Here is a 173,071-nt window from a genome sequence, read left to right on the forward strand (position 1 = left end):
CAGCCAAGGCGCCGGACACGAGGATCATTCCGGGCGATCCACTCAAGCAGCAGCGGCCGGCTGGGCTTGCCGCGATCGGTGAGGGGCAGCTCGGTCAATGCGTAGTAGTCCAGCGGACGTTTGCTCCGGACCAGGACATCCTCGACGCCGGCCTTCAGCTGCGTGCCCGTCAGGCCGCCGTGGGACGGCAGTACCGCGGCCACGACGCGCTGGCCGCGAAGGTCGTCCGGCTGCCCGGCGGCCATGGCGGCGGCGACACCCGGTACGGACGCGAGGGCGAGTTCAACCTCGTGCGGGTACACGTTGGTCCCCGCCGTGACAATCATGTCCGAACGGCGCCCCAGCAAATGCAGGGTTCCGTCGGACAGGTAGCCCCGGTCCCCCACAGTGTGCCAGCCGTCGAAGCACTGCAGCGCCGTGCCGTCGTCGCCCCACAGGTAGCCCTCGCTGACCATGCCGCTGCGCACGCAGACGTTGCCGTCGTATCCGTCAGGAACCGCGGCGCCGCCGTCGTCGAGAATCCTGATCTCGACGCCGGGAAACGGACCGCCGATTCCCGTGCCGTTCGCCGTCCCGCCGAACGCTCTCAAGCTGGACGCCGGGGCCTCGCCCGGCCGGAGTCCTGCGCCGGCGACGAAACTGAGCTCCGCGGCGCCGTAGTACTCGAAGATCGTCGCGTTCGGCGCCCAGCGGCGGGCGGCCTCCAGGGTGCGCGCGTCGAGCTTGGAGCCGGCGCAGATGATGCTCCGCAGGCCGGAGGCATCCACGCCGCCGGCCAGGCCGCGCTCACTGAGAAGCCGCAGCATGGTCGGTACCAGGACCAGCCGGGTGATGCCGTCATGGCTGACCGCGGTGTGTGCGTCGCCGACGTCGAACTGCTCGAGGGTGTGGAATTCAGAGCCGGCATACAGGCATTCGGCAAGCGCATAAAGATTGAGGCTGGCGGCAAGCGGTCCGGGTGCGAGCGTCCGGTCCTCGGGCCCCAGGCCAAAAAACTCGACCGAAGACTCGAAGGACAGCCGCCAGGAGCGCCGCGAGCGGGTGAACGCCTTGGGCAGCGCAGTTGTGCCGGAGGTGAGCCCGATCAGGAAAGGCGACTCAGGTGACCCGTCCTCGAGTTCGCTGCCCAGGCCGGCCCCCTGGCCGGTGCCGTCAGCGGGAACGGCTTCCGCGATCCGGGCCGTGATGGCGTCCAGGAGCTGCTGCGGCCAGGTGGGGTCCAGCACGGCGCAGCGGCGGCCGGCCGCGACGGCCGCCGCGAAGGCGACCGCAAAATCCGTGGAGTTGCGCTCGGCCAGCACCGTGACGGCCGGCGTCACCGGGACGAGCGCAGCCGCCGCGTTCCGCAGTTCGGACCAGCTCAGGCGTTTTCCGGCCACGACGACGGCGGTGCCGTCGGGGCGCTCATCGGCCCAACGCTGGAGTCTGTCAAGAAAAGGCATCGGATCAACTTTACCGGGCAGCGGGGTCCCGGCCGCCGGGAGAGGATATTGTGACAGCATGAGTTTCAATGACAACGTGCAACTGGACCCGTCGCAGGTCCAGAGCCGTGGCGGCATGGGCCGCGGCACCAAAATCGGCGGCGGGATCGGCGGCGGCATTGTGCTGCTGTTGGCCGCGCTGTTCGGCATCAATCCGCAGCTCCTGGAGGGCCTGGCCGGCACTACCCAGGACCAGACACAGAGCCAAAGCACCGCGCCGGCCTGCAAGACCGGCGCCGACGCCGACGCCCGCCTGGAGTGCCGGATCGTGGGCACGGTCAACAGCCTGAATGCCTTCTGGCCGGATTATCTGGCGCAGTACAACAAGAAGTACCCGCAGCCGGAGACGGTCCTGTTCCGCGGCGCCACCAACACCGGCTGCGGCAACGCCACCTCGGAGGTCGGCCCGTTCTACTGCCCCGCCGACCAGACGGCGTACTTCGATCCGGGCTTCTTCCAGGAACTCGTGGACCGCTTCGGATCTTCGGGCGGCCCGCTGGCGCAGGAGTACGTGGTGGCCCACGAGTTCGGCCACCATATCCAGAATGTCCTCGGCACCATCGACCGCGCCCAGCAGGATCCCCAGGGTCCGCAGTCCGGCGCGGTGCGGGTGGAGCTCCAGGCCGACTGCTATGCGGGCCTGTGGGTCCGCTACGCCACCACCACCAAGGACCCGAAGAGCGGTCAGCCGTTCCTGGAACCGCTCAAGACGCAGGACCTGCAGGACGCCCTGTCCGCAGCCTCCTCCGTGGGCGACGACCGGATCCAGAAGGCAGCCACCGGGCGGGTTTCGCCGGAGTCCTGGACCCACGGCTCCAGCGCGCAGCGGCAGAAATGGTTCTACCAGGGTTACAAGACCGGCGACATCAATCAGTGCGACACCTTTAAGGTCGCGACCCCGTAACCCCGTAACCCGATCGACTGCTCCGAAACCGCCGTTGTGGGCCTCCAAATGGGCCGTTGCGGAGCACTCGATGTCATCGCGGCAGAGAAAACGACGGCGGGCCCACCTCCAAGAGGTGGGCCCGCCGTCGTTGTGGGGATCCTAGATGTTGAAGCCCAGGGCCCGCATCTGGTCGCGGCCGTCTTCGGTGATCCGCTCCGGACCCCATGGCGGCATCCACACCCAGTTCAGCCGCCAGTCGTCGACAATGCCGTCCAGGGCCTTGCCTACCTGCTCCTCGATCACGTCGGTGAGGGGGCAGGCCGCCGTGGTGAGCGTCATGTCGATCAGCAGGGCGCCGTCGTCGTCTGAGTACTTCAGGCCGTAGAGCAGGCCCAGGTCAACGATGTTCACGCCCAGCTCCGGGTCGATCACATCCTTGAGTGCCTCTTCGACATCCTCGAGGCCCGTGCGGGCCATATTGATTTCGGTCATGGCGTAGTCCTAACTAGGCCTGTGCTGCGGCGTCGGCGGCAGCGATGGCGGCGGCTCCGGCGCCCGGGAGGTAGCGGTCGTAGCCTTCTTCTTCAAGGCGGTCGGCCAGCTCCGGGCCGCCCTCTTCGACAACCTTGCCGTCCACGAACACGTGCACGAATTCCGGCTTGATGTAGCGCAGGATCCGGGTGTAGTGGGTGATCAGCAGGGTGCCCATGTTGCCCTCGGCGTGGGCGCGGTTGACGCCCTCGGAGACGACCTTGAGCGCGTCGACATCCAGGCCGGAGTCGGTCTCGTCGAGGATGGCGAACTTCGGCTTGAAGAGCTCCAGCTGGAGGATCTCCACGCGCTTCTTCTCGCCGCCGGAGAAGCCCTCGTTGACGTTGCGCTGGGTGAAGTCGGCGTCGATGCGCAGCTGGGCCATGGCAGCCTTGACGTCCTTGGTCCAAGTGCGGAGCTTCGGGGCTTCGCCGTCAATGGCGGTCTTGGCGGTGCGCAGGAAGTTGGTCATGCTGACGCCGGGAACCTCGACCGGGTACTGCATGGCCAGGAACAGGCCGGCGCGGGCGCGCTCGTCAACGCTCATCGCGAGGACGTCTTCGCCGTCAAGCGTGATGGTGCCGCTCGTGACGTTGTAGCGCGGGTGCCCGGCGATGGTGGAGGCCAGGGTGGACTTGCCTGAGCCGTTGGGACCCATGATGGCGTGCGTCTGGCCGGTCTTGATGGTCAGGCTGACGCCCTTCAGGATTTCCTTGGTGCCCTGCTCGGTGTCAATGCTGACGTGCAGGTCCTTGATCTCAAGAGTAGACATGTGTCTTGTTCTCCTCTGCACCCCCGCCTCGGCGGCGGTGCGTTTTCTCGTCGATAAGTTTTTGTGGTGCTGGTTGCCGGCCCGGCCGGGACAAGCGTGGCTTGCCCCGGCGGTCAGCTGAAGTTCGGAGCTTCGGCGCCGTTCAGGATGGTGCTGACGTCTACGTAGACGTCGTCGCCCTGAATGGTCACGGCGAAGACAGGCACGGGATCGTAGGCGGGCAGCTGGAGCGGCTGGCCGCTGCGCAGGTCGAACTGTGAGCCGTGGCCCCAGCATTCGATCTTGCAGCCTTCCACTTCACCCTCGGAGAGCGAGATGTCTGCATGCGAGCAGGTATCGCCGATGGCGTGGATCTCCCCCATCGAGTCCTTGACGACCGCTACCGGGTAGTCATCGATCAGGATCCGCAGCGCCTGCTTGACCTGGATCTCGCTGGCGTTGCAGACCAGCTCGCCCCTTGGCTGTTCCGTCATGTTCGTTGTCCGTCTTCCCTAGTGCCGTGCACTAGTTTTCCGTGGCGGCGAGCTCGCGCTCGACGGCGGCCGTGAGGCGCTCTTCGATGGCGGGGACCTTGATCTGCTGGATGATCTCGTTCAGGAAGCCGCGGACCACCAGTCGGCGGGCCACCTTTTCCGGAATGCCGCGGGCCATCAGGTAGAACAGGTGCTCGTCGTCGAAGCGGCCGGTGGCGCTGGCGTGGCCGGCGCCGGCGATCAGGCCGGTTTCAATCTCAAGGTTCGGCACGGAATCCGCGCGGGCACCGTCGGTGAGGACCAGGTTGCGGTTGGCCTCGTAGGTGTCGGTGCCTTCTGCTTCCTTGCGGATCAGGACGTCGCCCACCCAGACGGTGTGCGCGTTCCGGCCCTGCAGGGCGCCCTTGTAGAGCACGTTGGACTTGCAGTTGGCGACGGCGTGGTCCACGAAGAGGCGCTGCTCGAGGTGCTGGCCGGCGTCCGCGAAGTAGAGGCCGAACATTTCCGCTTCGGCGCCGGGGGCGGTGAAGCGGGTCGACGGCGTGACACGGACCAGGTCGCCGCCGAGGCTGACGACGATGTGCTTGAACTTGGCGTCGCGGCCGAGCTTCGCCTGCTGGGAGGAGGCGTGCACGGCGTCGTCGTTCCATTCCTGGAGGGAGATGACGGTGAGCTGCGCGCCGTCCTCGACCAGGATCTCGACGTTTTCCGCGACGACGGCGGTGCCCTGGTGGTCTAGCACAACAACGGCCTTGGAGAACTTCTCCGCGATGATCACAACGTGCTGCGCGGAGGCCCCGGTGCCCTGGCCGGTCAGGACTACGCTGACCTCGCCCTCGGCCTGGACCTCGGCGGGAACCGTGATGACGGTGGCCTCGGTGAAGTTCTCCCAGGCGTTCGCGGAGACCCGATCCTCGGGGATGGCGGCGGAGCCGATGCGGGCATCGTCCCGGCCGACGGTCTCGATCCGGACGCTGTCCGGGCCGGTGACGGCCACGGACGGTGCCGCGCCGCTGAGGACGTCGGTGTGCAGGCCGCGGAGGCGCTTGAGCGGGGTGAACCGCCAGTCTTCCTCCATGCCGGTCAGCGGCTTGAAGTCCGCCAGCTTGTACGAGGTCAGGCGGCCGGCGCGTGAGCTGTCCGGGACGCCGACGCCGCCGCCGTGCGAGTGGCGCTTGACGGCTTCGCCGGCCAGCGGCGACTTGGACTCCGCGGCGTTCAGCGGTGAAAGGCTCTCGCCTTCCTCGGTGAAACCGTTGATGAACGGCTGGGCTGAGGGCGCGCCGATGCGGGCCTTTTCAGTAGTGATGTCAGTCATTAACCGACCGATCCTTCCATCTGCAGTTCAATCAGGCGGTTCAGCTCGAGGGCGTATTCCATCGGCAGTTCGCGGGCAATCGGCTCGATGAAGCCGCGGACGATCATCGCCATGGCCTCGTCTTCGCGCATGCCGCGGGACATCAGGTAGAACAGCTGTTCTTCGCTGACCCGCGAGACCGTGGCCTCGTGGCCCATGGTGACGTCGTCCTCGCGGATGTCGATGTACGGGTACGTGTCCGAGCGGCTGATGGTGTCCACCAGCAGCGCGTCACAGCGGACCGTGTTGGCCGAGTGCTTGGCGCCTTCGCGGACCTGGACCAGGCCGCGGTAGGCAGCCCGGCCGCCGCCGCGGGCCACGGACTTGGAGATGATCGAGCTCTTGGTGTTGGGCGCGATGTGGACCATCTTGGAGCCGGTGTCCTGGTGCTGGCCTTCGCCGGCGAACGCGATCGAGAGGGTCTCGCCCTTGGCGCCTTCGCCCACGAGGTAGACGGCCGGGTACTTCATGGTGACCTTGGAGCCGATGTTGCCATCGATCCACTCCATGGTGGCGCCCTCTTCGCAGATGGCGCGCTTGGTGACCAGGTTGTACACGTTGTTGGACCAGTTCTGGATGGTCGTGTAGCGGACGCGGGCACCCTTCTTCACGATGATCTCCACGACGGCGGAGTGCAGCGAGTCCGAGGTGTAGATCGGCGCGGTGCAGCCCTCGATGTAGTGGACGTAGGAGTCCTCGTCCGCGATGATCAGGGTGCGCTCGAACTGGCCCATGTTTTCCGTGTTGATGCGGAAGTAGGCCTGCAGCGGGATGTCCACGTGGACGCCCTTGGGCACGTAGACGAAGGAGCCGCCGGACCAGACCGCCGTGTTCAGCGAGGCGAACTTGTTATCGCCCACCGGGATGATGGTGCCGAAGTACTCCTGGAAGATTTCCGGGTGCTCGCGCAGCGCGGTGTCCGTGTCCAGGAAGATGACGCCCTGGGCTTCCAGGTCCTCGCGGATCTGGTGGTAGACGACCTCGGACTCGTACTGGGCGGCGACGCCGGAGACGAGGCGGCTGCGCTCGGCTTCCGGGATGCCCAGCTTCTCGTAGGTGTTCCGGATGTCCTCGGGCAGGTCCTCCCAGGTGGCGGCCTGCTTCTCCGTGGAGCGCACGAAGTACTTGATGTTGTCGAAGTCGATGCCGGACAGGTCCGCACCCCAGGTGGGCATGGGCTTGCGGTCGAAGTACTTAAGGCCTTTCAGGCGCAGGTCCAGCATCCATTCCGGCTCGTTCTTTTTGCCCGAGATGTCACGTACGACGTCCTCATCGATACCACGGCGTGCGTTGGCGCCGACGTCGTTCTTGTCGGCCCAGCCGTATTCGTAGGTTCCGATTCCGTGGAGCTCGGGATTCTTTTCCAGAATCTCCGAGATCACAGTGGATTCAGCAACCTTCTTCTCTGATAGTTGGTCCGTCATCACGGCCTTTCTTGCAGATGGTTGGATACTTCGTCCGGGTTGCCCGGGCCCGCGGGGCTGGGAGCCCCGACGGCGGCCGGACGGCCCGTAGGTATGTGGGTGGTGCAAACATGGCCGCCGCGCGCCAGGGTGGAGAGCCTGCGCACATCGACGCCGACCAGCCGGGAGAACAGTTCGGTCTCCACGTCGCAGAACACCGGGAACTGCGCGGCGAGCTGCTGGATGGGGCAGTGGCCCTGGCAGAGCTGGACGCTGGAAAGGGCGGCCGGCAGCGGCGCCTTGGCCTCGATTGACTGCGCCGAGGCGACAAAACCGTCGCGGCTCAACGCCTCGGACAAGGCCTGCGCGCGGGCCGTGATATCGGTTCCCGCCCGCTCGATTTCCGGCGCGTAGCGGCGTTCCATTTCGGCGAAACGCTCGACGGCGAACTCCCGTACCGCGTCCTCGCCGGCCATTTCGCCGAGCCGCCGCAGCGCGGAGCTGGCGATGTCGAGGTAGTCGTTGCCGAGCGTGGACTGGCCCTGCGAGCTGAGCACGTAGCGGCGCGCCGGGCGCCCCGCGCCGGCGCCTGCACGGGCCGCGCGCTTGACTTCGATCACGCCGTGACGTGAGAGGTGGTCCAGGTGACGTCGAACCGCCGCCGGAGTGAAACCGAGCAGCTCGCCGAGCTCCGCGGCGCTGATCGGACCGTGTTCGAGCACAGCCGCCAAGACTCGGTCCCGGGTGCGTTCCTCCGCGTCGGCAGCCATCGCCGCAGGCATTGCTGCGGGAACAGCCTCGCCTTCGGCAGGCTCGGCCGACTCCGCGCGCACGGCAGGCGCGGCAGAAGTAGTTGGGCTCATGGAATACACAACACAATCATGTCGTAATTTACTCCCCCGATCCAGTAAGGCATGGCTTTCCTGGCGCTGGCTCCGGATCGGGGCCGCGCCTACTACATCGCGTAGAATGCTTTGGTGCGATCTCCCGAATCCCCCGCCCTGACAATCAGCGGGCTCATCAAGGATGTTGGTCCGCTGCCCAGCCTTGACGGCAAAATGCTGCGGGTGGTCAGTGGCGTCTCCCTCGTTGCCGAGCGCGGCCAGGTGACCGCCCTGCTGGGGGCCAACGGGGCTGGTAAGACCACCACCATCGAATGCGCCCAGGGCCTGCAGAAACGGTCCGGCGGCAGCATCAGCCTGCTCGGCCAGGATCCGGACACGGCCGGGGCGGAGCTGCGCGCCCGCGTCGGCGTCATGCTCCAGGACGGCGGCCTGCCGCCGTCGGCCCGCCCGATCCCGCTGCTCAGGCACATCGCCGGGATGTACCAGGACCCGTGGCCGGTGGACGAACTCGTGGCGCGCCTGGGCATCGACGCTTTCAGCCGGACCTCCGTTCGGCGACTCTCCGGCGGCCAAAAACAGCGCCTCGCCCTGGCCGCAGCCCTGGTGGGCCGCCCCGAAGTGCTTTTCCTCGATGAGCCCAGCGCCGGCCTGGACCCGCAGTCCCGCCAGTTGGTCTTTGAGCTAATCGCCGAACTACGGGACCGCGGCATGGCCATCATCCTCACGACCCACCTCATGGACGACGCCCAGCGCCTGGCCGACTACGTCTACATCATCGACGCCGGCCGGAACGTCGCCGAAGGCACCGTAGCGCAGTTGCTGCGGCACGAACTGGCGGCCGCCGGCGAACAGCACATCCGGACGCTGCATTTCGAAGCGGAGCCCGGACTGGACCTGGCCGGCGTCCTGCCCGCCGACGTCGACATCCGCGAGACGCGCGCCGGAAGCTACAGCGCCACCGGTGCGCTCACGCCCGCCGACCTCGCCGCCGTCACGGCCTGGTGGGCGGACCGCGGCATAATGCCGGCCTCCATGAGCCTGGCCGCCCGCAGCCTCGAGGACGTCTTCCTCGACATCTCCGGAAGGGAGATCCGATGAGCTCCGCCCCCGCCACCGCCGGCACCCCGCTGGGCAGCGCCCCCGCTCCCCTGCTGCGCCGGATCCTGCTGCAGGGCAAGTATGAGACCGTCACCATGATCCGTAACGGCGAACAGCTGATCCTCGCGATCATCCTGCCGTTGCTGGCCCTCGTGGGCCTGACCGTTACTCCCCTGCTGGACGGCCTTGGTTCCAGCAGGATCAACACCGCCGTGCCGGGCATCCTCGCCCTCTGCGCCATGTCCACGGCGTTCACCGGCCAAGGCATCGCCACGGGATTCGACCGCCGCTACGGGGTGCTGCGTTTCCTCTCCACCACACCGCTGGGCCGCGCGGGCCTGATCCTGGGCAAGGTGCTCGCGGTGCTGGCGGTGCTGCTGCTTCAAGTGCTGGTGGTCGCAGCGGTCGCCCTGCCCCTGGGCTGGCGGCCGTCGGCGCCGGGGCTGCTCCCGGGCTTGCTGCTGCTGGTCCTCGGCGCCGCTGCCTTCACCGCCCTGGGCCTGCTGGTGGCCGGCACGGTCCGGCCGGAGGCCACGCTGGCGATCACCAACCTGCTGTGGATCCTGCTGGGCGCCCTCGGCGGCATCGTCATCCCGGCCGAGCGCCTCCCCGCTCTCGCCCAGGCGATTGTGCACTTCCTTCCCTCCGGCGCGCTGGGCCAGGCGCTGCGGGATGCTTTCCTGCACGGCAGCGTCAATCTCGCCGCCGTCTTTGTCCTGCTGCTCTGGACGGCCATTGCCGGCGCCGCAGCAACCCGTTGGTTCAAGTGGAATTGAGAAAACTGTGAGTACGGCATCCCGCCCTTCCCGGATCGTGTCCCGGATTTCCTCCCGGCTGCCCGTCACCGTCGACAAGACCGTCCGCCGGCTGGCCGTGCTGTCCCTGATCGGCCAGACCGTGCTGGTGGTGACCGGCGGCGCCGTCCGCCTCACCGCTTCCGGCCTGGGCTGCCCCACCTGGCCGCGCTGTACCGACAGTTCGCTCGTGAACACCCCGGAGATGGGCATCCACGGCATCATCGAGTTCGGCAACCGGCTCCTGACGTTCGCGCTGGCCGCCGTCGCAGTCGCGATGCTGGTGTACCTGTGGAACCTGCGCAAGGAACGCCGGGACCTTTTCCTACTGGCCCTCGGCCTGCTGGCCAGCATCCCGGCCCAGGCTGTCATCGGCGGCATCACCGTCCTCACCCAGCTGAATCCGTGGGTGGTGGGCCTGCACTTCCTGGTCTCGATGGCACTCGTGGTTCTCGCGACCCTGCTGGTCAACCGGGCCTACGGCAGGACCGGCAAGTTCCGCACCAGCCAGCTCCCCGCGCTGCCGGGCGCCGCACGCCCCGTGCTGACCGCCGTCGCGCTGATCTCGGCCGTAGCCGTGTGCCTCGGCGTCGTGGTGACCGGTGCGGGCCCGCACGCCGGCGACGCGAACGCGCCGCGCAACAACCTGGACTGGGACCTGTTCTCGCACATCCATGCGGTCCCTGCCTACCTCGTCACCGCGGGGGCCCTGTTCGGCGTCGTCCTGGTGTTCCGCGGCCGCATCACCGGCCCGTTCCGCACGGCGGTGTTCCTGCTCCTGGGCGTCACCGTGCTGCAGGCGGTCATTGGCTTCACGCAGTACTACAACGGCATCCCGGCCCTGCTCGTTGCCGCCCACATGCTCGGCGCGGCCCTTCTGATGAGCGCGTCCACCAACGCCGCCGACATCGCGCGCAGCAGCCCGCTGAAGTAGCACCCCCTCCGGCAGCAGCCGCCTGAACCACAAACGCGCCGGTCACCCGCCGCCCATCCGGAAGACCGGAGCGGGCGGCAGGTGACCGGCGCGTTGTTTGTTGCGGGAGACTTCTGCTTAGCCGCCGACGATGGCGGACCCGATGAACGGGTCGACAGCCAGGGCGATGAAAAGCAGGGTGAGGTAGCTGATCGAGCCGTGGAAGACCTTCATGGCGCCCTTGTTGGAGACGTCGCCGCCCTGTGCCCGGTTGTAGAGGGCATGCGACTCGTACAGGAACCAGGCCCCCGCGGCGACGGCGGTGACGGTGTACACCCATCCGGCCCCGCCGACCGGGATCAGCAGCAACGAGCAGACAACCATGGCCCACGCGTAGAGAACCACCTGCACGGAGACGACCTTGGCGCCGGCGATCGCGCCAAGCATAGGCACGTTGGCGTTGCGGTAGTCCTCGCCGTAGCGCATGGACAGCGGCCAGTAGTGCGGCGGCGTCCAGAGGAAGATCACCATAAAGAGCACGACGGCGGGCCATTCCACCGTGTTGGTCACGGCGGCCCAGGCGATCAGCACCGGGAAGCAGCCCGCGGCGCCGCCCCAGACGATGTTCTGCGCGGTGCGGCGCTTCAGGATCATGGTGTAGATCACGACGTAGAACACGATGGCGCCGAGGCCCAGCCACGCCGAGAGCGGGTTGGCACCGAACCAGAGGATCGCGATGGCGGCGGCGCCGAGGAGCCAGGAAAACACCAGCGCTTCCCGCGGCGTGACCTCGCCCGTAACCAGCGGCCGGTTCTCCGTCCGGTGCATCAACTTGTCGATGTCCCGATCGATGTAGCAGTTGAAGGAGCCCGCGCTGCCGGCAGCAAAGGCGCCGCCCACGAGGGTCGCCAGGATCAGGCCCAGGGACGGGAAGCCGCGCTCGGCGTAGATCATGGTGGGCAGGGTGCTGACCAGCAGGAGTTCGATCACCCGGGGTTTCGTGAGCGCCAGGTAGGCCTTGGCTTTGCGGCCGAAGCCGATTCGACCCGGGGCCGGGGAGGCGTTAAGCGGCGTATCTGTTGTGCTCACGGTGGCAGTCACTCTGTTCTGTCTGGCTGTTCAGTCCGGCTGGTCGCCGCAGTACGTCCTAGATCCGGCGCACTGCGTTCGGAGGGGGTCCACGCGCAGCGCACAGGCATGTCCTCGCCCCCGTTGGTAGCCACGCACCATCATACCGTGGCGGCACCCGCGTCCGGGTCCTCCGGAAACCCGCTGGAATTCCGCCAGGTTAACGCAGCCTCACCGCCGCGGCGGCACGCGGTGATTCATATAAGCCGAAAACCGGTCCAATTCGTGAGATGTACGCTACCCGGCAGGTGGAATGGGGCTAAGCTGTCTGACAGATCAGCACGCACGGGCGGCTGCCCCCAACGGCGCTCCCTGCCTCTGCGCATGCGACTAAATGATAGATCAACGTTTCGATGGTGAACGGCTGGTACGAACCGCAGCGGGCACCGAACTGTGCCCCCGGCGGAATGCCCTCAGCGGGAAAGCTCCCAGAGGGAAAACCCGTACCACCGGCCGTCAGCACAGAGAGGGGCCCGGTTTACGTGCCACATTTGGAAGAGCAAGAACTGTCATGGACTCATCTGGACCAGCGTGCCGTGGACACCGTCCGGGTACTCGCGGCGGATGCGGTGGAGAAGGTCGGCAACGGCCACCCCGGCACGGCCATGAGCCTGGCCCCGGCCGCCTACCTGCTCTTCCAGAAATTGATGCGCCACGATCCGGCGAACCCGGACTGGCTGGGACGTGACCGGTTTGTCCTGTCCCCCGGCCACACGTCCCTGACGCTTTACATCCAGCTCTTCCTCTCCGGTTACGGCCTGGAGCTGAAGGACCTCGAGGCGCTGCGGACCTGGGGATCGCTGACCCCGGGACACCCGGAGTACAAGCACACCGCCGGCGTGGAAATCACCACCGGCCCGCTCGGCCAGGGCCTGGCATCCGCCGTCGGCTTCGCTTACTCCCAGCGCCGGATGCGCGGGCTGTTCGACGCCGACGCCGCCGAGGGCACCAGCCCGTTCGACCACACCATCTGGGTGATCGCTTCCGACGGCGACCTGCAGGAAGGCGTCACGTCCGAGGCTTCCTCGCTCGCCGGCCACCAGGAATTGGGCAATCTCGTGGTGATCTACGACGAGAACCACATCAGCATCGAGGACGACACCGACGTCGCGTTCACCGAGGACGTCCTGGCCCGGTACGAGGCCTACGGCTGGCACACCCAGCGGGTCGACTGGACCCGGACCGGAGAGTACAAGGAGGACGTGCCCGAGCTGCACGCCGCCCTGCTCGCCGCGAAGGCCGAGACGGGCAAACCCTCCATCATCTCGCTGCGCACCATCATCGGGTGGCCGGCGCCGAAGAAGCAGAACACCGGCAAGATCCACGGCTCGGCCCTCGGCGCCGAGGAAGTCGCGGGCCTGAAGAAGGTCCTCGGCTTCGACCCGGAGCGCAGCTTCCAGGTCGACGACGAGGTCCTGGCCCACACCCGCGAGGCGCAGTCCCGCGGCGCCGCGGCACGGACCGAGTGGCTGGCGTCCTTCGAGGCCTGGCAGTCGGCCAACCCCGAGGCGGCCGTCCTGCTGGAGCGCGTTGAAGCCCGGAAGCTTCCGGCCGAACTCGATGCCGCCCTGCCGGTCTTCGAAGCCGGCAAGGACGTCTCCACCCGCGCCGCGTCCGGCAAGGTCCTGAACGCGATCGGCCCGGTCATGCCCGAGCTGTGGGGCGGCTCCGCCGACCTCGCCGAATCCAACAACACCACGATCGAGGGCTCTCCCTCGTTCATCCCCGCCTCCCGGCAGACCGAGGCATGGAAGGGCAACCCCTACGGCCGGGTGCTGCACTTCGGCATCCGCGAACACGCCGCGGCGTCGATCGTGAACGGGATCAGCCTGCACGGGGCGACCCGGGCGTTCTCCGGCACGTTCCTGATCTTCTCGGACTACCAGCGCCCGGCGATCCGGCTCGGCGCCCTGATGGGCGTCCCGTCCCTGTATGTCTGGACGCACGACTCGATCGGCCTCGGCGAGGACGGCCCGACCCACCAGCCGGTGGAACAGCTCGCCTCGCTCCGGGCGATCCCGGGCCTGGACGTCGTGCGCCCCGGCGACGCGAACGAGGTCGCGGCGGCCTGGAAGGTCATGCTCGAGAACCATGAGAACCCGGCCGGCATTGTGCTGACCCGGCAGAACATCCCCACCTATGCCCGCGGGACTTCCGATGCCGAGGCAGACACCTTCGCCTCGACGGCCGGTGTCGCCAAGGGCGGCTACGTGCTGGCCGAAGCGTCCGCCAACGGCCAGAGCACCGAGGCGCAGGTCATCCTGATCGGCACCGGCTCCGAGATCCAGCTCGCCGTGGCCGCCCGCGAGGCCCTGCAGGCCGAAGGCATCCCCACCCGGGTGGTCTCCATGCCGTGCGTGGAATGGTTCAACAAGCAGGACGCCGCCTACCGCGAGGCAGTGCTCCCCGCCAACGTCAAGGCACGCGTCTCCGTCGAAGCCGGGCTCGCCCTGGGCTGGAAGGAGTTCGTCGGCGACGCCGGCCGCTCCATCAGCCTCGAGCACTTCGGCGCGTCGGCCGACTACAAGCGCCTGTTCCAGGAATTCGGCATCACCGCCGAGGCCGTGACCGCCGCCGCCAAGGAATCCCTCGCCGGCCTCACGGCCTGATCCCAACTTCACGCTTTCCGGGCCGCCGCCCCACCAACGGCGGCGGCCCCAGACTTCAGGAGTTACACATGAACACCACCCCCACCGCTACCCCCACGCAGCAGCTCTCCGACGCCGGCGTCTCCATCTGGCTCGATGACCTCTCCCGCGGCCGCCTCGCCACCGGCACGCTGCGCAAGCTGATCGAAGAGAAGAACGTCGTCGGTGTCACCACGAACCCGAGCATCTTCCACGCTGCCATCACCACGGGCACCGACTACGACGCCAAAATCAAGGAAATGGCAGCCGCCGGCGCCAGCGTCGAGGAGACCGTCTTCGCGATCACCACCACCGACGTCGCCGACGCCTGCGATCTGTTCGCCCCCGTGGCCGCCGCGACGAACGGCGTCGACGGCCGCGTCTCGATCGAGGTGGACCCGCGCCTCGCCTGGGACACCGCCGGCACCATCACCGAGGCCAAGGAACTCTACGGCCAGGTCAACAAGGACAACGTCCTGATCAAGATCCCCGCCACGATTGAAGGCCTCGAGGCCATCACCGCCACCCTGGCAAGCGGCATCAGCGTCAACGTGACCCTGATCTTCTCGCTCGAGCGCTACCGCGCCGTGATCAACGCGTTCCAGAGCGGGCTCGAACAGGCCAAGGAGAACGGCCACGACCTGTCCAAGATTCACTCCGTCGCGTCGTTCTTCGTCTCCCGCGTGGACTCCGAAATCGACAAGCGCCTCGACGCGATCGGCACGGACGAAGCCAAAGCCCTCAAGGGCAAGGCCGGCCTGGCCAACGCCCGCCTGGCCTACCAGGTCTACGAGGAGCTCTTCTCCACCGAGCGCTGGGCCCTGCTCGCCGAAGCCGGCGCCCGTCCGCAGCGCCCGCTGTGGGCCTCCACCGGCGTCAAGGATCCGGCCTACCCGGACACCCTGTACGTGACCGAGCTCGTCGCCCCCGGCGTTGTTAACACCATGCCGGAAAAGACCCTCGACGCCACCTACGACCACGGCGCCATCACCGGCGACACGGTCACCCGCGGCTACGACGACGCGAACGCGACCCTCAACGCGCTCGACGCACTGGGCATTTCCTACAACGAAGTCGTCGCCGTGCTCGAGTCCGAAGGCCTCGACAAGTTTGTGGCAAGCTGGAAGGAACTGCTGGCCGACGTCGAGGTCGCCCTCGCCGCTGCACGGAAGGACGCATAGTCCCCCATGACCACTCTCAGCTACGACGCCACGGGCGCCGCCCGCCAGGCGCATGAACAGCACCTGCCCGCCCTGCTGGAGGACCGGGTCGCCACCCGGATCTTCGCCAAGGACGCCACCCTGTGGGGTCCCGACGCCGAAGCCGAGGCCGCGGTCCGGCTCGGCTGGGTGGAGGCCGCCACCGTCTCCCAGCCGCTCGTGGCGGACGTCCTGGCCCTCCGCGACGCGCTCCGCGCCGAAGGCGTGACCCGGATTGTCCTGTGCGGCATGGGCGGTTCCTCGCTGGCCCCCGAGGTCATCGCCGGAACCGCCGGCGTCGGGCTGACGGTGCTGGACAGCACCGATCCCGAGCAGGTTGGCGCCGCCCTGGCAGACCGGCTCGAGCAGACCGCCATCGTGGTCTCCTCGAAGTCCGGCTCCACGCTGGAGACCGACTCGCAGCGCCGCGTCTTCGAGCATGCCTTCACCGAGGCCGGGCTCGACGCGAAGAGCCGGATCGTCATCGTCACGGACCCGGGATCGCCGCTGGACAAGGCCTCACGCGAAGCCGGCTACCGCGCCGTGTTCAACGCCGACCCCAACGTCGGCGGCCGGTACTCGGCACTGACTGCCTTCGGGCTGGTGCCGTGCGGACTGGCCGGCGTGGACATCCAGGCCTTCCTGGACGAAGCTGAAGAGACCGCCGAGATCCTCAATGACGACAGCGAGGAGAACATCGGCCTCGCCCTCGGCGCCGCGCTGGGCGGCACCAACCCGCTGCGCGACAAGATCGTGATCGCCGAGGACGGCTCCGGGATCGTAGGGTTCGCCGACTGGGCCGAACAGCTCATCGCCGAGTCCACCGGCAAGCTCGGCACCGGCGTGTTGCCGGTCGTCGCCGGTCCGGACGCGCCGGAGGTCACGGGCGGCGCCGCGGACGTGCTGGTGATCCGGCTGGTGGCAGCCGACGCCGACGTCGAACTGGGCGACAACGAGTCGGCCATCGCCGGCGGCCTCGCGGCGCAGATGATGACGTGGGAGTTCGCCACCGCCGTCGCGGGACGGCTGCTGGGCATCAACCCCTTCGACCAGCCCGACGTCGAGGCCGCCAAGGTCGCAGCACGCGGCCTGCTGGATGCGCAGCCCGAACCGACGCCGGCCAACTTCACCGACGGCGCGATCGAGGTCCGCGGCGGCACCTGGCTGGGCGACGCCGGCACCGCGGCCGAAGCGGTCAGCGCGTTGTTGGGCCAGCTTGGTACGGACGGCTACCTCAGCGTCCAGGCCTACTTCGACCGGCTCAACTACGCACCGCTCGAAGGCATCCGGGACGAACTGGCCGCCCTCAGCGGCCGCCCCGTCACCTTCGGCTGGGGACCGAGGTTCCTGCACTCCACCGGGCAGTTCCACAAGGGCGGCCCGGCGATCGGCGTGTTCCTGCAGGTCACCGCGGCCTCCGCGACGGACCTGCCCATCCCGGAACGCCCGTTCAGCTTCGGTGAGCTGATCTCCGCCCAGGCCGCCGGCGATGCGCAGGTCCTCAGCGAACACGGCCGGCCCGTGCTCCGGCTCCACCTCACGGACCGTGCCTCCGGCGTCCGCCAGTTGCAGCAGCTTGTCTCCTCGCTGGCCGGCACTTCATTTGCTGGCCGCCCAGCGTCCTCCACCGAAAGCTAAGGCACCACAGCAACCATGCCACTCTCGCAAAACGGCAGCCCTAAGTCCGCGGGCCGGGGGCGCAATCCGCTCCGGGACCCGCGGGACCGCCGGCTGAACCGCATCGCCGGCCCCTCCTCCTTGGTTCTCTTCGGCGTTACCGGTGACCTCGCCCGCAAGAAACTCATGCCGGCCGTCTACGACCTCGCCAACCGCGGGCTCCTGCCCCCGAGCTTCGCCCTCGTCGGGTTTGCCCGGCGGCAGTGGGAGAACGAGGACTTCGCCGCCGAGGTGAAGGAATCGGTCAAAAACTACGCCCGCACACCCTTCGACGAAACGGTGTGGAAGCAGCTCTCCGAGGGCATCCGCTTCGTGCAGGGCGAGTTCGACGATGACGACGCCTTCGAGCGGCTTAGCGAAACCATCGACGAACTCGACGAGCAGCGTGGCACCCGCGGCAACCACGCCTTCTACCTCTCCATCCCGCCGAAGGCCTTCGAACTGGTTTGCCGGCAGCTCTCCAAGCACGGCCTCGCCCAGGCCGAGGGCGACAAGTGGCGCCGCGTCGTGATCGAGAAGCCGTTCGGGCACGACCTCGAGTCGGCCCGGCAGCTCAACGACATCGTGGAATCGGTGTTCCCGCCCGATGCAGTCTTCCGGATCGACCACTACCTCGGCAAAGAGACGGTCCAGAACATCCTGGCCCTGCGCTTCGCCAACCAGCTGTTCGAACCGTTGTGGAACGCCAACTACGTGGACCACGTCCAGATCACCATGGCGGAGGACATCGGCACGGGCGGCCGCGCCGGGTACTACGACGGCGTGGGCGCTGCCCGCGACGTCATCCAGAACCACCTGCTGCAGCTGCTTGCCCTGACCGCCATGGAGGAACCGATCTCCTTCAACGCGGACGACCTCCGCGCCGAGAAGGAAAAGGTCCTGGCCGCGGTCCGGCTGCCGGAGGACCTCTCCACGCACTCGGCGCGCGGACAGTTCGCCGGCGGCTGGCAGGGCGGTGAGCAGGTCCAGGGCTACCTGGAGGAGGAAGGCATCCCCGCCGACTCCACGACCGAGACGTTCGCCGCGATCCGGGTGGACATCAACACCCGGCGCTGGAGCGGCGTGCCGTTCTACCTGCGGGCCGGCAAGCGGCTGGGGCGGCGGGTGACGGAGATCGCCGTCGTGTTCAAGCGCGCGCCCAACCTGCTCTTCCGTGACCACGGCGAGGACGACTTCGGCCAGAACGCCGTCGTCATCCGGGTGCAGCCCGATGAGGGCGCCACCATCCGCTTTGGCTCCAAGGTCCCCGGCACCCAGATGGAAGTCCGCGATGTCACGATGGACTTCGGGTACGGCCATTCCTTCACCGAGTCCAGTCCCGAGGCCTACGAACGGCTCATCCTGGACGTGCTCCTTGGCGAGCCGCCGCTGTTCCCGCGGCACCAGGAGGTGGAGCTGTCCTGGAAGATCCTGGACCCGTTCGAGGACTACTGGGCCAGCCTGAACGAACAGCCGGAGCCCTACGCCCCCGGAAGCTGGGGTCCCGCCTCCGCCGATGAACTGCTCGCCCGCGACGGACGGACCTGGAGAAGGCCATGATCGTAGATCTTCCCGACACAACAACCTCCAAGATCTCCAAGAAGATCATGGCGCTGCGCGAACAGGGCGGCGTGATCGCCCTGGGCCGCGTGCTGACCCTCGTGGTGGTGACCAAGTCCGGCCTCGAAGAGGAAGCCATCGAGGCCGCCAACGAAGCCAGCCGGGAACACCCCTGCCGGATCATCGTCCTCGCCGACGCCGGCGCCTCGGCGCCCACCCGGCTGGACGCGCAGATCCGGGTGGGCGGCGACGCCGGCGCCTCCGAGGTCATCCTGCTCCGCGGCTACGGCGAACTCGCGGAGGAAAGCGAATCCCTCGTGGCCGCGCTGCTCCTTCCGGATGCCCCGATCGTGGCCTGGTGGCCGCACGGTGCGCCCCGGAATGCCTGCGAGACGTCGATCGGCCGGATCGCGCACCGCCGCATCACCGACTCCGCAAACGAGCCGGACCCGTTGGCGGCGCTGGACAATCTCCGCAGCACCTACAAGGCCGGCGACACCGACCTGGCCTGGACCCGCCTGACCAACTGGCGGATCCAGCTGGCGGCAGTCCTGGACCAAGTGGACTCCTCGCCGGTCACCGCCGTCGCTGTCGAAGGCGCCTCGGACTCCCCCAGCACCCTGCTGCTCGCGGCATGGCTCACGCTGGCGCTGGACGCCCCGGTGACCATCGTCGCCGATCCGGCCGGCACCGGGATCCGGCGCGTGCGGCTGACCCGCACCGGCGGCGACGTGCAGCTGTTCCGACCCGGACTCACCGTGGCGGAATTGACCCAGCCGGGCCAGCCTGCCCAGCGCATCTCCTTGCCGCGCCGCAGCCTCAAGGACTGCCTGGCTGAGGAGCTCCGGCGCCTGGACCCGGACGAAGTCTTCGGTGAAGTGATTACTATTGGACTGCCACGTACCAACCTAAGGAGTGTCCGTCCCAGTGAGCGCTGACCCCAGAGTAAGCATCCATCCTGACTCGACCGTCCTGATGGCGGCGATCGCGGCACGCCTGATCACCAAGCTTGTGGACATCCAGGACAAGCACGGCGAGGCAACGGTGGTGCTTACCGGCGGCACGATGGGGATCGGCTCGCTCAAGGCGGTCGCCGAGTCGCCGGCCGCACAGGCGGTGGACTGGTCCAAGGTCAACTTCTGGTGGGGCGACGAACGCTTCGTCGGCTCGGACGACGCCGACCGCAACGCCCGCCAGGCGCACGAGGCACTGCTCTCGCACATCAACGTGGACCCCTCGCGCGTCCACGTCCCGGGCTCGACGGACGACTTCGGAACCCCTGAAGAAGCAGCGGCGGACTACGCGCGGCGGCTTGCCGAGGCGGCTGCGGCCGAGCACGCCGCCGATATGTCCGATGACCGTCCGGAGGAGCCCGGCGCCTTGCCGCGGCTGGACATCGTGCTACTGGGCGTCGGCCCGGACGCGCACGTGGCGTCCTTGTTCCCGGAGCAGGCCGGCATCCGGGAGAAGGAGTTGACCGTCGTCGGGGTCCGCAACTCCCCCAAGCCGCCGCCGGCCCGGCTCTCCCTCACGCTGCCGACGATCAACACCGCGAACGAGGTGTGGATGGTGGTGGCCGGCGATGACAAGGCCGGCGCCGTGGGCTTGGCCCTGGCCGGAGCCAACCCGGTGCAGGTGCCGGCGGCAGGGCCCCGTGGCCGGTTCCAGACGCTGTGGCTGATCGACGAGGACGCAGCCTCACGCGTCCCCGAGCAGCTCGTCCGGAAGGGCGCGTCGGGCGCGTAGCCGTTCAAGCGCTCCAGCCAGCACGTCTTCGGCGTCCTGGCTGGAGCGCCTTTCTTTAACGTACTCGAGGTGGCTCTTGAAACCCTCGGCGGGTTCGTCCTCCAGCGCGAAGCGGGACTCGTCCCGGGTGGCTGCTCCGCCGCAGCGGCGGCAGTCCCACACCCCGGGGATTTGCTCCTCAGGGAGCTTGGCGAACACGAGCGCTGTCTCGTGGCCTTTCGCGCACCGGTAGGTGACGCAGATCCGGGGCTGCGCCGCGCCCCCGTCGAGGGGCTCATGGCGGGCCGGGGCTCCGGCGATGGCACCGACGCGGATGCCCCTGAATCCGGAAGCAGAATGCAGCATCGGGAACTCCTGGCTACTCGGCTGGTGGATTGGCTTGCCAGCGACAGTGTAGTTCGGAGTTCCCGATGCGGGGAGGGCCGCAAGGCCCATATGAAGTTTTAGAAAACGGGGGTACTAGGAGTCGGCGCCGGTGCTGAAGCGCATCAGCAGGCCGAGGGCGATGATGACGACGCCCCAGGTGACTCCGAGGATGACCGTGAAGCGGTTGAGGTTCCGCTCGGCTACGCCCGAGGAGCTGAGCCCGGAACTCATGCCGCCGCCGAACATGTCGGACAGACCGCCGCCGCGCCCCTTGTGAAGCAGGATGAGCAAGGTCAGCAGGAGGCTGGTGATGCCCAGCAGCACCTGGAGAATGACATGAAGAACGTCCACTACGGCCTTTCAGAAGATGGGGATTGCGGGGGCCAAAGCTGTGTCCGGACTAATCCGTCAGCGTGTGACTCTCGAACCTGACAATATTAGCAAACTCGGCGGCGTCCAGGCTGGCACCGCCGACCAGCAATCCGTCCACGTCGCGTTCCTTGAGGATCGAGGCGGCGTTGTTCGCCTTCACCGAGCCGCCGTAGAGCAGGCGCGTCTTGGCGGCGACCGAGGCGTCGAAGAGGGTGGCGAGTTCGGCGCGGATCGCGGCGCACATCTCCTGGGCATCCTGCGGCCCGGCGACTTCGCCGGTGCCGATGGCCCAGACGGGCTCGTACGCGACCACCAACTCGGCCGCCTGCTCCGCGGTAAGGCCTTCGACGCCGGCCCGCAGCTGGGCAAGCGTGTGGTCCACGTGCGTGCCGGCCTGGCGGACTTCGAGCCCCTCGCCGACGCACAGCACGGGGGTCATGCCGTGGCGGAAGGCCGCCTTGGTCTTGGCGTTGAGGACCTCGTCGGACTCGTTGTGAATGGTGCGGCGTTCGCTGTGGCCCACCAGGACGTAGCGGCAGCCGAGCTTCGCGAGGAACTGTCCGGAAATGTCCCCGGTGTAGGCGCCGGAGTCGAACTGCGAGAGGTCCTGGCCGCCGTAGACGACGTCCAGCTCGTCGCCCTGGACGAGGGTCTGCACGCCGCGGAGATCGGTGAACGGCGGGAACACGGCGACCTCCACCCGGCTGTAGTCGTGTTTGGCGTCGGACAGGGTCCAGGCCAGCTTCTGCAGGAGGGTGATGCCCTGGACGTGGTCCATGTTCATCTTCCAGTTGCCCGCGATGAAGGGCTTGCGGTCGAACTTGCCGTGGGTTGACGTTGTCACGTGATCTCCAAAAGATTCGTAGCAGTGAAAGAGCCGGCAGGGTGCCCGCCTTGCGGGCCGGGCACCCTGCCGGCTGGAGGTTCTAGCGGTCCAGCACGCTCAGGCCGGGAAGTTCCTTGCCTTCAAGGTATTCCAGGCTCGCGCCGCCGCCGGTCGAGATGTGCCCGAACTGGTCATCGGCGAAGCCCAGGGTCCGCACCGCGGCGGCGGAGTCCCCGCCGCCCACGACTGTAAATGCCGCGGTTTCCGTGAGGGCCTTGGCAACGGCCCGCGTGCCGCCGGCGAAGGCCGGGAACTCGAAGACGCCCATGGGCCCGTTCCAGAAGACCGTCTTGGCTCCGTTGATCCGCTCTGCGAAGGCGGCTGCCGAATCCGGGCCGATGTCCAGGCCGATGCCGGAGGCACCAAAGCTGCTGGACTCGATGGCGTCGGCTGACACCGTTTCGTGGTCGGCGTCGGCGGCGAACTTGCTGGCCACCACGACGTCGGTGGGGACAACGAACTCGGTGCCGGCGTCGGCGGCGCGCTTGAGGTAATCCTGGACGACCGGGATCTGGTCCTCTTCGAGCAGGCTGCCGGCGACCTTGTGGTCGGCGGCGGCAAGGAAGGTGAACAGCATGCCGCCGCCCACCAGGATGGTGTCCGCCTTGCCGATCAGGTTGGCAATCACGGCGAGCTTGTCCGAGACCTTGGAACCGCCCAGCACGACGACGTAGGGCCGCTGGGTGTCGGTGGTCAGCTTGCGCAGCACCTCCACCTCGGTGCGGACCAGGTCGCCCTGGTAGGACGGCAGCCGGGTGGCGACGTCGTACACGCTGGCGTGCTTGCGGTGCACGGCACCGAAGGCATCGTCAACGAAGGCGCCGTTGTCACCGGTGAGGGCGACCAGCTCGTCCGCGAAGGCGCCGCGTTCGGCGTCGTCCTTGGACGTCTCGCGGGCGTCGAAGCGGACGTTTTCGAGCACGAGGGCTTCGCCGTCCTGCAGTGCGGCGGCGGCCGCCTTGGCGGATTCACCGACCGTGTCGTCAGCGAGCGAGACCTTGAAGGACGCCAGCTCTGCCAGGCGCGCCACGGCGGGCTTGAGCGAGTACTTCTCCTCCGGGGCGCCCTTGGGGCGGCCGAGGTGTGCCGTGACCAGCACGCGGGCACCGGCGTCCGTAAGCTTCGACAGCACTGGCAGGGAGGCCTTGATCCGGCCGTCGTCAGTGACTGCAGAGCCGTCGAGCGGCACGTTCAGGTCACTTCTGACCAGAACGTACCGCCCGCGGACACCATCAGCGATCAGTTCGTCGAGGGTGTGGAATGTCATGGGTCTTACCCTAGCCCAGCTTCGACGCGACGAGCTCCGTAAGGTCGACGAGGCGGTTGGAGTAGCCCCACTCGTTGTCATACCAGGAAACAACCTTGACCTGGTTGCCGATCACCTTGGTCAGGCCGGAGTCGAAGATGGACGACGCCGGGTCCCCGACGATGTCCGAGGAGACGATCGGCTCATCGGTGTAGGTCAGCAGGCCCTTGAGCTCTTCGGTCTCGGACGCGGCCTTGAGTGCGGCGTTGACTTCCTCGACGGTGGTCTCGCGGGAGACGGTCACGGTGAGGTCGGTGGCGGAGCCGGTGGGGACCGGGACGCGGATGGCGTAGCCGTCCAGCTTGCCCTTGAGCTCCGGCAGCACCAGGCCGATCGCCTTGGCTGCGCCGGTGGAGGTGGGAACCATGTTGATGGCGGCGGCGCGGGCGCGGCGGAGGTCCTTGTGCGGGCCGTCCTGCAGGTTCTGGTCAGCGGTGTAGGCGTGGATGGTGGTCATCAGGCCGCGCTCGATGCCGAAGGAGTCGTTGATGACCTTGGCCAGCGGGCCGAGGCAGTTGGTGGTGCAGGAGGCGTTGGAGATGATGTTGTGCGCGGCGGGGTCGTAGAGGCCGTCGTTCACGCCCATCACGATCGTGATGTCCTCGTCCGAGGCGGGGGCGGAGATCAGGACCTTCTTGGCGCCGGCGTCGATGTGCTTCTGCGCATCGGCGGCCTTGGTGAAGAAGCCGGTGGACTCGATCACGATGTCCACGCCCAGCTCGCCCCAGGGGAGCTTGGCCGGGTCACGCTCGGCAAGGACCTTCACGGTCTTGCCGTCGACGACGATGTTGCCGTCCTTGACCTCGATGGTTTCGGCCAGGCGGCCGCCGACGGAGTCGTACTTGAAGAGGTGTGCGAGGGCTTCCGGGCTGGTGAGGTCGTTGACTGCAACGATCTCGAGGTCTGCTCCCTGGGCCAGGGCGGCGCGGAAGTAGTTGCGGCCGATGCGGCCGAAGCCGTTGATACCAATACGTGTCGTCACGTTTTCAGTCTCCTTGGTGCTCTATCAAGCACGATTAGTTGAGTAGGCGTTCAAGCCAACTAACAGATCCCGCACGCCATTGGGCAGAGATGATTACCAGATCGGAGGGCGACCAGCCACGTTGCTGAAGGCTAACCGCCTTCCGTGATCCATCTTACGTTTAAGTGGACCCGCCCCCGCAAGTGCGGGGGCGGGCAGTCCACGTTTCGGGCCGAACGGCTCGAAATGTGAGCTTTGTTACAGCCTGGTTTCGGCTAAGCGCCGGTTTCGACTGTCCTAGAGGGTGATCAGGCCGGTGGCGTTCTTCCGGGCGGCGTCGAAACGCTTGGCGACGTCGGCCCAGTTCACGATGTTCCAGAAGGCCTTGACGTAGTCGGCCTTGACGTTGACGTAGTCCAGGTAGAAGGCGTGCTCCCACATGTCCAGCATCAGCAGCGGCGTGGTGCCCAGCGCGACGTTGCCCTGCTGGTCGTAGAGCTGCTCGATGACAAGGTTGCCGCCGATCGGCTCGTAGGCGAGGAAGCCCCAGCCGGAGCCCTGCAGGCCCAGCGCCGCGGCGCTGAACTGGGCGCGGAAGGCGTCGAAGGAGCCGAAGGCGTCGTCAATCGCGGCCGCGAGCTCGCCCTCGGGCTTGTCGCCGCCGTCCGGGGAAAGGTTCTTCCAGAACACGGAGTGGTTGATGTGGCCGCCGGTGTGGAACGCGAGGTCCTTGGAGAGGCGGTTGATGTTGGCGAAGTCGCCCTTTTCGCGTGCCTCGGCCAGCTGGGCCAGCGCGTTGTTGGCGCCGGCCACGTAGGTGGCGTGGTGCTTGCTGTGGTGCAGCTCCATGATCTTCGCAGAGATGTGGGGCTCCAGCGCGGCGTAATCGTAGTCAAGTTCGGGCAGTACGTACTCGGTCACAAAATCCTCCAATGTCGTGGACGTGTTCGTCCGGTTTTGCTAACTCTCGGATTGTGCATCCGGATGGTTGGACACCCGGAAGTCTGTGGATGTGGATCCAGTGGGCATAGCCTCCGGTCCTGCTGAGGTATTCCCGGCCGTCGGATCCGATTCTGTCGCTGAATCCCCGCAGTGGCTACTCGTCGAGCATTTCCGGCGTCACGTTCGCCTCGGTGCCGGGAATGCCGAGGTCCTGCGCCCGTTTGTCCGCCATCGCCAGGAGCCGTCGGATCCGGCCGGCGATGGCGTCCTTCGTCATCACCGGGTCGGCGAGCCGGCCCAGTTCGTCCAGGCTGGCCTGCTTGTGGGCCACACGCAGTTCGCCGGCGTATTTCAGGTGGTCCGGGACGTCGTCGCCGAGGATCTCCAGTGCCCGGTCCACGCGGGCCCCCGCGGCGACGGCCGCCTGCGCCGAGCGGCGCAGGTTGGCGTCGTCGAAGTTGGCCAGCCGGTTGGCGGTGGCGCGGACTTCCTTGCGCATCCGCCGCTCCTCCCAGACCATCAGCGCGTCGTGGGCGCCCATCCGGGTCAGCAGCGCCGCGATGGTGTCGCCGTCGCGGATCACGACGCGGTCCACTCCCCTGACCTCCCGTGCCTTGGCCTGGATGCCGAGCCGGCGGGCGGCGCCAACGAGGGCGAGGGCCGATTCCGGCCCGGGGCAGGTGACCTCCATGGCGGAGGAGCGGCCGGGCTCTGTGAGCGAGCCGTGGGCCAGGAACGCGCCGCGCCAGACCGCCTCGGCGTCGGCGGCGGAGCCGTTCACCACCACGGAGGGCAGGCCGCGGACGGGCCGGCCGCGGGCATCCAGCAGGCCGGTCTGGCGGGCGAGGGCCTCGCCGTCGCGCACCACCCGCACCACGTAGCGGCTGCCGCGGCGCAGGCCGCCGCCGGAGACGACGATGATTTCGCTCTGGTGCCCGTAAACCTCGGCAATCGCGGCACGGAGCCGGCGGGCGGTCGAGGCCAAGTCCACCTCGGCCTCAATCACAATCCGGCCGGAGATGATGTGCAGGCCCCCGGCGAAGCGGAGCATGGCGGACACTTCAGCCTTGCGGACCGAGGACTTCTTGATGTCCAGCCGGGAAAGTTCTTCCTTGACTGATGCTGTCAGTGCCATGGCACCTTTCCTACCTGTTCCCGAAAATGTCGTGGTACGCCGTTGCCAGGCGCAGCGGGTCGTGGATCGGCCGGCGGCTCGACGCCCCTACTTTACCCAAGACCACCTCTGCTCCGAGCATCCCGGCCGCCCGCTCGAACTCCGGGAGGTCCGGCACCGACGCGGGGTCCGCCAGCACGACGTCGACGCTGAAGTCCGGTGCGTAGTCGCGCAGCACGCGCAGGTGGTCCGCTGCGGACATTCCGAGGGTCTCCTTGGTGTCCGTGGCGAGGTTCATCGTGAGGCAGCGCCGCGCCTCGGTCTTGCACAGCGCATCGCGCATCTCCGGCAGCAGCAGGTGCGGCAGCACCGAGGTGTACCAGGAGCCGGGGCCCAGGACCACCCAGTCGGCGAGTTCGATCGCGGTCAGCGCCTCGACGCAGGCCGGGGCCGACTCGGGCAGCAGCCGGACGGCTTCCAGCGAACCCGCGACGGCGCACTTGGCCTGTCCGCGGACGGTCTGCAGCCCCGACGTGCCGTCGGGCTTCCCCACCCGCACCTCGCCTTCGATGGTGAGCGGGGTGGTGGACATCGGCAGGACCTGGCCCCGGGCGCCGAGCAGCGCCCCGGCCCATTGCAGCCCGACGACGGCATCCCCGAGCAGTTCCCAGAGGGTGACGATCAGCAGGTTGCCCATCGCGTGTTCGTCGAGCGAACCGCCGCGGCCCTTGCCGGGTTTGAACCGGTGCTGCATGACATCGCGCCAGGTCCGACCCCAGTCGGTGTCGTCGCAGAGTGCGGACAGGGCCATCCGCAGGTCACCGGGCGGCAGGACGCCGTACTCGTCACGCAACCGGCCGGAGGAACCGCCGTCGTCGGCGACCGTTACGATCGCGGTCAGTTCCGAGGTGAGCAACCGCAGGGCGGAAAGTGAAGCGGAAAGGCCGTGGCCTCCGCCGAGGGCGACCACGGAGGGGCCTTTGTCCTGCTGGCCGGCGGAGGCCGCACTGGCGGCCGGCACCAGGGGCAGCGGCCCGGTCAGGAGCGCCATTACTCGCGGCCCAGATCCCGGTGCGTAGTGGTGACCGTGACACGCGGGTACTGGGCAAGCCGCCGCGAGAGTTCAACCGCCACGGCGACGGAACGGTGCTTGCCGCCGGTGCAGCCGACGGCGATGGTCGCGTAGTGCTTGTTTTCGCGCCGGTAGCCGTCCAGGACTGGTTCGAGGGCCAGCACGTAGCGCTCCACAAAGTTGTTGACGCCCTCCGCCTCGAGCACGTAGTCGCTGACGTCCTTGTCGAGCCCGGTGTGCGGGCGCAGTTGCGGAACCCAGTGCGGGTTGGGGATGAAGCGGGCGTCGGCGACGAAGTTGGCGTCCACCGGCAGCCCGTACTTGAAACCGAAGCTCATGACGTTCAGGCGCAGCGCCACCGGACCGGTTTCGCTGAACAGTTCGGTGATGGCGGTCGCGAGGCCGTGGACGTTGAGTGTCGAGGTGTCCAGCACAATGTCCGAGGATTCGCGCAGCTCATGCAGCAGCTCGCGTTCCGCGGCGATGCCGTCGAGGATCCGGCCGCCGCCCTGCAGCGGGTGCGGCCGCCGGCCCTGTTCGAAGCGCCGGACCAGGACGTCGTCGCTGGCGTCGAGGAACAGCACCCGGAAGGTGACGCCGCTGGCTTCGAGGTTGCGCAGCGCGGCGCGGATGTCCGCGAAGAGGTCCTTGCTGCGGACGTCGACGACGACGGCGAGTTTGGAGATGGAGCCCGGGGCGTGGGAGACCAGCTCGGCGAGCGTGCCGAGCATCTGGGGCGGCAGGTTGTCCACCACGTACCAGCCGTGGTCCTCGAGGGCGTCCGAGGCGGTGCTCCGACCGGCCCCTGACATCCCGGTCACCACGAGCAGTTCCGCCTCGATCGGCTTGACGGGGGTCAACCCGTCCGCCTCCATGCCGGATCCTGCCGTTGACTCTGTCATCAGTCGTGCCCCATCTCTGCTGTCTGCTCTGCCGTGAGGCCGGCGCACGCGGCAGTTGCCTGCCCGCCGTGCGCCGTACCTCAGCTCCTTACCCTAGCTAAGATTGCCGGAGCTAGCTAAGTTTCGAGGATTTCGCCGGTTGTCATGTTGACGGCCGGCGCGGCGGGCCCTTCCGTGTCCTCCGCCGCGTTGAAATGCCGCACGATTGCCCCGGCGAGGGCTGGTCCGACCCCCTTGGCGGCCGTCAGCTCCTCGACCGTGGCGGCCTTGATGCTTTTCACCGAGCCGAACTGGTTCAGGAGCGCCTTGCGCTTGGAGTCGCCGAGGCCGGGCACGCCGTCCAGCGCGGAGACTGTCATGGCCTTGCCGCGCTTTTGCCGGTGGAAGGAGATGGCGAAGCGGTGCGCCTCGTCCCGGATCCGCTGCAACAGATAGAGACCGGCCGAGGCGCGCGGCAGGATGACCGGGAAGTCGCTGTCCGGCAGCCAGACCTCCTCGAGCCGCTTGGCGAGTCCGACCACATAGACATCCTCGATGCCGAGCTCTTCGAGGGCCTTCGCTGCCGCGTTCACCTGCGGCTTGCCGCCGTCGACGACGACGAGGTTGGGCGGGTAGGCGAATTTCGTCTTCGGCGCCGGCGTCGTGGTGTCCGCGACCGGGGCCACGGCGGCGGCCTGGGCGACGGCCAGCGGCCCGGAACCGTCGGCCGTTTTATCGGCTTGTTCCTGCAGGTAGTTCCGGAAGCGGCGGGTCAGGACGTCATGCATGGCCGCCGTGTCGTCGTTGGCCGCGGCACCGGTGACCGAGAATTTCCGGTAGTCGGATTTCTTCGGCAGGCCGTCCTCGACCACCACCATGGAGCCGACCACGTTGGTGCCCTGGATGTGCGAGATATCGAAGCATTCAATCCGCATCAACGCGACCGGCAGATCCAGGGCTTCCTGCAGTTCCTGGAGCGCCTGGGAACGCATCGTCAGGTCGCCGGCGCGCCGGGACTTGTGCAGCTTGAGGGCGTGTTCGGCGTTGTCCCGGACGGTGGAGAGCAGCGTGGCCTTGTCGCCGCGCTGCGGGACACGAATGTCCACCCGGGCCCCCCGCAGCCCGCTGAGCCATTGGGCGAGTTCGGCGGCGTTGCTGGGCTCGGCCGGCACCAGAACCTCGCGGGGCATCCGGCCTTGGCTTTCGCCTTCCTCGCCGTAGACCTGTTGGAGCAAGTGCTCGACGAGGTCGGGCGTGGTGGTGTCCTCGACCTTTTCCACCACCCAGCCGCGCTGGCCGCGGATCCGGCCGCCCCGGACGTGGAAGACCTGGACTGCGGCCTCAAGCTCGTCCTCGTGCAGCGCGAACACGTCGGCGTCGGTATCCTCGGCCAGGACCACCGCATTGCGTTCAAAGACCTTTTTCAGCGCGATGATGTCATCGCGCACCCGGGCCGCGCGTTCGTAGTCGAGCTCCGCGACGGCGGCGGCCATGTCCTTCTCGAGCCGGGACACGAAGCGCTTGGCTTCGCCGCCCATGAAGGCGCAGAAATCCTCGGCCAGGGCCCGGTGGTCCTCCGCCGAGATCCGGCCGACGCAGGGCGCCGCGCACTTGTCGATGTAGCCGAGCAGGCAGGGACGGCCGCTGGCTTCTGCGCGTTTCAGGACGCCGGGGCTGCAGCTGCGGACCGGGAAGACCCGCAGCAGGGTGTCCATGGTGTCGCGGATGGCGCCGGCCGTGTAGGGCCCGAAATACCGGGTCCCCTTGCGCCGTTCGCCGCGGAGGACCTGCACCCGGGGGTACTTCTCCCCCATCGTGACGGCGAGGTAGGGGTAGCTCTTGTCATCGCGGAACATGACGTTGAACCGCGGCTTGAATTCTTTGATCCAGGTGTATTCGAGCTGCAGGGATTCCAGTTCGCTGCCGACGACGGTCCATTCCACGCTGCTGGCGGTGTGCACCATGGCATACGTCTTGGGCAGCAGGCCCGCGGGGTTGGCGAAGTAGGAGTTCAGCCGGGACCGGAGGTTCTTGGCCTTGCCGACGTAAATGACCCGGCCATGCGGATCGCGAAAGCGGTACACGCCCGGGTTGGTCGGGATCTCCCCCGTCTGGGGACGGTAACTAGCTGGATTTGCCACTAGTCCATTCTACTAAGCCGGGCGGGACCGCCCCGACCGTCGGCTCCCGTGCGGGTGTGGCGGACGGGTGACCGGACGGGTGTCCGCGGCAGGGAGCAGCGCTAATCGACGCTTTTGCTCTGGTTGTAGGTGGTGGCCCGCTGCTGGCCGCTCAGTTCGGCGATGGCGTCCATGATCCGGTCCGTGACCTGTCGGCGCGCCGGCAGGGAGTGGTCCGGGCCGGTTTTGTCGAAGTACAGGGGCTCGCCCACCTTCATGGTGAAGTGCTGCGGTGTCACCTTGTTGCTGTCCGCCGGCTGCAGGTTTTCGGTGCCGATCAGGCCCACCGGGATGACCGGGGCGCCGGTGGTGAGGGCAAGCCAACCGACGCCGGTGCGTCCGCGGTAGAGAATGCCGTCACGGGAGCGGGTGCCCTCCGGGTAGATTCCAACGCCCTTGCCCGCGTCGAGGATGTCCAGCAGCGTCTTCAGCGCCTGGACGCTGGCGGCCTGTTCACCGCGTTCGACCGGAATGGAACCGACGGCTTCGAAGAAGGACTTCATCAGCTTGCCCTTGGCGCCGCCCGTGGTGAAATATTCCGCTTTGGCGAAAAAAGCCACGGGGCGCGGCATGAGGGCCTGGACGATCACACTGTCGAGGAAGGACAGGTGGTTCGGCGCCACGATGAAGGGACCCTCCTTGGGCACGTTCTCGAGGCCGATCACGGTGGGACGGCAGGTCGAGGAAATGAGCCCGCGGGTCGTCCAGCGGATCGCGTCAAACATTGCCAATGGTGTGCACCTCATTCAGGGCTGTGGTCCCCGGGCATTCGGAGAGTCTGGTGATCGTAGCGTGAAGCGCCGCAGTGGTGTGCACGATCTCGACGGCGCCGGCCGCGTGGAGTTCGCCGTCGGGCGCAAAACCCCAGCCTACGCCGACACAGTCCGATCCGTTCGCAGCCGCCCCGGCCACGTCCTGCGCCCGGTCCCCCACCATGACGGCCTGGCCTGCGGGGACGGGACCCGCCCCCGGCCCGGCGCCGGCCTCGTCAGCGACGGACTTCCCCGGATGCGGGAGGCGAAGTTCGGTGAGGGGCGCTGCGATTCCGTCCGCTGTCCCCCCGGCAGGATCGACAAGAGTGCCGTCGAGGTCGAAGATCACGGGCACGGTTGTAGGCGTCACGGGCCTAGTTTCTCACGAGTGCGCGGCTGCCAGAAATTCACATACTCCTTCGGGAATACATCGTGGGTACTTCGCTTCGCGACGACGCGCAAATGCCCTGCCGCCGCCGGAAGTCCGGTAGCGGCAGGGCATTTGCGCGTCATGGGGCGGGTGTCGCCTCGCAGTCAGCGAACCCCGGTCAGCCCAGGATGTCGGCCAGGAAGGCCGCTGTGTGGCTTTCCTTGGACTTGGCCACCTGCTCCGGTGTTCCAGAGGCAACGATCCGGCCGCCGCCGGAACCGCCGTCGGGTCCCAGGTCCACGATCCAGTCGGCGCTCTTGATGACGTCCAGGTTGTGCTCGATCGTAATCACGGTGTTGCCCTTTTCGACCAGGCCCTGCAGCACCATCAGCAGCTTGCGGATGTCCTCGAAGTGCAGCCCGGTGGTGGGCTCGTCCAGGACGTAGACGCTGCGGCCGTTGGAGCGCTTCTGCAGCTCCGCGGCCAGCTTCACGCGCTGCGCCTCGCCGCCGGAAAGGGTGGTTGCAGGCTGGCCGAGCCGCACGTAGCCGAGGCCGACGTCGACCAGGGTCTTGAGGTGCCGGGCGATCGGCGAGAACGCGGCGAAGAACTCGGCGCCCTCCTCGATCGGCATGTTCAGGACGTCCGCGATGGTCTTGCCCTTGTAGTGCACCTCGAGCGTTTCGCGGTTGTAGCGGGCGCCGTGGCAGACCTCGCAGGGCACATACACGTCCGGCAGGAAGTTCATCTCGATCTTCAGCGTGCCGTCGCCGGAGCAGGCCTCGCAGCGTCCGCCCTTGACGTTGAAGGAGAATCGGCCGGGCTGGTAACCGCGGACCTTGGCCTCGGTGGTCTCGGCAAAGAGCTTCCGGATGTGGTCGAAGACGCCCGTGTAGGTGGCCGGGTTGGACCGCGGGGTGCGGCCGATGGGGCTCTGGTCGACGTGCACCACCTTGTCCAGGTGCTCGAGGCCCTGGACCGTCTTGTGCCGTCCGGCGACCTGCTTGGCGCCGTTGAGCTTGTTGGCGAGCACCTTGTAGAGGATCTCGTTGACAAGGGTGGACTTGCCGGATCCGCTGACGCCGGTGACGGCGGTGAACAGGCCCAGCGGGAAGGCTGCGTCCACGTTCAGCAGGTTGTTTTCCTTGGCGCCGACGACTTTCAGCTCGCGCTTCTTGTCGTACTTGCGCCGCTTCTTCGGCACCTCGATGGACTTACGTCCGGAGAGGTAATCGCCGGTCAGGGACTCGGTGTTCTTCAGCAGGTCCTGGTAGGACCCGGAGTGGACCACCATGCCGCCGTGCTCGCCGGCGCCCGGTCCGATGTCGACCACCCAGTCCGCCTCCTGGATGGTGTCTTCGTCGTGCTCGACCACGATCAGGGTGTTGCCGAGGTCCCGGAGCCGGGTGAGGGTTTCGATCAGACGCCGGTTGTCGCGCTGGTGCAGGCCGATCGAGGGCTCGTCGAGGACGTACAGCACGCCGACCAGGCCGGAACCGATCTGGGTGGCCAGGCGGATGCGCTGGGCCTCGCCGCCGGACAGGGTGCCGGAGGGCCGCTCCAGGTTCAGGTACTCGAGGCCGACGTCGAGCAGGAAGGTCAGGCGGGCCTGGATCTCCTTGAGGACCTGGTGGGCGATCTGGGCCTCCCGGCCGGTGAGGACCAGGGTGTCCAGGAAGTGCGCGCATTCGCGCATCGGCAGCGCGGCGACCTCGGCAATCGACTTGCCGTTGATCAGGACGGAGAGCGACGCCGGGTTCAGCCGGGCGCCGTTGCAGGCCGGGCACGGGACCTGGCGCATGTACTCCTCGTAGCGGTCCCGCGCCGAGTCGGAATCCGTTTCCGTGTGCTTGCGGTGCACGTACTGGACAACGCCCTCGAAGCCGGTGCTGTACTTGCGTTCCCGGCCGAAGCGGTTGCGGTACTGCACCACGACCTTGTGGTCCTTGCCGTGCAGCACGGTCTGCCGGGCCTCAGTGGAGAGCTTCTCCCAAGGCGTGGTCATCTTGAAGCCAATTTCCTTGGCCAGGCCGCCGAGGAGCCGGTTCCAGTACTCGGTGGTGGCGGTGCCGAGCGACCAGGGCGCGATGGCGCCTTCGGCGAGGGAGAGCTCCGGGTTGGGGATGAGGAGTTCTTCATCGACCTCGAGCTTGGTGCCGATGCCGCTGCAGGCGGAGCAGGCGCCAAAAGGATTGTTGAAGGAGAACGAGCGGGGTTCGATTTCGTCGATCGCGAGGGGGTGCTCGTTGGGGCAGGCGAGGTGCTCGGAGAAGGCACGGATCCGTTCCGGGTCATCCGCCTCGAGGTCGACGAATTCGGCCAGCACGCGGCCCTCGGCAAGGCCCAGGGCGGTTTCCACCGAGTCGGTGAGGCGCTGGCTGATGCCTTCCTTAACGACGAGGCGGTCCACCACCACCTCAATGGTGTGCTTGAACTGCTTGCCCAGCTTGGGCGGATCGCTGAGCTGGATCAGCTTGTCGTCCACCCGGGCCCTTGAATAGCCCTTCGCCGTGAGCTCCTTGAACAGTTCGACGAACTCGCCCTTGCGGCCGCGGACCACCGGTGCCAGCACCTGGAACCGGGTGCCCTCGGGCAGTTCCAGGAGCTGGTCGACGATCTGCTGCGGGGTCTGCTTGGTCACCGGCTCGCCGCAGACGGGGCAGTGCGGGCGTCCCACCCGGGCCCAGAGCAGGCGCATGTAGTCGTAGATCTCGGTGATCGTGCCCACGGTGGAACGGGGGTTCTTGCTCGTGGACTTCTGGTCGATCGACACCGCGGGCGACAGGCCTTCGATGAAGTCGACGTCGGGCTTGTCCACCTGGCCCAGGAACTGGCGGGCGTAGGCGGAGAGCGACTCCACGTAGCGCCGCTGTCCCTCGGCGAAGATGGTGTCGAAGGCCAGCGAGGACTTGCCGGAGCCGGAAAGGCCGGTGAAGACGATCATCGCGTCGCGCGGCAGGTCGAGGTCGACGTTGCGCAGGTTGTGTTCGCGCGCGCCCTTCACGACGAGTCGGGACAGGTCCGGGCGGGCCAGCTCTATGCCCGACGAGGCCGGGCTGGACGGCTTGGGGCCTGCCGATTTTCCGGACTTCACCGGTACGGCGGCGGGCTGGACATCAACGGCGGGTTCTTCAGCTACGGCTTTAGGCACGCCTCCAATGCTAATCGAAAACTTCTTCGAATATCCATTCGGAGGGCCGGTGTGCTATTGGCGGTCGTACGCCGCCGCCAGTAGTTGAACGGCCTCGGCGAAGCTGGCGCCCTGGGCTTTGGCTGCCGCCGCGAACTCCGAGGCGGCAGCGGTAAGCGAGCCCCAGGCCTCGTCCCGGGCACAGACGACGGTGCCGTTCCGGCCGCGGGTCGCGACCACGCCGGCGGCCTCGAGTTCCTTGTAGGCGCGCGCCACGGTGTGCGGCGCCACCCCCAACTCCCCTGCCAGGCTGCGGACGGCCGGCAGGCGGGTGCCCGGCGCCAGGGTGCCGTTGTCCGCCTGCTCGATGATGTTCAGCCGGAGCTGCTCAAACAGCGGCACCGAGCTGCCCGTGTTTGGCTTCCAGCTGCCTGGAAATTGTGCGGCGGCACGTTCCGCGGAACTCACAGCTCAGGCTCCAGAACGCTCTCGGGCTGTTTGCGGCCGGCGAACTGGGCCCGGTAGAGGGCGGCGTAGAAACCGCCCCCCGCCATCAGTTCCTGGTGGTTTCCCTGTTCAACAATCCGTCCGTGGTCCATGACCAGAATTAGATCAGCGTCCCGGACCGTGGACAAGCGGTGGGCGATCACGAAGCTGGTCCGGCCCTGGCGCAGCCGGGCCATTGCCTGCCGGATCTGGGCTTCGGTGCGGCTGTCCACCGAGCTGGTGGCCTCGTCGAGGATCAGGACGCCGCGGCCGGCCAGCTGCGCCCGGGCGATCGAGATGAGCTGGCGCTGGCCCCGGCTGAGGGAGTCGCCGTCGTTGCCGAGCATGGTGGCATAGCCGGCCGGGAGGGCGCGGACGAACTGGTCCACGTGGCTGGCCTGCGCCGCGGCGATGATCTCGCCGTCGCTGGCGCCGGGCCTGCCGTATTCGATGTTCTCCCGGATGCTGCCGGTGAAGAGCCAGGCGTCCTGCATCACGATGCCGAAGGCGGACCGCAACGCGTCGCGCGGTATTTCGGCGATGTCGATGCCGTCCACGGTGATCCGCCCGCCGTCCAGCTCGTAGAACCGCATCAGGAGGTTGACCACCGTGGTCTTTCCGGCTCCGGTCGGCCCGACGATAGCGACGGTCTGGCCCGGCTCGACTGCGAAGGAGAGGTCCTCCACGACGGGGGCACCGGGACCGTAGCCGAAGGTGACGCTTTCGAAGCTGACCCGCCCCGGAGGTGCGGGCTCCGCGGCGCCGGCACGGGCGGCGGCGGCACGGGCGGCGCCAGCGGCAGAGGGCGCAGCATCCGCGGGGATTTCCGGTGCGTCCAGCAGCGCGAAGACGCGTTCCGCGGAGGCCACGCAGGACTGCATCAGGTTGAGCATTCCGCCGATCTGGCCCATTGGCTGGCTGAAGAGCCGGCTGAACTGGATGAAGGCCTGGACGCCCCCGATCGTCATGGTGCCTGCGGCCACCTGAAGCGCGCCGATGACGGCGACGGCGATGTAGTTGAGGTTGGAGACGAAAATCATCAGGGGCTGCACGACCCCGGACACGTACTGAGCGCTCGAAGCTGCCCGGAACAGCCGCGTATTGCTTTCCCCGAAGGTGGCCGCGGCCGCCCCCTGCCGGCCAAATGCCTTGACCACTTCGTGCCCGGTGAAGAACTCCTCCAAGTGGGCATTAAGTTCACCGGTGCTGGACCACTGCTCGGTGAAGTGCGCCTGCGACCGCCGCGCCACGAACACGGTGATCAAGGTGGAGACCGGGACCGAGGCCAGCGCAATCACGGCCAGCAGCGGCGAGAGCCATAACATCATGGCCAGGGCGCCGGAGAGCATCAACACCGACATGATCAGCTGGTTGAGCAACTGGTTGAGCGCCTGCGAGACGTTGTCGACGTCGTTGGTGGCCCGGCTGAGTACGTCGCCCCGGTGCTGGTCGTCGAAATGGCTGGAAGGCAGCAGATGGAGCTTTTGTTCGACGGCGGCGCGGAGCCCGTAGCCGAGCCGCTGCACCGCCGTCGCCGTCAGGGCGCCCTGGATCCAGCTGAACAGCGAGGCGCCCAGGTACATCAAGGCGACCGCTAGCAGCAGCCGGCCGAGCCTGCGCTCGTCGAAGGTGCCGCCGACGACGCTTTGGACCACGACGTCGGTGGCGTCGCCAAGGTATTTGGGGGCCGCCACGTTCAGCGCCGCGAAGGCGCAGGTGGCGGCGATGGCACCGGCCATGCGGCGGCGTACCGGCGTCAGGAGTCCCAGCAGCCTTCCGGCCGTCCGCCATTTGCTTGCAGCCGTTCCGCCCCGCGCGGCGACATCCGCGCTCACGGAGTTTCCTCCAGCACCAGTTGGGAGGCGGCGATCTCCTGGTAGGCCCGCGACGACTCCATCAGTTCCTGGTGGGTGCCTTTGGCCACCAGCCGGCCGTCCTCGAGCACGAGGATCAGGTCCGCCTTCTCGATCGTGGACACGCGTTCCGCCACCACCAGGACGGTGGCCGCCCGCAGCGCCGGTTCCAGGGCGGCGCGTAGCCTCTCGTCGGTGCCGTAATCAAGGGCGGAGAAACTGTCGTCGAAGAGGTAGACGGGCGCGGGCCGGAGGAGTGCCCGCGCGATGCACAGGCGCTGGCGCTGCCCGCCGGAAAAGTTTGTGCCGCCCTGGCTGACCGGCGCCTCGAGGCCGCCCGGGAGGTCGCGGACAAAGTCGCCCGCCTGGGCGGTCCCCAAGGCCTGCCACAGTTCCGCATCAGTCGCGTCCGGGCCGCCCACGCGCAGGTTCTCCGCGAGGGTCCCGGAGAAGAGATAGGAATGCTGCGGCACCACGGAGATCAGTCCGCGCAGCTCAGCAAGCGGCAGCGATCGGGTCCCGCGGCCGCCGATGCTGATGCTGCCCGCCGTCGGGTCAAGGAAGCGCGGCAGCAGATTCAGCAGCGTGGTCTTGCCGCTTCCCGTGGCGCCGATGACCGCCGTCGTGGTTCCGGGAGCGGCCGTGAACGTAACCCCGGTGAGGACCGGGGCTTCGGCGCCGGGATAGGCGAATTCGACGTCGTGGAACTCCACGGTGCCTTCAGTGACGGGTCCGCGACCCGAACCAGGCGGCCGTTCCGGGGGCGGTAGCTTCGCCGGTGCCGGGCCCGGCTCCGGATCGCCGATGGACGGTTCGGTGTCCAGGACTTCCTGGATGCGCTCCGCGCAGGCAGCGGCCCGCGGGGCCGTCGTGAAGACGTACATGGCCATCATGATGGCGATCAGGATCTGCAGGATGTAGGCGATAAACGCGGTCAGCGCGCCGAGGCGCATCTGTCCGGACTGGATCCGGTGGCCGCCGAACCAGACCACCGCGACGGAGGACAGGTTAACCACCACCATGATCATTGGATTCATGCCGGCAACCAGCAGCGCAGAGTCGAGGTTGTTCCTGGTGAGGTCCCTGTTGGCCGCATCGAAGCGCCGGATTTCATGCTCCTGCCGGACAAAGCCGCGGATAACGTTGGCGCCAATGATCTGTTCGCGCAGGACCCGGCTGATCCGGTCGATGAGTCCCTGGCCGCGCCGGTACAGCGGAATCAGCCGGCGCACAATCAGCAGCATGAGTCCCGCGAGAACCGGGATCACGGCCACCACAATCCCGGACAGCGGCAGGTCCTGGCGCACCGCGAGGACGATGCCGCCGATGAAGCTGGCGGGCGCGGCGACGAGCATGGTGAAGACCAGGACGGTGAGGTTCTGGATCTGCGTGACGTCATTGGTGGCCCTGGTGACCAGGCTGGGCGCCCCGAACACGCCGACCTCCTGGGAGGAAAAGGTCTGCACCTTGGCAAAAAGCTCCTCGCGCAACTCCCGCCCCACGCGCATGGCGACGATGGCGCCGAGGTAGCCTGCGGCGATGGCGGCACCGACCTGGAGGGCAGCAACTACCGCCATCCAGGCTCCCAGGCGCAGGATCACGGGCGTGTCGCCGGCGACAATGCCGTCGTCGATAATGGCAGCGTTGAGCGTCGGAAGCATCAGGTTGGCGGTGGTCTGCACGAGCTGCAGGCAAATGATGGCCAGAACGGTCATCCTGTGGGCGACGAGCAGGCGCCCCATCAGGCTAAATAGCACCGAACCTCCATCACTAGAACAGGGCTCGGAATCGGACCAGACCGCGGCCGCCCCCAGACCGCCTTGTCATTGTAAGCCCCATCACATGCCGCTTGTTGTCACACGGCGTGTCACATTCGTCAAAGAGCCCGGCCGGCGGAAGGGTTCGCACCGTGCACCCCCGGGCGGCGGCAGGTCCGGCACCCTCTCAGCTCCGCTTGCGGCCCACGGCGAAGACCCTCCGGAAGGGGAAAACCGTTCCGTGGCCGCCCGGCGGGTAAGCCTCGTTCAGCAGCCGCGCGTAGTCCCGCTCGAACCGGGCGGCCTCTTCCGGCGTGAGCGCGGCCAGCACCGGGCGCAGGCCAGTCCCCCGCACCCACTCAAGCACCGGATCGGCGCCCGGCAGGAGCTGGAGGTACGTGGTCTCCCAGGCGTCGGCATCGCAGCCGGCGTCGAGCATCAGTTCGAGGTAATCCGCAGGCTCGCCCACCACGTCGTTATGCCGCAGCACTCCGGCCAGTCGGGCGGACCACTCATCCGAATCGGCGAGCGTCCGCATGAGGGTGTGCGAGGGGGCGTTGAAATTGCCCGGCACCTGGAGCGCAAACCATGCTCCCGGACGCAGCGCCCCAAGCCAGCGGGGCAGCAGCTCCCGATGCCCGGGCACCCACTGCAGGGCGGCGTTGGTGACGACGACGTCGGTATCCGGCGCGGGCATCCACGCGGCGATGTCCGCCAGGCCAAAGGAAAGGTTGTCCGCCGCGGCTGCGAAGGGGGCTGACTTCGCGAGCATTTCGGCGGAGGAGTCCAGCCCCTGCACCGCGGCGCCGGGCCAGCGCGCCGCCAGCGTGGCGGTCAGGCTTCCCGGTCCGCAGCCAAGGTCGACGACATGCCGCGGAGCCTCGGCGTGGATGCGGGCGGTCAAGTCGAAGAACGGCCGGTCCCGATAGTCGCCGAACTGCACGTACTTGGCTGGATCCCACTTCATGCATTCCTCGCTTCACCGCTCGGGCCGTCAGCCGAAGCCTAACCCGGCAGCGGCCCCGGGGCGCCGCCGCCGCACCGCGGGATGCCGGCCCGGGTGTCGGGCCGGGTGTCGGCCCGGGTTTCCGGCCCGGGTGTCTGGCCGCGGGATGCCACCCCGGAGGCAGGCAGCCGGCCGCGCCGCGGGCCACTAAGCTGGAAAGCAATGAAACTTGTTGATCAGCTCCCCGCCCCGGCCGCCCGAGTTCCCGGCAGGAGCGGGCTCGATCCGGATGAGCTCTACACCCGGTTCGTCGAATGGACGGAGAGCCGCGGCCTGGCCCTTTACACCGCCCAGGACGAGGCCATCATGGAGCTGGCCGCAGGCGCCAACGTCATCCTGGCGACCCCCACCGGTTCGGGCAAGTCGCTGGTGGCGATCGCGGCGCACTTCCAGGCCATGGCCCGCGGGGCGCGCAGCTATTACACCGCACCGATCAAGGCCCTCGTCTCGGAGAAATTCTTCGCCCTGTGCGAGATCTTCGGCGCCGAAAACGTCGGCATGATCACCGGCGATTCCGGCGTCAACCAGGACGCGCCCATCATCTGCTGCACCGCGGAAATCCTGGCGAACATCGCCCTGCGCGAGGGATCCGCCGCGGAGCTTGGCGCGGTGATCATGGACGAGTTCCACTTCTACTCCGATCCGCAGCGCGGCTGGGCCTGGCAGGTGCCGCTGCTGGAACTCCCGCAGGCCCAGTTCCTGCTGATGTCCGCCACGCTCGGCGACGTGAGCCGCTTCGAGGAGGGCATCACCGAGCTGACCGGACGCCAGACGACGACCGTCAGCTCCGCGGAACGGCCCATTCCGCTGCACTTCTACTACCAGCAGACCCCCGTGCACGAGACCTTGGAGGAGCTGCTCTCCACCAAGCAGGTGCCGGTTTACGTGGTGCACTTCAGCCAGCTCGAGGCGATCGACCGGGCCCAGAACCTGATGAGCATCAACGTCTGCACCCGCGAGGAAAAGGACAAGATCGCCGAGCTGATCGCCGGCTTCCGCTTCGCCGCGGGCTTCGGCAAGACCCTCAACCGGCTGGTCCGGCACGGCATCGGCGTGCACCACGCCGGCATGCTGCCCAAGTACCGCCGGCTCGTCGAACAGCTGGCCCAGGCCGGTCTGCTCAAGGTCATCTGCGGCACGGACACTCTGGGCGTCGGCATCAACGTTCCCATCCGCACCGTGCTCCTGACCGCGCTGAGCAAGTACGACGGCGTCCGCACCCGCCTGCTGAATTCGCGTGAGTTCCACCAGATCGCGGGCCGGGCGGGCCGGGCCGGCTATGACACCGCCGGGACGGTGGTGGTCCAGGCGCCCGAGCATGTGATCGAGAACGTCAAGGCGACGGCCAAGGCCACGGCGAAGTTCGGCGACGACCAGAAGAAGCTGCGCCAGGTCGTCAAGAAGAAGCCGCCGGAGGGGTTTGTGTCCTGGGGCGAACCCACCTACAAGCGGCTGGTGGATTCCGTGCCGGACCCGCTGGGCTCCAGCTTCACCGTCACCCACGCGATGCTGATGAACCTGATGGAACGCCCCGGCGACCCGTTCAAGGCCGCGCGCCGCCTGTTGACCGAAAACCACGAGACGCGCGCCGCGCAGCTGCAGCTGATGAAAAGAGCGCTGGGCATCTACCGCGAGCTGCTGGCCGCCGGCGTCGTCGAACGCATCCCGCCCGCGGAACAAGGCCCGGACGGCCGCAGCGTCCGGCTCACGGTCCACCTGCAGGCGAACTTCGCCCTGAACCAGCCGCTCTCCCCCTTCGCCCTGGCGGCCCTGGAGCTGCTGGATCCGGAGTCGCCGTCGTATGCCCTCGACGTCGTCTCGGTGATCGAGTCGACGCTGGAGAAGCCGCGGCAGATCCTGTCCGCGCAGCAGAAGAAGGCCCGCGGGGAGGCGATTGCCGCGATGAAGGCCGACGGGATCGAGTACGACCAGCGCATGGCCATGCTCGAGGAGGTTACCTACCCGCAGCCGCTCGCGGAGATCCTCGGCGAGGCGTTCGACGTGTACCGCAAGGCGGCGCCGTGGATCGGCGACTTCGAACTCGCCCCCAAGTCCGTGATCCGGGACATGTACGAACGGGCAATGAACTTCGGCGAATTCGTGCAGTTCTACGGCCTGGCCCGTTCCGAGGGCATTGTGCTGCGCTACCTGGCTGACGGCTTCAAGGCACTCCGGCAGACGGTGCCGCAGGACGCGCTGCGCGAGGACCTTGAGGACCTGATCGCGTGGCTCGGCGAGTTGGTCCGCCAGGTGGACTCAAGCCTGCTGGACGAATGGGAGGAACTCACCTCCGGCGCCGCCCCGACCCGGCACGACGCCCCGCCGCCCCCGCCGCCGTCGCTGACCTCCAATATCCGCGCCTTCCGGGTGATGGTCCGCAACGAAATGTTCCGCCGGGTGGAACTGTTCGCGGACGAGGCCGCCACCGCGCTGGGCGAACTCGACGCCGGCTCCGGCTGGGATGCGGAGCGCTGGGAGGACGCGCTGGACGACTACTTCGAGGAGCACGAGGACATCGGCACCGGCCCGGACGCACGCGGTCCGGGCCTGCTGATCATCACCGAGGAGCCGGGCGTCTGGAAGGTCCGGCAGATCTTCGACGACCCGGCCCGCAACCATGACTGGGGCATCTCCGCCGAGGTGGACCTGGCCGCCTCGGACGAAACCGGCACCGCCGTCGTGCGCGTGATCGACGTGAACCGCCTGTAGCCGCTAGTAAACTGGCGACCATGAGTGTAATCCGCCCGGCCACCGCCCACGACGTTCCCGCCATCCTGCAGATGATCCATGACCTGGCCATCTACGAAAAGGAGCCGGACGCCGTCCGGAACACCCCCGAGATGCTCACGCAGGTGCTGTTCGGCGAGAACCCGCGCGTGTACGCGACCATGGCCGAGAATGAGGCCGGCGACGTCCAGGGCTTCGCTTTGTGGTTCCTGAACTACTCCACCTGGGAAGGCGTGCACGGGATCTACCTCGAGGATCTCTACGTCATGCCGGAAGCCCGCGGCGCCGGCCACGGCAAGGCACTGCTGCAGCACCTGGCCGCCACCGCCGTGGAGCGCGGCTACGCCCGGGTGGAGTGGAGCGTGCTGGACTGGAACGAGCCCTCGATCGCCTTCTACAAGAACCTCGGCGCGGGCCCGATGGACGAATGGTCCACCTTCCGGCTCACCGGCGACGCCTTGGAGGCATTCGCCGGCGCCCGGACGGCTAACGCCCGTGGCTGACACAGCGTCGACTCAGACAGCCTCCGTCCCGCACATCGTCAAGGCCAGGCACGACTACCGCGGCATGCGCACCGCGGAACATTACTTTGAAGTACCGCTGGACCACTTCGGCGCCGACGGCGAAACGATCACCGTCTTCGCCCGGGAATACGTCTCCGCGGACCACAGCGAGGAGGCCGCCGCGGAACTGCCGTGGCTGCTGTACCTGCAGGGCGGTCCCGGCGGCCGCGGCAACCGCTTCCCCGCGCTGGGCGGCTGGAGCAAGGCCGCGGCGAAGGACTTCCGCATCCTGATGCTGGACCAGCGCGGCACCGGGCTCTCCTCCCCCATCGACCGCAAGACCCTCCCGCTGCGGGGGAGCGACCGGGACCAGGCGCAGTACCTCGAGCACTTCCGCGCCGACTCGATTGTGGCGGACGCGGAGGCGATCCGGCGGACCCTCGGCGCCGCGCCCTGGACTATCTACGGGCAGAGCTACGGCGGCTTCTGCGCGCTGAGCTACCTGTCCTTCGCCCCCGAGGGGCTGCGCGAGGCGCTGATCACCGGCGGTCTCGCGCCCCTGACCGGCCCCGCGGACCGGGTCTACCAGGCAACCTTCCGCCGCGTGACAGCGCGCAACGCCGAATACTTCGGCTGGTACCCGCAGGACCGGGAGTTGGTCAGCCGCATCGCCGGGCACCTCCGCGACTTCGAGGAGTACCTGCCCGACGGCAGCAGGCTCACCGTGGAGCGCTTCCAGATGGTGGGTTCCTACCTGGGCGGCAACACCCGGGTGGACGGGCTGCACCACCTGCTGGAGGATGCCTTCGTCAGCACCCCCGACGGCGATCGGCTCTCCGACGGCTTCCTGGAGCAGGTCCGCGGGCTTGTCTCCCGCGCGTCGAACCCGCTGTACGCCCTCATGCACGAATCCATCTACGGCCAGGGCGAGGCCACCGACTGGGCGGCACTGCGGGTGCTCCAGGACTTCCCGGAGTTCCGCCCGGACGCCGCCGCCCCGCTGCTAACCGGCGAGATGGTCTATCCCTGGTACTTCGAACAGGATCCGGCCCTCCGTCCGCTCCGCACCGTGGCGCAGCTGCTCGCCGAGAAGGACGACTGGAAACCGCTCTACGACCCCGAGCGGCTGGCCCTGAACAACATTCCGGTGGCCGCGGCCGTGTACACCGACGACATCTACGTGGACCGGGACCTGTCGCTGGAGACTGCAGCTGCCGTGCGCGGCCTGCAGGTGTGGGAGTCCGCTGAGTTCCACCACGACGGCATCGCCGACGACGGCGAGGCGATCTTCGGCCGGCTGCTCGGCATGGCCCGCGCGACGCGCGCCTGACGGCGTCCGGGGCTACCCGGCCGGGGGTTCAGGCCCCGGCAGGCTCCGGGTTGCGGCGTGACCGCGCCGCCGCCTGGAAGACCACGGCCAGGACCGCGGCAGCCACGACGGCCGCCACGAGGTTCAATCCCTCGTAGCCGATTCCGCTCATCACGAGACCGGCGAAGCCCGAGCCAACAGCGCCCGCGACGCCCATCAGGGTGTCCGACACGCCCTGCACGAGGACCCGCTCGCCGACCGCGACACTCTCCGCGAGCAGAGTGGAACCGGCGATGGTGGCCGCCGACCAGCCCAGCCCCAGCAGCACCAGTCCGACGGTGACCAGGGCCGGCTGCGCCTGGCCGAAGCCCGCGACGCAGACGGCGAGCAGGATCAGCCCGTGGCCCAGCAGGATCACCGGGAGCCGGCCGACCCGGTCGGTGAGCCAGCCCATCACCGGTGAGAGGGCGTACATGCCGGCGATGTGCAGCGAGATCGTGAAGCCGATCAGCACGAAGACGTCCGTGCCGGCGGTGTGGGCGTGCTCCGCGGCGTGACCGGCCATCGGGCCCTCGGTGAGCAGTTGCAGATGCAGCGGCGTCATGGACATCACGGCGGCCATGCAGCCGTGCGCCGCGACGACGGCGAGCAGCGCCAGCCGGGCGCGCGGGGAGGAACGGACCGCGCGCAGTCCGTTGCGCAAGGCATGCTTGCCCCGGGTTGTCGCTGTCCCTTTCGCCGGCTCCTCGTCCACTGTGCGGATCCGGGCAGCCAGCAGCAGCGGATCCGGGCGCAGCCCGATGAACAGCAGCAAGGCGGCGAGGGCCAGTCCGGCGGTCGAGAACACGAACGGCCCGGAAATCGGCGGCAGGCCGAGGGCCTGCCCCACCAGCGCGCCGGGCTGGATGAGGTTCGGCCCGGCCACGGCGCCGACGGTCACGGCCCACACCACGATCGCGAGGGACCGTCCGCGGTGTTCCGGCTCTGCGAGGTCGACGGCGGCGAAGCGGGCCTGCAGGTTGGCCGCCGTGCCGAGGCCCAGCATGGCGGCGCCCAGCAGCAGCAACGGGAAGAAGGCGGTGACGGTCGCCAGGATCACCAGCACAGCGCCGCTCATGGCGGACAGGAGCCCGGTCACGAGGGCTGCCCGGCGTCCCCGCCGGCCGGCCAGCCCGGCAAGCGGCAGCGCGGTCAGCGCGGCGGCGAGCGTCATGGTGGTGGTGACCGAGCCCGCCCAGGCGTTCGAGCCGGAGAGCTGGACGGCCAGCAGCGAGCCGACGGAAAGGCTGGCGCCGCCGCCGACGCCGCTGAGCAACTGGGCGGCACTGAGCATCACAACGGTACGGCGCTGCACCCGTTGCGGGTGCAGCGCCGTACCGGCCGCCGTCGCGGCGTCAAAGCTTTTCACGCTCCGAGCTTAGCCCGTGCAGGGCCGCCGGGGGCGCTACTCGGCGTCGGTGAGACTCTTGCGCGAGTCCTCTTCGAGCCGGGCATCCAGCTTGGCCTTCGACGCCTTGGAGCTGACCAGGCTGGCGACGACCGCGATGATGATGGTGCCGATGATCACCCCGAGCGAAACGTAGGTCGGGATTTCGGGGGCCCATTCGATGTGCTTGCCGCCGTTGATGAAGGGAAGTTCGTTGACGTGCATGGCGTGCAGCACCAGTTTGACGCCGATGAAGGCGAGGATGACCGAGAGCGCGTGCTTGAGGTAGATGAGCCGGTTCATCAGGCCGCCGAGCAGGAAGTAGAGCTGGCGCAGACCCATCAGGGCGAAGATGTTGGCGGTGAAGACGATGAACGCGCTCTGGGTGAGGCCGAAGATGGCCGGGATGGAGTCCACCGCGAAGAGCAGGTCGGTCATGCCGATGGTCACGAAGACGATCAGCATCGGAGTGAAGACCTTCTTGCCGTCGACTTCGGTGCGCAGCTTGCCGCCGTCGAACTTCTCGGACATCGGCAGGATCCGGCGGATCCGGGCGATCAGCGGGTTTTCCTTATCTTCCTCGTCCTCGCCTTCGTCCTGGGCCTGCTTCCAGGCGGTCCACAGCAGGAAGGCGCCGAAGATGTAGAAGACCCAGCTGAACTGCTCGATCACGATCGCGCCGAGCAGGATGAAGATGCCGCGCAGGATCAAGGCGATGATGATGCCGACCATGAGCACTTCCTGCTGGTACTTACGGGGTACCGAGAAGCGCGCCATGATGATGATGAAGACAAACAGGTTGTCGATGCTGAGGCTGTACTCCGTCACCCAGCCGGCGATGAACTGGCCGCCATACTCCGGGCCGGTGAAGAGGAACATGGCTCCGGCGAAGACCAAAGCCAGCGCAATGTAGAAGGAGACCCACAGGCCGGCTTCCTTCATGGAGGGTTCATGCGGCCGCTTCAGCACCAGGAGCAGATCGATGGCGAGGATGATTCCGAGAACGACGAAGGAGCCGATCTCGAACCAGACGGGAAGTTCGGGCACGAAGATACCTTTCGCAGGGTACAACTAAGCGGTGTAAGTCTCTCCGGCTAAGCTGCCGCACCGTGGCTGTCGCCATCAGGTGCCGATTCGCTGCCCGCTACGCCCGGCAGGGCATCTGTGCCGTGCGTGTTGACGATCGTAGCGCTTGGGATACTCCCCTACGTCTGATCCACTTTACCCTAGGCGTGCCCGGCCGACTGCATCTGGCGCAGCTCCTTCTTGAGATCCCCGACCTCGTCGCGCAGCCTGGCGGCGAGCTCGAACTGCAGCTCGCCGGCGGCGGCGTGCATCTGCTCGGTCAGCTGTTCGATCAGGCCCACCAGGTCCTCGGCCGGGGCGGCCGCGAGGCCGTCGGCGCGGACCTTGGAGCCGCCCTTGCCCTTGCCGCGCGCCTTGCCCGCGCTGGCCAGCAGTTCGCGGGTGTCCGCGTCCTCCTTGGCCAGCTGGTCGGTGATATCGGCGATCTTCTTGCGCAGCGGCTGCGGGTCGATGCCCTTTTCCGTGTTGTAGGCCACCTGGATGGCGCGGCGGCGGTTGGTCTCGTCGATGGCCTGCGCCATCGAATCGGTGATCCGGTCCGCGTACATGTGGACCTGGCCGGACACGTTACGGGCGGCCCGGCCGATGGTCTGGATCAGCGAGGTCGCCGAGCGCAGGAAGCCTTCCTTATCCGCGTCCAGGATGCTCACCAGCGACACCTCGGGCAGGTCCAGGCCCTCCCGGAGCAGGTTGATGCCGACCAGGACGTCGAAGACGCCCATCCGCAGTTCACGGAGCAGCTCCACGCGGCGCAGCGTGTCGACGTCGGAGTGCAGGTACTCGACCTTCACGCCGTGGCCCAGCAGGTAGTCGGTGAGGTCCTCGGCCATCCGTTTGGTCAGCGTGGTGACGAGGACGCGTTCGTTCTTCGCGGTGCGGGTGCGGATTTCGCCCAGCAGGTCATCGATCTGGCCCTTGGTGGGCTTGACGATGACCTCGGGGTCGATCAGGCCGGTGGGCCGGATGATTTGCTGCACGAAGCCGTCCGCCTTGCCGAGCTCGTACTTGCCCGGGGTTGCGGACAGGTAGACGGTCTGGCCCACGCGGTCCTGGAACTCGTCCCACTTGAGCGGGCGGTTGTCCATCGCCGAGGGCAGCCGGAAGCCGTGGTCCACAAGGTTCCGCTTGCGGGACATGTCGCCCTCGTACATGGCGCCGATCTGCGGCACGGTGACGTGGGATTCGTCGATGACCAGCAGGAAGTCGTCCGGGAAGTAGTCGATAAGGCAGTGTGGCGCGGTTCCGCGGGCGCGGCCGTCGATGTGCGAGGAATAGTTCTCGATGCCGTTGCAGAATCCCATCTGCTGCATCATTTCCAGGTCATAGGTGGTGCGCATCCGCAACCGCTGGGCCTCGACCAGCTTGTTCTGGCTCTCCAGGACTTTGAGGCGGTCGGCGAGTTCGTCCTCGATCCGCTTGATCGCCCGGGCCATCCGTTCCGGTCCGGCGACGTAGTGCGAGGCGGGGAAGACGTACATTTCGGTCTCGTCCCGGAGCACTTCTCCGGTCAGCGGGTGCAGGGTATAGATGTTCTCGATCTCGTCGCCGAAGAACTCGATCCGGATCGCGAGTTCCTCGTACATCGGGATGATTTCCACGGTGTCGCCCCGGACCCGGAACGTGCCGCGGTGGAAGTCCATGTCATTGCGGGTGTACTGCATGGAGACGAATTTCCGGAGCAGGTCGTCGCGGTTCATCTGGGCGCCCTTGCGCAGGGTCACCATGCCGGCGATGTATTCTTCCGGGGTGCCGAGGCCGTAGATGCAGGAAACGGTGGCAACCACAATCACGTCGCGCCGGGTCAGCAGCGCATTCGTGGCGGAGTGCCGGAGCCGTTCGACTTCCTCGTTGACGGAGGAGTCCTTCTCGATGAAGGTGTCCGTCTGGGCCACGTAGGCTTCCGGCTGGTAGTAGTCGTAGTAGGAAACGAAGTACTCCACCGCGTTGTTCGGCAGCAGTTCGCGGAATTCGTTCGCCAGCTGGGCGGCGAGGGTCTTGTTCTGCACCATCACCAGGGTGGGGCGCTGCACCTGTTCGATCAGCCACGCCGTCGTCGCGCTTTTACCGGTACCGGTGGCGCCGAGGAGCACCACATCCTTCTCGCCGTTCTGGATGCGCTCGGTCAGTTCGGCGATCGCGGCGGGCTGGTCCCCGGCGGGCTTGAACTCGCTGATGACCTCGAAGGGCGCCACGACACGGTTGATTTCCTGGGCAAGGCTCATGTTACTAATCTACCGCCGCCCTCCGACAGGAAGCCCTGATTCAGCTTTGGGCTGTACCCGCCGGTCAGGGTGCGTCGTACGACGGCGGCAGCCAGCCGGTGCGCCGGGCCCACTCTTCCATCCGCGGGGCGGCGTAGGCGGTGAACCACTCCTCCTTGTCCGCGGCGTAGGCCGCGGTGGACTTGTCCACGCCGTGCCGCCGGGCCGCGCGGCGCTTCTCCGCAAGGTAGTCGGCGCGCGCCCCGGCGTCGTCGCGCAGCCAATCGCGGAAGCATAGAGCGTACCGCCAGCCGGGCGATCCCGCGGCCCGGATGTGCAGGTTCACGGGCCGGCCGGGGTCCGCGCTGCCGTGCACGCGCTTGTCCCAGTCGGCCGGGTCGGGGTGGGCGGGCTTGGGGTTGTCCGGGCCGATGCCCGGCCAGCGCGGGTAGCCCGCCGCGGCCAGCACCGGCTCCAGTCGGTCCGCCGTCGCCAGGTCCCGGACGGTGAGCTGCAGGTCCAGCACGTCCTTGGCCTCGAGGCCCGGGACCGCGGTGGAACCGATGTGGTCCACGGCGAAGATGTCCTGTGGGGCAACGGCGCGCAGACGGGCAGCCAGCCGGGAGGCCTGGGCCGGCCAGTCCGGATTGGCGGGGCTGAGCACCGGGCCGCCGGAGCGCGGGGCCATCCGGTGCTTGGTCAGGTTCTCCGCGAACGGGAGCAGCCGGCGCTCCCAGAGCCGGTCCACCGCGTCCCGGAGTTCCTCCTTCGAGCCCGAGTTGTCCAGGACGACGTCGGCAGCCGCCAACCGGGCCTCCCGCGTGGCCTGGGCGGCCATTCGGGAGCGGGCCTCTTCGACCGTCATCTTCCGGTGTTCAACCATGCGCCGCACCCGGACGTCCTCCGGGGCGTCCACCACCACCACGAGATGGAAGTTGGCGCCCTGGCCGGTCTCGACCAGGAGCGGGATGTCCTGGACCACGACTGCGCCTTTCGGGGCGCCGGCGGCGAGGGCGGCGGCGCGCTCCCTGACGAGGGGGTGGATGATGCCGTTGAGCACTGCCAGGCGTTCGGGGTTGCCGAAGACGAGGGCGCCCAGGCGGGCACGGTCGAGGGCGCCGTCGGGGGCCAGGATGGAGGAACTGAAGGCTTCCACCACCCGCGCCAGCCCGGGCGTCCCCGGCTCGACCACCTCGCGGGCCAGCGCGTCGGCGTCGACCAGCACGGCACCCAGCTCGCGCAGCCGCGACGCGACCACTGACTTCCCTGAGGCGATGCCGCCCGTCAAACCGATCTTCAGCACTCCACCAGACTAAACTGAAACAGTGCCAGTCGACGCGGTTTCTCCGGAAAGCAGAGCCACCGTTTACACCACACTGGCGGCTGGCGGCGGCTTCCGCCACGAGCTGGAGATCAAACGCTCCCGCTTCATCACCGTGCTCCAGCGCACCGCCGACGAGGAAAGCGCCCGCGCCCTGGTCACTGGCCTGCGCCGGGAATTCCACGACGCCCGGCACCACTGCTCGGCCTTCATCCTCGGCCCGGACCGCGCGGTGCAGCGCTCCAACGACGACGGCGAACCCTCCGGCACGGCCGGCATCCCGATGCTGGAGGCACTGCTGAAACGCGAAACCGGGCCCGGCATGACGGACCTCAGCGACGTGACCGCCGTCGTCGTCCGCTATTTCGGCGGGATCCTGCTCGGCGCGGGCGGACTGGTCCGGGCCTACTCCGAATCGGTGTCCGCCGCGCTGGAGCTCGCGCCGCTGGTGCGGCGCCAGCGGCTGCGGATCTGTGCCGTGGCGGTGCCACACGCCTCCGCCGGCCGGCTCGAGAATGAGTTGCGCGCGGCCGGGTATGTGATGGCCGGCACCAGCTATGATGCGCAGACGACGGTTCTTCGGCTGGCCCTGCCGGACGAACCCGTTGCGCTGGCGCAGGCCGCTGATCGCCTCGCGGCCCTCTCGGCCGGAAGCGCCGTGCTGCTGCCCGGAGAAACGGAGTGGATCGATGTTGCCATCAACTGAACCGGTGCCCGTGGTGGCGCTCGTGGACGTGACGGACCCGGTGCTGGAGCGGCTATTGGCGGTGGCGCTGCACGACGCCGACGCCGACGAGGTCACCCCGCCGCTGGGGACCGCCGAGGGTTGGAACACCGAACGGATCAGCTGGTTCCGCGACTACCACCACGCCGCCGCGGCAGGGCTCGACGGCCCGGCGCGGCAGAAAACCTGGGCAATCACGGCCGACGGCGAGCTGGCCGGTTCCATCCGGCTGCTGCGGGTTCCGGCTGCCCGGCCCGGGACGTTCCCGCAGGACGGCGGCGCATTGGAGACCGGGATCTGGCTAGGCCGGAGCTTCCGCGGGCGCGGCATCGGCCGGGAGGCATTGCGCCTGGTCAAGGCCGAGGCCGCGGCGGCCGGGGCGGACCTGCTGGAGGCGGAAACGACCCCCGGGAATGTCGCAGCCCAGGCCTTGCTGCGTTCCGCGGGTGCCGAGCTCGCAGCCGACGGCCGGCGGGTCAGCGCGCGTTTCAAGCTGGGGTAGCCGCGGGTGTGGACATGCCCAGCCCCCGGCCCCAAGAATGGACATGCTCCCCTAGAAAGCTCGCTCCGCCACGGGGAGGGGACGTGCCCGGGTTCCGCCCCCGCCGAGGGACATGCCCAGCGCCCACACCGGGCAATGGGCATAATGCCATTATGCCCACCGCCCGTGCCCAGGAACGGACATGCCCTCCCCCGGGACGCCGGAAGAGTGGTTGGATGAGGAAAAGGCCATGTTCCGGCGCGAAAGACCATTCCGGCGCCGGCGCAGCTACCGGGCTGTGAAACAGCGAATTTGGAGAATCTACGTGAACGACCCCTTCGACCTCTCACGCTTCGTGGAAGCCCAGGACTCTGCGGGAACCTATGAGGGTGCGCTGGCGGAACTCCGGGCCGGATCCAAGCACGGCCACTGGATGTGGTTCATCTTTCCGCAAATAGCCGGGCTGGGACAGAGCCCGACCTCACGCAAATATGCCATTTCATCCTTGGATGAAGCACGTGCTTTCCTGAACCACCCGGTCCTGGGTGCCCGCCTGCTGGACTGCGCCCGGGCGATCCTCGCCGTCGACGGCCGAAGCGCGGAGCAGATTTTGGGAGGCATCGACGCACGGAAACTGCACTCGTCGTCGACCCTATTCCTCCGGGCCGCGCCCGACGAAGCAGTGTTCCAGCAGATCCTGGACAGGTACTTCGGCGGAGTCCCCGACGAGGCCACGGACCGGATCCTCAGCTCCGCGCCCTGAACAGTCGCGGCGCCCACCCCGACTCCCCGCGGGGCCCGCGAGATTCAAGGAACATGCCCGGCGCCCGCCCGGGCCACTGGACATATTCGTACTATGTCCACTCCCCGGGCCGAGGACTGGGCATGTCCCCCCGGCGGAATCCCGCGCCTCCCTCAGTGCATGGAACATGCCCGGCGCCCGCCCGGGCCACTGGACATATTCGTACTATGTCCACTCCCCGGGCTGAAAAGTGGGCATGTCCCCCGGCCTGGCAACCCATGCCTCAAGGAACATGCCCGGCGCCCTCCCGGGCCACTGGCATATTCGTACTATGTCCACTCCCCGGGCCGAGGACTGGGCATGCCCCCCGCGGCATCCCGTGCCTCCCTCAGTGCAAGGAACATGCCCGGCGCCCGCCCGGGCCACTGGACATATTCGTACTGTGTCCATTCCCCGGGCCGAGGACTGGGCATGCCCCCAAGCCCGCGCGGCCCCGCAGGAACCCGCCGCTTAACCCAAAGCGGGCCCCTGCACGTGGCAGGGACCCGCTTTGCTTGGCCCGGGACGACCCGGGCCGGTGGCAATTAGTTGCCGGTCAGCTTCTCGCGCAGAGCGGCGAGGGCTTCGTCCGATGCAAGCGTGCCTGCACCGGTCTCGGCTGCAGCCGGCTCGGAGGAGTAGCTGGTGGTGCCGGAGTCGCTCTCGCCGGACGTTGCAGCGGCAGCGTCGTCGGCAGCGTGCTGGGCAACCTGCTTCTTGTGGGCTTCCCAGCGGGTCTGGGCGTCAGCGTACTGCTGCTCCCAGGCGGCGCGCTGCGTCTCGTAGCCTTCAAGCCACTCGTTGGACTCCGGATCGAAGCCCTCCGGGTACTTGTAGTTGCCCTCTTCGTCGTACTCAGCGGCCATGCCGTAGAGAGCCGGATCGAATTCGGTGGACTCGGCGTCGACGCCCTCGTTGGCCTGCTTGAGGGACAGCGAGATGCGGCGGCGTTCGAGGTCGATGTCGATGACCTTGACGAAGAGCTCGTCGCCAACGGAGACAACCTGCTCGGCCAGCTCAACGTGGCGCACGGCGAGCTCGGAGATGTGGACCAGGCCTTCGATGCCGTCTTCAACGCGAACGAACGCGCCGAACGGAACCAGCTTGGTGACCTTACCCGGAACAACCTGGCCGAGGGCGTGGGTGCGGGCGAAGGTCTGCCACGGATCTTCCTGCGTAGCCTTGAGCGACAGGGAGACGCGCTCGCGGTCCAGGTCGACCTCGAGAACCTCGACGGTGACTTCCTGGCCAACTTCGACAACCTCGGACGGGTGGTCGATGTGCTTCCAGGACAGCTCGGAAACGTGAACCAGGCCGTCTACGCCGCCCAGGTCCACGAAGGCACCGAAGTTGACGATGGAGGAAACGACGCCGGGACGAACCTGGCCCTTTTCCAGCTTGTTGAGGAACGTGGAGCGGACCTCGGACTGGGTCTGCTCGAGCCAGGCACGGCGGGACAGCACAACGTTGTTGCGGTTCTTGTCCAGCTCGATGATCTTGGCTTCGATCTGCTGACCGATGTACGGAGCAAGGTCGCGCACACGGCGCATCTCGACCAGGGATGCGGGCAGGAAGCCGCGCAGGCCGATGTCGAGGATAAGACCACCCTTGACAACCTCGATGACGGTACCGGTGACGACGCCGTCTTCTTCCTTGACCTTCTCGATGTCGCCCCAGGCACGCTCGTACTGAGCGCGCTTCTTGGAGAGGATCAGACGGCCTTCTTTGTCTTCCTTGGTGAGCACCAGGGCTTCGACCTGATCGCCAACGGAGACGACGTCTCCGGGGTCAACGTCGTGCTTGATGGAAAGCTCGCGGGAGGGAATGACACCTTCGGTCTTGTAACCGATGTCGAGCAGGACTTCGTCGCGGTCGACCTTGACGACGGTACCTTCGACGAGGTCTCCGTCGTTGAAGTACTTGATGGTGGCGTCGACTGCTGCGAGGAAGTCCTCGGCGGTACCGATGTCGTTAATCGCGACTACGGGGGTACCGGACTTCTCGGTTGAGGTGATGGTCATGTAGTAGGGGCTCCGTTGTGGATAGTTAGTCGGTCAGGCAAACCGTCCCACCCTCGTCGGCGACGCGGGTGAAGAACACGGCAAATCAAAGGCGATCCGCCGGGTCATCCTGATTTTGTGGATTAGATTGCGCACACGTAGTACACGCCCGTTTAGTCTAGTCGTATACGTCAACGCCGGTCAAAGCGCAACGGAGCCCGCCGGCGCCCTCCTAGAAGTGCGTGAGGCAGTGCGGTGCGCGTTCGACGGCGAACATCAGCCGCGCAGTCAGCGCGGCCCCCGGGGTGTGTTCGGTAAGCCGGCCGGCCGCCTGCAGGGTCACCGGGCAGACGGCGCCCAGGTAGATGGAGCCGAGGTCCGCGACGTCCAGCGTCAGCTCCGGTTCGGCGTCGGGGGCCGGCGTAACCGTCGCCTCTCCCCCGTCGACCTGCAGGGCGAACGTCCCGGCCGCGAAGCCGAGGCTGTCGGTGACGCGCAGCACGAGGGCTCCGTCGGCGGAATAGCGCCGGGCGGCCAGCGCCTTCTCCACGTCCAGTATCCGCAGCCAGAGCATGTCCCGGGCGTCCGAGGCATCAACACAGCGCGGGTCCGTGAGCGCCCACGGCAGCGGATCGTCAACGGGCGCCTCGTCCCAGGTCACGCGTTCGACGAGGTCGATGGCGCCGAGGTATTGCCACAGCTCCAGGTAGGCGGTGCGGGTGGCGGCCACCAGATCGACGACGTCCATCGTGTACGGGGTGCTGGACCAGCCGCCGAACTTGTAGGACACGTAGCCGTCCACGGCGCCGTCGGCGTCGTAGTGCAGCGCGACCTTGACTTTCGGGTCCTCACCGTCTTCCCGGCTGATGGAACCGGAAGCGAATTGCCGGTAAAACTCGTGCCGGTCCACCGAGCCCGGCGTCTGGCGGTGCAAGCGTTCGAAGATCACCGGCGCCAACTCAAGGAGCACCTTGGGATCAGCCACCTCCACGCTCCCAACGGGCGTGTGGTTCAGGACGAAGCGGGCACTCGTGTCGACCTTGATCGACTGTTCGGAGGTCGCAACGCCGAAGCCGAACCGGCCGTAAATGGACGCTTCCGAGGCCGTCAGTGCCGCCATCGCCAGCCCCTCCTGCCGTGCCAGCCCCAGCTCCTCCGCCATCATGCGGCGCAACAGGCCGCGGCGGCGGTGCGAGGTCCGCACGGTGACGGCAGTCACGAGCCGCGTGTCCAGGAGCCGGCCGTAGCCAATGTTCAGCGTCTTGGTCATCGTGCCGAACGTTGCCACCGGTACATCGGGGCCGAGGGCATGCTCGGCCACCGGACCGGCCTGGTAGGCACCGGTCAATACCCGCCCGTCCGCGCGCTGCATCTCGAGGCCTCTGTCGACCCGTTCGTCGCTTCGGCGGGCGTCGTGGAAGCCGAAGGCTACGGCCCGCATCCAGGCGACCGACTCCGGGTATGCCGCGTCGTCCTTGGCCGCCGGTTGGAAACGCCTGATGTCATACTGCTCTGCCACGTGCTTCTCCCCCTGGAAATTCCTGCAACTTTGAAAGAACTGAACGCCCGGCTCCGGGGCCGGGCCTAGTGCCCTGCCTCGAACCAGCTGGAGCCGATGCCGATCTGGACTTCCAGCGGAACCGAGAGCTGCGCCGCGGCCCCCATCTGTTCCGTCACGAGCTTCTCGACGGCCTCGCGTTCGCCCTCGGCGACTTCGAGGACCAGTTCATCATGGACCTGCAGCAGCATCCGTGATTTCAGCCCCTGCTCGGCCAGCGCGCCGGACACGCCCAGCATCGCCCGCTTGATGATGTCGGCCGCGGAGCCCTGAATCGGCGAGTTGAGCGCGATCCGTTCGGCGTTTTCGCGCAGCTGCCGGTCGGTGCTGGTCAGGTCCGGAAGGTACCGGCGGCGGCCCTCGATGGTGGCGGTGTACCCGTCGATCCTGGCCTGGTCGACGACGCCGCGCAGGTAGTCGCGGACGGCGCCGAACCGGTCGAAGTAGTCCTTCATCAACGTCCGGGCCTCGTCAACGGAAATCTCCAGCTGCTTGGACAGGCCGAACGAGGTCAGACCGTAGGCCAGCCCATAGGACATCGCCTTGACCTTGGAACGCATCGCACTGGTTACCTGGTCAGTGGGCACATGGAAGATGTTGGACCCCACGAACCGGTGCAGGTCCTCGCCGTCCTTGTACGCCTGGATCAGTCCGGCGTCGCCCGAGAGGTGGGCCATGATGCGCATTTCGATCTGCGAATAGTCCGCGGAGAGCAGGCACTCGTAGCCGTCGCTGACCACAAAGATGCCGCGCACACGGCGACCTTCCTCGCTGCGGATCGGGATGTTCTGCAGGTTCGGATTGTTGGAAGAGATCCGCCCCGTGGCTGCGACGTTCTGCGCGTAGGTGGTGTGGATCCGGCCGTCTTCCGCGACGGACTTCTTCAGCGACTCCAGCATCTGGCGCAGCTTCGAGGATTCGCGGTGCGCCATCAGCTGGACCAGGAATTCGTGCCCGGTCTTTTCCAGCAGGTTCTTGAGCGAGGCGGCGTCGGTGGTGTAGCCGGACTTGATCTTCTTGGTCTTGGGCAGGCCCAACTCGTCGAACAGGACGGTCTGGAGCTGCTTGGGCGAGCCGAGGTTCACCTCATGGCCGATGGCCGCGAAGGCCTGCTCCTGCGCGTTGTCGATCACCTTCGCGAGGTCCGCCAGCTGCTCATCCATGCGCGGCATGTCGATGGCGATTCCTGCCAGTTCCATGTCGGCGAGGACCCGGCTGACGGGCAGTTCAAGGGTGGTCAGCAGGTCCTGCGCTTTGCGCTCTTTGAGCTCTGATTCGAAGTAGCGGCTCAGGGCCTGGACGACGGCGGCGACGTGCACCAGCGCACCGGCGGCGGCAGCGTCGTCGCCGTCGAACGCCAGCTCAAGCTGGCCTTCCTTCGCGGCTTCCTGCGAAACCGCAACGTTGAGGTGGTGCTGCGCCAGCTCGGCGAGCTCGTAGCTGCGGCGGTCGGGCTGGATGAGGTAGCCGGAGATGGACGTGTCATCCACCACGCCCTCAAGTTCCAGACCGCGGGCAGTCAGCGCCTTCAGTGCGGCCTTGAACCCGTGCATCACCTTGGCGGCCTGGGGGTCACGCAGCCAAGCGGCCAGGACGTTTTCGGCGTCGGCGTCCTGCCGGGCCAGGTCGATGTACACGGCGGCGTCGTCACGCACGATCGCCAGCGCGGCGGCGTCCTCGCCGATCCGGCCCGGCACGAGGTCGACCGCCATGGCGGACCGCTTCCCGGCGCCGCCCGCGAGGAAGGCGCCCAGCTCGGCGGCGTCCGAGGGGATCGTGAAGTCCGGGGTTTCGATGCTTTCCCGCTCGGCTTCCGTCACTTCACTGCCGTACAGGGCAAAGAGTCGCGTCCGGATGGTCTTGAATTCGAGGGCGTCGAACAGCTCCTCAAGGGCGGCCTGGTCCGGCCGCGGGTCGGCGAGCTCGTCCAGGGTGACGGGCAGCTCCAGATCGGTGCGGAGCCGGTTGAGCCGCCGGTTCCGCTTGACCTCCTCGACGTTTTCGCGGAGGGCGTCCCCCACCTTTCCGCCGATCGCGTCAAGGTTCTCCAGGACGCCCTCAAGGCCGCCGTAGAGGTTGATCCATTTGGCCGCCGTTTTGGGCCCGACGCCGGGAACGCCGGGGAGGTTGTCCGCGCTCTCGCCCACCAGGGCGGCGAGGTCCGAGTACTGGGCCGGGCTGACGAAGTACTTCTCCTGGATGGCGTCCGCGTCCATCCGGGGAATGTCGCTGACACCCTTCTTGGGGTAGAGCACGAACACGTTGTCCGTAATGAGCTGGAAGGCATCCCGGTCGCCCGAGACCAGCAGCACCTCGTAGCCCGCCTTCTCCCCCATCGCGGCGAGCGTGGCCAGGATGTCGTCTGCCTCCCAGCCGGGCATCTTGATGGTCTTGATGCCCCACGCGCCCATGACCTTATCGATCAGGTCGATCTGGCCGCTCATTTCCCGCGGGGTCTCATTGCGTCCGCCCTTGTAGCCGTCGTACTCGGCCTTGCGGTGGGTGGTGTCATCGGAGACGTCGAAAGCCACGGCCACGTGGGTAGGCTTTTGCGCCTTGATCAGGTTAATCAGCATCGACGTAAAGCCATGCACGGCGTTGGTGTGCTGCCCGGTCGAGGTAGAGAACTTGTCCGCGGGCAGGGCGAAGAATGCCCGGAACGCCATGGAGTGTCCGTCCAGTACCAGGAGGCGGGGCTGGTCCGTGATGGGAATGACCGGCGCTTCGGTGGCGGAAACCTCGGGCCTGCTGCGCCGGGGCTTCTTCGCCGCCTCGGCCACGAGCAGGGAACCGCCGGACGCCGCAACGGCATCCGCCAGCGCATCGGTGGCGGCGGATGTTGTGCTGCCTGCGGCAGCCGTTGCAGTGCCTGCGGCAGAAGGGGAAGGGGCCGGTTTGGTAGTTTCGCTCACAGGTGCCAGCCTAGTTGCCATGATCGACAATTTCACGCCCGCCCCGTTCGCCGCCGAACTGGAAGCCGCCGGCGTTCCCGCGGAACTGCACGACTGGCTGGGCCGGATGGGGGTGGGCGCCCTCGTGGTGAAGATGGGAATCCACTTCCTCGAGTTGAGCCCTGAACGCACCGTCGCCACCATGCCCGTGGAGGGCAACACCCAGGTGGCTGGAATCCTGCACGGCGGCGCGCACGTGGTGCTGGCCGAAACGCTGGGGTCCTTCGCCGCCGGCATGCACGCCGGTCCGGGGCGACAGGCCCTGGGGATCGACGTCGGCGCGACGCACCACCGCGCGATCTCCTCCGGCACCGTGACCGGGACCTGCACCGCCATCCACCTGGGCCGCACGCTCACGACGCATGAAATCGTGATGACCGACGAGCAGGGCCGCCGGCTGTCCACTGCGCGGATCACCAACCTGCTGCGGGATGTGACCGAGTAGCGTTTCCGCGGTAAGCCGGGTTTCAGTCCCGCGTCAGGAGCCGCCCGGGAGGCGGTAGCGGAGCTCGACGATGCCGCGGCCCATGGTCTGCGACGAGAGCAGATCCAGCGGCGCCGTCGGGCGGGCCAGCGGAAGCAGCGGCTTCCCGCTGCCCAGGACGAGCGGGATGATCGAGATGATCAGTTCCGCCAGCAGTCCGGCGTCGGCGAATTGCGCGGCGAGGACACCCCCGCCCACCACCCAGACGTTCTTGCCCGCGGCGGCGTCCATCAGGTCCTCGGCGAATTCGGCCACGGGTCCGCGGACAAAGGTGATGTCCGTGCCTTTCGGGGCCGCCAGTTCGTGGTGCGTGAAGATCCAGCACGGGGTTCCCGGGTAGGGCCAGTTGCCGGGCTCGTGCTCGGTAAGCCAGGCGTAGGTTTCCCCGCCCATCACGATGCAGCCGACGTCAGCCATGAAGGTCTCGTAGCTCTCCTTGCCGCCGGCGAAGCCGTCGAACTGGAGCAGCCAGTCGAGGTCGTCGTCCGCGGTGGCGATGAAGCCGTCCAGGGAGGCCGCTACGAAGTACTGGAAGCCGGGCATGTGCATAGCGTAGCCACCGCCGGGGCCTTTTCCCAGAGCACCCGCTCGCAGAGCACCCGCTCCCGGGAGCACCGCTTCCGGTGCGGGGTGCCCGGCCGGCGCCGCCGCCGTCGGCTACTTGCTGAAGTACGGAATGATCAGGTACAGCCCGAAGAGCACCGCGATGCCGCAGAGGCCGAAGCAGACATAGGAAAGCGGCCGGATCCAGCCCGGCTGGCTGGTCCGGACGTCCCCGGCGATGGCGGTGAGACGCACGCCCAGGGCGTAGAGAACGACGACGGTCACTGCGGAAACGAGGGTGGCCCCCGCTACCAGGACGAGTTCAAGCCACTTCATTACCGGCCACCCTTGGAGTTGTTGTTGCGGCTGACCGCAGCCGCCTTCTTCTTGGCGAACCGGATGGCCTGGCCGGCCTCTTCGACCTCGACGGCGTTGTGGTGGCCGACGTGGGACTTCCGGGACGCAACGAACATGTAGACCACGGCTGCCGTGCCGGCGACTGCGGCGATGACGAATCCGACCGTGCCGGTGTGCACCAGCATGGCGGTGAGGGCACCGACGATCCCGGCGGCCGGGAGGGTGAAGAGCCAGCCGACGACGATCTTCCCCGCGGTCCCCCAGCGCACGGTGGTGCCGCGGCGGCCCATCCCAGAGCCGATCACCGAGCCCGAGGCCACGTGGGTGGTGGAGAGGGCGAAGCCGAGGTGGGAGGAGGCGAGGATGGCGGCCGCGGTGCTGGTCTCCGCGGCGAAGCCCTGGGCGGGTTTGACGTCGGTGAGGCCCGAACCCATGGTCCGGATGATCCGCCAGCCGCCGGAGTACGTGCCGATCGCGATGGCCAGGGCGCAGGCCGCAATGACCCAAAGCTGCGGTCCCGAGCCGGGAGCCTGGCTTCCGGCCGAGATGAGCACCAGGGTGATGATGCCCATGGTCTTCTGCGCGTCATTGGTGCCGTGCGCGAGGGCCACCAGGCTGGAGGTGAAGATCTGTCCGGTGCGGAACCCGCCGCGCTTCTGCGTCAGCTTGCTGCCGGTCTCGGGGTCATGGCGGGCCGTCAGCGCGTAGGCCAGCCGGGTGCACACGTAGGCCACGGCGGCGGCGATGACGGGGGCGAAAACTGCGGGCAGGAGGACCTTCTGGAGCACCGAGGTGAAGTTCACCGAGTGCAGGCCGATGCCGGCGATGGCCGCACCGATCAGGCCACCGAAGAGGGCGTGCGAGGAGCTGGAGGGCAGACCCTTCAGCCAGGTGATCATGTTCCACAGAATGGCGCCCATCAGGCCGGCGAAGATGATGTCCGGGGTGATCTGGACGCCGTCGGAACCTTCCCGGATGATGCCGCCGGACACCGTCTTGGCCACCTCGGTGGAAAGAAACGCCCCCACCAGGTTCAGCACTGCCGCGAGGGCGACGGCGGTCTTGGGCTTGATGGCACCGGTCGCGATGGGTGTCGCCATCGCGTTCGCGGTGTCGTGAAATCCATTCGTGAAGTCAAAGAAAAGCGCCAGCGCAATAACCAGCGCCACCATTACGGTGATTTCCACCTGTTGCCCAATCTGCAGAGTCGACGGTCAGCAGTTTCATTCCCCGTGGCGGCCTTGCTTCTCACTGTTCACCCGCTGTTAAGCGGCGTGCACCCGCGCAGTTCACCAAAGCTGTCCTGAAACCCTATAGATCGTACGTGCCAATGGGTGCAGGGCAAAACAACGTGCCCGGCCGCGGAGCCGGCGGCGGTCAGCCCTGCGGTTTCCCCAGCGCCGGACCGGCGTCGAGCATGCCGGCAATCTTCTCCTCCAGGGAGGCCACCGTTGCCTCCGGCAGCACGATCAGGCCGTCCAGCTCCCGCCGTGCCCGCTTGTACGCCGTCTGCCGCTCGGCCGGGGTGGCGGCGCCGTCGGAAGCGATCCGCAGCAGTTTCCGGGCCGTGGCGAGCCGTTCGCGTTCCGGTCCGGTGAAGTTGCTGTCCTTGAGCCGGCGGGCTTCGCGCTCGGCGACGTCGAAGGCCAGTTCATAGCCGCGCACGGCGGCGCGGTATTCCGTCAGCCGGGCCGACGTCGTGAGCTGTCCGGGGTCCGCCGGGCGCAGGCCGTCGGCTTCGCGTTTGGCGCGCAGGAAGGCCACGGTGAGGGGCTCCCGCACATCGGTCATCACGGGGAAGTCAATCAGTTTGCCGACGTCCAGTTCGTAGTCCAGCCAGCGCCGGTTGACGGCGTCGTGGGCGTCGATGAGGGCCTGTACCTCGTCGCGGCCGGCCTGTTCCACCTCGGCCTGGTGGTTCTTCAGCCGGTACAGCTCCACCTTTCGGCGGTGCCGGCGTTCGGCGGCCTTGCCCCAGGAACGGGCCCAGTTGGCGAGCAGCGCGCTCAAGGGGAACACCAGCCACCAGTTGTGGCCGATAAAATTGAACAGGGAATCCACGGCAACATCCTCCCACCGGACCCGGGCAGCGGAAAGCCCCCTCCGCGAAGGGGGCCTTCGTGGCAAAACCCGCCAGCTACCGGGTCAGTCCTCGTGCTTGACCTTGTGCAGCCGGGTCACCACTGTGGGGCACGGTACGTTCAGCAACACGGCATGGGCCGTGGACCCGAGCACCAGCCTGGAGAAGCCGCCGCGGCCGCGGCTGCCGACCACCAGCAGCCGCGCCTCCCGGGCAAGGTCAACAAGGGCCTTCGCCGGCTCCGTGTCCGTTTCGAGGCGCTGGTGGACTACCAGGTCCGGGTACTTGTCCCCGAGGCCGGCCACCGATTCGGCCAGCACAATCCGGTCCTCCTCAACGATCGTCTCCGCGAGCCCGCTTTCGGGCAGCTGGTGTTCCACCCAGCGGGCCGGGCTGCGGAAAGCCAGGACCACGGTCAGTTCGTCGCCGCCGCGGTCGGCTTCGGCGGCCGCGAAAGCCACGGCCTGGAGCGACTCCTCCGATCCGTCCACGCCGACCACCACGCCGTGGTTGCCCGTGCCGCGCTGGACCGGGACGACCGTGACCGGGCTGTCCGAGGCGCTCACGATCTGGAGGGCGCGGTCCGTCATTGGCCCGCCGTCCATCCAATGTTTGTCGTGGCCGCCGACGACGACCATGGACGCATCCTTGGACGCTTCCCGGAGCGCCGAACCCGGGCTTCCGTGCCGCAACTGGACGTCTACGTCCACGTCGGGGGCCTGGTTCTTCGCGTTGGCCTTGGCCTTCTCCAGCAGTTCCATCCCGGATTCGCGGATCAGCTCGTGGTACTGGAAGTCCGGCGACATCCAGCGGTCGTCCACGGCGTGGACGCATATGACCGGGAGTTTCTGCCGGGCAGCGCGGTCGAGTGCCCACGCCAGCGCGGCTTCGCTGCCCGCCGAACCGTTGATGCCGACGACGATTGGTTTACTCATGCTGAATCCTGCTCTTTTCCATAGCGTGAAGGTGTACGTGACCTCGACGGGATCCCGGCAGCGCACCGTTCTGTGACCACTGCTAAGACCGCGGCGGAGACCGTTGCTGGCGGCCGCTGCACTCCGGCATGACTCTCCGGCAGCTCCGAGGCTCTGCCGACACTTCAGTGTGCCCCGGCCCCCGGTGGCGGGTTAGGGCCTTAAGCCCCGCACAACCGGCTCAGAAGCCGGTCGGTTCGGTCTCGAATTCGGGCTCCCGGGGCGGGCCCTCATGGTGCACCGGGCGGAGCGCGGCCGTGTCCTCGAGCCAGATCAGGGCGTCGTAACGCTCCCCCATCCGGGTCGGGACGTAGTTCCCCTGCTCCCGCTCCGGGTGGTAGACCACCCCGATCGCCCGGTGGCCGAGCCAGGTCGAGAGCCACGGCCCGGTCCGGTCGTCGCCGAACTCCAGCACCGCCGGGACGCCCAGGGCTTCGTGCAGGAAATCCTCGTGGCTGCCGGGCCGCGCCGCGGGCACGGGCAGGATCCGCTCCGGTGTCCCCCAGGAGTCGGCGGCGATGACCGCGCCGCGGTGGGCGGCGAAGCCGACCAGCATGACGCCGTCCAGGGCGTGCCGCTCCCGCAGCAGCTGGCCGACGTTGACCAGGCCGTCCCGCGCCATGTCGGTGGCACGCGCGTCCCCTACGTGGGTGTTGTGCTCCCAGATGATGCCCTTGGACGCTGCGCCCAGGTGGCGGCTCAGCCGGTCGATCGTGTCCGCCATGTGATGGTCCCGGACGTTCCAGGACTGCCGGTCGCCGCGGACCATGATCCGGTAGTAGTGCTCGGCGTTGGCCGCGACCTCGGCGTTCTGGACGGCGTCGAACGCTTCCTCGTCGTGGTCGCCCGGGGTGAACACACGGCTCCGCACTTCGCTGAGCAGGGCCACGACGTCGGCCTCGCAGGAGTTCGGGACCAGCCGCGTGCTCCAGGCGTACTGGTGCGGGTCCTCGTGGTGCGGCAGGAAGCACTGCCAGGCGCGCATCGCGGCGGGCACGGCGTCGGGCACGTGTTCCTCGAGCCAGGCGATGATCTCGCGTAGCGAGTCCCAGAGCGAATAGACGTCCAGGCCGTAGAAGCCGACCCGTTCCGGCAGCGGCCGGCGGGAGTTCCAGGTGCGCAGCCAGTCCAGGAAGCCGGCCACTTCCTCGTTCGCCCACATCCAGGTGGGCCAGCGCTGGAACCCGGCGAGCAGCGCATGGACGCCCTGGTCCTGCCCGGTTTGGCCCCGGACCCACTGGTTGAGCCGCCAGCAGTCGGGCCAGTCCCCCTCCACGCCGATCCAGGTGTAGCCCTGTTCCTCGATCAGCCGGCGGCTGAGCGTGGCCCGCCAGGTGTAGAACTCGTGGGTGCCGTGCGAGGCCTCCCCGATCGCCGTGAAGCGGCACTCCGCGGCGCGCCGGACCAGTCCGTCCAGATCGCGTTCGGTGCGGAGCGGCCGCGCGAGGGAATGGATCTCGCCCAGGACGGATGCCTTGGTGACGTTGCCCGGGTTCACCGCGGGTCCCCGATGTCGATCCGCTCCAGGTGCTCCGGGACCCTGGCCCGCCAGCCCAGTTCACGCTTGATCCTCACCCGCAGCGCGTCCGAGGATTCCGGCTCGCCGTGCGTGATGTAGGTCATCCGCGGCGCCGCCGGTGCGGCCTTCATCCAGTTGATCAGGCCGTCAGTGTCCGCGTGCGCGGACAGGTTTTCCATCTGGATGACCTCGGCCCGGATCTTGACGTCTTCGCCGTAGATCCGGACCTCACGCTCACCCGCGGCGAGTGAAGCGCCGCGGGTGCCGCCGGCCTGGTAGCCGCTGAGGATGAGGGCGTTTTTGGGGTCGGGGCCGTAGGCGGCGAGGTGGTGCAGGATCCTGCCGCCGGTGAGCATGCCGCTGGCTGAGATGATGATCATTGGCCCGCCGCGCAGGTTCAGCAGCTTGGAGTCGTCCACGCTGCGGGTGAGCTTGGCGAGGCTGTACATGTGCTCGTATTCGTCCCGTTTGAGCCGGTGCTCCTCCGGATGCCGCTGGTACATGTCCGAGGCGTCGATGGCCATCGGGCTGTTGAGGTACACCGGAATGTCCGGGATGGCGTTCTTGCGGCGGAGCCGGGAGAGGTAGAGCATGAGCGTCTCGGCCCGTCCGACGGCGAAGGCGGCGAACATCACCACCCCGCCGCGCTTGGCGACCCGTGTGATGATTTCCCCGAGCTGCTGTTCGGGATCCAGGGTGGAGTGCTTGCGGTTGCCGTAGGTGGACTCCGTGACAAGCACGTCCACGGCGCCCAGCGGCCGGGGCGGGAACATGAACGGATCATCGGAGCGGCCCAGGTCGCCGGTGAAGTGCACCGACCGGGAGCCGAACCGGACGTGCACCTGCGCGGCCCCCAGGATGTGGCCGGCCGGAACGAAAGTCATTTCCATTCCGCCGCCTAGATCCAACGGGTCGTCGAAGTCGCGGATCTTGAAGCTGTTCAGCGACTTGACGGCGTCCGCGGCGGTGTAGAGCGGCAGCGCCGGGCTGTGCCGGGTGGATCCGCGGTGCGTGGCGTAGCGGGCCTCTTCTTCCTGCAGGTAGCCGCTGTCCGGCAGGATCAGCTTGCACAGCTCGGTGGTCCCGTCGGTGGCGTAGACCGGCCCGGCGAAGCCGTCCCGGACCAGCGCCGGGACGTAGCCGGTGTGGTCCAGGTGCGCATGGGTGAGGACGACGGCGTCGAGCGAGCGGGGCGGCACGGGGAAGGGCATACGGTTGCGCTCGCGGCTGCGTTTGTAGCCCTGGAACAGGCCGCAGTCGACCAGCACCCGGCGTCCGCCGGCTTCGAGCAAGTAGCGGGAGCCGGTCACGGTGTCCGTTGCGCCGAAGAACCGGAGGGTCGGCTGCTCGTGTTTCATGGTGCTTCCGTTCCCGAGTCCGTCAACCCCACCTTCCGCGCAATCCGGGCCCCCACCTAGGGCCAAAAGTCACGGGCGGCGGCCGGCAGCAGGCAGGGTACGGGCGGAGCGGCGGGGCCCGCACCGGTAGGCTTTTTCCGGCAGGCTCTCCGGGCAGGCCTTCGGGCGGGAAGGGAAACCGGACGCCGCCATTCCCAGTGGCAAGGACTACGCATGAACAAGAAATCACGCCCAGGCGCCCCGGTTTCCGGCCTCCCCTGGGCGGACCGTCCGTGGACGAAGCATTACAGCCAGGGCGTCCCTGCCGACCTCAAGCTGCCCACGGGTTCCCTCGTGGACCTGGTGGATTCCTCCGTCCGGCGCTTCGGAAGTAAGACGGCACTCGAGTTCTTCGGGGCTACGACCAGCTACCGGGAACTCGGGACGCTGATCAGCCGGGCGGCCGCCGGCCTGAAGAAACTGGGCGTGAAAGCCGGTGACCGGGTCGCCCTGGTGCTGCCGAACTGCCCCCAGCATGTGATCGCCTTCTACGCGGCGCTGCGGCTCGGTGCGGTCGTGGTGGAGCACAACCCGCTGTACACGGACCGGGAACTGCGCCATCAGTTCGAGGACCACGGGGCCGCCGTCGCGATCGTCTGGGACAAGGCGGTGGACCGGGTGCTGCAGCTGCCGGCCGACGTCGGGCTCCGGAGTATCGTCTCGGTCGGGCTGATCCCCGCGATGCCGCTGGCCAAGCGGCTCGCACTGCGGCTGCCGCTGCCGGCGGCCCGGAAGGCGCGGGCCGCGCTGGCCGCCGGGAAGCCCGCCCCCCGCGCCCACACGGGGGGTGCATCTCGCACGGTCCTGCCGTGGCACGACCTTCTTAAGGCGGGCGAACTGAAGAAACGACACCCGCGCCCGGCGCCGGAGGACCTCGCGGTGCTGCAGTACACGAGTGGCACCACCGGGGCGCCGAAGGGCGCCATGCTCACGCACGCGAACCTGCAGGCCAACGCCGCCCAGGGACGGGCCTGGGTTCCGGGGCTCAAGGACGGGCGCGAAACTGTGTACGCGGTGCTGCCCATGTTCCACGCCTACGGCCTGACGCTCTGCATGACCTTCGCCCTCAGCATTGGCGCGCGGCTGGTGCTTTTCCCCAAGTTCGACGTCGACCTGGTGCTCAAGGCGTACCGGAAGTCTCCGGCGACGTTCCTGCCGGCGGTCCCTCCGATCTACGACCGGATCGCCGCCGCGGCGGCACTGCGGGGCATCAGCCTCAAGGGCATCCGGTTCTCCATTTCCGGGGCCATGAACCTGCCGGCCGCGACCGTGGAAACCTGGGAGAAAGCAACCGGCGGGTACCTGATCGAAGGCTACGGGCTCACCGAGACCTCACCCATCTCGGTCGGCAACCCGTTCGGCCCGAGCCGCAAACCGGGCACGGTGGGTGTCCCGTTCCCGCTCACCGACATCCGCGTCGTGGACCCGCAGAACGTGAAAATCGACCGCGCCCCGGGCGAGGCGGGCGAGCTGCTGATCCGCGGACCCCAGGTCTTCGCCGGCTACTGGAACCGGCCGGAGGAAACCGAGGAGGCCCTGCTGGAGGGCGGCTGGTTCCGCACCGGCGACATCGTCTCGGTGGACAAGGACTATTTCGTCACCATCCGGGACCGGATCAAGGAACTGATCATCACCGGAGGTTTTAACGTCTCACCGACCGAGGTGGAGGACGTCCTCGCCGAATACCCCGGCGTCGCCGAGGTCTCCGTGGTAGGCCTGCCTCGGCCCGGCGGCGGCGAAGATGTCGTGGCCGCCGTCGTACCCGCCCCGGGGGGCACCCTCGATACCGGCGCCCTGTTGGATTTCGCGCGCGGGCAGCTGGCGGCTTATAAGGTTCCCCGCCGCGTCGCGGTCCTGGACGTGCTGCCGCGCTCGCTGATCGGCAAGGTCCTGCGCCGCGAGATCCGGGACATGCTGGTGGCCGGCCGCTGACGGAGGCGGGCCGGCTGCCGGGTCGCTGGGAACCCGGCAGCCGGCGGTCCCATCTCAAGCGTCCCGGACCCGGCCCCTGGCAGTTCTGCCGCGGCTGGACGTCCGCGGTCGGATGCCGCGCTTCTGCCTGCGGACGCTGATGGTGGTGCCAGCATCGGGGACGGACCTTGGGAAAATCTGGAGTCCGGCCGCCGTCGGCGCCTGCCCATTTCCTTGCGGCGCTCCGGGCAAGCTGATAGGCCTGTCACAAGAGGGCAGGTAGGGTGCCTAGAGGTAGTTGTGCCGGCCGCCGGGCTACCGGCGGCGTCTGCAGAAGGGAAGTTGTCGTGACTCGTAAGACTCCGCGCGTTGAAGAAGAGAACGAAAAGGACCTGGAGGTCGGCGACGGGCCGAAGCACTGGGCCGCCGGCGTCCCGGGCGTCTACCACTCCATGAAGCCTGCCATTGAGCAGATGGGGCTGAACCGCACGCGCAAGACGGTCATGAAGATGAACCAGAAGGACGGCTTCGACTGCCCGAGCTGCGCCTGGCCGGACCCGCATCACCGGAAGGCCTTCGAATTCTGCGAGAACGGCGCGAAGGCTGTCACCTGGGAAGCGACTCCGGTGGTCATCCCGACGTCGTTCTGGGCGGAGCACTCGGTGAGTGAACTCCGCGACCGCTCGGACTACTGGCTGGGCATGCAGGGCCGGCTGACCGAGCCGGTCTATAAGCCCAGCGGCGAGGACCACTACAAGCCGATCAGCTGGGACGACGCCATCCGGATCATCACGGAGAAGCTCAAGGGCCTGGACTCCCCGGATGAGGCCTCCTTCTACACCAGCGGCCGCACCTCCAACGAAGCTGCCTTCCTGTACCAGCTGCTGGTCCGTGGCTACGGCACCAACAACCTGCCGGACTGCTCCAACATGTGCCACGAGTCCTCCGGCTGGGCGATGGGCCAGACCATCGGCATCGGCAAGGCCACGGTCAACTTCGACGATTACGCCGACGCGGACCTGATCATCATCATGGGCCAGAACCCGGGCACCAACCATCCGCGCATGCTCACCGAGCTGGAGAACTGCAAGGAGAACGGCGGCGAAATTGTCGCTGTCAACCCGCTCCCCGAGGCCGGGCTGCACCGCTACAAGAACCCGCAGAAGGTCAAGGGCATCATCGGCCGCGGCACGTCCATCGCCGACCAGTTCCTGCACATCCGGATCGGCGGGGACATGGCCCTGCTGCAGGCCGTCTCCAAGCGGGTGCTCGACGCCGAAGCGAAGAACCCCGGCACGGTCCTGGACCACGCTTTCCTCGCCGAGCACTGCGAAGGGCTCGAGGAGCTCAAGGAACACCTGGCCCTGCTGGACGAGCAGGCGGTGCTGGAAGCGACCGGGCTGCGCACCGAGGAGATCGACGAGCTTGCCACCCGCTACCTGACGGCCGAGAAGGTCATCATCACCTGGGCCATGGGGATCACGCAGCAGAAGAAGGGCGTGGCCACGATCAAGGAAATCATCAACCTGCTCCTGCTGCGCGGCAACATGGGCAAGCCCGGCGCGGGCGCCTCACCCATCCGCGGCCACAGCAACGTGCAGGGCGACCGCACGATGGGCATCTGGGAACAGATGCCGCAGTCCTTCATGGAAGCCCTCGGCGAGGAATTCGACTTCGAACCGCCCCGCGAGCACGGCGTGGACGCGGTCGAGACCATCAACAAGATGCAGGACGGCGAGATCAAGGTCTTCATGGCCGTCGGCGGCAACTTCGTCGGCGCCATTTCCGACACCAACGCGGCCGAGGCCGCGATGGCCGGGACGGAAATGTCCATCCAGGTCTCCACCAAGCTCAACCGCTCGCATGTGGTGACGGGCGCCGAGGCCCTGATCCTGCCCACCATGGGCCGGAGCGAGATCGACATCCAGGAATCCGGCGAGCAGTTCGTCTCGGTCGAGGACACGGTCTGCGCGGTCCACCCCTCATGGGGCAGCGTGGAGCCCGTTTCACACCACCTGCTCTCCGAACCGGCCATCCTCAGCCGGCTCGGCAAAGCCCTCGTCGGCGACAAGATCAAGGCGGACTGGGATGGTTACGAGAAGAACTACGACCTGATCCGCGACCACATTTCGCGGGTCATAGGCGGCTGCGAGGACTACAACACCAGGATCCGCCAGGAAGGCGGCTTCATCCTTGAGAACGGACCCCGGGACTCGCGCACCTTCCCGACGCCGACCGGCAAGGCCGTGCTCACGGTGAACGAACTCGAACACGTGGAGCGGCCGGAGGGCACCCTGATCCTGCAGAGCATGCGCTCGCACGACCAGTTCAACACCACCATCTACGGCCACAACGACCGCTACCGGGGCATCAAGAAGGGCCGCCACGTGGTGTTCGTGAATCCGGAGGACCTGACCGAGCTGGGCCTGGCCGACGGGCTGTTTGTGGACATCCACGGCCAGTACCAGGACGGCGTCGAGCGTGTGCTGCGCAAGTTCCGCGTGGTCTCCTACCCGACGGCCCGGGGCTGCGCCGCCGCGTACTACCCCGAAGCCAACGTGCTGGTGCCACTGAACCACACGGCAGAGGGCAGCAACACGCCGATCTCGAAGGCCGTCATCGTGCGCCTTGAGCCGAGCCTGGACCAGTCGCCGGACAGCCCGGCCCGGCTTCATGCAGCCCCGGGAGTCACCGTGCCGGCCTAGGCCCGCCGGCACCTCCGCCAAACGCAGGCAGGCCGCGCCCCCGGTGGGGACGCGGCCTGCTCTCTTTGCGCTACTGCTCCGGTGTTACTGGGCCCGCTTGGCCCAGCCCTCCTCGTCCGGGCCGCCGGCCTCACCGTTTTCGCACAGCTCGATGACCTTGTTGGACGCGGCGTGTACCGCCTCCTGGGTGCTCTTGCGGCCGTTGGTGGACGCCGTCCCGGCGGCGTAACCGACGATGAAAGCGCTGATGGCGTCCGCGTGCGGCCCGACCGCCTTCAGTGACTCGTCCGCGACTTCGACGATCTTGTCGTGGTCGACTTCCAGATCCAGGATCTGCAGGGCCTGGATCAGTCGGGCGCTCCAGTGCCGCAGCGAGCTGTCTTCATCTCGGGGCAAAGTCATGTGCTACTCCTCATCGTGGGGTGCTTGGGGTCAAGCGGGTGTCCCTCAAGGGGTAGCACCGATTCCGGCCAATGTGCAACGCGACACAGCCGCTCACCGCCAAGTCGCCGGCTCCCCCGGCCGTCAACTCCACAGGGCGACATGAAATTTCGAGCCGCGGCGCTCCAGCCCGCGCGAGCCGCCATGGGCGACCATCGCCGCGGTGGCGTCGGCCGTGCCGACGAAGCGCTGCAGGGTCTGGGCCATGGTGGTGGTCCTGTGCTGGTCCAGCGTGCTGGCCCACCACAGGCCGGCCACCGGGGTTCCGACGACGGGCAGCCGCACCAGCGTCCCGTTGGCGACTTCGGCGTGGACGATGTGCCCCAGGGCCAGCATGGTTCCCTCCCCCGCGCGCACGGCCGCAAGGGCCTCGGTCTCGCTGCTGAGCCTGATGATCTCCGGGGCGATGCCCAGCGACGCGAGCCAGCGGCCTTCCTCCGAACTTTCCAGGATTCCCGCGGGACCGGCGAACCAGGGCCTGCCCAGCAACCGTTCCACCGCGAGCGGGCCGTGCACCCGCCCCAGCGGATCGGCCGGGGCCGCCACGAAGGCCCGCTGGTAGCGGAGGAACGGGACGGACACCAGGCCCGGGACGGACGCGGGGCTGCCGGCGGGCGCGGGCGGCCTGGCGCCCAGGGCGATGTCGTAGGCGCGCTCCAGCAGCAGCCCGGCCAGGTCCTCGGCGGCTTCGGCGACGACGTCCACCGAGGCACCCGGTACCCGCTTGGTGAACAGGTCCAGCAGCCGGCCGGCAGCGTGCTCGGCAAACGGCGCGGTGGCGGCGATCTTCAGCCGGCCGGCGTCGTTCTTGGCATTGCCGACCTCCCAGCGGGCCTGGTCCGCGAGCCCGACGATGTCCTGGGCATAGTCCGCCAGGGCCCGCCCGCCGGGCGTCAGGGTGATCCCGCCCGAGGCCCGGACAAACAAGGGGTCGCCCAGGTCCTGCCGAAGCGCCGCGAGGGCCGCGGACACGGCCGGCTCGCTGACCCCGAGGGCGGCTGCGGCGGCGTGGAGGGAGCCCAGGCGTGCGACCAGCGCGAACGTCCGCAGCTGGCTCAACGTCATCGACACGGCTTCATAACCTTTCGCTTATGACGATGTTGACACCCTCATCGGGGCGGGGCAAGACTTGCGTTAATCGGCGCCGGGCGGCGTTGCCCGCGCCTTGGAGTGAGGTGGGACTATGCAGATTCCGGCTCCATTCGACTACGTTCGGGCCACCACGGTGGAGGACGCACTCGAGCTTCTGGCACGCCACGGTCCCGAGTCGCGGGTCATCGCCGGCGGCCACAGCCTGCTCCCGATGATGAAGCTCCGGCTTTCCCGGCCTGAATGGCTGATCGACATCAACGACCTCTTCGAACTCGACTTCATCCTGCGCGACGGCGCGGAACTACGCATCGGCGCGCTGACCCGCCACACCACGCTGCTGGAATCGGACGAGATCGCCCGGCTCTTCCCGATCGTCCGGGACGCGGAGCTGGTGATCGCGGACCCGGTGGTCCGCAACCGGGGCACCATCGGCGGCTCACTGTGCCAAGCCGACCCCGCCGAGGATCTCTCCACGGTGTGCGACGTCCTCGGCGCCGTCGCCGTGGTCCGCGGCCCCGGCGGCGAGCGCAGCCTGGCCATGCAGGACTTCCACCGCGGCCCGTACCAGACCGCCGTCGGCCAGGACGAGCTGCTGTGCGAGGTCCGCATCCCCATCAAGGCCCGTTCCGGCAGCGCCTACGAGAAGGTGGAGCGGCGCGTGGGCGACTGGGCCGTCGGGGCCGCGGGAGCATCCGTGACCCTCGCGGAGGACGGCAGCATCGCCGATGCCGCCATCGGGCTGACCGCACTGGGCCTGGACCACACCATCGCCGACGCCGCCGGACTGCTGCGCGGCAAGCGCCCCTCGGAAGAGCTGTTCGCCGACGCCGGCGGGCTGGCCGCGGCGGCCTGCGACCCGGTGGCGGACCAGCGCGGACCGGTCGACTACAAACGGCACCTGGCCGACGAACTCACCCGGCGCGTCCTGCGGCAGGCCTGCGCCCGCGCCGGCCAGAACGCCGGCCAGACGGCCCCCAAGACACAGGAAGGCTGAAGCGCATGCAGATCAGCATGACCGTGAACGGCAACGAAGTTACCTCCGACATCGAACCCCGCGTGCTCCTGGTCCACTACATCCGCGAGGTGCTCGGACTGACCGGTACCCACTGGGGCTGCGACACGAGCAACTGCGGGACCTGCGTGGTCCTGATGGACGGCCAGCCGGTGAAGTCCTGCACCGTCCTCGCCGCGATGGCCGCCGGGCACGACATCCGCACCGTCGAGGGTCTCGCCGCCGGGACCACGCTCGACCCCGTGCAGCAGGGCTTCATGGAGGAACACGGGCTGCAGTGCGGCTTCTGCACCCCGGGCATGATGCTCACCGCGCGCGCCCTGCTGGATAAGAACCCGCACCCGGACGACGGCGAGATCCGGCAGGCCATCTCCGGTCAGATTTGCCGGTGCACCGGCTATGCGACGATCGTCCGCTCGGTGCAGTGGGCGGCGGCCCATCCGGCGCCCGCCGCCGGCGGCGGCGAAGGGGCCGACGAGGTCCTCGACGGGACCGACACCGTGGTGGCGGACGTCGCCACGGAAACCGAAGACTCAGAGGTGAAGGCATGACCGTCATCCATGAGCGGGAGACCAACCCCGCTGCCGGCGACGCGGACCGGCCAATCGGCTACGGCCGCATCCAGCGCAAGGAGGACCCCCGCTTCGTCCGCGGCAAGGGCCACTACATCGACGACCTCGTGCTGCCCGGAATGCTGCATGGCGCCATCCTGCGCGCCCCCGTGGCCCACGCACGGCTCGTGTCGATCGACACCACCAACGCCCTGGCCCACCCCAAGGTGCTCGCCGTCATCACCGGCAAGGACCTGGAGGGCCTCAAGCTCGCCTGGGCGCCGACCCTCTCCGCCGACGTCCAAGCCGTGCTGGTCACGGATAAGGTCCGGTTCCAGGGCCAGGAGGTCGCGTTCGTGGTGGCCGAAGACCGGTATGCCGCCCGCGACGCGCTGGAACTGATCGACGTCGAATACGATGTGCTGCCGCCCCTGGTCGACGCGCGCAAGGCCCTCGACGCCGACGCCCCGCTCATCCGGGACGAAATTGCCGGCCGGACGGACAACAAGATCTTCGACTGGGAGATGGGCAGCGCTGCCGAGACCGACGCCGTGTTCGCAAGCGCCGACGTCGTCGTGAGCCAGGAGATGGTGTACCCCCGCGTGCACCCGGCCCCGATGGAGACCTGCGGCGCCGTCGCCGACTTCGACCCCGTGGACGGCAAACTGACCCTCTACGAGACCACCCAGGCTCCGCACGCGCACCGCACGCTCTTCGCGATCGTGGCCGGCATCCCGGAGCACAAGATCCGGATCGTGTCCCCGGACATCGGCGGCGGCTTCGGCAACAAGGTCGGCATCTACCCGGGCTACATCCTCGCCGTCGTCGGGTCCATCGTCACCGGGCGGCCGGTGAAGTGGGTGGAGGACCGCTCCGAGAACCTGATGTCCACCTCCTTCGCCCGCGACTACATCATGACGGGCGAAATCGCCGCGACCAAGGACGGGAAGATCCTGGCCCTGCGCACCAACGTGCTGGCCGACCACGGCGCGTTCAACGCCACCGCCCAGCCCACCAAGAACCCGGCCGGCTTCTTCTCCATCTTTACCGGCAGCTACGACCTGCAGGCCGCCCACTGCAAGGTGACCGGCGTCTACACCAACAAGGCGCCAGGCGGGGTTGCCTACGCCTGCTCCTTCCGCGTCACCGAGGCCGTGTACCTCGTGGAGCGGATGGTCGACATCCTCGCCCGGAAGCTGGAGATGGACCCCGCGGAGCTGCGGCTGAAGAACTTCATCAAACCCGAGCAGTTCCCCTACGCGAACAAGACCGGTTGGGTCTACGACTCGGGCAACTACGAGGCGGCCATGCGGCTGTCCATGCAGCTGGCCGGCTACGAGGACCTTCGACGCGAACAACGTGAGAAGCGGGCCAGAGGCGAGCTGATGGGCATCGGACTCTCCTTCTTCACCGAAGTCGTTGGCGCCGGGCCGCGCAAGCACTTCGACATCGTCGGCCTGGGCATGGCCGACGGCGCCGAGCTGCGGGTGCACCCCACCGGCAAGGCCGTCGTGCGGCTGTCGGTGCAAAGCCAGGGCCAAGGCCACGAAACCACCTTTGCCCAGATCGTCGCGGAGGAACTCGGCATCCCGCCGGAGAACATCGACGTCGTCCACGGCGACACCGATCAGACGCCGTTCGGGCTGGGAACCTACGGGAGCCGCTCGACGCCGGTCAGCGGCGGCGCGGTGGCGCTCGTGGCGCGCAAGGTGCGCGAGAAGGCGAAGCTGATTGCCGCGGCCATGCTGGAGACCCGCCCGGAGGACCTCGAATGGGAAAAGGGCCGCTGGTTCGTGAAGGGCGATCCCACCGCCGGGAAGACCATCGAGGACATCGCGATGGCGGCCCACGGGACCATGACGCTGCCTGAAGGCGTCGACGGCAACCTCGACGCGGAAGTCACCTACGACCCGCCCAACCTGACCTTCCCCTTCGGCGCCTACATCTGCGTCGTCGACGTCGACCCGGGCACCGGGCGCGTCGTGGTGCGGCGCTTCATCGCGGTGGACGACTGCGGGACCCGGATCAACCCGATGATCATCGAAGGCCAGGTCCACGGCGGCCTGACCGACGGCGTCGGGATGGCCCTGATGGAGATCATCGAGTTCGACGCGGACGGCAACAACCTGGGCGGCTCCTTCATGGACTACCTGATCCCCACGGCCATGGAAGTGCCGGACTGGGAGACCGGGTTCACGGTCACGCCCTCCCCGCACCACCCCATCGGCGCGAAAGGCATCGGCGAGTCCGCCACGGTCGGCTCGCCGCCGGCGATCGTGAACGCGGTGGTCGACGCGTTGGCGCCATTCGGGGTCACCCACATGGACATGCCGTGCACACCGGCCAGGGTCTGGGCAGCCATGCAGGGCCGGGCAAGGCCGCCGATCTGAGATGACCACCGCCGCAGAATCCCTTGCCGCCCGGGCCGCCGAACTCACCGCCCGCCGGGAGCCGTTCGTGCACGCCACGGTGGTCCGCGCCCAGCATCCCACCAGCGCCCGCGCCGGGGACACCGCCCTGGTGCTGCCCGGCGGCGAGATCCAGGGCTTCGTCGGCGGGAACTGCGTAGAGTCCTCGGTCCGGGAGTACGGCCTGCAGGTGCTCTCCTCCGGGGAACCCCTGTTGCTGCGCGTCCTGCCCGGGGAGCTGTCCCGCCGGGCCGAGGAAGGCGCCGTCGAGGTGTCCAACCCGTGCCTGAGCGGCGGTGCGATCGAGATCTTCCTCCAGCCGCGCCTCCCTGCGCCCCGGGTTGTGGTGGTCGGGGCCGCGCCGGTGGCGCAGGCCTTGGCCGCGCTGGGGTCCCGGGTGGGTTTCGACGTTGAGCTCGCCGACGGCGGGGCGGCCGAACCCCGCCCGGACGACGCCGCCCTGATCGTCGCTTCGCACGGCAAGGCCGAGGAGGGTGCCCTCGAAGCCGCGCTGCGCGCCGGCGTGCCCTACGTCGCCCTGGTGGCGAGCGCATCACGCGGCGCCGCCGTGCTGGACTCGCTCGACGTGGACGATGCGCTGCGCTCCCGGGTGTACACCCCGGCCGGCCTTCAACTGGGCGCCCGCACCCCCGGCGAAATCGCCCTGTCCATCCTCGCCCAGCTGGTCCAGGAGCGGGCCGCGGCACGGGACGGCGCTCAGCACAGCGCGCAGGCCGGCGGGGTTCCGGCGCCGTCCACCCCGCAACCGGAAACCGCGGTCGACCCCGTCTGCGGCATGTCCGTGCCAGCCGTCGAATCGTCGCTGCAGCTCGAGCACAACGGCGCCACCGTGTACTTCTGTTCCCCCGGCTGCCGCGCGGCCTTCCGCAAGGATCCGGAGCGCTATGCCCTCAGCAGCTGAAGCACCCCGCATGGCCGGCACCGCGGCCGTCATCCTCGCGGCCGGGGCGTCGGCGCGCCTGGGCCGGCCCAAACAGCTGCTGCCCTACGGCGACGGCGTGCTGCTGGACGCCGTGCTTGCGACCGCCCGGCGCTGCGGGTTCGGCCAGACCGTGCTGGCACTGGGCGGAGCGGCCGAGCAGGTCCTCGGGGCCGTGGACACCACGGGCTGCGAGGTGGCGCTCAACCCGGACTACGGCCAGGGATGTTCGTCTTCGATTGCCGCGGCGATGGCCGTGCTGCGGCCTGGCACCGAGGCGGTGGTGCTGCTGCTCGGCGACCAGCCCGGCATCCGGGTGGAGAGCGTGCCCCCGTTGCTGCAGGCACTGGCCCGGCCCGACGGTCCCGGAGCGGCGGTGTGCCGCTACGACGACGGCGTCGGCCATCCCCTTGCCTTCGGCCGGCGGCTGCTGCCTGAGCTGGCGTCGCTGCATGGCGACAAGGCCGTGTGGAAGCTGCTGGAGCAGCGCGCGGACGTCGTCGTCGAGGTTCCCACGCCGGGCAGCATCCCGCTCGACGTCGACACCGAGGAGGACTACCGGCGGGTGCTGGCCGAGCTGCAGGGGGCCGGGTGAACACGGCGGCCCGGACCGGGGCGGAGGCGGAAGTTCAGCGGCGGATCCCCGACGTCGCCTCGCTGATGGCGGCCCTGGACAAGCACGACTACCTGGCCGACACCGGGCTCGCCACCGCACTGTTCCTCGCGGTGCGGCTCCCCCAACCCATCCTGCTCGAGGGAGAGGCCGGCGTGGGCAAGACGGAGGCCGCGAAGACGCTGGCGCTGCTGCTGGACACCCCGCTGTACCGGCTGCAGTGCTACGAGGGGATCGACGCGGGCGAGGCACTCTACGAGTGGAACCACCAGCGCCAGCTGCTGGGCATCCGGCTGGCCGAGGCGCGCGACGCCGAGGTCAGCGAAGCCGAGCTGTTCGGCCCCCAGTACCTGCTGCGCCGGCCGCTGCTGCAGGCCATCGAACACCCGGGGCCGCGGCCGGCCGTGCTGCTGCTGGATGAGATCGACCGCGCCGACGCCGAGTTCGAGGCGTTCACCTTTGAGCTGCTCGCGGAGGCCTCGGTCACCATCCCGGAGCTGGGCACCATCCGCGCCACGCATCCGCCCATCGTGGTGCTGACCTCCAACCGCACCCGGGACCTGCACGACGCGCTGACCCGCCGCTGTCTCTACCACTGGATCGACTACCCCGGACCGGCCCGGATTGCCGAGATTGTGCGCCGCCGGGTGCCCGCCAGCAGCGGCCCGCTGGCGCTGCAGGCCGCGGCGGTGATCACGCGGCTGCGGACCCTGGACCTGGCCAAGCCGCCCGGGATTTCCGAGGCCATCGACTGGGTCTCGGCGCTCGCGGTGCTGGGCATCGAACGGATCGACGCCGCGACGGCCGAACAGACCTGGGGTTCGATCGTGAAAAACCGCGACGACTTGGAGCTCGTCGGCTCCCGCGGCGCGGCCTGGCTGGTGGACGGCACCGATGGCTGAACCGAGGCAGCCCCTCCCGATGCGCACGACGCCGGCCGCCGGCCCGCCGTTCGTCGAGGCCGCCTCCCTGGCTGCGGCCTTCATCACGGCCCTGCGGGGCGCGGGCGTCACGTGCTCGCCGGACCGGGCGGCCCGGCTGGCGGTGGCACTCCGGCTGGTCCCGCCGACGAACCTGGAGCGGTTGTACTGGACGCTGCGGGTGGTGCTGGTCTCCAGCCGTGAGCAGTTGCCGGTGTTCGACGCCGTGTTTGGCGCCGTCTTCCGGGGCGGCTTCGATCCCGCCGCCGCGCTGGACCGCCACGCCGGCGAACCGGTCCCGGTCCCGGCAGCGCCGCCTCCCGCGGACGGTTCGCACACCCGGGCCGCCGCCGACACCGGTCGAGAGACCGAGCCGGGCCGCGCCGCCCGGCCGCCGCACCCCGCGGTAGCCGCGGGCCGGGACGACGCCGGAGACCGGCAGGGACCGGAGCGCGAGGCCGTCCTCGCGATGGCGTCCACGGAAGAACACCTGCACGGGATGAACTTTGCCGAACTCACCGAGGCGGAAGCTGCCGAGATCCGCCGGCTGGCCACCCGGATCCTGCTGGCAACACCCGTGCGCCTGAGCCGGCGCACGCGCAAGTCGCCGCACAGCAGCGCACGCCTGGACATCCGGGCCACCGTGCGGGCAGCCCGCCGCTCCGGCTACGACTCCCCCAAGCTCCTGTACGCCCGGCGCCGCGAGCAACGCCGCAAGCTGGTGCTGCTCTGCGATGTCTCCGGCTCGATGGAACCGTACTCCCGGATTTTCCTCTCGCTGCTGCAGGGCGCCGTCGCGAAGGCCGGGGCGGAGGCCTTCGTGTTCTCCACCAGGCTGACGCGCCTGACCCGGCAACTGGCCCAGCGCGACCCGGACCTGGCCCTTGCGCAGGCGGCCGCCACCGCACCCGACTGGGCCAGCGGCACCAGGATCGCCGAGAGCCTCCGGAGATTCGTGGACGAGCACGGCCGCCGCGGCCTGGCCCGGGGTGCCGTGGTGGTGGTCTTCTCCGACGGCTGGGCGCAGGAGGACCCGGCGCAGGTCGGGGCCCAGATGGCCCGGCTGCGCAGGCTCGCGCACCGGGTGGTCTGGGTGAATCCGCGGAAGGCAGCACCGAACTATCAGCCGTTGGCCGGCGGGATCGCCGCCGCGCTGCCCTACTGCGACGCGTTCGTCAGTGGACACAGCTTCACGGCCCTGGCGGAGTTGGCGGCGGCAATCCGGGGCGACGACCCGCCCGTGCCGGCAGGCCGCATAGGTGGAAGACAAGTGATCGCAAGTCAAGGGAGCAGCTAATGCAGATTGACAGCAGTTTCTCGGTGGTTGCACCGATCGGCAAGGTCTGGGACACGCTGATGGATTTCGAGCGGGTGGCCGGTTGCCTCCCTGGCGCGCAGATCCTGAACAAGCTATCCGACGACGCCTACCAGGTGGGCATGACGGTGAAGCTGGGCCCGGTGAACATGCAGTACAGGGGCCTGCTCAACGTCCTGGAGCGGAACGCCGCCGAGCATCGGGCCGTACTCGGCGGCAAGGCGCAGGAAACCCGCGGCCAGGGCACCGCGGAAGCCAAGGTCACGCTGGCCCTGGCGGAAGAGGGGACCACGACGCGCGGGACGGTCAGTGCCGATCTGGCGCTCTCCGGCAAGGCCGCGGCGATGGGCAAGAGCGTGATCGGCAGCGTCACCGAGCAAATGATGGGGCTCTTCGCGGCCAACCTGCAGGCCATGCTCGCCGAACCGACTGTCGGAGAGTCCCCGACCGTAGCGGCAGCGTCGACCGCTGCCGCTCCCGCAGGGCCGGGCACCGCTCCGCCGGCGGCTCCCGCTGCCGCAACCGCAGGCACCGCACCGGCGGGGCCCAAAACACCAGGGCCGTCGTCGGGCAGCCTTGACGCCTTCAGCCTCGCGAAGGGCATCGCTGCCGACCAGCTCTCCAGCCCCGGCAAAGTCCTCGGCCTGGTCGCCGCAGTGGCCTGCGTGGCTTACTGGGCCGGCCGGCGCTCGGCCCTCCGGATGCTCCGGCTCTGCGGAAGGCTCTAGGGAGAAGCCCATGCGGGACGTGCTGGAGGCCATCCTGCCGGACTGGCGGCAGGGCAGGACTGCCGGCCTGGCCACCGTCGTGAACACGTTCAAGTCCGCCCCGCGGCTTCCCGGCGCGTCGATGCTGGTCACCGCCGGCGGTGCCGCCGTGGGATCGGTTTCCGGCGGCTGCGTCGAGGGCGCCGTGTACGAGCTGGCCACCCAGGTCAAGGACGACGGCGTCCCGGTGCTGGTGCGGTACGGGATCAGCGACGACGACGCGTTCGCCGTCGGCCTCACCTGCGGCGGCATAATCGACATCTTCGTCGAGCCGGTCTCGCAGCAGCGCTTCGCCGAGCTCGACGGCGTACGGCAGGACATTGAGGATGAAAGGCGGGTGGGCGTTGCCACGGTGATCGAGCACCCGGACAGCAGCTGGCTGGGACGGCACCTGGTAGTGCGACCGGGCGGCTTCGAGGGGAACCTGGGCTCCGAGCGGGCCAACCTCGCCGTCGGCGACGACTGCCAGGGTTACCTGGCTGCGGGGCGTACCGGCATCCTGAGCTACGGTCCCGACGGGGAGCGGCTGGACAGCGGGATGCGGGTCTTCTTCACCAGTTACGCCCCGCCGCCGCGGATGCTCGTTTTCGGGGCCATTGACTTCGCCTCGGCACTCGCGCGGCTCGGGACCTTCCTGGGCTACCGGGTGACGGTTTGCGACGCCCGCGCCGTATTCGCCACGCCGGCCAGGTTTCCCGAGGCCGCCGAGGTGGTCAACGAATGGCCGCACCGCTACCTTTCCCGGCAACAGGAGCAGGGACTGGTGGATGAACGGACCGTCATCTGCGTGCTCACGCACGACCCGAAATTCGACATTCCGCTCTTGGAGGTGGCCCTGCGCGGACGGCCGGTGGCCTTCGTCGGTGCCATGGGCTCGCGGCGTACCCACGAGGACAGAATGAGGCGCCTGCGAGAGGCGGGGCTGGGCGGGGCGGAACTGGCCCGGCTGCACAGCCCCGTGGGCCTGGACCTCGGCGCACGGACCCCGGAGGAGACGGCGGTGTCCATCGCCGCGGAAATCATCGCCAAGCAGTGGAGCGGCAGCGGCGAACCGCTGCGGCAGCTGGACGAGCGGATCCACCACGAGGAACAGAACCGCGAGCAGCAGCAGGCCTAGCGGCTGCCCGGCTACAGGGCTGCCCGCAGCCCAGGAAGCTCACCGCTCAGCGCGCGGCGGCGGGGACGGCCGAGAGCAGCTCCCGGTAGCGCGCGGCGTGCGCGGTCAGTTCCTCCGCCGTCACCCTCGGGGCCGCATGCAGGACCAGCGGGTCTGCCATTTCCAAGCCGCAGAGGTGCGCGGTGGCCTCTAGGGGACGCAGCAGCTCGGCCATGGTGAAGCGGTTGTGCCCCGTCGGCGTATATGAGGATTCGGGGCCGCCGGTGGAGATGACCAGCTGCAGCCGCTTGCCGTGCAGGGCGTCCCCGCCGGCGCCGTAGGCGAAACCGTAGGTGAGCACCTGGTCCATCCACTCCTTCAGCACACCTGGAACGGAGTACCAGTGCCACGGGAACTGCAGGACGATGGTGTCATGCCCGCGCAGGAGTTCCTGCTCCCGGGCGGCGTCGACGCGCCGGTCCGGGTACGCGGAGGCGAGTTCCCGGACGGTCACGCCGTCGAGGTCCCTGATGGCGGCGGCGAGCTGCGCGGTGATCCGGGACGCCGCCAGGTCAGGGTGGGCGACGACGACGAGCGTGCGGTGTGCGGTCATGGAAAGTTTGTGCTTCTTTCAGAATCGGGTTCGAGGCCTACCAGCGCGCTGCTGAGCCGCCAGAGGAGGTCGGCATCGGCCTGGTTGTAACTGCGTTTTGATGATTTCCTGGCTGTGCTGTTGGCAAAGTACTGGCCCGTGACATTGTCAAGCTCGGGCGCCGAGGCGAGGTGTATGGAGGTCCGGGCGCCTTGCTCCGGAGTCTTCATCCAGCGCTGGATCAGCGGCGTCAGGAACGCCTGCACCCGGCCCGGATCTTCCGCGCCGAACGCTGTCGCCACCACCCCGGGGTGCAGCGCGTTTGCCGTCACCCTGGTGCCGGCGAGCCGGGCGGCAAGGCCGTAGGTGAACAGGACATTCGCCAGTTTCGATTGGTTGTACGCGCGCTGGCCCGAGTAGGAGTGTTCGCCCTGCAGATCCGCGAAGTCCATGCGGCCCATGGCCTGGGCCCCTGAGGAGACTGTCACGACCCGTGCCGGCCCGCTCTCCTGCAACCGCTCCAGGAGCAGGTTGGTGAGCAGGAAAGGCGCGAGGTGGTTGAGCGCGAAGGTGTGTTCGAGTCCGTCAACGGTGGTGCGGCGGCTGTTCCAGAATCCGCCCACATTGTTGACCAGGACATCGAGGCGGTCCAGGGCCTGCAGCACCTCGTCGGCCAGGCGGCGGACCTCCTGCTGGGACGACAAATCTGCGATGAACACCTCGACGGGGGCCGACGCTACCGTGCGGATCTCCTCCGCTGCCCGCGCCGCCCGGTCAGCGTCGCGTCCCGTGATGGCCACCCGGGCGCCCCGGGCCGCCAGACCCAGCGCTGTGGCCTTCCCGATTCCGCCGGTGCCACCGGTGATCAGGACCGTCTTGCCTGCCATGGATCGCATTCGGGGCTCGCTCTCGCTGCTGGTTCGCCGGTCCACGCTTCCGCCTGCGGACCTAGACAGGACTGTCTATGCCGAACGAAGCTACCAGACAGAATTGTCTGTGCACAAGCCGGGGCCGTCGACGGCCGGAGCTGCCGCGCCGCGCGGGCCAGCCGCGGGCGTAAGCTCGTGCCATGGCGAGATATTTCGATGTGCACCCCGACAACCCGCAGCCGCGATCCATCACGCAGGTGGTGGAGATGGTCAAGTCCGGCGGCCTGATCGCCTACCCGACCGACTCCTGCTACGCCCTCGGCGCACAGCTGGGAAACCGGGACGCGCTGGACAGGATCCGCGCCATCCGGCACCTGGACGATAAGCACCACTTCACTCTGGTCTGCAAGGACTTTGCCCAGCTCGGCCAGTTTGTCCAGATCGACAACGACGTGTTCCGCAGCATCAAGGCCGTGACGCCGGGCAGCTACACCTTCATCCTGCCCGCTACCAAGGAAGTGCCGAAGCGGCTGCTGCACCCCAAGAAAAAGACGGTCGGTGTGCGCATCCCGGACAACAAGGTGGTCCAGGCGCTGCTGGCCGAACTCGGCGAGCCATTGCTCTCCAGCACGCTGCTGCTCCCGGACGAGGAAGAGCCGCTGACCCAGGGCTGGGAAATCAAGGAGAGGCTGGACCATGTGGTGGACGCCGTCATTGACTCCGGGGACTGCGGAGCCGAGCCGACAACCGTCATTGATTTCTCCAGCGGCGTCGCCGAGGTCGTCCGCCACGGCATGGGCGATCCGTCGAGGTTCGAATAACGCCGGGAACAGCGACCGCCGGCTTGGCCCGGCGGGTACTTGCCGCGACGCCCCCGGCCCCCTAGTGTTCGGATCATGGCCGCGCCCGGGGGAAACGCACGCTGTCGACAACGCATGACGCCGACGCTGCTGTCCGTGGCGTGCCTCGTCATTGGGGCGGTGACGGCGGGCTGCGGTTCGGCTCCGCCGGCGGAGCCGGCCGGCGAGCCAGCACTGACCAAGCTGCCGGCAGCCTCGGCCGCGGCCGGGACGGGAGCCGGACTGTCGCCGGGCATGACCCTGGCGCCGGCGCCGCCCGTTCCGCCAGCCCCCGCCCGGCACGGTGCAGATGAATGCCTGCCGCAGCATGCCGGGGTCGCCGCGGCCAACGGGCCCCTTGAGTGCCAGTACTTCACTTCAGGCTCGATGATGCCGGCCTCTGTGCCCCGGGGTCCGGGACTGAGTTCCGGCGACTACGCCGTAAGGTTCAGCAGCGTGGGTGGCCACGCACTGATGACAGTGCGGATCCGCTGCGCTTCGTACGTGGTCAGGGTCGGCATTGCCGGCGAAACAATCACACCGGACCCGCGGACACTGGAAAGCTTTGTGGGCACGTGCAACTTCCCGTGGGACCAGGAACAAGCACGGATGAAGCGCTACCTTCAGGCTCCGCTTCAGTTTGCGCGCCGGGAAAGCGGCATTGTGCTGCACAACCCGGAATGGGGAGTCACGCTGTTCGGCACCCCGTACGAGGCCGCCTGATCCCCCAGACCCCTGCTCCCGGGCCCGTGCCCGCACGTCCGGCCGGAACCTTCAGCAGGGTCGGTCAAATGTCAGCCCCCGGGGCTACACTTTAATTCGAACATATATTCGAAAAAGGGTGTGTTGTGGGCGTAATCATCGGGCCCCGCGTGATAGATGCGGGCACTTCCCTGCTGTCGGTCCTGGTCTCGCCGGTGGCGGTCGCCGCCGGCTATCCGTCGCCGGCGCAGGACTACTTTGACGGCAGGATCGACCTCAACGAGCACCTGATCAAGGACATCACCAGCACCTACGTCGTGCGGGTGTCAGGGGACTCGATGGAGGGCGCCGGCATCAGCGACGGGGACGAGTTGATCGTCAACCGGGCGCTCGAGCCGCGCGACGGGTGCGTCGTCGTCGCCGTCCTCGACGGCGAACTCACCGTCAAGCGCCTCCGCGTCACCCCGTCAGGCGTGGTCCTGCAGGCGGACAACCCGCGCTACCCCGACATCCGGGTCCCCGCCCTCTCCGACCTGGTCATCTGGGGCGTCGCCACCCGGTGCCTGCACCATGTCTGAGACCAATGTCTGAGCCCCATGCCTGAGGCCCGGCCCGGCGGCAGTATTGCCCTCGTGGATGTGAACTGCTTCTATGCCAGCGCCGAACGCGCGTTTGATCCCTCACTGGAGGGCAGACCGGTGGTCGTGCTGTCCAACAACGATGGTTGCGCCGTCACCCGTTCGCCCGAGGCAAAGGCCCTCGGCATCCCGCTCGGGGAACCGTGGTTCAAACTCGCCCCGCGGGCCAAGGAGTGGGGGCTCGTGGCCAAGTCCAGCAATTACGAGCTCTATGGCGACATCAGCGCGCGGGTGATGGAACTCCTGGGCCGGTATTCGGCCTGGCTGGAGGTCTACAGCATTGACGAGGCCTTCCTGGGCGTGCGCGGAAACCCGGAGGAACTGCTGCTGCTGGGGCAGGCCATGAAGACGGCGGTCCGGCGGAACGTCGGTGTTCCGGTGTGCGTCGGCATTGCCGGGACCAAGACCCTGGCGAAACTGGCCAACAAGTGGGCCAAACACAACCCGGCGTTCGACGGCGTCTGCCACTGGGATTCCGTTCCCGCCGACCGGCAGGAACGTCTCATGGCCGGCCTGTCCGTGATCGAGCTCTGGGGCGTTTCCACGCGCCTGACCAAACGGTTGAACGCGCTGGGGATCCATACCGTGCTTGACCTTGCCAGGGCGGACCCGGTCCGGATCAGGGACCGTTTCTCGGTGGTGCTTATGCGCACGGTCTTGGAACTGCGGGGGACGCCCTGCATCCCGCTCGAAGAGGAACGCATCGGCCGCGACCAGCTGATCTTCAGCAGGTCGTTCGCGACGCCGATCAGCACACCGGCCGGAATGCGCCAGGTCGTCGGGATCTACGCGCAACAGGCCAGCGCCCGGCTCGCCCGGCACGGCCTGCAGGCCAAAGTCCTGACTGCTTTTGCCGCCACATCCCACTACAACCCCCGGGACAGTTCGCACCCCTCGGTGTGCGTTTCGCTGCCGATGCCCACCGCGGACCCGGTGCTGCTGGCCAGGGCTGCCTACGCCCTGCTCCCCCGGATCGACGACGGCGTCAAGTATGCGCGGGCCGGCATCATGGTGACCGACCTGCGCCCGACAGCCAACCAGGCCCCGCTGGCCGTGTTCGAGAACCCGCATGAGGAGCGCGGCATCGGCCCGCTGCTGGAGGAGGTCAGCCGGAAGTACGGCCGGGGCTCCATTGGTCTGGGCCACGCCGGAATCCGCGGCGGCCCCGACTGGACGATGAAGCGCGACATGCTCTCCCCGCGCTACACAACCCACTGGGACGAACTCCCCTTGGTCAAGGCCGCCTGACGGCGCCGGCACGAAGGTAGGACCGGGGCACCGTGGCACTGTGGCACCGGGGCACCGCAGTGCGCCATGCCGCCCGGACTCCGGCGCGCAGCGCCGCCCTGATCGATCAGGCCGTGGTCCGGACCCGCTGCAGGAAGGAATCCAGGATCCGTCCGGCGTTCTCACCTAGCCGGTCATCGACCGCCGGACTCTGCGGTCCCGCCACGTGCAGCCGATCCCACAGCAACAGGAGGGCCGCCAGCACCTCGGAGAGCCCCGTATCCGCCTCCGCGCGCCGCCGCAGCAGCCGGAGGTGCGCCGCCTGCAGGGCCGGTCCCGGAGAGCAGGCCAGGTCGCGGCTGAAGAGGCGGCGGCAACGGTCATAGGCGGACAGGCCCTCGACCGGGAGGCCCGCGATTTCATACGCCGCCACCAGGGCCAGCCAGGCCCGTTCATTCAGCGGCTCCAGCCGGACGGCCGACTGCGCCCAGCGGATCCCGTCGTCGTGACGACCCAGGAGCGTTGCCGCCTCGGCGGCGGAGATCATGGCCGCCACGCGTTCGGCGGCGTGACGAGTACGGGCTTCGTCGGCCCAGTCGGCGACGAGTTCAAAACCGAGGAGAGGCTTGGCGGAGAGTTCCAGCGCTTCGACTAGGAACCGATAGGCCCTCGCCGGCGCGGCAAGGTCAGCTGCGCTGAGCAGGCAGCGGAAGCGCGAGAGGTCCAGGTCCACGAGGCCGGGATCGAGCACGTATCCGCTGTTCGCGGTCCGGAGTGGTCCCGTTTTGGTCTGTCCCGGCTGGATTGCCCGGCGGATGCCGCTGACATAGCTCTCCAGCGTGGCCACGGCCCCGTCGCTGGCACTTGGCCCCCAGAGGATTTCGATCAGCCGGGTCTTGGAGACAGGCGTGCCCAGGTTCAGCAGGAGAATTTCCAGAATGTGCCGCGGCTTGCAGCCGCCCAGATCCGCGGCCGTGAGTGCCACACCCTCACGGCGGACTTCCAGTGATCCAAAAAGCTGAACCGATATGGCTGGTGCTGTTGCCGGCAAGTTGTGCATGATGTTCTCCGATTTCCCGGGCCCCGTTGCAATCGCGTTGGTCAAAGACATGCCGCCTCCCGGAGCCACCGTGACACGGTGGCCCGGAGGCAGCAAGCGTAGGAAACTACCCGATTTTCGGGAGGCCAAAAGTCGGGTAGGGGCATCCGTGCGTTGAGTACGCACCCCCGAGGAAATACAGGTAGCCGGCAGCCTGGCCAAGTAGCTTCCGGGGGCAAGCAGGGCTCCTTCAAGTAGCTGCACCCTCACCCGGGTCTGTCGCGCCGGGCCGTCGTTCGCTCCACGCCCCCCTCGGAGCGCCCGGGAATTTCGGCTGAAGACCCCGCCGGCGCACCGGCGCCATGTGCCCGTAACGGGAGCAGAATTGAAGCAGGCAACTTCACGTCCACAGCCGCGTCAAGGTCTAAGAGGGTGCGCTATGAACACCGGGAATGTTCGCGTCACGCTGCTGCTCGCGGCGGTCCTGCTGGGTGCCGCGGGATGCGCACCGGGAGGCGGGAACACGGCTCCGGCGAGCGCATCCGCGAAAGAGGGCATGCAGATGGGCTCCGGAGCCTCCGGCGGCCCGCCCGGCAGTTCGTCCGCGGCGGCGTCGACGGCGGCGATCACCGTGCGCGACTTTGCGTACGGCACGCCGCTGGTCGTCGCCGCCGGGGCGCAGGTCACCGTGACGAACATGGACAGCGCCGAGCACACGGTCACCGCGGACGACGGCCCGGCGTTCGACGTCGACGTCAAGGGCAGCGGCGGCACCGCCACCTTCACCGCGCCGTCAAAGCCGGGAACGTACGCCTATCACTGCACCTTCCACCCCGGCATGCACGGAACGCTGACGGTCAAGTGAACGTCCCGATCCGCAGTGGGACGCGGGGACGGGACCTGGCCCTGCGGTCGCTGACGGCCGTGGCCCTGCTGATCGACGCCGGGGTCCACCTCCATCTCGCACCCGGCTACCAGGCCGGATCCCCGCAGGGTATCGGCCAGGGCACCCTCTTCCTGCTCGAATCCGCGGCGGCGGCGCTCGCCGCCCTGGCGGTCCTCCTGCGCGGCAGCAGGACCGCCTATGCGTTCGCCTTGCTCGTGGCGTTGAGCGCCTTCGCTGCCGTCGTGTTCTACCGCTACGTGGACCTGCCCGCATTCGGCCCGTTTCCGGCCATGTACGAGCCCGTCTGGTACCCGGAGAAGACGGTCAGCGCCATTGCGGAGGGTGCCGGAGTTGCGCTGGCGGGCATCGGCCTGGCTTGGACCCGGCACGCCGGCCAGCCCTCGCCGACCGGCCCGCCAGTCCGCCGCCGCCCTGACCGACCCCCGAGCTGAGAAGTGCGTTGTTAGCATTGGGGGCGAGGTGACCATGCCCCACAGATTCCCGCGCCGTGCGGCGGCCGACGTGACCGCCGCCGTGGCTGCCTACCTCGGCGCCGGCAGCTGGCTCGCATCCCTTGGCTCCCCCGGCGTTACAGCCGGTGTCCTGGCCGTCGGCGCCGGCGCCGCCGTGCTCGTCCGTACGGCCGGGTCCATCCTGCTGCGGGAGCCCCGCGTGTGCACGCCGGCCGACCGCGTCACCCTGGTCCGCGCCGTGCTGGTGGCGTGTTGCGCTGCCCTCACGGTCGCCGGCATCCTTGGCCGGCAACCGCCCGCCGCGGTCCTCGTCTTCCTGGGCGCCGCAGCCTTCGCGCTCGACGCCCTGGACGGTCCTGTGGCGAGGCGGACCGGGACCGCGTCCGCGGCGGGAGCGCGCCTGGACACCGAGACCGATGCGGCGCTCACCCTGGTGCTGTCCTGCGCCGCCGCGGTGTCCACCGGGGCGTGGGTCCTCCTGATCGGACTCATGTACTACGCGTTTGCCGTCGCGGGCAGGTTCCGTCCGGGCCTGCAGAAGACTCTTCCCCCGTCGCCCCTCCGCAAGGCCATCGGTGCACTTCAGCCCTTTGCCCTGCTGCTGGCCCTGACGCCGGGTGTCCCGTCCGCGGCGGGCACGACGGCGCTCCTCGTGGCGCTTGCGCTCCTACTCTTCTCGTTTGGCCGTGACACCGCCGCGCTGGAGCGGCTGCACCGCTCCGGCCCCGTTGCTGCCGCCACTCCGGGCACCTTCAATAGCTGAAGTACCGGTGCTACCTTGCAGTGATGGACACTCGAACCGAATCAATCCCGGTGTTGGACCTGGGTGCGGCGAGAAACGACGACGGTTCATTCAACCCCGCCTTTGTTGCCGACCTCCGCGACGCCAGCCACCGGGTGGGCTTCTTCCAGTTGATCGGCTATGGCGCCACCGGCGCGCAAGTCGATGAGCTCTTCGACGTCACGCGCCGGTTTTTCAATCTTCCGGAAGCGGACCGGCTGGCGCTGGACAACCGCAAGTCGCCGCATTTCCGCGGCTACACGCGGCTCGGCCACGAAGTGACGCAGGGACGGCCGGACGCACGGGAACAGCTGGACTTCGGTCCCGAGCGCCCCGCCCTGCGCGACTACCCGGCCGAGCAGCCGTACTGGCTGATCCAGGGGCCCAACCTCTGGCCGGATAAGGCCCTCCCGGAGCTACGCACCGTCGCCATGGCCTGGGCCGACCGAATGTGCGTGGTGGGCGCGGAACTGCTGCGCGCGATCGCGGTCTCGCTGGAACTTCCGGAAGACCACTTCGCCGCCGCCTTCGAGGGGACACCCGCGTGGATGGCCAAGCTCACGCACTACGTCGGCGGCGTGGTCCCGGCGGCCGGAACCCAGGGCGTCGGTGCGCACGCCGACTACGGCTTCGTCACCCTCCTGCTGCAGGACCGGGTGGGCGGCCTGGAGGTGCGGCCGCACGGCAGCGACGACTGGATTCCGGTGGCGCCGCTCGAAGGGGCTCTGGTGGTGAACCTGGGCGAAATGCTGGAGGTTGCGACCCAGGGGTACCTCTCGGCGACGATCCACCGGGTGCAGGCGCCGCCGCCCGGCGTCGACCGCTATACGGTTCCGTTCTTCTGGTCGCCGCGGCTGGACGCCGTCATCGATCCGGTCCCGCTGCCGCCGGCCCTGGCGGCGCAGTCCCGCGGGCTTTCGGACGATCCGGACAACCCGATGCTCGCCTCCTACGGGGCGAACGTGCTCAAGGGCTGGCTCCGCGCCCACCCCGAGGTCGCCAGGCTGCACCACCCCGAACTGGTCCAGTAAGAGGGTCCGTTTCTAGTCCTTGCTCCGGGCCCGGCTGGGCTGCACCCGCGGCGGCTCGCCGGGCATTTTCGGGAAGTCGGGCGGGAAGGGAAGCTCGCCGAGACCCGCGGCCACGTCCCGTTCCCACCACCCGAGCAGGGCCTCGATGGAGCCTGGGCTGGCATGCATGTCCGCCCACGGATCCCCGGTGGCCTTGAGCCGGGCGGGAACGGTGGCGACGGTGAAGTCCTTGGGGTCCGCGCCGTCCAGCTCGTCCCACTCCAGCGGGCAGGATACGGTGGCGTCGGGCAGCGCCCGCGGGCTGTAGGCCCCGGCCATGGTGCGGTCACGGTTGGCCTGGTTGAAGTCGATGAACACCCGCGTGCCGCGTTCCTCCTTCCACCACGCTGTGGTGACCTTCTCCGGCATCCGGCGCTCGAGTTCGCGCGCGGCGGCGATGACGGCGTGCCGCACCTCGAGGAACTCATGCGCGGGCTCGATCGGTGCGAAGACGTGGAGCCCGCGGTTGCCGGAGGTCTTGATGAAGGCCGTCAGCCCCGCTTCGGCCAGCACCTTGCGCAGTTCCTGGGCCGCCGGCACGGCGTCCCGGAAGCTGGTGCCCGGCTGCGGGTCAAGGTCGATCCGCAGCTGGTCCGGGTTGTCCGGGTTCGCAGCCCGCGACGCCCACGGGTGGAAGACCACCGTGTTCATCTGCACCGCCCACACCGCGGCGGCTATCTCATCGATCACCAGCTGGGGATGCGACCGGCGGCTCGGATAGACCACGTCCACGGCCCGCACGAAGTCCGGGGCCCCCTTGGGCGGGTTCTTCGAGAAGAACTGCTCGCCGTCGACGTCGCCGGAGAACCGCTGCAACGTGATGGGGCGGCCGCCATTAGCAGCCAGGAATGCGTCCCCGACGGCGACCATGTAGTGGGCCAGGTCCAGCTTGCTCAGGCCCGCTTCGGGCCACAGCAGCCTGCTGGGACTGGAGATCCTGACTTCCCTGCTGCCGTCTGGTCCCGCAACGGAGACCGTCGTTTCTTCCCGCGCCATGAGGATCAAGCTACCCCGGGGCGCTGTCCAAGGAAAGGAGGCAGCGTCAGGGCCGGCGGACGGTCTTGTAGATTTCGAACCAGACCACCCCGGCGGCCCCGGCCACGAGCGCCAGCAGCCAGTCCCCCGGCCCCAGCGGCCCCAGGTCGAAGGCGCCGCGCAGCCCCGGGACGCTCAGCAGCACCACCAGGAACAGCGCCGCACCGCCGACCACCCACTTCAACGTCCGGTTCCGGCGCTCGCGGAACGTCCGCCAGACCGGCAACCGCCAGGACCGGTTCACCAGGATCAGCGACAGGTTGCCGATGACCAGGGTGGCGAAGGAGACCGAACGGACGACGTCGTCCGCCTTCCCGCTGCCGATGCTCCAGAGGTAGACGCCGACGACGGCCGCCAGCACGGCGAGCCCCTGGCAGGCGGCGATGACCAGGACCCGGCGGCCGAAGATGCCCTGGCCGGCCTTGCGCGGCGGCTGGTCCATGATCGCCGGGTCGATCTCCTCGGCTTCGAAGACCACGGAGCACGCCGGGTCGATGATGAGTTCCAGGAACGCGATCTGGACCGGCAACAGCACCAGCGGCCACTCGCTGACGAAAACCGGCAGCAGGGACATGCCGACGATCGGGACGTGGACGGCGATGGTGTACGCGAGCGCCTTGCGCAGGTTGTCGAAGATCCCGCGGCCCTGGCGGATGCCGCCCGCGATGGAACTGAAATCGTCGTCGGTGATGACCAGGTCCGCGGATTCGCGGGCCACATCGGTGCCGCGCGCGCCCATCGCGATGCCAATGTCCGCCGCGCGCAGGGCCGGGGCGTCGTTGACGCCGTCGCCGGTCATGCCGACCACCTCGCCGTTGACCTTGAGGGCACGGATCAGCCGGAGTTTCTGCTCCGGCACCATCCGTGCGAACACACTGACGGTCCGGATGCGCCGGGCCAGTTCATCATCCGCCATGGCCTCGAGCTCGGGGCCTGTGATGACGCCCGCGCCGTGGTCCAGGCCGATCTCGCGGGCGATCGCCAAAGCCGTTCCGGGATAGTCCCCGGTGATCATCACGGTCCGGACCCCCGCCCGCGCGCAGGCCGCGACGGCGTCGGCCGCGCCGGGCCGCAACGGGTCGTTCAGGCCCACGAGGCCGAGGTACTCAAAGTCGAAATCACGCTGGAATTCCGGCAGGCTCCCGGCCCGGTCGAACACGGCGCGCGCCACGGCGAGGACCCGTTGGCCGCCGGCGGTGGCCGTCTCGACTTCGGCGGTGAGGACCGCAAGCTGGGCCGGGTTCAGGCGGCACAGCCTGGCAATCGCCTCCGGGGCACCCTTGGCGGCCACGACGTAGCGGTTTCCGTCGGCGGCGCGCCAGACGTGCGAGAGGGCCAGCAGGCTTTCGGAGAGCGGGTACTCCCGCACCAGTTCCCAGTCGGCGTGCAGGTGTCCGCTGTCGCCGAGGTACTTCGCGCCCACCGCCTTGAAGGCCTTGTCCATCGGATCGAAAGGATCCACCGGGGAGGCGAGCACACCAAACTCCGCGATCGCGTGGAAGGCCTCCGGCAGCGGCCGGTCGTCGACGGTGAAGCTCTGTCCCCCGACCACCAGCTGGCGCACGGTCATGCTGTTCAGGGTCAGGGTGCCGGTCTTGTCCACGCAGATGACGGTCGCCGCACCCAGGGCCTCGATCACCGGCGAGCGCCGGGTCAGCACATGCTTTTGCGACATCCGCCACGCGCCGAGGGCCAGGAACACGGTCAGCACCACCGGGAACTCCTCGGGCAGCATCGCCATCGCGGTCGCGATGCCGGCCAGCAGTCCTTCCAGCCAGTTCCCCCGGGTCAGCCCGTACACCACCACGACGGCGGCGGCGGCCGCCAGGCCGAACACGGCCACGTACCGGACCAGCCGGTCGATTTCCCGTTGCAGCGGGGTGGGTTCCTGTTCGATGGAGCGCAGGGCCGAGCCGATCCGGCCCAGTTCGGTGCCCGCTCCCGTCGCCTTGACCAGCGCCAGGCCGTGGCCCTTCACCACCAGGGTGCCGGAGAAGATCCAGGGCGTCGCGTCCCCGCCTGGCCGGCCCAGCGCCTCCGCCGCGGCAAGGGCCGCGTCCGGTACCTTGCGGACCGGGACCGACTCCCCGGTCAGGGCGGATTCGTCCGCCGCGAAGTTGCGGGCCTCCAGCAGCACCGCATCGGCCGGCACCCGGTCCCCTTCGGCGAGCACGGCGAGGTCCCCGCGCACCACCTCGCGCCCGGGGATGCGTATCTGCTCCCCGTCGCGGACCACGAGTGCGCGCGGGGAGGACAAATCCCGGAGGGCTGCGAGGGCGTTCTCGGTCTTGCGCTCCTGATAGATGGAAATACCGATCACCACCACGACGAAGGACATCAGCAGCACGCCGTCGAGCAGTTCGGCCAGCAGGAAGTTCACGGTCCCGGCGACCAGCAGCAGGAGCAACATGGGCTGGCGGATCACGGCCCAGCTCTGCTGCAGGAGATTGCGCGGCTTCGCTGTCGGAAGCTCGTTCGGCCCCTCGGCCGCCAGCCGCCGGGCTGCCTCCGCTGCGGAGAGCCCCTCCGCGACGGCGGCGGCCGGTCCGGGTGTCATCAGAGCCAGGCGGTCCGGCGCAGCGGGGGTTCGGCGCCACCGGCGCGCTGCACCAGGACTTGGTTCACTCCCGTGGTTCCGGCCTCGAATCCCAGCGCACTGGCGGCCATATAGAGCCGCCAGACCCGGGCCCGGCCCGGACTGCTGGCCCGAACGGCCTCGTCCCAGTGGCGTTCCAGGTTCTGCACCCATGCCCGCAGGGTCAGCGCGTAGTGCGGGCGCAACGCCTCGACGTCGAGCACTTCCAGGCCGCTGGCCTCCAGGGCGCCGATCATCTCGGTGAGGCTGAGCATCTCGCCGTCCGGGAAGACGTAACGCGGGATGAAGGAGTTCGGATCGGGGTCGGTCGGTCCGGCGTTCCAGGAGATGGCGTGGTTCAGCAGCCGGCCGCCGGGGCGGAGCAACCCGTGCAGCCGGGAGGCGTAGTGGCCGATCTGTTCGCGGCCCACATGCTCGGACATGCCGATGGAGCTGATCGCATCGAACGGTCCGTCCGACACGTCGCGGTAGTCCTGGATCCGGATCTCGACCCGGTCCGTCAGCCCTGCTTCCGCCACCCGTTTCCGTGCCAGTTCCGCCTGCTCGGCGGACAGGGTGACGCCGACGACGTCGGCCCCGTAGCGTTCAGCGGCGTGGATGGCGAAGCTGCCCCAGCCGCAGCCAACGTCCAGCACCCGCATGCCTGGCCGGAGTCCGAGCTTGCGGCAGACCAGATCAAGTTTTGCTTCCTGCGCCGCGTCCAGGCCCGTCCCGGGAGTGTCCCAGACCGCGCAGGAGTAAACCAGGGACGGGCCAAGCACGAGGGCGTAGAAGCTGTTCCCGACGTCGTAGTGGTGCGAGATGGCGGCGGCGTCGCGCCTGCGGGAATGCCGCCGGCCCTTGCGCGCCACGCGGGCCTCCTCGGGGGGCGGGGCCGGGTTCGGTCCCAGCGCGCCGAGCCGCACCGCGGCCGCGGCCAGGGTCCCCAGTTCCCGGACGGTGGGGCGCCGGAACGGCCCGGGCTCGGCGAATTTCCCCGCCGAGCTGAGGGCGGCGAAACTGGCAAAGATGTCGCCGGGCGCCTCAATCTCGCCGGCGACGTAGGCCCGGCTCAGGCCCAGCTGGCCGGGCGAGAAGAGGATCCGCCGCAGCGCCCGGCGTGAGTGGAACACCAGCAGCGGGGCGCCCTCCGGTCCGGCTTCCGAACCGTCCCAGGCGCGCAGCCGGAGCGGAATGTCCGTGGTACCGAGCACGATGGCCAGCGCAGCGGCCAGCCGCGACGCGGCTCCAGCAGTAGTCGACATGGTTCTTTCCTCTCAGCCGGTGGCTTGCCCCAGCCCCAATCTATTGGCAACCGGGACGCCCGAACAGGGGCCGGACGTCCCGGAATCGCGCGCTTCGGCAACGGTCGGCGGGCCGCTCTGGTGCTCGCCGCGGCCGGTGATTAGGGTGGCAGACATGGCTGAGGCATTTTCGTCCCTCGTGGACGCGTTCAAGAACGTGGGGGTGTCCCGGGCGTACGGCGCTCCCGTGCAGCTCGACGGCGAGGAACTGATCCCCGTGGCGCTGGTGTCGTTCGGGTTCGGCGGCGGGAGCGCCCCGGCCTCCGAGGACGCTCCCGCGGGGTCCGGCGGCGGGGGCGGCGGCTTCGTCCTGCCGCTTGGCGTTTATGCCCGCAGCCGGGGCGGCCGCGTCGTGTTCCGGCCCAACCCGGTCGCGGTGCTGCTCGGCCTGGCACCGGTGGTCTGCGCTGTTGGTTTGATGCTGCGGGCTGTGTCACTGCGGGGACTCCTGCATGGCCGCCGCTGAACTCCCGCTGACCATCGACGTCGACGGCACGGCAGTATCCGGGATCTACGCCAGGCCGCCGAGACCCGCCGCGACTCTTGTCGTCGCCCACGGCGCAGGGGCCGGGATGGAGCACCCGTTCCTTCGGGGTTTCACCGCGACCTTGAACGACGACGGCGTCGCAACGCTGCGGTTCAACTTCCCGTACCGCGAGGCGGGCCGGAAGTTCCCGGACCGGCCGCCGGTGGCCATCGCGGCCTGGCGGGCGGCGATGGCCGCGGCCGCTGCCCGTTCCGAGGGCGAACCGCTCTGGGCCGCCGGGAAGTCCTTCGGCGGCCGGATGGCGTCGATGGCGGTCGGGGAGGGCATGCCCGCGGCCGGTCTGGTGTACCTCGGCTATCCGCTGCATCCGCCGGGCAAACCGGAGAAACTGCGTGACGGACACCTCTACGGGCTCACCGTGCCGATGCTGTTCCTCCAGGGCACCAGGGACACCTTCGCCACCCGCGGGCTGCTGGAGTCCGTGGTGGAGCGCCTCGGCCCGGCCGCGACGCTGCAGTGGCGTGAGGGCGGGGACCATACCTTCGCCGTGGCCGGGGCGAAGCGGTCGCCGGAAGAGATCGGGGCGGGCCTTGCGGCCGCGGTGGCGGATTTCATCCGGCTGCACAGCGCCGACCCGGCCTCCGAGGGCGCCCGGTGAAAGGGACGGAGGTGCCGGGCACCCGCACCGGCCGGCCGGGATCACTGGGCGACGGCGACGTCCCCGCGTGGTGGCAGCGGCTGGGGTTGCCGGGGCTGATCGACATCCACACGCATTTCCTCCCCGAGCGGATGCTGCGGCGGGTCTGGGCGCATTTCGATGAGGCCGGACCGCTGGTGGGCAGGCCCTGGCCGATCACCTACCGCACGGACCAGGACAGCAGGTTGGCCCGGCTCCGGCAATTGGGGGTCCGACGCTTCACCGCCCTTACCTACGCGCACCGGCCCGGGATGGCGGCGGACCTCACGGACTTTGCCCTGGACCTCGCCTCGGCTGAGCCGGACTGCGTGCCCAGCGCCACGTTCTACCCGGAGGACGGCGTGCTGGGGCAGGTCGAGTCTGCCCTCCACCGCGGCGCGCGCGTCTTCAAGATCCACGCCCAGGTGGGCGGTTTCGACCTGCGCGAGCCGGTCCTGGACCCGGTCTGGGGACTCCTCGCGGACGCGGCCGTTCCCGTGGTGGTGCATGTGGGCAGCGGCCCGGTGCCGAGGGCCGGGTTCACCGGCCCGGACAAGCTTGAGGGCGTGCTGCGCCGGCATCCCGGGCTCACCGCCGTCGTCGCGCATCTGGGCACGCCGGAATACGGGGAATTCCTTGCCCTGGCCGAAAAGTTCCCGCGCGTCCACCTCGACACCACGATGGCGTTTACCGACTTTTTTGAAGAGGTGGCCCCGTTCCCGGCCAGGCTGCTGCCGAGGCTCTCGGAATTTGCGGACCGGATCGTGCTCGGCAGCGACTTCCCGAACATCCCGTACCCCTACGCGCACCAGCTTGAGGCACTCGAACGGCTCCGCGACAAGGAGCCACGGCTCGACGACGACTGGCTGCGGGCGGTGTGCTGGTTCAACGGCGAACGGCTGATCGGCAGCTGATCCCCAGTTGTTCCGGTTGCGGGCAATGGTTCCCATAACGGCTCCGAGGCTGAATGATGGTGCCCATGAGCAAACCATATGAAGCGTCCCGGCGCGTCGAATCCAGCAATCCCGAGGCAGTGGCAACAGCGGTCCGGGAGGCCACCCACGAACTCCGCGACGAACTTCAGCGCGACGGGATCGAGGTCAGCTTCCAGGACCTGGCCCTGCTGGGCCATTCGGAATCCTGGGACGGCGAGGGCCAGCGCTGGGTCCACGTTGCCTGGGAGGGCGCCGAGGCCGGGTAGCAAGGGTGCCCACCGGCGGGCCCCGGGACTAGCATCCGCTCATGATGACGAAGCTTTTCGCCTACCTCAGCTACCAGGATGCCCCTGCCGCGCTGGACTGGATGGAGCGGCTCGGGTTTGAGGTCGTCCGCCGCGAGGACGGGGCCGGGGGCCGGGTCGTCCATGCGGAAGTCCGCCTCGGCGGTGCAGTGCTGGCACGGGTGCTGGACCCGCAAGGACAGGAGTGGAACGCCGGGACGTATGAACCCGGTCTTCCCGGGGCTTGACGGAGCTGCGGGGGTCGGCCCCGGCCGTCACATCCTGCTCTTGACCCTGGCCGTCGCGGGTGCCGTCCAGGGATCCTCAGGCCAGGGATGCTTCGGGTAGCGGCCGCGCATCTCCGCCCGGACCTGCGCGTAGGGCCCGGACCAGAAGGATGCCAGATCGTCGGTCACCGCGAGCGGCCGTCTGGCAGGCGAGAGCAGGTGGAACAACACCGGCACGCGGCCATCCACCAGCCGCGGCGTCTGATCCCAGCCGAAGCACTCCTGCAGCTTGACCGCGACCACCGGCCGGCCGCCGTCGTCATCCGCCTCGGGGTAATCGATCCGCACCCGCGAGCCGCTGGGTACCTCCAGCGCCTCCGGAGCCAACTCCCCCAGCCGTCCCGCTTCGGGCCAGGGCAGCAGCCGCCGCAACGGTTCGGCGAGGCCGATGCCGCTCGTTGCGGCACCGGCGGCCAGGGCCTCGAGCTCCGGCGCCAGCCACTCGTCCAGCCGGGCCAGCAGGGCGGGCTCTGACATGTCCGGCCAGGGTTCGCCCAGTTCGCGGTGCAGCAGGGCCAGGCGCCGGCGCAAGGCGTCCGCCGCCGCCGACCAGCCGATCGTCTGCAGCCCTGCCTGCGCCAGGGCGCGGGCCACCGCGGCGCGGCCTTCCGCCGCGGACGGACGCACCGGCGTCGAGGAGAGCATGATCGCGCCCAGGCGGCGTTCCCGGCGGGCGGTGACCCGGCCCTGGGCGAATCCTCCCTCCACGGTGTCGCTGAGCAAATGCCGCGCGGCGGCCTCCGCGGCCTCCGCCGTCAGCGGCGCGGCGGACCGGATGACCGCGCCGGTTCCGGCCGCGTCTTTCCCGTCGGCGCGCGAAACCTCGGCAACGGCGAGCCACTCGTGGCCGGCCAGGCGGCTGCCGCCCGGGAGCCCGGCCCGGGTTCCGGAGGACAGCAAGTAGCGCTCGTCCGGTCCCGGGACCCGGCGCGCCACCCGGTCCGGGAACGCGAGGGCGACGACGAATCCGGTGCCGTCCGTGCCGGCTGCGGGCGCCGTCGGCAGCGACGCCACGCTGCCGGACTGCGGCTGGCGGGCAATGGCCTCCATCCGCCGGACGTCGTCCGCCCAGCGACGGGACCCCGGGTCGTTGCCGGAGCGCAGGGCGCTCAGTAGTCCGGGCAGGTCGGCGCCGGGGGCGCGTTGTCCGCCGGCGACGACGGCGACGGCCTCTGCCGCGGTGCGGTGCCCCACGGTGGCGGCGCCGTCCAGCAGGGCGCGGGCGAGCCGCGGATCCGCCGGAATCCGGGCCAGCGTCTTGCCGAGCTCCGTGGCCAGGCCCGCGGGTCCCACCGCGCCGAGTTCGCGCAGCACTTCAACGGCCTCGTCCATCGCAGCCCTGGGCGGGGCGTCCGGGAGTGCCAGCCCGCTGCCGCCCGGCGAGCCCCAACAGGCCAGCACCAGGGCTGCGCCCGTCAGGTCGGCGACGACAATCTCCGGGGTCTGATGGGCAGGGGCGGCTCCGTAGCTCTTCTGGTCATAGCAGCGGACCACGCGTCCGGGGCCCAGCCGGGCGGCCCGTCCGGCGCGCTGTTCAGCGGAGGCCCGGGAACAGGACACGGTCACCAGGCCCGTCATGCCGCGCCCCGCGTCCCGCCGCGGTTCGCGGGAGAGGCCGGAATCGACCACCAGGCGTACGCCCGGCACCGTCAGGGAGGACTCGGCGAGCGCGGTGGAGACGATGATCCGAGCGGGTTCGCCGGGGCTGCGGCCGGATACGGCCCGGTCCTGAGTGGCCGGGCCCACCTGGCCGTGCAGCTCCAGCACCTCAGCCGTCACCCGGCCGCGCAGCCGGGCGGCGACGTGGGAGACCTCCCGCGCACCCGGGACGAAGACCAGGGCATCGATGTCCTCTCCGGCGGCGAGCGCCGCGGCGTGGGCGTCAGCGGCCGTATCCGCCATATGGTCCAGGAACGCGCGCGTCACTCCCCGGGCCTCCAGGCGGGCGGCCGGGGCGGGCGTCCACTGGACCTCGAGCGGGTACAGCGCGGAAGGACAGCCCACAACGGGAGCCGCGCCGCCGCCGTCGTGCCCGCCGGCCCCTGCGCCGCGCCCCTCCGGCAAGGTGTCCGACGGCGGCGTCGTGTCCCCCAGCAGGGCGGCGAAGCGCGGCGCGTCCAGGGTGGCTGACATGGCGACGAGCGTGAGGTCCCCGCGCAGCTGCCGGACCTCGGCGAGCATGCCGAGCAGCAGGTCGGTCTCCAGTCCCCGTTCGTGGACCTCATCGAGCACCACCGCATCGGTGCCCTCCAGCCCGGGATCGGCGAGGAGGCGGCGCAACAGGATGCCGGGAGTGACGAACTCGATCCAGGTGCCGGGGCCGGCCTGGCGGTCGCCGCGGACCGTGTAGCCGACGCGCCCGCCCAGCGGGCTGCCGTCCAAAGCGGCGAGGCGCCGGGCCGCGGAACGCGCGGCGACGCGGCGCGGCTGGGTCACCACGATGCGCGGGGCGCGCACACCGGCGCCGTGGGCAAGGTTGGCCAGCAGCGGCGGCACCAGGGTGGTCTTGCCCGTACCCGGAGGCGCCTCGACCACCGCCGTGCCCGCCGGGGATCCCGCCTGCAGGGCCTCCGCAAGCTTGCCCAGGGAAGCGGCAAAGACCAGACCGGTTCCAATGGAGCCGAGATCGAAGGGCTTGTCCGCCGGGTTGGGAGCGGTGGGCGTTGGAGTCACTCCTCCATTGTCCCCCGCCGCGCCTGGCGGCAGTTCTGCAGGCCCATCCTGCCTGCCCGGCCCGCCCTGTATCGCTTCAACGCCTAGGCTGCGGCGCGGAGGGAGGGGAAACTACGGAAGACTGGAACTTCTCAATCACAAAGGTGGCACCCCATTGATTAATCTCCAGCAGGACGCCGAGGGCTTCATCCGGATGAACCGGCACTTCCCCGCCAGCACGCCCATCACCATCACCTTCGCCGACGGCTCCACCGAAGAAGTCGCCGGCCGGCAGCTGAACGCGGCCTACGACGACGCACTCGCCGAGTACCGCGCGCAGAACCACTTGGACGCCAAGGGCTTTTCCCGTGCGCCCAAAAAGAGAGTCGATCCGGGCAACAAGATCGAATTCGTCCGCGTGCACCCCGGCATGGCCGGCTAGCAGCGCCGGGGAGGGAGGCCCTGCCAGTACCTGTACCAGCAGGGACTCCCCCGCCGCCGCGGCAGGCAGTTGAATGGAACCGTGAGCCAGCGCCTCGCCGCTGGAGCAGTCCCTTTCCGGAGCTGCGACAAAAGCTGGACCAGAAAAAGTGTCCCGCTTCGGAACAATCCACCCCGGCAGGGTGTTGGCTCATACTGTGGCCCCGGACGGCATGCCGTCCGGCCACAGCGCCATCGTGGGCCGGCAGGTTCAGAGGCGCCCCCCAAGCCCCTGGACCTACTCCTCTCCCCCACGACCGCGACTTTCGAACCGACTCTTACTGGAGAAGAATGCTTACTGTAAACGCTTACGCCGCCCCGTCCGCCACGGAGGACCTCGTCCCCACCACTATCGAGCGCCGCGACGTCGGCCCGCACGACGTCCTGATCGAGATCAAGTTCGCCGGGATCTGCCACTCGGACATCCACACGGTCCGCGGCGACTGGGGACCGCAGTCCTACCCGCTCGCTCCCGGCCATGAGATCGCCGGCATCGTGACCGAGGTCGGCTCGGCCGTCACCAAGCACGCCGTCGGTGACCGCGTCGGCGTCGGCTGCATGGTGAACTCCTGCGGCGAGTGCGCCAACTGCCAGGCCGGCGAGGAACAGTACTGCCTCAAGGGCAACACCGGCACCTACGGCGCCGTGGACCGCGACGGCACGATCACCCAGGGCGGCTATTCCACCCACGTCGTCGTGACCGAAGACTTCGTGGTGAGGATCCCCGAGGGCATCGAGCTCGACGTCGCCGCTCCCCTGCTGTGCGCCGGCATCACCACCTACTCGCCGCTGCGCCACTGGAACGCCGGCCCCGGCAAGAAGGTCGCCGTCGTCGGGCTCGGCGGGCTTGGACACATGGCTGTCAAGATCGCCCACGCCATGGGCGCCGAGGTCACGGTCCTCTCGCAGTCCCTCAAGAAGCAGGAAGACGGCTTGCGCCTCGGCGCGGACCACTACTTCGCCACGAGCGACGAGAATACCTTCACCGAGCTCGCCGGCACCTTTGACCTGATCATCAACACCGTGAGCGCCTCGATCGATATCAGCTCCTACCTGCAGTTGCTGCGCCTCGACGGCACCATGGTCAACGTGGGCGCCCCGGCCGAGCCGCTGCCGGTCAACGCGTTCGCCCTGATCGGCGGCCGTCGCTCCTTCGCCGGCTCGATGATCGGCGGCATCCGCCAGACCCAGGAAATGCTGGACTTCTGCGCCGAACACCACCTCGGCGCCGAGATCGAGGTCATCCCGGCCGAGAAGATCAACGAGGCCTACGAGCGCGTGCTGGCTTCCGACGTGCGCTACCGCTTCGTGATCGACACCGCGACCCTGGTCTAGTTCCGGGGAGCTTTTCCGCGCTGCGGTTCCGGACGTACGACGCGCAAACGGTCCGGCGCTATGGGGATTCCCGTAGCGCCGGACCGTTTCCGTATCACCAGGCGGTTTCCGCCGCGGAACCCGCCCCGGCAGCGGTTCAGCCATCACCCGCTGCACGCCCCGGAACAGCCACCCCTTGCCGGTTACGGCCCGTGGGAGGAAGATGTCGGGCACATCAGGGAGGCCCGCCATGATCCAGCTTGGCAAGTTTGAGACACTCCGCGACACCCTCGGCCGGCACCTACGTCTGAGGGTCCGGCAGGGAGCGCCCAACGGCCCGCACCCGGCCCCGCCTCGGCGACCGGCACAGGGACCTGCGGCGGCGGCCCTGTTCCGGGTGATCCAGCTGGCGCTGCTCCCGGCAGGGACAGCGGGCTACCTCTGGGCACTGCCCAAGCTGCTGGTCTACAGCCGGCGGACCGGAGTCTCGGCCACCCTCCTGGCCTCTCTCCACACGCGGTTCATGCAGCACCGGCTGGGCACCAGGGATGATGAGCCGGCCGAGCGGCTCATGATGGTCATGCCCAACGTTTCCCGGACGGGTTTCAGCCTGGTCGCGGCCCCAACGATCGCCGCCCACGGTGCGACCGGCTACCTTCCCAGGGTCTACCGCTACCCCTACGAGGGCGAGGCGCCGTTTAGGCACCAGGATTCGGCACGGACGAGCTTTTTTGATGCTGCCCTCCAGCGCCATCTTCCCGGCGTGGGCCAGCTGGTCATCCTCGGGGCGGGCTTCGACACCCGCGCCTTCCGGTTCTCCGGAGCCGACCACGTGCGCTGTTTCGAGGTGGACAAGCCCCTGACCCAGGCCTTCAAGCTCGGCATGCTGAAGCGTGCCGGACTGTCCACACAGCTGGCGAGCTACGTCGCCGCCGACCTCCGGACGCAGGATTGGTGGAGCAAGCTCCTGGCCGCCGGTTTCGACCCCGACCGGCCGGCGTTCTTCCTCTGGGAGGCTGTGACCATGTACCTGGACCGCGCTTCCGTCGAGGCGACGCTCCGCCGGATCGGCGGTGGAGCCGCCGGCAGTGTGGTCAGTTTCGACTATTTCGCCGCCCAGACCCTTGCGTCCCGCTCGCCCTACATGCGCTACGGCCGCGCCGCCGCAGCCTTTGCCGGCGAGCCCCTCGACTTCGGAATCGACAACACTCCCCCGGCACGGGATCGCGCCGTGGAGTTCCTCCGGCCCTTCGGCCTTGCCATGGAGGAACACCGAAATTTCGGCAAAGAGACCCGACGGCGGGGCGCGCCGGCCGGCTTCGTCACCGCCGTCGTCGGCCAAGCAGGATAAACCGGCCGGAAAGGAACTGTTCACCTTCCGACGGCCTTCCCGTCGTCCGGATATCACCATCCGGAAACGCCGCCGCAATAAAGCGGGTGCAAGCTGGAGGGGACTCCCAAAGGGTGTCTCGTTATAAGAGGTTGCTAGAGAGAGCAGGGCTGCCGTGAATCCCCTAATCATCCTGACCGCGGCCACCGGCCCACGCGAGGGCGCCCGCCCGGGCACCGCGATACGGCCCATCCAGGCAGCCGACCTCCCTGAGCTGTCCGTAATGTACCGGGACTCCTATGCGGACGGCCTGCCGCAGCCCGAGGACCGCGCCGTCGGCTGGATCGACGCCTTGCTCGGTGGAGCCCACGGCCGGCACGTTCCGGAGGCATCCGCGGTCAAAGCAGCCCCCGACGGACAACTTGCGGCCGCCATCATCGTCACCGAGCCGGCCCCGGGCAGCGAGGGCGACTGGGACAGCGAGATCGCCGAACTCTTTACCCACCCCGACCATCGCCGGCAGGGTCTGGCGGAGGAACTGCTTGGCCACTGCCTGCACACCCTGCATGCCTTGGGCCGCACCCGGGTGGCGGTCACGGTGGACAGCGGAAATTCGGCGGCGCTGGCGCTCTACCTGTCCAGGGATTTCCGCCGGCTGTCCAACGACGACGGAGACTGAGGGCCCCGCCGGGTTCCTTCCCCGCCGGATGAAGGTGGTGCTAGCTTGTCCGGATGGACGTCCTCGACTGGCTGCTCGATTCCGACCCCGCCATCCGCTGGCAGGCCCTGCGCGACTTGACGGGCGCGGGCGCGGACGAACTGTCCGCCGAGCGGGCCCGCGTCGCTGCGCAGGGGTGGGGCGCCCGCCTGCTCGGGCTGCAGGCCGACGACGGGCAGTGGGACGGCGGCGCGTACTTCCCGGCGCCATTCGATGAATCCGAGCCGGGCCAGCCCTGGACCGCGACGACCTACAGCCTGCTGCTGCTCCGCGAGTTCGGGCTCGACCCCGGCAGCGAGGCAGCGCGCAACGCCGTCGCGCGTGTCCGGCAGAACAGCCGCTGGGAGGAAGCCGGCCAGCCGTTCTTCGAGGGCGAAGTGGAGCCCTGCATCAATGGGATGACCGTCGCGCTCGGTGCCTACTTCGGCGAGGACGTCGATGGCGTCGTGACGCGGTTGCTGGGGGAACAGCTCGACGACGGCGGCTGGAACTGTGAGGCGGAACGCGGGTCCACGCGATCCTCCTTCGACACCACCGTCAACGTCCTGGAAGGGCTGCTGGAGTACGGGCATGCAACCGGCGGCACTCCCGAGGTCACCGCGGCGCGGCGGCGCGGCGAGGAATACCTGCTCGAACGCGGCCTCCTCCGCCGCAAGAGCACCGGCGGGTTGATCGACCCGGCGTGGCTGCAGTTCTCCCACCCGGTCCGTTGGCACTACGACGTGCTCCGCGGCCTGGACTACCTCCGGGCCGCCGGGGCTGCCGTGGATGAGCGGACGGCCGAGGCAGTGGGCGTGGTGCGGTCCAAGCGGCAGCCCGACGGGACCTGGCACCTTGAGAATAGCCATCCGGGGCGGATCCACTTCCCGCTGGACGAGGGTGACGGCCGCCCGAGCCGCTGGAACACCCTGCGGGCCATGCGGGTCCTGGACTGGGCCGAACGCTCCTAAGGTGTTTGTAACTTCGATGGAATTATGGCTAAATTTGGGTGTAGGCATCGGAGTTTTTTGGGGGAAGCATGAACAAGGCGCAACGACGCGCTCATATGGAGCCGCCCTGCCCGGCGTGCGGTTCACGGGTGGTTCCGATCTGGAAAGACGTACGTCCCGTGGCGGCGCGCCAGCCGGACTGGCAGGTCAGCGCGAGGCAGTGCAGCAGCCAGGGCTGCAGCATGAACGATCCACAGAACTGGTAGCAGGGCGCCAGGGCCCCACTACTGGCCGATGATTTCCTCGGCGTTCTCCTGCACCCAGCCAAAGAGCGGCAGCAGGTGGTCGGTGAGTTCACGGCCCCGCGGCGTCAGGCTGTAGTCCACCCGCGGAGGAATGGTCGGCCGGGCCTCGCGGTACACCAGGCCGTCGCGCTCCAGCGTCTTCAGCGTCTGCGCCAGCATCTTTTCGCTGATGCCCTCGGCCCGGCGGCGCAATTCGCTCCAGCGCTGCTGCCCGTCGGCCAGTGCGATCAGAATCAGCACCCCCCACTTGCTCGTCACGTGGTCGAGCAGGGTCCGGCTTGCGCAACCGGCCGGAAATACGGGGCTCTCCGAACGCTGCGGGGACCGGGATGATTCATAACTAACCGTCACGTATGTACCTTACCTGAAAGTGCGTACTCTCTTCCGGGAAGTTTTGCCGCTGCGGGCCGGTTGTCCACCCCGGAAGAGCAAACACGTGAAAGGAATTTCCCATGAGCATCGTCGTCACCGGCGCCACCGGACAACTTGGCCGCCTTGTAATCGAATCCCTGCTGCAGCGCGGCGTCTCCGCAGGGCAGATCGTCGCCACCGGACGTGCCGTCGAACGGCTGGCGGAGTTCGCCGGCCGGGGCCTCCAGGTTAGGGCCATGGACTACGACGACGCCGCCACGGTCACCGACGCCCTTAAGGGCGCCACGAAGGTGCTGCTGATTTCCGGGAGTGAAGTCGGCCGGCGGGTGAGACAGCACCGCGCTGTGATCGATGCCGCCGTCGCCGAGAGCGTCGGACTGATCGCCTACACCAGCATCGCCAATGCGGACAGCACGGGCATGAAGCTGGCCGCCGAGCACCAGGCGACGGAGGCCCTGCTCGCGCAATCCGGACTCCCCTACGTGCTCCTGCGCAACGGCTGGTACCTGGAGAACTACACCGAGCAGCTTCAGGGGACGCTCGCACAGGGCGTGTTCGCCGGAAGCGCCGGCGACGGCAAGGTTAGCGCCGCGGCGCGCGCCGACTATGCCGAGGCAGCGGCTGCGGCCCTGCTGGCCGAGGACCAGGCCGGGAAAGTCTACGAACTCGGCGGCGACGAGGCCTTCTCTATGGCGGAACTGGCCGGCGAGATCGCCGAGGCCAGCGGGCAGCCGATCGCATATCAGGACCTGCCCGCGGCCGACTACGCCGCCATGCTGGCAGGATTCGGCGTGCCGTTGGACTTCGCCGATATCCTTGCGGACTCCGACCTGGGGATCGCTCGAGGAGACCTTCACGTCACTACGACTCAGCTACGCACGTTGATCGGCCGGCCCACAACACCCATGTCCGAGGCGGTCCGGTCGGCGGTATCCGCGCTTTAGGGGGCTCCAACCTCCCCTGGCAACCGGGCCGCGGCAGCCATGCCTCCACGGTTCCGGGCCCGACCGCGCTTGCCTTCGCACCGCGCGCGTCCGAAGATAGTCCGGAACCCGCCCGTGGACTGGAGGCCGCATGAGCGTTCTGAGTGCCGGCCTGCTGCTGTACCGGCGGGGTCCGCAGTCGCGGCTGGAAGTCTGGATCGGACACATGGGCGGGCCGTTCTGGGCGCGGAAGGATGCCGCGGCCTGGTCCATCCCCAAGGGCGAATACACCGAAGACGAAGACGCACTGGCGGCCGCGCGCCGCGAGTTCGCGGAGGAAATCGGCACCGCCCCGCCCGACGTCGATTACTTCCCGCTGGGCAGCTTCCGGCAGGCTTCGGGCAAGTTTGTCACCGTCTTCGCCGCCGAATGTGACTTCCGGCCGGAAAGGATCGTGAGCAACACCTTTTCGCTGGAGTGGCCAAGGGGATCGGGCATCGTCCGCAGCTACCCGGAGATCGACGACGCCGCGTGGTTCAGCGAGTCCGAGGCCCGCACGAAGCTGGTGCGCGGCCAGCTTCCGGTCCTGGACGCGCTCCTGGCGCACCTGCGGGAGGCAGGCTAGCCGCGGCCGCCAGCCACCGGTGTGACAGGATGCTGCATTGAATGTCACAACGGGCGCGGGAAGTGTGACAGAAACTGTCAGTTCACACGACGCTAGCCCGGGAGCAGCCATGCAACATGTAGGACGTCGACTGTCCGCCGTCACCGCGGCACTGGCCCTGAGCGTGGCGGGCGGCGCCGTCGCCGGCCCCGCCTCCGCGGCACCGCGCGAGACTGAAAAGACCGCGACGGCCATCGGCTACGGCGGCGCGGTGAGCACGGTGGACCCGGAGGCCTCGGCCGCCGCGATCGAGGTGCTCCGCAAGGGCGGCAACGCGGCAGACGCCGCCGTCGCCGCAGCCGCGACCCTGGGCGTGACCGAGCCGTACAGCGCCGGCATCGGCGGCGGCGGCTACTTCGTCTACTACGACGCAAAGACCGGCAAGGTCGGCACAGTCGACGGACGCGAGACTGCTCCGGCCGGGATGCCGCACGATGCGTTCATTGACCCGGCGACGGGCCAGCCCTACCGCTTCACCCCCGAGCTCGTCACCAGCGGCGTCGCCGTCGGCGTCCCTGGCACCCCCGCGACCTGGGAACGGGCACTCGAGCGCTGGGGCAGCCTGGGCCTTGGCGAGGCCCTCAAACCGGCCATCAAGGTGGCCACCCGAGGCTTCGTCGTGGACGGAACGTTCCGGCAGCAGACCCTCGACAACAAGGCCCGCTTCGCCGCATTCCCCGCGACCAGCAGCCTCTACCTGCCCGGCGGGGACGCTCCCGCCGTCGGCAGCATTTTCCAAAACCACGACCTGGCCGCGACTTACCGGCTCCTCGCGAAGCACGGCACGCGCGGCTTCTACAGCGGGCCGCTCGCTGCGGAAATCGCGGCCACCGTCCAGGCTCCAGCGAAGGCCGCCGGCACCAAGCTGCCCGTCCCGGCCGGATTCATGACAACGGCGGATCTCGCCGCCTACCGTGCGCTGGACCAGGATCCCACCCACGTGGACTACCGCGGCCTGGACGTCTACGGCATGGCGCCCTCCAGCAGCGGCGGCACCACGGTCGGCGAGGCGCTGAACATCCTGGACCCGTCCAATCTCTCCGGGATGTCCCGGGCCGGCGCCCTGCACCACTACCTGGAAGCCAGTGCCCTGGCGTTCGCCGACCGCGGCAAGTACGTCGGCGATCCGGCGCAGGTCGACGTGCCAACGGCCGCTCTCACCGACCCGCTCTTCGGCAAGGAACGCGCCTGCCGGATCGACCCGCAGCATGCCGCGGCCAAGCCGGTCGCACCGGGAAATGTGTCAGCGTACGACGGCGTGTGCCCGGCCGCCGCAGTGGCACCCGCCGACGAGAAGGACACCGAGAACATCTCGACGACGAATCTGACGGTCGCGGACAAGTGGGGCAACGTGGCGGAGTACACCCTCACGATCGAGCAGACCGGCGGATCCGGCATGGTGGTGCCCGGCCGCGGGTTCCTGCTCAACAACGAAATGACCGACTTCTCCACCGTGTACGACCCCAAGGATCCGAACCGGATCGAGCCGGGGAAGCGTCCGCGCTCCTCGATGGCGCCGACCATCATCCTGAAGGACGGGGCGCCGTTCCTCGCGCTCGGCTCCCCCGGCGGATCGACCATCATTACGACAGTGCTGCAGACCATCCTGAACCGGGTGGATCTGGGCATGACGATCTCCGAGGCGATTGCGGCACCGCGTGCGTCACAGCGGAACACGGCCAAGGTCACGGCCGAGCCGTCGTTCATCGCCGCGTACGGCACCGGGCTCGCGCCGTACGGCCATCAGTTCACACCGTCCGGGGATGCGTTCACCTCGGCGGCGGAGATCGGCGCGGCAACCGCGATCGAGTTCGGTCCGGGCGGGCGCCTGGTCGCGGCCGCCGAGCCGGTCCGGCGCGGCGGCGGTTCGGCGATGGTGCTCAACCGGTCTCGGTAACGGCGCCTTTCACGTACGCGGCCTGTCCCGCGTGCTGGAGGCAATCGGCGAGAATGCTGACCAGCCGCACCCCGAGCGTGACCGGCGGCTTCCAGCGGGTGTCCACGACGCGGTCGAGCTCCTCGTCGCTGAGGGATTCCAGGAACCCGACACTCTGCCGGTGGACGGCGTCGTAATAGTCCCGCAGCAACTCAGGCGGGGCCTGAACCGCGTCGACCTGCTCGGACGTGTGCCCGTAGCCGGTGTCCTGGACGGGCAGTGACAGGCCAAACCGTCCGGCGAAGCCCTGCGACGTCCACACCTGCTCCAAGCCGGCGGCGGGGGCGATTTGGGCATCCTCCCCACGGCTGAGGTGCCAGACCAGCCACGCAATCGGGTTTGCCTGGTCCGCCACCCGCCGGACCAGCAGCTCCGGGTCTATGTCTTCGAGGGTGGCGGCCACGATCTCGTGGATCCTGCCAAACCCGTCAAGCAGCAGTTCGTTGGCCTTCATTGCAGTCCCCTCCCGGCGCGCTTTCGCTGAGCCCCCATGCTGGCACGGCCGGAACCGGTTGCGCTATCACTTTTGGTTGTTCCGGGTGCGGCAGAGGGACCATAAGGGAAAGAGCATCCCCTACACCTTCCGGTGGATCGACTTGTAGCTGAGGTAGGCGTTGAGGCCCTCGACGCCATATTCGGTGCCGAGGCCGGAATCGTGCCGGCCGCCAAAGGGCGCCGCATGGTTGGAGGCGAAGAAGTTGATGCCCACCGAACCGGTGTCCATCCGTTCCGCCACCGCCATCGCCGTCCCGGGGTCGGAGCCGAACACCAGCCCGCCCAGGCCGAACTCGGTGTTGTTGGCCAACGCGACCGCTGCATCGGCGCTGCCTCCCGCGTCGTCGTACTTCAGGATGCAGATGACCGGTCCAAAGATCTCCTCGCGCGAGATCCGCATGGCGGGGGTGACGTCGGCGAACACGGTCGGCTCGACAAAGTAGCCGCCTTCGAGCCCGCCGCCCAGCGACGCGGCGCGGCCGCCGGTCGTGGCACGGGCGCCTTCGGCCAGGCCGGACTCCACGTATTCCAGAACGGTCCGGTACTGGGACTCCGTGGCGCACGGGCCAAACACGGTGTCAGGCTCCAGCGGGTCGCCCTGCTTGGCTGCCGCGATCGTGGCGGTGACCATGTCCACCACCTCCTCGTACCTGCTGGCGGGTGCCAGGATCCGGGTCGAGATGTAGCAGGTCTGCCCGGTGTTGCGCAGGCAGGAGCGGATCAGCACCTTGGACATGGCGTCCAAGTCCGCGTCCGGCAGCACAACCGCACTGGATTTTCCGCCGAGTTCGAGGGTGACAGGGCGCAACAGTTCGCCGCATGCCGCCGCGATCTTTCGGCCCACCGGCGTGGAACCCGTGAACGCCACCTTGTCCACGCCGGGGTGCTTCACGAGCTGATCCCCCAGCCGGCCGGATCCGGTGACAAGGTTGACGACGCCGGCCGGGACACCGGCCGCGGCCACCGCGTCAATGACCACCCGGAGGGACAACGGGGTGGGAGACGCCGGCTTGATCACCACGGTGCATCCGGCCAACAGCGCCGGGGCCAGCTTGATGACCACGAGGTTGATCGGAAAGTTCCACGGTGCGATCAGGGCGCACACGCCCACCGGATCGCGCCGGACAACAGATTCCCCGCTGCCCTTCGGGAAGGCCCGTACGTCCTCACGCTCCAGGTACTCGGCCAGGGTGGCGAAGTAGCGGAGGATCCCCGCGGCGTTGGCGGCGGCCCCGGCGGATTCGGATACCGGCGAGCCGTTCTCGCGGGTGTTCGTCAGGGACAGCTCCCCGGCCCGCTTCTCCACTTCCTCGGCGATGCGCAGCAGGTACGCGGCGCGGACCGACGGCGCCAGCCGCGGCCACTCGCCGGCGTCGAAAGCCCGGCGTGCGGAGACGACGGCGGCGTCGACGTCTTCGGCGGTGCCGTCCGGCACGGAGCCCCAGGCTTCGCCGGTGGCGGGGTCCGTGACCGGGTTGCGGCCGGTACCGCGTGCCGGGATCCAGGCGCCGTCGATGAAGAGGTCGTCGACGTGGGTGTAGGGCAGTTTGAGCGCGGCGCGGGCGGCCACGGCGGGGGCCTCGTGCGTGGCGGCGGTCATCGGATGACCGCCGTCTTGAGCAGGGCGGTGGAGCGGTCCAGGTCCGCGATGGCCATGTCGAACGCGGCCTGGGTGATGAGCTCGGGCACGATTTCCGAGGTCAGCCGCTCGGTGTAGGTCGCCGGGTCCATCTTGAACCAGGAGGAGGCCAGGGCGATCCCAGCCTGGTCGAAGCGCCACAGCCGGTCGGCGTCGCGCATCAGTGCGTCCTCCAGCGAATAGGCCACGGGGCGGGTGTCATGCCCGTCAATGATCGCGCAGACGCGCTCGATGAATTCGGCGTCGTAGCCCAGGTCCGGGAGCACCCGGCGGGCGACGTCGCAGCCTTGCTTTTCGTGTTCATACCGGATGGCGGCCTTGCGCCAGTCCCCGGCGAAGCCCTCGGAGATGATCCGGGATTCGTCCACGTGGGCCCAGCCGGTGTCGTGCAGCACCGTGGCCACCCGGACCAATTCGGCGTCGGCATCCGGATAGGCCCGGCAGAGCCGCTCCGCGTAGGCGAGCGAGATAGGCAGGTGAATGTCGTTGCCTCGGGTGCGGGTCTCGTGCACTACTGCCCGCCAGAGCCCGTCCAGTTCTCCTAGGGCCGCGGGGGTAGTGGCGATCGGGGCCGTGTCCACCGGTCCCGGCGCCGGAATCGGCCGGACCGGATAAGCGGCGGCGAAGTCCGCGGCCGCGGGGTGGGCAGGGGCGACAGCAGTAGTCCCGGCTGTGGCAGTGCCGGCGTCGGCAACCGGCGTCTTGGGGGTGGTCATAGTGCTCCTTCGGGTGGGGCTGGCCGGAGGCGGCTAGCTGTCCGTGGTGATCGTCTTGAGGGGTGTAGCCGGGTCCGCGGCGGCGTCGGCGGGGATGTTCTGGCCTTTGGCGAGGGCGTTCTTGACCGCCATGAAGTCCAGCGGCGCGTTGACGCAGTCCGCGGCGATGATGCGGCCCTGCCGGTAGTAGAGGACGCTGAACTTGCCCCGTTCCTGGTCCTGCCGCAGCACCGTCTGGTCGTAGCCGCTGCAGAGTCCGGCGATCTGGAGCTTGAGGTCGGCCTGGTTGGACCAGAACCACGGGATGCCGGCATATTCCTCGCGCCGCCCGGTGAGCGAATAGGCGGCCACCTTGGCGTGCTCGATCGCGTTGTTGACACTCTCGAGCCGGATCCGCTCCCCCGGTTCCGAGCCGGGGACCGGGTTGGGCATGTTGGCACAGTCGCCGATGGCCACCGTGGTCCCGTCCGAGGCCAGCGCGAAGCGGTCCACGACGATCCCGTTGTCCACGGCCAGGCCAAGCTGTTCGGCCAGCTGGGTGTTCGGGATGACGCCGATGCCGACCAGCACGATCTGCGCGGGCAGCACCGTGCCGTCCTGGAGTTCGACGCCGGCGACCCTGCGGCCGTCGCCCGGGGCGTTGTCACCGGCGCCGGCTGCGGTGAAGCGCTTGGCGCTCGTGTTCAGCCGGATGTCCAAGCCCCGGGCACGGTGGGCCTGCAGGAAGTACTCGGCGGTTTCCTCGCCGACGGCGCGGCCCACCAGCCGCGGACCGAATTCGAGCACGGTGACGTTCTTGCCCATCTTTTGCAGGCTGGACGCGGCTTCGAGGCCGATGAATCCGCCGCCGATCACCACCACGTCGGTGGCATCCTCCACCCGGGCCTTGAGCGCCAGGGCGTCGTCGGCGTTGCGCAGGTAGAGGACGCCGTCGAGGTCCCCGCCCTCAATCTCCAGTTTTCGGGCGCGGGCGCCCACGGTGAGGGCGAGCCGCGTGAAGGGGAACTGCCGCCCGGAGGAGGAATGCGCCACCCCGGACCCGTCGGCTTCCTTCTCGATCCGGACGATGTATTCGCCCTTGACCAGCTCCACGTTGTGCTCGGCCCAGTACTCGTTGGAGCGGAAGATCAGGGATTCGCTCTCCACCGTGCCCTGCAGGAACTCCTTGGACAGGGCCGGGCGCTGGTAGGGCCGGTGGTCCTCGTCGCCAAGCAGGGTGATGTGCTCGTCGAAGCCGAGCGCCCGCAGCGACACCGCGAGCTGGACGCCGGACTGGCTGGCGCCGATGATCAGCAGGCCGGTGCGGGTGGGGCTTGCAGTTTCGGGACCGGCTGCGCCGGCCGTTTCGGCGGACGTCTGCTGCGCCGCGGCAACGTGGGTTTCCACGGCTACACCTGGGTTTCCGGGGTGGTGACGAACAGTTCGATCTCGTCCGTCAGGCGCAGCTGGCAGGACAGCCGCGAGTTGTCCTCGCGGTCCACGGCCGTGCCGTAGAGCATCTCGTCCTCCATGTCCTCCATCGGTGGAAGCTCCGCGAGGCAGTCCTCGCGGACAAAGACGTGGCAGGTGGCGCAGGACAGCGAGCCGCCGCATTCGGCCACGATGCCGGGGACGCCGTTGCGCACCGCGGTCTCCATGACGGAATCCCCGGGGTTGCCCTGCACGTCGCGGACGGCGCCATCGGCGTCGGTGAAATGAACCGTTGGCATTGGTCCTCCTTGGGTAGAAAGTCGCTTGGAAATTTGGAGCCGGCGCTCAGATGAACTGGCGGCCGCCGTCGACCACCATGGTCTGGCCGGTGTAGTAGGAACTGTCCGGGCCGGCCAGGAAAAGCGCCGCACCCACGATGTCTTCCGGCTGGCTGGCCCGCTTGATGGCACCCCGGTCCACGCCGTAGTTCTCGGCGTTCTCCATCAGCCCATAGCTGGCTTCGGTGAGGGTGAAGCCGGGGGCGATCGCGTTGACGGTAATCCCCCGCCGGCCCAGTTCCTTGGCCAGCACCCGGGTCAGGGCCACCACACCGCCTTTCGAGGCGACGTAGTGCAGCCACTGCTCCGAGCCGCTGAAGATCGTGGCGCTGGAGAGGTTGATGACGCGCCCGCCCTCGGGCAGGAACGGGCTCGCCGCCCGGGTGACGAGCCAGGGGCCCTTGAGGTTGACGTTCATCACCAGGTCCCATTCGGCCGGGTCAATGTCCTCGAACGGGCTGCGGGTCACCCCGGCGTACACCGCCGCGTTGTTGAGCACGACGTCGATGCTTCCGCTACCGAAGTCCGCGCAGTCTTTTGCGAGGGCCTCGGTGGAGTCGACGCTGGTGACGTCGGCGTAGAAGGCGGCCGCCTCGGCCCCGGTATCCAGGACCAGTTTGGCTGTTTCCTCAGCGCCCGCCAGGTTCACGTCCGCCACCGCCACGCGGTAGCCGCGGCGGGCGAAGCCGAGCGCGAACGCCCGGCCCAGCCCGCCGGCGGCACCGGTGATCAGGACGGTGCGGGCCGGCTGGTCCGTGCGCCCGTCTTCTGCGGGGTTCATCGTCGCATCAGACATGGCTGTGGCTGTGCGCTCCGGGTCCGGTGACCGCCAGTTCGTCTTCGGCGTCGAGGATCTGCACGGTCCCCTTGGTGCCGTCCACCCGCAGCCGCTGTCCGGTCTTGATCGTGGTGGACGCGGAGCCGGTCCCGGTCACGGCCGGGAGCCCGTATTCCCGGCAGACGATCGCCGCGTGGCTCATCATGCCGCCGATGTCCGTGACCGTTGCCTTGATCTTGCCGAAGATCGGGCCCCAGGACGGTGCCGTGACGGTCGCGACCAGGATTTCGCCCTGCTGCACTTCGGAGAGCTGGTCGGCGTCGGTGACGACGCGGGCCAGGCCTTCGACGACGCCGGGTGAGGCCGCCATGCCGCGCAGGCCGCCGCCCTCCACCGCTTCGCCGGCACCCAGCCACTGCTGGACCTGCTCGGTGGTGATGCCCCAGAGCATCCGGGTGAACGGTTCGGTGATGATTTCCGGCGGGGTGTTCAGCGCGGGCGCCGGCCGCGCCGTCTTCAGTGCGTCCACGATCCCGCGGCGGCGTTCGATCTCCTCCGGCCAGTAGTCCGGGCCGATCGGCTTCGCGCCGACGCCCCAGCCGGTGACGAGGTCGAAGAGCGCGTCGCGGACCTCGTTGCGGCCCAGGTAGAGCAGGTCGTCCGGCTCGGTCCAGAAGCCTTCGCCCTGCATCATGCGGCTGAGCTCGCGGATTTTGCGCCAGAAGACGCCCATGGTCCAGTGCTCGATGTAGAAGTTGTGGTTCTCCACGTACGGGTAGGCGGTCGCGGCGAGCCCGCGCTTGGCGTCGAACAGTGCCTGGTTTTCGCCTTCCAGCAGCTCCCGGTATTCCTCGATGATGCGGTCGCGTTCGAGGATCAGGGCCTCGACCGGGCGCATGATTTCCTGGCCCTCGTCCACCCGCCGGACGTAGTCCGCGATGTAGCCGAGCGGGATTTCCTGGTGTTCGTTCCAGTACTTGTCGTGGCCGTAGAAGCCATTGCCCACGGTGAAGTTGAACCACGGGTCCTTGGCGGCCTCATACTGGGCAATCCAGCGGTCCCCGCCGGGGGCGGCCGCGATCGCAGCGAGGGTGGCCTCGACGTCGTCGGGGTTGCCGAAGCGGGATTGCAGCCCGAGTTCGACGGCGAGCTTGGCGAGCTGCTTGAGCTCGTCATCCGGACGGAACAGCTCCATGTCCACGCCCTGCACCATGGTGGCGATCGACTGGTCCGGGATGTTGGGGAAGACCTGCTTGCAGAAGTTGAAGAAGTCCAGGTAGGCGATGTAGCCGAGGTTGAGGAACTCGAAGTGGTATTGCCAGTTCTGGTAGGCCAGCTGGATGAGCCGGTCGTAGCTTTCCAGCAGCTTCTCGGAGCCGTCCTTGCCCTTGCCGGAGAGGATATCCTCCATCGGGACCACGTCCGGGAGCTTGGGGAAGGAGATGGTTTCCATCTCGTCGATGGTGCCCTTGACCTTGACATGCCACTGCTTGAGGAGCTGGTCCCAGTTCTGGAAGTAGTGGCCCACGCGCTGCTCGAACAGGGGGACCCGCGCGGCGATCTGGTCCTCGGGGACCGGGATGGGCGACATGTACAGGTAGCCCAGGTGCACCCTGAATTCGATGCCGTTGGCGTTCGGGATCATCAGATGCCGGGCGTTGTACTGGCCCAGGCACTTGACCGCGAATTCGCCGCCGATGGTCTCGAAGGGCTTGAAGACTGTGGGCCAGTGCTGGCTGTCGCAGAACCAGAACTTGGCGTCCTCCTGCTCCTTGAGCTTGTCCTGGAAGACCAGGTAATACGGGTAGATCTTTTCCCAGCCCTCGGCGCCGGCGGGGACCGCGAGCTCGGAGGGTTTGGGGAAGGACTTCAGGGACATGGCGGTCCTTTCAAGGCGGGCTCATCGTTGAGCCGTGGTGGGAGGGCGGAACGGGGGGCAACAGCGGGTACTAGGCGGACGCCTTGGGCGTCCCGGCGCTGAATCCGCTGAAGAAGCCTCCAGCGACCACCGGTTGCGGGGCCGTGACGACGGCGGGCTTGGAGGAGTGGACGGTTTCCGGGCGGGACTGCAGCAGGAGCAGGTTCGCGCCGTCCGGCAGGTCCGTGTCAAGGGCCCACTCGATGTCCTGCGGGCACTTGTAGTGTTTCTCCGCGCGCTTGGCCATCAGCGCCACGGCGCTGAGTTCAGCGTCGCTGAGGCTGCGCCGGCCGCGGCGTTCGGCGTCGACTTCCCGCTCCACCAGGCGGCCGGCAACGGCGTCCGGGACGAGTTCGGCGTGCTTGTCGCCGAGGTGTTCGGAGATGACGGCCAAGGTGACTTTGTCCAGCATGATGTTGTCCGGGGTGACCTGGCCTGAGACCACCATCTCGCCGACGCCGTAAGAGGAGTCGATGGTGATCTTGGAGCGGTCGCCGTTGGTGGGGTCCATGGTGATCGCGACGCCGGAGACGCGGGCGTTGACCATCTTCTGCACCACGACGGCCATCGAGAGGCCCTCGTTGGGGATGCTGTTCTTCAGCCGGTAAATGATGGCGCGGGAGGTGAACAGCGATGCCCAGCACTGCCGGATGTGATCGGTGACGGCCTTGACGCCGTGCAGCCAGAGATAGGTGTCCTGCTGGCCGGCGAAGGAGGCGTCCGGGAGGTCCTCGGCGGTGGCGCTGGAGCGCACGGCCACCGGCACGGGCGCCTCGAAGCGTGACATCAGGGCCTCGTAGGCGCCGACGGTGAGCTCGCGCAGCGCTTGCGGCACCGGGCGGGAGCAGATGTCCTCGCGGATGGCGGCCGAGACCTTATCCACCTGGCCCATGTCCTCGGGGTCGAGATCGGCCAGGAGCTGGTGAATATGCCGGGTGATGCCGGCTTCCTGCATAAAGGCGTCAAACTGCGCGGTGGTGACCACGAAGCCTGGCGGGACGGGCATGCCGGCGGAAGTCATGGTGACCAGGGACGCGCCCTTGCCGCCAAGGTTGTCGAGCTTCGGTTCGATGCCGCCGTCGAAGAACTGGATGTACTCGTTGCTTTGCATTTTCCTTAGGCCTTCCAGCTGACGGGGACGGTCTCGGGGACGCGGAAGGACAGGTTTTCGCGGAAGGTGATGGCTTCCGGGTTCTCCAGCTGCAGTTCCGGGGCGAGCCGGGCCACTTCCTCAAGGGCAATCTTGGCCTGGAGCTTGGCGAGCATGTTGCCCAGGCAGTAGTGGATGCCGAACCCGAAGGAGAGGTGCTCGCGGGCGTTGGGACGGCTGATGTCGAAGACCTCGCCGGCGTCGAACTTGTTCTCGTCACGGTTGGCAGAGCCCATCAGGAGCAGCAGCTGCGCGCCTTCCTCGATGGGGACGCCGCCGACTTCGGTGTCTGTGAGCGCCTTGCGCCGCCAGCCGACGATCGAGCCGGCGTAGCGGAGCACCTCTTCGATTGCGGCGGGGATCTTCTTGGGGTCCTCGACCAGCTGCTTCCACTGGCCCGGGCGGGCCAGGAGCTCGCGGAGGGCGTTGGAGATCAGCGTGGTGGTGGTCTCGTGGCCGGCGAAAAGCAGGCTGTACAGGACCGAGGCGATCTCATGGTCGGAGATCTCGGCACCCTCCTGCTGCGCCTTTACCAGGTCCGCGGTGAGGTTGTCGCCGCCCTCCTCATGGGCCACCTTGACCAGGCGGAGGCATTCCTGCCAGTACTCCACCAGGTTGTGGGCGTGCGGGATCTGTTCCTCGTCGCTGAGGTCGCCCCAGGTCATCGCCGCGCGGGAATCGCTCCAGCGCTTGAAGGTGTCCACCTGGGAGACATCCGCGCCGATGAGGGTGAGGATGGTGATGGTGGGGACGTCGTAGGCGAGATCCTTGACCATGTCGCCGCGGTGTTCCGGGTGGGCCAGCATCTTCTCCAGCAGGTCGACGACGTTCTGCCGGATGAACGGTTCCAGCGCCTTGTAGCGGCGCGGCGTGAAGGCTTTCTGGACCACGGCGCGGATGCGGGTGTGCTCCGGCGGGCGCCGCGCCGACAGGCCCGAGTAGGCGGTGAACCCGCCCTCTTCCATGATCTTCTTCGCCGCAGCGCCGCGCTCGCGGACCGGGGCCTGGGCATTTTCGCTGGAGAAGGTCTCCCAGTCCTCAAAGACGGCCTTGATGTCGTCATAGCGGGAGACGACGTAGAGGCCCACCCGCTCGTCGAACATCACGGGCTGCTCGGCCCGGAGTTCAGCATAGGCGGGAAACGGATCCTTCATCTGGAACGGCTCATAGCCGTGGTGCCCTGCGGGGGCTTCGGCGCCGTGTCCAAAGGGACAGCGGCCGGCCGTTTCCGTCGAGGGTGACATCTAAGCTCCTAGGTTTTCGGTCCCGCCGGCAGCGCCAGTGCATGCCGGGGTTCTTATCTCCCAGTGTGGCCCCGGTCACTCCCCGCGGATAGCGTGTGCTTCCACTGGGTGGAAAGGACTTGTTCCAGGGCCGGGCCCGGCCGATCCCCCTGGACAGCGTCGGGCCGGGGGTGCGGGGTGCGGCCCGGGGTGCGGGGGCACTTCGACGCGGCCACGCCGCCAACACAGCGGCCGACGTCGAAGATTGCCGTCAAAGTGCTTGCCGTCAAAGTGCCCCCGGACGGACCCTCCGGCGCCGGGAGCAGACAGCACTCGGGGCGTGCCCGGCTCAGTCCGTGCCGGCGACGTGGCTGCCCAGCAGCGTCTCCAGCGGGATCCTCGCGGTGGCACGCTCAATCTGGGCTGCGATGCCCCGCAGGACGGGCAGGTGCCGGGTCATTGTGGCGGCCTGGCTGGTGGGAAGCACCAGGCCGATGGAGGCGCCGATCCTGCCGGTATGGAAGACCGGGACCGCGATCGAACAGGAGCCCAGCCGCACCTCCTCCAGCGTGGTGGCGTACCCCTGCTCCCGGATCTGGACCAGTTCCGCGGCCAGCTTTTTGGGGTCCACATGGGTGTGGGCGGTGTGCCGCTCCAGCTGCCGGTTCAGGTACGCGTCCCGGACCCAGTCCTGCTCGTAAGCCAGGATCACCTTGCCGACGGCGGTCGCGTGCATGGGCAGCCGGCCGCCGACCCGGGAGGCCCGCGGCACCCGTTTTGAACCGTAAACGCGGTCGATATAGAGCACCTCGTGGCCGGCCCGGACCGCAAGGTGCGCGGTTTCCCCCGTGAGCGAGAACAAATCCTGCACGTAGGGCCTGGCCGCGTCACGCAGCTGCCTCCCCGTGTTCTGCGCCAGCTCCCACAGCCGGATGCCCAGCTGGTAGCGCCCGTTCGGTTCCCGGGACAGGAATCCCCACGCGGTGAGTTCGGTGACCAGCCGGTGGGCAGTACTCAGCGGCAGCCCGGATTTCTCGGCGATCCCGGTCAGGCTGAGGGCACCACGGGATGTTTCGAAGGCTTCCAGGATGGCGAGGACCTTCGAGGTAACGGTCCTGCCGGGTTCGCTGCTGCCGCCAGCCATCCTGACCTCCTTGTCGAGGGCTCATCCCGCCCTGGTCCGGCCGCCGTCCGGCCGGACGGCCGGCGGTGGGCCGTGGACAGGTCGGCGGTGCATCAAAATGAAGCGAGTCTAGTCCGGACCGGGTTGGTCCGGGGCTCCGAACACGCAACGCGGGGTCACGTGGCGTCCACCCGGGGCTCCGGAATGGGCGCCAGGTGACCCCGCGTCGGGGTTTGCCTAGGCGGAGATACGGTCCGTCAGGCGGGAGAGAGGCTCGCGGACCGCGGGCACGCCGTCGCCGTCCTGGCCGTACAGCCAGTCGTTGTACTGGAAATCATTGTCCTTCCGGCTCTTGAAGAGCAGGTTGCGCAGCGTCCGGGCCAGTCCGGAGACGTGCCAGGATTCGCCCCAGACGCGGGCGGTGCGCTGGACCCGGGCGGTGCGGCCGGCGCGGGTGTCGTTGAACTCCTTGATCGCGCCGTCCCAGGCTTCCGGCTTCACGCCGTGGCCGGTGAAGACCGTGCCCGCGGTGGCGTCCTGCAGCGCGGCAGCGTCCTCCAGCGCTTGGCAGGCACCCTGGGCGAGATACTGAAGCATCGGGTGCGCGGCGTCGCCCATCAGCACCATCCGGCCGGCGACCCAGTTTTCGATCGGGTCGCGGTCGTACATGGGCCAGCGGATGCCGGTGGCCAGGTTCTTCAGCGCTTCCTGGACGGCCGGGACGCAGTCCTTGTACGCAGCCTCGAGCTCGTCCACTCCCCCGTACTGCTCTTCGCCGCGCTCGAAGGAGGGGGACTTGAAGACGGCCACGGTGTTGAGCAGCTCGCCCTTGCGCAGCGGGTATTGCACCAGGTGGCAGTCCGGTCCGAGGTAGACGATGACGTCCTCGAGGTCGGCCTTGGGGGTTTTGTCGGTGATCGGGACGGTGCCGCGGTAGGCCACGTAGGCCGAGGAGACCGGCTCGTCGTCGGTCACGAGCGGGCGCAGGGTGGACCGGAGTCCGTCGGCGCCGATCACGACGTCGGCCTCGTAGTCCACTCCGGCGGCGGTGTGGGCCACGCCGCGGCCGTTGACGGTTTCTACGCTCTCGACCATGACGTCGTTGACGAGCTTGACGCCGGCGACCTCGCAGCCTTCGAGCAGGACCCGGTGCAGGTCGCTGCGGTGGATCACGACGTAGGGTGCGCCGTAGCGCTCCGCAAATTCCCCGCCGAGGGTCTGGCGGGTGAGCTCCTCGCCGGTAACGGCGTCGCGGAACACTAGGTGTTTGGGCTGGACACCGATTTCCAGGGCCTTTTCCAGCAGGCCCCAGCGCTTCAGGACGCGGGAGGCGTTGGGGGCCATCTGCAGCCCGGCGCCGACCTCGCCGAATTCGGGGGCCCGCTCCACGAGGGTGACGTTGGCGCCATTTTCACGCAGCGCGAGGGCTCCGGCCAGTCCGGCCATTCCCCCTCCGATGACCAGGACGTCAGTGGACGTGGCGTGCTCAGACATGGCTTGCTCCTTGCGGGATCGAGATTTTGCATTTGAGTTTGAGTCCGACGACGACCAGCAGGACCGCGGCAATGGCGGCTGCGCCGGCGAAGGCCAGGAAATTGGAGTTGACGCCCAGCCCGGCGGCCAGCAGGAGGCCGCCGACCTGGGGTGCGGCGACGGCGCCGATCCGGCCCGTTCCCAGCGCCCAGCCCAGCGCGGTGCCGCGCAGGTGTCCGGGGTAGTGGCTCGCGACGGCGGCGATGATCAGGCACTGCGTGCCGTGGGTTCCGACGCCGGCGAGGACGAGCATGAGGTAGACGACGGTGACGGACGGTCCGGTTACCAGGACCACGAGGGCGCCGGCGGCGACGGCTGCCGCGGCAATCGCCGTCGGGATCGGACCGAAGCGGGTCCCGGCCCAGGCCGTGAGCACCGAGCCGGCCACCGCCCCGAGGTTCAGGGCCAGTGCGAAGGTCAGGGCGGAGCCCAGGTTGTAGCCTGCCAACTGCATGAGGTTCGGCAGCCAGGTGCCCAACCCGTACCAGGCGAAAAGGGTGGCGATCGTGGCCAGGGCGAACAGCATGCTGATCCCCAGGTACGGGGCGCGGAGCAGGGACGAGAAGCCGGCCGGTTCCTTGAGCGTGCCGCCCTTCCGGGACGGCTTCGCTGCCACCCCGCCGCTGGCGGCCGGGGCGAGCGTTTCCGGCAGGTACTTCAGCCCCAGCGGCACGACGACCAGCAGGGCCAGCACGGCCACCAGGAACATGGATTCCCAGCCGAAGACCGGGATCAACTGGATCCCGACGAGGGCTGCGATGGACCCGCCGATCGGGACGCCGGACATCATCAGGGTAGCGATGGTGGACCGCCACTTGGTGGGGACCAGCTCGGCCACGAGAGCGTTGGCCGAGGGCACCAGCCCGCCGAGGCCAATGCCGGCCAGGAGCCGAAGGACGCCGAAAACGGGGGCGCTGGGGGCAAAGGCGCAAAGGATGGTGAAAACCGAGAAGACGATGGCGCAGCCGAGGATGGTGCGGCGGCGCCCCCAGGAATCGGCCATCCGGCCGGCGAAGATCGCACCGATCATCATGCCGACGAAGGCCATCGAACCGATGGTGCCCGCGGTGGCCTTGCTCAGGCCCCAACCGGTCTCGGAGATCAGGGAGGACTGGACGGTGCCGTAGACGATCAGGTCGTAGCCGTCGAAGACGACGAGGAGCCAGCAGACGAGCACAGCCGCCGCCGAGGCTTTGGAGAACCGGGAGGCTGGACCGCCAGCGGCGGTGGGGCCGGGAGTCGCCGGCGCGGACCGTTGCGGCGCTGCAACAGAAGATGTGTGATTCATGCCACTACTGTCCTAGCCGCCGCGGATGAACCACAATACAATTCTGATGTGCAGAACAAGCCATCATCTTCCTCCGCCCGGAAGCCCGTGCAGAAACGGCCCACCTATTCCATCGAGGCTGTCGACAACGCACTGCAGCTCCTGCAGCTGCTCCGCGACGGCGGGCCGCTGCGGCTCAAGGACGCCGCCGCGGAGCTCGGCGTCGCCCCTTCCACCGCCCATCGCCTGCTGGCAATGCTGGTTTATCGGGGGTTCGCCGTGCAGGATGAGACCCGCCGCTACGTCCCGGGCCCGGCGATGGGCGTCGGGCCGGCCGGGCTGGCCTGGACCAGGCTGCTCCGGACGCTCGCGCAGCCGCACATGGAACTCCTCTCCGCCCAGCTCAACGAGACCGTCAACCTGATGGTGCGGGTCGGCACGAAGGTCCGCTTTCTGGCCACGGTGGAGGGGAACAATGTCCTGCGGGTGGGCGACCGGCAGGGGACGGTCATGCCGGCCAACAAGACGTCCGGAGGCAAGGCCATGCTTGCCGAACTGGAACCGCCCATGATCGACCAGCTCTTCCGCAGCAACAATGCCGAGATTGGCGGGGACACCATCGCGGACGCGGAGTACCCGGCATTCCTGCGCGAACTGGAGTCCATCCGCAGCAACGGCTTCGCCGCGAATTTCGAAGGCACCGAGGAAGGGGTCAGCGCCCTCGGGATGGCCCTGCACAACCGGCACGGCCAAGTCGTCGGCGCGCTCAGCGTCGCAACTCCCGCAACCCGCTTCCGGCGGGTGTTCGACGCCGGGCTGGTCGCCGCCCTGCGGGAAACCTGCCGGCAGCTGGAGATCGATATCGCCGCGAATCCCGCCGAACCGGACTAAACACTCGGCAGGGCACCCGGCAGGCCCGTCCGGCAATTCTGGCTGGCAGAATATGTTGGAGGTCACACTGGGTGCTCCGTATGGTCGAACTACGCCGAAAAACTGTTCTGACCTACCGAGGAGGCCCACGTGTCCATCAGCGCCGAGAACACGACCCATGAATCAGTGGCCGCGGGGCACACTGCTCCGGAGCCCACGCCCGAAGAGGCCGCCCAGCTGCAGGAGCTGTACCGCGACTTTGACCGCGAGAACCTGATTCCGCTCTGGACCGAGATCGCGGACCTGATGCCGATGGTCCCGAGCCCGAAGGCGGTCCCCCACATCTGGCGGTGGAGCGATCTGTACCCGCTGGCCGCCCGTGCCGGCGACCTCGTCCCGGTGGGCCGCGGCGGTGAACGGCGCGCCATCGCGCTGGCGAACCCCGGCCTGGGCAACACCCCGTACGCCACGCCCACGCTGTGGGCGGCCATCCAGTACCTCGGTGCCCGCGAGACGGCCCCGGAGCACCGCCACTCGCAGAACGCCTTCCGCTTCGTGGTCGAGGGTGAAGGTGTCTGGACGGTCGTGAACGGCGACCCGGTGCGGATGTCCCGCGGCGACTTCCTGCTGACCCCGGGCTGGAACTTCCACGGCCACCACAACGACACCGACGAGCCGATGGCTTGGATCGACGGCTTGGACATCCCGTTCGTGCACTACGCCGACGCCGGCTTCTTCGAGTTCGGCACCGAGCGCGTCACCGACGAAGCCACCCCGGACATCTCCCGGTCCGAGCGGCTCTGGGCCCACCCGGGCCTGCGCCCGCTCTCCGGACTGGACGACACCACCAGCTCCCCCATCGCGGCCTACCGCTGGGAATACACGGACCGTGCCCTGCGCGAGCAGCTGTTGCTGGAGGACGAGGGCCACCCCGCCACCGTGTCCCAGGGCCACGCTGCCGTCCGCTACACCAACCCGACCACCGGCGGCGACGTCATGCCGACCATCCGGGCCGAGTTCCACCGGCTGCGCGCCGGCGCCACCACCGAAGCCCTGCACGAGGTGGGCTCCAGCGTTTGGCAGGTCTTCGAGGGATCCGGCTCCGTGGTCCTCAACGGCGAAACCCGGACCCTCGCGAAGGGCGACCTCTTCGTGGTCCCGTCCTGGACTGAATGGTCCTTGCAGGGGGACCTGCAGGCCGAGACTGAGTTTGACCTCTTCCGGTTCAGCGACGCCCCCATTTTCGAACGACTGAACTTCAGCCGCACCTACACCGAAGGACGCAAGAACGCATGAGACTCCTCACCCTCCGCACCGGCAAAGCCACCGGCACCGGCACTTCCACCGTGGCCGTCCGCCAGGACGGCGACACCCTGACTGAGATTGACGGCTTCGCCGACGTCGGAGCGCTGCTCCGCTCCGCTGACTGGGAAGCGATTGCGCGGAACGCGGCTGGCGCTACCCACCCGCTCGAGGGCGCGGACCTTGACGCCGTCGTCCCCTCCCCCGGCAAGATCATCTGCGTGGGCCACAACTACCGCAACCACATCAAGGAGATGGGCCGGGAAGTCCCCGAGTTCCCCACCCTGTTCGCCAAATACGCCGAATCCCTGATCGGACCCAACGATGACCTCGCCCTCCCGCAGGAATCCGACACCGTCGACTGGGAGTCCGAACTCGCCGTCGTGATCGGCAAGACGGGCCGCCGGATCTCCGAAGCCGACGCGAAAGACCACATCGCCGGGTACGCCGTGCTCAACGACGTGTCCATGCGGGACTACCAGTTCCGCACCATCCAGTGGCTGCAGGGCAAGACCTGGGAGAAGTCCACACCGTTCGGTCCTGCCCTGGTCACCAAGGACGAGTTCAGCGGCGGCCTCATGACCACCGAGGTCGGCGGCGAGATCCAGCAGCAGACGCCCACCACCGACGTCGTCTTCACCCCGGAGTTCCTGGTCTCCTACATCTCCACCATCATCACGCTGAACCCCGGCGACGTGATCGCCACCGGCACCCCCGGCGGCGTGGGCCACGCCCAGGACCCGAAGCGGTACCTGCAGGAGGGCCAGCTCCTGGTCACCACGATCGAGGGCCTGGGCCAGCTGAAAAACCGCGTGGTCAAGGAAGCCTGATGGTTGCCCGCCACGACCAGACGACGGACCCGGAGCTGCTGGCGGCTTTGCTGCAGGCGCGCCGCGGCACAGCGTTCTTCGCCCGCAAGCTCAACGAGCTCTCCGACGCGGACCTCGACGGCGACTCGCTGCTGCCGGGCTGGAGCCGTCGCCACATTACGGCGCACATCGGCTACAACGCCCGGGCCATCGCCCGGCTCATCGAGTGGGCGGCCACCGGGGTGGAGACCCCAATGTACGCCTCCACCGAGGTCCGCGACCATGAGATCGACTTCGGCGCCACGCTGACCCCGATTGCGCTGCGGCACCTGTTCGACCACTCCGCCGTGCACCTGAACGTCGAATGGCGGGACCTCCCGGAGGACGCCTGGCACCACAAAGTGCGCACCATCCAGGGCCGGGAAGTCCCGGCCACGGAAACGGTCTGGATGCGGAGCCGGGAAGTCTGGATGCACGCCGTGGACCTGGGCAACGGGGCCGCCTTCCGGGACATCCCCGTTCCCGTCCTGGAGCGGCTGCTGGCGGACATCACGGGAGCCTGGAAGGCCCGCGGCACCGACGCCGGACTGAGGCTCGAGGTCACGGACCGCGGCCTCACGCTCGGGGACACGACGGCGGCGACCCCCACGGTGGTCTCCGGACCGCTGCCCGCCGTCGTCGAATGGGCCGCCGGCCGCGGCCAAAGCGGCGTCACCGCTTCGGGGCCCGCCACGCACGGCACGGTTCCCGCCGCGCCGAAGTGGATCTGAGGCCAGCTCAACGGTCGACGAGCGGGAGGCTCCCTCGCCTGAACAGTTCAGGCGAGGGAGGCTCCCGCCTTCGGGTGTGCTTGCCTCCGTCCGGGGGTACTCCCGGCGCGCTCCAGCCCGGTTTTCGGCTGAAACAACGACGCCGGTCCGGAGACACGCCGGAGTGTTCCGCGCGTCGGAGCTAACAACCGGGCAGGAACGCGGCCTCGGCTCCCGGCCCGGATCGGATAGCCGCGGTTGTGCTAGATTTCGGCCCATGACCTCGCACCCGCCAAGCCACCATGCCGACGCGCCCGCCGCCGCCGCTATCGGGCTGTTGGCGAGGCAGGGCTATGACGCAACGTCCGTAGAAGACCTTGCGGACGCCGCGGGCATGAGCCGCAGCACCTTCTTTCGGAAGTTCGGCTCCAAGGAGGATGTGGTCTTCGCGGACCACGAGCGGATCCTGCGACAGGTGACGGACAGCCTGGCGGAAACGATGCAGGAACCACTGGCAGCGATCGGGGACGCGGCGCTGCTGGTTTTCAACCACCACTTGCGGAACGGGGAATCGTCCCGGGCGCGCTATGAACTGATGCAGGCCGTCCCCGCGCTGCGGGACCGGGAACTGGTCACCTCGCACCGGTACGAGAGGGCGTTCCTCCAGCACCTGCTGGACAAGCTGCCCGACGCCGAGCGCCGCGAGTACAAGGCCGTCTCCTTCGCCGCGGCCGTCGTCGCGGTCCACAACGCCTTCCTCCGGCGCTGGCTTCGCAGCGGGGCGGCCCAGGAAACCGAGTCGGCCGCCCGGGACAGGGCAACGGCGCTCGCGAACGAGCTTCAGGCCCTCTCCGAGATCTTCCGGCCAGTCTTACTGGGCTCCGGACCGGCGCACCCGGCCCCCGCCGTCGTCGTGACTGTCCTCGCGGCGGGCGCAGACAAGGACGCGATAGTGCAGGCCGTCCGCGATGCCCTGCCCTAGGCTCGACACGCCACTACTGGCACTGAGTTTCTTGACGTGAGACTCCGTTTCAATGCATCCTTAGTCGGTGTGGCCTGAACCACACTACGCGGGGCGGAGAAACCCTGCGCCCCAGACAGAGGACTTACCCATGACGACGACGTCGCCCGGTTCCGGGCTCACCGCCACAGCGGCCACGGACGAATTTCCGCTCGGCACGGTCGAACCCGACTACGTGCTCACCGAAGCCCTGGGCACGGATCCCGCCTCCGTGTTCGCCAAGATCGGCGACGAGGACCGCGGCTACTGGGAACGTGCCCGCAACTTCGTCCAGGCTGAGGTACTTCCAGTCATAGACAGTTACTGGGAGCGCGCCGAGTATCCGCTGCACCTCCTACGCCGCCTCGGCCAGCTGGACCTGCTGCGCGACGGCGTCCCCGTGGAAGGGTTCCCCGCGATGACCAGCATGGCCGCCGGCCTGGTGAACATGGAGATCAGCCGAGGCGACGGCTCCGTGGCGACCATGATCGCGGTCCAGGGCGGGCTCGCCCTGCGGTCCGTAGCGGAGTGCGGGTCTGCCGAGCAGAAGGAACGCTGGCTGCCGGCGATCGCCGCCGGCACGGAATACGCCGCGTTTGCGCTGACGGAACCGACCCACGGCTCGGATTCGGTGGCCCTTGAATCCACAGCCACCAGCACGGAGGGCGGCTTCCTTCTCAACGGCGAAAAGAAGTGGATCGGCAACGGCTCCGTCGGCGGCGTCAGCGTGGTGTGGGCCAGGGGTGAGGACGGCCAGGTTCACGGCTATCTGGTACCGCAGGACTCCCCCGGCTACTCCGCTACAAGGATCGAAGGCAAGCTGGCCTTGCGTGCCATCTGGCAGGCCCACATACGGCTCGAAAACGTCTTCGTCCCGCAGGAGAACGTGCTGCCGGGGGCGCGGACCTTCAAGGACACGGCCCGCGTCCTGCTGGCGACCCGGCTCGGCGTCGCCTGGTCCGCCGTCGGACATGCCACCGCCTGCTACGAAACCGCCGTTCAGTACGCCAAGCAGCGCGTGCAGTTCGGCCGTCCGCTGGCGGCTTCCCAGATCGTGCAGGAAAGACTGGCCCGGATGCTCAGCGAACTGGCCACCATGCAGCTGATGGTCGTCCAGATGACCCGCCTCGACGAAGAAGGGTCGCTCACCCCCGAGCAAGCCTCACTGGCCAAATACACCTGCACCCGCACAGCCCGCGGCATTGCCTCCAATGCCCGGGATCTCCTCGGCGGCAACGGCATCCTGCTGGCCAACCGCGTCGCCCGGCATTTGGCCGACATCGAAGCCATCCACACCTACGAGGGCACCGAGACCATGCAGGCGCTCATCATCGGCCGCGGAATCACCGGCACCTCAGCCTTCGCCTGACCAACGTTGTTCCTCGGAAAGGACTTCCCATGAACCAGAACGCCAACATCCCCGTCATCCTCGGCGGCGCCCGGACACCTTTCGGCCGCTTCCGCGGCGGCCTGACACCCTTCTCGTCCAGCGAACTGGGCGCCCACGCCATCCGTGCCGCGCTGGAGCGCACCGGTGTCTCCCCGGAACAGGTCGGCGCGGTCATCGTCGGACAGGTCATCCAGGCCGGAGCAGGCCAGGGCCCAGCGCGCCAGGCCAGCCTGGCCGCCGGCATCGGCTGGGACGTGCCCACCGTGACGATTAACAAGCTCTGCCTCTCCGGGCTCACGGCCGTCATCGACGCCGCCAGGATGATCCGGGCCGGGGAGGCCGACTTCATCGTCGCCGCAGGCCAGGAATCCATGACCAACGCCCCGCACCTGGTCCCGGGGCTGCGCGCAGGTGTCGTCATCGGTGACGCACCCATGCTCGACTCCCTGAACCACGACGGCCTGCAGGACCCGGTCAGTGGCAAGCTGATGGGCGAAGCCACCGACGCAGGAAACGCCGAGCGGGGCATCAGCCGGGCCGAGCAGGACGCCGTCGCGGCCCGCTCCCACCAGCGCGCCGAGGCGGCACGCGCCGCCGGGGTGCTTGCGGAGGAAATTGCGCCCATCCAGGTGCCGCAACGCAAGGGGCCCGCCCTGACGCTGGAACACGACGAGGGAATCCGGCCGGAGACCACCGCCGAATCCCTGGCCCAGCTCCGGCCCGCCTTCTCGAAAGACGAAGCGGCAACCATCACCGCCGGTTCGGCCTCGCCGCTTTCCGATGGCGCCGCCGCGCTGGTGATTGCCAGCAAGGCCGCGGCCATCGCCGCCGGCCTGGACTGGATCGCCGAAATCGGCGCCCACGGCCAGACCGCGGGACCGGACGGATCCCTGCACTCCCAGCCGGCCCGTGCCATTGAACGCGCCTTGTCTCAGGAGGGGCTCACCGCCGGGGACCTCGACCTGGTCGAAATCAACGAAGCCTTCGCCTCGGTCCTCATCCAGTCAGCCAACGACCTCGGCATCGAGACCGACGTCGTCAACGCCGACGGCGGTGCAATCGCCCTCGGCCACCCGGTGGGGGCTTCGGGCGCCCGCCTGGTCCTGCACCAGGCGCTGGCGCTGAAGCGCCGCGGCGGAGGCACCGGCGTCGTCGCCCTCTGCGGCGGCGGCGGCCAGGGCGATGCCCTGATCCTCAAAGCTTAATCAACCCTACGAAGAAGCAGGCCATGACCAACACCACCACGGGCGACGGCTTCGCCACCATTTCCGTTGCGGCGATCCTGGCGGAATCCGCCAAGCGGACGCCGGACAGCGTTGCCCTCATCGTCGGTGACGACGAAACCAGCTACGGAGATCTGTGGCGTGAGACGCGCGCCTACGCCGGGGCGCTCCGGGCGCGCGGCGTCGGCCCGGGGGACGCCGTCGCCGTCCTGATCCCCAACGTCCCGGATTTCGCCCGCGTCTATTACGCCGTCCTGTCGCTGGGAGCCATTGTGGTTCCGGTGCACGCCCTGCTCAAGGCACGCGAAATCGAATACGTCCTCCAGGACAGCGGCGCCAGAATGTTGATCTGCGCCGCCGCGCTGCTCAAGGAAGGTGCCGCCGGCGCCGCCAGCACCGGCGTCGATGTCCTGACGGTCATGGCGCCCGACGACGACGGACTGCCGCGGCTCGAGGCCGAGGCCGCCGCGGCCGAGCCCATCCGCAGCTACGTCCCGTGCCGTCCCTCGGACACCGCCACCATCCTCTATACCTCCGGCACCACCGGCAAACCGAAGGGCGCCCTGGGCACGCACTTCGCCCTGGTGGAACAGACGTCCGTGATCCTGACCAGCGTCATGGACTTCAAGCGGGGCGACGTTCTCTTCGGCGGCCTGCCGCTCTTCCACACCTTCGGCCAGACGGTTGTCCTCAACGCCGGTCTCCGCGCGGGTGCCACGATCGTGATGATGCCACGCTTCAGCGGCGAGGGCGCCCTGGCGCTGCTGGACCGGCACAAGGTCAATATCTTTGTCGGGGTACCGACGATGTACGTGGCGCTTCTGGAAGCGGCCAAGACGACGGCGGCCCGCCCGGCCGCTCTCCGTTACGGCGTCTCCGGCGGGGCGTCGTTGCCGCTTGCGGTGATGGACAAGTTCCGCGACGTCTTTGGGGTGGAGATCCACGAAGGGTACGGCCTGACCGAAACGTCCCCCGTCGCCGCGTTCAACCACGTAGGCACGGCACCGAGGCCCGGCACCATCGGGATCCCGATCTGGGGCGTCGACATTGAAATCGCGCGCGCCGAAACTGTCGAAAGCATCGAACTGCTGCCGACCGGCGAACTCGGCGAGCTCGTCGTCCGCGGCCACCTGCTGATGAAGGGGTACTTGAACCGACCCGAGGCCACCGCCGAGGCCGTCGTGGACGGCTGGTTCCGGACCGGGGATCTTGGCACCAAGGACGAGGATGGCTACCTCACCATCGTGGACCGCAAGAAGGACATGATCATCCGGAACGGCTACAACGTCTACCCCCGTGAGGTCGAGGAAATTCTCCTCTCTCACCCCCAGGTTGTCAGCGCCGCCGTCTATGGAATCCCGCACGATGTCCACGGCCAGGAAATTGCGGCCGCGATCGTGCTCGATGCGGGGGCCGCCACCACCGAGACCGAGCTGATCGACTTCGCAAGCGCCCAGCTGGCTGCATACAAGTATCCGCGCGTCATCAGGCTGCTCACGGAACTCCCGCTCGGCCCCAGCGGGAAGATCCTCAAGCGGAGCCTGGCCGCCGAGTCCCCCGGGGTCTGAGGCCGGTTGCGGCGACGGCGGGCAGGCCGGGTGGCATTGACGCTTATCGATATACTGACGGTAAGTGTCTCACTCAAGTCGGCGCGCCCCTGCCGGGGACCGTCCCGGTGTGAGCCAGCCAAGGAGAACTTCATGTCTGCTGCCCGAAGCCTTGAGCCGGCCGGACGCTGCGGCGGCTCGACAAGCTGCTGTGAGGTTCCGGCGTGAAATTTCTCGAGAATGCTCCGCGGTTCGTCTTCTTCACCGGCAAGGGTGGCGTAGGGAAAACGTCCATAGCGTGCGCAACAGCGCTAAGCCTCGCGAGGACCGGCCAGAGGGTCTTGTTGGTCAGCACCGACCCGGCCTCCAACGTCGGGCAGGTCTTCGGCCTGAGCATCGGGAACACGGTCACCCCCATCCCGGGCGCGCCGGGTCTCTCTGCCTTGGAAATTGACCCGGAGCAGGCCGTCGCGGCCTACCGGGAACGGATCCTCGCGCCCGTCCGGGGGCTCCTGCCCGAGTCGGAACTGGCCGGCATCGCCGAGAGCCTCTCAGGTTCGTGCACCACGGAGATCGCCTCCTTCGACGAGTTCACCAACCTACTCGCCGACGACAGCTCCTACGGGGAACATGACCACATCATCTTCGATACCGCCCCGACGGGCCACACGCTCCGCCTGCTGCAACTGCCCGGCTCGTGGACCGATTTCCTGGCGGCCGGCAAGGGCGACCCGTCCTGCCTGGGCCCGCTGTCAGGACTCGAGAAGCACAAACAGGTGTACGCCACGGCAGTCCGGGCCCTCACCGATCCGACGAGGACCCGGCTTGTCCTGGTCACGCGTGCGCAGACTTCGTCCCTGAGCGAGATCGAGCGGACATATCTCGAACTCAACCAGATCGGAATCGGGGGCGGTTACGTCGTCGTCAACGGCCTCCTGCCGGAAGCCGGAGGCGAGGAGGAACTGGCGCGGGCCCTGAGGGCCCGCGAGTCCGCAGCCCTGGCCGCCATACCGGACGCGGTCGCCGGGCTGCCCCGCGATGTCCTGGAGCTGAAGCCGGGCAACATGGTCGGCATTCCGGCACTTGAGTCCCTGTTCGTAGCCACTTCCGACGCCGGAATCACGGCGGATGCGGCCCGGGTGACGGAAGTCCACGACGCCCCGCTGGCCGCCTTGGTGAACGAGTTGGAATCCGACGGCCACGGCCTCGTGCTGTGCATGGGCAAGGGCGGAGTCGGGAAGACCACCGTCGCTGCCGCCATCGCCGTCGCGCTGGCCAAAAGGGGCCATGTGGTCCACCTCACCACGACTGACCCCGCAGCCCATCTGACCGAAACACTCCACGGTTCCGTGAAGGGCCTGACGGTCTCGCGCATCGATCCGGAGGCGGCCATCCAGGAGTACCGCAGCCACGTCATGGCGACCAAAGGCCGGACCCTGGACGAGGAAGGACGTGCGGCGCTGGCCGAGGACCTGCTGTCCCCGTGCACCGACGAGGTGGCCGTGTTCCGCCAGTTCTCCCGGGTGGTGCAGGAGTCCCGCCGGCACTTTGTTGTCATCGACACCGCGCCCACCGGCCACACCCTGCTGCTCCTGGACGCCACGGGCTCCTACCACCGCGAAATTGCCCGCCAGGTCGGCGATACCATGGGGTTCGTAACGCCGCTCATGCGGTTACAGGACCCGGCACAGACCAAGGTTGTTCTCGTCACCCTGGCCGAACCGACGCCGGTGCTCGAAGCAGAGGAACTGCAGGCTGACCTGGAAAGGGCAGGGATTCATCCCTGGGCCTGGGTGGTCAACAACTCGATCGCCGCCGCGCACCCGGAAACGCCGTTCCTGCAGGCCCGCGCCGCGAGCGAAGTCGAACAGATTTCCAAGGTGCGGACCCTGACGGGCCGGGTAGCCCTCATTCCGTTGCTGCCCGACGAGCCCATCGGCGAAGACAAACTATCGGCCCTGACCGCCCTCAGCTCCCTGCCCGCCTGAGCTGGATCCGGGCCCGGCCTTCGCCGCAGCCCGGCTAGCCCGTCGGGCCCCGGTCCAGCAGCGCCTCGAGGTCCCGGGCCGTGGCATCCAGCCTGGCGATCGTGTCCCGCTGGATCGACCGCAGGTACTCGGCATCGGACTCGCCGTCCTGTACCCAGTCCTCATCTCCCGGTGCATCCATTGCCCGGCGCGTGTTGGCGGTCGCGATCCTGACATTGTCCAGCATCGCGCGCAAGCGGTCCTCAGTGGTGGGGGTCTCGGTCTTCATGTGTCCTCCTTGCCTTTGGTCCTGTTGCCAGGTCCCAGGGACTACCTTCCCCGTCGGCGCGTCGGCAGCACAAGAACTAAAAGACCCGGGTGCGCCGTTCAATCAGGACGGTGTCCTGCCACTGACCCGCGGCGGGACCATAAGCCATCCGGGCAATCTTTTCCCGCCGGCCGACCACCCTGAATCCGTGGGCAAGGTGCAGGTTCAGGCTCTGCTCGTTTTCAGGGAAGACGCTCGCCTGGAGGGTCCAGATGCCGTCCCGTTCCGTCGAAGCGATCAAGGACCGGAGGAGGACGGATCCAATCCGCCTGCCGCGTGCCGCCTCGGATACGTAAATGGAATGTTCCACCACGCCGGAGTAAACCGGGCGGCCGGATACGGCGGAGACGGCCGCCCAGCCGAGGATCCCGGCATCGGGCGCCTCCGCCACCAGGCGGTGGGACGCAAGCCGCGAACCGTCAAAACGGGACCAGTCCGGCGCCTCGGCCTCGAACGTCGCCTGCCCGGTCGCGATTCCCTCGCTGTAGATCCGCCGGACGTCGGGCCAGTCCGATTCCCGCATCGGCCGGACAGTGACGTCCGGCGCGGCGGCCGCGCTCACAGGGAAGCCAGCAGGCCGGCCGTCTGCTCAAGGGCCCCGGGAACCAGCGAGTAATAAGCCCAGGTGCCGCGCTTCTCACGGTGCAGCAGGCCGGCGTCGACCAGAATCTTAAGGTGGTGCGACACGGTGGGCTGGCCCAGGTCAAGCGGCTCGGTGAGATCGCAGACGCACGCTTCCCCGTCGCCGGTGCCCTTGACGATGGAGAGCAGCCGGAGCCTGTTGGGGTCCGACAGGGCCTTGAAGACGAGGGCCTTTCGCTGGGCATCCTCTGCACTGAGGACCGGCTGGCCGGACGGTGCACAGCAGGCCTCGTCAAGGGCCGGTTCAAGGGTTTGCAGAGAGTTCATGCCTCTATTATGCACATTGATTGACATTCATCGATATAGTTGGCGATACTTCATATCGACAAGCATCAATTTATCGTAGCGCTGCACAGACAGCCCTGCACCAAAACGGCCGCGCCAGCGGAGCCACAAGCAGAACCGCGCCAGCGCAGCATAGGAGTTCCGTGAGCATCCAGACCGACCAGTCGCCCGCCCCTGAAGGTGAGGCTGCCCTCGCCGGCAAACTCTCCACCGTGGACCGTTTCCTCCCGGTGTGGATCATTGCCGCCATGGTCCTCGGACTGCTTCTGGGCAGCTTCATCCCGGGCCTGAACACCGCGCTGGAGGCGGTCAAGGTCGGCGAAGTGTCGCTGCCGATCGCCGTCGGCCTGCTGGTGATGATGTACCCGGTGCTCGCGAAGGTCCGCTACGACCAGACGCACCGCGTCATCGGCGACCGCAAACTGATGGTTACCTCACTGGTCCTGAACTGGGTGCTGGCCCCGGCGTTCATGTTCGCCCTGGCCTGGCTCTTCATCCCGGACCTGCCCGAGTACCGCACCGGGCTGATCATTGTCGGCCTGGCCCGCTGCATCGCGATGGTCATGATCTGGAACGACCTTGCCTGCGGCGACCGGGAAGCCGCCGCCGTGCTGGTAGCCATCAACTCCGTCTTCCAGGTCATCGCCTTCGGTGCGCTGGGCTGGTTCTACCTTCAGCTCCTGCCGTCCTTGCTTGGGCTGCCGACCACCAGCGCGGACTTCTCCTTCTGGTCCATCACCGCCTCCGTGCTGGTGTTCCTGGGGGTCCCGTTGCTGGCAGGCTTCCTGACCCGCACCATCGGCGAGAAAGCCAAGGGCCGCGACTGGTATGAAGGCACCTTGCTCCCCCGGCTCGGCCCGTGGGCGCTGTACGGTCTGCTTTTCACCATCACCTTGCTCTTCGCCCTGCAGGGCGGGACCATCACGTCCCGGCCATTGGACGTCGCCCGGATCGCCTTGCCGCTGCTGGTCTACTTCCTGGTCGTGTTCGGCGCCGGGATGCTGGTCGGCAAGCGGCTGGACCTCGGCTACGCGAAGACCACCACGTTGGCATTCACGGCTGCCGGCAACAACTTCGAACTCGCCATCGCCGTGGCGATCGGTACCTTCGGCGTCACCTCGGGTCAAGCCCTGGCCGGCGTCGTCGGGCCCTTGATCGAAGTCCCCGTCCTCGTTGCACTGGTTTACGTGGCCCTCTGGGCCCGCAAGCGCTACTTTGGCCCCCACCCCCTTTCCGCCTAACCCCACAAACTTCAGGAGAACACCATGAGCACCGACACCGCCAAGAAGCCCTCAGTCCTTTTCGTTTGCGTCCACAATGCCGGCCGCTCCCAGATGGCCGCCGCCTTCCTCACCACCCTCGGCGAAGGCCGGATCGAGGTCCGCTCCGCCGGCTCGCAGCCCGCGGAGAAGGTGAACCCCGCCGCCGTCGAAGCCATGGCCGAACTCGGCATCGACATGTCCGCCGAGATCCCCAAGGTCCTCACCACCGAGGCCGTGAAAGAGTCCGACGTCGTCATCACCATGGGCTGCGGCGACACCTGCCCGATCTTCCCCGGCAAGCGCTACGAGGACTGGGAACTCGAGGATCCGGCGGGCCAGGGCGTCGACGCCGTCCGGCCCATCCGCGACGAAATCAAGTCCCGCATCGAGGGCCTCATCGCTTCCCTCACCCCCGCCGCCAAGTAGCCCCAACCGGAAGAAACAGAGGACACCATGGCTGTAGCCACAACCCTTCCCGTAGCTGTCATCGGAGCCGGGCCGATCGGCCTCGCCGCGGCAGCCCACCTGCTCGAGCGAGGCCTCGATCCGCTCATTCTTGAGGCCGGCCCGACCCCGGCAGCCGCCATCGAGCAGTGGCGCCACATCCGGCTGTTCTCGCCGTGGCAGTACAACACCGACGCCGCCGCCGTCCGCCTGCTCGCCGCTACCGGCTGGGAAGCTCCTGAGCCGACGGCGCTGCCCACCGGCGGCGACCTCATCGACCGGTACCTCACCCCGCTGGCTTCACTCCCGGCGATCGCGTCACGCCTGCACACCGGCGCCCACGTCGTCGCGGTAACCCGTCTGGGAATGGACAAGACCCACAGCCGGAACCGTGACACCACCCCCTTCGTGGTCCGGGTTGAACACGCCGACGGCGAAGTCCGCGACTACCGGGCCGCCGCTGTCATTGACGCCTCCGGCACCTGGTCCACCCGCAACCCGCTCGGAACCTCGGGATTGCCCGCCGTCGGCGAAGCCGCCGCTGCCGGCCACATCTCCTCTCCCCTGCCGGACGTGCTGGCACGCCACCGTGGGGCCTTTGCCGGCCGCACCGCCGTCGTGGTCGGCGCGGGACACTCCGCCGCCAACACCCTGATCAACCTCTCCGAGCTCGCAAGCGAGGAGCCCGGGACGAAGATCGTCTGGGCGATCCGCGGCGCTTCGGCAGCCAAGGTCTACGGCGGCGGCGACGCCGACGGTCTCGCCGCCCGCGGCCAGCTCGGCAGCCGGCTCCGCGCCCTGGTGGAGGACGGCACCGTTGAGCTGCACACCGGCTTTGGTATCGCGGGCCTCGCCGCCGACGACGCCGCCGTCACTCTGACCGCCGCCGACGGCCGCACCCTCGTCGCCGACGTCGTCGTTCCGGCCACCGGGTTCCGCCCGAACCTCGACATGCTCCGGGAACTCCGGCTGGAGCTGGACCCCGGCGTCGAGGCACCGCGGGAACTCGGCCCGCTGATCGACCCCGAGTTCCACTCCTGCGGCACCGTGGAACCGCACGGCGCCAAGATGCTGGCCCACCCGGAGCAGGATTTCTACATCGTGGGCATGAAGTCCTACGGCCGGGCACCGACCTTCCTGCTGGCCACCGGCTACGAACAGGTCCGCTCCGTCGCGGCCGCCCTGGCCGGGGACCGTGAAGCCGCCGACACCGTCCAGCTCGAACTGCCGGAAACCGGGGTCTGCTCCTCGGACATCGGCACCAGTTGCGACGTCCCGGCCGCGGCAACGGGTTTCGTGGCGGAAACCTCCGGCGGCTGCTGCGGGGCGCCCGAGCCCGTACTCGTCGGGTTCCCCACCGGCCTGGCGCACGGCCGCTCCGGCGATAACTGACCACCCGACCGGGACCTCCCGTTGCCAACGCACGCTCCCACCCCGACCCTCGTCGCGGAGGGCGCACCGCGTGGCGGCCTCGCCGCACTGTGCATCACCCAGACGACCGGGTGGGGCGTGCTCTATTACGCGCTAATCGCCGCGGTCCGGCCCATCAGCGGGGACACCGGCTGGGATCCCGCCGCGGTCACGGGAGCCTTTTCCGCAGGACTGCTGGTCTCCGCGGTGGCCGGCATCTTTGTGGGCAGGATCCTTGACCGAACCGGACCGCGCGCGTTGATGGTTGGCGGGTCCCTGATTGGCACAGTGGCTATGCTTCTCGTGGCTGCGGCGCCGAGCCTGCCGGTGATTCTGGCCGCGTGGCTGCTTGCCGGTACCGCGCAAGCCGCAGTGCTGTATCAGCCGGCATTCACAGTGATCAGCCGCTGGTACGGACCCGCACGCATCAGGCCCCTGACCGTCCTGACCCTCGTGGCCGGATGCGCGTCCACGATCTTCGCCCCTGCCACCGCCGCCCTGACCGCCCTATTCGGCTGGCGGGCCGCCTTTGTCATCCTCGCCGGGAGCATGGCGATCATCACGGTTCCGCTGCATGCCCGATTCCTCAACCACAGCTGGTCCCCGGCGACCGCCAACACGAACGCCGGGGACCGCCGTGCGCTGGCGCGGGATGTCCGGCGAAGCCCGGAATTCCTCGGCCTGCAGGCCCTCATGGCCCTCCTGTGCCTCGGGCTCTACACCGTGACCCTGAACATCATCCCGCTGTTGCTGGAAAAGGGCGCCGACTACGCCACGGCCGCTCTGGGGCTTGGCCTGGTGGGCGGCGGGCAGGTGGCTGGCCGGCTGCTGTTCGCCGCCATCCCGGCCGGCGCCCGGCTGCCCGGCATCACCGGCACGGCGGCGGGTGCCATCCTCCTCCTGGCGGCGCTGCCCGGCCCGGTGCCGGTACTGATCGCGGCCGGGATGGTCGCCGGCGCGGTCCGCGGGTGCCAGACCCTGCTGCAGGCCACGATCGTGGGTGACCGCTGGGGCACCCGGAGCCTGGGCACGCTGCAGGGGATCTTCTCGGCCCCGCTGACAGCAGTTACCGCCATCGCTCCGGCGGCGGGACCCATGCTGGCGGCCGGACTGGGCACGTACACGGGCATGACGTACGCCGCGGCCGGCACGGCAGCCGTCCTCGCCGCCGTCGTGAGCCAGCGCAGAGTCCGGCCGCACGCAATCAGCTGAGAAGCGTCGGCGTCCGATCCCGCCTTCAGGCGCCATACTGAGGCCATGGGCCCGGAATCCCTCCGCACCGCGACCCGGGACCGCGGGCCCCTCGGAGGGCCGGGGAACTGAGGCAAGGGAGCGCAGACCATGGATCCGACGAAAGACGGGATCACAACCGGGTACCGCCACGCCATCCACGACCTCGCCGCCTGGCTGGGGAGCGCCACGCCCGCGGAACTTCGCCGGAAGAGCGCCGGCACCCGGTGGACCAACGAGGAACTCCTGTTCCACATGGTGTTCGGCTACATGGTCGTCCGTGCCCTGCTTCCCCTCGTCCGGGTGGTCAGCCGGCTCCCCAGGCCGGCAGGCACTGCCTTCGCCACAGCACTGAACGCCGCCACGGGACCCTTCGATGTGGTGAACTACTGGGGTTCGCGCGCCGCCGCCCTCGTCTACAACAGGCGCCGGATGGCCAGGAAACTTGAAAAAACTGTCACCGCGCTGATACGGCACCTGGAACGTGAGGACCCTGCCTCGCTCGCCAGGACCATGCCGTTTCCGGACCGGTGGGACCCGTTCTTCAAGCCGGTCATGACCCTCAACGACGTCTACGCCTACCCCACCCTTCACTTCGATTTCCACGCCAGGCAACTGAGCCTCCGCCCGCCGGACAGAGCAGGGAAGCGCTGACGGCGTGGGCCGACCCAACCCGTCCCGGCCCGAGGCGTGAGGCCACGATCCCCCGCATCGTGTGCGACGCTGGTTGCATGGACCTTGAGGTGTCGCCCGCGCTCACGATTCCCTCGTCCGAACTCCGCTGGCGGTTCTCGCGTTCCTCCGGGCCGGGAGGCCAGCACGTCAACACTTCGGACAGCCGCGTTGAACTCTCCTGGAACATCGCCGCCTCGGCAGCGCTCACGGACGACCAACGCGTGCTGCTGCTCGAACGGCTCGGACGACGGCGCCTCATCGGCGGGGTGGTCACCGTGACCGCATCGGAGCAACGGTCCCAGTTGCGCAATCGCGAGATCGCGCTGGCGAAGCTGTCCGAGCTCGTGGCTGCCGGCCTTGCCCCGGAAGCTGCTCCCCGCCGGCCGACCAAACCCACGCGGGGCTCGAACCGCCGCCGCCTCGCCGCAAAGGAACAACGGGCAGCGACAAAACGCCAGCGAAGGCGGCCTTCGGCGGAGTAGCGCGGCAGGCCCCGTCCGCACGCGGCGCCCCCTGTCGCCGCAGGCGGGCATTGGCTAAAATCAGGGTCCCCGGTCAATCGACCCGGGACCCCGGCGGTTCGGCCCGGCCGAAAGCCCGCCGGGCTGAGCAGAGAGGCCAGCCATGGACTTCGCCCCGGCCAATGAGCATCCTCTGGATCCCTTCCCTTATTACCAACGCATGCGGGAAGCAGCGCCCGTCTTTCACGACGAGCAGTCGGGCAGCTGGCATGTCTTCCGGTACGACGACGTGCAGCGGGTGCTCTCCGAACACGCCACGTTTTCCTCGCGGATGCGTGGCGACGATCCTTCCGAGGCAGGACACCTGTTCGAGTCCAGCCTCATCACCACCGACCCTCCCCGGCACCGGCAGTTGCGCTCCCTGGTGACGCAGGCGTTCACGCCGAAAGCCGTGGACGCGCTTGCACCCCGCATCACGCAGCTCACCACCGAACTCCTCGGCGGGATCGCTTCACTCGGGACGGCGGACCTGATCCAGGCACTGGCGGTTCCGCTGCCGGTGATCGTGATCTCGGAACTGATGGGCGTGCCCGCCGAAGACCGTGACCGGTTCAAGCAGTGGTCCGACGTTATTGTCAGCCAAACGCGGACCGGCGCGATGAATGAGGACCACCGGGCCACCAATCTTGAGATGACGGCGTACTTCCTGGACCTGATCGAACAGCGTCGCAGCCGGCCCGGCAATGATTTGATCAGCAACCTGCTCTCCGCCGAGATCGACGGGCAGAAACTTAGCGTGGTCGAACTGCTGGGTTTCTGCAGTCTGCTGCTGGTCGCCGGCAATGAAACAACCACCAACCTGATCGGCAACGCCGTGCTCTGCTTCACTGAAGCGCCCGGCACCATCGATCGGCTGCTGCAGGAACCGGCGCTGCTCCCCCAGGCCATAGAAGAGGTACTCCGCTTTCGGTCGCCGGTGCAGTCCATGTACCGGATTGCTGTCGCCGACACCACCCTCGGCGAAGTTCAGATTCCGGCCGGCGCCCCGCTCGTGGCCTGGATCGGTTCCGCGAACCGCGACGAGCGGCAATTCCAGCGGGCGGCCGAGTTCGACGTCGACCGGGGCCAGCTCCGGCATCTGGCGTTCGGCCACGGCGTTCACTTTTGTCTCGGGGCCCCGCTGGCCAGGTTGGAGGCAAGGATCGCGCTGGAGGGCATCCTGTCCCGGCTGCCCGGCCTGACGCTGGCCCCGGGAGCGAGCCTGGAACGGATGGACAGCAGCATCGTCTATGGGCTGAAGGCGCTGCCGGCCAGCTGGCAGGCAGCCTGAACGCAGGGGCGTGCAGTTCCGGGGTGCAAGGCCTAGCCTTTATCCCGGTTTTCGAACTCCTCGTCCATCTCGAAACTCCGGAACTCTGTCTCCGGGTTCGGCTCGCCCTCAGCCACCACCTCGTGGTCCAGTTGACGCTGGATTTGGCTGTCCAGGATCTGCAGTTCCTGGTCGGACACCTTGTCCAAGTGCTCCGGAAATGGTTCTTCCGGCGTCAAGTGAAGATCTTCTGCTGCCATGCCCACTCCACTTCTACGTCGAAATCCGGGCCCGTTCCCTGGTAGGGGCGGCGGCGGATAGGGACAAGTATAGACGCGACCCGGCTCCGCTTGTCGCTCATGAGTACACCCCATCCACGCACTCGACATCTGCGCCGACCCCTGATGCGCACCCTGCTGGGCCGGAGCATACTGGGGGCATGAGTGAGCGTGACGACTTCCTTGCCTGGGTCAAGACCGCGCTGTACCAAGCGGAACTGGCGCTCCACAATGGCGACTCTGCTCCCCGCCGGGCGCTCTGGTCCCGCAACGAGCCTGTGAGCGTCCTAGGGGCATGGCGCAACGCGCTCGGGCAGCATCAACTGGATGAGCTGTTCGCGGGGCTCGCGGAGAGCTTTTCCGCCTGCACGTCCTACGCCTTCGAACTTCAGGCGTATGACGTGGTGGGCGACATGGCCTACACCGCCGGTTTGGAACACACCTCTGCCTCCGTCGACGGTGAGCCGCGGACCTACACCCTGCGGGCCACCCAGGTGTACCGACGCGAAGATGGCGAGTGGAAAGTCGCGCATCGGCATGGCGACACCGTGAGCGGGGACTAACCCCGCCCTATCTAACCTGGGGATACGATCCCAGCTCGTACGGGTCGTCGTAGACGGACCAGCGGATCGGTGGCCTGAGATCGAGGTTGCCGGCCTCCAAAAGCCCGTTGTGAATGTCCTGGCGCCCGTGCTTCTGATAATCGCCCCAGGCTTTCAGGATCTTTACCCGGTCCTTCACCACGGCTGCGAGGTACTTGGACTCGTCCCCGCCCTGGGCCGGAGGGCGTTCGGCCTTACGGGCTGCGGCCAGGATGCCGCCGAAAGACTCGTCGTCGTCCCCGGGACCATGGTTGACCGAGACGTCGTAGTAGATCGCAAGCCCCAGCGGCCCGACGCCGTCCCGAACGGCCTCTTCAAAGGCCGGCTGCCAGTACACCCGGTCCCGTTCCGCCTGCTGGGCCAGCTGGAAGGCCGGGTCACTCGCGGCCCTCTTCCAGTCGGCCGTGAAGCCAGGATCAAGTAGTCGATGACTCAAGGCAGGGCGTTCCTTGTAGGGCGCTTCCATAATCTGCTCCAACTGCGGCAGGTAGCGCGCCAGCGGATTCCCCGGGGCGGCACTTTCGTAGGCACGGACCAGCTCGAGCATATCGCCGGTGCCACTGCACCAGCCCACCAGCCCACCGGTGTAGCCACGTCCGTCGTCGATGTCCTCGATGTATCCGAAGGAAGTGGTCCAGTCAGGAGTGGAGTTCTCGGCGGTGGAGGTGAGCTGGAGCGCTATCTCCTTGTACACCGGGTTGGCGATATCGGCCCGGGATTGGGTCTCGGTATTTACCTGCTGGTCTTTTCGTCCCCAAAGTCGCTCAAACATCAGACCTCCCGAAGTTGTCTTGGCGCCGAGCCTAGCAGCCGGCCAGCCGGCGTAACAGGGTCTGTCCGGCCCTGTGCACCGTGGCCAAGACCCGCCTTTGCTGTTCCATTCGGGCGGCACGTGATTTGGGTATCGTCCACGCCTTGCGGCGGTCCGCCGCGTTTGTAGACTGAACCGGGATCCACCTATTCGGTTGGCAGGGTACGGGAGTGAACATGGCTACTTTTCGGGAACTTCACCACGGCGCGGCGCCGCTCTTGCTGCCCAATGCGTGGGACGTCGGATCCGCCTTGGCCTTTGCGACAGCGGGATTCCCGGCCATCGGCACCACCAGCTTTGGCATTGCGGCAAGTGCCGGCCTCCCGGACGGAGGCGGGTCCAGCAAGGCGGCAACCTCCGCCCTGGTTGCCCAACTGTGCCGCCTTCCGGTCCACATCACGGCGGACATCGAGGACGGTTACTCCGACGACCCCGCCGAGGTTGCCGAATTCGTGGCTCAACTGGCGGCCCATGGCGTGGCCGGGGTCAACTTGGAGGACAGCACGGTCGGACACCTTGTCGATCCAGCAGCCTTTGCCGAGAAGGTTGCCGCCGTCAAACAACGCAGCCCGGCCGTGTTCATCAACGCCCGGGTAGACAACATCTGGTTCGGCGAAGAAGCCACAGTGGATGCCGTGCTGCTCCGTGCCGGTCTTTACGCCGACGCCGGGGCGGACGGGATCTTCGTGCCCGGGCTGGCGGTCCCGGAGGACATCCGGGCCGTCACCGCCGGCATTGCGCTGCCGGTCAACGTGCTGGCACATCCCTCGCTGACTGTTGCCGAGCTGGGTGAGCTGGGGGTCCGGCGGGTGAGTTCCGGCTCCCTGCCCTACCGCGCAGCGGTCGACGCGGCGGTCAACGTGGCCAGCGCCCTGCGCGATGGCAAGAAGCTCCCACCCGCTACCCCGTATTGGGAGATGCAATCGCGCCTGGTGTCATTTAGCCAACGCCTCACGGATTGAGGGCGACGGGCAGCTGATTGCCGCCGTGGTCATCGCTCGGCGCGCGATCCGGGCTCGTGCCCGGTACCGGCGTAGTAAGCAGCAGCCATGTCCTGCTTGGAGCGGCCCTGGGACGCGACCCGTTCGAGGCGCGCGGCGGACGCCTCGACACCGTCGAGCCGAAGACCCTGTTCGCGGGCGGCGTCGATGATGAGGCGGGCGTCTTTCAGCGACGTATCGACCGCAAAAGACGCCGGTTCCAGCCGGTCATCGAGAATGAGTCCGGCCTTGGTGCGCAGGAAGGGCAGATCGAGGCCGCCGCCGTCGATCAAGTTGAAGAATTGCTGCGGGTCCACCCCGAGCGCCTCGGCCAGGGCAAGGATCTCACCGGCGGCATTCGAGGCGGCGATGACCCAGCTGTTCACGACGAGCTTCAGCCGCGTTGCCGAGCCCGCGGCCGGGTCCTGACCAGTCCAGACCGTGCGCGCCCCGATGGCGTCCAGTACGGGTGCCACGCGCTCGCGCACAGCTTCCGGTCCCGCCGCGATCACCAGGAGCTGGCCGGCCTCGGCAGGCTCGCGGGTGCCGGAAACGGGCGCTTCGACCAAGTCGAGACCGGCCTCGTTGGCCAGGTCCGCAAGGGCTGCGACGTCGTGCACACCGACAGTCGTGGACTGCACCCAGGCGGTGCCCCGCCGGACTCCCGCGGCTGCCTGTCGGATCACGTCGGTCACGGCGGCAGCGTCAAAGAGCATGGTCACCACAACGTCCGCGCCCGCAACAGCCTGCGCCGGGGACACGGCGACCTGGGCTCCGGCGTCGGCGAGCGGGGCGGTCTTGGCCTGGTCGCGGTTCCACACGTGGACCTCGTGCCCGGCCCGCAGCAGGTTGCGGGCCATCGCTGCCCCCATGATGCCGGTTCCCAGCACCGCCACCGTGCGTTTCGTGTCCATCCTGTGGTCCTCTCGATCGTTGTACAAGCGGCCTTAGCGATCCGCGTCGGTGTAACGCCCCTGGCCGCCCCAAGCAGACATCCTACCGATCACGGTGTGGACGTCGGCGTAGCTGCCCGGGCGTCCCGCGGGCGCGGTCTTCCCTTTGGTCAGGACATCGACGTCGGTGTAACTGCCGGGCAACGGCTTGTTCGCCGACGCAGGGCGCTGAAGCGTGTTGGTGTCGGTGTAAGCGGCCTTCCTGGCCTGATCACGCAGGGGCTGGGGAACAGTTAAAGTACTCAAGAAAATCTCCATTAGTTAGGCGGGCGTCCAAAGAAGCCACGCTCGATGACTGCCGCCTCCGGGCTTGACCGGAGCTCCGCGGCTAACACCCACTCTTCGCCGCCTCGCGATAGGTTTCAAAGAGGGATAGTGCATCGTCTAATAGGGGATGTTTATTACAGCTGGTCAGCAGGCTGATTCTCCAGGAATGTGAGATCGGCCGCACGGGCCACCGCGGTCAGCGCCCGGGCAAGGACGGTTTCCGGCTCGCGGGAGAGGGTGACAAGGCCTACTTCCGCCTGCCGCTCCGGCCCCACCAAACGGAGGGCGCGCACGCCACGCGGGAGTTCAAACACGTGCAACCACGCCGCCGGGACAATCGTTGACCACTGCCCGGCCTTCATCTGGGCCAGCAGCAAAGCGACCGAGTCCGTTTCAAGCCGCGGCGCGGCCGTCAGGCCCACGTCCCGGAGAGCATCATCCACCTGCCGGCGTCCCTGCATCGACCGGTCCAACAGGCACAGGGGCAGTCCTGCCGCGTCGGACCAGCCGACCGTGCTGCCCCCGAAGGCTCCCCGCTCGTCCGCTGTGAGCAGCACGTGCTTTTCGAAGTACAACCTGGTCACCCGGAAGCCATCCGGTACCGGGCCGCCTACGTAGGTGATCCCGGCGTCGATCTCAAAATCTGCCAGCAGCCGCAGGACGTCCTCGGACCTGAGATCGGACGCGACATGGACATTGGCCAAAGGATGCGCCGCGCAGAAGGCGGCGGTCAGCACGGACACGGCTGGTGACGCGGTCGGAATCGCGCCAATCCGCAGCTGCCCGGTCACGCCGGACCGCATGGCACTGATCTGTTCGGTCAGAGCCTTACGGTCCGCCAGAATGCGCCGCGCCCACACCACGATCTGTTCACCCTCGGCCGTCAGTCCCTCGAACCTATTGCCCCGACGGATCAGCGGAACATCCAACTCAACTTCAAGTTTCCTAATCCCCTCCGACAAGGCGGGTTGGGAAACCGAGCAACTCTCGGCCGCCCGTGCGAAATGCCGCTCCCGGGCCAAGGCGACCATGTATTCAAATTGGCTGAAGATCATAGCCTCCGGTCTACCGCACGAAGACACCGAATTCACCACCCCGGCTTCTGGAACCTCTGGTTTTCGCGTATATCGGAATGTATCGTTGAGTATCGTTCGCGATCCACTAAGGAGACCAGCATGCGTAATTCATACCCGGCCGGCGGATTTGGCACGCCAAACATCGACGGCATGTGGCAGGCGGTTGAGGAGCTGCGTTCAAGGTTTGAGAAGCGCTCGGGCAGCCGCGCGGGACGCGGCGAGGTCCGGTCCGCGGTGCTGGCCCTGCTCGCCGAACGGCCGATGCACGGCTATCAGATCATCCGTGAAATCGAGGAGCGCAGCGGCGGCAGCTGGAAGCCGAGTGCCGGCTCCGTCTACCCCACGCTGCAGCTGCTGTCCGACGAGGGGCTCATCCGCGCCGAGGAGTCCAACGGCCGCAAGATCTACTCGCTGACCGAGGCAGGCCGGGAGGTCGTAGCGGGTGCGGATCCGTCGGAGCCCTGGGAGTCGTCGGGGCCGGCCGCCGGCCCCGGATTCGCGGCACTGCCCAAGGCCGGCGTCGAGCTGGCGCAGGCCGCAGCCCAGGTTGGTCGCACCGGTTCCCCGGAGCAAGTGAAGCAGGCCGTTTCGGTGCTGGACGAGGCACGTCGCCGACTGTATTCGATCCTCGCCCAGGACTGACGCGGGTGACGTCGGTTCGTCGGACCCGGGCAGATCCGGCACCCGGCTTCGGGGACACCCGCGCCCGTTACCGTCGCATCCTGCGCTTCGCGGCGTGGCAGCTCGCGGTGACCTGGTGGTTTGAGTTGTTTCTCCCCCGCCTCGGGCTGGGCAGAATTGCCGAGCGCACCAGGGCGAGGAGGATGCAGCGTTTCGCGCAGCACTTCCACGTGCTCGCGGTGGAGCTGGGCGGCCTGATGATCAAGGTCGGTCAGTTCCTCTCCTCCAGGCTCGACGTGCTTCCGCCGGAGATCACCCGGGAACTCGAGGGACTTCAGGATGAGGTGCCTCCCGTGCCGTTCTCCGCAATCCGTTTACTGGCCGAGGCGGAGCTGGGCGCGCCGCTGGACCAGGTTTTCGCCTCAGTCGAGGAGACGCCGATTGCCGCGGCGTCCCTCGGGCAGGCGCACCGTGCACAACTCCTTCCCTCCCATGGCGCCGACGCCGGTCTCAAAACCGTCGTGTTGAAGGTGCAGCGCCCGGGTATCGATGCGATTGTCGACGTCGACCTGGCGGCACTGCGCAAAGTGGGCGGCTGGCTCAGCCGCGTGCGACTCGTGTCCGATCGTGCGGACATGCCGGCCCTGGTCGAGGAGTTTGCGCAGATTAGTCTCGAGGAAATCGACTACCTGCACGAGGCAGCGAATGCAGAGCGCTTTGCGGCTGATTTCGCCGACGACGACCGCGTAGGGGTGCCCGATGTTGCGTGGGAGTGGAGCACCCGCCGCGTGCTCGTGCTGGAAGATGTCGCGGCGATCAAGATCACTGACGCGGACGCACTTTTGGCGGCGGGCATCGATCCGGCGCAGGTTGCCCCGATTTTTGCCTCGGTCATGTTCGACCAGCTGTTCACCCGCGGGTTCTTCCATGCCGATCCGCACCCCGGCAACATCTTTGTCACCCCGGTTGCCGATTCAGCTGCTCCCTCTGCAGGGCGCCCGTGGAAGCTGACGTTCATCGACTTCGGCATGATGGGCGAGGTTCCGCCCAGCACTCGGAGCGGCCTGCGGAAGCTTCTGATCGCGGCCGCCTCGCGTGACGGCAAGGGCCTGGTGGGCGCGATCAGCGACGTGGGTGTGCTGGTGCCTTCGGCCGACAAGGCCGAGCTCGAACGGGCGATGACGCACCTCTTCGCCCGGTTTGGCGGGATGGGCTTCGCCGAGCTTCGCGAGGTTGACCAGCGGGTGTTCCTTGATTTTGCGGTGGAATTCCGCGATCTGGTTCGCTCGCTGCCGTTCCAGTTGCCGGAGAATTTCCTGCTCATCATCCGGGCGATGTCACTGACCTCGGGCGTGTGCAGCTCGCTGGACGCCCGGTTCAATCTCTGGGACGCGGTCGAGCCCTATGCGGCGCAGCTGCTCCGCGACGAGCGGGGCAACATCGTCCAGGATGTGGCCCAGCAGGCGCTCGACGCCGCCGGGGTCGCCCTGCGTCTGCCGAAACGCCTCGACGGGCTCATCAGCCTAATCGAGGACGGTTCGCTATCAGTGGCCAATCCGCGCCTCGAACGGCAGCTGGCCCGGCTGGACCGCACGGCGCAGCGAGCTGCATCGGCGCTGATCTTCGGTGCCCTGCTCATTGCAGGTGCCGTGGTCCGGGCGGACGACGCGGTGCTCGGCAACGTTTTGATGATTGCGTCGGCAGTTCCGCTGCTCCACGGGTTGTGGACGGGGCGCCGCGGCCTCTAAGTACAGTGCCACGGGCAATGATCGCCCTTTCTCGGGCACACCCGTCCGCATCAGCCGGGCCAGGCGGGCCCGGTTCCCGCACTCGGCACCGTCAGCCGTTGCCCTTGGAGGTCACTCCGCGGCGGCTTGTTCCTGGCCGTCCAGATCGCTAATCGAACTCCGCTCCCCTGCCGAAGCCGAACGGAGGAACAGCTCACGGGAGGCGACTTCAATGCCCAAGGCAGTTGCGGCAATATCCTCCAGGGCATCCTGAATCCACATCACGGCCGTCTCGTTAGCCCTTTCCCCGACTTCGGCGTGGGGTTGGTTCGCCCGAAGCGCGGAGTATCGGGCTACTTTCTCCTTGAGCACCCGGGTGAGGTCTTCGATCTCAGCCAGCAGTTGTTCCCGCGAAGTCAGTGGATCACTGGCCCAGGGGCCTCCACTCGCGGACGACGTCAGCGCGTTAAGGCCCGCTTCCCGCTCCTCCCACAAAGAACTGGCACGCTCAACGGCCGACAGCTTATGAAGAGTCGGGGCCGGCGGCTCCCAGACTTGTTCTACTTCAATCCCTTGGGCGAGCTGTTGATCGTCGTCTTCCGGGCCCCCGGGGTACAGACCTTCTGTGATGGTCAAGGAACGGTGGAATGGATGTACTGATCCAGGCCTATAGTTGGGGTTGCCTAGCATGAGGGGGACTCCTCCGATTAGTACGCCGAATGATGGCGCTACCGGGGTCCGGGGCAACAGCACTACTTTATCGGAATTTCAGTCCAGCCGGTAGGTGCCCCCGCAAGGACCACGCAGCTGTGACAACAGACGGCCGGGCCGCGCCGCCCACCGGCACTCGGTCCCGCGGGCATAAACTAAAACAAACATCGACGGGGTTCTTCCGCAATTGATGGCACTAAGACCGGACCGAGGAGGCGCGACCCATGTCCAGCATTTTTTGCCCGACGATGGCGCCGCTGCTGCCTCCTCCGGCCGAAAGCTTTGCCGTTACGGATTCGACTGATGCGGTCGCCCACCATGGATGACGGAACGGACTCCATGGCAGCGGGACTTGACGCCGGCTTGTGCAGGGGGTTCCTCACGTCATTGCCCATTTCCGGGGCCGCGGTCTCAGTATTCGCCGGACTGGCACCTGAAACCATGGTGTGCGCCAGCAACGCAGTCTCGGCGAGGGTCGAAGAGCTGCAGTTTGACCTTGGGGAAGGGCCGCGCTGGGAAGCCCTGCGGACCCGCAGCCCCGTGCTTGTGCCGGACGTGCGCAGGGGCCCGCATACCGCCTGGCCTGTCTTTGCAAAGTCCCTGTTGGAGCTGGATGTTGCGGCCCTGTTCGTCTTCCCCCTCGCACTTGGCGCCATGGACATAGGCGTGGTGGAGCTTTACAGTTCCAAGCCCGGTCCGCTGAGCCCGGCCGGGCATTCCACGGCCCTGCAACTCGCCGACGCCGCAACGTGGCGGCTACTGCGCCAGCTCCTGACCCTTGCGCCAGAAGGCGGCGCCGATGACCCGCCGGATGGCTCTCCCCTCTCCCGCCGCGAGGTCCATCAGGCCACGGGGATGATTCTGGCGCAGGCCGGGACGACAGCACGGGACGCCCTCCTCCTGATGCGGGCGCATGCCTTCGCCAATGGGCGTACGGTGCGGGAGGTTGCCCGGGACGTGGTCAACAGGACCCTGGACTTCACGCCGGAGGGCACCTGACATGGGCGCATACAGTAGAATTCCGATATGGCGATGATGAGCCGCGCTGGCCGCGTAAGTGCCGCTTTCGTCAAGATTGCGGACACACTTGTGGCGGACTACGACGTCTTCGATCTGCTCCACACCCTCGTTGATGAGTCGGTAGGCATCCTCGACGCCGCCGCTGCGGGGTTGGTGCTGGTCGATCCAGCCGGCGATGTCCAGGTCATGGCTTCGACGAGCGAGGAAAGCCAACTCGTGGAAGTCCTGCAGCTTGAGGCAGGTACTGGCCCGTGCGTTGACTGCTACCGGACCGGAGCCGTCGTAGCAATCGACGATATAGCGACGCAGGGTGACCGCTGGCCGCTGTTCCAGTCCTCCGCGTTGTCCCAGGGGTTCCGCTCCCTGCATGCCGTCCCGATGCGGCTGCGCAACCGTACCATCGGCGCCCTGAACCTCTTCGGCCACGAGGCCGGTCCGCTTCCCGCCGACGACGCAGCCATTGCCCAAGCCTTCGCTGACGTCGCAACCATCACACTGCTGCAGGAACGTGCCGCGAGGGAAACCGCCCTTATCAACGAACAGTTGCAGCGCGCGCTGAACAGCCGCATCCTGATCGAGCAAGCCAAGGGCGTCATCGCCCACACCTCAAATGTCGATATGAACGCGGCCTTCGCGCTCTTACGCGGTTACGCCCGTGCCCACAACCGGACGCTCTACGAAACCGCGGACATGATCATCAACCGAAAAGTTAGCCTCTAACCACCGGTGTCTTTGTCTTCGGTTCCAGGGCCCCGGTAGCTGATCCAGCCGCCATACGGGCCAACCGGGAGCTCCGCCGCGTACGGCGTCCCAGGGTGAAGGTGGCACCATGTAACCATGACTCCCGTTCACGGTTTTTCCGGCTTCTTCCGGCGTCCCCAGCCCATCAAGCCCCAGGACGGCGAGGAATCGGTGTGGGATTACCCGCGGCCGCCACGGGTCGAGCCGCGATCGGAACGGGTCATCGTTCGTCTTGGGGGCCAGGTCATCGCCGATACCACCGATGCAGTGCGCGTCCTGGAGACGAGTCATCCGCCTGTCTACTACTTGCCACTGAACTCCTTCCCTGCCGGGGTACTCGTCCCGGTAGAAGGCACCAGCTTTTGCGAGTTCAAGGGCGAAGCGCACTACTTCGATATCGTCGCCGGCGGCGTCGTCGTTCGCCGTGGCGGGTGGACCTATCCGGAACCCACCCCGGGGTTCGAGGCGCTCGCCACCCGGGTGGCCCTCTACCCGGCTCAGATGGACTCCTGCGAGGTCGACGGCGAACACGTGACCTCCCAGGACGGCGACTTCTACGGAGGGTGGATCACCAAGCAGATCGTTGGCCCGTTCAAGGGTGGCCCGGGCACCGCCGGATGGTGAGGACACCGCCGTCGGGCTGACAGGACGGCAGGCCTTCGCTGCCCGGGACTTCCGGGGCCACCTCCCCGCGCCGGAGGCCGCCCGGAATTACCGGGCCGCGCGGCGCGTGAAGATCATGTGGACAACTCCGGCTGGAGAAGGGGTCGCTTCGATGTCGAAGCGTTGCTCAAGGTCTTCGAGTCCGTCCCAGAGCCGCTCGCCACGTCCCAGCACGATCGGCACGAGGACGATGTGCATGTGGTCGATCAGATCGGCCTCGAGGAACTGTCGGACCGTGCTGACGCCGCCACCGATCCGGACGTCGAGGTCGCCGGCCAAGGCGCGGGCCTGCTTGAGCGCGGAGACGGGGTCGGCGTCGACGAAATGGAAGGTTGTCCCGCCTTCCATTTCGAGTACCGGCCGGGGATGGTGTGTTAGTACAACGACGGGGGTGTGGAAGACAGGGTTATCACCCCACCACCCCTTCCATTCCTCATCCTGCCAGGGACCCCGTTGCGGGCCGAACTTGTTGCGCCCCATGATCTCCGCGCCGATCCCGGGCTTCCACGCGCTGGCGAACGCCTCGTCCACGCCGAACGACCCCTCCGATTCCCCGTGGAAGCCCATCTCACGGAACGTGCGCGTCTCGAAGGCCCACTCCATCAGCCGTGAGCCAGCGTGACCGAAAGGAGCGTCGAGTCGCTGCCCCTCGCCGGTGCCGAAGCCGTCGAGTGAGACCGAGAAGTTATGCACGCGGACTAGGGACATGTCATCTCCTGAGGTGCTTGTCGTTTGCAGTCACCTTATGGTGATCGAACCCAACGACTCAAGCGGTGCCCGTCTTCGCGGCATAGGCGGTGGCTTCGGCCCGCACCTGGCGCAGGTAGGGATCGGACTGGTTGTAGGAGTAGATGGCGTCGGTCCACCCCTGCGCGGTTGAGAGGTCACGGCCGTGGGCGCACAGATAGCTCGCCGCGCTGAGGGCGGCGTCGTCGATATTGAACGGGTCCGCTGTTCCGTCCCCGTTCCCGTCCCGCCCAACCAGCTCCCAGGTTGAGGGAATGAACTGCATGGGTCCGACGGCGTGGTCCCAGCGGGAGTCACCGTCCAGTTCACCGGCGTCGGTGTCAGCGATGGCGGCGAATCCGGATCCGTTGAGGCTCGGGCCCACAATTGGGCCGCTCGCCTCCCCTGCGGAGTTAAGGCTGCCGCCGCCGTAGGTTCCGTGCGCGGATTCGACGAAGCCTACGGCGGCTACGGTGTTCCAGCCGATCCCGCACGCCGGAGCGGCAGCGTTGGCCGTGGTTGCCGCAGCGACGTAGGCCCGCAGAGCGCGGGCAGGGATCCCGGTCTGCGCGGCGGCCCGGAGGAGCCACTGTGCATCCGGGTTCCTGGTTACGTTCACAGCGGTGGTGATGCCGGCGGGGAACGGATCGAGCTTCGCAACCGCCCGCGGCGGCGGAGCAAGGAGCCCACGGGCGTCGACGCCGGGCTGCCGGACTGCCCAGAACGAGAATGCGGCGATGGCGCACACCGCGAGCAGGCTGAAAACCAAAAGGCGTTTTAGACGGAGCACGGACTAATCAAACCATCCAGCTCCGTGATTGCCTTCCTTCACATGGCCGCATTCATGTGGAGCCCGGGCAGCAGCTCCGGGTGGGCCGGGACGAAGAGCGCGAACACGATCAGTGAGACTCCAATGATCCGGCTGAGGGCGGGGCCGTATTTCCACGTCTTCTCTAGGAAGATAACGACCGTGAGCACCGCCATCCATGCCAGGTTCATCACGCCAACAGCAATCAGCACCACCATGAGGCCCCAGCAGCAGCCCACGCAATAGACCCCGTGGTACATGCCGACGCGGACGTCACGCAACCGGCCCCGATACCCGGAGACGTGCAATAGGAATGCTATGGGCGACCGGCAGTGCCTGAGACAGAAATCCTTCAGCGGGGTCAGCTGGTAGGCGCCGGCCGCCGCGAGCACTCCAGCCCCCACCCAGGGTGCGACGTCCGCGGCGTTCTCAGCCAGCAGCGCGGAGAGCTCCGCGGCCCCGTAGGCAACGATTCCGAATCCGATCCACGTCAAGAGATAACCGCCAATCAGGGCAGTTGTCCGGACGGCCCGGACCCCGCGGCTGCGGACGGCACGGATGGACCTGAGGTACGTCGAAGTGAGGGGCGCCAACGCCGGCAACATCATGGCAGCCATCATCAGTGTCCACACGCCCAGGAAACCCCAGAGCCCCAGTCCCATGGTCCCCGGGCCTGCGGACATGTCGGCCAGGCCTGAGACCGTGACGTACCACGCCAGCCCGGCGCCCCCGATCAAGGCCAACTCTGCGGCATGGTGCGTGGCAGCCAGGCCGCTCCTGCCCGGCACTACGCGGACCAGGCGAAGGGGGCGGAGTAGGAGTTCTTGCCGGCGTTATCCCAGGTCATCCCAAACACGTCAACGCGGGCGGTGCTCGACCTACCGACTGCCAGGGTATCTGCCGGGAATCCGACCCCGCTGATTTTGACTCCCAGGCCTGAGGGATCCAAGGGAGACACGAAGTCCTCGACCACCATGTCAACGGCACTGCCGATCCCGACGCGGTGGACACGCCCGTCGTCGGCGTAGGCCATGGTGAGGGACTCCATGCCTGCCATTTCACCGATCAAGGGGGCGAGGCCCGCCATCGGTCCCCCGAGCTGGCCGCCGAAGACTGCGCCGAGCGCTTCGGCCTGCTCGGTCGAGGCGGCGGCATCCATCAGGACTCCGAGTTTCCAGCCGCCCTCACTCATCAGGGCGGGAGTATCGGCTACGACGCAGACGGTCAGGCCGCCGACGTCGACGCCGTTCACGTCGCCCGTTTCGATGTGGAAGGCCAGTGCCACATTGCAGCGTTCGTTGTCCGCCGGTGCGGTCAGCCCCGAAGTGGTGCAGGGGCAGGCCATATCGCAGTTGCAATTCTCAAAATACGTGCCCTCGACATGCCACGGCATTTGGGGCTCCTTTCGAAGAGGCACCCCCCACAAGAAAGTCTCCTCGCGGCCCGGACCGGTGTCAACGGAACGCGGCGACTCCTGCAGCGCGGCCCATCCGGGCCCCATTGGAAGGCTGCCGTCGGGGCTGCCGCCATCCCTGACCGGGTCGGGATTTCGTCGACCTAGGCGCGCTCCGCCAGCCGTTTGATCGAGCCGATCGCCTCCGACCACATGCCCCGCATGTCGTCGGCCCACTCGTCGGGCACCTCGAGTTCGACGACGAGAGTTGTCACCCCGCCCGTCTCGCTGAACGAGTAGCTCTCGTGCAGCCCGACAGCGGGGCCTTCGTGGCTTTCGACGTCGTTCTGGACATCGCCGACATAGCGGATCGACACGAACTCGTGGGGCCGATTCTCCACGATGGTACCGATGAGACCGCTCGCCGTGCCGTCGTCGTTCGGGCCGACGAAGCGGATCTCGTCGCCCTCGTTCCAGCCGCCCTCGTAGGTCGATCCGTCGTGAAAGGCTCCCGTCCATTCGCGGTAGGTGTCGAGGTCGAGCATGACGTTCCAGACGTGCTGCGCGGGAGCGGCGACCTCGACGCTGAATCGAAGATTCTCCATGCGCGATTGTAGAACCGAAGCGCCCTGGCAGCGCAACCACCTGCAGCGTCGGTCCCCGCGGCCGCGGGGCGCACCGGGCGAAGCACGGTCACCCCGCGATACCAACCACGATGGACCGTGCTGATCCTGGCTGTCCTACGCTTCACACTCGACGCAGTACGAGTGGCCGTTCTTCTCGCGCGCAAGCTGGGAGCGATGCCGCACCAGGAAACAGGAGTAACAGGTGAACTCGTCCTCAGCCTGGGGGATGACTTCGACGATGAGTTCCTCGGCGACGAACTCCCCGCCGGGGGTGATGGCATCATCCAGAGCGTCTGACTCATCCAACTCCCGGACGACACTGCGGGCATCCTGGGCATTGGCGGACTTCAGCGCTTCCAAGGAGCGGTCCTGGGATTCCTTGACGTCGGAACGTACTTCGTCGTAATCGGTTGCCACTTTGTCTATTCTCTTTTCTCGCGCGCTGGTCTGACGCATGTGCAACGTACACCATGCCCGCGGAATTCCCCGCCTCGGGGTACGCCGACGTCGTTGCCGTTGACTCACGCGGCCGCGGCGGAGTCACGGGGTTGATGCGACTCGGGTGACCCAGCATTTTGCCGACCGGGCCCGGGATCAACCGGACTCTGTGTCCGAGTATGAAAACGGCGCCCGGGGTTGCCCCGGAGGTTCCACAGTGAGGTCATTCACGGCGCAGGAGAGCATGTCGCGTTCCCTGGACGGCAGAGTTCCGCTCCCCTCGATATAGGCAAGCACGAGGTCCAGCGCGTCGTTGCCTCCGACGCCCAGATAGTGCACCCAGAGCCGGACGGGGTCAATCGCCAGTTCGTGGATAACCTTGGCTGTCAGCTCCTGCTGTGCATGTTCGTGCATGACCGTCCCTCGAAACCCCGGGTAGCTCCTTGTTCAGGAGGGATTCGGAACCGGGAACGGGATCGGATGGGTCAGGGCACGCAACTGTTGGTGTGCTGTCACTCCCGGGACAGGCGGCCGTTGAGAATCTCGTGGATGTAGCTGTCCAGTGCCCGATCATCGGCTTTGTCATCGCCCAGTTCCAGCAGTCGGTCTGCCACTCCGGCCAGTTTGACGTTTCTGTTATTGCTGTAAGTCATCAGGAGTTTGAATGCCTCATCGGAACTGATACGGAGGCGGCCCATGAGGATACCGGCCGCGGTCGCTATGGTCGTTCGGGTTGCCATTGCGCCTTGGACAGCTTCACGGGCGGCTAGCGCCGTCTCGGCTTGTATGGTCGAGGTGAGATCCAGCATTACTCCCGATACGGACGCGAGCTTCCCTGCGTCGTCAAGTCGGGCTTCCCCCGCAGTAAGCACACGGTGTTCGCGTAAGCGAGCGTCGATAACTCGGTGGTAGATGGCCACGTGCCCGCCGTGGGCGAAGAGTTTGGCGTTCACCGCCTGGATCCGAGGCAGATCGTCCGGGTGTTTGTGAGCCAAGGTCAAGGCAAGCGTCGGTGCCACTTCCCCGCGGCGGTAGCCGTGGATGGTGTACATCTCGTCCGACCACGTCATGTTCCCGGTCGGCCCGTCCAGGACAAACGTCCCGGCCAGGATAGTTGCCGGCCCCGGGACGCTGGCATACGCTGGCCCCAAATCTTCCACCATCAGACCCCCGTACTGCAGTGCAAGCAGCCCTCATGACCTCATGAGATAGTACCGCGGCCGGCGGGTGCGCACTATTGCCGGTGGTAGAACAAGCGGTGACGCAAACGGCTTGCGCCGTCGAGGTGAGAAGCCTCAGCGGGACGGACTGAGCGGTGACGACATGTAGTCGACCCGGACCGGACTCGGCCGATTTCCCTCGAATCTTCAGCATGAGTCGCCGTTGGCCGCTCATTCCTTCAACGGATCTCCGCAAGCTCCAGGCGTCGCTTACCGCATGTGTGCACCTGGCCGACTCGTCGGCAGGGCAGAACTGCTCGACCTGGTAGGCCGCAGACTCCAACGAAACCGGGCCCGGCCAGCGAAGAACATGCCCCGCCAAGGTCTAGAGAGCACCCCCCGCGAGGTAGGCAGTAGACCGCACTGCGATCCGAAGGGCACCAAGGGACCAACGCGGCGGGTTATTGACATGCCGTAGTCCGCTAAATAGCCTGTTGTGGAGCGCCCCGATGAATCCCCCAATATCATCGGGGCGCTCTTGTGTCCTGACCCATGCGCAGGCTTACCGGCGCAGGCTCGTAGACGCCTTTTCGCTAAACCGTGACAAAGGACCGAACGGGCCGCGCCCTGGCGAGTCTCAGCCGGCCCGCCCCCAATGCGCGCTATCGCTGCAGGCCGGATACTGCTAGGCGAGGCCCGTTCGGAGTTCTTGGGGCTAAGTCATAGCTACCGCGCCCGCCTTGTCGAAGGCCGCAACTCCGGTCCCGTACTGGCCGCAGAGTTCACCATGGCGACTGCGTCACGATGCAAACGCTCGGTTTCGCGCATCGAAATAGGTTGCCCGTTATAGCAGAGCTCGCACTAGAAAGGAAGAAGTGGTTTCGGGGCAAAGGCCTAGTCCTTGAACGATTCCTTACGGCCTCTGCCTGACCATGTCCAGATTAACCATATATCAGATGATTTGGGAAGCCCCTGGGTCGGGCTTCTGCTCGGGTATTGAAACCCGACCCCTCTAATCGTCGAAGTGGGTAGTGACTCGCTGTTCGCCCGAAATAGAGTCGATGACCTGTGCCGCCAAGTCCTTGAGCTTGATATTGCGCGAATTCGAGGCCCGGACCAAGATTTTGAAAGCCCCTGCCTTCGTGCGGCGGTTTTGCGCCATGATCGTGCCGATGGATGTCGATCGTTGTCCTTGAACGCATCGCGGCTGTGAGGTCCTCTTTGGACTCCCGCAGTTGCCCCACGACCAGGGCAAGCCGCAGGGACCGTGAGGCTAGCGCAACGAAGGCATGGACTGTCAACGTCGCCAGCGCTGAATCCCACGCGCCGGCTTGCGTAAAGGTTCAGACCTCAAGAACAGCTTATTCCGGATATTGGCGTCAGCCGCATAATCTGCCCGAAGCGAAGCTAACGCCCAACTCTGGCTGAACGAACGCAGCCGCCCGTCTTCGGACAATCCTCCAAGGCTGAAGAGGGCCGCAGGAATACCACGCAGGGTCGAACTCTTTAACACGTTTACCGGTACCGCGCGGGCTGAATAGCCGGGGGGAATTGCATGACTTCAACGCTATTCCCTAGGGCGAAATCTGATGTCATCGCCGAATTTGATTCCGCCTGCTGGTCTGTATTTCGGGCAGATTTTCGTCTACGTTCAAAACCAGTCGAAGTTGATACATCTGTTCTGCGCAGGTTCGCGCGCCCGGTGCCGCACCCTTGCTGCTTGGGATCTGCTGCTAGAGAGCGCACCTATGGACGGGAGTCGGCCTTGGTGCTAAATCTGATGATTGCTGCTGGAAGTCCCCTTGCGTTTGAGCGGTCTCTCTCATTCCCGGCATGACTGCAATGCCGGGAGGGACAATCCATCATCAATCGGGAGCCAGGCGAGGATTGGCCTGGTTCTATCGCGGCCAGCACTTTCTGGCGGCCCGAACGTTCAGGAGGACCACAATGGTTGACCGGATTGCCGAAATTTGGGGCGCGAGGACGCCTTACCCCAGGGATGGGCTCTGGCCTGTCAGGGTGGACCAGGCGCTGGGCGAGGGTGTCACCGAGGACGACGTCGACCGCTGGGTCCAGTCCGCCTGCGTGCTCTGCAGCAACGGCTGCGCGTGCGACATCGCCGTGAAGGACGGTGCCATGGTCGGTATCCGCGGCCGCGCTGGGGACCTGGTCAACCATGGCCGGCTGGGTCCGAAAGGTCTGTTCGCCAGCTGGCAGGGTGTCTCCCACCGCGACCGGCTAAAGCGGCCCTTGATCCGCGAAAACGGCCGACTGGTCGAATGCGATTGGGACACGGCGATGAACCGCATCACCGAGCGGAGCCAGCAGCTGCTGCAGGAACGCGGACCGCTCAGCCACGGTTTCTATACCAGTGGCCAGCTGTTCCTTGAGGAGTATTACGCCCTGGCCATGATCGGGAAGGCCGGTATCGGAACCCCGCATATGGACGGCAACACCCGGCTGTGCACCGCGACCGCGGCGGCGGCCTTGAAGGAGTCCTTCGGAGCCGACGGACAGCCCGGGACCTACACCGACATCGACAGCTGCGACGCGATCTTCCTTTACGGACACAACATGGCCGAGACGCAGACCGTCCTGTGGTCACGCGTGCTGGACCGCATCGCCGGGCCGGACCGGCCCAAGGTCGTCTGCATTGATCCGCGCGAAACGGAGGTCGCCCGCCACGCGGACGTCCACCTCGCCGTCCGGCCCGGCACCAACCTCGCCCTCATGAACGCCCTTGTCCACGAGATCCTTGCGCACGGCTGGCTCGATAAGGATTTCGTAAACGAGCACACAGTCGGGCTGGAGGAACTGAAGGCCACCGTCGAACCTTGGACGGCAGAAGCGGCGGCAGCGGTATGTGACGTGAGCGCCGCGGACATCAGGGAGGCCGCCCGCATCTTCGGCACTTCGGCCCGCGTGCTTTCCACCGTCCTGCAGGGCTTCTACCAGTCCGCGCAAGCCACCGCCGCCTCCTGCCAGGTCAACAACCTCCACCTGCTCCGCGGGCTGCTGGGGCGGCCCGGCTGCGGGATCCTGCAGATGAACGGCCAGCCCACCGCGCAGAACAACCGCGAATGCGGCGCCGACGGAGACCTCCCCGGCTTCCGGAACTGGGAAAACCCCGAGCACATCCGGGAACTGGCCGAGCTCTGGGACGTGGACCCCTTGGTCATCCCGCACTGGGCACCACCGACGCATGCGATGCAGATCTTCCGCTACGCCGAGCAGGGCTCAATCGAGTTCCTCTGGATTTCGGCAACCAACCCGGCGGTCTCCATGCCGGACCTGCCCCGGATCCGCGGCATCCTGGCCAAACCCGAGCTGTTCGTGGTGGTGCAGGACCTGTACCTGACCGAAACGGCGCAGGCCGCCGACGTCGTCCTGCCCGCCGCGGCTTGGGGCGAAAAGACGGGGACCTTCACGAACGTCAACCGCATCGTCCACCTCTCGGACAAGGCCGTCGAACCGCCCGGTGAAGCGCGCAGCGACCTGGACATCTTCCTGGACTACTCCCGCCGAATGGGGTTCACCACCCTGCAGCGCGAACCGCTGCTTCCGTGGGCCGGCCCGGAGGACGGCTTCGAGGCGTGGAAGGAATGCTCCCGTGGCCGGCCCTGCGACTACACCGGCATCAGCTACGACCGGCTTCGCGGCGGCAGCGGCATCCCTTGGCCGTGCAATGACGAGAACCCGGACGGCCGGGAGCGGCTCTACGCGGACGGCGTCTTCCCCACGGACCCGGACTACTGCGAAAGCTACGGGCATGACCTCTTGACCGGCGCCACCGTGGGCGCCGAGTCGTTCCGCGCCAGCGTCCCGCGCGGCCGGGCCATCCTGAAAACCGCCGACTACTCCCCTCCGCACGAGGAACCGGACGGGCAGTACCCGCTGCGCTACACCACGGGCCGCACCGCCTACCACTTCCACACCCGGACCAAGACCGGACGGTCCCGTCTGCTTACCCAAGCCGCCCCCAGCGCCTGGGTGGAACTGGGCCCGGACGACGCCGAGCGGCTGGGGATCCGGGAAGGCGATCTCGTCCGGGTGACGTCGCGGCGTGGCCGGATCGAAGTCCCGGCCCGGGTCAGCGACATCCGACGAGGCACCGTCTTCGCACCGTTCCACTACGGATACTGGGACGGGGACGGCTCCCCCGGGGAACACCCCACAGCCGCAAACGAACTCACCCTCACCGAGTGGGATCCGGTCTCGAAGCAGCCGGTCTTCAAGAACGCAGCCGTGAAGGTGGAAAAGATCGGTGACGGTACCGGCCCAGCACCGGCGCCGACCACGACGGCATCCCGTCCCGCCTCGGCGTCGGGACAGCGGGCGCCCCGGCCCACGGCCGGCGGCACGGACGCCGAAGCCACGGAGCTGCTCGGCGCCGCGACGCCGCCACGTTTCCCGGAGGCGATCAACCCGGGCGCTGGCGTCCGCAGCGGAAAGGACGAACAACCATGAACCTGAACATCTACCTGGGCCTGCTTCGCCAGGCCGAAGCTACGCTGGCCGAGTCCTTTCGCCAGGTGGCGGCGGGCCATGGTGCGGAACCGGACGTCCATTTCCTCTGCCATACCTTGGCCCAGCAGTGCGAGGAGCACAGCCGCCTACTGCTCCCTGCGGTGCAGCGGTACGGCGAGGTCCTACACGAGGACGAACCGGAGCGCCTCCATGCCGAGGGGCTTTCCACAACACGCAAGGGACCGGTGGGCCTGCTCCGCGACCTTCAGGACCTTTACCTGCTGGCCAGCCTCGTCGACGTCACCTGGACCATGGTGAAACAAGCTGGCTCCGCCCTCCGCGACCGCGAGCTCCTCGACGTCGTTGCCCGGTGCGACAGCGAAACCTCCGTGCAGCTGCGCTGGCTGCAGACCCGCATGAAACAAGCGGCACCGCAGGCCCTGGTGGTGGCGCGCTAGCCGTTCCGAAGCGAGCGAAAGGTGAAATCATGCCTCTGAGGCCGACGCTGCTGAAGCGGCTTGCAACAAGGCGAAGCACATTGGGGCCGGCCACCTATGCCGCGGTGTTGTCCCTCATCGTTCTGGCTCTGACCGGAGCAGTCGGAGTAGGTCTGCACCTGCCCTGGCTGTTTCCCAGCCTAGGACCGACGGTAATGCTGTTCTTCGAATCGCCCGAACAGCCCGCGGCTCGGCCCGACAACACCCTGGTCGGGCACTTGACGGGCCTGCTTATGGGCGCAGCTTGCCTCTACGGCGCCGGACTCCAAGGCAGCCTGCCCGCCCGGTCGGCGGCCTTACTATCCCTTATGTGGCCGCAGCGGCACTGTCCGTCGCGCTCACGACGCTCGTGCTGACCTTGCTTAGGAAGCCGCACCCACCGGCCGGGGCAACCACGCTGATCGTCAGCCTCGGCATTCTCAGCTCGCCGGCGCAGCTCCTCTCGATGGCCGGAGCCATCCTGCTGATCACCGCCGCGGGCTGGGGGTTGAACTTGCTCCTGGGGACCAAGCCGGCGGGCACCCACTAGGAGTAGCGGCCCACTAAGGTGCCCGCTGCTCCCCGTCGGCGGCAGCATGCTCGATGCGTTGACGCTGCCGTTCTATTTCCCCCTCTCCTTCATTCTCCGCGTCGTAAAGCTTGGCGTTGCTGACCTTGAGCTCCAACATCAGCGCATCCAGTTTTAGGTGCAGGGCGGCAGTGTCCCGGTTCTGGGTGTTTTGAATAATAAAAACCATCAGGAAAGTGACGATCGTGGTACTGGTGTTAATTACCAGTTGCCAGGTATCCGAAAAGCCGAGTAGTGGGCCCGTGAATGCCCAGATGATCAGCACGGCTACGGCGGCCACAAATACCCAGGCGTGGCCCAGGATCCTGGCCGTCCGGGTGGTGAACCGCGTAAAGACGTCGGGACGGTCCTTGCCCGCTCTGCCCGTCACTTTCGCCATAACCTGCCCGCCTCACTTCTCAAGGAACGCAGCAGCACCATATGCCCCATGTCCCGCCTTTCCGACCGCCAGGTCCCCGGTGCTACCCGGGGCCGGCTCGCTCCAAGGCCTCGCCGTCCCGGACTTCAGGAGCCGGTCTGGTCGAATGCCCGTTTCGCGGCCGCCTGTGCGTCCGCGAGGGCCTTCTCGGGGGCCTTTGTACCGAGCAGGGCGGAGGCGATGGCGTTGTTGACTTCCGTCTTGATGGTTTGACCAGCCGGCGAAGCTCCGAGCGACTTTCCGGCCGGCAGGACCTCGTAGTAGGTCGCGATCGTCTTATCGAAACCTGCGTTGCCGCTGGCCTTGACGAACTTGTCCCGGATCAGCTTGTCCGCGGACGGCGAGCCGGTGAACAGTCCCGTATTCATGCCTCCGGGCGTTGACGAGATCTTCTCCGCCCTGGCAGCGCCGGCCGCGGACCAGGCGTCATCCGTGACCAACGAGGTCATCCAGGCGCACGCGGCATCGGCGTTCTTGGCACCGGCAGGGATGACGAACGATGTTCCACCCGCCACCGTGAAGGGTTTTCCGTCCTTGCCCTTGAAGGGCACGGCGGAAATGTTGAGTGACTTCGAGTACGGCGCCAGGACGTTGACATACCACTGGGCGTCGACCTGCGCGCCGACCTGGTTTTTGACGAACTGGTTGTCCTTGCCGAAGGTGTCGAACGAGTCACTGAAGCTCTTGGCCTTCGCGTAGCCGCCCTGCGCGTCGTAAATCTCCTTGAGGAACGTCAACGCCTGAACATTTGCCGGGTCGTCCAGGGCAGGGGCTCCTTTGTCGTCCACCAGCTTTCCCCCTTGGCCCAGGATCCAGAGCTCGGCCTGGCCGGCGGCCACCGGATCGAAACCCAGCGTTACCGGAATACTTCCGTTGGACTTATAGGCCTTGGAAACAGCACCGAGGAGTTTCGCCTTGTCCGAGGTGTCGATGGCGTCCGGGGCAACGCCGGCGGCTTGCAGGACGTCCTGATTAAGGATGATGGCAGCCGGCTGGTAGAACTGCGGAACCGCCCACACCTTGTCCTGGTACGTGACCTGCTGCGTGACCGCTGGATAGAACTGCTTGGCCGGGTCCATACCGTGCGCCTTGAAGCACCCGTCCAGCGGCTTAATGAGACCTTGGGCTGCATAGGTGGCGACAAAGGCCCTGTCCATTTGGACCACGTCCGGAACGGTGCCGCTGGCGGCCCGGGTGGTGAACTTCTGCGCGTCGAAGGGTGTCTGATCCATGGTGATCTTGACGTCGGGAAGCTGCTCTCCTGCGTACTTCATCCGCGCCTTGCCGACGTCGTCAGCATTGTCGAAGGCCCAAGCAGTCAGCGCCCCTGACGCTTCCTTCTTGAAATCAGCCGTCTCCGCAGGGGACGCACCGCTCCCGCCGCAGGCAGTCAGCCCCAAGACTGCCAGAGCCAGCACCGCCACGCTCTTTTCCCGAACCCTCATCTGAATCCTCCCCGTGTCAAGTTCAAGGTCTTCGCGGCATCACTTCGTCACCGGAAAACTTTCGGCCAAACGCCCTTTTAACTGCCACACTGTAAGTAAGCTTGCTAAATCGAAAGCTAGCCGAAGCCGCGGGGTCACGCAAGGGGCCCGCCGCCGGCACCGCCAGGTCGAATCAGTCCGGCCTCGCGCTGGGAGAACGGGGGTCATAGGTGGGAGCTAAGGCATCGGTGGAAGCCGCGTCGCGCAAAGCCACGCGCGCCGGGCGTCCGGAACGAAGAAAGTACAACCGTCGTGAAGCGATCGCCGGTTACTTGTTTATTTCGCCGTGGATCATCGGTTTTGTTGTTTTCATGCTCGGCGCTATGGTCTACAGCCTGGTGATCTCTTTCAGCCGCTACAACCTCGCCACCAACGTGGCCCGGCCAGCCGGTGTCACCAACTATGCCCTCCTCTTTGAGGATCCGAAGGTGGCCCTCTCGCTGGCCAATACCCTGTTTTACGCCGTCCTGGCGGTGCCGTTGGAAATTTGCGTCGCTCTTGGGCTCGCGCTTTTGCTGAACCGGGTGGGGCGAGGCGCCGGGTTCTTCCGCACCGTTTACTACCTCCCGAAGATGACGCCCTCTGTGGCCACCGCGGCCGTGTTCTTGCTCCTGCTGAACGGAAACACGGGAGCTATCAACCAAGCCCTCGGATTTTTCGGAATAACCGGCCCGCAGTGGCTGATCGATCCGGCCTGGGTGAAGCCGTCGATCGTGCTGATGACGTTGTGGGGGGTCAGCGGCACCATGGTCATCTTCCTGGCGGCGCTCAAGAGTGTCCCGAAGGAGCTTTACGAGGTGGCGGCCTTGGACGGCGCCGGCCCGGTCCGGAAGTTCTGCTACATCACGGTGCCAATGATTTCGGGAGCGATCTTCTTCAACGTGATTGTCCTGACGATCGCCGCGCTGCAGGTTTTCGATCAGGCATACCTCCTTTTCTGGAGGGACCAGACCAGTTCATCCCCGGAGGCGTCGCTGTTTTACGGGATCTATCTTTTCCAGCAGGCCTTCCGGGAATTCAACTTCGGGTTCGCTGCAGCCATGGCGTGGGTGCTGTTCGTTTTGATCCTGCTGATCAGCCTCGTCCAAGTGAGGATCGGGAACAGGTTTGTCTACTACGAAGGGGAGAAGCGCTGATGGCAACAACACGGATCCAGCCGGCGTCAAAGTCACCGGGCCTCGCCCCTCCGCAGGATGGAGAGGAGCAAGGTAGCGGACGGCGGACGCGCAAAAAGACACGCAGCCCGCGAACCACAGGTGCCCGCTTGCTGCTCTGGACGGTGTTGATCCTTATCAGCGGAGCTTTCCTTTACCCGCTCGTATGGCTCATCGCCGCGAGCCTGAAACCCCGTGCCGAGGTGTTTGACAACGCCCTTGTCCCCCGCAGCTTTTCGCCGCAGAACTACGTTCAGGTGTGGGACCAACTACCGTTGGTGCACTGGGTGGTCAACAGTTTCCTGATCGCTGTCCTGGCCGCCACTCTGGTCACCGTTTCCAGCGCCATGGTCGCCTTCGGTTTCGCATACTTCCGCTTCCCGGCCCGCAACTTCCTCTTCGGCCTTGTTCTTGCCACCATGATGCTCCCGGGCGCCGTCACTATGGTCCCGCAGTATTTGATCTGGAAAAACCTCGGGGTCCTCGGCACCTGGATCCCGCTATTCGGGATGAACCTCTTTGGCTCGGCGTTCTACATCTTCCTGCAACGGCAGTTCTTCCTTGGACTCCCCCGTGAGCTTTTCGAGGCCGCGCGGATCGACGGAGCCAGCTACTTCGGACTCTTCCGGCGGATTGCCCTGCCGCTGTCCATCCCGTCGCTCGTGGTGATCTTCATCTTCGAGTTCCAAGCCAGTTGGAACAACCTGCAGTCCGCGCTGATCTACCTGAACGCCGGATCGGTGGAGGGCTTCACCGCGCCCTTGGGGATCGCTTACGCCATGACGAAATACAGCCCTACCAACGGGGGACAGGGAGACTACCAGTACGTCATGGTCGCCACCCTCCTGATCACCCTGCCCATGTTGATCCTGTTCGCCTTCGGGCAGCGGCACTTTATTGAGGGCGTGGCAACCGAGGGCCGGAAAGGCTGATCGACGGCGTTCGCGCCCGACACCCCCGGTCTCATTGCGGCAAGTGCGTTAGGCGGCAGGGACGGAGCCGCGGGCGCCGCCGGTCGGCCATCCGGGGCGAGCGGCGCCGGCTCCGGCCGCCGGGGCGGACGGCACTGGGGTCGTCCTGTCCGGGACGTCCAGCACGGCGAGCGGGAATTCACGGTGGACCAGGTAATCGCACGCTGCCGGACCGGCCTTCATCAGTCCCGGGCACCGCCCGTCCCGGTGGATGGGGCGGATCCCGGCTGCGCGCAGACCGGCTCTGAAAGACCTGTACCGGGCCGGATTCGAGCCCGCCAGCCCGCACCAGCTCAGGTACAAGCCATACAGTTCGTCCAGGCTGGGACCGTTTCCACCGGAATCCCGGGCAACGCACTCGGCGAGAAAATCTTTCAGTGATGTCTTCGCCATCATGGCCTCCTGCATCCCGGCGGTGACCGCCGACTGAAACGGCATCAACAGTGAGTGTGGTGAAAGACCAGCCCGGACATGTCCCTCGGACAGTAAGAAGCTAGGAGCCCTTATTCGCACTGTCAACCCGATAGTCCAGCCCCTGTCGTCACGCGGCATGTCCACGGCTCCGGGAAGCCACGCGGACGCCACGTCCTTCCCGGCGGCGGAAAAACTTCTGGCCGGTTCGCCAACCCGCGGATATAGTAAGCCTACTGATGACTAGTTCATCACTGTCGATCCCGATCCAGTCGAAGGAGACACCGTGAGCACCAAAGTTGAAAAGCGAATCATGGTCAATGTGCCCGTCAGCGTGGCCTACAACCAGTGGACCCAGTTCGAGGAATTCCCCCACTTCATGAGCGGGGTGAAGACCGTCAAACAGCTCAGCGACGACCGGCTTGAGTGGACCGCAGAGATCGCCGGGGTCCGCAGGCAATGGGAGGCCAAGATTCTCGAGCAGGTTCCGGACCGGAAGGTGGCGTGGGCCGCAACCGACGGCGCCACCAACGCAGGGTCGGTTACGTTCGAAGACCTTGGCGGCGGCCAGACCTCGGTTCAGTTGTCCCTCGAATATGAGCCCGAAGGCGTCGTTGAAAAGGTGGGCGACAAGCTCAACGTAGTGGAGAAGCAAGCTGAGAACGACCTCAACCGTTTCAAGGCTTTCATCGAAGACGAAGGCTACGCGACGGGGGCATGGCGCGGGACCGTCGGCGCCGGCGCTGCAGCGGGAACGCCGGGTGTTGACGCGGCAGCCGGGTCGCGCGGCGACAGCGGCAAAGCCGGCGTCTCCGGCAAGGTGATCGCCGGAGTCGGGCTAGCTGCAGCGGCCGCCGCAGGCGTTGCCGCAGCCACCGGGCGCAAGGATACCGACGACGGCATTGCCGGCGGCGAAACCGCGGCCACCGTACACACACCGCCCGCTTCCGTGCCGCCCACAGGCACCTCGGGAAGCGTGTTCCCCGGTGAGGGCCTCCGGCCGGGCGGTGGCTTGGGCCACGACACGGACCCCGCGGCGAGCGACGTCGGCGGACGGTCCGACTCCAAGCCCTTCGACCAGACCAACGGCCTCGTGGATACCGAGGGCGATTCCGACGGGACAGCCGTGAGTGACACCCGTAGCGCGGCCGAACGCGACGCCGAAATCGAACGCAGCTCGGGCCCGGTTCCCCCCACCGGAGGAAGCCTGGGCCAACACTAAGCCCGGGTGAGACCGGCGTTGGTGACCGGCAGGAAGCCTCCGGCCGAGTTCCTGGACTCGGCCGGAGGCTTCCTGCTTCAGTCCGGGAAAACAGTCCCGCATCCGATGCGCCGTCCAGTGCGTCGCAGTGCAGTGCAGCGGACGCAGGGTGTCCATAACACCATGGTTGGGGGCCGGGGTCGGTCCAATTGTGGATATGTCATCCCTGCCGCACTCGGCAAGGAACTGCGCCCCGCGGAGGCTGCCTCGAAGGCGGGCCTCATCAGTTGACCCTCGCCAGGGCACTGGAACGTTGCAGCGAGTGGATCACCGTTAACGCCGTCAGGCCCGGGGCCCGCTGCTGCCGAGTTGTCCATTAAGGCGGAGCCGGCGGACGCACCGCTGACGAAGGCCTCATCCCGTCCATCCCGGTCGAAAGGAAGGCTTGGTCAACCGGAGGACATCGATAAACGCCGTGGGTTTCCTTCTTGAGGCGCGTTCTTGGTTCATCACCCGCTAAACCTGTCCGTGGCCTTACCGTCGGCGCAGAGGCCTACAACCCCCTGAACCGAGGTAACACTGCGCGCGAGGTGGGACTTGAACCGGGTTCCGGTCCTTGATAATCCGCCACTCCCCCGGCTACCTCAGCAATCCGGCCCAGTCCGGCCAATCCGAAGCCTAGGGTTTGCACTATTTGCACACCCTCTCCTTCCCCGATTCGACACGCGCAAACATCCGGCTTGGAACCGCTATTTCCACGCCCAAGCGCAGGCGTTCGCTGATCTCGCCGAAGAGCGTCTTGACCCCAGCGGCGGGGCATTGCTAACCAAGACTGATCGGGTCCGGCTGATGGGCCTATGCGGATTGAGAAAGGGGCATTGCCGCTAAGTCGTGTCCCGGCCTCACTGAACCCTCGCTCTAAATGGAGGGGCCGATGGCAACTGGGACGAGACGCCCCGGTCTCAGGAGGGCTCTCGGACGCCACCGACCCCGTCTCACCCGGAGCTCCAGCTCTCCAGAACTTCAAGATCATACCTACATACTGCTAGTTGGTGACCGCGAATCTGCCATCATTTAACACCCTGCTGGACCTCATCCGCTACTGACAACCTAAACGACCGCGCGACCCCGGGAAGCTGCACGCACGTGTGGGCAATCACGTCTTGACGGTAGTCTGCCCGCGGAACAGGATGGAATCAGGTTCGGTTGGCTGCAGGGCATGACTCCGGAATGGCAGGCAACCCGTCGGCTGATAATCGAGGCACGGTGGCCTGCCCAGGGATCGTTTCCGGGAAGTCTTCCAGCCGCACAAAAGAGAGGGCTTACCGTGAGCGAATCCCCAAAGAACACCGAGCGGCGCCACGCCGAGGAACCGGCCGAAGGAGGCACAGGTGGCCCGGCCGAGGTCCTGAGTGAACGGCGACACGCTGAAGACCCGGCTGAGGGCGCCGACTCTTCCGGGGCCGACCCTTCCCTTGCCGCTGACGGCGGGTCCTTGGTAGCGGAATCGCAACCGCCAACGTCCGACCAAGGGGAGAATTCATAAGCTAACGGTCGATGACTGCCTAGGAAAATCCGGATACTCGCGGGGAACGGTTCTCTCATCGTCGGGGTACCACCAGCGCAGTAGGTCAAGCTTCGCAGTCATTGCGACTCCACGTCGGTGTCTCTGCGCCTTCGAAGTTCCTCGGTGGCGAACTCGAACCAGCTCAGCGCACCGAATGCGGGCGTCGCCGAATCCAGGTGAACAAACAGAGCGTCCGCCAGATCCGCCAAGTCCTCATCCGCCAGATCCCGCACCGCGGATGCGGGGTCCAAGGTCCCGTCGGAGAACTCGCACAAGCGCAGACCGAGGAGTCGCCCTCGTGTCTCACCCGCGCAGCCGCTCAGCACGCAAGCCGGCGGGTGCAGGGCGGGTTCCGTGTCCACCTCGATCGGGGAGGCTCCGTCGACCGCCACTCGAGGTACGGACGTATCGGGAATCCAATGCCACCGTCCGCCGAAATCAATCCCAGGTTGGTTCTCCATTTTCCCTCCGCCGGCTCGGGCGCGCAGACGTTGACTGCTCTGCATCTATGGAACTAACCCTACGAATAGCCGAACAGCAGGACAAGCTAGCCGGCCAGGCCGACAACGTTCGAGTCCACTCTTCGATCAGCGAAGGTTCCAACACCGGGGAAAGCTGGGGACGACGCCGCGCCCTACCGCCCGGCGCGCGAGGCTGCAAGGGATTCACTCGCAGGCGACCTGACGCGTAGCATCGATCCCGACCAGAACCTCCTCGAGTCCGCCCGGTCCGCGGATGGGCCTGAATCAGGACGCTGACGCATCCGTCGCTGGATGGGCCTGTGCCGGGCCGATCAGCGGACGCACGAACCCTACGGAGGCCCTGCATTGGCTGACCCTGCCCGGGGCACGAGGACGCCTCATCCCAAAGAGAGGCTGGCGCGGTCCGGGCGGAACAGGCACCGGGTGGAGGTGTCAGGGACGACGACATCGACCGCTCGGTCGGAAGCTGCTGCCAGGGCGGAGAAGATGTTGTCAATGCCCGAATCGGTCCTCCATCAGAGTGCGCTCTTCATCCCATGCCCTCGCTTCGCCGCTGGTCGCCAAGGTCACGCCCAGTGAGTGGGCCCGACGTCGCCGGACCACGCAGCCTAAAACACGAAGAAATGACACTGCGACGACGTCATACTGCGAGTGAGCCGCCTCTCCCGCAAGAACCCATCGTGCAGGTCATCCCACGTGGTCGATGGGTTCACGCCCGCTCACTACTTGCTCACCAGCCATCACCACCGTCCCTAGGCAGAAACCCGGGCCCTTCCCGCGAGATGCCTGCTCTGGACACACTGACCAAGGCGACGTAAATTCGGAGAGTCCAAAGAACTCTCGCGGATTTGGACCTTCGCGGCCGGGTGCACGGTCGCGAAGAGAGCCGCTGAAGCAGCACGGCGGCACACGAATGCACCCGCGGAACGGAGCCGGAAATGGCCACCTCGCACATCACACGATTCCTCCTGGACGCCACAGTCCCGGACGAGACGCAGGACCCGTTGGGGCCGGACTGCCTCTACGGCCTATACACAAGCTGGTGCATACTGCACCACATCAAGCCACTGGACGACTCCGAGTTCCGTTCCGCCATCCGGCGCCACGGGGTAGATCCCAGTAGCAGCCGCCGCCGAATGACCGGTCCAGCAGCCGGCAACTACATCTTGGCCAGCTACCCGGACACAGCCTGATGGAGCCCTCCAAGCACGCAGACGAGACCGATTAGGGCACATCTCACGTATTTCCGGGTGGCAGAATGTCCGTAGCCGAAAGGTTTCACGTCAGGATGCTCCTTTGCGGAAACCTTCCGCCTCCTACGTAGCTATCGATCCACAAA

The 173,071-nt window shown here is 67.8% G+C and carries 162 protein-coding genes (2 of these 162 running past the window's edge); 80 read left to right on the forward strand and 82 right to left on the reverse strand.

Features of this window, described 5'->3' with window-relative positions; all coding sequences use genetic code 11:
* On the reverse strand, positions 1 to 28 hold the beginning of the coding sequence (locus tag AC1DH3_RS12130) for a thiolase family protein (RefSeq protein ID WP_476892573.1). 1,244 nt of this gene lie to the left of the window's left edge; 28 of the gene's 1,272 nt are visible here — the first part of the coding sequence; its start codon is at positions 26 to 28; its stop codon lies beyond the left edge, outside the window.
* Positions 1 to 1,442: the 5' portion of a class I adenylate-forming enzyme family protein gene (locus tag AC1DH3_RS12135; protein WP_476892574.1), read on the reverse strand. It extends 1 nt beyond the left edge of the window; 1,442 of the gene's 1,443 nt are visible here — the first part of the coding sequence; its start codon is at positions 1,440 to 1,442; only part of the stop codon is in view: it crosses the left edge, with 2 bases visible at positions 1 to 2. The genes AC1DH3_RS12130 and AC1DH3_RS12135 overlap by 29 nt, the downstream gene beginning before the upstream one ends.
* Before the next feature lie 58 nt (positions 1,443 to 1,500).
* On the opposite strand from AC1DH3_RS12135, the gene ypfJ reads away from it, so the two are divergent.
* Complete coding sequence (gene ypfJ / locus AC1DH3_RS12140; protein ID WP_476892575.1) at positions 1,501 to 2,385, forward strand: KPN_02809 family neutral zinc metallopeptidase; 885 nt, start codon at positions 1,501 to 1,503, stop codon at positions 2,383 to 2,385.
* A 141-nt stretch (positions 2,386 to 2,526) separates the two neighbouring features.
* On the opposite strand, the gene AC1DH3_RS12145 is transcribed toward ypfJ, so the two are convergent.
* The 6 genes from AC1DH3_RS12145 to AC1DH3_RS12170 all read right to left on the reverse strand — a co-directional run bounded on the left by AC1DH3_RS12145 (position 2,527) and on the right by AC1DH3_RS12170 (position 7,766).
* On the reverse strand, positions 2,527 to 2,859 hold the full coding sequence (locus AC1DH3_RS12145) for a metal-sulfur cluster assembly factor (protein ID WP_138769377.1): 333 nt from the start codon (positions 2,857 to 2,859) through the stop codon (positions 2,527 to 2,529).
* A 13-nt stretch (positions 2,860 to 2,872) separates the two neighbouring features.
* Complete coding sequence (sufC, locus tag AC1DH3_RS12150; RefSeq protein WP_441418699.1) at positions 2,873 to 3,670, reverse strand: Fe-S cluster assembly ATPase SufC; 798 nt, start codon at positions 3,668 to 3,670, stop codon at positions 2,873 to 2,875.
* Positions 3,671 to 3,783: 113 nt separating this feature from the next.
* The gene (locus tag AC1DH3_RS12155) at positions 3,784 to 4,143 is read right to left on the reverse strand and encodes a non-heme iron oxygenase ferredoxin subunit (RefSeq protein WP_476892577.1); all 360 of its coding nucleotides are present in this window, start codon (positions 4,141 to 4,143) and stop codon (positions 3,784 to 3,786) included.
* A 31-nt stretch (positions 4,144 to 4,174) separates the two neighbouring features.
* Positions 4,175 to 5,461, reverse strand: a complete 1,287-nt coding sequence (gene sufD / locus AC1DH3_RS12160) for a Fe-S cluster assembly protein SufD (RefSeq protein ID WP_476892578.1) — start codon at positions 5,459 to 5,461, stop codon at positions 4,175 to 4,177.
* On the reverse strand, positions 5,461 to 6,924 hold the full coding sequence (sufB, locus tag AC1DH3_RS12165; protein WP_441418696.1) for a Fe-S cluster assembly protein SufB: 1,464 nt from the start codon (positions 6,922 to 6,924) through the stop codon (positions 5,461 to 5,463). Before sufB ends, sufD begins: the two co-directional genes overlap by 1 nt.
* Positions 6,924 to 7,766 (reverse strand): helix-turn-helix transcriptional regulator, encoded by an 843-nt coding sequence (locus tag AC1DH3_RS12170; protein ID WP_476892579.1) that lies wholly within the window; start codon positions 7,764 to 7,766, stop codon positions 6,924 to 6,926. The genes sufB and AC1DH3_RS12170 overlap by 1 nt, the downstream gene beginning before the upstream one ends.
* Positions 7,767 to 7,880: 114 nt before the next feature.
* Between AC1DH3_RS12170 and AC1DH3_RS12175 the strand changes: the two genes are divergently transcribed.
* From AC1DH3_RS12175 to AC1DH3_RS12185, 3 genes are read left to right on the forward strand one after another with little or no spacing between them, the layout of a single operon-like run.
* The gene (locus AC1DH3_RS12175) at positions 7,881 to 8,846 is read left to right on the forward strand and encodes an ABC transporter ATP-binding protein (protein ID WP_441418694.1); all 966 of its coding nucleotides are present in this window, start codon (positions 7,881 to 7,883) and stop codon (positions 8,844 to 8,846) included.
* Entirely contained in the window at positions 8,843 to 9,622 is a 780-nt protein-coding gene (locus tag AC1DH3_RS12180) for an ABC transporter permease (RefSeq protein WP_476892580.1), read from the forward strand. The genes AC1DH3_RS12175 and AC1DH3_RS12180 overlap by 4 nt, the downstream gene beginning before the upstream one ends.
* Positions 9,623 to 9,629: 7 nt before the next feature.
* Positions 9,630 to 10,574: a COX15/CtaA family protein gene (locus tag AC1DH3_RS12185; protein WP_441418692.1), complete on the forward strand. Its 945-nt coding sequence runs from the start codon at positions 9,630 to 9,632 to the stop codon at positions 10,572 to 10,574.
* 117 nt (positions 10,575 to 10,691) lie between these two features.
* Here the strand turns inward: AC1DH3_RS12185 and AC1DH3_RS12190 are convergent, their stop codons facing one another.
* Complete coding sequence (locus tag AC1DH3_RS12190; RefSeq protein ID WP_476892581.1) at positions 10,692 to 11,654, reverse strand: heme o synthase; 963 nt, start codon at positions 11,652 to 11,654, stop codon at positions 10,692 to 10,694.
* A 518-nt stretch (positions 11,655 to 12,172) separates the two neighbouring features.
* Between AC1DH3_RS12190 and tkt the strand changes: the two genes are divergently transcribed.
* The 6 genes from tkt to pgl all read left to right on the forward strand — a co-directional run bounded on the left by tkt (position 12,173) and on the right by pgl (position 20,469).
* The gene (tkt, locus tag AC1DH3_RS12195; RefSeq protein ID WP_476892582.1) at positions 12,173 to 14,290 is read left to right on the forward strand and encodes a transketolase; all 2,118 of its coding nucleotides are present in this window, start codon (positions 12,173 to 12,175) and stop codon (positions 14,288 to 14,290) included.
* Between the two features lie 68 nt (positions 14,291 to 14,358).
* Positions 14,359 to 15,489 carry a transaldolase gene (tal, locus tag AC1DH3_RS12200; protein WP_441418691.1) on the forward strand — a complete coding sequence of 377 codons (1,131 nt, stop codon included), beginning with the start codon at positions 14,359 to 14,361 and terminating at the stop codon, positions 15,487 to 15,489.
* Positions 15,490 to 15,495: 6 nt separating this feature from the next.
* Complete coding sequence (locus AC1DH3_RS12205; protein ID WP_476892583.1) at positions 15,496 to 17,145, forward strand: glucose-6-phosphate isomerase; 1,650 nt, start codon at positions 15,496 to 15,498, stop codon at positions 17,143 to 17,145.
* Positions 17,146 to 17,160: 15 nt separating this feature from the next.
* Positions 17,161 to 18,723 carry a glucose-6-phosphate dehydrogenase gene (zwf, locus tag AC1DH3_RS12210; RefSeq protein ID WP_441418689.1) on the forward strand — a complete coding sequence of 521 codons (1,563 nt, stop codon included), beginning with the start codon at positions 17,161 to 17,163 and terminating at the stop codon, positions 18,721 to 18,723.
* A complete protein-coding gene (locus AC1DH3_RS12215) occupies positions 18,720 to 19,661 on the forward strand; it encodes a glucose-6-phosphate dehydrogenase assembly protein OpcA (protein WP_441418688.1) in 942 nt (313 codons plus the stop codon). The genes zwf and AC1DH3_RS12215 overlap by 4 nt, the downstream gene beginning before the upstream one ends.
* Entirely contained in the window at positions 19,651 to 20,469 is an 819-nt protein-coding gene (pgl, locus tag AC1DH3_RS12220) for a 6-phosphogluconolactonase (RefSeq protein ID WP_476892584.1), read from the forward strand. The genes AC1DH3_RS12215 and pgl overlap by 11 nt, the downstream gene beginning before the upstream one ends.
* Here the strand turns inward: pgl and AC1DH3_RS12225 are convergent.
* The 17 genes from AC1DH3_RS12225 to AC1DH3_RS12305 all read right to left on the reverse strand — a co-directional run bounded on the left by AC1DH3_RS12225 (position 20,422) and on the right by AC1DH3_RS12305 (position 39,864).
* Positions 20,422 to 20,814 carry an RNA polymerase-binding protein RbpA gene (locus tag AC1DH3_RS12225; protein WP_476892585.1) on the reverse strand — a complete coding sequence of 131 codons (393 nt, stop codon included), beginning with the start codon at positions 20,812 to 20,814 and terminating at the stop codon, positions 20,422 to 20,424. The two genes, pgl and AC1DH3_RS12225, sit on opposite strands and share 48 nt — an antisense overlap.
* Positions 20,815 to 20,928: 114 nt before the next feature.
* Positions 20,929 to 21,186 carry a preprotein translocase subunit SecG gene (gene secG, locus AC1DH3_RS12230; protein WP_175323316.1) on the reverse strand — a complete coding sequence of 86 codons (258 nt, stop codon included), beginning with the start codon at positions 21,184 to 21,186 and terminating at the stop codon, positions 20,929 to 20,931.
* A gap of 49 nt (positions 21,187 to 21,235) precedes the next feature.
* The gene (gene tpiA, locus AC1DH3_RS12235) at positions 21,236 to 22,051 is read right to left on the reverse strand and encodes a triose-phosphate isomerase (RefSeq protein ID WP_476892586.1); all 816 of its coding nucleotides are present in this window, start codon (positions 22,049 to 22,051) and stop codon (positions 21,236 to 21,238) included.
* A gap of 82 nt (positions 22,052 to 22,133) precedes the next feature.
* Positions 22,134 to 23,360, reverse strand: a complete 1,227-nt coding sequence (locus AC1DH3_RS12240; RefSeq protein WP_476892587.1) for a phosphoglycerate kinase — start codon at positions 23,358 to 23,360, stop codon at positions 22,134 to 22,136.
* Between the two features lie 10 nt (positions 23,361 to 23,370).
* Entirely contained in the window at positions 23,371 to 24,381 is a 1,011-nt protein-coding gene (gene gap, locus AC1DH3_RS12245; protein ID WP_441418683.1) for a type I glyceraldehyde-3-phosphate dehydrogenase, read from the reverse strand.
* A gap of 276 nt (positions 24,382 to 24,657) precedes the next feature.
* On the reverse strand, positions 24,658 to 25,281 hold the full coding sequence (locus AC1DH3_RS12250) for a superoxide dismutase (protein ID WP_175323312.1): 624 nt from the start codon (positions 25,279 to 25,281) through the stop codon (positions 24,658 to 24,660).
* A 175-nt stretch (positions 25,282 to 25,456) separates the two neighbouring features.
* Entirely contained in the window at positions 25,457 to 26,437 is a 981-nt protein-coding gene (gene whiA, locus AC1DH3_RS12255) for a DNA-binding protein WhiA (RefSeq protein ID WP_066438143.1), read from the reverse strand.
* 10 nt (positions 26,438 to 26,447) lie between these two features.
* On the reverse strand, positions 26,448 to 27,467 hold the full coding sequence (locus tag AC1DH3_RS12260; RefSeq protein ID WP_476892588.1) for a gluconeogenesis factor YvcK family protein: 1,020 nt from the start codon (positions 27,465 to 27,467) through the stop codon (positions 26,448 to 26,450).
* Positions 27,467 to 28,390: an RNase adapter RapZ gene (gene rapZ, locus AC1DH3_RS12265; RefSeq protein WP_175323310.1), complete on the reverse strand. Its 924-nt coding sequence runs from the start codon at positions 28,388 to 28,390 to the stop codon at positions 27,467 to 27,469. The genes AC1DH3_RS12260 and rapZ overlap by 1 nt, the downstream gene beginning before the upstream one ends.
* Positions 28,391 to 28,506: 116 nt before the next feature.
* Positions 28,507 to 30,510 (reverse strand): excinuclease ABC subunit UvrC, encoded by a 2,004-nt coding sequence (gene uvrC / locus AC1DH3_RS12270; RefSeq protein WP_441418681.1) that lies wholly within the window; start codon positions 30,508 to 30,510, stop codon positions 28,507 to 28,509.
* A gap of 101 nt (positions 30,511 to 30,611) precedes the next feature.
* The gene (locus AC1DH3_RS12275; RefSeq protein ID WP_175323308.1) at positions 30,612 to 31,280 is read right to left on the reverse strand and encodes a lysophospholipid acyltransferase family protein; all 669 of its coding nucleotides are present in this window, start codon (positions 31,278 to 31,280) and stop codon (positions 30,612 to 30,614) included.
* A complete protein-coding gene (locus tag AC1DH3_RS12280; protein WP_476892589.1) occupies positions 31,267 to 31,671 on the reverse strand; it encodes an HAD hydrolase-like protein in 405 nt (134 codons plus the stop codon). The genes AC1DH3_RS12275 and AC1DH3_RS12280 overlap by 14 nt, the downstream gene beginning before the upstream one ends.
* Positions 31,672 to 31,849: 178 nt before the next feature.
* The gene (gene uvrA, locus AC1DH3_RS12285) at positions 31,850 to 34,711 is read right to left on the reverse strand and encodes an excinuclease ABC subunit UvrA (RefSeq protein WP_476909470.1); all 2,862 of its coding nucleotides are present in this window, start codon (positions 34,709 to 34,711) and stop codon (positions 31,850 to 31,852) included.
* A 165-nt stretch (positions 34,712 to 34,876) separates the two neighbouring features.
* Positions 34,877 to 35,269, reverse strand: coding sequence for a GntR family transcriptional regulator (locus tag AC1DH3_RS12290; RefSeq protein ID WP_476892590.1), 393 nt, complete (start codon positions 35,267 to 35,269; stop codon positions 34,877 to 34,879).
* Positions 35,266 to 37,026 carry an ABC transporter ATP-binding protein gene (locus AC1DH3_RS12295; protein WP_476892680.1) on the reverse strand — a complete coding sequence of 587 codons (1,761 nt, stop codon included), beginning with the start codon at positions 37,024 to 37,026 and terminating at the stop codon, positions 35,266 to 35,268. Before AC1DH3_RS12295 ends, AC1DH3_RS12290 begins: the two co-directional genes overlap by 4 nt.
* A gap of 92 nt (positions 37,027 to 37,118) precedes the next feature.
* A complete protein-coding gene (locus AC1DH3_RS12300; RefSeq protein ID WP_441418752.1) occupies positions 37,119 to 38,882 on the reverse strand; it encodes an ABC transporter ATP-binding protein in 1,764 nt (587 codons plus the stop codon).
* 202 nt (positions 38,883 to 39,084) lie between these two features.
* Positions 39,085 to 39,864, reverse strand: a complete 780-nt coding sequence (locus AC1DH3_RS12305) for a trans-aconitate 2-methyltransferase (RefSeq protein WP_441418678.1) — start codon at positions 39,862 to 39,864, stop codon at positions 39,085 to 39,087.
* A 201-nt stretch (positions 39,865 to 40,065) separates the two neighbouring features.
* Between AC1DH3_RS12305 and AC1DH3_RS12310 the strand changes: the two genes are divergently transcribed.
* The 3 genes from AC1DH3_RS12310 to AC1DH3_RS12320 all read left to right on the forward strand — a co-directional run bounded on the left by AC1DH3_RS12310 (position 40,066) and on the right by AC1DH3_RS12320 (position 44,463).
* Positions 40,066 to 42,612: a DEAD/DEAH box helicase gene (locus AC1DH3_RS12310; RefSeq protein WP_476909413.1), complete on the forward strand. Its 2,547-nt coding sequence runs from the start codon at positions 40,066 to 40,068 to the stop codon at positions 42,610 to 42,612.
* Between the two features lie 20 nt (positions 42,613 to 42,632).
* Positions 42,633 to 43,133 (forward strand): N-acetyltransferase family protein, encoded by a 501-nt coding sequence (locus tag AC1DH3_RS12315; protein ID WP_476909414.1) that lies wholly within the window; start codon positions 42,633 to 42,635, stop codon positions 43,131 to 43,133.
* Between the two features lie 64 nt (positions 43,134 to 43,197).
* On the forward strand, positions 43,198 to 44,463 hold the full coding sequence (locus tag AC1DH3_RS12320) for an alpha/beta fold hydrolase (protein WP_476909471.1): 1,266 nt from the start codon (positions 43,198 to 43,200) through the stop codon (positions 44,461 to 44,463).
* 28 nt (positions 44,464 to 44,491) lie between these two features.
* Here AC1DH3_RS12320 and AC1DH3_RS12325 read toward each other — a convergent pair whose 3' ends face one another.
* From AC1DH3_RS12325 to coaE, 4 genes are all read right to left on the reverse strand, one after another.
* Positions 44,492 to 45,775 (reverse strand): MFS transporter, encoded by a 1,284-nt coding sequence (locus AC1DH3_RS12325; protein WP_476909472.1) that lies wholly within the window; start codon positions 45,773 to 45,775, stop codon positions 44,492 to 44,494.
* A 111-nt stretch (positions 45,776 to 45,886) separates the two neighbouring features.
* Positions 45,887 to 46,915: a TerC family protein gene (locus tag AC1DH3_RS12330; protein WP_346958166.1), complete on the reverse strand. Its 1,029-nt coding sequence runs from the start codon at positions 46,913 to 46,915 to the stop codon at positions 45,887 to 45,889.
* A 179-nt stretch (positions 46,916 to 47,094) separates the two neighbouring features.
* The gene (uvrB, locus tag AC1DH3_RS12335) at positions 47,095 to 49,176 is read right to left on the reverse strand and encodes an excinuclease ABC subunit UvrB (protein WP_441418675.1); all 2,082 of its coding nucleotides are present in this window, start codon (positions 49,174 to 49,176) and stop codon (positions 47,095 to 47,097) included.
* 64 nt (positions 49,177 to 49,240) lie between these two features.
* Positions 49,241 to 50,458 (reverse strand): dephospho-CoA kinase, encoded by a 1,218-nt coding sequence (gene coaE, locus AC1DH3_RS12340; RefSeq protein ID WP_476909415.1) that lies wholly within the window; start codon positions 50,456 to 50,458, stop codon positions 49,241 to 49,243.
* 22 nt (positions 50,459 to 50,480) lie between these two features.
* Here coaE and AC1DH3_RS12345 point away from each other — a divergent pair, with 22 nt between their 5' ends.
* The 3 genes from AC1DH3_RS12345 (at position 50,481) to AC1DH3_RS12355 (ending at position 52,444) form a co-directional block, all read left to right on the forward strand.
* Entirely contained in the window at positions 50,481 to 51,182 is a 702-nt protein-coding gene (locus AC1DH3_RS12345) for an IMPACT family protein (RefSeq protein WP_476909416.1), read from the forward strand.
* A complete protein-coding gene (locus AC1DH3_RS12350) occupies positions 51,166 to 51,702 on the forward strand; it encodes a GNAT family N-acetyltransferase (RefSeq protein ID WP_441418672.1) in 537 nt (178 codons plus the stop codon). Before AC1DH3_RS12345 ends, AC1DH3_RS12350 begins: the two co-directional genes overlap by 17 nt.
* 304 nt (positions 51,703 to 52,006) lie before the next feature.
* Positions 52,007 to 52,444, forward strand: coding sequence for a DUF1810 domain-containing protein (locus AC1DH3_RS12355; RefSeq protein ID WP_476909417.1), 438 nt, complete (start codon positions 52,007 to 52,009; stop codon positions 52,442 to 52,444).
* A 563-nt stretch (positions 52,445 to 53,007) separates the two neighbouring features.
* Here the strand turns inward: AC1DH3_RS12355 and rpsA are convergent.
* From rpsA to polA, 3 genes are all read right to left on the reverse strand, one after another.
* Positions 53,008 to 54,483, reverse strand: a complete 1,476-nt coding sequence (gene rpsA, locus AC1DH3_RS12360) for a 30S ribosomal protein S1 (protein ID WP_175323298.1) — start codon at positions 54,481 to 54,483, stop codon at positions 53,008 to 53,010.
* Positions 54,484 to 54,694: 211 nt separating this feature from the next.
* A complete protein-coding gene (locus tag AC1DH3_RS12365) occupies positions 54,695 to 55,981 on the reverse strand; it encodes a GNAT family N-acetyltransferase (RefSeq protein WP_476909418.1) in 1,287 nt (428 codons plus the stop codon).
* A 65-nt stretch (positions 55,982 to 56,046) separates the two neighbouring features.
* Positions 56,047 to 58,953 (reverse strand): DNA polymerase I, encoded by a 2,907-nt coding sequence (gene polA, locus AC1DH3_RS12370; protein ID WP_476892594.1) that lies wholly within the window; start codon positions 58,951 to 58,953, stop codon positions 56,047 to 56,049.
* On the opposite strand from polA, the gene AC1DH3_RS12375 reads away from it, so the two are divergent.
* A complete protein-coding gene (locus tag AC1DH3_RS12375) occupies positions 58,952 to 59,416 on the forward strand; it encodes a hotdog fold thioesterase (RefSeq protein WP_441418668.1) in 465 nt (154 codons plus the stop codon). The genes polA and AC1DH3_RS12375 overlap by 2 nt on opposite strands.
* Positions 59,417 to 59,449: 33 nt before the next feature.
* On the opposite strand, the gene AC1DH3_RS12380 is transcribed toward AC1DH3_RS12375, so the two are convergent.
* From AC1DH3_RS12380 to AC1DH3_RS12410, 7 genes are all read right to left on the reverse strand, one after another.
* The gene (locus tag AC1DH3_RS12380) at positions 59,450 to 59,998 is read right to left on the reverse strand and encodes a dihydrofolate reductase family protein (protein WP_441418667.1); all 549 of its coding nucleotides are present in this window, start codon (positions 59,996 to 59,998) and stop codon (positions 59,450 to 59,452) included.
* Between the two features lie 114 nt (positions 59,999 to 60,112).
* A complete protein-coding gene (locus tag AC1DH3_RS12385) occupies positions 60,113 to 60,334 on the reverse strand; it encodes a hypothetical protein (RefSeq protein WP_441418666.1) in 222 nt (73 codons plus the stop codon).
* Positions 60,334 to 61,542, reverse strand: coding sequence for an inorganic phosphate transporter (locus AC1DH3_RS12390; RefSeq protein WP_441418665.1), 1,209 nt, complete (start codon positions 61,540 to 61,542; stop codon positions 60,334 to 60,336). The genes AC1DH3_RS12385 and AC1DH3_RS12390 overlap by 1 nt, the downstream gene beginning before the upstream one ends.
* 190 nt (positions 61,543 to 61,732) lie before the next feature.
* On the reverse strand, positions 61,733 to 62,416 hold the full coding sequence (locus AC1DH3_RS12395; protein WP_476909419.1) for a hypothetical protein: 684 nt from the start codon (positions 62,414 to 62,416) through the stop codon (positions 61,733 to 61,735).
* An 84-nt stretch (positions 62,417 to 62,500) separates the two neighbouring features.
* Positions 62,501 to 63,370, reverse strand: coding sequence for a universal stress protein (locus AC1DH3_RS12400; RefSeq protein ID WP_441418663.1), 870 nt, complete (start codon positions 63,368 to 63,370; stop codon positions 62,501 to 62,503).
* A gap of 220 nt (positions 63,371 to 63,590) precedes the next feature.
* Positions 63,591 to 64,907 carry an erythromycin esterase family protein gene (locus AC1DH3_RS12405; RefSeq protein WP_441418662.1) on the reverse strand — a complete coding sequence of 439 codons (1,317 nt, stop codon included), beginning with the start codon at positions 64,905 to 64,907 and terminating at the stop codon, positions 63,591 to 63,593.
* Positions 64,904 to 66,286 (reverse strand): MBL fold metallo-hydrolase, encoded by a 1,383-nt coding sequence (locus AC1DH3_RS12410; RefSeq protein ID WP_476909420.1) that lies wholly within the window; start codon positions 66,284 to 66,286, stop codon positions 64,904 to 64,906. Before AC1DH3_RS12410 ends, AC1DH3_RS12405 begins: the two co-directional genes overlap by 4 nt.
* A 213-nt stretch (positions 66,287 to 66,499) precedes the next feature.
* On the opposite strand from AC1DH3_RS12410, the gene AC1DH3_RS12415 reads away from it, so the two are divergent.
* Together AC1DH3_RS12415 and AC1DH3_RS12420 are read left to right on the forward strand one after the other, a co-directional pair.
* Positions 66,500 to 68,257, forward strand: a complete 1,758-nt coding sequence (locus AC1DH3_RS12415; protein ID WP_476909421.1) for a long-chain-fatty-acid--CoA ligase — start codon at positions 66,500 to 66,502, stop codon at positions 68,255 to 68,257.
* Positions 68,258 to 68,583: 326 nt separating this feature from the next.
* Positions 68,584 to 70,941, forward strand: a complete 2,358-nt coding sequence (locus AC1DH3_RS12420; RefSeq protein WP_476909422.1) for an FdhF/YdeP family oxidoreductase — start codon at positions 68,584 to 68,586, stop codon at positions 70,939 to 70,941.
* An 84-nt stretch (positions 70,942 to 71,025) separates the two neighbouring features.
* Here AC1DH3_RS12420 and AC1DH3_RS12425 read toward each other — a convergent pair whose 3' ends face one another.
* Together AC1DH3_RS12425 and AC1DH3_RS12430 are read right to left on the reverse strand one after the other, a co-directional pair.
* Entirely contained in the window at positions 71,026 to 71,343 is a 318-nt protein-coding gene (locus AC1DH3_RS12425; protein WP_441418658.1) for a DUF6457 domain-containing protein, read from the reverse strand.
* Positions 71,344 to 71,466: 123 nt separating this feature from the next.
* Positions 71,467 to 72,447: a LysR family transcriptional regulator gene (locus AC1DH3_RS12430; protein WP_441418749.1), complete on the reverse strand. Its 981-nt coding sequence runs from the start codon at positions 72,445 to 72,447 to the stop codon at positions 71,467 to 71,469.
* Positions 72,448 to 72,565: 118 nt separating this feature from the next.
* Here AC1DH3_RS12430 and AC1DH3_RS12435 point away from each other — a divergent pair, with 118 nt between their 5' ends.
* From AC1DH3_RS12435 to AC1DH3_RS12475, 9 genes are read left to right on the forward strand one after another with little or no spacing between them, the layout of a single operon-like run.
* On the forward strand, positions 72,566 to 73,468 hold the full coding sequence (locus AC1DH3_RS12435; protein ID WP_441418657.1) for an FAD binding domain-containing protein: 903 nt from the start codon (positions 72,566 to 72,568) through the stop codon (positions 73,466 to 73,468).
* A gap of 5 nt (positions 73,469 to 73,473) precedes the next feature.
* Positions 73,474 to 74,037 (forward strand): (2Fe-2S)-binding protein, encoded by a 564-nt coding sequence (locus AC1DH3_RS12440; protein ID WP_441418656.1) that lies wholly within the window; start codon positions 73,474 to 73,476, stop codon positions 74,035 to 74,037.
* Positions 74,034 to 76,427 (forward strand): aerobic carbon-monoxide dehydrogenase large subunit, encoded by a 2,394-nt coding sequence (locus tag AC1DH3_RS12445; RefSeq protein WP_476892603.1) that lies wholly within the window; start codon positions 74,034 to 74,036, stop codon positions 76,425 to 76,427. The genes AC1DH3_RS12440 and AC1DH3_RS12445 overlap by 4 nt, the downstream gene beginning before the upstream one ends.
* Position 76,428: 1 nt before the next feature.
* Complete coding sequence (locus AC1DH3_RS12450) at positions 76,429 to 77,367, forward strand: XdhC family protein (RefSeq protein ID WP_441418654.1); 939 nt, start codon at positions 76,429 to 76,431, stop codon at positions 77,365 to 77,367.
* A complete protein-coding gene (locus tag AC1DH3_RS12455) occupies positions 77,351 to 77,980 on the forward strand; it encodes a nucleotidyltransferase family protein (protein ID WP_441418653.1) in 630 nt (209 codons plus the stop codon). The genes AC1DH3_RS12450 and AC1DH3_RS12455 overlap by 17 nt, the downstream gene beginning before the upstream one ends.
* Positions 77,977 to 78,900 carry an AAA family ATPase gene (locus tag AC1DH3_RS12460; protein WP_441418652.1) on the forward strand — a complete coding sequence of 308 codons (924 nt, stop codon included), beginning with the start codon at positions 77,977 to 77,979 and terminating at the stop codon, positions 78,898 to 78,900. Before AC1DH3_RS12455 ends, AC1DH3_RS12460 begins: the two co-directional genes overlap by 4 nt.
* On the forward strand, positions 78,893 to 80,215 hold the full coding sequence (locus AC1DH3_RS12465; RefSeq protein WP_441418651.1) for a vWA domain-containing protein: 1,323 nt from the start codon (positions 78,893 to 78,895) through the stop codon (positions 80,213 to 80,215). Before AC1DH3_RS12460 ends, AC1DH3_RS12465 begins: the two co-directional genes overlap by 8 nt.
* On the forward strand, positions 80,215 to 80,961 hold the full coding sequence (locus AC1DH3_RS12470) for an SRPBCC family protein (protein ID WP_441418650.1): 747 nt from the start codon (positions 80,215 to 80,217) through the stop codon (positions 80,959 to 80,961). The genes AC1DH3_RS12465 and AC1DH3_RS12470 overlap by 1 nt, the downstream gene beginning before the upstream one ends.
* A gap of 10 nt (positions 80,962 to 80,971) precedes the next feature.
* The gene (locus AC1DH3_RS12475) at positions 80,972 to 82,117 is read left to right on the forward strand and encodes an XdhC family protein (RefSeq protein WP_441418649.1); all 1,146 of its coding nucleotides are present in this window, start codon (positions 80,972 to 80,974) and stop codon (positions 82,115 to 82,117) included.
* Positions 82,118 to 82,163: 46 nt separating this feature from the next.
* Here the strand turns inward: AC1DH3_RS12475 and AC1DH3_RS12480 are convergent, their stop codons facing one another.
* The gene (locus AC1DH3_RS12480; protein ID WP_441418648.1) at positions 82,164 to 82,709 is read right to left on the reverse strand and encodes an NAD(P)H-dependent oxidoreductase; all 546 of its coding nucleotides are present in this window, start codon (positions 82,707 to 82,709) and stop codon (positions 82,164 to 82,166) included.
* Positions 82,706 to 83,575, reverse strand: a complete 870-nt coding sequence (locus tag AC1DH3_RS12485; RefSeq protein WP_441418647.1) for an SDR family NAD(P)-dependent oxidoreductase — start codon at positions 83,573 to 83,575, stop codon at positions 82,706 to 82,708. Before AC1DH3_RS12485 ends, AC1DH3_RS12480 begins: the two co-directional genes overlap by 4 nt.
* A 182-nt stretch (positions 83,576 to 83,757) precedes the next feature.
* Here AC1DH3_RS12485 and AC1DH3_RS12490 point away from each other — a divergent pair, with 182 nt between their 5' ends.
* The 4 genes from AC1DH3_RS12490 (at position 83,758) to AC1DH3_RS12505 (ending at position 86,984) form a co-directional block, all read left to right on the forward strand.
* Positions 83,758 to 84,378 (forward strand): L-threonylcarbamoyladenylate synthase, encoded by a 621-nt coding sequence (locus AC1DH3_RS12490; RefSeq protein WP_441418646.1) that lies wholly within the window; start codon positions 83,758 to 83,760, stop codon positions 84,376 to 84,378.
* 114 nt (positions 84,379 to 84,492) lie between these two features.
* Positions 84,493 to 85,119 carry a hypothetical protein gene (locus AC1DH3_RS12495; RefSeq protein ID WP_441418645.1) on the forward strand — a complete coding sequence of 209 codons (627 nt, stop codon included), beginning with the start codon at positions 84,493 to 84,495 and terminating at the stop codon, positions 85,117 to 85,119.
* A gap of 125 nt (positions 85,120 to 85,244) precedes the next feature.
* Complete coding sequence (locus tag AC1DH3_RS12500; RefSeq protein ID WP_441418644.1) at positions 85,245 to 85,676, forward strand: LexA family protein; 432 nt, start codon at positions 85,245 to 85,247, stop codon at positions 85,674 to 85,676.
* 18 nt (positions 85,677 to 85,694) lie between these two features.
* Complete coding sequence (locus tag AC1DH3_RS12505; protein WP_441418643.1) at positions 85,695 to 86,984, forward strand: Y-family DNA polymerase; 1,290 nt, start codon at positions 85,695 to 85,697, stop codon at positions 86,982 to 86,984.
* Between the two features lie 106 nt (positions 86,985 to 87,090).
* On the opposite strand, the gene AC1DH3_RS12510 is transcribed toward AC1DH3_RS12505, so the two are convergent.
* The gene (locus AC1DH3_RS12510; protein ID WP_441418642.1) at positions 87,091 to 87,948 is read right to left on the reverse strand and encodes an AfsR/SARP family transcriptional regulator; all 858 of its coding nucleotides are present in this window, start codon (positions 87,946 to 87,948) and stop codon (positions 87,091 to 87,093) included.
* A 493-nt stretch (positions 87,949 to 88,441) separates the two neighbouring features.
* Between AC1DH3_RS12510 and AC1DH3_RS12515 the strand changes: the two genes are divergently transcribed.
* The 4 genes from AC1DH3_RS12515 to AC1DH3_RS12530 are packed head-to-tail and all read left to right on the forward strand — an operon-like array spanning position 88,442 to position 91,173.
* A complete protein-coding gene (locus tag AC1DH3_RS12515) occupies positions 88,442 to 88,867 on the forward strand; it encodes a cupredoxin domain-containing protein (protein WP_441418641.1) in 426 nt (141 codons plus the stop codon).
* Positions 88,864 to 89,340, forward strand: coding sequence for a hypothetical protein (locus tag AC1DH3_RS12520; RefSeq protein WP_441418640.1), 477 nt, complete (start codon positions 88,864 to 88,866; stop codon positions 89,338 to 89,340). The genes AC1DH3_RS12515 and AC1DH3_RS12520 overlap by 4 nt, the downstream gene beginning before the upstream one ends.
* A gap of 34 nt (positions 89,341 to 89,374) precedes the next feature.
* Positions 89,375 to 90,124, forward strand: coding sequence for a CDP-alcohol phosphatidyltransferase family protein (locus tag AC1DH3_RS12525; RefSeq protein WP_476909423.1), 750 nt, complete (start codon positions 89,375 to 89,377; stop codon positions 90,122 to 90,124).
* A gap of 23 nt (positions 90,125 to 90,147) precedes the next feature.
* Positions 90,148 to 91,173, forward strand: coding sequence for an isopenicillin N synthase family dioxygenase (locus AC1DH3_RS12530; protein WP_441418638.1), 1,026 nt, complete (start codon positions 90,148 to 90,150; stop codon positions 91,171 to 91,173).
* A gap of 12 nt (positions 91,174 to 91,185) precedes the next feature.
* On the opposite strand, the gene ligD is transcribed toward AC1DH3_RS12530, so the two are convergent.
* From ligD to AC1DH3_RS12545, 3 genes are read right to left on the reverse strand one after another with little or no spacing between them, the layout of a single operon-like run.
* Complete coding sequence (gene ligD, locus AC1DH3_RS12535; RefSeq protein ID WP_441418637.1) at positions 91,186 to 92,208, reverse strand: non-homologous end-joining DNA ligase; 1,023 nt, start codon at positions 92,206 to 92,208, stop codon at positions 91,186 to 91,188.
* 46 nt (positions 92,209 to 92,254) lie between these two features.
* Complete coding sequence (locus AC1DH3_RS12540; protein ID WP_476909424.1) at positions 92,255 to 94,804, reverse strand: cation-translocating P-type ATPase; 2,550 nt, start codon at positions 94,802 to 94,804, stop codon at positions 92,255 to 92,257.
* On the reverse strand, positions 94,804 to 96,087 hold the full coding sequence (locus AC1DH3_RS12545; RefSeq protein WP_441418635.1) for a class I SAM-dependent methyltransferase: 1,284 nt from the start codon (positions 96,085 to 96,087) through the stop codon (positions 94,804 to 94,806). The genes AC1DH3_RS12540 and AC1DH3_RS12545 overlap by 1 nt, the downstream gene beginning before the upstream one ends.
* Before the next feature lie 154 nt (positions 96,088 to 96,241).
* On the opposite strand from AC1DH3_RS12545, the gene AC1DH3_RS12550 reads away from it, so the two are divergent.
* The 5 genes from AC1DH3_RS12550 to AC1DH3_RS12570 all read left to right on the forward strand — a co-directional run bounded on the left by AC1DH3_RS12550 (position 96,242) and on the right by AC1DH3_RS12570 (position 98,756).
* Positions 96,242 to 96,592 carry a hypothetical protein gene (locus tag AC1DH3_RS12550; RefSeq protein WP_441418634.1) on the forward strand — a complete coding sequence of 117 codons (351 nt, stop codon included), beginning with the start codon at positions 96,242 to 96,244 and terminating at the stop codon, positions 96,590 to 96,592.
* Positions 96,579 to 97,271 (forward strand): alpha/beta hydrolase family protein, encoded by a 693-nt coding sequence (locus AC1DH3_RS12555; RefSeq protein WP_476909425.1) that lies wholly within the window; start codon positions 96,579 to 96,581, stop codon positions 97,269 to 97,271. Before AC1DH3_RS12550 ends, AC1DH3_RS12555 begins: the two co-directional genes overlap by 14 nt.
* Positions 97,268 to 98,203 carry an amidohydrolase family protein gene (locus AC1DH3_RS12560; protein WP_476909426.1) on the forward strand — a complete coding sequence of 312 codons (936 nt, stop codon included), beginning with the start codon at positions 97,268 to 97,270 and terminating at the stop codon, positions 98,201 to 98,203. The genes AC1DH3_RS12555 and AC1DH3_RS12560 overlap by 4 nt, the downstream gene beginning before the upstream one ends.
* A 65-nt stretch (positions 98,204 to 98,268) precedes the next feature.
* On the forward strand, positions 98,269 to 98,490 hold the full coding sequence (locus AC1DH3_RS12565) for a hypothetical protein (RefSeq protein WP_441418631.1): 222 nt from the start codon (positions 98,269 to 98,271) through the stop codon (positions 98,488 to 98,490).
* Between the two features lie 41 nt (positions 98,491 to 98,531).
* Positions 98,532 to 98,756, forward strand: coding sequence for a VOC family protein (locus AC1DH3_RS12570; RefSeq protein ID WP_476909427.1), 225 nt, complete (start codon positions 98,532 to 98,534; stop codon positions 98,754 to 98,756).
* A 27-nt stretch (positions 98,757 to 98,783) separates the two neighbouring features.
* Here AC1DH3_RS12570 and AC1DH3_RS12575 read toward each other — a convergent pair whose 3' ends face one another.
* A complete protein-coding gene (locus tag AC1DH3_RS12575; protein WP_476909428.1) occupies positions 98,784 to 101,468 on the reverse strand; it encodes an ATP-dependent RNA helicase in 2,685 nt (894 codons plus the stop codon).
* A gap of 154 nt (positions 101,469 to 101,622) precedes the next feature.
* On the opposite strand from AC1DH3_RS12575, the gene AC1DH3_RS12580 reads away from it, so the two are divergent.
* From AC1DH3_RS12580 to AC1DH3_RS12605, 6 genes are all read left to right on the forward strand, one after another.
* The gene (locus AC1DH3_RS12580; RefSeq protein WP_441418628.1) at positions 101,623 to 101,889 is read left to right on the forward strand and encodes a hypothetical protein; all 267 of its coding nucleotides are present in this window, start codon (positions 101,623 to 101,625) and stop codon (positions 101,887 to 101,889) included.
* Between the two features lie 329 nt (positions 101,890 to 102,218).
* Positions 102,219 to 103,262: an NAD(P)-dependent alcohol dehydrogenase gene (locus tag AC1DH3_RS12585; protein ID WP_175322614.1), complete on the forward strand. Its 1,044-nt coding sequence runs from the start codon at positions 102,219 to 102,221 to the stop codon at positions 103,260 to 103,262.
* Positions 103,263 to 103,491: 229 nt separating this feature from the next.
* Positions 103,492 to 104,592, forward strand: a complete 1,101-nt coding sequence (locus AC1DH3_RS12590) for a class I SAM-dependent methyltransferase (RefSeq protein WP_476909429.1) — start codon at positions 103,492 to 103,494, stop codon at positions 104,590 to 104,592.
* 154 nt (positions 104,593 to 104,746) lie between these two features.
* Positions 104,747 to 105,250 carry a GNAT family N-acetyltransferase gene (locus AC1DH3_RS12595; RefSeq protein WP_441418626.1) on the forward strand — a complete coding sequence of 168 codons (504 nt, stop codon included), beginning with the start codon at positions 104,747 to 104,749 and terminating at the stop codon, positions 105,248 to 105,250.
* Between the two features lie 53 nt (positions 105,251 to 105,303).
* Entirely contained in the window at positions 105,304 to 106,239 is a 936-nt protein-coding gene (locus AC1DH3_RS12600; protein ID WP_476909430.1) for a prenyltransferase/squalene oxidase repeat-containing protein, read from the forward strand.
* Between the two features lie 95 nt (positions 106,240 to 106,334).
* Positions 106,335 to 106,484 (forward strand): hypothetical protein, encoded by a 150-nt coding sequence (locus AC1DH3_RS12605; protein ID WP_476892683.1) that lies wholly within the window; start codon positions 106,335 to 106,337, stop codon positions 106,482 to 106,484.
* An 18-nt stretch (positions 106,485 to 106,502) separates the two neighbouring features.
* Here the strand turns inward: AC1DH3_RS12605 and AC1DH3_RS12610 are convergent, their stop codons facing one another.
* Positions 106,503 to 106,874: a winged helix-turn-helix transcriptional regulator gene (locus tag AC1DH3_RS12610; protein WP_476909431.1), complete on the reverse strand. Its 372-nt coding sequence runs from the start codon at positions 106,872 to 106,874 to the stop codon at positions 106,503 to 106,505.
* A gap of 101 nt (positions 106,875 to 106,975) precedes the next feature.
* On the opposite strand from AC1DH3_RS12610, the gene AC1DH3_RS12615 reads away from it, so the two are divergent.
* From AC1DH3_RS12615 to ggt, 3 genes are all read left to right on the forward strand, one after another.
* On the forward strand, positions 106,976 to 107,839 hold the full coding sequence (locus AC1DH3_RS12615) for an SDR family oxidoreductase (RefSeq protein ID WP_476909432.1): 864 nt from the start codon (positions 106,976 to 106,978) through the stop codon (positions 107,837 to 107,839).
* 130 nt (positions 107,840 to 107,969) lie between these two features.
* The gene (locus AC1DH3_RS12620; RefSeq protein WP_476909433.1) at positions 107,970 to 108,443 is read left to right on the forward strand and encodes an NUDIX hydrolase; all 474 of its coding nucleotides are present in this window, start codon (positions 107,970 to 107,972) and stop codon (positions 108,441 to 108,443) included.
* Between the two features lie 109 nt (positions 108,444 to 108,552).
* Positions 108,553 to 110,379, forward strand: a complete 1,827-nt coding sequence (gene ggt / locus AC1DH3_RS12625; protein ID WP_441418620.1) for a gamma-glutamyltransferase — start codon at positions 108,553 to 108,555, stop codon at positions 110,377 to 110,379.
* Here the strand turns inward: ggt and AC1DH3_RS12630 are convergent.
* The 12 genes from AC1DH3_RS12630 to AC1DH3_RS12685 form a co-directional block, all read right to left on the reverse strand.
* The gene (locus tag AC1DH3_RS12630) at positions 110,363 to 110,872 is read right to left on the reverse strand and encodes a mycothiol transferase (RefSeq protein ID WP_441418619.1); all 510 of its coding nucleotides are present in this window, start codon (positions 110,870 to 110,872) and stop codon (positions 110,363 to 110,365) included. The genes ggt and AC1DH3_RS12630 overlap by 17 nt on opposite strands.
* Before the next feature lie 120 nt (positions 110,873 to 110,992).
* A complete protein-coding gene (locus tag AC1DH3_RS12635) occupies positions 110,993 to 112,513 on the reverse strand; it encodes an aldehyde dehydrogenase family protein (RefSeq protein ID WP_441418618.1) in 1,521 nt (506 codons plus the stop codon).
* On the reverse strand, positions 112,510 to 113,268 hold the full coding sequence (locus tag AC1DH3_RS12640; protein ID WP_441418617.1) for an HD domain-containing protein: 759 nt from the start codon (positions 113,266 to 113,268) through the stop codon (positions 112,510 to 112,512). Before AC1DH3_RS12640 ends, AC1DH3_RS12635 begins: the two co-directional genes overlap by 4 nt.
* 33 nt (positions 113,269 to 113,301) lie before the next feature.
* A complete protein-coding gene (locus AC1DH3_RS12645) occupies positions 113,302 to 114,564 on the reverse strand; it encodes an NAD(P)/FAD-dependent oxidoreductase (protein WP_441418748.1) in 1,263 nt (420 codons plus the stop codon).
* Between the two features lie 92 nt (positions 114,565 to 114,656).
* Complete coding sequence (locus AC1DH3_RS12650) at positions 114,657 to 114,977, reverse strand: 2Fe-2S iron-sulfur cluster-binding protein (protein ID WP_441418616.1); 321 nt, start codon at positions 114,975 to 114,977, stop codon at positions 114,657 to 114,659.
* Positions 114,978 to 115,023: 46 nt separating this feature from the next.
* A complete protein-coding gene (locus AC1DH3_RS12655) occupies positions 115,024 to 115,797 on the reverse strand; it encodes an SDR family NAD(P)-dependent oxidoreductase (protein ID WP_441418615.1) in 774 nt (257 codons plus the stop codon).
* Between the two features lie 7 nt (positions 115,798 to 115,804).
* Positions 115,805 to 117,673, reverse strand: a complete 1,869-nt coding sequence (locus AC1DH3_RS12660; RefSeq protein ID WP_441418614.1) for a PEP-utilizing enzyme — start codon at positions 117,671 to 117,673, stop codon at positions 115,805 to 115,807.
* Between the two features lie 70 nt (positions 117,674 to 117,743).
* Positions 117,744 to 118,823, reverse strand: a complete 1,080-nt coding sequence (locus AC1DH3_RS12665) for a PEP/pyruvate-binding domain-containing protein (RefSeq protein ID WP_441418613.1) — start codon at positions 118,821 to 118,823, stop codon at positions 117,744 to 117,746.
* Positions 118,824 to 118,828: 5 nt separating this feature from the next.
* The gene (locus AC1DH3_RS12670) at positions 118,829 to 120,106 is read right to left on the reverse strand and encodes a cytochrome P450 (RefSeq protein WP_476909434.1); all 1,278 of its coding nucleotides are present in this window, start codon (positions 120,104 to 120,106) and stop codon (positions 118,829 to 118,831) included.
* 328 nt (positions 120,107 to 120,434) lie between these two features.
* Entirely contained in the window at positions 120,435 to 121,229 is a 795-nt protein-coding gene (locus tag AC1DH3_RS12675; RefSeq protein ID WP_441418611.1) for an IclR family transcriptional regulator, read from the reverse strand.
* A gap of 216 nt (positions 121,230 to 121,445) precedes the next feature.
* Positions 121,446 to 122,702, reverse strand: coding sequence for an FAD-dependent oxidoreductase (locus tag AC1DH3_RS12680; protein ID WP_476909435.1), 1,257 nt, complete (start codon positions 122,700 to 122,702; stop codon positions 121,446 to 121,448).
* On the reverse strand, positions 122,695 to 124,029 hold the full coding sequence (locus AC1DH3_RS12685; protein WP_476909436.1) for an MFS transporter: 1,335 nt from the start codon (positions 124,027 to 124,029) through the stop codon (positions 122,695 to 122,697). Before AC1DH3_RS12685 ends, AC1DH3_RS12680 begins: the two co-directional genes overlap by 8 nt.
* Positions 124,030 to 124,077: 48 nt before the next feature.
* Here AC1DH3_RS12685 and AC1DH3_RS12690 point away from each other — a divergent pair, with 48 nt between their 5' ends.
* From AC1DH3_RS12690 to arsA, 9 genes are all read left to right on the forward strand, one after another.
* Positions 124,078 to 124,899 (forward strand): IclR family transcriptional regulator, encoded by an 822-nt coding sequence (locus AC1DH3_RS12690; RefSeq protein WP_476909437.1) that lies wholly within the window; start codon positions 124,078 to 124,080, stop codon positions 124,897 to 124,899.
* Between the two features lie 129 nt (positions 124,900 to 125,028).
* Positions 125,029 to 126,174, forward strand: coding sequence for a cupin domain-containing protein (locus AC1DH3_RS12695; protein ID WP_476909438.1), 1,146 nt, complete (start codon positions 125,029 to 125,031; stop codon positions 126,172 to 126,174).
* Positions 126,171 to 127,010: a fumarylacetoacetate hydrolase family protein gene (locus AC1DH3_RS12700; protein ID WP_476909439.1), complete on the forward strand. Its 840-nt coding sequence runs from the start codon at positions 126,171 to 126,173 to the stop codon at positions 127,008 to 127,010. The genes AC1DH3_RS12695 and AC1DH3_RS12700 overlap by 4 nt, the downstream gene beginning before the upstream one ends.
* Positions 127,010 to 127,759 carry a maleylpyruvate isomerase family mycothiol-dependent enzyme gene (locus tag AC1DH3_RS12705; RefSeq protein WP_476909440.1) on the forward strand — a complete coding sequence of 250 codons (750 nt, stop codon included), beginning with the start codon at positions 127,010 to 127,012 and terminating at the stop codon, positions 127,757 to 127,759. Before AC1DH3_RS12700 ends, AC1DH3_RS12705 begins: the two co-directional genes overlap by 1 nt.
* Positions 127,760 to 128,015: 256 nt before the next feature.
* Positions 128,016 to 128,720 carry a TetR/AcrR family transcriptional regulator gene (locus AC1DH3_RS12710; RefSeq protein WP_476909441.1) on the forward strand — a complete coding sequence of 235 codons (705 nt, stop codon included), beginning with the start codon at positions 128,016 to 128,018 and terminating at the stop codon, positions 128,718 to 128,720.
* A 130-nt stretch (positions 128,721 to 128,850) separates the two neighbouring features.
* Complete coding sequence (locus AC1DH3_RS12715) at positions 128,851 to 130,107, forward strand: acyl-CoA dehydrogenase family protein (RefSeq protein WP_476909442.1); 1,257 nt, start codon at positions 128,851 to 128,853, stop codon at positions 130,105 to 130,107.
* Between the two features lie 29 nt (positions 130,108 to 130,136).
* The gene (locus AC1DH3_RS12720) at positions 130,137 to 131,333 is read left to right on the forward strand and encodes an acetyl-CoA C-acetyltransferase (protein ID WP_476909443.1); all 1,197 of its coding nucleotides are present in this window, start codon (positions 130,137 to 130,139) and stop codon (positions 131,331 to 131,333) included.
* Between the two features lie 23 nt (positions 131,334 to 131,356).
* Positions 131,357 to 132,919: a long-chain-fatty-acid--CoA ligase gene (locus AC1DH3_RS12725; protein ID WP_476909444.1), complete on the forward strand. Its 1,563-nt coding sequence runs from the start codon at positions 131,357 to 131,359 to the stop codon at positions 132,917 to 132,919.
* 203 nt (positions 132,920 to 133,122) lie between these two features.
* Complete coding sequence (gene arsA / locus AC1DH3_RS12730; protein WP_476909445.1) at positions 133,123 to 134,886, forward strand: arsenical pump-driving ATPase; 1,764 nt, start codon at positions 133,123 to 133,125, stop codon at positions 134,884 to 134,886.
* Positions 134,887 to 134,920: 34 nt separating this feature from the next.
* On the opposite strand, the gene AC1DH3_RS12735 is transcribed toward arsA, so the two are convergent.
* The 3 genes from AC1DH3_RS12735 to AC1DH3_RS12745 all read right to left on the reverse strand — a co-directional run bounded on the left by AC1DH3_RS12735 (position 134,921) and on the right by AC1DH3_RS12745 (position 136,102).
* A complete protein-coding gene (locus AC1DH3_RS12735) occupies positions 134,921 to 135,154 on the reverse strand; it encodes a hypothetical protein (RefSeq protein ID WP_476909446.1) in 234 nt (77 codons plus the stop codon).
* A 76-nt stretch (positions 135,155 to 135,230) separates the two neighbouring features.
* Positions 135,231 to 135,755 (reverse strand): N-acetyltransferase family protein, encoded by a 525-nt coding sequence (locus AC1DH3_RS12740; RefSeq protein ID WP_476909447.1) that lies wholly within the window; start codon positions 135,753 to 135,755, stop codon positions 135,231 to 135,233.
* Positions 135,752 to 136,102 (reverse strand): ArsR/SmtB family transcription factor, encoded by a 351-nt coding sequence (locus AC1DH3_RS12745; RefSeq protein ID WP_175322642.1) that lies wholly within the window; start codon positions 136,100 to 136,102, stop codon positions 135,752 to 135,754. Before AC1DH3_RS12745 ends, AC1DH3_RS12740 begins: the two co-directional genes overlap by 4 nt.
* Positions 136,103 to 136,269: 167 nt before the next feature.
* Here AC1DH3_RS12745 and arsB point away from each other — a divergent pair, with 167 nt between their 5' ends.
* The 7 genes from arsB to AC1DH3_RS12780 all read left to right on the forward strand — a co-directional run bounded on the left by arsB (position 136,270) and on the right by AC1DH3_RS12780 (position 142,932).
* Positions 136,270 to 137,361 carry an ACR3 family arsenite efflux transporter gene (gene arsB / locus AC1DH3_RS12750; RefSeq protein ID WP_476909473.1) on the forward strand — a complete coding sequence of 364 codons (1,092 nt, stop codon included), beginning with the start codon at positions 136,270 to 136,272 and terminating at the stop codon, positions 137,359 to 137,361.
* A 24-nt stretch (positions 137,362 to 137,385) separates the two neighbouring features.
* Positions 137,386 to 137,808, forward strand: a complete 423-nt coding sequence (locus AC1DH3_RS12755) for an arsenate reductase ArsC (protein WP_441418603.1) — start codon at positions 137,386 to 137,388, stop codon at positions 137,806 to 137,808.
* A gap of 27 nt (positions 137,809 to 137,835) precedes the next feature.
* Positions 137,836 to 139,218 (forward strand): FAD-dependent oxidoreductase, encoded by a 1,383-nt coding sequence (locus AC1DH3_RS12760; protein WP_476909448.1) that lies wholly within the window; start codon positions 137,836 to 137,838, stop codon positions 139,216 to 139,218.
* Between the two features lie 21 nt (positions 139,219 to 139,239).
* Positions 139,240 to 140,448 carry an MFS transporter gene (locus AC1DH3_RS12765; RefSeq protein WP_476909449.1) on the forward strand — a complete coding sequence of 403 codons (1,209 nt, stop codon included), beginning with the start codon at positions 139,240 to 139,242 and terminating at the stop codon, positions 140,446 to 140,448.
* Between the two features lie 129 nt (positions 140,449 to 140,577).
* On the forward strand, positions 140,578 to 141,120 hold the full coding sequence (locus AC1DH3_RS12770; RefSeq protein ID WP_476909450.1) for a DinB family protein: 543 nt from the start codon (positions 140,578 to 140,580) through the stop codon (positions 141,118 to 141,120).
* A 77-nt stretch (positions 141,121 to 141,197) separates the two neighbouring features.
* Positions 141,198 to 141,623, forward strand: coding sequence for an alternative ribosome rescue aminoacyl-tRNA hydrolase ArfB (gene arfB / locus AC1DH3_RS12775; RefSeq protein ID WP_476892626.1), 426 nt, complete (start codon positions 141,198 to 141,200; stop codon positions 141,621 to 141,623).
* Between the two features lie 199 nt (positions 141,624 to 141,822).
* On the forward strand, positions 141,823 to 142,932 hold the full coding sequence (locus AC1DH3_RS12780; protein ID WP_476909451.1) for a cytochrome P450: 1,110 nt from the start codon (positions 141,823 to 141,825) through the stop codon (positions 142,930 to 142,932).
* Between the two features lie 32 nt (positions 142,933 to 142,964).
* Here AC1DH3_RS12780 and AC1DH3_RS12785 read toward each other — a convergent pair whose 3' ends face one another.
* The gene (locus tag AC1DH3_RS12785) at positions 142,965 to 143,171 is read right to left on the reverse strand and encodes a hypothetical protein (RefSeq protein WP_476909452.1); all 207 of its coding nucleotides are present in this window, start codon (positions 143,169 to 143,171) and stop codon (positions 142,965 to 142,967) included.
* A 179-nt stretch (positions 143,172 to 143,350) separates the two neighbouring features.
* On the opposite strand from AC1DH3_RS12785, the gene AC1DH3_RS12790 reads away from it, so the two are divergent.
* Positions 143,351 to 143,752, forward strand: a complete 402-nt coding sequence (locus AC1DH3_RS12790) for a nuclear transport factor 2 family protein (RefSeq protein ID WP_476909453.1) — start codon at positions 143,351 to 143,353, stop codon at positions 143,750 to 143,752.
* Between the two features lie 7 nt (positions 143,753 to 143,759).
* Here the strand turns inward: AC1DH3_RS12790 and AC1DH3_RS12795 are convergent, their stop codons facing one another.
* A complete protein-coding gene (locus tag AC1DH3_RS12795) occupies positions 143,760 to 144,563 on the reverse strand; it encodes a chitosanase (protein WP_476909454.1) in 804 nt (267 codons plus the stop codon).
* Between the two features lie 215 nt (positions 144,564 to 144,778).
* Here AC1DH3_RS12795 and AC1DH3_RS12800 point away from each other — a divergent pair, with 215 nt between their 5' ends.
* Positions 144,779 to 145,564 (forward strand): isocitrate lyase/PEP mutase family protein, encoded by a 786-nt coding sequence (locus AC1DH3_RS12800; RefSeq protein WP_476909455.1) that lies wholly within the window; start codon positions 144,779 to 144,781, stop codon positions 145,562 to 145,564.
* A gap of 29 nt (positions 145,565 to 145,593) precedes the next feature.
* Here AC1DH3_RS12800 and AC1DH3_RS12805 read toward each other — a convergent pair whose 3' ends face one another.
* From AC1DH3_RS12805 to AC1DH3_RS12815, 3 genes are all read right to left on the reverse strand, one after another.
* Positions 145,594 to 146,496, reverse strand: a complete 903-nt coding sequence (locus AC1DH3_RS12805) for an NAD(P)-dependent oxidoreductase (RefSeq protein ID WP_476909456.1) — start codon at positions 146,494 to 146,496, stop codon at positions 145,594 to 145,596.
* Positions 146,497 to 146,529: 33 nt separating this feature from the next.
* Positions 146,530 to 146,781, reverse strand: coding sequence for a hypothetical protein (locus AC1DH3_RS12810; protein WP_441418592.1), 252 nt, complete (start codon positions 146,779 to 146,781; stop codon positions 146,530 to 146,532).
* Positions 146,782 to 146,936: 155 nt separating this feature from the next.
* On the reverse strand, positions 146,937 to 147,857 hold the full coding sequence (locus AC1DH3_RS12815) for a LysR family transcriptional regulator (protein WP_476909457.1): 921 nt from the start codon (positions 147,855 to 147,857) through the stop codon (positions 146,937 to 146,939).
* Positions 147,858 to 147,977: 120 nt separating this feature from the next.
* Here AC1DH3_RS12815 and AC1DH3_RS12820 point away from each other — a divergent pair, with 120 nt between their 5' ends.
* Positions 147,978 to 148,520 carry a PadR family transcriptional regulator gene (locus AC1DH3_RS12820; protein WP_476909458.1) on the forward strand — a complete coding sequence of 181 codons (543 nt, stop codon included), beginning with the start codon at positions 147,978 to 147,980 and terminating at the stop codon, positions 148,518 to 148,520.
* 5 nt (positions 148,521 to 148,525) lie between these two features.
* A complete protein-coding gene (locus tag AC1DH3_RS12825) occupies positions 148,526 to 150,247 on the forward strand; it encodes an ABC1 kinase family protein (RefSeq protein ID WP_476892635.1) in 1,722 nt (573 codons plus the stop codon).
* A 111-nt stretch (positions 150,248 to 150,358) separates the two neighbouring features.
* Here AC1DH3_RS12825 and AC1DH3_RS12830 read toward each other — a convergent pair whose 3' ends face one another.
* Complete coding sequence (locus AC1DH3_RS12830; protein WP_476909459.1) at positions 150,359 to 150,862, reverse strand: hypothetical protein; 504 nt, start codon at positions 150,860 to 150,862, stop codon at positions 150,359 to 150,361.
* Between the two features lie 462 nt (positions 150,863 to 151,324).
* Between AC1DH3_RS12830 and AC1DH3_RS12835 the strand changes: the two genes are divergently transcribed.
* From AC1DH3_RS12835 to AC1DH3_RS12845, 3 genes are all read left to right on the forward strand, one after another.
* Positions 151,325 to 151,936 carry a GAF and ANTAR domain-containing protein gene (locus tag AC1DH3_RS12835; RefSeq protein ID WP_476909460.1) on the forward strand — a complete coding sequence of 204 codons (612 nt, stop codon included), beginning with the start codon at positions 151,325 to 151,327 and terminating at the stop codon, positions 151,934 to 151,936.
* 27 nt (positions 151,937 to 151,963) lie between these two features.
* Positions 151,964 to 152,677: a GAF and ANTAR domain-containing protein gene (locus AC1DH3_RS12840; protein ID WP_476909461.1), complete on the forward strand. Its 714-nt coding sequence runs from the start codon at positions 151,964 to 151,966 to the stop codon at positions 152,675 to 152,677.
* Positions 152,678 to 152,794: 117 nt separating this feature from the next.
* Positions 152,795 to 153,322: a DUF427 domain-containing protein gene (locus tag AC1DH3_RS12845; protein WP_476909462.1), complete on the forward strand. Its 528-nt coding sequence runs from the start codon at positions 152,795 to 152,797 to the stop codon at positions 153,320 to 153,322.
* An 87-nt stretch (positions 153,323 to 153,409) separates the two neighbouring features.
* Here AC1DH3_RS12845 and AC1DH3_RS12850 read toward each other — a convergent pair whose 3' ends face one another.
* The 9 genes from AC1DH3_RS12850 to AC1DH3_RS12890 form a co-directional block, all read right to left on the reverse strand.
* Positions 153,410 to 154,069, reverse strand: coding sequence for a dihydrofolate reductase family protein (locus AC1DH3_RS12850; protein WP_441418584.1), 660 nt, complete (start codon positions 154,067 to 154,069; stop codon positions 153,410 to 153,412).
* Between the two features lie 58 nt (positions 154,070 to 154,127).
* The gene (locus tag AC1DH3_RS12855) at positions 154,128 to 154,877 is read right to left on the reverse strand and encodes a lytic transglycosylase domain-containing protein (RefSeq protein ID WP_476909463.1); all 750 of its coding nucleotides are present in this window, start codon (positions 154,875 to 154,877) and stop codon (positions 154,128 to 154,130) included.
* 38 nt (positions 154,878 to 154,915) lie between these two features.
* Positions 154,916 to 155,638 (reverse strand): DUF2182 domain-containing protein, encoded by a 723-nt coding sequence (locus AC1DH3_RS12860; RefSeq protein WP_476892640.1) that lies wholly within the window; start codon positions 155,636 to 155,638, stop codon positions 154,916 to 154,918.
* Positions 155,639 to 155,682: 44 nt separating this feature from the next.
* Positions 155,683 to 156,288 carry a DUF1326 domain-containing protein gene (locus AC1DH3_RS12865; protein WP_441418581.1) on the reverse strand — a complete coding sequence of 202 codons (606 nt, stop codon included), beginning with the start codon at positions 156,286 to 156,288 and terminating at the stop codon, positions 155,683 to 155,685.
* Between the two features lie 164 nt (positions 156,289 to 156,452).
* Positions 156,453 to 156,893 carry an SRPBCC family protein gene (locus AC1DH3_RS12870; RefSeq protein ID WP_476892642.1) on the reverse strand — a complete coding sequence of 147 codons (441 nt, stop codon included), beginning with the start codon at positions 156,891 to 156,893 and terminating at the stop codon, positions 156,453 to 156,455.
* A 135-nt stretch (positions 156,894 to 157,028) separates the two neighbouring features.
* Positions 157,029 to 157,331 carry a DUF4193 domain-containing protein gene (locus tag AC1DH3_RS12875; RefSeq protein ID WP_476909464.1) on the reverse strand — a complete coding sequence of 101 codons (303 nt, stop codon included), beginning with the start codon at positions 157,329 to 157,331 and terminating at the stop codon, positions 157,029 to 157,031.
* A gap of 177 nt (positions 157,332 to 157,508) precedes the next feature.
* Positions 157,509 to 157,766: a hypothetical protein gene (locus tag AC1DH3_RS12880; protein ID WP_441418578.1), complete on the reverse strand. Its 258-nt coding sequence runs from the start codon at positions 157,764 to 157,766 to the stop codon at positions 157,509 to 157,511.
* Between the two features lie 98 nt (positions 157,767 to 157,864).
* Positions 157,865 to 158,515: a PAS and ANTAR domain-containing protein gene (locus AC1DH3_RS12885; protein WP_476909465.1), complete on the reverse strand. Its 651-nt coding sequence runs from the start codon at positions 158,513 to 158,515 to the stop codon at positions 157,865 to 157,867.
* A 1,009-nt stretch (positions 158,516 to 159,524) separates the two neighbouring features.
* Positions 159,525 to 159,674 carry an ANTAR domain-containing protein gene (locus AC1DH3_RS12890; RefSeq protein ID WP_441418758.1) on the reverse strand — a complete coding sequence of 50 codons (150 nt, stop codon included), beginning with the start codon at positions 159,672 to 159,674 and terminating at the stop codon, positions 159,525 to 159,527.
* A gap of 785 nt (positions 159,675 to 160,459) precedes the next feature.
* Here AC1DH3_RS12890 and AC1DH3_RS12895 point away from each other — a divergent pair.
* From AC1DH3_RS12895 to AC1DH3_RS12910, 4 genes are read left to right on the forward strand one after another with little or no spacing between them, the layout of a single operon-like run.
* The gene (locus AC1DH3_RS12895; RefSeq protein ID WP_476909466.1) at positions 160,460 to 162,979 is read left to right on the forward strand and encodes a molybdopterin oxidoreductase family protein; all 2,520 of its coding nucleotides are present in this window, start codon (positions 160,460 to 160,462) and stop codon (positions 162,977 to 162,979) included.
* Complete coding sequence (locus tag AC1DH3_RS12900; RefSeq protein ID WP_441418760.1) at positions 162,976 to 163,437, forward strand: hypothetical protein; 462 nt, start codon at positions 162,976 to 162,978, stop codon at positions 163,435 to 163,437. Before AC1DH3_RS12895 ends, AC1DH3_RS12900 begins: the two co-directional genes overlap by 4 nt.
* A gap of 29 nt (positions 163,438 to 163,466) precedes the next feature.
* Positions 163,467 to 163,832: an HPP family protein gene (locus tag AC1DH3_RS12905; RefSeq protein ID WP_476909467.1), complete on the forward strand. Its 366-nt coding sequence runs from the start codon at positions 163,467 to 163,469 to the stop codon at positions 163,830 to 163,832.
* A complete protein-coding gene (locus AC1DH3_RS12910) occupies positions 163,787 to 164,005 on the forward strand; it encodes an HPP family protein (RefSeq protein ID WP_476909468.1) in 219 nt (72 codons plus the stop codon). The genes AC1DH3_RS12905 and AC1DH3_RS12910 overlap by 46 nt, the downstream gene beginning before the upstream one ends.
* Positions 164,006 to 164,018: 13 nt before the next feature.
* Here the strand turns inward: AC1DH3_RS12910 and AC1DH3_RS12915 are convergent, their stop codons facing one another.
* Both AC1DH3_RS12915 and AC1DH3_RS12920 read right to left on the reverse strand, forming a co-directional pair.
* Positions 164,019 to 164,423, reverse strand: a complete 405-nt coding sequence (locus AC1DH3_RS12915; RefSeq protein ID WP_441418762.1) for a low affinity iron permease family protein — start codon at positions 164,421 to 164,423, stop codon at positions 164,019 to 164,021.
* 125 nt (positions 164,424 to 164,548) lie between these two features.
* Entirely contained in the window at positions 164,549 to 165,907 is a 1,359-nt protein-coding gene (locus AC1DH3_RS12920) for an ABC transporter substrate-binding protein (RefSeq protein ID WP_441418763.1), read from the reverse strand.
* A gap of 227 nt (positions 165,908 to 166,134) precedes the next feature.
* Here AC1DH3_RS12920 and AC1DH3_RS12925 point away from each other — a divergent pair, with 227 nt between their 5' ends.
* The 3 genes from AC1DH3_RS12925 (at position 166,135) to AC1DH3_RS12935 (ending at position 169,704) form a co-directional block, all read left to right on the forward strand.
* Positions 166,135 to 167,082, forward strand: a complete 948-nt coding sequence (locus AC1DH3_RS12925) for a carbohydrate ABC transporter permease (protein WP_441418764.1) — start codon at positions 166,135 to 166,137, stop codon at positions 167,080 to 167,082.
* Positions 167,082 to 168,032: a carbohydrate ABC transporter permease gene (locus AC1DH3_RS12930; protein WP_441418765.1), complete on the forward strand. Its 951-nt coding sequence runs from the start codon at positions 167,082 to 167,084 to the stop codon at positions 168,030 to 168,032. Before AC1DH3_RS12925 ends, AC1DH3_RS12930 begins: the two co-directional genes overlap by 1 nt.
* A gap of 736 nt (positions 168,033 to 168,768) precedes the next feature.
* Entirely contained in the window at positions 168,769 to 169,704 is a 936-nt protein-coding gene (locus AC1DH3_RS12935; RefSeq protein ID WP_441418766.1) for an SRPBCC family protein, read from the forward strand.
* Positions 169,705 to 173,071 lie beyond the last annotated feature (3,367 nt).

The sequence above is a fragment of the Arthrobacter sp. 05L428 genome (genome assembly GCF_056397665.1).

Bases quoted from the DNA above. Each gene is read 5' to 3' on its own strand.
- AC1DH3_RS12325 (WP_476909472.1), bottom strand. From the start codon at position 45,775: ATGCTCAGTGCCGCCCAGTTGCTCAGCGGCGTCGGCGGCGGCGCCAGC.
- AC1DH3_RS12865 (WP_441418581.1), bottom strand. From the start codon at position 156,288: ATGCCGTGGCATGTCGAGGGCACGTATTTTGAGAATTGCAACTGCGAT.
- AC1DH3_RS12605 (WP_476892683.1), top strand. From the start codon at position 106,335: ATGGAGCCGCCCTGCCCGGCGTGCGGTTCACGGGTGGTTCCGATCTGG.
- AC1DH3_RS12720 (WP_476909443.1), top strand. From the start codon at position 130,137: ATGAACCAGAACGCCAACATCCCCGTCATCCTCGGCGGCGCCCGGACA.
- AC1DH3_RS12660 (WP_441418614.1), bottom strand. From the start codon at position 117,673: ATGTCCCTGAAGTCCTTCCCCAAACCCTCCGAGCTCGCGGTCCCCGCC.
- AC1DH3_RS12800 (WP_476909455.1), top strand. From the start codon at position 144,779: ATGGCTACTTTTCGGGAACTTCACCACGGCGCGGCGCCGCTCTTGCTG.
- AC1DH3_RS12785 (WP_476909452.1), bottom strand. From the start codon at position 143,171: ATGGCAGCAGAAGATCTTCACTTGACGCCGGAAGAACCATTTCCGGAG.
- AC1DH3_RS12225 (WP_476892585.1), bottom strand. From the start codon at position 20,814: ATGCTGCATTCTGCTTCCGGATTCAGGGGCATCCGCGTCGGTGCCATC.
- AC1DH3_RS12710 (WP_476909441.1), top strand. From the start codon at position 128,016: ATGACCTCGCACCCGCCAAGCCACCATGCCGACGCGCCCGCCGCCGCC.
- AC1DH3_RS12920 (WP_441418763.1), bottom strand. From the start codon at position 165,907: ATGAGGGTTCGGGAAAAGAGCGTGGCGGTGCTGGCTCTGGCAGTCTTG.
- AC1DH3_RS12680 (WP_476909435.1), bottom strand. From the start codon at position 122,702: ATGTCTGAGCACGCCACGTCCACTGACGTCCTGGTCATCGGAGGGGGA.
- AC1DH3_RS12770 (WP_476909450.1), top strand. From the start codon at position 140,578: ATGGATCCGACGAAAGACGGGATCACAACCGGGTACCGCCACGCCATC.
- AC1DH3_RS12145 (WP_138769377.1), bottom strand. From the start codon at position 2,859: ATGACCGAAATCAATATGGCCCGCACGGGCCTCGAGGATGTCGAAGAG.
- AC1DH3_RS12615 (WP_476909432.1), top strand. From the start codon at position 106,976: ATGAGCATCGTCGTCACCGGCGCCACCGGACAACTTGGCCGCCTTGTA.
- AC1DH3_RS12725 (WP_476909444.1), top strand. From the start codon at position 131,357: ATGACCAACACCACCACGGGCGACGGCTTCGCCACCATTTCCGTTGCG.
- AC1DH3_RS12760 (WP_476909448.1), top strand. From the start codon at position 137,836: ATGGCTGTAGCCACAACCCTTCCCGTAGCTGTCATCGGAGCCGGGCCG.
- AC1DH3_RS12415 (WP_476909421.1), top strand. From the start codon at position 66,500: ATGAACAAGAAATCACGCCCAGGCGCCCCGGTTTCCGGCCTCCCCTGG.
- AC1DH3_RS12815 (WP_476909457.1), bottom strand. From the start codon at position 147,857: ATGATCTTCAGCCAATTTGAATACATGGTCGCCTTGGCCCGGGAGCGG.
- AC1DH3_RS12530 (WP_441418638.1), top strand. From the start codon at position 90,148: ATGGACACTCGAACCGAATCAATCCCGGTGTTGGACCTGGGTGCGGCG.
- AC1DH3_RS12485 (WP_441418647.1), bottom strand. From the start codon at position 83,575: ATGGCAGGCAAGACGGTCCTGATCACCGGTGGCACCGGCGGAATCGGG.
- AC1DH3_RS12570 (WP_476909427.1), top strand. From the start codon at position 98,532: ATGATGACGAAGCTTTTCGCCTACCTCAGCTACCAGGATGCCCCTGCC.
- AC1DH3_RS12735 (WP_476909446.1), bottom strand. From the start codon at position 135,154: ATGAAGACCGAGACCCCCACCACTGAGGACCGCTTGCGCGCGATGCTG.
- AC1DH3_RS12635 (WP_441418618.1), bottom strand. From the start codon at position 112,513: ATGACCGCCGCCACGCACGAGGCCCCCGCCGTGGCCGCCCGCGCCGCG.
- AC1DH3_RS12410 (WP_476909420.1), bottom strand. From the start codon at position 66,286: ATGAAACACGAGCAGCCGACCCTCCGGTTCTTCGGCGCAACGGACACC.
- AC1DH3_RS12540 (WP_476909424.1), bottom strand. From the start codon at position 94,804: ATGACACCCGGACCGGCCGCCGCCGTCGCGGAGGGGCTCTCCGCAGCG.
- AC1DH3_RS12930 (WP_441418765.1), top strand. From the start codon at position 167,082: ATGGCAACAACACGGATCCAGCCGGCGTCAAAGTCACCGGGCCTCGCC.
- AC1DH3_RS12905 (WP_476909467.1), top strand. From the start codon at position 163,467: ATGCCTCTGAGGCCGACGCTGCTGAAGCGGCTTGCAACAAGGCGAAGC.
- AC1DH3_RS12705 (WP_476909440.1), top strand. From the start codon at position 127,010: ATGGTTGCCCGCCACGACCAGACGACGGACCCGGAGCTGCTGGCGGCT.
- AC1DH3_RS12315 (WP_476909414.1), top strand. From the start codon at position 42,633: ATGAGTGTAATCCGCCCGGCCACCGCCCACGACGTTCCCGCCATCCTG.
- AC1DH3_RS12880 (WP_441418578.1), bottom strand. From the start codon at position 157,766: ATGCACGAACATGCACAGCAGGAGCTGACAGCCAAGGTTATCCACGAA.
- AC1DH3_RS12170 (WP_476892579.1), bottom strand. From the start codon at position 7,766: ATGAGCCCAACTACTTCTGCCGCGCCTGCCGTGCGCGCGGAGTCGGCC.
- AC1DH3_RS12670 (WP_476909434.1), bottom strand. From the start codon at position 120,106: ATGTCACCCTCGACGGAAACGGCCGGCCGCTGTCCCTTTGGACACGGC.
- AC1DH3_RS12550 (WP_441418634.1), top strand. From the start codon at position 96,242: ATGGCTGAGGCATTTTCGTCCCTCGTGGACGCGTTCAAGAACGTGGGG.
- sufD (WP_476892578.1), bottom strand. From the start codon at position 5,461: ATGACTGACATCACTACTGAAAAGGCCCGCATCGGCGCGCCCTCAGCC.
- AC1DH3_RS12845 (WP_476909462.1), top strand. From the start codon at position 152,795: ATGACTCCCGTTCACGGTTTTTCCGGCTTCTTCCGGCGTCCCCAGCCC.
- rpsA (WP_175323298.1), bottom strand. From the start codon at position 54,483: ATGACCATCACCTCAACCGAGAAGTCCGGTACCCCCGTAGTCGCGATT.
- AC1DH3_RS12180 (WP_476892580.1), top strand. From the start codon at position 8,843: ATGAGCTCCGCCCCCGCCACCGCCGGCACCCCGCTGGGCAGCGCCCCC.
- AC1DH3_RS12320 (WP_476909471.1), top strand. From the start codon at position 43,198: ATGCGCACCGCGGAACATTACTTTGAAGTACCGCTGGACCACTTCGGC.
- AC1DH3_RS12470 (WP_441418650.1), top strand. From the start codon at position 80,215: ATGCAGATTGACAGCAGTTTCTCGGTGGTTGCACCGATCGGCAAGGTC.
- AC1DH3_RS12585 (WP_175322614.1), top strand. From the start codon at position 102,219: ATGCTTACTGTAAACGCTTACGCCGCCCCGTCCGCCACGGAGGACCTC.
- AC1DH3_RS12450 (WP_441418654.1), top strand. From the start codon at position 76,429: ATGACCACCGCCGCAGAATCCCTTGCCGCCCGGGCCGCCGAACTCACC.
- AC1DH3_RS12850 (WP_441418584.1), bottom strand. From the start codon at position 154,069: ATGTCCCTAGTCCGCGTGCATAACTTCTCGGTCTCACTCGACGGCTTC.
- AC1DH3_RS12300 (WP_441418752.1), bottom strand. From the start codon at position 38,882: ATGGGGCGCCTGCTCGTCGCCCACAGGATGACCGTTCTGGCCATCATT.
- AC1DH3_RS12440 (WP_441418656.1), top strand. From the start codon at position 73,474: ATGCAGATCAGCATGACCGTGAACGGCAACGAAGTTACCTCCGACATC.
- AC1DH3_RS12715 (WP_476909442.1), top strand. From the start codon at position 128,851: ATGACGACGACGTCGCCCGGTTCCGGGCTCACCGCCACAGCGGCCACG.
- AC1DH3_RS12545 (WP_441418635.1), bottom strand. From the start codon at position 96,087: ATGTCGACTACTGCTGGAGCCGCGTCGCGGCTGGCCGCTGCGCTGGCC.
- AC1DH3_RS12885 (WP_476909465.1), bottom strand. From the start codon at position 158,515: ATGGTGGAAGATTTGGGGCCAGCGTATGCCAGCGTCCCGGGGCCGGCA.
- AC1DH3_RS12260 (WP_476892588.1), bottom strand. From the start codon at position 27,467: ATGGCGCTCCTGACCGGGCCGCTGCCCCTGGTGCCGGCCGCCAGTGCG.
- AC1DH3_RS12490 (WP_441418646.1), top strand. From the start codon at position 83,758: ATGGCGAGATATTTCGATGTGCACCCCGACAACCCGCAGCCGCGATCC.
- AC1DH3_RS12430 (WP_441418749.1), bottom strand. From the start codon at position 72,447: ATGACGTTGAGCCAGCTGCGGACGTTCGCGCTGGTCGCACGCCTGGGC.
- AC1DH3_RS12445 (WP_476892603.1), top strand. From the start codon at position 74,034: ATGACCGTCATCCATGAGCGGGAGACCAACCCCGCTGCCGGCGACGCG.
- AC1DH3_RS12380 (WP_441418667.1), bottom strand. From the start codon at position 59,998: ATGCCCGGCTTCCAGTACTTCGTAGCGGCCTCCCTGGACGGCTTCATC.
- AC1DH3_RS12790 (WP_476909453.1), top strand. From the start codon at position 143,351: ATGAGTGAGCGTGACGACTTCCTTGCCTGGGTCAAGACCGCGCTGTAC.
- AC1DH3_RS12630 (WP_441418619.1), bottom strand. From the start codon at position 110,872: ATGAAGGCCAACGAACTGCTGCTTGACGGGTTTGGCAGGATCCACGAG.
- AC1DH3_RS12295 (WP_476892680.1), bottom strand. From the start codon at position 37,026: ATGGCCGGTGCCATCGCCGCCACCTGCGCCTTCGCGGCGCTGAACGTG.
- AC1DH3_RS12475 (WP_441418649.1), top strand. From the start codon at position 80,972: ATGCGGGACGTGCTGGAGGCCATCCTGCCGGACTGGCGGCAGGGCAGG.
- AC1DH3_RS12805 (WP_476909456.1), bottom strand. From the start codon at position 146,496: ATGGACACGAAACGCACGGTGGCGGTGCTGGGAACCGGCATCATGGGG.
- AC1DH3_RS12240 (WP_476892587.1), bottom strand. From the start codon at position 23,360: ATGACATTCCACACCCTCGACGAACTGATCGCTGATGGTGTCCGCGGG.
- AC1DH3_RS12455 (WP_441418653.1), top strand. From the start codon at position 77,351: ATGCCCTCAGCAGCTGAAGCACCCCGCATGGCCGGCACCGCGGCCGTC.
- whiA (WP_066438143.1), bottom strand. From the start codon at position 26,437: ATGGCACTGACAGCATCAGTCAAGGAAGAACTTTCCCGGCTGGACATC.
- AC1DH3_RS12900 (WP_441418760.1), top strand. From the start codon at position 162,976: ATGAACCTGAACATCTACCTGGGCCTGCTTCGCCAGGCCGAAGCTACG.
- AC1DH3_RS12305 (WP_441418678.1), bottom strand. From the start codon at position 39,864: ATGAAGTGGGATCCAGCCAAGTACGTGCAGTTCGGCGACTATCGGGAC.
- AC1DH3_RS12895 (WP_476909466.1), top strand. From the start codon at position 160,460: ATGGTTGACCGGATTGCCGAAATTTGGGGCGCGAGGACGCCTTACCCC.
- zwf (WP_441418689.1), top strand. From the start codon at position 17,161: ATGCCACTCTCGCAAAACGGCAGCCCTAAGTCCGCGGGCCGGGGGCGC.
- AC1DH3_RS12780 (WP_476909451.1), top strand. From the start codon at position 141,823: ATGCGGGAAGCAGCGCCCGTCTTTCACGACGAGCAGTCGGGCAGCTGG.
- AC1DH3_RS12310 (WP_476909413.1), top strand. From the start codon at position 40,066: ATGAAACTTGTTGATCAGCTCCCCGCCCCGGCCGCCCGAGTTCCCGGC.
- AC1DH3_RS12515 (WP_441418641.1), top strand. From the start codon at position 88,442: ATGAACACCGGGAATGTTCGCGTCACGCTGCTGCTCGCGGCGGTCCTG.
- AC1DH3_RS12890 (WP_441418758.1), bottom strand. From the start codon at position 159,674: ATGGCGCAAAACCGCCGCACGAAGGCAGGGGCTTTCAAAATCTTGGTC.
- AC1DH3_RS12425 (WP_441418658.1), bottom strand. From the start codon at position 71,343: ATGACTTTGCCCCGAGATGAAGACAGCTCGCTGCGGCACTGGAGCGCC.
- AC1DH3_RS12215 (WP_441418688.1), top strand. From the start codon at position 18,720: ATGATCGTAGATCTTCCCGACACAACAACCTCCAAGATCTCCAAGAAG.
- AC1DH3_RS12640 (WP_441418617.1), bottom strand. From the start codon at position 113,268: ATGACCACCCCCAAGACGCCGGTTGCCGACGCCGGCACTGCCACAGCC.
- AC1DH3_RS12675 (WP_441418611.1), bottom strand. From the start codon at position 121,229: ATGGCTGGCGGCAGCAGCGAACCCGGCAGGACCGTTACCTCGAAGGTC.
- rapZ (WP_175323310.1), bottom strand. From the start codon at position 28,390: ATGACAGAGTCAACGGCAGGATCCGGCATGGAGGCGGACGGGTTGACC.
- AC1DH3_RS12745 (WP_175322642.1), bottom strand. From the start codon at position 136,102: ATGAACTCTCTGCAAACCCTTGAACCGGCCCTTGACGAGGCCTGCTGT.
- AC1DH3_RS12655 (WP_441418615.1), bottom strand. From the start codon at position 115,797: ATGAACCCCGCAGAAGACGGGCGCACGGACCAGCCGGCCCGCACCGTC.
- AC1DH3_RS12525 (WP_476909423.1), top strand. From the start codon at position 89,375: ATGCCCCACAGATTCCCGCGCCGTGCGGCGGCCGACGTGACCGCCGCC.
- AC1DH3_RS12435 (WP_441418657.1), top strand. From the start codon at position 72,566: ATGCAGATTCCGGCTCCATTCGACTACGTTCGGGCCACCACGGTGGAG.
- AC1DH3_RS12205 (WP_476892583.1), top strand. From the start codon at position 15,496: ATGACCACTCTCAGCTACGACGCCACGGGCGCCGCCCGCCAGGCGCAT.
- AC1DH3_RS12820 (WP_476909458.1), top strand. From the start codon at position 147,978: ATGCGTAATTCATACCCGGCCGGCGGATTTGGCACGCCAAACATCGAC.
- AC1DH3_RS12600 (WP_476909430.1), top strand. From the start codon at position 105,304: ATGGACGTCCTCGACTGGCTGCTCGATTCCGACCCCGCCATCCGCTGG.
- AC1DH3_RS12480 (WP_441418648.1), bottom strand. From the start codon at position 82,709: ATGACCGCACACCGCACGCTCGTCGTCGTCGCCCACCCTGACCTGGCG.
- AC1DH3_RS12620 (WP_476909433.1), top strand. From the start codon at position 107,970: ATGAGCGTTCTGAGTGCCGGCCTGCTGCTGTACCGGCGGGGTCCGCAG.
- AC1DH3_RS12565 (WP_441418631.1), top strand. From the start codon at position 98,269: ATGAGCAAACCATATGAAGCGTCCCGGCGCGTCGAATCCAGCAATCCC.
- ggt (WP_441418620.1), top strand. From the start codon at position 108,553: ATGCAACATGTAGGACGTCGACTGTCCGCCGTCACCGCGGCACTGGCC.
- AC1DH3_RS12350 (WP_441418672.1), top strand. From the start codon at position 51,166: ATGTTGCCATCAACTGAACCGGTGCCCGTGGTGGCGCTCGTGGACGTG.
- ypfJ (WP_476892575.1), top strand. From the start codon at position 1,501: ATGAGTTTCAATGACAACGTGCAACTGGACCCGTCGCAGGTCCAGAGC.
- arfB (WP_476892626.1), top strand. From the start codon at position 141,198: ATGGACCTTGAGGTGTCGCCCGCGCTCACGATTCCCTCGTCCGAACTC.
- AC1DH3_RS12650 (WP_441418616.1), bottom strand. From the start codon at position 114,977: ATGCCAACGGTTCATTTCACCGACGCCGATGGCGCCGTCCGCGACGTG.
- tal (WP_441418691.1), top strand. From the start codon at position 14,359: ATGAACACCACCCCCACCGCTACCCCCACGCAGCAGCTCTCCGACGCC.
- AC1DH3_RS12375 (WP_441418668.1), top strand. From the start codon at position 58,952: ATGATCGACAATTTCACGCCCGCCCCGTTCGCCGCCGAACTGGAAGCC.
- AC1DH3_RS12385 (WP_441418666.1), bottom strand. From the start codon at position 60,334: ATGAAGTGGCTTGAACTCGTCCTGGTAGCGGGGGCCACCCTCGTTTCC.
- AC1DH3_RS12840 (WP_476909461.1), top strand. From the start codon at position 151,964: ATGGCGATGATGAGCCGCGCTGGCCGCGTAAGTGCCGCTTTCGTCAAG.
- AC1DH3_RS12915 (WP_441418762.1), bottom strand. From the start codon at position 164,423: ATGGCGAAAGTGACGGGCAGAGCGGGCAAGGACCGTCCCGACGTCTTT.
- AC1DH3_RS12795 (WP_476909454.1), bottom strand. From the start codon at position 144,563: ATGTTTGAGCGACTTTGGGGACGAAAAGACCAGCAGGTAAATACCGAG.
- AC1DH3_RS12685 (WP_476909436.1), bottom strand. From the start codon at position 124,029: ATGAATCACACATCTTCTGTTGCAGCGCCGCAACGGTCCGCGCCGGCG.
- AC1DH3_RS12870 (WP_476892642.1), bottom strand. From the start codon at position 156,893: ATGGAGAATCTTCGATTCAGCGTCGAGGTCGCCGCTCCCGCGCAGCAC.
- AC1DH3_RS12700 (WP_476909439.1), top strand. From the start codon at position 126,171: ATGAGACTCCTCACCCTCCGCACCGGCAAAGCCACCGGCACCGGCACT.
- ligD (WP_441418637.1), bottom strand. From the start codon at position 92,208: ATGGCGCGGGAAGAAACGACGGTCTCCGTTGCGGGACCAGACGGCAGC.
- AC1DH3_RS12590 (WP_476909429.1), top strand. From the start codon at position 103,492: ATGATCCAGCTTGGCAAGTTTGAGACACTCCGCGACACCCTCGGCCGG.
- polA (WP_476892594.1), bottom strand. From the start codon at position 58,953: ATGGCAACTAGGCTGGCACCTGTGAGCGAAACTACCAAACCGGCCCCT.
- sufC (WP_441418699.1), bottom strand. From the start codon at position 3,670: ATGTCTACTCTTGAGATCAAGGACCTGCACGTCAGCATTGACACCGAG.
- sufB (WP_441418696.1), bottom strand. From the start codon at position 6,924: ATGACGGACCAACTATCAGAGAAGAAGGTTGCTGAATCCACTGTGATC.
- AC1DH3_RS12465 (WP_441418651.1), top strand. From the start codon at position 78,893: ATGGCTGAACCGAGGCAGCCCCTCCCGATGCGCACGACGCCGGCCGCC.
- AC1DH3_RS12495 (WP_441418645.1), top strand. From the start codon at position 84,493: ATGACGCCGACGCTGCTGTCCGTGGCGTGCCTCGTCATTGGGGCGGTG.
- uvrB (WP_441418675.1), bottom strand. From the start codon at position 49,176: ATGAGCCTTGCCCAGGAAATCAACCGTGTCGTGGCGCCCTTCGAGGTC.
- AC1DH3_RS12755 (WP_441418603.1), top strand. From the start codon at position 137,386: ATGAGCACCGACACCGCCAAGAAGCCCTCAGTCCTTTTCGTTTGCGTC.
- AC1DH3_RS12155 (WP_476892577.1), bottom strand. From the start codon at position 4,143: ATGACGGAACAGCCAAGGGGCGAGCTGGTCTGCAACGCCAGCGAGATC.
- AC1DH3_RS12505 (WP_441418643.1), top strand. From the start codon at position 85,695: ATGCCTGAGGCCCGGCCCGGCGGCAGTATTGCCCTCGTGGATGTGAAC.
- AC1DH3_RS12400 (WP_441418663.1), bottom strand. From the start codon at position 63,370: ATGAGTAAACCAATCGTCGTCGGCATCAACGGTTCGGCGGGCAGCGAA.
- AC1DH3_RS12665 (WP_441418613.1), bottom strand. From the start codon at position 118,823: ATGCAAAGCAACGAGTACATCCAGTTCTTCGACGGCGGCATCGAACCG.
- AC1DH3_RS12555 (WP_476909425.1), top strand. From the start codon at position 96,579: ATGGCCGCCGCTGAACTCCCGCTGACCATCGACGTCGACGGCACGGCA.